The sequence below is a fragment of the Stenotrophomonas sp. As-7 genome, from assembly GCF_030291015.1.
GTDB lineage: Bacteria > Pseudomonadota > Gammaproteobacteria > Xanthomonadales > Xanthomonadaceae > Stenotrophomonas > Stenotrophomonas lactitubi.
On record NZ_CP127405.1, the window covers coordinates 872,385 to 1,098,777 of the forward strand.

The 226,393-nt window shown below is 65.4% G+C and carries 205 protein-coding genes, 18 tRNA genes and 1 other RNA gene (2 of these 224 only partly in view); 153 read left to right on the forward strand and 71 right to left on the reverse strand.

Features of this window, described 5'->3' with window-relative positions; all coding sequences use genetic code 11:
* From sufT to QP457_RS03970, 3 genes are all read left to right on the forward strand, one after another.
* Positions 1–359, forward strand: the 3' portion of a protein-coding gene (gene sufT, locus QP457_RS03960) for a putative Fe-S cluster assembly protein SufT (protein ID WP_025877975.1). It extends 193 nt beyond the left edge of the window; the window shows 359 of its 552 coding nt (coding positions 194–552); its start codon lies off the left edge, out of view; its stop codon occupies positions 357–359.
* A gap of 59 nt (positions 360–418) precedes the next feature.
* Positions 419–1,513: a branched-chain amino acid aminotransferase gene (locus QP457_RS03965; RefSeq protein WP_100463132.1), complete on the forward strand. Its 1,095-nt coding sequence runs from the start codon at positions 419–421 to the stop codon at positions 1,511–1,513.
* Positions 1,514–1,962: 449 nt separating this feature from the next.
* Complete coding sequence (locus QP457_RS03970) at positions 1,963–3,702, forward strand: S8 family peptidase (RefSeq protein ID WP_100551629.1); 1,740 nt, start codon at positions 1,963–1,965, stop codon at positions 3,700–3,702.
* A 297-nt stretch (positions 3,703–3,999) separates the two neighbouring features.
* On the opposite strand, the gene QP457_RS03975 is transcribed toward QP457_RS03970, so the two are convergent.
* The 3 genes from QP457_RS03975 to wrbA all read right to left on the reverse strand — a co-directional run bounded on the left by QP457_RS03975 (position 4,000) and on the right by wrbA (position 5,490).
* Positions 4,000–4,485, reverse strand: a complete 486-nt coding sequence (locus QP457_RS03975; RefSeq protein ID WP_033830416.1) for an asparaginase domain-containing protein — start codon at positions 4,483–4,485, stop codon at positions 4,000–4,002.
* 79 nt (positions 4,486–4,564) lie between these two features.
* Positions 4,565–4,900 carry a DUF2069 domain-containing protein gene (locus QP457_RS03980; protein WP_099820220.1) on the reverse strand — a complete coding sequence of 112 codons (336 nt, stop codon included), beginning with the start codon at positions 4,898–4,900 and terminating at the stop codon, positions 4,565–4,567.
* Positions 4,897–5,490, reverse strand: coding sequence for an NAD(P)H:quinone oxidoreductase (wrbA, locus tag QP457_RS03985; RefSeq protein WP_093818977.1), 594 nt, complete (start codon positions 5,488–5,490; stop codon positions 4,897–4,899). Before wrbA ends, QP457_RS03980 begins: the two co-directional genes overlap by 4 nt.
* 77 nt (positions 5,491–5,567) lie before the next feature.
* Here wrbA and QP457_RS03990 point away from each other — a divergent pair, with 77 nt between their 5' ends.
* A complete protein-coding gene (locus QP457_RS03990) occupies positions 5,568–6,842 on the forward strand; it encodes a YihY family inner membrane protein (RefSeq protein WP_032977469.1) in 1,275 nt (424 codons plus the stop codon).
* Positions 6,839–7,402: a TlpA disulfide reductase family protein gene (locus QP457_RS03995; RefSeq protein WP_205406454.1), complete on the forward strand. Its 564-nt coding sequence runs from the start codon at positions 6,839–6,841 to the stop codon at positions 7,400–7,402. The genes QP457_RS03990 and QP457_RS03995 overlap by 4 nt, the downstream gene beginning before the upstream one ends.
* A gap of 540 nt (positions 7,403–7,942) precedes the next feature.
* Here the strand turns inward: QP457_RS03995 and ppk2 are convergent.
* The 4 genes from ppk2 to hemA are packed head-to-tail and all read right to left on the reverse strand — an operon-like array spanning position 7,943 to position 12,827.
* A complete protein-coding gene (ppk2, locus tag QP457_RS04000; RefSeq protein ID WP_099819381.1) occupies positions 7,943–8,725 on the reverse strand; it encodes a polyphosphate kinase 2 in 783 nt (260 codons plus the stop codon).
* Between the two features lie 46 nt (positions 8,726–8,771).
* Complete coding sequence (locus tag QP457_RS04005; RefSeq protein ID WP_205404579.1) at positions 8,772–10,478, reverse strand: tetratricopeptide repeat protein; 1,707 nt, start codon at positions 10,476–10,478, stop codon at positions 8,772–8,774.
* Between the two features lie 5 nt (positions 10,479–10,483).
* The gene (gene prfA, locus QP457_RS04010; RefSeq protein WP_205404580.1) at positions 10,484–11,566 is read right to left on the reverse strand and encodes a peptide chain release factor 1; all 1,083 of its coding nucleotides are present in this window, start codon (positions 11,564–11,566) and stop codon (positions 10,484–10,486) included.
* Positions 11,544–12,827, reverse strand: a complete 1,284-nt coding sequence (gene hemA / locus QP457_RS04015) for a glutamyl-tRNA reductase (protein WP_100463152.1) — start codon at positions 12,825–12,827, stop codon at positions 11,544–11,546. Before hemA ends, prfA begins: the two co-directional genes overlap by 23 nt.
* A gap of 63 nt (positions 12,828–12,890) precedes the next feature.
* Between hemA and QP457_RS04020 the strand changes: the two genes are divergently transcribed.
* From QP457_RS04020 to QP457_RS04065, 10 genes are all read left to right on the forward strand, one after another.
* Positions 12,891–14,576, forward strand: a complete 1,686-nt coding sequence (locus QP457_RS04020; protein ID WP_205404581.1) for a tetratricopeptide repeat protein — start codon at positions 12,891–12,893, stop codon at positions 14,574–14,576.
* Entirely contained in the window at positions 14,573–15,232 is a 660-nt protein-coding gene (gene lolB, locus QP457_RS04025) for a lipoprotein insertase outer membrane protein LolB (protein ID WP_180166826.1), read from the forward strand. The genes QP457_RS04020 and lolB overlap by 4 nt, the downstream gene beginning before the upstream one ends.
* The gene (gene ispE / locus QP457_RS04030; protein ID WP_205404582.1) at positions 15,229–16,098 is read left to right on the forward strand and encodes a 4-(cytidine 5'-diphospho)-2-C-methyl-D-erythritol kinase; all 870 of its coding nucleotides are present in this window, start codon (positions 15,229–15,231) and stop codon (positions 16,096–16,098) included. The genes lolB and ispE overlap by 4 nt, the downstream gene beginning before the upstream one ends.
* 11 nt (positions 16,099–16,109) lie before the next feature.
* Positions 16,110–16,186: transfer RNA gene (locus QP457_RS04035), tRNA-Gln, on the forward strand.
* Positions 16,187–16,324: 138 nt separating this feature from the next.
* On the forward strand, positions 16,325–17,284 hold the full coding sequence (locus tag QP457_RS04040) for a ribose-phosphate diphosphokinase (RefSeq protein ID WP_025879147.1): 960 nt from the start codon (positions 16,325–16,327) through the stop codon (positions 17,282–17,284).
* 107 nt (positions 17,285–17,391) lie between these two features.
* Entirely contained in the window at positions 17,392–18,009 is a 618-nt protein-coding gene (locus tag QP457_RS04045; RefSeq protein WP_089238965.1) for a 50S ribosomal protein L25/general stress protein Ctc, read from the forward strand.
* 50 nt (positions 18,010–18,059) lie between these two features.
* Positions 18,060–18,638, forward strand: coding sequence for an aminoacyl-tRNA hydrolase (gene pth / locus QP457_RS04050; protein ID WP_176021684.1), 579 nt, complete (start codon positions 18,060–18,062; stop codon positions 18,636–18,638).
* A 41-nt stretch (positions 18,639–18,679) separates the two neighbouring features.
* Positions 18,680–19,261 (forward strand): DUF4375 domain-containing protein, encoded by a 582-nt coding sequence (locus QP457_RS04055; RefSeq protein WP_240196452.1) that lies wholly within the window; start codon positions 18,680–18,682, stop codon positions 19,259–19,261.
* A 98-nt stretch (positions 19,262–19,359) separates the two neighbouring features.
* A complete protein-coding gene (gene ychF / locus QP457_RS04060) occupies positions 19,360–20,451 on the forward strand; it encodes a redox-regulated ATPase YchF (protein ID WP_025879150.1) in 1,092 nt (363 codons plus the stop codon).
* Between the two features lie 110 nt (positions 20,452–20,561).
* On the forward strand, positions 20,562–21,203 hold the full coding sequence (locus QP457_RS04065; protein ID WP_205404583.1) for a hypothetical protein: 642 nt from the start codon (positions 20,562–20,564) through the stop codon (positions 21,201–21,203).
* 397 nt (positions 21,204–21,600) lie between these two features.
* On the opposite strand, the gene QP457_RS04070 is transcribed toward QP457_RS04065, so the two are convergent.
* From QP457_RS04070 to QP457_RS04095, 6 genes are all read right to left on the reverse strand, one after another.
* Positions 21,601–24,942 carry an autotransporter outer membrane beta-barrel domain-containing protein gene (locus QP457_RS04070; RefSeq protein WP_286041194.1) on the reverse strand — a complete coding sequence of 1,114 codons (3,342 nt, stop codon included), beginning with the start codon at positions 24,940–24,942 and terminating at the stop codon, positions 21,601–21,603.
* Positions 24,943–25,114: 172 nt separating this feature from the next.
* A complete protein-coding gene (locus tag QP457_RS04075) occupies positions 25,115–25,756 on the reverse strand; it encodes a response regulator transcription factor (RefSeq protein WP_205404585.1) in 642 nt (213 codons plus the stop codon).
* Positions 25,753–28,953 (reverse strand): hybrid sensor histidine kinase/response regulator, encoded by a 3,201-nt coding sequence (locus QP457_RS04080; RefSeq protein ID WP_205404586.1) that lies wholly within the window; start codon positions 28,951–28,953, stop codon positions 25,753–25,755. Before QP457_RS04080 ends, QP457_RS04075 begins: the two co-directional genes overlap by 4 nt.
* A 126-nt stretch (positions 28,954–29,079) precedes the next feature.
* Entirely contained in the window at positions 29,080–30,297 is a 1,218-nt protein-coding gene (locus QP457_RS04085) for an EAL domain-containing response regulator (protein ID WP_205404587.1), read from the reverse strand.
* On the reverse strand, positions 30,294–33,059 hold the full coding sequence (locus QP457_RS04090) for a response regulator (RefSeq protein WP_205404588.1): 2,766 nt from the start codon (positions 33,057–33,059) through the stop codon (positions 30,294–30,296). Before QP457_RS04090 ends, QP457_RS04085 begins: the two co-directional genes overlap by 4 nt.
* 177 nt (positions 33,060–33,236) lie before the next feature.
* A complete protein-coding gene (locus tag QP457_RS04095; RefSeq protein ID WP_205404589.1) occupies positions 33,237–35,975 on the reverse strand; it encodes a TonB-dependent receptor in 2,739 nt (912 codons plus the stop codon).
* Positions 35,976–36,145: 170 nt separating this feature from the next.
* Here QP457_RS04095 and QP457_RS04100 point away from each other — a divergent pair, with 170 nt between their 5' ends.
* The 47 genes from QP457_RS04100 (at position 36,146) to QP457_RS04330 (ending at position 72,747) form a co-directional block, all read left to right on the forward strand.
* Positions 36,146–37,165, forward strand: coding sequence for a cyanophycinase (locus QP457_RS04100; protein ID WP_205407040.1), 1,020 nt, complete (start codon positions 36,146–36,148; stop codon positions 37,163–37,165).
* A 111-nt stretch (positions 37,166–37,276) separates the two neighbouring features.
* The gene (locus tag QP457_RS04105; protein ID WP_180166831.1) at positions 37,277–38,287 is read left to right on the forward strand and encodes an isoaspartyl peptidase/L-asparaginase; all 1,011 of its coding nucleotides are present in this window, start codon (positions 37,277–37,279) and stop codon (positions 38,285–38,287) included.
* A 144-nt stretch (positions 38,288–38,431) separates the two neighbouring features.
* Positions 38,432–38,517, forward strand: a tRNA-Tyr gene (locus tag QP457_RS04110).
* Between the two features lie 26 nt (positions 38,518–38,543).
* Positions 38,544–38,617: transfer RNA gene (locus tag QP457_RS04115), tRNA-Gly, on the forward strand.
* Positions 38,618–38,665: 48 nt separating this feature from the next.
* Positions 38,666–38,741 (forward strand) — tRNA-Thr (locus QP457_RS04120).
* Between the two features lie 39 nt (positions 38,742–38,780).
* Positions 38,781–39,971 carry an elongation factor Tu gene (tuf, locus tag QP457_RS04125; protein ID WP_089238985.1) on the forward strand — a complete coding sequence of 397 codons (1,191 nt, stop codon included), beginning with the start codon at positions 38,781–38,783 and terminating at the stop codon, positions 39,969–39,971.
* A 101-nt stretch (positions 39,972–40,072) separates the two neighbouring features.
* Positions 40,073–40,148: transfer RNA gene (locus QP457_RS04130), tRNA-Trp, on the forward strand.
* A 48-nt stretch (positions 40,149–40,196) separates the two neighbouring features.
* Positions 40,197–40,610, forward strand: a complete 414-nt coding sequence (gene secE, locus QP457_RS04135; RefSeq protein WP_100463179.1) for a preprotein translocase subunit SecE — start codon at positions 40,197–40,199, stop codon at positions 40,608–40,610.
* 10 nt (positions 40,611–40,620) lie between these two features.
* On the forward strand, positions 40,621–41,181 hold the full coding sequence (gene nusG / locus QP457_RS04140; RefSeq protein WP_025879350.1) for a transcription termination/antitermination protein NusG: 561 nt from the start codon (positions 40,621–40,623) through the stop codon (positions 41,179–41,181).
* A gap of 196 nt (positions 41,182–41,377) precedes the next feature.
* A complete protein-coding gene (gene rplK, locus QP457_RS04145) occupies positions 41,378–41,806 on the forward strand; it encodes a 50S ribosomal protein L11 (RefSeq protein ID WP_004145248.1) in 429 nt (142 codons plus the stop codon).
* A 4-nt stretch (positions 41,807–41,810) separates the two neighbouring features.
* A complete protein-coding gene (rplA, locus tag QP457_RS04150) occupies positions 41,811–42,509 on the forward strand; it encodes a 50S ribosomal protein L1 (protein WP_089238989.1) in 699 nt (232 codons plus the stop codon).
* Positions 42,510–42,897: 388 nt separating this feature from the next.
* Positions 42,898–43,434, forward strand: coding sequence for a 50S ribosomal protein L10 (rplJ, locus tag QP457_RS04155; RefSeq protein WP_025879348.1), 537 nt, complete (start codon positions 42,898–42,900; stop codon positions 43,432–43,434).
* 63 nt (positions 43,435–43,497) lie between these two features.
* The gene (rplL, locus tag QP457_RS04160; protein ID WP_025879347.1) at positions 43,498–43,863 is read left to right on the forward strand and encodes a 50S ribosomal protein L7/L12; all 366 of its coding nucleotides are present in this window, start codon (positions 43,498–43,500) and stop codon (positions 43,861–43,863) included.
* Between the two features lie 326 nt (positions 43,864–44,189).
* Complete coding sequence (rpoB, locus tag QP457_RS04165) at positions 44,190–48,344, forward strand: DNA-directed RNA polymerase subunit beta (RefSeq protein WP_100463185.1); 4,155 nt, start codon at positions 44,190–44,192, stop codon at positions 48,342–48,344.
* An 89-nt stretch (positions 48,345–48,433) separates the two neighbouring features.
* Positions 48,434–52,675 (forward strand): DNA-directed RNA polymerase subunit beta', encoded by a 4,242-nt coding sequence (rpoC, locus tag QP457_RS04170; RefSeq protein ID WP_205406426.1) that lies wholly within the window; start codon positions 48,434–48,436, stop codon positions 52,673–52,675.
* 374 nt (positions 52,676–53,049) lie between these two features.
* Positions 53,050–53,424: a 30S ribosomal protein S12 gene (rpsL, locus tag QP457_RS04175; RefSeq protein ID WP_025879344.1), complete on the forward strand. Its 375-nt coding sequence runs from the start codon at positions 53,050–53,052 to the stop codon at positions 53,422–53,424.
* A gap of 12 nt (positions 53,425–53,436) precedes the next feature.
* Positions 53,437–53,904, forward strand: coding sequence for a 30S ribosomal protein S7 (gene rpsG / locus QP457_RS04180; protein ID WP_089238997.1), 468 nt, complete (start codon positions 53,437–53,439; stop codon positions 53,902–53,904).
* Between the two features lie 138 nt (positions 53,905–54,042).
* Positions 54,043–56,184, forward strand: coding sequence for an elongation factor G (fusA, locus tag QP457_RS04185; protein ID WP_099819137.1), 2,142 nt, complete (start codon positions 54,043–54,045; stop codon positions 56,182–56,184).
* Positions 56,185–56,236: 52 nt separating this feature from the next.
* Positions 56,237–57,427 (forward strand): elongation factor Tu, encoded by a 1,191-nt coding sequence (gene tuf / locus QP457_RS04190; RefSeq protein WP_089238985.1) that lies wholly within the window; start codon positions 56,237–56,239, stop codon positions 57,425–57,427.
* 333 nt (positions 57,428–57,760) lie between these two features.
* Positions 57,761–58,072: a 30S ribosomal protein S10 gene (gene rpsJ, locus QP457_RS04195; protein WP_010341589.1), complete on the forward strand. Its 312-nt coding sequence runs from the start codon at positions 57,761–57,763 to the stop codon at positions 58,070–58,072.
* Positions 58,073–58,083: 11 nt separating this feature from the next.
* Positions 58,084–58,734: a 50S ribosomal protein L3 gene (gene rplC / locus QP457_RS04200; RefSeq protein WP_049470484.1), complete on the forward strand. Its 651-nt coding sequence runs from the start codon at positions 58,084–58,086 to the stop codon at positions 58,732–58,734.
* A 12-nt stretch (positions 58,735–58,746) separates the two neighbouring features.
* Positions 58,747–59,352 carry a 50S ribosomal protein L4 gene (rplD, locus tag QP457_RS04205; protein ID WP_025879302.1) on the forward strand — a complete coding sequence of 202 codons (606 nt, stop codon included), beginning with the start codon at positions 58,747–58,749 and terminating at the stop codon, positions 59,350–59,352.
* Entirely contained in the window at positions 59,349–59,648 is a 300-nt protein-coding gene (rplW, locus tag QP457_RS04210; RefSeq protein WP_025879303.1) for a 50S ribosomal protein L23, read from the forward strand. The genes rplD and rplW overlap by 4 nt, the downstream gene beginning before the upstream one ends.
* A 10-nt stretch (positions 59,649–59,658) precedes the next feature.
* Complete coding sequence (gene rplB / locus QP457_RS04215; RefSeq protein WP_099819139.1) at positions 59,659–60,486, forward strand: 50S ribosomal protein L2; 828 nt, start codon at positions 59,659–59,661, stop codon at positions 60,484–60,486.
* A gap of 6 nt (positions 60,487–60,492) precedes the next feature.
* A complete protein-coding gene (gene rpsS / locus QP457_RS04220; protein ID WP_004145340.1) occupies positions 60,493–60,762 on the forward strand; it encodes a 30S ribosomal protein S19 in 270 nt (89 codons plus the stop codon).
* A 12-nt stretch (positions 60,763–60,774) separates the two neighbouring features.
* Complete coding sequence (gene rplV, locus QP457_RS04225) at positions 60,775–61,110, forward strand: 50S ribosomal protein L22 (RefSeq protein WP_004145348.1); 336 nt, start codon at positions 60,775–60,777, stop codon at positions 61,108–61,110.
* 18 nt (positions 61,111–61,128) lie between these two features.
* Positions 61,129–61,863: a 30S ribosomal protein S3 gene (rpsC, locus tag QP457_RS04230; protein ID WP_005415414.1), complete on the forward strand. Its 735-nt coding sequence runs from the start codon at positions 61,129–61,131 to the stop codon at positions 61,861–61,863.
* Between the two features lie 5 nt (positions 61,864–61,868).
* Positions 61,869–62,282, forward strand: a complete 414-nt coding sequence (gene rplP, locus QP457_RS04235) for a 50S ribosomal protein L16 (protein WP_025879305.1) — start codon at positions 61,869–61,871, stop codon at positions 62,280–62,282.
* A complete protein-coding gene (gene rpmC, locus QP457_RS04240) occupies positions 62,282–62,467 on the forward strand; it encodes a 50S ribosomal protein L29 (RefSeq protein ID WP_025879306.1) in 186 nt (61 codons plus the stop codon). Before rplP ends, rpmC begins: the two co-directional genes overlap by 1 nt.
* 11 nt (positions 62,468–62,478) lie before the next feature.
* A complete protein-coding gene (gene rpsQ, locus QP457_RS04245; protein ID WP_004145355.1) occupies positions 62,479–62,748 on the forward strand; it encodes a 30S ribosomal protein S17 in 270 nt (89 codons plus the stop codon).
* Between the two features lie 12 nt (positions 62,749–62,760).
* The gene (gene rplN, locus QP457_RS04250) at positions 62,761–63,129 is read left to right on the forward strand and encodes a 50S ribosomal protein L14 (protein ID WP_025879307.1); all 369 of its coding nucleotides are present in this window, start codon (positions 62,761–62,763) and stop codon (positions 63,127–63,129) included.
* A gap of 16 nt (positions 63,130–63,145) precedes the next feature.
* Entirely contained in the window at positions 63,146–63,463 is a 318-nt protein-coding gene (gene rplX, locus QP457_RS04255) for a 50S ribosomal protein L24 (RefSeq protein ID WP_025879308.1), read from the forward strand.
* A gap of 11 nt (positions 63,464–63,474) precedes the next feature.
* The gene (rplE, locus tag QP457_RS04260) at positions 63,475–64,017 is read left to right on the forward strand and encodes a 50S ribosomal protein L5 (protein ID WP_025879309.1); all 543 of its coding nucleotides are present in this window, start codon (positions 63,475–63,477) and stop codon (positions 64,015–64,017) included.
* Between the two features lie 18 nt (positions 64,018–64,035).
* A complete protein-coding gene (gene rpsN, locus QP457_RS04265; protein ID WP_032977438.1) occupies positions 64,036–64,341 on the forward strand; it encodes a 30S ribosomal protein S14 in 306 nt (101 codons plus the stop codon).
* Between the two features lie 231 nt (positions 64,342–64,572).
* Positions 64,573–64,971: a 30S ribosomal protein S8 gene (gene rpsH, locus QP457_RS04270; RefSeq protein ID WP_025879311.1), complete on the forward strand. Its 399-nt coding sequence runs from the start codon at positions 64,573–64,575 to the stop codon at positions 64,969–64,971.
* Between the two features lie 17 nt (positions 64,972–64,988).
* Positions 64,989–65,513 (forward strand): 50S ribosomal protein L6, encoded by a 525-nt coding sequence (gene rplF / locus QP457_RS04275; RefSeq protein ID WP_089239003.1) that lies wholly within the window; start codon positions 64,989–64,991, stop codon positions 65,511–65,513.
* 86 nt (positions 65,514–65,599) lie between these two features.
* A complete protein-coding gene (gene rplR / locus QP457_RS04280; RefSeq protein ID WP_025879313.1) occupies positions 65,600–65,953 on the forward strand; it encodes a 50S ribosomal protein L18 in 354 nt (117 codons plus the stop codon).
* Positions 65,954–66,114: 161 nt separating this feature from the next.
* The gene (rpsE, locus tag QP457_RS04285) at positions 66,115–66,657 is read left to right on the forward strand and encodes a 30S ribosomal protein S5 (protein WP_025879314.1); all 543 of its coding nucleotides are present in this window, start codon (positions 66,115–66,117) and stop codon (positions 66,655–66,657) included.
* Complete coding sequence (gene rpmD / locus QP457_RS04290; RefSeq protein ID WP_038690275.1) at positions 66,650–66,841, forward strand: 50S ribosomal protein L30; 192 nt, start codon at positions 66,650–66,652, stop codon at positions 66,839–66,841. The genes rpsE and rpmD overlap by 8 nt, the downstream gene beginning before the upstream one ends.
* A 4-nt stretch (positions 66,842–66,845) precedes the next feature.
* Positions 66,846–67,289, forward strand: coding sequence for a 50S ribosomal protein L15 (gene rplO / locus QP457_RS04295; RefSeq protein ID WP_089239007.1), 444 nt, complete (start codon positions 66,846–66,848; stop codon positions 67,287–67,289).
* A gap of 7 nt (positions 67,290–67,296) precedes the next feature.
* Positions 67,297–68,664 (forward strand): preprotein translocase subunit SecY, encoded by a 1,368-nt coding sequence (secY, locus tag QP457_RS04300; protein ID WP_025879317.1) that lies wholly within the window; start codon positions 67,297–67,299, stop codon positions 68,662–68,664.
* 346 nt (positions 68,665–69,010) lie between these two features.
* A complete protein-coding gene (gene rpsM, locus QP457_RS04305; protein WP_025879318.1) occupies positions 69,011–69,367 on the forward strand; it encodes a 30S ribosomal protein S13 in 357 nt (118 codons plus the stop codon).
* A gap of 11 nt (positions 69,368–69,378) precedes the next feature.
* Positions 69,379–69,768, forward strand: a complete 390-nt coding sequence (rpsK, locus tag QP457_RS04310) for a 30S ribosomal protein S11 (RefSeq protein ID WP_004145443.1) — start codon at positions 69,379–69,381, stop codon at positions 69,766–69,768.
* A 15-nt stretch (positions 69,769–69,783) separates the two neighbouring features.
* Positions 69,784–70,413, forward strand: a complete 630-nt coding sequence (gene rpsD / locus QP457_RS04315) for a 30S ribosomal protein S4 (RefSeq protein WP_025879319.1) — start codon at positions 69,784–69,786, stop codon at positions 70,411–70,413.
* A 55-nt stretch (positions 70,414–70,468) separates the two neighbouring features.
* Positions 70,469–71,467, forward strand: a complete 999-nt coding sequence (gene rpoA, locus QP457_RS04320; RefSeq protein ID WP_025879320.1) for a DNA-directed RNA polymerase subunit alpha — start codon at positions 70,469–70,471, stop codon at positions 71,465–71,467.
* 197 nt (positions 71,468–71,664) lie between these two features.
* The gene (rplQ, locus tag QP457_RS04325) at positions 71,665–72,048 is read left to right on the forward strand and encodes a 50S ribosomal protein L17 (RefSeq protein WP_089239009.1); all 384 of its coding nucleotides are present in this window, start codon (positions 71,665–71,667) and stop codon (positions 72,046–72,048) included.
* A 192-nt stretch (positions 72,049–72,240) separates the two neighbouring features.
* The gene (locus QP457_RS04330) at positions 72,241–72,747 is read left to right on the forward strand and encodes a disulfide bond formation protein B (protein WP_089239011.1); all 507 of its coding nucleotides are present in this window, start codon (positions 72,241–72,243) and stop codon (positions 72,745–72,747) included.
* Between the two features lie 134 nt (positions 72,748–72,881).
* Here QP457_RS04330 and QP457_RS04335 read toward each other — a convergent pair whose 3' ends face one another.
* Positions 72,882–75,008 (reverse strand): TonB-dependent receptor, encoded by a 2,127-nt coding sequence (locus QP457_RS04335; RefSeq protein ID WP_205406422.1) that lies wholly within the window; start codon positions 75,006–75,008, stop codon positions 72,882–72,884.
* A 223-nt stretch (positions 75,009–75,231) separates the two neighbouring features.
* Between QP457_RS04335 and QP457_RS04340 the strand changes: the two genes are divergently transcribed.
* Positions 75,232–76,623, forward strand: a complete 1,392-nt coding sequence (locus QP457_RS04340) for a 3-deoxy-7-phosphoheptulonate synthase class II (protein WP_205406423.1) — start codon at positions 75,232–75,234, stop codon at positions 76,621–76,623.
* Between the two features lie 626 nt (positions 76,624–77,249).
* Positions 77,250–78,392 (forward strand): mechanosensitive ion channel family protein, encoded by a 1,143-nt coding sequence (locus QP457_RS04345; protein WP_205406370.1) that lies wholly within the window; start codon positions 77,250–77,252, stop codon positions 78,390–78,392.
* Between the two features lie 33 nt (positions 78,393–78,425).
* Here QP457_RS04345 and QP457_RS04350 read toward each other — a convergent pair whose 3' ends face one another.
* The 3 genes from QP457_RS04350 to typA are packed head-to-tail and all read right to left on the reverse strand — an operon-like array spanning position 78,426 to position 82,416.
* Positions 78,426–80,048 (reverse strand): amidase, encoded by a 1,623-nt coding sequence (locus QP457_RS04350; RefSeq protein ID WP_205406369.1) that lies wholly within the window; start codon positions 80,046–80,048, stop codon positions 78,426–78,428.
* Between the two features lie 41 nt (positions 80,049–80,089).
* Positions 80,090–80,557, reverse strand: a complete 468-nt coding sequence (locus QP457_RS04355) for a DUF2127 domain-containing protein (RefSeq protein WP_025879438.1) — start codon at positions 80,555–80,557, stop codon at positions 80,090–80,092.
* 11 nt (positions 80,558–80,568) lie between these two features.
* Positions 80,569–82,416 (reverse strand): translational GTPase TypA, encoded by a 1,848-nt coding sequence (typA, locus tag QP457_RS04360; protein ID WP_025879437.1) that lies wholly within the window; start codon positions 82,414–82,416, stop codon positions 80,569–80,571.
* Positions 82,417–82,655: 239 nt separating this feature from the next.
* Between typA and QP457_RS04365 the strand changes: the two genes are divergently transcribed.
* From QP457_RS04365 to QP457_RS04390, 6 genes are all read left to right on the forward strand, one after another.
* Positions 82,656–83,147: a peptidylprolyl isomerase gene (locus QP457_RS04365; RefSeq protein WP_025879436.1), complete on the forward strand. Its 492-nt coding sequence runs from the start codon at positions 82,656–82,658 to the stop codon at positions 83,145–83,147.
* A gap of 124 nt (positions 83,148–83,271) precedes the next feature.
* Positions 83,272–84,258 (forward strand): malate dehydrogenase, encoded by a 987-nt coding sequence (locus tag QP457_RS04370; protein WP_025879435.1) that lies wholly within the window; start codon positions 83,272–83,274, stop codon positions 84,256–84,258.
* A 124-nt stretch (positions 84,259–84,382) separates the two neighbouring features.
* Positions 84,383–84,997 carry an RluA family pseudouridine synthase gene (locus QP457_RS04375; RefSeq protein ID WP_205406368.1) on the forward strand — a complete coding sequence of 205 codons (615 nt, stop codon included), beginning with the start codon at positions 84,383–84,385 and terminating at the stop codon, positions 84,995–84,997.
* 618 nt (positions 84,998–85,615) lie between these two features.
* The gene (gene prpE / locus QP457_RS04380; protein WP_100551649.1) at positions 85,616–87,496 is read left to right on the forward strand and encodes a propionate--CoA ligase; all 1,881 of its coding nucleotides are present in this window, start codon (positions 85,616–85,618) and stop codon (positions 87,494–87,496) included.
* A 193-nt stretch (positions 87,497–87,689) separates the two neighbouring features.
* Entirely contained in the window at positions 87,690–88,193 is a 504-nt protein-coding gene (locus QP457_RS04385) for a hypothetical protein (RefSeq protein WP_180163702.1), read from the forward strand.
* 46 nt (positions 88,194–88,239) lie between these two features.
* The gene (locus QP457_RS04390; protein ID WP_205406367.1) at positions 88,240–89,283 is read left to right on the forward strand and encodes a suppressor of fused domain protein; all 1,044 of its coding nucleotides are present in this window, start codon (positions 88,240–88,242) and stop codon (positions 89,281–89,283) included.
* 65 nt (positions 89,284–89,348) lie between these two features.
* Here the strand turns inward: QP457_RS04390 and QP457_RS04395 are convergent, their stop codons facing one another.
* The 5 genes from QP457_RS04395 to QP457_RS04415 form a co-directional block, all read right to left on the reverse strand.
* Complete coding sequence (locus QP457_RS04395) at positions 89,349–89,960, reverse strand: glutathione S-transferase N-terminal domain-containing protein (RefSeq protein ID WP_100463223.1); 612 nt, start codon at positions 89,958–89,960, stop codon at positions 89,349–89,351.
* Between the two features lie 86 nt (positions 89,961–90,046).
* On the reverse strand, positions 90,047–90,505 hold the full coding sequence (locus tag QP457_RS04400) for a cell wall hydrolase (RefSeq protein ID WP_025878087.1): 459 nt from the start codon (positions 90,503–90,505) through the stop codon (positions 90,047–90,049).
* 299 nt (positions 90,506–90,804) lie between these two features.
* Positions 90,805–92,835, reverse strand: coding sequence for an NADPH-dependent 2,4-dienoyl-CoA reductase (locus tag QP457_RS04405; RefSeq protein ID WP_205406366.1), 2,031 nt, complete (start codon positions 92,833–92,835; stop codon positions 90,805–90,807).
* A gap of 91 nt (positions 92,836–92,926) precedes the next feature.
* Positions 92,927–93,556 (reverse strand): hypothetical protein, encoded by a 630-nt coding sequence (locus QP457_RS04410; protein WP_205406365.1) that lies wholly within the window; start codon positions 93,554–93,556, stop codon positions 92,927–92,929.
* Between the two features lie 137 nt (positions 93,557–93,693).
* Entirely contained in the window at positions 93,694–94,713 is a 1,020-nt protein-coding gene (locus QP457_RS04415) for a zinc-binding alcohol dehydrogenase family protein (protein WP_205406364.1), read from the reverse strand.
* A gap of 359 nt (positions 94,714–95,072) precedes the next feature.
* Between QP457_RS04415 and QP457_RS04420 the strand changes: the two genes are divergently transcribed.
* The 4 genes from QP457_RS04420 to QP457_RS04435 all read left to right on the forward strand — a co-directional run bounded on the left by QP457_RS04420 (position 95,073) and on the right by QP457_RS04435 (position 98,136).
* Positions 95,073–96,161, forward strand: coding sequence for an OmpA family protein (locus QP457_RS04420; RefSeq protein WP_176021648.1), 1,089 nt, complete (start codon positions 95,073–95,075; stop codon positions 96,159–96,161).
* 217 nt (positions 96,162–96,378) lie between these two features.
* The gene (locus QP457_RS04425) at positions 96,379–96,885 is read left to right on the forward strand and encodes a hypothetical protein (protein ID WP_049467667.1); all 507 of its coding nucleotides are present in this window, start codon (positions 96,379–96,381) and stop codon (positions 96,883–96,885) included.
* Between the two features lie 20 nt (positions 96,886–96,905).
* A complete protein-coding gene (locus QP457_RS04430; RefSeq protein WP_205406363.1) occupies positions 96,906–97,715 on the forward strand; it encodes a pseudouridine synthase in 810 nt (269 codons plus the stop codon).
* Positions 97,716–97,800: 85 nt separating this feature from the next.
* Complete coding sequence (locus QP457_RS04435; protein ID WP_132825840.1) at positions 97,801–98,136, forward strand: hypothetical protein; 336 nt, start codon at positions 97,801–97,803, stop codon at positions 98,134–98,136.
* Between the two features lie 119 nt (positions 98,137–98,255).
* Here the strand turns inward: QP457_RS04435 and kbl are convergent, their stop codons facing one another.
* Positions 98,256–99,461: a glycine C-acetyltransferase gene (gene kbl / locus QP457_RS04440; RefSeq protein WP_205406362.1), complete on the reverse strand. Its 1,206-nt coding sequence runs from the start codon at positions 99,459–99,461 to the stop codon at positions 98,256–98,258.
* A gap of 210 nt (positions 99,462–99,671) precedes the next feature.
* Between kbl and QP457_RS04445 the strand changes: the two genes are divergently transcribed.
* Entirely contained in the window at positions 99,672–100,364 is a 693-nt protein-coding gene (locus tag QP457_RS04445) for a TorF family putative porin (protein WP_089239045.1), read from the forward strand.
* Positions 100,365–100,486: 122 nt separating this feature from the next.
* On the opposite strand, the gene tdh is transcribed toward QP457_RS04445, so the two are convergent.
* On the reverse strand, positions 100,487–101,509 hold the full coding sequence (gene tdh, locus QP457_RS04450) for an L-threonine 3-dehydrogenase (RefSeq protein WP_032952044.1): 1,023 nt from the start codon (positions 101,507–101,509) through the stop codon (positions 100,487–100,489).
* 292 nt (positions 101,510–101,801) lie between these two features.
* Here tdh and QP457_RS04455 point away from each other — a divergent pair, with 292 nt between their 5' ends.
* Entirely contained in the window at positions 101,802–103,964 is a 2,163-nt protein-coding gene (locus tag QP457_RS04455) for a S46 family peptidase (RefSeq protein ID WP_205406361.1), read from the forward strand.
* A 126-nt stretch (positions 103,965–104,090) separates the two neighbouring features.
* On the opposite strand, the gene QP457_RS04460 is transcribed toward QP457_RS04455, so the two are convergent.
* Positions 104,091–104,747, reverse strand: coding sequence for a hypothetical protein (locus tag QP457_RS04460; RefSeq protein WP_205406360.1), 657 nt, complete (start codon positions 104,745–104,747; stop codon positions 104,091–104,093).
* Between the two features lie 193 nt (positions 104,748–104,940).
* Between QP457_RS04460 and QP457_RS04465 the strand changes: the two genes are divergently transcribed.
* The 6 genes from QP457_RS04465 (at position 104,941) to QP457_RS04490 (ending at position 111,176) form a co-directional block, all read left to right on the forward strand.
* Entirely contained in the window at positions 104,941–105,585 is a 645-nt protein-coding gene (locus QP457_RS04465; RefSeq protein WP_180163711.1) for a histidine phosphatase family protein, read from the forward strand.
* Between the two features lie 42 nt (positions 105,586–105,627).
* Positions 105,628–106,899 (forward strand): bifunctional tetrahydrofolate synthase/dihydrofolate synthase, encoded by a 1,272-nt coding sequence (gene folC / locus QP457_RS04470; RefSeq protein ID WP_205406359.1) that lies wholly within the window; start codon positions 105,628–105,630, stop codon positions 106,897–106,899.
* An 81-nt stretch (positions 106,900–106,980) separates the two neighbouring features.
* Positions 106,981–108,018, forward strand: a complete 1,038-nt coding sequence (locus QP457_RS04475) for an SPOR domain-containing protein (protein ID WP_205406358.1) — start codon at positions 106,981–106,983, stop codon at positions 108,016–108,018.
* Positions 108,019–108,064: 46 nt separating this feature from the next.
* A complete protein-coding gene (locus QP457_RS04480) occupies positions 108,065–108,844 on the forward strand; it encodes a CvpA family protein (protein ID WP_205406357.1) in 780 nt (259 codons plus the stop codon).
* A 30-nt stretch (positions 108,845–108,874) separates the two neighbouring features.
* Positions 108,875–110,341 carry an amidophosphoribosyltransferase gene (purF, locus tag QP457_RS04485; protein ID WP_025878104.1) on the forward strand — a complete coding sequence of 489 codons (1,467 nt, stop codon included), beginning with the start codon at positions 108,875–108,877 and terminating at the stop codon, positions 110,339–110,341.
* Positions 110,342–110,351: 10 nt separating this feature from the next.
* A complete protein-coding gene (locus tag QP457_RS04490; protein ID WP_205406356.1) occupies positions 110,352–111,176 on the forward strand; it encodes a ferritin-like domain-containing protein in 825 nt (274 codons plus the stop codon).
* Positions 111,177–111,298: 122 nt separating this feature from the next.
* On the opposite strand, the gene QP457_RS04495 is transcribed toward QP457_RS04490, so the two are convergent.
* Entirely contained in the window at positions 111,299–112,771 is a 1,473-nt protein-coding gene (locus QP457_RS04495) for a DUF2235 domain-containing protein (protein WP_205406355.1), read from the reverse strand.
* Between the two features lie 220 nt (positions 112,772–112,991).
* On the opposite strand from QP457_RS04495, the gene QP457_RS04500 reads away from it, so the two are divergent.
* Entirely contained in the window at positions 112,992–114,245 is a 1,254-nt protein-coding gene (locus tag QP457_RS04500; RefSeq protein ID WP_205406354.1) for a zinc-dependent metalloprotease, read from the forward strand.
* An 87-nt stretch (positions 114,246–114,332) separates the two neighbouring features.
* On the opposite strand, the gene lpxH is transcribed toward QP457_RS04500, so the two are convergent.
* The 9 genes from lpxH to QP457_RS21575 all read right to left on the reverse strand — a co-directional run bounded on the left by lpxH (position 114,333) and on the right by QP457_RS21575 (position 128,836).
* The gene (gene lpxH / locus QP457_RS04505; RefSeq protein ID WP_180163718.1) at positions 114,333–115,079 is read right to left on the reverse strand and encodes a UDP-2,3-diacylglucosamine diphosphatase; all 747 of its coding nucleotides are present in this window, start codon (positions 115,077–115,079) and stop codon (positions 114,333–114,335) included.
* A 59-nt stretch (positions 115,080–115,138) separates the two neighbouring features.
* Complete coding sequence (locus QP457_RS04510) at positions 115,139–115,678, reverse strand: phosphatase PAP2 family protein (protein WP_025878111.1); 540 nt, start codon at positions 115,676–115,678, stop codon at positions 115,139–115,141.
* On the reverse strand, positions 115,659–116,804 hold the full coding sequence (locus QP457_RS04515; protein WP_205406353.1) for a glycosyltransferase family 1 protein: 1,146 nt from the start codon (positions 116,802–116,804) through the stop codon (positions 115,659–115,661). The genes QP457_RS04510 and QP457_RS04515 overlap by 20 nt, the downstream gene beginning before the upstream one ends.
* A gap of 166 nt (positions 116,805–116,970) precedes the next feature.
* Positions 116,971–119,907, reverse strand: coding sequence for a TonB-dependent receptor (locus QP457_RS04520; protein WP_205406352.1), 2,937 nt, complete (start codon positions 119,905–119,907; stop codon positions 116,971–116,973).
* A 314-nt stretch (positions 119,908–120,221) separates the two neighbouring features.
* The gene (gene ppx / locus QP457_RS04525) at positions 120,222–121,748 is read right to left on the reverse strand and encodes an exopolyphosphatase (protein ID WP_180163722.1); all 1,527 of its coding nucleotides are present in this window, start codon (positions 121,746–121,748) and stop codon (positions 120,222–120,224) included.
* 1,052 nt (positions 121,749–122,800) lie between these two features.
* Positions 122,801–124,888, reverse strand: a complete 2,088-nt coding sequence (gene ppk1, locus QP457_RS04530; RefSeq protein ID WP_025878118.1) for a polyphosphate kinase 1 — start codon at positions 124,886–124,888, stop codon at positions 122,801–122,803.
* A gap of 4 nt (positions 124,889–124,892) precedes the next feature.
* Positions 124,893–126,224 (reverse strand): phosphate regulon sensor histidine kinase PhoR, encoded by a 1,332-nt coding sequence (phoR, locus tag QP457_RS04535; RefSeq protein ID WP_025878120.1) that lies wholly within the window; start codon positions 126,222–126,224, stop codon positions 124,893–124,895.
* Between the two features lie 105 nt (positions 126,225–126,329).
* Positions 126,330–127,019: a phosphate regulon transcriptional regulator PhoB gene (gene phoB, locus QP457_RS04540; protein ID WP_089239076.1), complete on the reverse strand. Its 690-nt coding sequence runs from the start codon at positions 127,017–127,019 to the stop codon at positions 126,330–126,332.
* 116 nt (positions 127,020–127,135) lie between these two features.
* Positions 127,136–128,836, reverse strand: coding sequence for a M48 family metalloprotease (locus QP457_RS21575; RefSeq protein WP_180163723.1), 1,701 nt, complete (start codon positions 128,834–128,836; stop codon positions 127,136–127,138).
* Positions 128,837–128,928: 92 nt separating this feature from the next.
* Between QP457_RS21575 and grxC the strand changes: the two genes are divergently transcribed.
* The 6 genes from grxC (at position 128,929) to QP457_RS04580 (ending at position 133,603) form a co-directional block, all read left to right on the forward strand.
* Positions 128,929–129,219, forward strand: coding sequence for a glutaredoxin 3 (grxC, locus tag QP457_RS04555; protein ID WP_025878124.1), 291 nt, complete (start codon positions 128,929–128,931; stop codon positions 129,217–129,219).
* Positions 129,216–129,608 (forward strand): carboxymuconolactone decarboxylase family protein, encoded by a 393-nt coding sequence (locus QP457_RS04560; RefSeq protein ID WP_205405112.1) that lies wholly within the window; start codon positions 129,216–129,218, stop codon positions 129,606–129,608. The genes grxC and QP457_RS04560 overlap by 4 nt, the downstream gene beginning before the upstream one ends.
* A gap of 314 nt (positions 129,609–129,922) precedes the next feature.
* Positions 129,923–130,927 (forward strand): isocitrate dehydrogenase, encoded by a 1,005-nt coding sequence (locus QP457_RS04565; RefSeq protein WP_099819170.1) that lies wholly within the window; start codon positions 129,923–129,925, stop codon positions 130,925–130,927.
* Positions 130,928–131,109: 182 nt separating this feature from the next.
* Positions 131,110–131,853 (forward strand): cysteine hydrolase, encoded by a 744-nt coding sequence (locus tag QP457_RS04570; RefSeq protein ID WP_205405111.1) that lies wholly within the window; start codon positions 131,110–131,112, stop codon positions 131,851–131,853.
* A 53-nt stretch (positions 131,854–131,906) separates the two neighbouring features.
* Positions 131,907–132,815, forward strand: coding sequence for a LysR family transcriptional regulator (locus QP457_RS04575; protein WP_205405110.1), 909 nt, complete (start codon positions 131,907–131,909; stop codon positions 132,813–132,815).
* Positions 132,816–132,841: 26 nt separating this feature from the next.
* Positions 132,842–133,603, forward strand: coding sequence for a sulfite exporter TauE/SafE family protein (locus QP457_RS04580; protein WP_180163726.1), 762 nt, complete (start codon positions 132,842–132,844; stop codon positions 133,601–133,603).
* 4 nt (positions 133,604–133,607) lie between these two features.
* Here the strand turns inward: QP457_RS04580 and QP457_RS04585 are convergent, their stop codons facing one another.
* Complete coding sequence (locus QP457_RS04585; protein ID WP_205405109.1) at positions 133,608–134,240, reverse strand: flavin reductase family protein; 633 nt, start codon at positions 134,238–134,240, stop codon at positions 133,608–133,610.
* Positions 134,241–134,335: 95 nt separating this feature from the next.
* Positions 134,336–135,094: a Bax inhibitor-1/YccA family protein gene (locus tag QP457_RS04590; protein WP_099819174.1), complete on the reverse strand. Its 759-nt coding sequence runs from the start codon at positions 135,092–135,094 to the stop codon at positions 134,336–134,338.
* 181 nt (positions 135,095–135,275) lie between these two features.
* Between QP457_RS04590 and QP457_RS04595 the strand changes: the two genes are divergently transcribed.
* The 17 genes from QP457_RS04595 (at position 135,276) to QP457_RS04675 (ending at position 146,483) form a co-directional block, all read left to right on the forward strand.
* A tRNA-Pro gene (locus QP457_RS04595) sits at positions 135,276–135,352 on the forward strand.
* 38 nt (positions 135,353–135,390) lie between these two features.
* Positions 135,391–135,467: transfer RNA gene (locus tag QP457_RS04600), tRNA-Arg, on the forward strand.
* A 177-nt stretch (positions 135,468–135,644) separates the two neighbouring features.
* A tRNA-His gene (locus QP457_RS04605) sits at positions 135,645–135,721 on the forward strand.
* 79 nt (positions 135,722–135,800) lie between these two features.
* Positions 135,801–135,876: transfer RNA gene (locus tag QP457_RS04610), tRNA-Lys, on the forward strand.
* Between the two features lie 150 nt (positions 135,877–136,026).
* Positions 136,027–136,102 (forward strand) — tRNA-Lys (locus QP457_RS04615).
* Between the two features lie 472 nt (positions 136,103–136,574).
* Positions 136,575–136,904 carry a hypothetical protein gene (locus QP457_RS04620; RefSeq protein ID WP_205405108.1) on the forward strand — a complete coding sequence of 110 codons (330 nt, stop codon included), beginning with the start codon at positions 136,575–136,577 and terminating at the stop codon, positions 136,902–136,904.
* Positions 136,905–137,027: 123 nt separating this feature from the next.
* A tRNA-Leu gene (locus tag QP457_RS04625) sits at positions 137,028–137,112 on the forward strand.
* Positions 137,113–137,303: 191 nt separating this feature from the next.
* Entirely contained in the window at positions 137,304–138,599 is a 1,296-nt protein-coding gene (gene tig, locus QP457_RS04630; protein WP_100551677.1) for a trigger factor, read from the forward strand.
* A gap of 76 nt (positions 138,600–138,675) precedes the next feature.
* Positions 138,676–139,302 carry an ATP-dependent Clp endopeptidase proteolytic subunit ClpP gene (gene clpP, locus QP457_RS04635; protein WP_025878142.1) on the forward strand — a complete coding sequence of 209 codons (627 nt, stop codon included), beginning with the start codon at positions 138,676–138,678 and terminating at the stop codon, positions 139,300–139,302.
* Between the two features lie 126 nt (positions 139,303–139,428).
* Complete coding sequence (clpX, locus tag QP457_RS04640) at positions 139,429–140,718, forward strand: ATP-dependent Clp protease ATP-binding subunit ClpX (RefSeq protein ID WP_099819177.1); 1,290 nt, start codon at positions 139,429–139,431, stop codon at positions 140,716–140,718.
* 142 nt (positions 140,719–140,860) lie between these two features.
* On the forward strand, positions 140,861–143,314 hold the full coding sequence (gene lon, locus QP457_RS04645) for an endopeptidase La (protein ID WP_205405107.1): 2,454 nt from the start codon (positions 140,861–140,863) through the stop codon (positions 143,312–143,314).
* A gap of 218 nt (positions 143,315–143,532) precedes the next feature.
* Complete coding sequence (locus tag QP457_RS04650) at positions 143,533–143,805, forward strand: HU family DNA-binding protein (protein WP_004146343.1); 273 nt, start codon at positions 143,533–143,535, stop codon at positions 143,803–143,805.
* A gap of 11 nt (positions 143,806–143,816) precedes the next feature.
* Positions 143,817–143,891 (forward strand) — tRNA-Val (locus tag QP457_RS04655).
* A 25-nt stretch (positions 143,892–143,916) separates the two neighbouring features.
* Positions 143,917–143,993: transfer RNA gene (locus tag QP457_RS04660), tRNA-Asp, on the forward strand.
* Between the two features lie 89 nt (positions 143,994–144,082).
* Positions 144,083–144,159 (forward strand) — tRNA-Asp (locus QP457_RS04665).
* A gap of 107 nt (positions 144,160–144,266) precedes the next feature.
* A tRNA-Asp gene (locus QP457_RS04670) sits at positions 144,267–144,343 on the forward strand.
* Positions 144,344–144,527: 184 nt separating this feature from the next.
* Entirely contained in the window at positions 144,528–146,483 is a 1,956-nt protein-coding gene (locus QP457_RS04675) for a peptidyl-prolyl cis-trans isomerase (protein WP_205405106.1), read from the forward strand.
* Positions 146,484–146,842: 359 nt separating this feature from the next.
* On the opposite strand, the gene QP457_RS04680 is transcribed toward QP457_RS04675, so the two are convergent.
* Positions 146,843–148,045, reverse strand: coding sequence for a lytic transglycosylase domain-containing protein (locus QP457_RS04680; RefSeq protein ID WP_180163730.1), 1,203 nt, complete (start codon positions 148,043–148,045; stop codon positions 146,843–146,845).
* Positions 148,042–148,806 carry a hydroxyacylglutathione hydrolase gene (gene gloB / locus QP457_RS04685; protein WP_205405105.1) on the reverse strand — a complete coding sequence of 255 codons (765 nt, stop codon included), beginning with the start codon at positions 148,804–148,806 and terminating at the stop codon, positions 148,042–148,044. Before gloB ends, QP457_RS04680 begins: the two co-directional genes overlap by 4 nt.
* A gap of 11 nt (positions 148,807–148,817) precedes the next feature.
* Between gloB and QP457_RS04690 the strand changes: the two genes are divergently transcribed.
* From QP457_RS04690 to dnaQ, 3 genes are read left to right on the forward strand one after another with little or no spacing between them, the layout of a single operon-like run.
* A complete protein-coding gene (locus QP457_RS04690; protein ID WP_205405104.1) occupies positions 148,818–149,462 on the forward strand; it encodes a hypothetical protein in 645 nt (214 codons plus the stop codon).
* A gap of 12 nt (positions 149,463–149,474) precedes the next feature.
* Positions 149,475–149,927: a ribonuclease HI gene (gene rnhA, locus QP457_RS04695; RefSeq protein WP_025878155.1), complete on the forward strand. Its 453-nt coding sequence runs from the start codon at positions 149,475–149,477 to the stop codon at positions 149,925–149,927.
* Between the two features lie 4 nt (positions 149,928–149,931).
* Positions 149,932–150,660, forward strand: coding sequence for a DNA polymerase III subunit epsilon (gene dnaQ / locus QP457_RS04700; RefSeq protein WP_180163733.1), 729 nt, complete (start codon positions 149,932–149,934; stop codon positions 150,658–150,660).
* A 270-nt stretch (positions 150,661–150,930) separates the two neighbouring features.
* On the opposite strand, the gene QP457_RS04705 is transcribed toward dnaQ, so the two are convergent.
* Entirely contained in the window at positions 150,931–151,635 is a 705-nt protein-coding gene (locus tag QP457_RS04705; protein WP_099819184.1) for a protein phosphatase 2C domain-containing protein, read from the reverse strand.
* Between the two features lie 168 nt (positions 151,636–151,803).
* Here QP457_RS04705 and QP457_RS04710 point away from each other — a divergent pair.
* Positions 151,804–151,894, forward strand: a tRNA-Ser gene (locus tag QP457_RS04710).
* Positions 151,895–152,164: 270 nt separating this feature from the next.
* On the forward strand, positions 152,165–152,569 hold the full coding sequence (locus QP457_RS04715; RefSeq protein ID WP_032977378.1) for a DUF6165 family protein: 405 nt from the start codon (positions 152,165–152,167) through the stop codon (positions 152,567–152,569).
* Between the two features lie 118 nt (positions 152,570–152,687).
* On the opposite strand, the gene QP457_RS04720 is transcribed toward QP457_RS04715, so the two are convergent.
* Positions 152,688–153,734, reverse strand: coding sequence for a glycosyltransferase family 9 protein (locus tag QP457_RS04720; RefSeq protein ID WP_100551682.1), 1,047 nt, complete (start codon positions 153,732–153,734; stop codon positions 152,688–152,690).
* Between the two features lie 20 nt (positions 153,735–153,754).
* On the opposite strand from QP457_RS04720, the gene QP457_RS04725 reads away from it, so the two are divergent.
* The 3 genes from QP457_RS04725 to QP457_RS04735 are packed head-to-tail and all read left to right on the forward strand — an operon-like array spanning position 153,755 to position 155,657.
* A complete protein-coding gene (locus QP457_RS04725; RefSeq protein ID WP_089239126.1) occupies positions 153,755–154,504 on the forward strand; it encodes a 3-deoxy-D-manno-octulosonic acid kinase in 750 nt (249 codons plus the stop codon).
* Entirely contained in the window at positions 154,504–155,271 is a 768-nt protein-coding gene (locus QP457_RS04730; RefSeq protein WP_205405103.1) for an MBL fold metallo-hydrolase, read from the forward strand. Before QP457_RS04725 ends, QP457_RS04730 begins: the two co-directional genes overlap by 1 nt.
* Positions 155,268–155,657: a nuclear transport factor 2 family protein gene (locus tag QP457_RS04735; protein ID WP_205405102.1), complete on the forward strand. Its 390-nt coding sequence runs from the start codon at positions 155,268–155,270 to the stop codon at positions 155,655–155,657. The genes QP457_RS04730 and QP457_RS04735 overlap by 4 nt, the downstream gene beginning before the upstream one ends.
* A gap of 76 nt (positions 155,658–155,733) precedes the next feature.
* Here QP457_RS04735 and ffs read toward each other — a convergent pair.
* Positions 155,734–155,830: signal recognition particle sRNA small type (ffs, locus tag QP457_RS04740), an RNA gene on the reverse strand.
* Positions 155,831–156,129: 299 nt separating this feature from the next.
* Here ffs and sugE point away from each other — a divergent pair.
* The gene (gene sugE, locus QP457_RS04745) at positions 156,130–156,447 is read left to right on the forward strand and encodes a quaternary ammonium compound efflux SMR transporter SugE (protein ID WP_180163736.1); all 318 of its coding nucleotides are present in this window, start codon (positions 156,130–156,132) and stop codon (positions 156,445–156,447) included.
* A gap of 368 nt (positions 156,448–156,815) precedes the next feature.
* On the forward strand, positions 156,816–166,046 hold the full coding sequence (locus QP457_RS04750) for an autotransporter-associated beta strand repeat-containing protein (RefSeq protein ID WP_205405101.1): 9,231 nt from the start codon (positions 156,816–156,818) through the stop codon (positions 166,044–166,046).
* Between the two features lie 54 nt (positions 166,047–166,100).
* Here the strand turns inward: QP457_RS04750 and QP457_RS04755 are convergent, their stop codons facing one another.
* From QP457_RS04755 to QP457_RS04775, 5 genes are all read right to left on the reverse strand, one after another.
* On the reverse strand, positions 166,101–166,544 hold the full coding sequence (locus tag QP457_RS04755; RefSeq protein WP_205405100.1) for a GNAT family N-acetyltransferase: 444 nt from the start codon (positions 166,542–166,544) through the stop codon (positions 166,101–166,103).
* A gap of 38 nt (positions 166,545–166,582) precedes the next feature.
* Complete coding sequence (locus QP457_RS04760) at positions 166,583–167,035, reverse strand: hypothetical protein (RefSeq protein ID WP_205405099.1); 453 nt, start codon at positions 167,033–167,035, stop codon at positions 166,583–166,585.
* A gap of 68 nt (positions 167,036–167,103) precedes the next feature.
* A complete protein-coding gene (locus tag QP457_RS04765; protein ID WP_205405127.1) occupies positions 167,104–167,259 on the reverse strand; it encodes a hypothetical protein in 156 nt (51 codons plus the stop codon).
* A 156-nt stretch (positions 167,260–167,415) separates the two neighbouring features.
* Positions 167,416–167,652, reverse strand: coding sequence for a hypothetical protein (locus QP457_RS04770; protein ID WP_205405098.1), 237 nt, complete (start codon positions 167,650–167,652; stop codon positions 167,416–167,418).
* Positions 167,653–168,125: 473 nt separating this feature from the next.
* Positions 168,126–168,218 (reverse strand) — tRNA-Ser (locus QP457_RS04775).
* A gap of 140 nt (positions 168,219–168,358) precedes the next feature.
* Between QP457_RS04775 and dnaX the strand changes: the two genes are divergently transcribed.
* The 4 genes from dnaX to QP457_RS04795 all read left to right on the forward strand — a co-directional run bounded on the left by dnaX (position 168,359) and on the right by QP457_RS04795 (position 171,897).
* Positions 168,359–170,434, forward strand: coding sequence for a DNA polymerase III subunit gamma/tau (gene dnaX, locus QP457_RS04780; RefSeq protein WP_205405097.1), 2,076 nt, complete (start codon positions 168,359–168,361; stop codon positions 170,432–170,434).
* Between the two features lie 6 nt (positions 170,435–170,440).
* On the forward strand, positions 170,441–170,761 hold the full coding sequence (locus QP457_RS04785; RefSeq protein ID WP_025879376.1) for a YbaB/EbfC family nucleoid-associated protein: 321 nt from the start codon (positions 170,441–170,443) through the stop codon (positions 170,759–170,761).
* 111 nt (positions 170,762–170,872) lie between these two features.
* Positions 170,873–171,472, forward strand: coding sequence for a recombination mediator RecR (gene recR / locus QP457_RS04790; protein WP_089239142.1), 600 nt, complete (start codon positions 170,873–170,875; stop codon positions 171,470–171,472).
* 65 nt (positions 171,473–171,537) lie between these two features.
* The gene (locus QP457_RS04795) at positions 171,538–171,897 is read left to right on the forward strand and encodes a histidine triad nucleotide-binding protein (protein WP_205405096.1); all 360 of its coding nucleotides are present in this window, start codon (positions 171,538–171,540) and stop codon (positions 171,895–171,897) included.
* Between the two features lie 123 nt (positions 171,898–172,020).
* On the opposite strand, the gene QP457_RS04800 is transcribed toward QP457_RS04795, so the two are convergent.
* From QP457_RS04800 to QP457_RS04815, 4 genes are read right to left on the reverse strand one after another with little or no spacing between them, the layout of a single operon-like run.
* Entirely contained in the window at positions 172,021–172,548 is a 528-nt protein-coding gene (locus tag QP457_RS04800) for a Slp family lipoprotein (RefSeq protein WP_100551691.1), read from the reverse strand.
* A complete protein-coding gene (locus QP457_RS04805) occupies positions 172,545–174,494 on the reverse strand; it encodes a DUF3488 and transglutaminase-like domain-containing protein (protein ID WP_205405095.1) in 1,950 nt (649 codons plus the stop codon). The genes QP457_RS04800 and QP457_RS04805 overlap by 4 nt, the downstream gene beginning before the upstream one ends.
* Positions 174,487–175,431, reverse strand: a complete 945-nt coding sequence (locus QP457_RS04810; protein ID WP_205405094.1) for a DUF58 domain-containing protein — start codon at positions 175,429–175,431, stop codon at positions 174,487–174,489. The genes QP457_RS04805 and QP457_RS04810 overlap by 8 nt, the downstream gene beginning before the upstream one ends.
* A gap of 2 nt (positions 175,432–175,433) precedes the next feature.
* On the reverse strand, positions 175,434–176,387 hold the full coding sequence (locus QP457_RS04815; protein WP_100551694.1) for a MoxR family ATPase: 954 nt from the start codon (positions 176,385–176,387) through the stop codon (positions 175,434–175,436).
* A 44-nt stretch (positions 176,388–176,431) separates the two neighbouring features.
* Here QP457_RS04815 and QP457_RS04820 point away from each other — a divergent pair, with 44 nt between their 5' ends.
* Entirely contained in the window at positions 176,432–178,273 is a 1,842-nt protein-coding gene (locus QP457_RS04820) for a glycosyltransferase family 39 protein (RefSeq protein ID WP_205405093.1), read from the forward strand.
* Positions 178,274–178,301: 28 nt separating this feature from the next.
* Here QP457_RS04820 and QP457_RS04825 read toward each other — a convergent pair whose 3' ends face one another.
* Complete coding sequence (locus tag QP457_RS04825) at positions 178,302–178,874, reverse strand: Maf family nucleotide pyrophosphatase (protein ID WP_180163746.1); 573 nt, start codon at positions 178,872–178,874, stop codon at positions 178,302–178,304.
* A 114-nt stretch (positions 178,875–178,988) separates the two neighbouring features.
* Here QP457_RS04825 and QP457_RS04830 point away from each other — a divergent pair, with 114 nt between their 5' ends.
* The 17 genes from QP457_RS04830 (at position 178,989) to QP457_RS04910 (ending at position 193,058) form a co-directional block, all read left to right on the forward strand.
* Positions 178,989–179,498: a YceD family protein gene (locus QP457_RS04830; RefSeq protein ID WP_088101178.1), complete on the forward strand. Its 510-nt coding sequence runs from the start codon at positions 178,989–178,991 to the stop codon at positions 179,496–179,498.
* A gap of 107 nt (positions 179,499–179,605) precedes the next feature.
* Positions 179,606–179,800 (forward strand): 50S ribosomal protein L32, encoded by a 195-nt coding sequence (gene rpmF / locus QP457_RS04835; protein WP_025879386.1) that lies wholly within the window; start codon positions 179,606–179,608, stop codon positions 179,798–179,800.
* Positions 179,801–179,891: 91 nt separating this feature from the next.
* Positions 179,892–180,869, forward strand: coding sequence for a beta-ketoacyl-ACP synthase III (locus QP457_RS04840; protein WP_100463418.1), 978 nt, complete (start codon positions 179,892–179,894; stop codon positions 180,867–180,869).
* 73 nt (positions 180,870–180,942) lie between these two features.
* Complete coding sequence (locus tag QP457_RS04845; protein WP_180163747.1) at positions 180,943–181,725, forward strand: serine/threonine protein phosphatase; 783 nt, start codon at positions 180,943–180,945, stop codon at positions 181,723–181,725.
* Between the two features lie 166 nt (positions 181,726–181,891).
* Entirely contained in the window at positions 181,892–182,836 is a 945-nt protein-coding gene (gene fabD / locus QP457_RS04850) for an ACP S-malonyltransferase (protein WP_205405092.1), read from the forward strand.
* 82 nt (positions 182,837–182,918) lie between these two features.
* Positions 182,919–183,662 (forward strand): 3-oxoacyl-ACP reductase FabG, encoded by a 744-nt coding sequence (gene fabG, locus QP457_RS04855; protein WP_180163749.1) that lies wholly within the window; start codon positions 182,919–182,921, stop codon positions 183,660–183,662.
* Positions 183,663–183,814: 152 nt separating this feature from the next.
* Complete coding sequence (gene acpP, locus QP457_RS04860; RefSeq protein ID WP_025874077.1) at positions 183,815–184,054, forward strand: acyl carrier protein; 240 nt, start codon at positions 183,815–183,817, stop codon at positions 184,052–184,054.
* 145 nt (positions 184,055–184,199) lie between these two features.
* On the forward strand, positions 184,200–185,462 hold the full coding sequence (gene fabF, locus QP457_RS04865; RefSeq protein WP_205405091.1) for a beta-ketoacyl-ACP synthase II: 1,263 nt from the start codon (positions 184,200–184,202) through the stop codon (positions 185,460–185,462).
* Positions 185,463–185,555: 93 nt separating this feature from the next.
* On the forward strand, positions 185,556–186,920 hold the full coding sequence (locus QP457_RS04870) for an aminodeoxychorismate synthase component I (protein ID WP_205405090.1): 1,365 nt from the start codon (positions 185,556–185,558) through the stop codon (positions 186,918–186,920).
* Between the two features lie 144 nt (positions 186,921–187,064).
* Positions 187,065–188,126 (forward strand): endolytic transglycosylase MltG, encoded by a 1,062-nt coding sequence (gene mltG / locus QP457_RS04875; protein WP_205405089.1) that lies wholly within the window; start codon positions 187,065–187,067, stop codon positions 188,124–188,126.
* Positions 188,123–188,788, forward strand: a complete 666-nt coding sequence (gene tmk / locus QP457_RS04880; protein WP_049467276.1) for a dTMP kinase — start codon at positions 188,123–188,125, stop codon at positions 188,786–188,788. Before mltG ends, tmk begins: the two co-directional genes overlap by 4 nt.
* Positions 188,785–189,741: a DNA polymerase III subunit delta' gene (locus tag QP457_RS04885; RefSeq protein ID WP_099819206.1), complete on the forward strand. Its 957-nt coding sequence runs from the start codon at positions 188,785–188,787 to the stop codon at positions 189,739–189,741. The genes tmk and QP457_RS04885 overlap by 4 nt, the downstream gene beginning before the upstream one ends.
* On the forward strand, positions 189,738–190,091 hold the full coding sequence (locus tag QP457_RS04890) for a PilZ domain-containing protein (RefSeq protein WP_025874071.1): 354 nt from the start codon (positions 189,738–189,740) through the stop codon (positions 190,089–190,091). Before QP457_RS04885 ends, QP457_RS04890 begins: the two co-directional genes overlap by 4 nt.
* 134 nt (positions 190,092–190,225) lie before the next feature.
* Positions 190,226–190,300: transfer RNA gene (locus QP457_RS04895), tRNA-Val, on the forward strand.
* Positions 190,301–190,765: 465 nt separating this feature from the next.
* Complete coding sequence (locus tag QP457_RS04900; RefSeq protein WP_205405088.1) at positions 190,766–191,872, forward strand: DUF262 domain-containing protein; 1,107 nt, start codon at positions 190,766–190,768, stop codon at positions 191,870–191,872.
* A 4-nt stretch (positions 191,873–191,876) separates the two neighbouring features.
* Positions 191,877–192,338 carry a HEPN domain-containing protein gene (locus QP457_RS04905; protein ID WP_205405087.1) on the forward strand — a complete coding sequence of 154 codons (462 nt, stop codon included), beginning with the start codon at positions 191,877–191,879 and terminating at the stop codon, positions 192,336–192,338.
* 108 nt (positions 192,339–192,446) lie between these two features.
* Positions 192,447–193,058 (forward strand): hypothetical protein, encoded by a 612-nt coding sequence (locus QP457_RS04910; protein ID WP_205405086.1) that lies wholly within the window; start codon positions 192,447–192,449, stop codon positions 193,056–193,058.
* Positions 193,059–193,278: 220 nt separating this feature from the next.
* On the opposite strand, the gene QP457_RS04915 is transcribed toward QP457_RS04910, so the two are convergent.
* The 10 genes from QP457_RS04915 to QP457_RS04960 all read right to left on the reverse strand — a co-directional run bounded on the left by QP457_RS04915 (position 193,279) and on the right by QP457_RS04960 (position 197,891).
* Complete coding sequence (locus QP457_RS04915; protein WP_240196494.1) at positions 193,279–193,656, reverse strand: hypothetical protein; 378 nt, start codon at positions 193,654–193,656, stop codon at positions 193,279–193,281.
* A gap of 270 nt (positions 193,657–193,926) precedes the next feature.
* The gene (locus QP457_RS04920) at positions 193,927–195,186 is read right to left on the reverse strand and encodes a phage major capsid protein (protein WP_205405085.1); all 1,260 of its coding nucleotides are present in this window, start codon (positions 195,184–195,186) and stop codon (positions 193,927–193,929) included.
* Between the two features lie 91 nt (positions 195,187–195,277).
* Positions 195,278–195,580 carry a hypothetical protein gene (locus QP457_RS04925; protein ID WP_205405084.1) on the reverse strand — a complete coding sequence of 101 codons (303 nt, stop codon included), beginning with the start codon at positions 195,578–195,580 and terminating at the stop codon, positions 195,278–195,280.
* A 337-nt stretch (positions 195,581–195,917) separates the two neighbouring features.
* Positions 195,918–196,376, reverse strand: a complete 459-nt coding sequence (locus tag QP457_RS04930; protein WP_205405083.1) for a hypothetical protein — start codon at positions 196,374–196,376, stop codon at positions 195,918–195,920.
* On the reverse strand, positions 196,369–196,569 hold the full coding sequence (locus QP457_RS04935; RefSeq protein WP_205405082.1) for a hypothetical protein: 201 nt from the start codon (positions 196,567–196,569) through the stop codon (positions 196,369–196,371). Before QP457_RS04935 ends, QP457_RS04930 begins: the two co-directional genes overlap by 8 nt.
* Position 196,570: 1 nt before the next feature.
* The gene (locus QP457_RS04940) at positions 196,571–196,831 is read right to left on the reverse strand and encodes a hypothetical protein (RefSeq protein WP_205405081.1); all 261 of its coding nucleotides are present in this window, start codon (positions 196,829–196,831) and stop codon (positions 196,571–196,573) included.
* The gene (locus QP457_RS04945; protein ID WP_205405080.1) at positions 196,828–197,043 is read right to left on the reverse strand and encodes a hypothetical protein; all 216 of its coding nucleotides are present in this window, start codon (positions 197,041–197,043) and stop codon (positions 196,828–196,830) included. The genes QP457_RS04940 and QP457_RS04945 overlap by 4 nt, the downstream gene beginning before the upstream one ends.
* Positions 197,040–197,240, reverse strand: a complete 201-nt coding sequence (locus QP457_RS04950; RefSeq protein WP_205405079.1) for a hypothetical protein — start codon at positions 197,238–197,240, stop codon at positions 197,040–197,042. Before QP457_RS04950 ends, QP457_RS04945 begins: the two co-directional genes overlap by 4 nt.
* Entirely contained in the window at positions 197,237–197,596 is a 360-nt protein-coding gene (locus tag QP457_RS04955) for a helix-turn-helix transcriptional regulator (protein WP_205405078.1), read from the reverse strand. The genes QP457_RS04950 and QP457_RS04955 overlap by 4 nt, the downstream gene beginning before the upstream one ends.
* 100 nt (positions 197,597–197,696) lie before the next feature.
* Positions 197,697–197,891 (reverse strand): helix-turn-helix domain-containing protein, encoded by a 195-nt coding sequence (locus QP457_RS04960; RefSeq protein ID WP_205405077.1) that lies wholly within the window; start codon positions 197,889–197,891, stop codon positions 197,697–197,699.
* A gap of 106 nt (positions 197,892–197,997) precedes the next feature.
* Here QP457_RS04960 and QP457_RS04965 point away from each other — a divergent pair, with 106 nt between their 5' ends.
* Positions 197,998–198,531, forward strand: a complete 534-nt coding sequence (locus tag QP457_RS04965; RefSeq protein ID WP_205405076.1) for a hypothetical protein — start codon at positions 197,998–198,000, stop codon at positions 198,529–198,531.
* Between the two features lie 3 nt (positions 198,532–198,534).
* On the opposite strand, the gene QP457_RS04970 is transcribed toward QP457_RS04965, so the two are convergent.
* Together QP457_RS04970 and QP457_RS04975 are read right to left on the reverse strand one after the other, a co-directional pair.
* Entirely contained in the window at positions 198,535–199,707 is a 1,173-nt protein-coding gene (locus QP457_RS04970; protein ID WP_205405075.1) for an integrase family protein, read from the reverse strand.
* Positions 199,708–199,927: 220 nt separating this feature from the next.
* Positions 199,928–200,356 carry a hypothetical protein gene (locus QP457_RS04975; protein WP_205405074.1) on the reverse strand — a complete coding sequence of 143 codons (429 nt, stop codon included), beginning with the start codon at positions 200,354–200,356 and terminating at the stop codon, positions 199,928–199,930.
* Positions 200,357–200,922: 566 nt separating this feature from the next.
* Here QP457_RS04975 and QP457_RS04980 point away from each other — a divergent pair.
* The 5 genes from QP457_RS04980 (at position 200,923) to QP457_RS05000 (ending at position 207,133) form a co-directional block, all read left to right on the forward strand.
* Positions 200,923–201,303 carry a tautomerase family protein gene (locus QP457_RS04980; protein ID WP_205405073.1) on the forward strand — a complete coding sequence of 127 codons (381 nt, stop codon included), beginning with the start codon at positions 200,923–200,925 and terminating at the stop codon, positions 201,301–201,303.
* Between the two features lie 207 nt (positions 201,304–201,510).
* Positions 201,511–201,897: a DUF2946 family protein gene (locus QP457_RS04985; protein WP_205405072.1), complete on the forward strand. Its 387-nt coding sequence runs from the start codon at positions 201,511–201,513 to the stop codon at positions 201,895–201,897.
* A gap of 129 nt (positions 201,898–202,026) precedes the next feature.
* Positions 202,027–204,165: a TonB-dependent receptor gene (locus tag QP457_RS04990; RefSeq protein WP_205405071.1), complete on the forward strand. Its 2,139-nt coding sequence runs from the start codon at positions 202,027–202,029 to the stop codon at positions 204,163–204,165.
* Positions 204,166–204,176: 11 nt separating this feature from the next.
* Positions 204,177–205,682 (forward strand): PepSY domain-containing protein, encoded by a 1,506-nt coding sequence (locus tag QP457_RS04995; RefSeq protein WP_205405070.1) that lies wholly within the window; start codon positions 204,177–204,179, stop codon positions 205,680–205,682.
* A gap of 314 nt (positions 205,683–205,996) precedes the next feature.
* Positions 205,997–207,133 carry a ricin-type beta-trefoil lectin domain protein gene (locus QP457_RS05000; RefSeq protein WP_286041238.1) on the forward strand — a complete coding sequence of 379 codons (1,137 nt, stop codon included), beginning with the start codon at positions 205,997–205,999 and terminating at the stop codon, positions 207,131–207,133.
* An 88-nt stretch (positions 207,134–207,221) separates the two neighbouring features.
* On the opposite strand, the gene QP457_RS05005 is transcribed toward QP457_RS05000, so the two are convergent.
* Together QP457_RS05005 and QP457_RS05010 are read right to left on the reverse strand one after the other, a co-directional pair.
* Positions 207,222–208,355, reverse strand: a complete 1,134-nt coding sequence (locus QP457_RS05005; RefSeq protein WP_205405068.1) for an MFS transporter — start codon at positions 208,353–208,355, stop codon at positions 207,222–207,224.
* 11 nt (positions 208,356–208,366) lie between these two features.
* Positions 208,367–209,140 (reverse strand): DeoR/GlpR family DNA-binding transcription regulator, encoded by a 774-nt coding sequence (locus QP457_RS05010; protein ID WP_205405067.1) that lies wholly within the window; start codon positions 209,138–209,140, stop codon positions 208,367–208,369.
* Between the two features lie 174 nt (positions 209,141–209,314).
* On the opposite strand from QP457_RS05010, the gene smqnr reads away from it, so the two are divergent.
* Entirely contained in the window at positions 209,315–209,962 is a 648-nt protein-coding gene (gene smqnr / locus QP457_RS05015; RefSeq protein WP_205405066.1) for a SmQnr family pentapeptide repeat protein, read from the forward strand.
* Between the two features lie 15 nt (positions 209,963–209,977).
* Here smqnr and QP457_RS05020 read toward each other — a convergent pair whose 3' ends face one another.
* Positions 209,978–210,661, reverse strand: coding sequence for a class I SAM-dependent methyltransferase (locus QP457_RS05020; protein WP_180163760.1), 684 nt, complete (start codon positions 210,659–210,661; stop codon positions 209,978–209,980).
* A 117-nt stretch (positions 210,662–210,778) separates the two neighbouring features.
* Between QP457_RS05020 and QP457_RS05025 the strand changes: the two genes are divergently transcribed.
* Complete coding sequence (locus QP457_RS05025) at positions 210,779–211,261, forward strand: hypothetical protein (RefSeq protein WP_205405064.1); 483 nt, start codon at positions 210,779–210,781, stop codon at positions 211,259–211,261.
* On the opposite strand, the gene QP457_RS05030 is transcribed toward QP457_RS05025, so the two are convergent.
* Entirely contained in the window at positions 211,252–212,655 is a 1,404-nt protein-coding gene (locus tag QP457_RS05030; RefSeq protein ID WP_205405063.1) for a PLP-dependent aminotransferase family protein, read from the reverse strand. The two genes, QP457_RS05025 and QP457_RS05030, sit on opposite strands and share 10 nt — an antisense overlap.
* Before the next feature lie 133 nt (positions 212,656–212,788).
* Between QP457_RS05030 and QP457_RS05035 the strand changes: the two genes are divergently transcribed.
* From QP457_RS05035 to QP457_RS05045, 3 genes are all read left to right on the forward strand, one after another.
* On the forward strand, positions 212,789–213,652 hold the full coding sequence (locus QP457_RS05035; RefSeq protein ID WP_100463463.1) for a DMT family transporter: 864 nt from the start codon (positions 212,789–212,791) through the stop codon (positions 213,650–213,652).
* Positions 213,653–213,748: 96 nt separating this feature from the next.
* The gene (locus QP457_RS05040; protein ID WP_205405062.1) at positions 213,749–214,630 is read left to right on the forward strand and encodes an SDR family oxidoreductase; all 882 of its coding nucleotides are present in this window, start codon (positions 213,749–213,751) and stop codon (positions 214,628–214,630) included.
* A gap of 39 nt (positions 214,631–214,669) precedes the next feature.
* Positions 214,670–215,557 carry a LysR family transcriptional regulator gene (locus QP457_RS05045; RefSeq protein WP_205405061.1) on the forward strand — a complete coding sequence of 296 codons (888 nt, stop codon included), beginning with the start codon at positions 214,670–214,672 and terminating at the stop codon, positions 215,555–215,557.
* Between the two features lie 679 nt (positions 215,558–216,236).
* Here QP457_RS05045 and QP457_RS05050 read toward each other — a convergent pair.
* Positions 216,237–217,622 carry a HAMP domain-containing sensor histidine kinase gene (locus tag QP457_RS05050; RefSeq protein WP_191078645.1) on the reverse strand — a complete coding sequence of 462 codons (1,386 nt, stop codon included), beginning with the start codon at positions 217,620–217,622 and terminating at the stop codon, positions 216,237–216,239.
* Positions 217,600–218,283, reverse strand: a complete 684-nt coding sequence (locus QP457_RS05055; protein ID WP_180163768.1) for a response regulator transcription factor — start codon at positions 218,281–218,283, stop codon at positions 217,600–217,602. Before QP457_RS05055 ends, QP457_RS05050 begins: the two co-directional genes overlap by 23 nt.
* A gap of 153 nt (positions 218,284–218,436) precedes the next feature.
* Between QP457_RS05055 and QP457_RS05060 the strand changes: the two genes are divergently transcribed.
* The gene (locus QP457_RS05060; RefSeq protein WP_205405060.1) at positions 218,437–219,621 is read left to right on the forward strand and encodes an efflux RND transporter periplasmic adaptor subunit; all 1,185 of its coding nucleotides are present in this window, start codon (positions 218,437–218,439) and stop codon (positions 219,619–219,621) included.
* 4 nt (positions 219,622–219,625) lie between these two features.
* Positions 219,626–222,727 carry an efflux RND transporter permease subunit gene (locus QP457_RS05065; RefSeq protein ID WP_205405059.1) on the forward strand — a complete coding sequence of 1,034 codons (3,102 nt, stop codon included), beginning with the start codon at positions 219,626–219,628 and terminating at the stop codon, positions 222,725–222,727.
* Positions 222,728–223,003: 276 nt separating this feature from the next.
* Here QP457_RS05065 and QP457_RS05070 read toward each other — a convergent pair whose 3' ends face one another.
* Positions 223,004–223,408, reverse strand: coding sequence for a GFA family protein (locus QP457_RS05070; RefSeq protein ID WP_089239261.1), 405 nt, complete (start codon positions 223,406–223,408; stop codon positions 223,004–223,006).
* A 165-nt stretch (positions 223,409–223,573) separates the two neighbouring features.
* On the opposite strand from QP457_RS05070, the gene QP457_RS05075 reads away from it, so the two are divergent.
* Together QP457_RS05075 and QP457_RS05080 are read left to right on the forward strand one after the other, a co-directional pair.
* Positions 223,574–224,551 (forward strand): DUF4105 domain-containing protein, encoded by a 978-nt coding sequence (locus QP457_RS05075; RefSeq protein ID WP_180164308.1) that lies wholly within the window; start codon positions 223,574–223,576, stop codon positions 224,549–224,551.
* A protein-coding gene (locus QP457_RS05080; protein ID WP_205405058.1) for an alpha/beta hydrolase crosses the window boundary here: on the forward strand, positions 224,548–226,393 show its 5' portion. The gene runs 197 nt beyond the window's last position; 1,846 of the gene's 2,043 nt are visible here — the first part of the coding sequence; it begins with the start codon at positions 224,548–224,550; the stop codon falls past the right edge of the window. The genes QP457_RS05075 and QP457_RS05080 overlap by 4 nt, the downstream gene beginning before the upstream one ends.

The following is a 226,393-nucleotide window of genomic DNA, read 5'->3' on the forward strand; positions in this document are numbered from 1 at the left end:
AGGAGGCGCCGGCGCCGCTGGAGCTGCCCGACGATGCCAGCGACGAGCAGGTCGAACAACTGGTGTGGCAGCAGCTGCGCACCTGTTTCGACCCGGAAATTCCGGTGAACATCGTCGAACTGGGCCTGGTCTACGAGGTCGAGATCAAGCACCTGGACGAAGGGCAGCGCGAGATCGACGTGAAGATGACCCTGACCGCGCCCGCGTGCGGCATGGGCGACATCCTGGTCGACGACGTGCGCAGCAAGCTTGAAATGATCCCGACGGTGGCCGAGGCCGACGTCGAGCTGGTCTTCGACCCGCCGTGGAACCAGCACATGATGTCCGAGGCCGCCCGGCTCGAAACCGGCATGCTTTGACCCACGGCCCGCAGTGACGCGGGCCCGGCATTACCCGCAACCAGAACAGGAAATCTCCGGTGTCCCAGTCCATTCCCAGCTTCGCCGTCACCCGTTCGGACCACCCGCGCAGCGCTGAAGAGCGCGCCCAGATCCTGGAGAAGCCGGGCTTCGGCCTGCACTTCACCGACCACATGGTGGAAGTGCGCTGGGACAAGGACACCGGCTGGCACAACGCCAACGTGCGCGCCTATGGTCCGCTGCAGCTGGACCCGGCCGCGGCCGTGCTGCACTACGGCCAGGAGATCTTCGAGGGCATCAAGGCCTACCGCCATGCCGATGGTTCGATCTGGACCTTCCGTCCCGATGCCAACGGCCGTCGCCTGCAGCGTTCGGCGCAGCGCCTGGCGCTGCCGGAACTGCCGGTGGAGATTTTCGTCGAATCGCTGAAGCAGATGATCGCCGTCGACAGCGCCTGGGTGCCGTCGGCCGATGAGTCGAGCCTGTACTTCCGTCCGTTCATGATCGGCGATGAAGCCTTCCTCGGCGTGCGCGGCGCACACAAGGCCGGTTACTACGTGATCGCCAGCCCGGCCGGCCCGTACTTCGCCAAGGGCGTCGCCCCGGTGTCGATCTGGCTGTCCACCGAGTACGCGCGTGCGGCCAAGGGCGGCACCGGTGCGGCCAAGTGTGGTGGCAACTACGCCGCGTCGCTGCTGCCGCAGCAGAAGGCGCAGGCACAGGGCTGCTCGCAGGTGCTGTTCCTGGACCCGGTCGAAGGCAAGTACCTGGAAGAACTGGGCGGCATGAACGTGTTCCTGGTCTACAAGGACGGCACCCTGGTCACGCCGGAACTGTCCGGCAGCATCCTCGAGGGCATCACCCGCGAGAGCATCCTGCAGCTGGCCCGCGACCGTGGCATGAAGGTCGAAGAGCGCAAGGTCACCATCGATGAGTGGAAGCAGGGCGTGACCTCCGGCGAGATCGCCGAAGTGTTCGCCTGCGGTACCGCTGCGGTGGTCACCCCGATCGGCCAGCTGAAGGGCGAAGGCTTCTCGGTGGGTGACATCGATGCGCCTGCCGGCGAAGTGACCATGTCGCTGCGCAAGGAACTGACCGACATCCAGTACGGCCGCCTGCCGGACCGCCACGGTTGGCTGGTCAAGCTGGGCTGATCGCCCGCATTGAACTGTAGAGCCGAGCCCACGCTCGGCTGCTCCTCTGGAAAGCCCGTCCTCGCGACGGGCTTTCTGCGTTGTGAGCCTGGGGTCAGATCCCTTTTCCTGCGGAAAAGGGGTCTGACCCCGAATCTCCCGACGCCGATGTCGGCAAAGACATGATGAGACAGGACATTGCGCAGTCAGGTCTGTGCAGGTGACGCGAAAGTTCCTTCACCTTCACAAACCCTCGACCCGGAAAGTCTCAGATCCAACATTTCATCTTGCTGAAAAGACGCTGAAAATCTTGTGGTGTCCGGTTTGAGCCACTAGCGTCATCAACACAGCGGATGGTCAGGGGAATCCGCTGGCTCGCCGGACCCGAACCTCGCCATTGCAAGCCAGCCCACGGTTCAGGCCGGTGCTTCTGCCGATTCCGGCATTCCTACCATTAGAAGGGAAATCCGATGTCCCAGGTAACGCAACCGCGTGTGCGTCGTGTGTGGGTGGTCCTTGGTGCGTCCGTCCTGTCATCGCTGCTGCTGGCCACGCCTGCGCTGGCCGGTGATGTCCAGCTCAGCGGCCTGCAGTCCGCGCCGACCCATCAGCGGTTCATCGTGAAGTACCGCGACGGCAGTGCGCCGGTGGCCAACACCACCGCACTCGCCTCATCGCTGAAGACCGCTGCTGCCGGCATCGCCAGCAGCCAGGGCCGCGCGCTGGGCCTGCAGCAGGTCCGCAAGCTCGCTGTCGGCTCCACCGTGGTCAGGACTGACCGTGCGCTGGACCAGGCCGACGCCGAACTGCTGATGCGCAAGCTCGCCGCCGACCCGAACGTGGAATACGTCGAAGTCGACCAGATCATGCGCCCGACGCTGACCCCGAACGACACCCGCTTCAGCGAGCAGTGGGGCTTCGGTACGTCCAACGCGTCGATCAACGTGCGCCCGGCCTGGGACAAGGCCACCGGCACCGGCGTGGTCGTGGCCGTGATCGATACCGGCATCACCAACCATGCCGACCTCAACGCCAACATCCTGCCCGGCTATGACTTCATCAGCGACGCGGCGATGGCGCGCGATGGTGGTGGCCGTGACAGCAATCCCAACGACGAGGGTGACTGGTACGGCGACAACGAGTGCCAGGCCGGTTACCCGGGCTCGAACTCCAGCTGGCATGGCACCCACGTGGCCGGCACGGTCGCTGCGGTGACCAACAACAGCACCGGCGTGGCCGGTACCGCCTTCAATGCCAAGGTCGTGCCGGTGCGCGTGCTCGGCAAGTGCGGCGGCTATACCTCCGATATCGCCGACGCTATCGTCTGGGCCTCCGGCGGCACGGTCAGCGGTGTGCCGGCCAACGCCAATCCGGCCGAGGTCATCAACCTCTCACTGGGCGGCGGCGGCAGCTGCTCGACCACCTACCAGAACGCCATCAACGGCGCGGTCGGCCGTGGCACCACCGTGGTGGTCGCTGCCGGCAACAGCAATACCAACGTGTCCTCGTCGGTTCCGGCGAACTGCCCGAACGTGATCGCGGTTGCCGCGACCACCTCGGCAGGTGCACGTGCCAGCTTCTCCAACTACGGCACCGGCATCGACATCTCCGCACCGGGCCAGGGCATCCTGTCCACCCTCAACAGCGGCACCACCACCCCGGGCAGCGCCAGCTATGCGTCCTACAACGGCACCTCGATGGCGGCGCCGCACGTGGCCGGCGTCGTTGCGCTGATGCAGTCGGTGGCACCGAGCCCGCTCAGCCCGGCGCAGGTGGAAAGCATCATCAAGAGCACCGCGCGTCCGCTGCCAGGTGCGTGCTCGGGTGGTTGCGGCGCCGGCATCATCGACGCCGATGCCGCAGTGACAGCCGCGATCAACGGCACCACCCCCAACCCGGGCGGCACCGTGCTGCAGAACAACGTGCCGGTCACCGGCCTCGGCGCGGCCAGCGGCGCATCGCTCAGCTACACCGTCAACGTCCCGGCTGGCAGCGCGCAGCTGCGCGTGGCGATCAGCGGCGGCAGCGGTGACGCCGACCTGTACCTGCGCCAGGGCAGTGCCCCGACCGACACCGTCTACACCTGCCGCCCGTACCTGAGCGGCAACAACGAGACCTGCACCGTCAACAGCCCCGCTGCCGGCGTATGGCACGTGCGGGTGAAGGCCTACAGCACCTTCTCGGGCGTGACCCTCAACGCCCAGTACTGAGCCCAAGCCCCTCTCCATGGGCACGCCCCGGCCTCGGCCGGGGTGTTTTTTTTAGGCGGCGAAGCGGAGAAAGCAATGTGCAGCAGTGCATTTGCTCTTGCTCTGCCCTTGACCTTGATGGCCGCGCACCGGCAACTGTCTGGAGAGGCTCAGGCTCCCATCGCAGGACCGTTGGCGCCATGGATGGCGCCATCGAGCCCCCATGGATGGGTTTACGGCGTGTCCTGCGATGGGAGCCTGAGCCTCTCACCACTACAGCAACCGAAACGCCGACGCGCGACAGCGCGCCTCAATCCCTCAAACCGACTCGAACCGGTTCGCCGCCACGTTCTTGCGCACATGCTGCGGATCGAAGATCCGGCCATTCATCGCGATGAACACCCCCGCAGGCAGCGACTGCACCGCACCGATCGCACAGCCGATGTTGAACTCCGCATCCGAACCACGGAAACGCGCCGGGCTCAGCGCACCGGTCATCACGATGGTCTTGTCCGGAATCGTCGCCAGCACCTTGCCGGTCTGCACCATCGAATCGGTGCCATGGGTCACCAGCACGTGGCGGGTGGGCTGCGCAGCGATCGTCGCGCGGATCAGCTCACGATCGTCGTCGTTGATGTGCAGCGAATCCTTGCGCAGGATCGGAATCACGTTGAACCGGAACGTGACCCCCAGTTCGCGCAGGATCATGCCGATCTGCGGGTCGCCGATCTGGTAGTCCGACTTGTCGTCGAAATAGATCTTGTCGATCGTGCCACCGGTGGTGACGACCAGGAGCTCTTCCATCATGTGCATGCGCGAAACCAAGGCAGGTACAGCGGCGCGGGGCCGGGAACACAGATGATACGGCCCACCGGGCGCAGCGTCAGCGCCGCCGCCCGAAACGGGCGCGCAGGCCGGGCAGGCTGGCCGAAAAGATCACCAGCAGCGCCAGCACGATTTCGATCAGCGCCAGCCAGCGGGTCTCGGGATGGCTCCAGGCGCTCATCACGCCGTGGCTGAACCAGCCCAGGGCCAGCACCGCCGCCCAGAACCCGGCCTTGCGCCAGCCCAGCCGCAGGGCGATGGCCAGCGCCAGCGGTGGCGCGGTGAACACCAGCTGGGTGGCCAGCCAGTGCCTGTCGTTGATGAACCAGCCGGCAAACAGCGCCGCCAACCCCATCAAGGCCAGCAGCAGCACGGTGCGCGGCGCGGCGCTCATCGTGCCAGCCGCTGCGCGATGTCGGCCACGCGCCGGCCCAGCGCCCGTGCCAGAACCGCCTCATCGTCGGTCGGTTGCGGGTCGTCGGCGGCACCGGCCACGTGGCTGGCGCCATACGGCGTGCCGCCACTGGTGGTGTGGCTCAGCGCCGGCTCGGTGAACGGAATGCCGACGATCAGGCAGCCGTGGTGCAGCAGCGGCACCTGCATCGACAGCAGGGTCGACTCCTGGCCGCCATGCATCGACGCGGTGGACGTAAACACCCCGGCCGGCTTGCCCGCCAGCGTGCCGTTCACCCATTCGGCGCCGAGCCCATCGAGGAAATGCTTGACCGGCGCGGCCATGTTGCCGAAACGGGTGGGGCTGCCCAGCAGCAGTCCCTGGCACTCCACCAGGTCCTGCACGCTCACATACGGCGCGCCATCGTCCGGCACCGGAGGCTGCGCGGTCTGGGTGACGGCAGCCACCGGCGGCACCGTGCGCAGCCGCGCCGCCATGCCCGGCACCTCGCCGATGCCCCGCGCGATCTGGCGCGCCAGCCGTGCCACCGAACCGCCGCGGCTGTAGTACAGCACCAGGATTTCGCCCATCGCGCCCAGCTCTCCTCATCGTGTGGACGCCAGTATGGCTATCCTGCATCGATTCCGCATCGGGTACCCTTTCGCCGATGGAACCTTTGGATACGCTCAATTTGTGGATGGAGCGCGCGCGGGATCGCGCACGCGCCGCCAGCTTCGGCCGCTTCCTGTGGCGCCGCTTCCTCGACGACCGCCTGTTCCAGGCGGCCGCCGCGCTGGCCTACACCACGGTGTTCGCGCTGGTGCCGTTGGCGATCGTGGTGTTCGGCGTGCTCTCGGCCTTCCCGGTGTTCGACCGCTGGAGCGACCAGCTCAGCGACTACGTCTTCTCCAACTTCGTGCCCAATGCCGCGCGCGCCGCCGAGGGCTACCTGCGGCAGTTCTCGGCCAGCGCGGGCCAGCTCACGGCCGCCGGCTTCATCGCCCTGGTCATCTCGCTGCTGATCACCCTCAACAGTGTTGAAGAGACCTTCAACCAGATCTGGCGCGTCGGCAGCAGCCGGCCACGACTGACCCGCTTCCTGGTCTACTGGACGGTGCTGACCCTCGGCGCGATGCTTGCCGCCGCTTCACTGGCCGTGTCGGCGCGGGTGTTCGCGATGCCGCTGTTCGGCACGCAGGAGGGGCGCTGGCTGGCCGATCTCGCGTTGCGGCTGGCGCCGATCCTGATCGAATTCGTCTGCATCACCCTGATGTTCCGGGTGGTGCCACACCACACGGTGAAGTGGCGCCACGCGGTTCCGGGTGCGATTCTCGCCGCGGTGATCCTGGAGCTGGTGAAGTGGGGCATCGGTGCTTACCTGGGCAGCTTCCAGTCCTACCAGAAGCTGTATGGCACGGTGGCCTTCGTGCCGATCCTGCTGCTGTGGATCTACCTGTGCTGGGTGGCCGTGCTGCTGGGCGCGTCGCTGGCATCGTCGATGGCGGCCTTCCGCTACCAGCCGGTGGAACTTCGCCTGCCGCAGGGCTACGAGTTCTATGGCCTGCTGCGCCTGCTCGGGCGCTTCCAGCACGCACGCGCCAAAGGCAGGGGTCTGGCCGACGACGAGATCCTGCGGCTGGAACCGATGCTGACCGACTCGCTGCTGCAGGACCTGGCCTGCCACCTGGAGGGCATCGGCCTGCTGCGCCGTGATGAGCGCGGGGAATGGCTGCTGGCCCGTGACCTGGACCAGGTCAGCCTGGGCGATCTGTACGAATGCACGCAGCTGCGCATTCCGGTGGCCGAACAACACCTGCCTTACCGCGATGACAGCCTTGGCCGGGCCGCATTGGCCGCGCTGGATGAGTTGCGCCTGCCGCTGCGTGAACGCCTCAAGCGTCGCGTCAGCGACATCTACCCTGATTCTGGAGACGCCCCATGACCTGCAAGACCCCGTTGCTGCTGGCTGCGCTGCTGGCCCTGGCCGCCTGCAAACCCGCGCAGGAGCCGACCCCGGCCAGCAGCCAGCCGCCCGCGCAGGCACCGACCCCGGCCGCGCCGGCGCCGGTGGAGGACACGCCCGCCGAGCGTGTCACTGCCGAGTTCCCGACGCTGAAGATGAAGGCGGTCGATGGCAGCGATTACGACCTGGCCGCACATCGCGGCAAGTGGGTGGTGGTGAACTTCTGGGCGACCTGGTGTGCACCCTGCCGCAAGGAAATGCCCGAGCTGTCGGCATTGCATGCCATGCGCAGCAACATCGAAGTGGTTGGCCTGGCCTACGAGGACATCGAGGCGCCGGAGATGCAGTCGTTCCTGACCAAGCATCCGGTGACCTACCCGATCGTGATCGTCGATCCGTTCGATCCGCCGGCCGACTTCGCCACCCCGCGCGGCCTGCCGCTGACCCACCTGATCGATCCGCAGGGCAAGCTGGCGCACAGCTTCCTGGGCCCGGTCACGGCGGCCGACATCGAAAAGCAGATCGCGGCTGCCAAGTAAGGGGTTGGTCGGCAGGGCTGCGCCCTGCACCCGCAGAGGCCAGAGCAACAGCCGAAGCAACAGCAACAGCCGAAGCAGAAGCGGGTTTCCTGAGGGTAGGCGGGGTGGGTCCGGTTGCGGGGGACGCTGCAAGTACGTCCATGTAAGCTCGGTCGCGCCATCCATGGCGCTCACGCCCCCGCAACCGGACCCACCCCGCCTTCGACAGATTCTCGCGAACTGTCGGAATGGCTCTTGGGGTCAGATCCGTTTTCCGTAGGAAAACGGATCTGACCCCATTCTTTGATATCGATATCTGACAGATGTGTCGACCAAGGTCGACACCCACCAACAGCCGCGGAAATCTGTCAGAGGTGGGGCGGTGTCGGATTGCGGGGTGTCCGCGGCATGGATGCCGCGGCCAAGCCCCCATGGACGGGTTCACGGCGTCCCCGCAATCCGACACCGCCCCGCCATCCCTCGGAATATCCGCTTTTGCTGCTGCTTCGGCAGTTGCCTTTGCCGGTAGCAGGTGCAGGGCGCAGCCCTGCCGAACCTACCTCAGTCCTTGACCGGGAAATCCTCGATCGGCTTCAGTACATCGTAGTGCTCGCGATGCAGCTTGCCCTTCAGCTTCGGCAGCTCCGGCAACGGTGCATCCACCCGCGTGTCCGGCAGCCGGTCCAGCAGGTTGCGGGCAAGGGTCAGGCGACCGAGCCGCTGGTCGTTGAAATCCACCAGCGTCCACGGCGCACCGTCGCGATGGGTCGCGCGCAGCATCGCCTCGCGCGCTTCGGTGTACGCGCTGTACTTGCTGCGTGACTTCAGGTCCACCGGTGACAGCTTCCAGCCCTTCAGCGGATCGACATGGCGTTCGGCAAAGCGCTTTTCCTGCTGCTCCTGGTCCACGCACAACCAGTACTTGAACAGCAGGATGCCGTCATCCACCAGCAGCTGTTCGAACACCGGCGCCTGGCGCAGGAACTGCTGGTATTCGGTCTCGCTGCAGTAGCCCATCACCCGTTCAACGCCGGCGCGGTTGTACCAGCTGCGGTCCATCAGCACGATCTCGCCGGCAGCCGGAAGATGCGAGGCGTAGCGCTGGAAGTACCACTGCGTGGCTTCGCGGTCGGTGGGTTTGGGCAGCGCCACCACCCTGCATTGGCGTGGGTTGAGGTGCTCGCTGATGGTCTGGATCGCGCCACCCTTGCCGGCGGTATCGCGTCCTTCGAACAGCACCAGCAGGCGTTGCCCGCTGTGCTGCACCCAGCGTGCCATCGCCGCCAGTTCCAGCTGCAGCGGCTGCAGCAGTTCGTCGTATTCCTTGCGCTTGAGCTTGGCCATCGTCATACCACGCGGGAAGGAGGCCCGAGCGTAGCGCAGGGCGAGGTCAGGGCGTGTCGAGGCCCTGCCAGCCCTGTTCGCGGGCCAGCTGCTGCAGCAGTGCGGACAGATCACGCGCGAAAGCTGCCATGTCGAACAGGCCGCTGCGCTCGCGTGCCTGCGCCAGTTCGGCGCGCACTGCGGCCAAGGCGACAGGGTCGTTGCCGAGTGCACTGGCGGTGGCGACGAACGCCGCATCGTCGGCGACGTTCATGTGCTCCAGACCCAGCTGATGATTAAGGCTGCCGGCCACGCGCGCGGCGAAGGTGGCGCCGGGGCAGGTCAGTACCGGGCAGCCGGCCCACAGTGCATCCGACGCGGTGGTGTGCGCGTTGTACGGGTTCGTATCCAGGAACAGGTCGGCCAACTGATAGCGGGCCAGATACTGCGGATGCGGCAGCTTGGCCATGAACACCAGACGCGCCGGATCGAGTCCTGCTGCCTGCGCAGCGGCACGCAGCCGCGCATCGGCCTGGCCGGGGCCGGACAACAGCCACAGCACGCTGCCGGGTACGGCCTGCAGCACCGCGAACGCGCGGCCCATGCTGCGCGGGTTGAGCTTGTAACTGTTGTTGAAGCAGCAGAATACCGTGCCCTGCGCAGGCAGTCCGCACGCCGCGCGGTCCGGTGCCGGCTCCAGCACGCGGGTGTTGTCCGACGGCTGGAACGCACGCGGCAGGCGCAGCACACGTTCGCTGTAGTGCGCTTCCAGTGAGGGCGGCAGCGCGAAGCTGTCTCCGATCACTGCCTCCAGCCACGGCGCTCCGGAGGTGCCGGGGTAGGCCAGCCAGTTGAGCTGCAGCGGGGCAGGGCGCATGGCTAGTACTTCCGGTGTGCCGCCGCCGCCCCAGCCGCGCAGGTCGAACAGCAGGTCGATGCCCTGTGCGCGGATGCGCGCGGCGGTATCGGCATGGCGCAATCCCGCCACGTCATGCAGCCGGGTGGCGGTCTGCAGGCGTTGGCGGATGCGGCTGCCATCGTCGGCGTTGAGCGCGAACAGATGCAGCTGCAGGGCCGGGTCCTGGCCCATGTGTTCCAGCAGCGCCACCGTCAGCAATCCGGTGGGATGAGCGCCGAACCCGTTGGACAGGAAGCCCACGCGCAGTGGACCCCGTTCGCGCAGCTTCACCGGCGGCAGTGGCCGCACCGCAGCAGCGACAGCGGCCGCGCGCGCACGCGCACAAGCCAGCTGTTCGGCCGCGCTGGCGTCTTCGCTGAGGAACGCGAAGGGCTCAACCACGCCCTGGCCAGATGCAAGCGCGCCGCGCACCTGGGCGGCCAGCGCATCCACGTCCTGCCAATCGCACAGGCGACGCTGCCAGGCGAGGCGCTGTGCGGCGATATACGGCTCATCGGGCATCAGCGCATGCGCGCGGCGATAGGCTGCCGATGCACCTTCCGCATCGTTGGCATCTTCCAGCGCGTGCCCCAGCCACAACGCGATGCCCGGGTGCTCCGGTGCCAGCGCAGAGGCCTGGCCCAGCAGCGTGGCGGCATCGGCGTGCGCCCCTGCCATCCACGCTACCCGGCCCAGCCGGGCAAGTGCTTCAGGATGATTGGGCCGCAGCTGCAGCGCGCGTCGCGCGGCCTGCTCGCCGGCCGCAATGTCGCCGGCTTCCAGTTCCAGGTCGGCCAGCATCACCCAGGCAACGAAGTCGCCGGGCTGGCGCGCGATCGCCTGCTGCAGTTGCTGCCGCTGCTGCCAGGCCGACATGCGGGTCAGCCGGCCGAAAGCTGGGCCAGGGCATCGACCTGGTGCTCGTGGCTCAGTCGCTGCAGCAGCGGATCCAGGTCGCCGGCCAACACGTTGGGCAGGTCGTACAGGGTCAGCCCTTCCACGCGGTGGTCGGTGATGCGGCCCTGCGGGAAGTTGTAGGTGCGGATGCGCTGGCTGCGGTCGCCGCTGCCGACCTGCAGGCGCCGAGATTCGGCCTGCGCCGCGTCATGGCGCTGGCGCTCGGCATCGAGCAGCTGTGCCTTCAGGCGTTTCATCGCCTTGTCCCGGTTGGCGTGCTGGCTGCGCTCGGTCTGGCATTCCACCACCACGCCACTGGGAACGTGGGTGATGCGGATCGCCGATTCGGTCTTGTTGACGTGCTGGCCGCCGGCGCCGGAAGAACGGTAGGTGTCGACTCTCAGGTCAGCCGGGTTGATGACGATCTCATCGACTTCGTCGGCTTCCGGGATGATCGCCACGGTGGCCGCCGAGGTGTGGATGCGGCCCTGCGATTCGGTGGCCGGCACGCGCTGCACGCGGTGCGTGCCCGATTCGAATTTCAGGCGCGAGAACGCGCCACGGCCGACCACGCGTGCCACCACTTCCTTGTAGCCGCCATGTTCGCCGGGATTGTCCGATTCGATCTCGACCTTCCAGCCCTGTCGCTCGGCGTAGCGGGCGTACATGCGGAACAGGTCGCCAGCGAAGATCGCCGCCTCGTCGCCGCCGGTACCGGCGCGCACTTCCAGGAACAGGTTGCCTTCATCGCGCGGGTCGCGCGGCACCAGCAGCAGCGCCAGTTCCTGCTCCAGTTCCTGCAGGCGGGCCTGTGCGGCGGCGATTTCCTCGTCGGCCAGCTCGCGCAGGTCCGGGTCCGTACGCATGCTTTCGGCCGCAGCCAGGTCGGCCTTGGCGCGTGCTTCATCGGCCAGTGCGGTGGCGATCGGTTCGAGCTGGGAAAATTCGCGCGAAAGATCGCGGAAGCGCGCGTTGTTGGCGACCACCTCCGGTTCGGCGAGCAGACGTTCCAGTTCTTCGCGGCGCTCGGCCAGCGCTTCCAACTTACGGCGCAGGGTCGGCGTCATCGGTTCTCACAGGTGGGTGGCGGTAACCCGGCGTCGCCGGGAACAGGCGCTCGGCGGCGCGGGTCAGGTCGGCATCGCCGCTGAGCGCAGCCGCACGCAGGGCGGCGGTCGGCGGATGCAGCAGGCGGTTGGTCAAGCCGTGGGCAAGCAGTTCCAGCACTTCGTCGGCCGGCTTGCCGTTGGCCAGCTGCTGGCGCGCGCGTTCCAGCAGTTCGGCACGGGTGGCCTCGCCGAAGGCGCGCAGCTGCCGCAGCGGTGCCTGGTGGGCACTGGCCTGCAGCGTTTCCACGAAGCGCGAAACCTGCAGGTCGATGATCGTCTCGGCCTCAGCGGCGGCCTCGCGGCGGCTGCGGCGGTTGTCTTCCACCGCGCGCTCGAGATCGTCCACGGTGTAAAGGAACGCATCCTTGAGCGTGGCAACGTCGGCTTCGATGTCGCGCGGCACGGCCAGGTCGAACAGCAGCATGGGCTTGTGCCGGCGTGCGCGCAGGGCGTTGGCCACCGCGGCACGGTGGATCACCGGTTCGCGGGCGGCGGTGGCCGAGAACACCACGTCGGCCTCGGCCAGGTGGCGTTCCAGTTCGGTGAGCGGCAGCGCCACACCGCCATGGCGGCTGGCCAGTTCCTGCGCATGGGCGAGGGTGCGGTTGGCGATCAGCAGCCGCCGCACCTTGCCTTCGCTGAGGTGGCGCGCGGCCAGTTCGATGGTCTCGCCAGCGCCGACCAGCAGCACGGTGGAATCATCCAGGCGGGCAAATGCGTTCTGTGCCAGGCGTACCGCTGCCGAGGCCACCGATACCGGGTTGGCGCCGACCTGGGTATCGGTACGCGCGCGCTTGGCCACCGAGAACGTCTGCTGGAACAACCGGTCCAGGCGCTGGCCGAGCAGGCCGTGGTCGCGCGCGGTCGACCAGGCATCCTTCACCTGGCCGAGGATCTGCGGCTCGCCCAGCACCATCGAATCCAGTCCCGTCGCCACCCGGAACAGGTGGCGGACGGCATCGGCATCGGCGTGCTGGTACAGGTAGCCCTGCAGGTCGCCGGCCTGGGCGTGCAGCCACTGGTCCAGTGCCTGCGCGGATTCGGCCACGGCATACAGCTCGGTGCGGTTGCAGGTGGACAGCAGTACCGCCTCGGCGATCTGCGGGGTATCGCGCAGCGAACCGAGCGCGCGCGGCAACGCGTCACCGGCGAAGGCTGCGCGTTCGCGCAGTTCCACCGGTGCGGTCTGGTGATTCAGTCCGAGCACCCACAGGGTCATTGTTCAGTTGCTTGCGATAAGCTGCTGGCCATTGGACGACATTTTAAGGCCCCGATGCCGACGATGCCCGCATTGATTCGCATCCCCAGTGTTCTGCTGCTGTCTCTGGCCTGTGCCCAGGCCCTGGCGGCGGTGCCCGCCAAGGCGCCTGCACGGCCCGCGGTGACTGAGGAACTGGCGCTGGAGCCGGTCCTGGCTGGTGAGTTCGCCCTGCAGGCGGGCAAGCTGGCCGAGGCCGCGCGCTGGTACCTGCAGGCCGCCCAGCAGACCGACGGCGACGCCGGCCTGGCCGAGCGGGCGACCCGCATCGCCATGCTGGCCAACGAGGATGATGCTGCGGCCAAGGGCCTGGCCCTGTGGCAGCAGCGTGCGCCGCGCTCATTGGCGATGCGCAGCGCCGCCGGTGCGCTGGCGATGCGCCAGGGCGATGTGAAGGCTGCGCGCAGCGAGCTTCAGGCCTTGTTGCAGGATCCGGGCGACGAGGGCTGGAAGTTTGCCCTGGGTGCCCTGATCGGCGGCGGCCGCGATCCGGCCGTGCCGGCCCAGGTGCTGGGCGAGCTGGTCGATGCCAACGCCATTCCCCAGAAGATCGAGGCCTGGCAGGAGTTTGGACGCTTGGCGTTGCGCATGGAAAAGCCCGAGCTGGCGCGGCGCATGATCGATGAGGTGGTCAAGCGCTTCCCCGAGGAGCCGCGCGTCGCCTTGCTGCGCGCCAGCCAGCTGCAGCAGGCCGGACAGACCGAGCAGGCGCTGTCGCTGCTGCGTGGGGTGGAACCGAAGACCCGTCAGGATCCGGAACTGCGCAATGCGGTGGCCATCGCCTATGACAGCCTCGGCCAGCCGGCAGCGGCCGAGCGCGTGCTGGCGGTCGGTCCGCAGAATGTGCAGACGTGGGGCATGCGCGCTTCGCTGCTGGCCAAGCAGGGCGACAAGGCCGCGCTGTCCAACCTGTACAACGAGCTGTCGCGGCAGGCGGCCAAGCCGGACCCGGCGCAGCGCCTGTTGCTGGGCAAGATCGCCGAGTACCTCAAGCGCTACCCGGAGGCGGTCAACTGGTACCACAGCGTGCCTGGCGGCGATGAACTGAATGAAGCGCGCCTGCGCGCGGCCAATGCACAGGGTCTGGCGGGCCGGCAGTCGCTGGCGCTGGATGAAGTGCATGCGATCCAGTCCGATGCCGGCGTGGATGACGATGTGCGGCGCGATGCGTATCTGCTGGAAGCCGAGCTGCGTCAGCGCGCCGACGACCTTCCCGGCGAGATCGATGCACTGGCCCGTGGCCTGGCTGCGTATCCGGACGAGAACGGCCTGTTGTATGCCCGTGCGCTGGCCTGGGAGCGTCGCGATGACATCGCCCGCGCCGAGGCCGATCTGCGCAAGATCCTGGTGACCGAGCCGGAAAACGTGCCGGCACTGAACGCACTGGGCTACACCCTGGCCGACCGTACCGGCCGCTACCAGGAAGCGCTCGAACTGATCGACCGCGCGCGCGTGGCCGAACCGGACAACGCGGCCATCGTCGACAGCTATGGCTGGGTGCTGTATCGGCTGGGGCGCAACGCCGACGCGCTGGTGCAGCTGCGCCGCGCCTGGACGCTGGCCAAGGACCCGGAAATCGCCGCCCACGTGGGCGAGGTGCTGTGGGTGATGGGCAAGCACGATGAGGCCCGTCACTTCTTCGAGGAAGCGGCCCGGCTCGACCCTGAAAACCGCGCGCTGCTGCGCGCCCGCGAGAAATTCAATCCATGAGTGTTTCCACGATCCGGCCCCTGCTGCTGGTGGCCGTGACCCTGGCCCTGAGTGCCTGTACCACCGTTGGCCGGCAGAAGACGCCGGCACCGGCCGTGGTCACGACCGTTTCCGCCGAAGCGGCCGCGGCCGAGACCGCTCGCGTGGATGCCGTGCGTTCGGCAGCGGACTGGAATTTCCAGGGCCGGGTGGCGGTCAGCAAGGGCAAGGACGGTGGCAGCGGCCGCATCGACTGGAAACAGGAAGGCCAGCGCTATGTCGTCGAATTGAGCGCACCGGTGACCCGCCAGAGCTGGAAGTTGAGCGGTGATACCCACCATGAAGCCGGGCGCCTGGAGGGACTGGCCGGTGGTCCGCGCGAGGGTGAAGACGCGCAGGCGCTGCTGCTGGAGGCGACCGGCTGGGATATTCCGGTCAATCAGCTGCCGGACTGGGTACGCGGCCTGGTTGCCGGCGACAGCGCGGGGCCGGGAAAGATCGATCGTGATGCGGATGGCCGTCCGCGGCGCATGCAGCAGATGGGGTGGGTGATCCAATATCTGGACTGGTACCCGGCCGAAGCCGGGCGTCCGGCCCTGCCGCGCAGGGTCGAAGCGGTCAATGGCGACGCCAAGGTGCGCCTGCTGGTCGACCAATGGGGCCAGGGCGCGCCATGAACGCGCGGGTGGATGACGCGGGCTGGTCCTGGTGGCCGGCCCCGGCCAAGCTGAACCTGTTCCTGCACATTACCGGCCGCCGTGCCGATGGCTACCACGAGCTGCAGACGGTGTTCCGCCTGCTCGACTGGGGCGACCGGATCGGCCTGCGCCTGCGTGAAGACGGCCAGGTGCGACGGCAGGGCGATGGCCTGGCTGGCGTCGCCGAGGCCGATGATCTGGCGGTTCGCGCGGCGCGGATGCTCAAAGAGGCGGCGAATGTCGATCAAGGTGTCGACATCATCGTCGAAAAGCATGTTCCTGCGGGCGGCGGTTTCGGCGGCGGTTCGTCCGACGCGGCCACCGTGCTGGTGGTGTTGAACCGCCTCTGGGGTGCGGGGCTGGACGAAAATGCGCTGGCTGCGCTGGGGTTGCGCCTTGGCGCCGACGTGCCGGTGTTCGTGCGTGGCCACAACGCCTGGGCCGAAGGGGTGGGCGAGCGGCTGCAGCCGATTACCCTGCCGCAGGCCTGGTATGTGGTGGTCGAACCGGGCGTTCATGTGCCGACGCCCCTCCTGTTCGCTGATCCGGATTTGACGCGCGACAGTCCACAGGCGAAAATAGAGGACTTCGCTTCCGGCTCGCTGGTCGGGAACGTGTTCGAACCGGTGCTGCGCCGCCGTGAGCCTGCCGTCGAGGCGGTGCTTGCTGCGTTGAGCGACATTGGCACGGCACGCCTGACCGGTTCGGGAAGTGGTTGTTTCGTCGAGTTCGATTCGCAGGCTGCCGCCGAGCAGGGACGAGCGAAGTTGTCGAAGGAGTTGCGGGCAAGGGTGGCTGCGGGCGTTGCACGTTCGCCACTGCTGGATGCACTCGAGCAACACTGATTCATCAATGCAGGGGCGTCGCCAAGAGGCCCAAGGCACCAGGTTTTGATCCTGGCATTCGGAGGTTCGAATCCTCCCGCCCCTGCCAATGCGGCTGCGTCCGCGCCTTCCAGCGCATCACCTGCGCGGGACGTGGGAACAGCCGCGGTGTTGTCAGCAGCAGGGGCCGCAGTGGTCCTTGCCGCTACCGGATCCCCGCCACTCGTCCCCGCCCGAGACAATCATGATGCAAGAGTCCCCGAACCTGCTGGTCTTTTCCGGCAACGCCAACAAACGTCTGGCGCAGAACATCTGCAAGGAACTGGGAGTGCGCCCGGGCAAGGCGCTGGTCTCGCACTTCTCCGATGGCGAAGTGCAGGTGGAAATCGAAGAGAACGTCCGCAAGCAGGACGTGTTCGTGATCCAGCCGACCTCGGCGCCGAGCGCGGAAAACCTGATGGAACTGCTGGTGCTGATCGACGCGCTCAAGCGCGCATCGGTGGCCAGCGTGACCGCGGTGGTGCCGTACTTCGGGTACTCGCGCCAGGATCGCCGCATGCGTTCCTCGCGCGTGCCGATCACCGCCAAGCTGGCGGCGAAGATGTTCAGCACCGCCGGCGCTGATCGTGTGCTGACCGTCGACCTGCACGCCGACCAGATCCAGGGTTTCTTCGATATTCCGGTCGACAACGTGTATGCCTCTCCGCTGCTGCTGGCCGACATCTGGCGCGCCTACGGCACCGAGAACCTGATCGTGGTGTCGCCGGACGTGGGTGGCGTGGTCCGTGCCCGCGCAGTGGCCAAGCGCCTGGATGACGCCGACCTGGCGATCATCGACAAGCGGCGTCCGCGCGCCAACGTCTCCACCGTGATGAACATCATCGGTGACGTCGAAGGCAAGACCTGCGTGATGGTCGATGACATCGTCGATACCGCCGGCACCCTGTGCGCCGCTGCTGCTGCCCTGAAGGCGCGCGGTGCGCTCAAGGTCGCCGCCTACTGCACCCACGCGGTGCTGTCGGGCCCGGCGGTGGACAACATCACCAATTCCCAGCTCGATGAGCTGGTGGTGACCGACACCATCCCGCTGAAGGACGCCGCGCGGGTGTGCAGCAAGATCCGCCAGCTGAGCGTGGCGGAAATGCTGGCCGAAACGATGCGCCGCATCGCCTTCGGTGAGTCGGTCAGCTCGCTGTACGTCGATTGATTTTTTCGTCCCCGCCGGCAACGGCAGGGACACACTGGGCACTTCTGGTCGCGGAAGTGCCTTCAACCGCCAAGCCGCAAGGCAAGGCAACAACCGAGTAGTCGAAAATGTCGAAGACCCATGAAATCAAGGTCACCAAGCGTGAACTGCAGCGTAAGGGTGCGAGCCGCCGCCTGCGTACCGCTGGTGTGATCCCGGCGATCGTGTACGGCGGCAACGCCGAACCGGTCGCCATCAGCCTGGACCACAACGAAATCTGGCTGGCCCAGCAGAACGAGTGGTTCTATGCCTCGATCCTGGACCTGAACCTGGACGGCCAGGTGCAGAAGGTGCTGCTGCGTGACATGCAGCGCCATCCGTTCAAGCAGCTGATCATGCACCTGGACTTCCTGCGCGTGAACGAGAACGAGAAGCTGACCGCTTCGGTTCCGCTGCACTTCATCAACGAAGACACCTCGCCGGCTGGCAAGGCTGCCGACGTCGTGGTCGCCCACGAACTGAAGGAAGTGGCCATCAGCTGCCTGCCGAAGGACCTGCCGGAGTCGATCGAAGTCGACCTGGGCGAGCTGAAGGCTGGCGACGTTGTGTACCTGTCGGACATCAAGCTGCCGAAGGGCGTGGAAATCCCGGCGCTGGCGCTGGGCAAGGACCACGACGACGCCATCGTCACTGCCAAGCACGGCAAGCAGGACGCTGCCGACGCTGAAGAAGCAGCGGCCGAGTAATACCCCGCGGCGCCTGTCCTTCGGGGCAGGCGCCGTATCTGGATGGAACGATGGCAGGATTGCGACTGATCGTCGGTCTGGGCAACCCCGGATCGGAGCACGCCCGGACCCGGCACAATGCCGGGTTTCATTTCGTTGAGGCCCTGGCCGAAAAAGCCGGTGCACGATGGAACGTGGACAGCAAGTTGTTTGGCGAGACCGCCAAGGTCGACATTGCCGGACAGACGGTGTGGCTGCTCAAGCCCGCCACCTTCATGAACCTCAGCGGCAAGTCGGTCACCGCCGCGCAGCGGTTCTGGAAGATCGAGCCGGAGGAGACCCTGCTGGCCCACGACGAACTGGACCTGGCGCCCGGCGTGGCGCGGCTGAAGTTCGACGGTGGCCACGGTGGACAGAACGGCCTGCGTGACACCATCCGGTTGCTCGGCCACGGCAAGTTCCATCGCCTCCGCGTGGGCATCGGTCATCCCGGCCACAAGGATCGCGTGGTGGGCTGGGTGCTGGGACGCCCCTCCAAGGACGATGAAGTACTGATTTCGCGCGCCATCGACGATGCGATCGACGTGCTGCCGTTGGCGGTGCAGGGCGATTTCAGCGAAGCGATGAAGCGGCTGCACACCCCGCGCTGATCATGACCGACCCGCGTACTCCCTGCACTGCGTGTGGCGCCATGATCCTGCTGGCGACGGCGGCCCGGAACGACGGGCTCTGCATGCCATGCCGGAATGGCACGCGACAAAGCATGGAAATGGCGAAGACGCGAGATCGGGAAATTCGGGAAGAGCGCAAGCGGTTCGAGGAATCTGCAGAGGGGCGGCATTGGCATTGGTTGGTCGAACAGGTCCACGGGAGCGGTTGTGGATTTGCTGGATTGTCAGTGCACGATCAGTGTTTCTTTGCGATCAACGCGCTCATCAATGATGTCTACCGTGGAGGGCTTGATGCCTATTTCCATAATTCTGCTGGCGGCTACATTGCTGAAGCGCTTGCAGGGCTTGAGGAGATACAGCAGCTTGACGTGCGCGACATCGTGCTGGCGGCCCAGCAGCTACTGTTTGGCAATGAGGCCATGGCAGATCATCATGCGCAGAGGCGCCTGCAGATCTATCGTACTGACGGGTATCTCAGCGATGAAGTTGAAACAGCACTTGATGCGCTGGATGGGCGATTCTATGCACTGGTCGATGGCGGCCAGCTTGAAGAACTGCTGAAAGCGTACGCAGAACGTCACAGGTTGTACGCCGCGTTCTAACGCGGGCTACTGGAAGGACGATTGGGGATTGAGGGCATGCCTGCGGGCGAGCCTTGAATCCCGAATCATCCACTTACACTCAAACCCGGATTCAACCCATGGGTATCAAATGCGGCATCGTCGGCCTGCCCAACGTCGGCAAGTCGACCCTGTTCAACGCGCTGACCAAGGCGGGCATCGCCGCGGCGAACTTCCCGTTCTGCACCATCGAACCGAACGTCGGCATCGTGCCGGTGCCGGATCCGCGTCTGAACGAACTGGCAGCGATCATCAACCCGCAGAAGGTCATCCCGACTGCGGTCGAGTTCGTCGACATTGCCGGCCTGGTGGCCGGTGCCGCCAGCGGCGAAGGCCTGGGCAACAAGTTCCTCGCCCACATCCGCGAAGTGGATGCGATCACCCACGTGGTGCGCTGCTTCGAGAACGCTGACGTCATCCACGTCAACAACAAGGTCGACCCGATCTCGGACATCGACACCATCGATACCGAACTGGCCCTGGCCGACCTGGACAGCGTCGAGAAGGCACTGAACCGCGCCGAGCGTGCGGCCAAGGGCGGCGACAAGGACGCAGCGGCACGCAAGCCGGTGCTGGCCAAGCTGCAGGCCGCGCTGGCCGACGGCAAGGCCGGTCGTTCGGCAGGTCTGGACGAGGAAGAGAAGGCGCTGGTGCGCGATCTGTTCCTGCTGACCCTGAAGCCGGTGATGTACATCGCCAACGTGCTGGAAGACGGTTTCGAGAACAATCCGCACCTGGATGCCGTGCGCGCCCGTGCTGCCGAAGAAGGCGCACAGGTGGTGCCGGTGTCGGCAGCGATCGAAGAAGAACTGTCGCAGCTGGACGACGAAGACCGCGATACGTTCCTGGCCGACCTCGGCCTGACCGAGCCGGGCCTGAACCGCGTGATCAACGCGGCGTACAGCCTGCTCGGCCTGCAGACCTACTTCACCGCTGGCGTGAAGGAAGTCCGCGCGTGGACCGTGCGCAAGGGCGCCACCGCGCCGCAGGCTGCCGCAGTCATCCATACCGACTTCGAGAAGGGCTTCATCCGCGCCGAAACCATCGCGTATGACGACTTCATCAAGTACAAGGGTGAAGCTGGCGCCAAGGAAGCCGGTCGCCTGCGCCTGGAAGGCAAGGAGTACCGCGTGCAGGAAGGCGACATCCTGCATTTCCGCTTCAACGTCTGATCGACCGCGCGTCGTGATGTCCAACAAGGCCCCGCAGTGCGGGGCCTTGTTGTTTCCGGGGTTGCGCGGCATCCTGCGCGGCGAATCGAGCGACCAGGGAAGGTTTAGCCATGACGCCCCCACAATCCGACATGCCGCGCCCCGGCGGTGCTGCCCGGCTGCTGCTTGGCCTGCTCCTGCTGCTGGCCGTGGTCGTGTGTGCTGTCATCACGCTGGGCGCGGTGGCTATGGCCTTCTCGCTGCAGGACCGCGAACATGTGCAGGGCGCCGTGCACCTGCTGATGGGCGATGCGCCGTCCTGGCGTGGTGGACTGACCTTCGTCTGGCAGCGACTGACGTCTACGTTGTCGGGGCCGGCCGGCGTGATGCTGATGATCGCCGCAGTGGCAACCTGGGGTGCGACATCGGCCGCCATCGCCTGCGCCCGGCTGGCCAACGCCACGGCGCCCGTCCTGCGCACCGCTGGCAGCCGGCTGCAACGCGTGGGCGTGTGGGTGCTGCGTGCGGCGTTGCTGATCTTCGCCTTGCCGCTGCTCTACAGCGGCCTGCGTTCCGCAGTGGAAGTGCTGCGGGGCTGGAGCCGGATGCGCGCGATGGGCATCGACGGCTCAGCTGTCGCCCGGCACATCGCCAACGGCGGAACGGACTTCCATATCGCGCTCTCCTGCCTGCTTGGTGCTGCGCTGCTGGGGGTGTTGCTGCTGCTGACGCTGCGCTGGCGTGCCCCTGGACAAAAAATCATCATGCATTGAAGCGCTTGCAGTGCGGGGCTCGCAGCCACTTGTCCACACCAAACCCCCATCGCTTTCCACGCGCGGTGTGGAAAACCACGGGTAGCCCGCCTGGTGGGTGCCAACCTTGGTTGGCACAGCACGGCATGGACAAATTTTCACCACACCTTGGAACGCCTGCGCCGCAACGCTCGCACCTACTTGTCCACACCAAGTTCCCATCGCTTTCCACGTGCCGTGTGGAAAACAAACGTCGGCCTGGACAAAAAATCACCACGCCTGCAAACGCTTGTGCGGCAGTGCTCGCGCCCACTTGTCCACATCCAGCCCCCACCGATTTCCACGCGCGGTGTGGAAAACAACGAGGGGTCCGACGATGCATCGTCGGACCCCTCGCTTGGCTCGCCCGTGGCAGGTCTTACCAGCGGTAGGAGACGCCCAGCTGACCGCTGGTATCGCGGAAGCCCATGCCACCGGTCTGCCGGCTGATCTCGCCCCAGCCGCGCCAGCCACCCGACAGATTCACCTGCACGCCAGCCTTGGCTTCGTAGATGTCACGCGGCAACTGCCGGCGCAGGCGTTCGCCGTCCACGGCGATGGCCGCGTCGTTGCCACCGGACCACCAGTTCACCGCGACGAACGGCTGTACCTGCCCCTGGCGCTGCGTCAGCGAACGGGTGTACAGGCGCAGGCCCACACGCGTGGTGGTGCTGTCCTTGTCGTAACCTTCAACCACCGTGCCGTTGGCCTCGACCACGCGGTCGGCGTCGTAGCGGCTGTGGATCACCTGCAGCTGTGGCTCCAGGTAGACACCGCGCTGCGCCGTGCGCTGCACGGGCAGCACATAGCCAGCCTCGGCCGAACCGGTCCAGCTGTGCGAGCGATAGCGCTCCTTCTGCAGCCCTTCGCCCTGCACGCTGTTGCGGAACCGCCCGTATTGCAGCCAACCGTCCACATACGCGCCGTGGTCCATCCGTGCGTCCTGCAGCCAGGTGGCATACAGGCCCAGGCTGGTGCCGTTGACCACACCGCGCGCGGTGTAGCCGGTCACCTGCGATCGACTGTCGTTGCGTGCCCGGCCCTGGCCGGCCATCACACCTGCCTGCAGCTGGCCACCCGCATTGGCTTCGAAGCGACGACCGACACCCAGCAGCACGCTGTTCAGTTCGCTGTCCACATCCACCTGGCGGCCGCGGCTGCCGGGCTGGCTGCTGCGCACCTGTGCCCAGGCAACGGCGTCACTGCCGCCGTCGGCTGTATCGGCAGGATCGCCACTGCGGTCGTACAGGCTGTGCCGGAACATGCCCAGCGCACTGCTCTGGTTGGCCATGTACACCGCTGGCTCCGGGCGCTCCACGCGCGGCGGCGCTGGCGGCAGCGGCGGGTCGACCGGCGGCACCACCGGCGGATCGATCGGCGGAGCAGGGGGATCAATCGGCGGAGTCGGCGGATCAATCGGCGGCTCCGGCGGATCGGGCGGTTCCGGCGGATCGACCGGCGGTACGTATTCCGAGCGCAGGTACCAGTTGCCGTCGTCCGGGGTGGCGACGCCACCCTTGTACAGGAAGTAGTCGTAAGCGCCGGCCACCGCGCGTCCCTGCAGCGAGAACTGCGCATCGGACTGGCCAGCCACGCTGATCAGGCGGATGCCTTCGCTGGTCAGGGCACCGGCGCCCCCCGCGTTGCGCACGCTGACGGAGGCCGTGCCACTGCTGTTGCCCTGGATCACCAGCTGGTCACCCCGCGAAGCATCGTCGCCCAGCGCGCGGTTGAACAGCCAATGGCCACCGTTGCCGACATAGTCGCCGGTGACGGTCAGGGTCTTGAAGTCGTCGGTGGTGGGTGCGACGAAGGCGATGGTGCCGGCATGGTCCAGGGAGCCGACGCTGGAAGTGTCACGTACGTTCCACTGGCTGCTGCCATCCATCGCCAGCTGTGCGACCTGGTAGCCCGAGTCGTTGCGCAGTGCACCGTTGAACACGGTGCCGTTGCGCAGCGTCATCTGCACGTTGGCGGTGGCGCTGTCGACCACGACATCGCCGGTCAGGCGGCTGTTGTCGGCAGTGAAAACAATGTCCGCGGTGGCGACCGAGCTTCCATCGGTGAACACCGTGTCGCTCACCCGTAGCAGGCGGCCACCGTCGAGGCTGTCCTGCTGGCGCGCGACGACATCGGTGTTGTTGAGCGTCAGCTCGTGGTTGCTGCCCTGCAGCCACAGCGCGGGACCGTCCTGGGTCTGCAGGGTGCTGTTGTTGAACACCAGACGGTCCCAGTACGGCCCGAACACCGTGATGTAGGAGCGATAGGCACCCGAGTTCGTCCCTTGTGCATGGATGCTCAGGTTGTCGGCGGTGAGCTTGGCGGTGTTCATCTGCACGATGCCGAACGAGGAGGCACCCCGCGTGGTGATCGAGCCTCCGTCCAGCTGCGCATCGGCCGTGCTGCCACCGAGGAAGACGCCGCCGCCGCCGGTGCCGTAGGTGGTGATGTCCAGATCCTTGGCACGGATGCGCGAATAGGGCGTCGGTGGATTGCTGCCCGAGGCGCGCAGGCCGTAGACCCCGTCGCCGTGGGTGTCGATGCTGCCGCCGGTGATCGTGGCGGTACCGCCCCAGACGTCCACGCCGTGGCCGTAGCCGTTGTCGCCGTAGGTGCTGAGCGTGGTATCGGTGAGGTCGGCCAGCGAGTCCGCGCCGGACAGCCAGATGCCGGAATAACCATCGCGCACGGTGAAGTGGGCGCCGTTGGCGGTCAGCTTCGCCCAGCTGTTGACGTTGACGCCATAGCCGCCGACGGTCTCGAAGCGGCCGCCGGTGATATCGGCGGTGGAGTATACGCGGTTGATTCTGTTGCCGAGCAGGCGGATGCTGCTGCCGCTGCTGCTGGCACTGCCGCCCACGATCTGCAGCGTGCCACCGTTGTCGATATCGAAGTAGCCGTTGACCACGTCCACGTCGCGCAGCGACAGCACGCTGCCGCTGCCATCGGAGGACAATCGGCCGCTGTAGCCGTTGCTGGCGTCGGCGAAGGTCATCTTCAGCGATTCCAGCGACAGCAGCGCGCCACCCTCGGCGTACACCGCGCTGTTGGCACCGCCATTGATCTCCGTACCGGCCACGTGCAGCTCGCTGCCGCGCCCAGTGGAATACAGCGCGTGCCCGCCGCTGCTGATACTGCCACCGTTCAACCACACCTTGCCACCGCCGGTGGCATTGACCGTGCCGTAGCCGGAGCCGTTGCGATAGGCATTGATGACCAGGTTGTTGGCCCGGATCACACTGCCCGCACCGCTGGCGTTCAGCGCATAGCCGACGGTGGTGCTGCCATCGCCGACCTGCAGGATGCCGCCCTCGATCAGGACGCTGCCGCCGGCGCTGGCAAGGATGCCGCTGCCGCCTCCGTTGCTGGAGATCCAGCTGCCATTGACGGTAATGGTGCTGCCGACACCATTGGCCTCTAGGGCGTAGCCACCAGCACTGTGTGACAGGGTGTCGTCGGCGCCCAGCTGCAGGCTGCCGCCATCGGTAACCTTCAACGGCCCCTGCAGTTCGGCCGCGTGCACGGGCAGGGCGGCCCACAGCGCGCTGGCCAGCAGGCTGGGAATCAAGGGGAAGCGCGAAGCGCGCGCGCAGGCGGACGCACGGCGGCGCCGTGGGGGAGAGGCGTTCATGCTGGTGGATTCCTGTGGCAGGGCGCAGCGCGGCTGCGCGATCTGGCGCGGCAGGGCCGCGTCGCTGTGGAAACCGGGTGCGATGGCCACTGCAGGCGCCATCCGGTTTCGCTCCCGCCGGCAACGCGATGACGAGAGGAAATCGTCACCGTGGCGGGATGCATCCAGACTAGAAATCAGCCCTGTCCGATGGAATCAGGCGTTTCCTAAAGCACGTCGTGCCCTGCACAGGGGCGGGGCACGGTTCAGCGATGTGGAGGCCTCAGCCGAACATCGACGACTGCAGGCAGTACTCGATCAGCGCCTGGTCGCTGTCCACGCCCAGCTTGCGCATCGCGTTGATTTTCTGCGTGCTGACCGTCTTCGCACTGCGCTGCAGCTGGCGGGCGATGTCGCCCACGCTCATGCCGCCGGTGAACAGACGGATGACTTCCAGTTCGCGCGGCGAAAGGCGCGCCAGCACCGCCTCGGCATCGGCCGGTTCTGCGGCCGCAACCGGCAGCAGGCCAGGTGGACGGTAGACGCGGTCGGCCAGCACCGTGCGCAGCGCCTGCACCAGGCTGCCCAGGCCGTGGCTCTTGAGCACCACGCCGCTGGCACCGGCTGCGTACATGGCCGCCACCAGTGAGGGATTGGAGACCATCGTCAACACAAGCAGACGCACATCGGGGAAGCTGCGGCGCAGGAACGAGATCAGCTTGATGCCATCGCCGAAGCTGTCACCCCCGGGCATGCTGTAGTCGGTGATCACCGCATGGGGCAGGGTGCTCGTCATCAGCTCGATCAAGGTCGCTGGATCGGCGGCCTCGCCGACCACGTCCAGGTCCAGTTCGCCGGCCAGCACATCGCGGATGCCGGCAAGCACGATCGGGTGGTCGTCAGCGATGAGGATGCGGGTGGTCATGGCGGTGTCGGCTTGCTGGGGGATGAGGGGGCGGCGACGTGCACCAACGGTTGCAGCAGCCGCTGCAGGCGCCGTTGGAAATGGTCGAGCGCCGTAGCGAGGGCAGGCAGCGCGTCGCCGTCGCCGATCTGCTGTTCGATCTGCTGGCCGTATGCCACCAGCGCCGGTGCGCCAACGATCACCAGTGCGCCGCGGATGCGGTGCAGTACCTGTGCCACGCGTTCGGGGGCGCCATCGTCGATCGCCCGCCGCAGGCTGTCCAGGTCGGCCTGCATGGTCTGCACGAACAACGCCTGCATTTTTTCCGGAACCTGCAGGGGAGCATCGGCTCGGTCGTCGATGGGTTCGCTGTGCGGCTGGGCTGCAACCTGGCTCAGCAGCCGCTGCAGTGCTGCCAGGGTGATCGGCTTGACCAGCACGCCCTGCATCCCCGCGTCATGGCAACGCTGCCGCTCCGCCGGGTCGGCGTTGGCGGTTGCGCCATGGATCGGTACGTCAACCCCACGCGCGCGCAGTGCACGGGCCAGACCGTAACCGTCCAGTCCCGGCATGTTGAGGTCGGTCAACACCAGGGCGAAGGGACGCTGTGGCCAATAGTGCAGGGCTTCATTGCCGTCACTGGCGACCACGGCGTGGCAGCCGAGCTGTTCCAGCTGGTCACGCAGGATCGCCTGGTTGATCGGGTTGTCTTCGGCGACAAGGACCTGCAGCCCGAAACTGCGTGGCGCCGGCAGACGTCCGTTGACCTCGGCGGGCAAGGTTCGCCCGCCTGCAGCCGCCAGCGCGAGCACGATCGCATCCAGACGATGCACGCCGACCTGCCAATGCCCCTGCACTCGTTGCGGCTGCATTCCGCCTTCGCGGCAGGCCACCACCTGCGGTCCAGTCCACGTGGGCGTACCCTCGTCCAGCACAAGGTCGAGCATCACCGTGCCGGGATCGACAAGCTCCGGCGCATCATCGCGATGCATGCTGGCCTGTGCGCCGCGCTGCTGCAAGCGCTCGCATATCGATTGTGCGAACTCGCGGACGCTGCCACGAACCTGCACCGGCAATGCTGCCGGCAATCGGGGTGAAGCCGCCTGCAGCGGATCGGGTGTTGCCTCGGGCAGCGGCAGTTCGACCGAGAAACTGCTGCCCAGGCCGCTTTCGCTGACCACCCGCAGGTGGCCTTCCATCATCGTGGTCAGATGCGCACAGATCGCCAGGCCCAATCCGGTGCCGCGCATGGCGTCGGTACCGGGGTTGGCCTGGAAGAAAGGTTCGAACAGATGTGCCTGGTGCTCGCTGGCAATGCCGATCCCGGTATCGGCTACCTGCCAGCGCAGCCAGCAGCGGTCGTCAATGCGCTGCGCACCCAGTCGTACCACGACCCGGCCGCTGTCGGTGAACTTCAGCGCGTTGCTGATCAGGTTGTTGAGGATCTGGCGGATGCGCGCGGCGTCACCGTTGACCGCAGCCGGTACGTCCGGATCGATGCAGGCGTAGAACTGCAGGCCCTTGTGTGCGGCGGCAGCGGCGTAGGAGTCCAGCGCGTCTTCGGTCAACCGCACCGGATCGAACGCGCCGGGTTCCAGGCTCAGCTGGTCGGCCTCGGCCTTGCTGACATCCAGGATGTCGCTGATCAGCTGCATCAACGTCGATGACGAACGCTGGATCGTGTCCAGGTAGTCCTGCTGGCGCGCATCCAGCGGGGTCAGGCCCAGCAGCTCCAGCGTGCCGAGCACGCCGTACAGCGGGGTGCGTATCTCATGGCTCATGGTGGCCAGGAACTGGCTCTTGGCCCGGTTCGCCTGGTCGGCCGCTCGCCGTGCCTGCTGCAGCACCTGCTCGGCCTCGTGCTGGCTGCTGAGGTCGATGAACAGGCACAGCACGGCGGGTTCGCCGCGATAGCGCGCGGGCGTCGCGGTGATCAGCAGATGGCGGTTGTCCGGCGTGGTGTAGGCCAGGCCATCGCCCGCCGTGGTGCCGCCAGCGGCGAGCACGATGCGTCGCCAGGGGCCGTGCCAGCCACCGTCGTCGTGGTCTTCCCCCAGCCACCGACGCGCCAGCGCGTTGTCCAGCAGCACACGGCCATCGGTACGGCGCAGCAGGCACAACCCGATCGGCGCGTTGTCGAGGATGGTGCGGCTGAAGGCCTCGCTTTCCAGCAATCGTGCATGGTTGCGGCGCAGTGGCTCGATCACCGAGCGCCGGTAGGCACGCAGGATCAGCATGCCACCGGTGGCCAGCAGCAGCGCCACCACCATGCTGCCCAGCAGCGGCCCGCGCGGGTGCTGGAACACCTGCTGCCAGCCCACGTGATACACCGCCAGCCAGCCCTGTTCGCTGCGCATGCGGAACAGCAGGCCGTCCAGGCCCGCGCGCCAGGATGTACCGGCGCGGCTGGCATCGCTGGCATCACCGAGCAGCAGGCGGCCGTTGCCATCGAACAGCGACATCCGTTCGAACACCGGCGTACCCATCACCTGGCGGTAGTCATCAACGCGGCCGGGATCCAGCAGGCAGGCCACTGCGGCCAGCGACTCGTCCTCGCTCTCGCCCCACAGGCGGGCATCCTGCGGTGCGTGCGCGATGGCAAGCAGCCGGGTCTGTCCCTCGCGCCAGGCCACCGGCGTCCACACCACGTTGCCGCGGCGCAGCGCCGGCCGTTCGCGCAGAACCTGGTGGATGGCGGTCAGTGCTGGTTGCAGGTGATGCGGGCTGCTCTGACCCGGGTCACCACGCACGGTCTGGATCGGTGCAAGCAGGCCACGGCGGCCCTGGCCATCGACCAGCAGGCACTGCGGCGGTGGAAACCGGGAGGCCGCCCAGAAAGCACCGTAGAAGCGCAGGAAGCGGTCGCCCAGTTCGGCCGTTGCCTGTGTCGGGGCGCCGCCGTCGCCACCGATCCGCGCGAAACTGGCGAACAACGGGCTGGGCTGTGCACTTGAGGCGGCGTCGTCCACGGCCTGCCCGCCATTACCCACGTCATGCAGGCGCCATTGCCGCAGGAAGCGTTCCTGTTCCTGCAGCGTGCCGTCCAGGCGACGGAAGTGATAGCGGATCTTGCTCTGTTCTTCGTTGAACAGCTGGCTGCCGGTGGACAGCAGCAGGCCGGCCTGCAGGGTGGCCAGCACCACCACGCCAATCAACAGCGCATGTACACGCAGGGAGCGGCGGGCGAGTCGGCGTACGGGAGCGGCCTCGGCCGGCATGGACAGGTCTCGGAGCAGTAGGCGGTCGATGGCGGCCCGAAGGGCCCAGGGCACGGCCGGTACCGCCGCGCAGAGAGGATCGTCAAAGACTCTTGATGGGATTGTGAAGCCTTTCCACCGCGCCTGTCAGCGCGAAGCGGCCCGGTTGCTGGCAGTGGCCGCATGGGGAACCTCTTCGTCCAGCAGACGGGTGAAGTCGTCCGAGGGCAGCGCCTGCGAAATCAGGAAACCCTGTACCTGGTTGCAGCCGAGCTGACGCAGCGCGGCCAGATCGGCATCGCTCTCCACGCCTTCGGCAACGATTGTCAGGCCGAGCTGGTTGGCCAGCGCGATCACGGTGGTCAAGGTCAGGTGCAGGGCGGGATCACGCGCGCAACCGCTGACCAGCGCACGATCGATCTTGACCTCGGTGAAGGGTGTGTTGACCAGGTTGTGCACCGAGCTCAGCCCTTGGCCGAAGTCGTCCTGGGCCAGGCCGAACCCCTTCATCCGCAACCGGCACGCGCCTGCATAGAAGTCGCTGACGTGCCGGGTGGTGCTGTTCTCCATCAGTTCGAAGCAAAGATCCGCCGGATTGCCACCCGCGGCCAGGGTCAACGCCAGCAGTTCATCCGGAAGATCGGACTGCTCCAGCAGGTGCGGCGGCAGGTTGATCGATACCGGCACGCGGAATCCCTGCGCGCGCCAGCGCGCCTGCGCTTGGATGCTGGCGGTGAGCATCGCGCGCAGCAGTTCGCCCTCCAGGCCATGGCGGCACAGCGCCGGCAGGAAACTGCCGGGCGCCAGCGTCCCCAGCTGCGGGTGGCGCCAGCGCACCAGTGCCTCGGCGGCAACCACGCGCCCGGACTGCAACGACTTCTTCGGCTGGAACCAGGCGGTCAGGCTGCCGTCGGCCAGCGCCTGCCGCAGCTGCGCCGCGTCCGGCTCGGGCGTCAGCGCCGCAGGGCTGGTCCGCACCGCTGGCCGTGTCTGGGCCAGTGCATCGAGCAGTGCATCGACATCGCTGGCAGCGACCGGCTTGGCCAGCAGGCCGACCACGTCCAAGCCCAGTGATTCGGCCATCAACCGCGCCGAACTCATCATCCTCCGCGAAGCTGCGCTGACCACGGCAAGCCGCGGCGGGCGCGGTTGCGCGGCCAGCGCCTGGATGAACTGGATGCCATCCTGGCCGGGCATCAACAGATCGCTCACCACCAGGTCGTAGGCCTGGCAGGCACAAAGCGCGATCGCCGCGTCCACGTCTTCGCAGGCGTCGACCTGCACGCCGGCGCGCGCGCTGAACAGATTGACGAGGTAACCGCGTTGGAAGGGCTGGTCTTCCAGGATCAGGACACGGCGGGTCATGCGGGATCTCCTTGGCGAACGGCGGAAAGCGCCTGACGCAGGCGTGCGATGTCGATGGGTTTGCTCAGATAGCCCTGCATGCCGCTGGCCAGGCAGCGCTCGCGCTCTTCGGCGGTCGCGTTGGCGGTGGCGCCGATCACCGGCAGCAGGTTGCCCTCTGCCCGCAGCCGGCGCGCCAGGGTATGGCCGTCCATGCGCGGCATGTTGATGTCGGTGACCACCAGGTCGAAATCATGGGTCTGGCACAGCTGCAACGCCTCCACGCCATCCTGCGCAAGCTCCACCTCGCAGCCCAGGGCCTGCAGCTGTTCGGCCAGGATCACCCGGTTGATCGGATTGTCTTCCACGGCCAGCACCCGCAGTCCCAGCGGGCCCGGTTGCACATCGCGCGCTGCGGTCGGCAGCGTTGCGCATTGCCGCTGCTGGCGTGCGACCGCCAGGGCGATCGAGGACATGCCATGCAGGGTGACCAGCAGCGCGCCATCGGCGGTGGGTGCGGGTTGGTCGCCACCATCGATGGAGGCCAGCACTCGCGGGCCCTGCCACGCCAGCGGCTGTTCCGCCTCGCCATCCATCAGGATCGCCCCGGCGTGGTCGAGCAGGGCAGGGTCGCCCTGCAGCGGCTGCGCATTGGCACCCCAACGTCGCAGCCAGCCACAGGCACTGTCGACCAGCTCGCGGTCGCGGCCGCGCACGTAGACCGGCGGTTCGGCCAGCAATGCCGGGCCATCCTCGGTCGCGGCCAGCACCGGCAAGGGCAGGCGCACGGTGAAACTGCTGCCCAGTCCCGGTTCGCTGACCACGCGCAGTTCGCCACTCATCAACCGCACCAGCCGGTCGCTGATCGACAGGCCCAGCCCGGTGCCCTGCGCGCTGGCCGCGCCCCGGACCTGGCGGAAGGGCTCGAACAGTCGTGCCTGTTCCTCGGTCGCGATGCCCACGCCGGTATCGGTGACCTGCCAGGCCAGCACGCTCGACTCGCCTTCGCGCTGCACCAGGCGCGCGCGCAGCACCACCCGGCCATGCTCGGTGAACTTGATGGCGTTGCTGAGCAGGTTGCCCAGCACCTGGCGGATCCGGTCGGCATCGCCAAGCACCCGTGTCGGCAATCGCGGATCGGTGCAGACCAGTACCTGCAGGCCCTTGCGCGTGGCCGCAGCAGCGAAGCTGCGCAGCACGCTCTCGGTCAGCTCGCGCGGCGAGAACGATGCCGGCTCCAGGCTCAGCTGCCCCGACTCGATCTTGGACACATCCAGTACGTCGCTGATCAGCTGCAGCAACACCGACGAGGAACTCTCGATGGTGCGCAGGTACTGCGACTGACGCGAATCCAGCGGCGTGCGGCCGAGCAGCTCCAGCGTGCCAAGCACTCCGTACAGTGGGGTGCGGATTTCATGGCTCATGGTTGCCAGGAACGCGCTCTTGGCCTGGTTGGCGGCGTCGGCCGCCTGCCGCGCCGACGACAGCGCCGCCTGTGCCTGCCGATGGCGTGAGATGTCATGGAACACGCACAGCAGCACGTCGTCATCCTGGTAGCGGCAGGCCGCATGCAGCACCTGCAGCTGGCGACCGTCGCGCGCGGTGAACTCCAGCCCGCGGCCGCGTTCGCCGGCATGCCCGCGCCACGGTGCCTGCCAATCGCTGTCGGTGCCGTCCTCGCCCAGCCAGTCGCGCAGCAGCTGGTTGGACAGCAGCAACTGGCGGTCGCTGCGACGCAGGACGCAGATGCCGACCGGCGCCAGGTCGATCACCGTGGAACTGAAGTCCAGGCTTTCCAGCAAGCGCCGATGCTGCAGCAGGGCTGGCTGGATCAACTGGCGGTCGACGCGGTGCCGCAGCAGGCGCAGGGCAATGCCAGCCAGCAGCAGCAAGGCACTGCCGATCAGCAGCGAAGTCGCCATGTCGCCGAGCAGCAGGCGCGGAGGCAGGTGATAGACCAGCCGCCAGCCGTCATTGCCCACGCCCTTCACCAGGGCCACGCCGCGCGGCAGACCCGTGCTCCAGAGCACGCCGAAACTGTCGTCCTGGCGCTGCTGCAGTGCTTTCCAGCCTGCGCTGTCCAGCCGCGGTGCCAGGCTCGACAGCGCGGGCTGCCCGTCGCGGTCCAGCAGGGCGTAGCCGCCGATGCCCTGGCCATCGATCATGTCCGCGGCGGCCGCACTGTCCAGCAGCAGCATCAGCCACTGGCTCGGCTGCGGTCCGGCCTGCACCGGTTGTGCCAGGGCGACCCCGGCATCGCCCGCGCGCAGCCAGTACACCGGATCGGTACCGGCAAGCGTGCCGCTGCGCTGCCGCAGCACCTGCAACGTGGGCAGGCCGGCGATGTCAACGTCGGCCTGGCCGCCAGCCAGCCAATGCGTTCCCTGCGCATCGACCAGCAGCAGATGGGTCTGCAGGGTCTGCAGCGTGTGCTCCGCGCGCGGCGACAGCAGCAGGCGCTGGCCCGGCTTGCCACCCGGTCCGTCCAATGGCAGCTGGCGTACGCCCTCGCTGGACGGCACCGACGGATCACCCACCACTACCGAATCGCCCAGGTAGCGCAGCAGGGCTTCGCGCTGGTCGAAATAGATCTGCGCCTTGTACGCGGCAGCATTCATGTCGCGGCGGTGGCTGGAGATGTCTTCGGTCAACGCGGTCAGCAGGTAGAAGCCGGTGGCGGCCGCCAGGCACAGGAACACGCACACCGTCAGCCAGCGCAGCAGCACCGAAGCGGTGGTCGGCGGTGCGACCAGGGGCAGGGAAGGGCGAGGGAGTCGGAACATGCACCGATCCTAGGGAGGACGGTCACCCGCCCGGAATCAGCCATGTCCTAAAAAGCGGCCTGTATCCCGTGCAGGAGACCACCGGCGGGGAACCGTTCAGGCTGGCGCTGGGCCGGCGCTCAAAAAAAGACCCCCGCCGAAGCGGGGGTCCGAGGCGTGCAGCCAGCAGGGGCGCCTTTACAGCGCGCTGCCGCCGAACCTGTGCGTGTACTGCAGGTTGATGGTGCGGCCGACGCTGTCGAACCAGGACACGTCGTAGTACGGATACGCCGTATAGGTCTTGTCCTTCGGCGGCATCTTGTTGAACACATTGACCACCGACAGCGACAACCGCGAGTGATCGTCGAAGCGGTACTGCAGCGAGGCGTTGTAGCGGTAGGTTGCCTTGATCCACGGGCTGTCGCCGCTTTCCTCATCGAACACCTGGTCGTAGCTGTCCGAGGTCGGCAGCTTGCCCAGGCGCGAGCCGTACACGGTGGCAGACCAGGCATCCTTCTCCCAGGTCACGCTGACACTGGTCTTGGTGCGGGGAATATCGAAACCGCTGTTGATCGCGAACTGGTCCTGGGTCACATCACCGGCATAACGCTGGAAGTCATGCTTCTTCACCCAGGTGTGGGTGCCATTGAAGATGAAGTCGCCGATGCCGGTCTGCAGGCGGTAACGCAGGCCGACGTCGATGCCGGAGGTGGACTCGCGCGCAACGTTGATCGGGTTCACATGCACGCCGTACAGACGGCCATCGGCAGTGCGGGTGATGCGGGCCAGGGCGTCCACGCAGGTCGGCGAGGCGGGGTCGGCGCTGCCCAGCCGGCAGTTCGCCTCGTTGGCCAGGATCGTGCGTACGTCCATGTCCTGCACCTGGTCGCGCATGTCGATGTTGAACCAGTCGGCCGACAGGTCCAGGCCGATAGCCGGCGACCACACGAAGCCAGCGCTCCAGGAGGTGCTGGTTTCCGGCTCCAGCTCGCGGTTGCCACTGCGGCTGCGGATCACGTTGCGCTCGTAATCAGCGCAGTCATCGGCGGCATCGGCGCGGCAGTTGTACAGATCTTCCGCGCTGGTCTCGTCGTTGCCCGGGCCGGCGAAGACATAATGCAGGTCCGGCGCGCGGAACGCGGTGCCGTACGAACCGCGCACCAGCAGCGTGTCGATCGGACGCCATTCCAGGCCACCGCTCCAGGTGGCCTTGCCGATGGTGTGGCCCGAATAGCGGTACTGGTCGTAACGGCCGGCAACGCTCAGGTTGACCGTTTCATGCAGCGGCATGCGCAGCTCGGCAGCAGTCGCCCAGCGGTTGCGCGAGCCCTTGCCGTCCGAATCCTTCCAGCTGTAGTAGTAATAGCCGGTCGCCAGCGGGTCCGGGTTGAGTGCATAGGCCTGCTGGCCCACCTCCACCGTCGCGGCAAAGCCGGCATCGCCACCGGGCAGGGTGAACAGCGAACCATTGGTCAGCGTCAACGCCGCTGTCTCGGTGCGCGACTTCGGCGTATAGGTGGTGCGTGCGGCGATCGAATCGTACTCGGCACGGGTCAGCGGCCGGTACAGGCGCGACGGATCGGCGTTGTAGATCGGGAAGCCGTCATCGTCCTCGCCCAGCTGCGGGCCCAGGAACAGGTCGTTGGCCTTGGACGCGATGATCTGCGCCCAGCTGATCCGCGACTGGTACTGCGAATGGCTCAGTGACGCTTCGTAGTCCCAGCTGCCGGTCAGGTTGCCCTTGAAGCCGGTGGTCACGCTGAAGGTCTTCTGCGTGCTGCGCACCATTGCATTGTCCAGCCCGCCCATTTCCTCGGGCGAGAACTGGCGCTGCCAGAACTCGATCTCGCCGGTCGCTTCATTGTTGAAGTAACCCGACTCGTCGCCGTCGGCGGCCATGCGGCCCCACTTGGTGACATCGCGCATCAGCGACATCGTGTGGTAGCCCAGCTGCACGTCGGCGAACCACTGCTGGCCGTTGTCGAAGTCGTAGCTGAGCGAGGCATAGCCGTTGGCGCCGCGGCGCTTGCTGAGGATCGTGCCGTAGCCGATCGCGCTGTCGCTGCCACAGTAGTAGCCGTAGCGGGGGCGGAACGCGCGGTAGGTGCTGCCCTGGTTCTGCGCGGACAGTGCATCACAGGTCGCTGCGCCCGGGTCCAGGTAGTCATCGTTGTAATCGGTGCGCAGGTAGGAACGACGGGCGATGCGCGCGCCTTCGGTCGGGCCGTCCTGGGTCGAGTCCTGGATGTCGCGGTCGTAGGCCCACAGCGGCGTCTGCGACTGCAGTTCGACGCTGTACACCGCGTTGAAGTTGCCACTGCTGAAGCCGCTGGCCAGGCTCATGTCGAACGATTCACCACCGCCTTCGGTAGTGGTGCCCATGCGCATGTCGATGGTGGTGCCATCGGCCTTCTTCTTCAGGATGAAATTGACCACGCCTGCGATCGCATCCGAACCGTAGATCGCCGACGCGCTGCCGGTCAGCACTTCAATGCGGTCGATCATGCCCAGCGGGATGTTGGACACATCGGTGAAGTTGCTGCGGCCCTTGAACGGCATCGGGAAGTCGGCGATGCGACGGCCGTTGACCAGCACCAGGGTGTGGTTCGGCCCCAGCCCACGCAGGTCGACCTGCTGCGCACCCGGCGAGAAATCGGCACCGCCGGAGGACTGCTGGCTCTGCGTCTCACCGCCGTTCTGGGTCATCGCGCGCAGCACGTCCGGCACGGTGGTGAAGCCGCTGGAGCGGATCTGCTCTGCGTTGATGACAGTGATCGGCGCCGGCCCCTCCACCTGGGCGCGCGGGATGCGTGAGCCGGTCACCTGCACCGCATCCAGCTGTTGTACCGAAGAGGAAACGGGAGTCTGCGCCGCCGCCGAAGCAGCAACGCCCATCAACGCCAGCTGGATCGACCACGCCATCGCCTGTCTACGCATGAGAAATTCTCGGAAGTAATGCCGGCCCGCAGAGGAGGGGCCCTGTCCCCCATTCACATTTCAGCAATGGGCGCGCGCATTTAACGCCTTTTTCATGTCCTTGACTACTGGGAACATGTCTGGCAAAGAGTGAAAACGGTTGCAGGTCGTCTTTGTTCAGGGAGATCAAGATGCGACGCCTTCGCTACGGGCTGCGTGGCCCGCTCCTCGCCTTGCTGCTGTCGGTGCTCTGCTGGTCCTCGCCAGCAGCTGCACAGGAGCTGATGGAGCCGGGCTTCGCCTACTACGAAGTGGGTGATCTGGATGCGCCGCGGCCCGGTCCGCGCGCCCCCGCGATGATGCTGATGGGCGGCGGCGAATGGGTCCCCGAGGCCTTCCAGTGGTGGCTGCGCCAGGCCGGCAATGGTCGCGTGCTGATCCTGCGCGCCTCCGGCACCGATGAGCTGCAGGACCGCCTGTACCGCGAGATCGGCGGCACCACCGCCGTGCAGACCCTGGTGTTCGACAGCCGCCGCGGCGCCGACGACCCGGCCGTGCTGCGGGTCGTGGCTGCGGCCGATGCGATCTTCATCGCCGGCGGCGATCAGTCCCGCTACATCCGCTTCTGGAAGGGCACCGCGCTTAATCGCGCACTGAATGCCCACGTGCGCGCCGGCAAGCCGATTGCCGGTACCAGCGCCGGCCTGGCCATCCTCGGCGGCTACGCCTATGGCGCGCTGGATGGCGGCAGCATAGATTCGGCCAGCGCCATGGCCGACCCGATGGGCGAGGCCGTGACCCTGGACCGCGGCTTCCTGCAGTTGCCCTACCTGCAGCGGGTGGTCACCGACACCCACTTCGACAAGCGCGACCGTCTCGGCCGCCTGATCGTGTTCGTGGCCCGCGCCGCGCATGACAGTGGTGACCCGGACATGGTCGGCATCGGCGTCGATGAAGACACGGCCCTGTGCGTGGAGCCTGACGGCCAGGCGCAGGTCTACAGCGCCGACGGCGAAGGCAAGGTCTGGGTGGTCAGCCCCGGACGCGATGCCGATCGGCTGGTGGAAGGTGAACCCCTGCGCTTCCACGCGGTGCCGGTCACCGTGGTTGCCAGCGGCAGTCGCATGCGCCTGGACGACCTGCAGGCCGAGGCGGCCTACGAGGCCTTGGCTGACATCAGCGACGGCGAGATTGAAGTCATCCGCCAATGATCCGGTAGCGCCGGGCCATGCCCGGCGGATGCCGCCGCGCTGTGCCTTCCACCGGGCATGGCCCGGCGCTACCGTGCAATCCAATCCCTTTCCTGCTGGAGATCTGCTTCCATGAAACTGCGCCTGGCGCTGTCCGCGCTGTTGTCCCTGCCACTGCTGGCCCAGGCCGCACCCGCCGCATCACCGCTGCTGGTCATCCACGGCGGTGCCGGCGTGGAGCGCAAGGATCTCTCTGCGGCGGAAGAACAGGCCGCGCGCGCTGCGCTGAAGGCGGCATTGCTGAAGGGCCATGCCGAACTTGCAGCCGGGCGTCCGGCATTGGCGGCGGTCACTGCTGCGATCACCGTGCTCGAGGATGATCCGACCTTCAACGCGGGCAAGGGCGCGGTGTTCACCCACGAAGGCCGCAATGAACTGGACGCGGCGGTCATGGATGGCGCCACCCAGGCAGCCGGCGCGGTGGCCGGCGTGCAGCGCGTGCGCAACCCGATCCTCCTCGCGCAGACGGTGATGCAGAAGTCCAGGCACGTGATGATGGTGGGGCAGGGCGCCGAAGCCTTTGCCACCGAACAGGGCGTGACCCTGGTCGACCCCGCCTACTTCCGCACCGACAAGCGATGGCAGCAGCTGCAGCGTGCATTGAAGGAAGAGGCGAGCGGGCAAGCGCATGCCGACCTGGAAACCGCAAAGCACTTCGGCACGGTCGGTGCGGTCGCCCTGGATGCACAGGGGCATCTTGCTGCAGGCACTTCCACCGGCGGCATGACCAACAAGCGCTATGGCCGTGTCGGCGACTCGCCGATCATCGGTGCCGGCACCTGGGCTGATGCGCGCTGTGCGGTATCGGGTACCGGTTGGGGCGAGTACTACATCCGCACCGCCGCCGCCCATGAGATCTGCGCGCGCATGCGTTACCTCGGTCAATCGCCGGAACAGGCGGGCAAGGGCGTGATCAACGACGCGATTCCGCAGATGGGCGGCGACGGCGGGGCGATCGTGCTCTCCGCAGACGGAAAAGCGGCAACGCCGTTCAACACCCAGGGCATGTATCGGGGCTGGATCGGGGCCGATGGCGTTGCCCATGTGGCCATCTTTGCCGACGAGACAATCGCACTGCCCTGAGCAGACCCTTGCGTATCAAGGGGTTTGCGACGCGTGTGAAAAAAAGTGAAAAAAAGCGTTGACAGACCCCCGCTTCATCTCCAGAATTGCGGGCTCACCACCACACACCGCAACGCTTCGGCGGCACGGGACGGGGTGGTAAAAGGAGGGATACCCAAGCGGCCAACGGGGGCAGACTGTAAATCTGCTGGCTTACGCCTTCGGTGGTTCGAATCCACCTCCCTCCACCAGCTTCACGTTGTGGCACATTCCCGGTGCGGGAGTAGTTCAATGGTAGAACCTCAGCCTTCCAAGCTGATGGTGCGGGTTCGATCCCCGTCTCCCGCTCCATTGAGTGAACTTTGAATATTATCGAGTTCATGCCATAATGCAAAACTCGCTCACATAGCTCAGTCGGTAGAGCACTTCCTTGGTAAGGAAGAGGTCGAAGGTTCGATTCCTTTTGTGAGCACCATCTTCAGCACCACACCAGACGAATTCGAGATAAGCAGCCATGGCCAAGGGTAAGTTCGAGCGCACCAAGCCGCACGTCAACGTCGGCACCATCGGTCACGTCGACCACGGCAAGACCACGCTGACCGCCGCACTGACCAAGATCGGTGCAGAGCGCTTTGGTGGCGAGTTCAAGGATTACTCCGCGATCGACGCCGCGCCGGAAGAAAAGGCACGTGGCATCACGATCTCGACCGCGCACGTCGAATACGAATCCACCGTTCGTCACTACGCCCACGTCGATTGCCCGGGCCATGCTGACTACGTCAAGAACATGATCACCGGTGCTGCCCAGATGGACGGCGCGATCCTGGTGTGCTCGGCCGCTGACGGCCCGATGCCGCAGACCCGCGAGCACATCCTGCTGTCGCGTCAGGTCGGCGTGCCGTACATCGTCGTGTTCCTGAACAAGGCCGACATGGTTGACGATGCCGAGCTGCTGGAACTGGTCGAAATGGAAGTCCGCGAGCTGCTGAGCAAGTACGACTTCCCGGGCGACGACACCCCGATCATCTCGGGTTCGGCCCGTCTGGCGCTGGAAGGCGACCAGAGCGACATCGGCGTGCCGGCCGTCATCAAGCTGGTCGAGGCGCTGGACACCTGGATCCCGACCCCGGAGCGTGACGTCGACAAGGCATTCCTGATGCCGGTCGAAGACGTGTTCTCGATCTCGGGCCGCGGCACCGTGGTGACCGGTCGTATCGAGCGCGGCGTGATCAAGGTCGGCGAAGAAATCGAAATCGTCGGCATCCGTCCGGTGCAGAAGACCACCGTGACCGGCGTGGAAATGTTCCGCAAGCTGCTGGACCAGGGTCAGGCAGGTGACAACGCCGGTCTGCTGCTGCGCGGCACCAAGCGTGACGACGTCGAGCGTGGCCAGGTTCTGGCCAAGCCGGGTTCGATCAAGCCGCACACCAAGTTCGACGCCGAAGTCTACGTTCTGTCGAAGGACGAGGGCGGCCGTCACACCCCGTTCTTCAAGGGCTACCGTCCGCAGTTCTACTTCCGTACCACCGACATCACCGGTGCGGTTGAGCTGCCGGAAGGCGTCGAGATGGTGATGCCGGGCGACAACATCAAGATGGTTGTCACCCTGATCAACCCGGTCGCCATGGACGCCGGCCTGCGCTTCGCAATCCGCGAAGGTGGCCGTACCGTCGGTGCTGGCGTGGTTGCCACCATCCTCGAGTAAGCCTGCATGCCGGCGGTCGCATAGCGCTGCCGGTCTGGCGAGTGGCGGGCCGGGAACCTCGGTCCGCCTTCGCCGTCTAAGGGAAGGCAAGTTTTCTACGTACGCCAGTAGCTCAATTGGCAGAGCAGCGGTCTCCAAAACCGCAGGTTGGGGGTTCGAGTCCCTCCTGGCGTGCCATCTGCCCACCTTACCCAGCGGCCCTGCCGCTAAAGCAGACACAGCCTGATGAATAGCAAGATCGAACATTCCAAGGACACCTCCGCGCAAGGCGGGGATATCGTCAAGTACGTCCTCGCATCGTTGCTGGTGCTGGCAGGTCTGTTCGTCTGGTTCTGGTTCTCCGCCGATTCCGGTCGCGCTGCCCAGCTGGGCTCGTGGACGGGTCAGCTGCGTGCGTTGGCGGTCGTGGTCGGCCTGGTTGGCGGTATCGGCGTGTTCATGCTGACCGGCAAGGGGCGCGACACCCGCGAATTCCTCTCCGAGTCGCGCTTCGAACTGCGTAAAGTGGTTTGGCCGACCCGCCAGGAAGCCATTCGCATGACCTGGGTGGTGATTGTCGTCGTCCTGATCCTCAGCCTGCTGCTGGGTGGGTTCGACTTCTTCATCCAGAAACTGACTCAGTGGTTCCTGAGCCGCTAAGGAGAAATGCATGAAGCGTTGGTACGTCGTTCACGCCTATTCGGGCTTCGAGAAGTCGGTGGCGCAGGCTCTGCGCGATCGCATCGTCCGTGACGGCATGGAAGAGCGCTTCGGCGACGTCCTGGTTCCGACCGAGGAAGTGATCGAAATGCGCGCCGGCCAGAAGCGCCGTTCCGAGCGCAAGTTCTTCCCGGGTTACGTGCTGGTCCAGATCGAGACCCACGAAGAGGCGGGTATTCCGCGCATCGACAACGAAAGCTGGCATCTGGTCAAGGAAACTCCGCGCGTCATGGGCTTCATCGGCGGAACCGCTGATCGTCCGCTGCCGATCGCAGATTCCGAGGCCGAGGCGATCCTGAACCGTGTCCAGGAAGGCGTCGAGAAGCCGCGTCCGAAGGTGCTGTTCGAGCCGGGCCAGATGGTCCGCGTCACCGAGGGTCCGTTCAACGACTTCAATGGTGTCGTCGAAGAGGTCAACTACGAGAAGAGCCGTCTGCGCGTCTCGGTGCTGATCTTCGGTCGCGCCACCCCGGTGGAGCTCGAGTTCGGTCAGGTCGAAAAGGCCGTCTGATCTGTATTCATATGCCGCTTCAGGCATGTGAAGAAAAAACCTGATATGCTGCGCGGCTCCCGTTGGGAAGCTTGCGGGACGAGGCCGCCGAAAGGTGGCCTTCGGCATGATTTCAAAACGCGATGCCGGGACGCGTGATTCCCGGTCCGATGGGGAGCCTGTTGTCGCAAGGCGCTAGCACCCGGAGAGTACTCACATGGCAAAGAAAGTTGTCGGTTATATCAAGCTGCAGGTGAAGGCCGGTCAGGCCAACCCCTCGCCGCCGGTCGGTCCTGCGCTGGGTCAGCGCGGCCTGAACATCATGGAATTCTGCAAGGCCTTCAATGCCGCCACGCAGAAGCTCGAGCCGGGTCTGCCGGTTCCGGTGATCATCACGGCCTATTCGGACCGTACGTTCACCTTCATCACCAAGAGCACTCCGGCCACCACCCTGCTGAAGAAGGCCGCTGGCATCTCGTCGGGCTCCAAGCGCCCGAACACCGAGAAGGTCGGCAAGGTCACCCGTAAGCAGCTGGAAGAGATCGCCAAGGCGAAGGAACCGGATCTGACTGCCGCCGACCTGGACGCCGCCGTGCGTACCATCGCTGGCTCTGCCCGTTCCATGGGCCTCGTGGTGGAGGGTTAATCAGATGGCACAGAACAAGCGCGAAAAGGCCATCAAGGCCGCCGTTGTCCCGGGCAAGGCGTATGCCTTCGAGGACGCAATCAACATCCTGAAGACCGCCACCAAGGCCAAGTTCGTCGAGTCGATCGACGTCGCTGTGCGCCTGGGCGTCGACGCGAAGAAGTCCGACCAGCAGGTCCGTGGCTCCACCGTGCTGCCGGCGGGTACCGGCAAGTCGGTCCGCGTCGCTGTCTTCGCTCCGGCCGGTGCCAAGGCTGATGAAGCCCTGGCCGCTGGTGCCGAAGCCGTCGGTATGGACGACCTGGCCGAGAAGATGCAGGCCGGCGATCTGAACTACGACGTCGTGATCGCGACCCCGGACGCAATGCGCGTCGTCGGCAAGCTGGGTACCGTGCTGGGCCCGCGCGGCCTGATGCCGAACCCGAAGGTCGGCACCGTCTCCCCGAACCCGGGTGAGGCTGTGAAGAATGCCAAGTCGGGTCAGGTGCGTTACCGCACCGACAAGGCCGGCATCATCCACTGCACCATCGGCAAGGCCGACTTCGCCGAAGACGCGCTGAAGTCGAACCTGACCGCGCTGCTGCTGGACCTGATCAAGGCCAAGCCGGCCACCTCGAAGGGCCTGTACCTGCAGAAGGTGTCGGTCAGCTCGACGATGGGCCCGGGCGTCACCGTCGACCAGTCGTCGCTGAGCCTGAAGTAATCGTTTCAAGCGGTCGCGGGCCCCTCGGGTCCCGCGACCGTGACATTTGAAGGCATCGCCGGCAACCCATCGCCGGTGGTAGCCGTCAAAGACCGCAGGTGCGGTCGTGGTATGCCGGCGACGGGCACGGAAGCTCGATTTGGCAGGGAGTCGCCGCCGGAGCAGTCACGAACGCTTAATCGATTCCCCGGAATCACCCTGCGTAGATGGTGCCCTTCTGGAGTTTTTCTGGTTCACGCACGTCTGGGGTTACCCAGGTTGGCCCACTCCAGGTCTAGAACGGCCCACCCCCCGGAACATCATTCCGATGTTCCCGGCGTCCAGGACGGATGCCGCACAGGACCGCACACGGCAGGAGCCGTAAGCGGAGTTCAATCGGAGGAGTGCAATGGCTCTCAATCTGTCCCAGAAGCAAGAAGTAGTCGCGGAGCTGGCAGACATCGCCGCCAAGGCCCACTCCTTGATCGCAGCCGAATACGCTGGCACCACGGTCGCCCAGATGACCGCGATGCGCAAGCAGGCTCGTGAAACCGGCGTTTTCTTGAAAGTTGTCAAGAACACCCTGGCTTCGCGTGCTGTTGAAGGCACCGAGTTCGCAGTCGCACAGGACCAGATGGTTGGTCCGCTGCTGTACGCGTTCTCGCTCGAGGAGCCCGGTGCTGCCGGTCGCCTGATCAAGGATGCCGCCAAGGGCAACGACAAGCTTAAGGCCAAGGTCGTCGCAATCGGTGGTGAAGTGTTCCCGGCAAGCCATGTCGACGTGTTGGCCTCGCTGCCGACCCGCGACCAGGCCCTGGCAATGCTGGCACGCGTCCTGACCGAGCCGGTCACGATGTTCGCCCGCGCCATCAAGGCAATCGGCGACAAGCAGAATGGTGGCGACGTCGCCGCCGACGCTGCTGAACCGGCCGCCGAGACCGCCTGAGTTTCGACTAATCGTGGTTCCTGACGGAACCTCAATCCAGAAAAACATCCAAAGGTAATTATCATGTCCCTTACCAACGAACAGATCGTCGACGCCATCGCCGAGAAGTCCCTGATGGAAGTGATGGAGCTGGTCAAGGCCATCGAAGAGAAGTTCGGCGTCTCCGCCGCTGCTCCGGTCGCCGCTGCTGTGGCTGGCCCGGCTGCCGTCGTTGAAGAGCAGACCGAATTCGTCGTCACCCTGAAGACCGCTGGCGACAAGAAGGTCGAAGTCATCAAGGCCGTCCGCGCCATCACCGGCCTGGGCCTGAAGGAAGCGAAGGACCTGGCCGAAGCCGGCGGCGTCCTGAAGGACAACGCTTCGAAGGACGAAGCCGAGAAGATGAAGAAGGACCTGGAAGCTGCTGGCGCGACTGTCGAAGTCAAGTAAGCACTTCCATTGCGTCGCCATCGAAATCCGGCGATGCAGCCAAGGCTGGGGGCGTAAGCCCCCGGCCTTTGGTCGTTGTTGTAGGGCCAGCCAATCGTGGCGCGGTTCTACGGAAGTACGGTGAAAAAGCCCAACACGGGCTGCGGTCAAACCCTGGCCGGCCAGCGCAACGCGCGGCGGCGGGGGAGTGGATGCAGACGAGTTGGCAGTTGGAAGTAGCGGGAGAAGGCGTGCTGGTGCCGGCAATACCAGCGACTTCCAACTGACAATTTCAAGTTCCCTTCGGGTCGTGGGCGCACGACTCGCACAACAAGGTGGAAGACCTCATGACGTCCTATTCGTTCACCGAAAAAAAGCGTATCCGCAAGGATTTCGGCAAGCAGCGTTCGATTCTCGAAGTGCCGTTCCTGCTCGCCATCCAGGTGGATTCCTACCGTGAATTCCTGCAGGAAAACGTCGATCCGGCCAAGCGCACGGACCACGGCCTGCACGCTGCACTGAAGTCGGTCTTCCCGATCGCCAGCTACAGCGGCAATGCTGCCCTGGAGTACGTCGGCTACAAGCTGGGCGATCCGGTCTTCGACGAGCGTGAGTGCCGTCAGCGTGGCATGAGCTACGGTGCGCCGCTGCGCGTGACCGTGCGCCTGGTGATCTACGACCGCGAGTCGTCGACCAAGGCCATCAAGTACGTGAAGGAGCAGGAGGTCTACCTCGGCGAAATCCCGCTGATGACCGACAACGGCACCTTCATCGTCAACGGCACCGAGCGCGTCATCGTCTCGCAGCTGCACCGCTCGCCGGGCGTGTTCTTCGACCACGACCGTGGCAAGACCCACAGCTCGGGCAAGCTGCTGTACAGCGCCCGCATCATTCCTTACCGCGGCTCCTGGCTGGACTTCGAGTTCGACCCGAAGGACGCGCTGTTCACCCGTATCGACCGTCGCCGCAAGCTGCCGGTGTCGATCCTGCTGCGTGCGCTTGGCTACAGCAACGAAGAGATGCTGGCCGAGTTCTTCGAGATCAACACCTTCCACATCAACCCGGATGAAGGCGTCCAGCTGGAGCTGGTGCCGGAGCGCCTGCGCGGCGAAACCCTGGGCTTCGACCTCGCCGACGGCGACAAGGTCATCGTGGAAGCCGGCAAGCGCATCACCGCGCGCCACATCAAGCAGCTGGAAGCCTCGGGCATTGCCGCCCTGGCCGTGCCGGACGACTACATCGTCGGCCGCATCCTGTCGCACGACGTGGTCGATGCCTCGACCGGTGAACTGCTGGCCCAGGCCAACGACGAAATCACCGACGAGCAGCTGCAGAACTTCCGCAAGGCCGGTGTCGATGCAGTGGGCACCCTGTGGGTGAACGACCTGGATCGTGGCCCGTACCTGTCCAACACCCTGCGCATCGATCCGACCAAGACCCAGCTGGAAGCCCTGGTCGAGATCTACCGCATGATGCGTCCGGGCGAGCCGCCGACCAAGGATGCTGCGCAGAACCTGTTCCACAACCTGTTCTTCACCTTCGAGCGCTACGACCTGTCCGCCGTCGGCCGCATGAAGTTCAATCGTCGCGTGGGCCGCAAGGAAACCACCGGCGAAGCCGTGCTGTACGACCGCAAGTACTACGGCGAGCGTAACGACGAAGAGTCCAAGCGCCTGGTTGCCGCCCACGGCGACAGCTCGGACATCCTGGACGTGATCAAGGTCCTGACCGAGATCCGCAACGGCCGTGGCGTGGTCGATGACATCGATCACCTGGGCAACCGTCGCGTGCGTTCGGTCGGCGAAATGGCCGAGAACGTGTTCCGCGTGGGCCTGGTCCGCGTCGAGCGTGCGGTCAAGGAACGCCTGTCGATGGCAGAGTCGGAAGGCCTGACCCCGCAGGAGCTGATCAACGCCAAGCCGGTGGCTGCGGCGATCAAGGAATTCTTCGGCTCCTCGCAGCTGTCGCAGTTCATGGATCAGAACAACCCGCTGTCGGAAGTCACGCACAAGCGTCGCGTCTCGGCCCTGGGCCCGGGCGGCCTGACCCGTGAGCGCGCCGGCTTCGAAGTGCGCGACGTGCACCCGACCCATTACGGCCGCGTCTGCACCATCGAAACCCCGGAAGGCCCGAACATCGGCCTGATCAACTCGCTGGCCGTGTACGCCCGCACCAACCAGTACGGTTTCCTCGAGACCCCGTACCGCAAGGTCGTGGACGGCAAGGTGTTCGACGAAGTCGAGTTCCTGTCGGCCATCGAAGAAAACGAGTACGTCATCGCCCAGGCCAACGCCCTGACCGATGCCAACAGCGTGCTGACCGAGCAGTTCGTTCCCTGCCGTTACCAGGGCGAATCGCTGCTGAAGCCGCCGGCGGAAGTCCACTTCATGGACGTCTCGCCGATGCAGACCGTGTCGATCGCGGCCGCGCTGGTTCCGTTCCTGGAGCACGATGACGCCAACCGCGCACTGATGGGCGCCAACATGCAGCGTCAGGCCGTGCCGACCCTGCGTGCGCAGAAGCCGCTGGTCGGTACCGGCATCGAGCGCGCCGTGGCGCGTGACTCGGGTGTGACCGTGAACGCCCGTCGTGGTGGTGAGATCGTGCAGATCGACGCCGCCCGCATCGTGGTCAAGGTCAACGAAGCCGAGATCACCGATGCGTCCGATGCCGGCGTCGACATCTACAACCTGATCAAGTACACCCGCTCCAACCAGAACACCTGCATCAACCAGCGTCCGCTGGTGGAAGTGGGCAACGTGGTGGCGCGTGGCGACGTGCTGGCCGACGGTCCGTCCACCGACATCGGTGAACTGGCCCTGGGCCAGAACATGCTGATCGCCTTCATGCCTTGGAACGGCTACAACTTCGAAGACTCCATCCTGCTCTCCGAGCGCGTGGTGGAAGAGGATCGCTACACCACGATCCACATCGAAGAGCTGACCTGCGTTGCGCGTGACACCAAGCTGGGGCCGGAGGAAATCTCCGCCGACATCCCGAACGTTTCCGAGCAGGCGCTGAACCGCCTGGACGAGAGCGGCGTGGTGTACATCGGTGCCGAAGTCCGCGCCGGCGACATCATGGTCGGCAAGGTCACCCCGAAGGGCGAAAGCCAGCTGACCCCGGAAGAGAAGCTGCTGCGCGCGATCTTCGGCGAGAAGGCTTCGGACGTGAAGGACAGCTCGCTGCGCGTGCCGCCGGGCATGGACGGCACCGTCATCGACGTGCAGGTCTTCACCCGCGATGGCATCGAGAAGGACAAGCGCGCCCGTCAGATCGAAGAGTCTGAAATCAAGCGCGTCAAGAAGGACTTCGACGACCAGTTCCGCATCCTGGAAGCGGCCATCTACGCCCGTCTGCGTTCGCAGATCGTGGGCAAGGTGGTCAACGGCGGCGCCGGCCTGAAGAAGGGCGACGTCATTTCCGACGCCTACCTGGATGGCCTGAAGAAGGCCGACTGGTTCGTGCTGCGCATGAAGGACGAGGACGCTGCCGAAGCCATCGAACGCGCACAGAAGCAGATCCAGGCGCACGAGAAGGAATTCGAGCGTCGCTTCGCCGACAAGCGCGGCAAGATCACCGCGGGCGACGATCTGGCTCCGGGCGTGCTGAAGATGGTCAAGGTGTTCCTGGCCGTGAAGCGCCGCATCCAGCCGGGCGACAAGATGGCAGGCCGCCACGGCAACAAGGGTGTGGTGTCCAACGTGGTGCCGGTCGAGGACATGCCGTACATGGCCTCGGGCGAAACCGTGGACATCGTGCTGAACCCGCTGGGCGTGCCGTCGCGTATGAACATCGGGCAGATCCTGGAAGTGCACCTGGGCTGGGCTGCCAAGGGTCTGGGTCGCAAGATCCAGGCGATGCTGGAAGCCCAGGCGGCGGTTGCCGACCTGCGCAAGTTCCTGGACGACATCTACAACCACGATGACACCAACGTGGCCAACCGTGTCGACCTGTCGCAGTTCAGCGACGAGGAACTGCTGCGCCTGGCCCGCAACCTGTTCGACGGCGTGCCGATGGCAACGCCGGTGTTCGACGGTGCCACCGAAGCGGAAATCAAGCGCATGCTGGAACTGGCCGACCTGCCGAGCAGTGGCCAGACCCAGCTGTATGACGGCCGCACCGGTGAAGCCTTCGATCGCCACACCACCGTGGGCTACATGCACTACCTGAAGCTGAACCACCTGGTCGACGACAAGATGCACGCCCGTTCGACCGGTCCGTACTCGCTCGTCACCCAGCAGCCGCTGGGCGGCAAGGCGCAGTTCGGCGGCCAGCGCTTCGGTGAAATGGAAGTCTGGGCGCTGGAAGCCTACGGCGCGGCCTACACCCTGCAGGAAATGCTGACGGTGAAGTCCGATGACGTGCAGGGCCGCAACCAGATGTACAAGAACATCGTCGACGGTGAGCACGAGATGGTCGCGGGCATGCCGGAATCCTTCAACGTGCTTGTGAAGGAAATCCGCTCGCTGGCCATCAACATGGAACTGGAAGACAACTGATCCATGCCGGCGCGGCGGTCAATGCCGCCGCGCCGCTGGCAGTCAACTGAAAGCCCATCGACACAGCATTCCTCCTTCTGGAGAACACCATGAAAGACCTGCTCAACCTCTTCAACCAGCAGCGCCAGACGCTGGACTTCGACGCGATCAAGATCGCGCTGGCTTCGCCGGACCTGATCCGTTCGTGGTCCTTCGGCGAAGTGAAGAAGCCGGAAACCATCAACTACCGTACCTTCAAGCCGGAGCGTGACGGCCTGTTCTGCGCCGCCATCTTCGGACCGGTCAAGGACTACGAGTGCCTGTGCGGCAAGTACAAGCGCATGAAGCACCGCGGCGTGGTCTGCGAGAAGTGCGGCACCGAAGTGACCCTGGCCAAGGTGCGTCGTGAGCGCATGGGCCACATCGACCTGGCCTCGCCGGTCGCGCACATCTGGTTCCTGAAGTCGCTGCCGTCGCGCATCGGCCTGATGCTGGACATGACCCTGCGCGATATCGAGCGCGTGCTGTACTTCGAAGCCTACGTGGTGACCGAGCCGGGCCTGACCGCCCTGGAGCGCCGCCAGCTGCTGACCGAAGAACAGTACCTGCAGGCCCGCCAGGAGCACGGTGACGACTTCGACGCCGCCATGGGCGCCGAGGCCGTGTACGAACTGCTGCGCACCATCGACCTGCAGTCGGAAATGACCCGTCTGCGCGAAGAGATCGCCAGCACCGGTTCGGAAACCAAGCTGAAGCGCCTCACCAAGCGCATCAAGCTGATCGAAGCCTTCCTGGAATCGGGCAACCGTCCGGAGTGGATGGTCATGACCGTCCTGCCGGTGCTGCCGCCGGACCTGCGTCCGCTGGTTCCGCTGGATGGTGGCCGCTTCGCGACCTCCGACCTGAACGACCTGTACCGTCGCGTCATCAACCGCAACAACCGCCTGCGCCGCCTGCTCGAGCTGAGCGCGCCGGACATCATCGTGCGCAATGAAAAGCGCATGCTGCAGGAATCGGTCGATGCGCTGCTGGACAACGGCCGTCGCGGCCGTGCCATCACCGGCACCAACAAGCGCCCGCTGAAGTCGCTGGCCGACATGATCAAGGGCAAGCAGGGCCGCTTCCGTCAGAACCTGCTCGGCAAGCGCGTCGACTACTCGGGCCGTTCGGTCATCGTGGTCGGCCCGTACCTGCGCCTGCACCAGTGCGGCCTGCCGAAGAAGATGGCACTCGAACTGTTCAAGCCGTTCGTGTTCGCCAAGCTGCAGCGTCGTGGCCTGGCAACCACCATCAAGGCCGCCAAGAAGCTGGTCGAGCGCGAAGAAGCCGAAGTCTGGGACATCCTGGAAGAGGTCATCCGCGAGCATCCGGTGATGCTGAACCGTGCGCCGACCCTGCACCGTCTGGGCATCCAGGCCTTCGAGCCGGTCCTGATCGAAGGCAAGGCCATCCAGCTGCACCCGCTGGTCTGCACCGCGTTCAACGCCGACTTCGACGGTGACCAGATGGCCGTCCACGTGCCGCTCTCGCTGGAAGCCCAGCTGGAAGCGCGTGCGCTGATGATGTCCACCAACAACATCCTGTCGCCGGCCAACGGCGAGCCGATCATCGTGCCGTCGCAGGACGTCGTGCTGGGTCTGTACTACATGACCCGCTCGCTGGAAAACAAGAAGGGCGAGGGCATGGCCTTCGCCAACATCGCCGAAGTCAAGCGCGCCTACGACAACCGCGTGGTGGAACTGCACGCGCGCGTCAAGGTCCGCATCACCGAGGTGGTGACCGACGAGGAAGGCAACAAGCAGAGCAAGACCTCGATCGTGGATACCACCATCGGTCGCGCCCTGCTGGCTGAAATCCTGCCGGAAGGCCTGCCGTTCGCGCTGGCCAACACCGAGCTGACCAAGAAGAACATCAGCCGCCTGATCAACTCCAGCTACCGCCAGCTGGGCCTGAAGGACACGGTCGTGTTCGCCGACAAGCTGATGTACACCGGCTTCGCCTACGCGACCCGCGCCGGCGTCTCGATCGGCATCGACGACATGCTGATCCCGGACGAGAAGAAGGGCATCCTCACCGAGGCTGAAGCCGAAGTGCTGGAAATCCAGGAGCAGTACCAGTCGGGCCTGGTCACCGCCGGCGAGCGCTACAACAAGGTGGTCGACATCTGGTCGCGCACCAATGAGCGCATCGCCAAGGCGATGATGGACACCATCGGTACCGAGAAGGTCATCAATGCCAAGGGCGAGACCATCGACCAGAAGTCGATGAACTCCCTGTACATCATGGCCGACTCCGGTGCGCGAGGCAGCCAGGCGCAGATCCGTCAGCTGGCCGGCATGCGTGGCCTGATGGCCCGTCCCGATGGCTCGATCATCGAGACGCCCATCAAGGCGAACTTCCGCGAAGGCCTGAACGTGCAGGAGTACTTCAACTCCACCCACGGTGCCCGTAAGGGTCTGGCCGATACCGCGCTGAAGACCGCGAACTCGGGTTACCTGACCCGTCGTCTGGTCGACGTGGCGCAGGACGTGGTGATCACCGAGGTGGATTGCGGTACCACCGAAGGCCTGATCATGACCCCGATCGTGGAAGGCGGCGACGTGGTCGAACCGTTGAAGGATCGCGTGCTGGGTCGCGTGGTTGCCGAGGACGTGTTCCTGCCGGGCAACGACGAAGATCCGATCGTCACCCGCAACACCCTGCTCGACGAAGCCTGGGTCGCCAAGCTTGAAGAGGCCAGCGTGCAGACCATCAAGGTCCGCTCGACGATCTCCTGCGAATCGGCCTTCGGTGTCTGCAGCCGCTGCTACGGCCGCGATCTGGCCCGTGGCCACCTGGTCAACATCGGTGAAGCGGTCGGCGTCATCGCCGCCCAGTCCATCGGTGAGCCGGGTACCCAGCTGACGATGCGTACGTTCCACATCGGTGGTGCGGCATCGCGAGCTGCTGCGGTCGACAACATCACCGTCAAGACCACCGGCTCGGTCAAGTTCAGCAACCTCAAGTCGGTGGCCCATGCCAATGGCTCGCTGGTCGCCGTGTCGCGCTCGGGCGAAATGTCGGTGCTCGATGCGCACGGCCGTGAGCGTGAGCGTTACAAGCTGCCGTACGGCGCAACCATCACCTCCAAGGACGGTGATGCGGTCAAGGCTGGCCAGACCGTGGCCAACTGGGATCCGCATAACCACCCGATCGTTTCGGAAGTGGCTGGTTTCATCCGCTTCATCGACTTCGTCGACGGCATCACCGTCATCGAGAAGACCGATGAGCTGACCGGCCTGGCATCGCGCGAAATCACCGACCCGAAGCGCCGCGGCGCCCAGGCGAAGGATCTGCGCCCGATCGTCCGCATCGTCGATGGCAAGGGCAACGACCTGTCGATTCCGGGCACCGACCTGCCGGCGCAGTACCTGCTGCCGCCGCGCTCGATCGTCAACCTGCAGGACGGCGCTGCCGTCGGCGTGGGTGACGTGGTCGCCAAGATCCCGCAGGAAGCGTCCAAGACCCGCGACATCACCGGTGGTCTGCCGCGCGTGGCCGATCTGTTCGAAGCGCGCAAGCCGAAGGATCCGGCGGTGCTGGCCGAGCGTTCGGGCATCATCAGCTTCGGCAAGGACACCAAGGGCAAGCAGCGCCTGATCATCAAGGACACCGATGGTTCGGAGCACGAAGAGCTGATTCCGAAGTACCGTCAGGTCATCGTGTTCGAAGGTGAGCACGTGACCAAGGGCGAAACCATCGTCGACGGCGAGCCGAGCCCGCAGGACATCCTGCGTCTGCTGGGTGTCGAGCCGCTGGCCGCCTACCTGGTCAAGGAAATCCAGGACGTGTACCGCCTGCAGGGCGTGAAGATCAACGACAAGCACATCGAGGTGATCACCCGCCAGATGCTGCGCAAGGTCGAGATCACCGATCAGGGCAGCAGCAAGTTCCTGAACGGCGAACAGGTCGAGCGCCAGCGCGTCATTGAGGAAAATGCACGCCTGACCACCCGCAACGAGCTGATCGCTCGTTTCGATCCGGTCCTGCTGGGTATCACCAAGGCCTCGCTGGCAACCGAGTCGTTCATCTCGGCCGCTTCCTTCCAGGAAACCACCCGTGTGCTGACCGAGGCTGCCGTCCGCGGCACCAAGGACAACCTGCGCGGCCTGAAGGAAAACGTGATCGTCGGTCGTCTGATCCCGGCCGGTACCGGTCTGTCCTACCACGCCAACCGCCGCCGCAACGCGAGCGGGCTGACCGACTCGGAAATGCAGACCCTCGCCGGTACCCCGGCAGCTGCAGCCCCCGTGGCCGTGGCAGCACCGGAAGTGGTGGTGGAATCGACCGACGCCGAGCAGGCCGAGGATTGATCGGCGGGTCCGGCTCCGGCCGGACCTCGATCGGGCAGGGGACGGCCATCGGCCGGTCCCTGCCGGACAAGCATCACGCAGCACCGGTTCCGGCCGGAACTGCACTCGAGGGCACGGGCCGCTGGTCTGTTCGCCTTCGATGAGGTAGGATGCCGCCCGGCCCAGCGATGGGTCGGACGACAACCTGAACGGGGGGCATGGAGAAGGCTCCCCTGTAACGGCCCAGGATCAGGGCTGGCTTGGCGTGTGCGCATTTGACCGCGTTTTCGCCAGGTTGCTACAATCGTCTGTCTCAGCAGGCCGGTTTTTCGCCTGCTCGCACATATCCGCATTCATGGCCGTTTTTTTTCGGCCTCTCTCAGAAGAACATACTGATGGCGACGATCAATCAGCTTGTCCGCAAGCCGCGGCAGGCAACCACTTATAAGAGCGCCTCGCCGGCTCTCGAAAAGTGCCCCCAGCGCCGTGGCGTCTGCACGCGCGTTTACACCACTACTCCGAAGAAGCCGAACTCGGCGCTTCGCAAGGTTGCCAAGGTTCGCCTGACCAACCAGGAAGAAGTGATTTCCTACATCGGCGGTGAAGGCCACAACCTGCAGGAGCACTCCGTGGTCCTGATCCGTGGCGGTCGCGTCAAGGATCTGCCGGGTGTGCGTTACCACACCGTTCGTGGTTCGCTCGACGCCTCCGGCGTTGCCAAGCGTCGCCAGGGCCGTTCCAAGTACGGCGCCAAGCGTCCGAAGAGCTAAGGGAAAGCACACATGTCTCGTAAAGGTAATACGCCGCAGCGCGCAGTCCTGCCGGATCCGAAGCACGGAAGCGAAACCATCGCCCGTTTCATCAACATGGTGATGCTGAGCGGCAAGAAGTCGGTCGCTGAAAAGATCGTCTATGGCGCCATGGACGTGATCGGTGAGAAGAACCCGAATTCCGTCGAGCTGGTTCAGAAGGCTCTGGAAAACGTGGCTCCGTCGGTCGAAGTCAAGTCCCGCCGTGTCGGTGGTGCCACCTATCAGGTGCCGGTCGAAGTGCGCGCCTCGCGCAAGATGGCCCTGGCCATGCGTTGGCTGATCGACTCCGCGCGTAAGCGTGGTGAGAACACCATGCCGAAGAAGCTGGCCGCTGAACTGATCGACGCTGCGGAAAACCGTGGCGGCGCCATCAAGAAGCGCGAAGAAACCCACCGCATGGCCGAAGCCAACAAGGCATTCGCCCACTACCGCTGGTGAGTTTGACGGCCTTGTAAAACAGGCAGGGCAGCACCATCTCGGTGCTGCCTCGCGGCCTCAGAAGGGCTGCGCCAATCCGAAGGCCGCCGAAAGGCGGCGTTCGGCCATCCGAAATCCAAGAAATCTGAGAGGCTCCCCGTGGCCCGTTCCACTCCCATCGAGCGTTACCGCAATTTCGGCATCATGGCTCACATCGATGCCGGCAAGACCACCACGTCCGAGCGCATCCTGTTCTACACCGGCAAGAGCCACAAGATCGGTGAAGTGCATGACGGCGCCGCCACCATGGACTGGATGGAGCAGGAGCAGGAGCGTGGCATCACGATCCAGTCCGCTGCGACCACCGCGTTCTGGAAGGGCATGGACAAGTCCCTGCCGGAGCACCGCTTCAACATCATCGACACCCCCGGGCACGTCGACTTCACCATCGAAGTGGAGCGCTCGCTGCGCGTGCTCGACGGTGCCGTCTTCGTGCTGTGTGCCGTCGGTGGCGTGCAGCCGCAGTCGGAAACCGTGTGGCGCCAGGCCAACCGTTACAAGGTGCCGCGCATCGCGTTCGTCAACAAGATGGACCGCACCGGCGCCAACTTCAGCAAGGTCGTTGGCCAGCTGAAGGCGAAGCTGGGCGCCAAGGCCGTTCCGATGCAGCTGCCGATCGGCGCTGAGGAAGGCTTCAAGGGCGTCGTCGATCTGCTGAAGATGAAGGCCATCCATTGGGATGAGGCTTCGCAGGGCATGAAGTTCGAGTACAGCGATGTGCCGGCCGAGCTGCTCGCTGAAGCAACCGAAGCCCGTACCTTCATGATCGAAGCGGCTGCCGAAGCCAGCGAAGAGCTGATGGACAAGTACCTGGGCGGCGATGAGCTGACCGAGGCCGAGATCATCGAAGCCCTGCGCGTGCGCACCCTGGCCACCGACATCGTGCCGATGTACTGCGGCTCGGCGTTCAAGAACAAGGGCGTGCAGGCCATGCTGGACGGCGTGATCCAGCTGCTGCCGTCGCCGATCGACGTGCCGGACGTGACCGGTACCGACGTTGACGATGAAACCAAGGAAATGAGCCGCAAGTCTGACGACAAGGCTCCGTTCTCGGCCCTGGCCTTCAAGATCATCACCGATCCGTTCGTCGGCGCGCTGACCTTCTTCCGTGTCTACTCGGGCACGCTGAATGCAGGCGACCAGCTGCTGAACTCGGTGAAGGGCAAGAAGGAGCGCATCGGCCGTATCCTGCAGATGCACTCCAACAACCGCGAAGAAATCAAGGAAGTTCTGGCCGGCGACATCGCCGCCGCCGTGGGCCTGAAGGACACCACCACGGGTGACACCCTGTGCTCCATGGATCAGCCGATCATCCTCGAGCGCATGGTGTTCCCGGAGCCGGTCATCTCGATGGCTGTCGAGCCGAAGACCAAGTCCGACCAGGAAAAGATGGGTCTGGCACTGGGTCGTCTGGCACAGGAAGATCCGTCGTTCCGCGTCAAGACCGACGAAGAATCCGGCCAGACCATCATCTCGGGCATGGGCGAGCTGCACCTGGACATCATCGTTGACCGCATGAAGCGCGAGTTCAACGTTGAAGCCAACGTCGGCAAGCCGCAGGTGGCCTACCGCGAAACGATCACCATGTCGGACGTGAAGTCGGACTACAAGCACGCCAAGCAGTCCGGTGGTAAGGGTCAGTACGGTCACGTCGTGATCGAGCTGTCGCCGATCACCGAGGCCGATCGTGCAGATCCGAAGATCGCTGCTGGCATCAAGGACGACTTCCTGTTCATCAACGACATCACCGGTGGCGTGATTCCGAAGGAATTCATCCCGTCGATCGAAAAGGGCCTGCGCGAAACCATCACCAGCGGTCCGCTGGCTGGCTTCCCGGTCGTGGACGTCAAGGTGAAGCTGGTGTTCGGCTCGTACCACGACGTCGACTCCTCGGAAATGGCGTTCAAGCTCGCTTCCTCGATGGCCTTCAAGGAAGGTTTCCGCAAGGCCAAGCCGGTCCTGCTGGAGCCGATCATGAAGGTCGAGATCGTGACCCCGGAGGATTACCAGGGTGACGTGATGGGCGACGTCAGCCGTCGTCGCGGCGTTCTGCAGGGTTCTGATACCACCGGTGACGGTTCGGCCAGCATCATCAACGCGATGATTCCGCTGGGCGAAATGTTTGGCTACGCGACCTCGCTGCGTTCGCAGACCCAGGGCCGCGCCACCTTCACGATGGAATTTGACCACTACGAGCCGGCGCCGAACAACATCGCCGACGAAGTCATGAAGAAGGCCTGAGCGTAACGCTCAGGTCCTCCAAACCACTTACGAACCAATAAGGTAGAAAGAAATGGCAAAGGGTAAGTTCGAGCGCACCAAGCCGCACGTCAACGTCGGCACCATCGGTCACGTCGATCACGGCAAGACCACGCTGACCGCCGCACTGACCAAGATCGGTGCCGAGCGCTTCGGTGGCGAGTTCAAGGATTACTCCGCGATCGACGCCGCGCCGGAAGAAAAGGCACGTGGCATCACGATCTCGACCGCGCACGTCGAATACGAATCCACCGTTCGTCACTACGCCCACGTCGATTGCCCGGGCCATGCTGACTACGTCAAGAACATGATCACCGGTGCTGCCCAGATGGACGGCGCGATCCTGGTGTGCTCGGCCGCTGACGGCCCGATGCCGCAGACCCGCGAGCACATCCTGCTGTCGCGTCAGGTCGGCGTGCCGTACATCGTCGTGTTCCTGAACAAGGCCGACATGGTTGACGATGCCGAGCTGCTGGAACTGGTCGAAATGGAAGTCCGTGAGCTGCTGAGCAAGTACGACTTCCCGGGCGACGACACTCCGATCATCTCGGGTTCGGCCCGCCTGGCGCTGGAAGGCGACCAGAGCGACATCGGCGTGCCGGCCGTCATCAAGCTGGTCGAGGCGCTGGACACCTGGATCCCGACCCCGGAGCGTGACGTCGACAAGGCATTCCTGATGCCGGTCGAAGACGTGTTCTCGATCTCGGGCCGCGGCACCGTGGTGACCGGTCGTATCGAGCGCGGCGTGATCAAGGTCGGCGAAGAAATCGAAATCGTCGGCATCCGTCCGGTGCAGAAGACCACCGTGACCGGCGTGGAAATGTTCCGCAAGCTGCTGGATCAGGGTCAGGCAGGCGACAACGCCGGTCTGCTGCTGCGCGGCACCAAGCGTGACGACGTCGAGCGTGGCCAGGTTCTGGCCAAGCCGGGTTCGATCAAGCCGCACACCAAGTTCGACGCCGAAGTCTACGTTCTGTCGAAGGACGAGGGCGGCCGTCACACCCCGTTCTTCAAGGGCTACCGTCCGCAGTTCTACTTCCGTACCACCGACATCACCGGTGCGGTCGAGCTGCCGGAAGGCGTCGAGATGGTGATGCCGGGCGACAACATCAAGATGGTTGTCACCCTGATCAACCCGGTCGCCATGGACGCCGGTCTGCGCTTCGCGATCCGCGAAGGTGGCCGTACCGTCGGTGCTGGCGTGGTTGCCACCATCCTCGAGTAATCTGCTAGAATCTGCGCCCCGATGTTGCCTGGGTAGGGCATCGGGGCGTATCAAACGGGAAAGTAGGCACAGGATGTGCCTTGTGTTCCCCGGACCAGGAAGGGTCAATGCCATTCAGGCGGCGTCAACAGGAGACTGTTGACAGCTGCCTTGCGTGCCATTATGCTTCTCCGTCTGGGCAGGCCAGTTTCATGGGTCTGCCTATGCATTTGGGGTCTACGGATTGACCTTGTCGGCCTGCGGGAATGCGGGCCGTCTGTATTCAGGGATTTCATGGGGCAAAGCAACCCAGAGGCTTTGTCTGTCGCTCTTTTATCGAAGGAACCTACCGCCATGGCGGACCAAAAGATCCGGATCCGGCTGAAAGCGTTCGATCATCGTCTGATCGACCGTTCGGCCAGCGAGATCGTTGAGACGGCGAAGCGGACCGGCGCGCAAGTGCGTGGCCCGATCCCGCTGCCGACCAAGATCGAGCGTTACACCATCCTCGTCTCCCCGCACGTCGACAAGGACGCGCGTGACCAGTACGAGACCCGCACGCACAAGCGCGTGCTCGATATCGTTGACCCGAATGACAAGACCGTGGACGCGCTGATGAAGCTCGAACTGGCTGCCGGCGTCGACGTTCAGATCAAGTTGACCTGAGGACTACGACCATGACGAAGAAATATTCGTTGGGCTTCGTGGGCCGCAAGGCTGGCATGAGCCGCGTGTTCACCGAAGATGGCCGTTCCATCCCGGTGACCCTGATCGAAGCAACCCCCAACCGCATCGCGCAGATCAAGACCGTCGAAGCTGACGGCTACAGCGCCGTGCAGGTGACCGTCGGCGCGCGTCGCGCTGCCCTGGTCAACAAGCCGGAAGCCGGCCACTTCGCCAAGGCGAAGGTGGAAGCGGGTCGTGGCCTGTGGGAATTCCGCGTTGAAGACGCCCAGCTCGGCGATTTCGCCGTTGGCGGCGAAGTCAAGGCGGACATCTTTGAAGTCGGCCAGATCGTCGACGTCCAGGGTGTCACCAAGGGTAAGGGCTTCCAGGGCACCATCAAGCGCTACAACTTCCGCATGGGTGACGCTACCCACGGCAACTCGCTGTCGCATCGCGCGCCGGGTTCGCTGGGTCAGCGCCAGACGCCCGGCCGCGTGTTCCCGGGCAAGAAGATGTCCGGTCACATGGGTTCGGTGCAGCAGAGCACCCAGAACCTGGAAGTTGTCAAGGTCGACGTCGAGCGCGGTCTGATCGCAGTTCGCGGCGCCGTTCCGGGCGCGGCGGGTGGCGACGTGATCGTCCGTCCGGCGAGCAAGGCATAAGGAGAGATGACGATGGAACTCGTTATCACGGGTAGCAATAACAAGGTCTCGGTCTCCGACGCCGTGTTCGGTCGCGATTTCAGCGAAGATCTGGTTCACCAGGTCGTCGTTGCTTACCGCAACGCCGGTCGCGCCGGCACCAAGGCGCAGAAGACTCGCTCCGAAGTGGCAGGTACCACCAAGAAGTCGAAGAAGCAGAAGGGCGGCGGCGCGCGTCATGGCGCACTGACGGCTCCGATCTTCGTCGGCGGCGGTGTCACCTTCGCGGCAAAGCCGCGCAGCTTCGAGCAGAAGGTCAATCGTAAGCAGTACCGTGCCGCCATGTGCGCGATCCTGTCCGAGCTGAACCGTCAGGGCCGTCTGACCATCGTGGAGTCCTTCGATGTCGAAGCGACCAACACGAAGGCTCTGATCGCCAAGCTGGCCGGCCTGGAAGTGGGCAAGCGCCCGCTGATCGTCACTGAAGAAGCCTCCGAGCACCTGTACCTGTCGGCGCGCAACATTCCCTACGTGGAAGTGCGTGACGTCCAGGGCCTGGATCCGGTGTCGCTGGTCGGTGCCGACACGGTCGTCATCACCGCTGACGCGGTCAAGAAGGTCGAGGAGTGGCTGGCATGAACAGCAACGAAAAAATCTTCAGCGTGCTGCTCGCCCCGCGTGTCTCCGAAAAGACCGCGCGCCTGCAGGAACTCTCCAATCAGTACGTCTTCGAAATTTCGAACGAAGCCACCAAGGCCGATGTAAAGGCCGCGGTTGAGCAGCTGTTCGACGTCAAGGTCGAAGCAGTCAACGTGGTCAACGTCAAGGGCAAGAACAAGTCCTTCCGTAACCGTGCTGGCCGCCGCGGCGATTGGCGCAAGGCGTACGTTCGCCTGGCCGACGGCCAGTCGATCGATGTAACGGCCAAGGCCTGAGGTACATCCCATGCCATTGATGAAATTCAAGCCCACTTCTCCCGGCCGCCGTTCGGCCGTGCGCGTGGTTACTCCCGACCTGTACAAGGGCGCTCCGCATGCCCCGCTGGTCGAGTCGCAGAGCCGTTCGGGTGGTCGCAACCACCACGGCCGCATCACCGTGCGTCACGTCGGTGGTGGCCACAAGCAGCACTACCGCCTGATTGACTTCAAGCGCAACAAGCTGGGCATCCCGGCGCGCGTGGAACGCATCGAATACGATCCGAACCGCACCGCCCACATCGCCCTGCTGTGCTACGTCGACGGCGAGCGCCGCTACATCATCGCCCCGAAGGGTCTGAAGGCTGGTGATCAGGTGATCGCTGGTTCGGATGCTCCGATCAAGGCGGGCAACACCCTGCCGCTGCGCAACATCCCGGTCGGTACCACCATCCACTGCATCGAGCTGAAGCCGGGCAAGGGCGCTCAGATCGCCCGCGCTGCAGGTGCTGCCGTGCAGCTGGTTGCTCGTGAAGGCATCTACGCCACCCTGCGCCTGCGCTCGGGTGAAATGCGCAAGGTTCCGGTCGAGTGCTGCGCGACCATCGGCGAAGTCGGCAACGACGAGCACAGCTTGGAAAAGCTGGGCAAGGCCGGTGCCAAGCGCTGGCGCGGCGTCCGCCCGACCGTTCGTGGTGCTGCCATGAACCCGGTTGACCACCCGCACGGTGGTGGTGAGGCGAAGGCCGGCCAGGGTAACCCGCATCCGGTCACCCCGTGGGGTGTTCCGACCAAGGGTTACAAGACGCGCCATAACAAGCGCACTCAGCAGTTCATCGTCCGCGATCGTAGGGGCTAATCGACCATGGCACGTTCACTCAAGAAGGGCCCGTTTGTCGATCACCACCTGGTTGCTAAGGTGGCTGCCGCTGCGGGTAGCAAGCGTCCGATCAAGACCTGGTCGCGTCGTTCGATGATCCTGCCTGACATGGTAGGCGTCACCATTGCCGTGCATAACGGCAAGAACCACATCCCGGTTCTCGTCAACGAGAACATGGTCGGCCACAAGCTCGGCGAATTTGCCATCACCCGGACCTTCAAGGGTCACGGTGGTGACAAGAAGTCGGGCAAGTAAGGAGAGATGACAATGGAAGCGAAAGCCATCCTGCGCACCGCGCGCATCTCCCCGCAGAAGGCACGTCTGGTCGCTGACCAGGTGCGCGGTCTGCCGGCCGAGCGTGCCGTCAACCTGCTGAAGTTCTCGGACAAGAAGGCTGCCCACCTGATCAAGAAGGTGGTGGAGTCGGCTATTGCAAATGCCGAGAACAACCAGGGCGCCGACGTCGACGAGCTGAAGGTTCAGACCATCATGGTAGATGAAGGTCCGACCCTGAAGCGTTTCATGGCGCGGGCGAAAGGCCGCGGTACCCGCATCCTCAAGCGCACCAGCCACATCACTGTGGTTGTGGGCGCCGCCAAGTAAGCGGATAAGGAAAAGACCATGGGTCATAAAGTTCATCCGATTGGTATCCGCCTCGGCATTTCCAAGGACTGGAACTCCAAGTGGTACGCCAACAAGGCCGAGTTCGCTGGTTACCTGGCAGCCGACCTGAAAGTGCGCGACATGCTGCGCAAGAAGCTGGCTCAGGCCGGCATCAGCAAGATCCTGATCGAGCGTCCGGCCAAGACCGCTCGCGTGACGATCCACACCGCCCGTCCGGGCGTGGTGATCGGCAAGCGCGGTGAGGACATCGAGAAGCTGCGCAAGGAAGTGAGCGAGATGATGGGCGTCCCGGCGCACATCAACGTCACCGAAGTGCGCAAGCCCGAGCTGGACGCACAGCTGGTTGCCGAATCGATCGCGCAGCAGCTGGAGCGTCGCATCATGTTCCGCCGTGCAATGAAGCGCTCGGTCGGCAACGCGATGCGCCTGGGTGCCCTGGGCATCAAGGTCAACGTCGGTGGCCGCCTCAACGGTGCAGAAATCGCCCGTTCGGAGTGGTACCGCGAAGGCCGCGTGCCGCTGCACACGCTGCGTGCCGACATCGACTATGGCTTCGCTGAAGCCAAGACGACCTACGGCATCATCGGCATCAAGGTCTGGATCTACAAGGGCGAGGTCTTCGATTTCTCCCAGGTTGGCCAGGAAAAGCAGGACGACACCCCGTCGCGCAACGATCGTCATGATCGCGGCGACCGCGGTGACCGTCAGCGCCCGGCTCGTGAAGCGAGGTAACGACAATGTTGCAACCCAAGCGAACCAAGTACCGCAAGGTGCACAAGGGCCGTAACGAAGGCCTCAGCTGGAGCGCAAACGCTGTCAGCTTTGGCGAGTACGGCCTGAAGGCAACCGCCCACGGTCAGCTGACCGCGCGTCAGATCGAAGCGGCTCGCCGTTCGATCAGCCGCTACGTGAAGCGCGGCGGCAAGATGTGGATCCGAGTGTTCCCCGACAAGCCCATCACCAAGAAGCCCATCGAAGTTCGAATGGGTTCGGGTAAGGGCAACGTGGAATACTGGGTGGCCCAGATCCAGCCCGGCCGCATGATCTATGAAATCGAGGGTGTTACCGAGGAAGTGGCACGCGAGGCGTTCCGCCTGGCCGCTGCCAAGCTCTCGGTCACCACCACTTTCGTGACCCGGACGGTGCGCTGATGGATATCAAAACTCTCCGTGAAAAGTCGGCTGACGACCTCAAGGCCCACCTGATCGACCTGCGTAAGGAACAGTTCTCTGTCCGTATGCAGCAGGTCACCGGCCAGCTGCCGAAGACACACGACATCCGCCGGGTGCGTCGCGAAATTGCTCGCGTCAAGACCCTGCTCGGCAGCACGAAGTAAGGATGGCCGCTATGAGCGACAATACTGAAAACAAAGCGCTGCGCACGGTCGAAGGCCGTGTCGTCAGCAACAAGATGGACAAGACGGTTACCGTCCTGGTCGAGCGTCAGGTCAAGCACGCACTGTACGGCAAGTACATCAAGCGCTCGACGAAGCTGCACGCCCACGATGCCGACAACGCCTGCAAGGAAGGCGATGTCGTCCGCGTGACCGAGATTGCTCCGATGTCCAAGACCAAGAACTGGCGCGTGGTGGAAGTCATCACGCGTGCGGCTGAATAAGGAGTCTGAATCATGATCCAGATGCAGAGCTACCTTGACGTCGCCGACAATTCTGGTGCCAAGCGAGTGATGTGCTTCAAGGTGCTGGGTGGTTCCAAGCGCCGTTACGCCGGCATCGGCGACATCATCAAGGTCACCGTGAAGGATGCGATTCCGCGCGGCAAGGTCAAGAAGGGTGAAGTGTATGACGCCGTCGTGGTGCGTACCCGCAAGGGTGTGCGTCGCGCCGACGGCTCGCTGATCCGCTTCGACGGCAACGCTGCCGTTCTGCTTAACAACAAGCAGGAGCCGATCGGGACCCGTATCTTCGGGCCGGTGACTCGTGAACTTCGTTCGGAGAAGTTCATGAAGATCGTCTCGCTCGCTCCCGAAGTGCTGTGAGCGACAGGAGATAATCATGGCTAACCGTATCAAGAAGGGCGACCAGGTTGTCGTCAACGCCGGCAAGGACAAGGGTAAGCAGGGCGAAGTCGTCCGCGTCGATGGCGACCGTCTGGTCGTCGCCAACGTGAACATCGTCAAGCGCCACACCAAGCCGAACCCGCAGGCAGGTGTTGCCGGCGGCGTGGTCGAGCGTGAAGCGTCGATCCATATCTCCAACGTGAATGTGCTGAACCCGGCTTCGGGCAAGGGCGAGCGCGTTGGCTTCAAGGTGCTGGAGGATGGACGCAAACTGCGTGTGTTCCGCTCCAGCGGTGAGGCGCTCGACGCCTGAGGAATGAGAAGATGACTTCCCGTCTCGAAAAGTTTTACAAGGAAGAAGTGGTGCCGGCGCTGATGAAGCAGTTCGGTTACACCAATTCCATGCAGGTGCCGAAGCTGGTCAAAGTCACCCTGAACATGGGTGTCGGCGAAGCGGCCACCAACAAGAAGATCCTGGAAAACGCCGTTGGCGACATGACCAAGATCTCGGGCCAGAAGCCGATCGTCACCAAGTCGCGTATCTCGGTGGCATCGTTCAAGATCCGTGATGGTTGGCCGATCGGCTGCAAGACCACGCTGCGTCGCCACAAGATGTACGAGTTCCTGGACCGCCTGATCAACATCTCGCTGCCGCGCGTGCGCGACTTCCGTGGTGTTTCCGGTCGTTCCTTCGACGGTCGCGGCAACTTCAACATGGGTGTGAAGGAACAGATCATCTTCCCGGAAATCGACTTCGACGCTGTCGACGCGATCCGCGGTATGGATATCGCCATCACCACCACTGCGAAGACCGACGCGGAAGCGAAGGCGCTGCTGGCAGCGTTCAAGTTCCCGTTCCGTAACTGATTCGTCGAGGAAACCGAAATGGCAAAGACCTCCATGGTCAACCGCGACATCAAGCGGAAGAAGCTGGCTGAAAAGTTCGCTGTCAAGCGTGCTGCTCTGAAGAAGATCGTGTCCTCCCCGGACGCGAGCTACGAAGAGAAGATCGAGGCCGCCACCAAGTTGTCGAAGCTGCCGCGCGATTCGTCGCCGAGCCGCCACCGCAACCGTTGCGAACTGTCTGGCCGCCCGCGTGGCGTGTACAGCAAGTTCGGCCTGGGTCGCAACAAGCTGCGTGAAGCCACCATGCGTGGCGACGTTCCGGGCCTGCGCAAGGCCAGCTGGTAATACCAGCCGGTCCTGCCAGCGAGGGCGCCTTCGGGGGGCCTCGCAGCCGGGGAGGGGGAGTGTTCAGCTTTCCCTCTGCAAAAAACCGAAGAGCCCGACGCAAGTCGGGCTCTTTTGGCGTATACTCCCGCGTCTTGCTCTGCGCAACGCGTAGGGGAGGGGGCCTGGCCCGTTTCCAGGAGACAACAGATTTTCGCGAAAGCGGATATCGGTGCACTCAAAGGTACTCATATGAGCATGACTGATCCCATCGCCGACCTGCTGGTCCGCATCAAGAATGCGGCAGCGGTTGGCAAGCAGACGGTGAAAGCCCCGTCGTCCAAGATCAAGGTTGCGATCGCCCAGGTCCTGAAGGACGAGGGTTACATCGCCGACCTGCGCGTGACCGCGCTCGAGAACAACAAGTCCGAGCTGGAAATCGTGCTGAAGTATTTCGAAGGCAAGCCGGTCATCGCGACCCTGAAGCGCTTCTCGCGTTCGGGCCTGCGCCAGTACCGCGGCAAGAGCGAACTGCCGAAGGTCATGAACGGCCTGGGCATTTCCATCATTTCCACTTCCAAGGGCATCATGACTGATGCGCAGGCGCGCCAGTTGGGCGTCGGCGGCGAAGTCCTGTGCTTCGTGGCCTAAGGCGAAAGGAGTAGACCATGTCCCGTGTAGCCAAGAAGCCGATCGACCTGGGTAAGGTTGAACTGAACGTCCAGAACGACAACGTCATCGCCAAGGGCCCGAAGGGCACCCTGTCGCTGGCCAAGCCGGCTGGTATCAACATCAATGTCGAAAACGGCGTTGCCACCCTGAGCACCGACAACGTGGACCTGATCCCGCTGACCGGTACCGTCCGCGCCATCCTGTCCAACATGGTCAAGGGTGTTTCCGAAGGCTTCGAGCGCAAGCTGGAGCTGGTCGGCGTGGGTTACCGTGCTGCGATGCAGGGCAAGGACCTCAGCCTGTCGCTGGGCTACTCGCACCCGATCGTGTTCGTGGCGCCGGAAGGCATCACCATCACCACCCCGACCCAGACCGAAATCCTGGTGCAGGGCGCTGACAAGCAGGCCGTCGGTGAAGCTGCCGCCAAGATCCGTGCGTTCCGCAAGCCGGAGCCGTACAAGGGCAAGGGCGTGAAGTACTCCGACGAAGTCATCATCCGTAAGGAAGCCAAGAAGGCGTAAGCGCGAGTCCCTCGCATGAGCCCGCGCATCCATGTGCGGACTTTCCAGGGAAAAGCCCAACCTTCAGCTTTCAAGGAAAAAACATCATGAACAAGAACATCGCCCGCCTGCGTCGCGCCAAGTCGACCCGTGCCCACATCCGTGTGCTCGGTGTGGCCCGCCTGTCGGTGCTGCGCACCGGCCAGCACCTGTACGCACAGGTCTTCACCGCTGACGGCTCGAAGGTGCTGGCTGCTGCCAACACCACCCAGGCCGACATCAAGGAAGGCCTGAAGAACGGCAAGAACGCCGATGCCGCCGCCAAGGTTGGCCGCATCGTCGCTGAGCGCGCCAAGGCCGCCGGCGTCGAGAAGGTTGCCTTCGATCGTTCGGGTTACCGTTACCACGGCCGCATCAAGGCCCTGGCTGACGCTGCCCGCGAAGCCGGCCTGCAGTTCTAAGGGATCAGGGCGGGGGACTTCGGTCCCCATGCCCGCCTGCTCGCCAGCCTGAGTGAGGCTGGGCGGCGCCGCTCTTCTGCAGCGGCCCACCGTAACAACGCGTCACTCCACAACCATAAGCGGCCTCGAGCCGTACATAACCCAACAACCAAGGAATAAACATGGCAGAAGAACGTCAGCAGCGGGGTCGCGATCGCGACCGTAACCGCGAAGAGAAAGTCGACGACGGCATGATCGAAAAGCTGGTCGCGGTCAACCGCGTCAGCAAGACCGTCAAGGGTGGCCGTCAGTTCACCTTCACCGCCCTGACTGTTGTCGGCGACGGCGAAGGCAAGGTCGGTTTCGGTTATGGCAAGGCACGCGAAGTGCCGGTCGCCATCCAGAAGTCGATGGAGCAGGCTCGCAAGAACCAGGTCACCGTCGATCTGAACAACGGCACCCTGTGGCACACCATCAAGGATGGTCACGGCGCAGCGCGCGTGTTCATGCAGCCGGCTTCCGAAGGTACCGGCGTCATTGCCGGTGGTGCCATGCGCGCCGTCCTGGAAGCAGTGGGCGTGAAGAACGTGCTGGCCAAGGCCACCGGTTCGCGCAACCCGATCAACCTGGTGCGTGCCACCGTGAAGGGCCTGACTGCAGCGCAGTCGCCGGCTCGTATCGCGGCCAAGCGCGGCAAGAAGGTGGAGGATCTCAACCATGGCTAATGACACCACCAAGACCGTCAAGGTCCGTCTGGTTCGCGGCCTGCGTGGTGCCCAGGCGCGTCATCGCCTGTCGGTGCGTGCGCTGGGTCTGGGCAAGCTGAACGATGTGCGTGAACTGAAGGACAGCCCGCAGGTTCGCGGCCTGATCAACAAGGTCCACTACCTCGTCAAGGTTGAGGAATAATCCAATGACCATGCATCTGAATGAATTGAGCCCGGCACCGGGCGCCCGCAAGGAACGTACCCGCGTCGGTCGCGGTATCGGTTCCGGCCTGGGCAAGACCTGCGGCCGCGGCCACAAGGGTTCGTTCGCCCGTAAGGGTGGCGGCAAGATCAAGGCTGGCTTCGAAGGCGGCCAGACCCCCATGCAGCGTCGTCTGCCGAAGATCGGCTTCCGTTCGCCGATCGCCAAGGACACCGCTGAAGTGCTGCTGTACCAGCTGGACAAGCTGCCGGCCGGCGAGATCGACTTCGCTGCCCTGCGTGCTGCCAAGCTGGTTCCGAGCACTGCCAAGAAGGCCAAGGTCGTCGTCAAGGGCGAAGTGACCAAGGCGTTCACCCTGAAGGGTGTTGCTGCCACGGCTGGTGCCAAGGCTGCGATCGAAGCTGCCGGCGGCAGCGTAACGGAGTAAGAGAATCATGGCGCAAGCTGGCATCGGTAACCTCGCGGGCGGAATGGGCAAGTTCACTGAACTTCGCCAACGTTTGCTGTTCGTCGTCGGGGCTTTGATCGTCTATCGCATCGGCTGCTACGTGCCGGTGCCGGGCGTCAATCCCGATGCCATGCTTGCCATGATGCAACAGCAGGGCGGCGGCATCGTGGACATGTTCAACATGTTCTCGGGCGGCGCCCTGCACCGTTTCAGCATTTTCGCGCTGAACGTGATGCCGTACATCTCGGCATCGATCGTGATGCAGCTGGCTGTGCACATCTTCCCCGCCTTGAAGGCGATGCAGAAGGAAGGTGAGTCCGGCCGCCGCAAGATCACCCAGTATTCGCGTATCGGCGCCGTGCTGCTCGCAGTGGTGCAGGGCGGTTCGATCGCGCTGGCGCTGCAGGGCCAGGTGTCGCCGACCGGCGCACCGGTCGTGTACATGCCGGGCATGGGCTTCGTGCTCACTGCCGTGGTCGCACTGACCGCCGGCACCATGTTCCTGATGTGGGTTGGTGAGCAGGTGACCGAGCGCGGCATCGGCAACGGCGTCTCGCTGATCATCTTCGCCGGTATCGTGGCGGGCCTGCCGGGTGCGGTCATCCACACCTTCGACGCCTACCGCGACGGCAACATCCAGTTCATCCAGCTGCTGCTGATCGCCATCGTCGTGCTCGCCTTCACCTTCTTCGTGGTGTTCGTCGAACGCGGCCAGCGCCGGATCACGGTGAACTACGCGCGCCGCCAGGGCGGTCGCAACGCGTACATGAACCAGACCTCGTTCCTGCCGCTGAAGCTGAACATGGCTGGCGTCATCCCGGCGATCTTCGCTTCGAGCCTGCTGGCCTTCCCGGCGACCCTCGCCATGTGGTCCGGCCAGGCTGCCAACCAGAGCACCTTTGGCCAGACCCTGCAGAAGGTCGCCAATGCCCTGGGTCCGGGCGAGCCGCTGCACATGATCGTGTTCGCTGCGCTGATCACCGGTTTCGCGTTCTTCTATACCGCGTTGGTGTTCAACTCGCAGGAAACCGCCGACAACCTGAAGAAGTCGGGCGCGCTGATTCCGGGCATCCGTCCGGGCAAGGCCACCGCCGACTACATCGACGGCGTGCTGACCCGACTGACTGCTGCCGGTTCGGCCTACCTGGTGATCGTCTGCCTGCTGCCGGAACTGATGCGCACGCAGTTGAATGCCTCGTTCTACTTCGGCGGTACTTCGCTGTTGATCGTGGTGGTGGTGGTGATGGACTTCATCGCCCAGGTGCAGGCGCACCTGATGTCCCACCAGTACGAGAGCCTGCTGAAGAAGGCCAACCTGAAGGGCGGCAACCGCGGTGGTTTTGCTCGCGGCTGATTAGCCTGTTATACTTTCGTCTTCCTGACGTGATGGTCCTCCGCTTCGCGGACTCTGGCCACACAAACGAAGGGCGGCCCCCGCAGCGGTTCCGGGTGGGGGTGTGATGAGGTGGTCCCGCGCTGGAGTAGCGCGGGCGGTCCGGGAGGCAACTCCAGGTCCAACCCCATCCGGCGCCGGAGCCTGGGCACACTCCCCGGGCCGGGTTCATGAAACCTCTGGTTTCACGGGCTTCCAAGTAAACCGGAACCTTGTTAGTATCACTGGTTCACTTTTTTGATCCATCCTGCCGGATCGGCGTGCCTTGAGCGCGCTGTCGGCCATCACTCAGCTGGAGAACCGCGTCATGGCGCGTATTGCAGGCGTCAACCTGCCAGCCCAGAAGCATGTCTGGGTCGGGTTGCAAAGCATTTACGGCATCGGCCGTACCCGTTCGAAGAAGGTCTGCGAAGTCGCAGGCGTCACTTCGACCACCAAGATCCGCGATCTGTCGGAGCCGGAAATCGAGCGCCTGCGCGCCGAAGTCGGCAAGTACATCGTGGAAGGCGATCTGCGCCGTGAAATCGGTATCGCGATCAAGCGCCTGATGGACCTGGGCTGCTACCGCGGCCTGCGTCACCGTCGCGGTCTGCCGCTGCGTGGCCAGCGCACCCGTACCAACGCCCGCACCCGCAAGGGCCCGCGCAAGGCGATCAGGAAGTAAGGGACATATAAATGGCTAAGCCTGCTGCTAAGACCAAGAAGAAGATCAAGCGCGTCGTCACCGACGGCGTTGCCCACGTCCACGCTTCGTTCAACAACACCATCGTGACCATCACCGACCGTCAGGGCAACGCTCTGTCGTGGGCGACCTCCGGTGGCGCTGGCTTCCGCGGTTCGCGCAAGTCGACCCCGTTCGCAGCCCAGGTGGCTGCCGAAAAGGCCGGTCGTGCTGCGCTGGACTACGGCGTGAAGTCGCTGGAAGTCCGCATCAAGGGTCCGGGTCCGGGCCGTGAGTCGGCCGTGCGTTCGTTGAACAACGTCGGCTACAAGATCACCAACATCATCGACGTGACGCCTATCCCGCACAACGGGTGCCGTCCGCCGAAGAAGCGTCGCGTCTAAAGGGAGCGATAAGAAATGGCTCGTTATATCGGTCCTACCTGTAAGCTCGCCCGTCGCGAAGGCGCCGACCTGTCCCTGAAGAGCCCGGCGCGTGCGCTGGACTCCAAGTGCAAGTTGGAGCAGAAGCCCGGCCAGCATGGCGCCACTGCCCGTAAGGGCAAGCTGTCCGACTACGCTACCCAGCTGCGTGAAAAGCAGAAGGTCAAGCGTATCTACGGTCTGCTGGAGCGTCAGTTCCGCAACTACTACAAGAAGGCCTCGACCAAGAAGGGCAACACCGGCGAGAACCTCCTGCAGCTGCTGGAAACCCGCCTGGACAACGTTGTCTACCGCATGGGCTTCGCCGTGACCCGTCCGGCTGCCCGTCAGCTGGTGTCGCACCGCGGCGTCACCGTGAATGGCAAGTCGGTCAACCTGGCCTCGTACCAGGTCAAGGCTGGCGACGCCATCGCCCTGTCTGAAAAGGCTGCCAAGCAGCTGCGCGTCCAGGAAGCCCTGACCGTCGCCGCCCAGCATGACCTGAGCCCGTCGTGGGTTGAAGTGGATTCCGGCAAGTTCTCCGGCATCTTCAAGGCTGTTCCGGATCGTTCGGATCTGCCTGCAGACATCAACGAAGCGCTGATCGTCGAGCTGTATTCGAAGTAATTCACATTGGAGAGCCCCCGGCGACGGCCGGGGGTTCACTAGGAGAACCCGCAACATGACGGTTACCGCCAACCAGGTTCTGCGTCCTCGCGGTCCGCAGATCGAACGCATTACCGACACCCGTGCAAAGGTCGTTATCGAACCTTTGGAGCGGGGTTACGGGCATACGCTGGGTAATGCCCTGCGTCGCGTGCTGCTGTCGTCCATCCCGGGCTTCGCCATCACGGAAGTCGAAATCGACGGCGTGTTGCACGAGTACACCACGGTCGAAGGTCTGCAGGAGGACGTGCTGGAAGTCCTGCTGAACCTGAAGGACGTGGCCATCCGTATGCACTCTGGCGACAACGCGACTCTGTCCCTGTCCAAGCAGGGTCCGGGCGTTGTCACCGCTGCCGACATCAAGGTCGACCACAATGTGGAGATCTTGAACGGCGACCACGTGATCTGCCACCTGACCAAGGACACGGCAGTGAACATGCGTCTGAAGATCGAACGTGGTTTCGGCTATCAGCCGGCTGCTGCGCGTCGTCGTCCGGACGAAGAAACCCGTGCCATCGGCCGTCTGGTCCTGGATGCCTCGTTCTCGCCGGTCCGCCGTGTCGCCTATGCCGTGGAAGCGGCTCGTGTCGAACAGCGCACCGATCTGGACAAGCTGGTCATCGATATCGAGACCAACGGCACCATCGACGCCGAAGAAGCAGTGCGTACCGCTGCCGACATCCTCAGCGATCAGCTGTCGGTGTTCGGTGACTTCACCCACCGCGACCGCGGTGCGGCGAAGCCGGCCAACAACGGCGTGGATCCGGTGCTGCTGCGCCCGATCGACGATCTGGAGCTGACCGTGCGTTCGGCCAACTGCCTGAAGGCCGAGAGCATCTACTACATCGGCGATCTGATCCAGAAGACCGAAGTCGAGCTGCTGAAGACCCCGAACCTGGGTAAGAAGTCGCTCACCGAGATCAAGGAAGTGCTGGCCCAGCGTGGCCTGTCGCTCGGCATGAAGCTGGAGAACTGGCCGCCGGCCGGCGTCGCCAGCCACGGCATGCTGGGCTGATACAGCCTTTCTGCAAGACTGCATGGCCCCGTCGGCAACGACGGGGCCATTGCACCAAGGCAATACCGCCACGACGAACGAAGGTTCGCGGGCAGGTCGTCCAGGACGGATGGCCAGGACCAACCGCAGTCCGAGCAGCAGCGCCAGGAAGGCGACAACGATCCGCAAAGCCACATCATTAACCAAGGAATATCACCATGCGTCACCAGAAATCCGGCCGTAAGTTCAGCCGTACCAGCGCCCACCGCGAAGCGATGTTCAAGAACATGGCCGCCTCGCTGTTCAAGCACGAGCTGATCAAGACCACCCTGCCGAAGGCCAAGGAACTGCGCCGCGTCGCCGAGCCGCTGATCACCCTGGCCAAGGTCGACTCCGTCGCCAACCGTCGTCTGGCCTTCGCCCGTCTGCGCGACAACGAAGCCGTCGGCAACCTGTTCACCATCCTGGGCCCGCGCTACGCGACCCGTCCGGGCGGCTACCTGCGCCTGCTGAAGTGCGGCTTCCGCGCCGGCGACAACGCGCCGATGGCCTACGTCGAACTGGTTGACCGTCCGGTCGTGGCTGAAGCCGTCGAAGAATAATCGACGCGCGACACCCGTCATTCGGTGAAGAACCCGGCCTCGTGCCGGGTTTTTCCGTTTCTGGGGGGCAGAGCCCTTTGCATCCGCAAAGGGATCCGACCCCGCACTGTTCCGACGGGCGCGACGTTGTGGCGGTTCGAACGGCGCGCACTCTCGGTTACGCTTGCGGTCCGTACTACACGAGCGTTGCCGATGAATCCTCTGCGCTGGCCTTTCCGCGCCCAGTTCCTGCTGGGCTTCCTGATCTGCGCGGGCCTGCTGGGCTACGCCATCTTCCTGCAGTTGAAGATGGGGCTGGAGCCGTGTCCGCTGTGCATCTTCCAGCGCCTGGCGTTCGTCGCCCTGGGCCTGCTGTTCCTGATCGGTGCGCTGCATGGTCCGTCCAACCGTCCGGGGCGGGCGACCTACGGCATCCTCGCGTTCATCGCTGCTGCCGTGGGCGTGGGCATCGCCGCACGCCACGTCTACGTGCAGATGCTGCCGCCGGAGATGGGTGCAACCTGTGGCCCGCCGCTGGCCTTCCTGCGCGAAACCATGGGGCCGCTGGAAGTATTCCGTACCGTGCTGACCGGCACCGGCAACTGCGGCAACATCGACTGGACCTTCCTCGGCCTGACCATGCCGATGTGGTCGGGCGTGTGGTTCGTGCTGCTGGCGCTGTGGGCGCTGGTTGTGTCGCTGCGCAAGGTCAAGCGCTGATCCAGCCTGGAGCCACGCATGGCGTGGCTCTACTGCATATCGGCAGCCACGCATGGCGTGGCTCTACTGGGTTCCGGTAGCAACCCTGAGGGCGGTGCAGTCCCCTGCAATGCCGGCCAGCGGCCGGCACCACCTTAGAAATCCTGCTGCAGGCTCAGATAGGCGCCGCGACGCGGCCCCCATTGCGGCGCGAACACGCCGATGCCGCCGCCATCGCGCAGCTGGTAGCTGCGGTCCAGCGTGTTGAGCACGGCCAGCTGCACATGCAGCGGATGGCCGCTGTCGGCGTTGAAGTCATGCGCGGCGCTGAGATTGACCTGCAGGTACGACGGCAGCTCGCCGCCATTGGGCACGCCCTCGATGTCCGAACGCAGGCCGCTGCCGTACACGTAGTTCGCGCCCACCCGGTTATGGCCAGCGAACGCGTAGCTGACGCCGCCGGAAGAGGTCAGCTTCTGGTCGTGGTCCAGATGGATCCAGTTCTGCTGCACGTAGGCCAATGCATCCGGATCGAGGTTGTACTGGCTGGTGATGACCTGGGTGCCCATCGCCTTGTTGTAGGCGGCGTTGAAGTACGCACTGATCGGCCCGTTGCTGTAGTCGGCGCTGAACTCCAGGCCGTGGATGTGGCCGCGCCGATAGTTGAAGGTGGAATAGATGTAGGCGGCGCCGAACTGGCCTTCGTCCTGCAGGCGCGAGACGCGGCGGTCGTAGGCATCCAGGCCGAGGGTGAGGTGCTCGCCGACCTGCTGTGACACGCCGATGTCGTAGTAGTCACTGCGCTCGGACAACGGCGTGTTGCTGCCACCGGCGGGTTGCTGGTTGCTGGTGCCCTCGAACAGGGCCAGATCGCTGCCGGCAACCAGTTCGCTGGCGGGCGGGGTGAAGTAGCGCGAGTAGCCGGCATGCACCGTGGTGCTGTCGCTGGCATTCCAGACCACGCCCAGGCGCGGGCTGAGCTGGCCCTCGGTGTGGCCGAACGCCTTGAAGCGGTCGCCGCGCAGGCCGTAGTTGACGGTCCAGTCATCGCCTATCCGCCACTCATCCTGCACGTACAGTGCGGCTGTGCTGGCGTGGAAGGCGTTGCGGTCCGGGATCAGCTGCGGCGTGGTGCTTGTCTGCCGGCCATCGGCATCGACCGGGAAGACCCAGCTGCTGTTGTTGGCCGCGGCGTGTTCGTAGTTGCCATACAGGCCATAGCGCAGGGTGTGGTTGTCGCCCAGCGGTGTGGAGAAATCGGCCTGCAGGGTGTTGGCGCGGTTGCTGCGCTGGACCTGCGAGGCGACGCCACTGAACACCAGGTCGCCGACGATGTCCGGGTTGAAGGCCACGTCGCTGTAGCGCTGGCCGGCCGACAGCTGGTACGCGGTCTGGCCCAGCGTGCCCTGCAGCACCAGCATGCCGAAGCGGGTGGTTTCGCGCTGGGTTTCGTCCAGCTGGCTGGAATCGAAGGTGGTGGTGTCCAGGTAACCGAACTGCGGGGTCTGCCCCGGGTTGACCGGAATCTGGAAGCGGTTGTTGGCGAAGCCGGCGAACACGCTAAGGCGGGTGTTGTCGTTGACCAGATAGGTCAGGTCGGCAAAGGCCTTCCCTTGGTGGGTATCGTCATGCAGCGGCTTGCGTGAGTTGGTGGGGTTCTCCAGCCCGACTTCGTTCTGATCGTAGTTGCCGGTCAGGAACCAGCTCCAGCGGCCCTGGTTGCCCCACCAGGAGGCATTCGGGTTGACCTTGCCGAACGAGCCGGCGGTGATGCCGGCGCTGCCGCCGTTGCCCAGCTCGGCCCCGCTGCGGGTCGTGATATCGACCACCGCGGCGGTGCGTTCACCGAACTGGGCCGGCAGGGCACCATCCATCAGGCGGATGCTCTTGATGGTGCGGGCATCCAGGGTCTGGCCGAAGCCGGAGATCGATTCGGGCAGCAGTACGCCGTTGATGCGGTACTGCAGGTTGGCGTGGTCGCCGCGCACGTGCACGCCGCCGTAGGAGTCCTGGACCACGCCCGGGGCCTGCAGCAGCACCTGGCTGAGCGGGGCGGAGGCGCCCAGAGGCTGCTTCTGGATGTCCTCGGCGGTGATCTGGTACTGGCTGCTGCCGATGTCCGGGGACAGGGCGTTGCGGGCCTGGTCGAGCTGGGCGCTGACGGTGACCACGTCGAGGTTCTTGACCGCAGCCGCGCTGGAATCAGTGTCGGCGGCAAGTACGGGTTGGCTGGCCAGGATCAGGGCGAAGGTGATGGCGGTGGTGAGCAGGGAGGGCTTCATGGGAAATGGGCAGGGAAGAGGGAAGGGGCCGGTCCATGAGGGAGTGTTACTCCGTAACAACTGCGTGCCGATCATGCGCCTGTCCCGCGGCGGCGACCATGCCGTTTCTGGCCGATCACGCGGCCCCTTTGCACGCCGTTCAGGCAGTCGTGGCGGTGCCTGGCCCTTTGCGTCAGCGGCTGGCTCTGCGACCATGACCGCCCCCCACCCCCGGATGTCCGTGATGAGCCTGTCCGCCGTTCCGCCCGCCCACGATCCTGCCGCCATCGCTGCTGGTGCTGCCTGGTCACCGGAGAGCTGGCGGGGCAAGACCGCGCTGCAGATGCCGACCTATCCCGATCCGGTGGCACTGGATGCGGCGCTGCACGAGTTGAAGCGGCTGCCGCCGCTGGTGACCTCGTGGGAGATCCTGGCGCTGAAGCAGCAGCTGGCCGACGCCCAGGAAGGCAAGCGTTTCCTGCTGCAGGGTGGCGACTGCGCGGAGAATTTCAGCGACTGCGAATCGGGCACGATTTCCAACCGGTTGAAGGTGCTGCTGCAGATGAGCCTGGTGCTGGTGCACGGCCTGCGTCAGCCGGTGATCCGCGTCGGCCGTTTTGCCGGGCAGTACGCCAAGCCGCGCTCGGCCGATACCGAAACCCGCGACGGTGTGACCCTGCCCAGCTACCGTGGCGATGTCATCAATGCGCCGGGCTTCACCGAAGCGGCGCGACTGCCCGATCCGAAGCGGATGCTGCAGGCCCACGCGCATTCGGCAATGACGATGAACTTCGTGCGGGCGCTGATCGATGGCGGCTTCGCCGACCTGCACCATCCCGAATACTGGAACCTGGAATGGGTAAGCCATTCGCCGTTGGCCGCCGAGTACCAGAAGATGGTCGCCTCGATTGGCGATGCCGTGCACTTCATGGAGACCCTGGCCGGGGCCCGCGTGCACAACCTCAACCGCATCGATTTCTACACCTCGCATGAAGCGCTGCTGTTGCCCTACGAGCAGGCGCTGACCCGGCAGGTGCCGCGCCAGCAGGGCTGGTTGAACCTGAGCACGCACTATCCGTGGATCGGCATGCGTACTGCCGCACTGGATGGCGCACACGTGGAGTACCTGCGTGGTGTGCGCAATCCGATCGCGATCAAGGTGGGCCCGTCGGTGACGCCGGACCAGTTGCTGCGCCTGATCGATGTGCTCAATCCGGATGACGAGCCGGGCCGCCTGAGCTTCATCCACCGCATGGGTGCGGCGCAGATCGCGCAGAAGCTGCCGCCGCTGCTGGATGCGGTCAAGCGCGATGGTCGTCGCGTGCTGTGGGTGTGCGATGCGATGCACGGCAACACCGAAAGCACCGCCAATGGCTTCAAGACGCGGCGCTTCGACAATGTACGTGGTGAGGTCGAGATGTCGTTCGACCTGCACGCGGCCGCAGGCACCCGCCTGGGGGGCGTGCATCTGGAACTGACCGGTGAGGATGTGACCGAATGCACCGGCGGTGCGCGCGAGTTGACCGAGCGTGACCTGGAACGTGCGTATCGTTCGACTGTCGATCCGCGTCTGAACTACGAACAGTCGCTGGAGATTGCGATGGCGATCGTGCGCAAGCAGGAGCAGGTACGGTAAAAGGTGTTTCGGCAGGGCTGCGCCCTGCACCTGCCGAGGCCACTGCCAGAGCAACGGCAACAGCAAGAGCGCTATCCGTGTGTTGGCGGGGCGGTGTCGGAGTGCGGGGACGCCGCAAGTACGTCCCTGTAGGCTTGGCAGCCGCATCCATGCGGCTGACACCCCGCACTCCGACACCGCCCCACCTCTGACGGATTCCTGCGGCTGTTGGTAGGTGTCGACCTTGGTCGACACAAGTAGATCCACGCCATGCGTGGATGACTCCATCGGAATCGACTATTTCGATATCGGAACGAATTGAGCCGAGCATTGCTCGGCTCCACAGAAATGCCGGCAGATCGCGGAAATCTGTTGAAGGCGGGGTGGGTCCGGTTGCGGGAGTGTCAGCGGCATGGATGCCGCGGCCAAGCCCCCAGGGATGGGTTTACGGCGTCTCCCGCAACCGGACCCACCCCGCCATCCCGCAGGAAATCCGCTTCTGCTTCGGCTGTTGTTGTTGCTCCAGCTTGCAGCAGGTGCAGGGCTGCAAGCCCTGCCGACCAACACCCTCCTTACGAACGACTGACGTGACGCTCATGCGCTATGCGCGAGGCTGTCCGCTTGGTGTTCGAGTGGAGGTGGCAACGGTGCACTGGGAAAGCGCACAGGCCTATGCATGGCCGTTGGGATTGGCAGTGTTGGTGGGTGGCATCGGCGCGTGGTTGATCCTGTGGATCTACCATCGGCTGAAAGGACGTGATCGTCGCCGCGCGCGCATCGGTCGTGTGCTCGGGCTGCCGATGGCCACGGCATGGCCGTTGCTGCTGCTGATTCCCGCGTTGCAATCCACACCGCTGCCGGAACACGCGCTCGATCAGCTGCTGCGCGTGCTGCACATCGCTCTGACTGCCTGCTTCATCTGGCTGCTGGTGCGCGGCGTTGCTGCGGGTGAGCGGGCGATCCTGCGCAGTCATCCGATTGATGTCTCGGACAACCTCGAAGCGCGCCGCATCCAGACCCAGACGCGGGTGCTCAGCCGCGTGCTGATGGGCGGCATCATCGTGCTCGGTGCTTCGCTGGTGCTGTTGACCTTTCCGATGGTGCAGAAGATCGGCACTGCACTGCTGGCGTCGGCCGGCCTGATCGGCCTGGTGGCGGGTATCGCTGCCAAACCGGTGTTCGGCAATCTGATCGCCGGCCTGCAGATCGCGGTGACACAGCCGATCCGGCTCGACGACGTGGTGATCGTCGAAGGCGAATGGGGGCGCGTCGAGGAAATCGGCAGCAGCTATGTGGTGGTGCGCATCTGGGATGAGCGGCGGATGGTGGTGCCGCTGACATGGTTCATCGAGCATCCGTTCCAGAACTGGACGCGACGCAGTGCCGACCTGCTGGGAACGGCTTTCCTGTGGCTGGACTACCGTGCGCCGATCGCGGCGATACGTGCCGAGCTGGAACGCATCTGCCAGGGCCAGCCGCTGTGGGATGGACGGGTGTGCGTGACCCAGGTGACCGAGACCAGCGAGCGCGCGATCCAGGTGCGCCTGCTGGTCAGTGCGCGCAGTTCCGGTGATGCGTTCGACCTGCGCTGCCTGGTGCGCGAGCGCATGCTCGATTTCCTCGCGCGCGAGCATCCGCAATCGCTGCCGCAGGTGCGCGCGCGCCTGCAGCGGGACGATGAGCTGGATATGCCGCGGATGCGGCGTGCAGGCAGCGCCGATGTGCGCTCGCCGGGTGCGGAGGATGGTGAGGCGGCGATCGCGCCGGTGGAGCCGGAACCGCCTCTGTAGAGCCGAGCCCACGCTCGGCTCTACAGAAGCCGGTCAGGGATCGCCGGAGTCGATCAGTGCATCGGTATCGAAGTGCGGCGGACGCCTGGCGCGCGTGCGCTGCTCATACGCGTAGGCCATCTCGATCAGCTTCGGTTCGCTCCACGCCGTGCCCATGAACAGCAGCCCCGCCGGCAGGCCATCGATCTGGCCCATCGGCACGCTCAGGCTGGGGTAGCCCGCGACGGCGGCGACACTGTAGCTCTCGCCGGGGAAGTCATCACCCGTGCTGCGCAGGGGCCAGGCCACGCCGGTCGTCGGTGCGACCAGCGCATCCAGCTTCTGCGATGCCAGCACGGCGTCGATGCCCTCCGGGCCCGCCAGTCGCCGCGCATCGCTGCGCGCGCGGATGTAGACGGGATCGCCCAGGCCAGGGGTTGCCTGGGCCTCCTGCAGCAGCTCCTGGCCGAACAGGCCCAGTTCCTGGCCCTTGTGTGCCTCGTTGAAGGCGATCAGCCCGGCCAGGCTGCGCAGTGGCGCCTGGTAGGTGCTGAGGTAGCGCTCCAGTCCCGCCTTGAATTCATACAGCAGGACGATGCGCTCGGCATCAGCCCAGGCGCCCTGGTTGGGCAGTTCCACCGGCACCACCACGGCGCCGGCGCGGCGCAGCTCGGCGACCGCCTGCTCAACCAGCGGCGGCATCCCGCGATACTTCAGCAGTGGTGTCTGCAGCAGGCCGATGCGCTTGCCGCGCAGGCCCTGCGGATCCAGTCGTGCGGTGTAGTCGTAGACCGCGCGGCCAGGCATGGTCGCGGTGGCGGGATCGGCGTCATCACGGCCGGCGATAGCGGTCAGCACGGCGGCGGCGTCGGCGACGCTGCGGGTCATCGGGCCGGCGGTGTCCTGGCTGAAGGAGATCGGGATGATGCCTTCGCGGCTGACCAGGCCGACGGTCGGCTTCAGACCGACCACGCTGTTGATCGCCGCCGGGCAGACGATGCTGCCATCGGTCTCGGTGCCGATGGCCACGCTGGCCAGGTTGGCGGCCACGGCTACCGCGCTGCCGCTGCTGGAGCCGCAGGGTGAATGACTGAGGCGGTAGGGATTGCGGGTCTGGCCCCCGCGCGCGCTCCAGCCGGAGATGGAGTCGTTGCCACGGAAGTTGGCCCACTCGCTGAGGTTGGTCTTGCCCAGCACCACCGCGCCCGCTTCGCGCAGGCGTCGCACCAGGTAGGCATCGTCGGGGCGGAAGCCCTGCAGGGCGAGGGAGCCGGCACTGGTGGCCATTGGCGCGGCGTTGATGTTGTCCTTCAGCAGGATCGGGATGCCATGCAGCGGTCCGCGCAGGCGGCCGTTACGGCGCTCGCGATCACGCTCGGCGGCTTCCTTCAGGGCATCGGGATTGAGCTCGATCACCGCGCGCAGGCGTGGCCCGGTGCGGTCCAGGGCGGCGATGCGCTTGAGGTAGGCGCCGGTCAGGGTGACGCTGTCGAGCTCACCGGCGACCATCCGCGCCTGCAGGTCGGAGACTTCGGTCTCGGCGTAGGGGAAGGGCATGGTGCTGTTGCCGGGTTCACCGGCATGCGCGGTGGACGCGGCCGGGCTGCAGCCAGCAGCGAGCCCCGCAGGCAACGCGGCGATCAGGAAGGACAGGAGGGGCGGCAAGGACAGGCGCATGGGGCAGCTTCGACGGCTCCGATCCCCAGTGTAGCGACTGCTCAGCGGCGGCGCTTGCGCAGGTCGCGCGCCAGCACGTAGACCACGATCAGGTTGATCGCCAGCACCGTCCACGAGGCCCAGCCGGGATGGCGGACGATCGCGTAGATATCGAAGGGCAGGTAGATGGAGGCGGTCAGGCAGCCCAGCCAGGAGGCCCATGCCTTGGCTTTCCACAGACCCCAGGCTTCGACCAGATGCAGCAGGCCGTAGCCGATCATCGCCGCTGCGGCCAGGTGCACCGCGTCGGGGCTGATTGCATTCAACAGCGAGGGCAGGGTGCCGTGATCCGGGTCCAGGCTGAAACGCCGGATCAGGGCATTGACGCCGTCGCGAAGCGGCTGCGGACCGAGGATTTCCAGTCCGGTAGCCGCCAACAACGCCAGCATCGCCTTGCTCGCTTCGAGCAAGGCGATGACATGGAGGCCCGGATGCCGATGCGGATCCGGGTTGTAGCCGTTCTGGCTCACGGTTCGCTGGATCAGCCGCCGCGCGAGTTCTTCTTGCGGTCGCTTTCGGTCAGGAACTTCTTGCGCAGACGGATCTCCTTCGGGGTGATCTCGACCAGCTCGTCGTCTTCGATGAAGTCCAGGGCCTGTTCCAGCGAGTACTTGATCGCCGGGGTCAGCTGGATCGCATCGTCCTTGCCCGAAGCGCGCATGTTGGTCAGCGGCTTGGTCTTGATCGCGTTGACGGTCAGGTCGTTGTCCTTGGAGTGGATGCCGACCAGCTGACCTTCATACACGTTGTCGCCTTCAGCAGCGAACAGCTTGCCGCGTTCCTGCAGCGGGCCCAGCGAGTAAGCCGGGGTGGTACCCGGGGCATTGGCGATCATCACACCGTTGATGCGCTTGGCGATGGCGCCCTGTTCCTTCGGGCCGTAATGGTCGAACACGTGGAACAGCAGGCCCGAACCCTGGGTGAGGGTCTTGAACTCGTTCTGGAAGCCGATCAGGCCACGGGCCGGGATCTGGTACTCCAGGCGCACACGGCCCTTGCCGTCCGATTCCATGTTCTTCAGCTGGCCCTTGCGGGTGCCCAGCTTTTCCATCACGCCGCCCTGGTGGACTTCTTCGATATCCACCACCAGCTGCTCGATCGGCTCCATGGCCTGGCCGTCGATCTGCTTGATGATCACTTCCGGGCGCGACACGGCCAGCTCGTAGCCTTCGCGACGCATGTTCTCGATCAGCACCGACAGGTGCAGTTCGCCACGGCCGGAGACCAGGAACTTGTCGGCGTCTTCCAGCTGTTCGACCTTCAGGGCCACGTTGTGGACCTGCTCGCGGTCCAGACGGTCCTTGATCTGGCGGCTGGTCAGGAACTTGCCACCGGACAGGTCCTTGTTGCCGGCGAACGGCGAGTTGTTGACCTGGAAGGTCATCGAGATGGTCGGCTCGTCGACGGTCAGTGCCGGCAGCGCTTCCGGGGTTTCCGGGTGGCACAGGGTGTCGGAGATGGTCAGTTCCGGAATACCGGAGATGGCGACGATGTCGCCGGCTTCGGCGGTGTCCTGCTCGATGCGCTCCAGGCCCAGGAAGCCCAGCACCTGCGCGACCTTGCCGTTGCGCTTCTTGCCTTCACGGTCGATCACCGCGACCTGCATGTTCTTCTTCAGGGTGCCGCGCTGGATGCGGCCGATGCCGATCACGCCCACGAAGTTGTTGTAGTCCAGCTGGCTGATGCGCATCTGGAACGGACCTTCCGGGTCCACTTCCGGCTTCGGTGCGTGCTGCATGATCGCTTCATACAGCGGGGTCATGTCGCCGTCGCGCACGGTGTCTTCCAGGCCGGCGTAGCCGTTCAGGGCCGAGGCGTAGACGATCGGGAAGTCGAGCTGCTCATTGGTGGCGCCGAGCTTGTCGAACAGGTCGAAGACCTGGTCGATCACCCACTCCGGACGCGAGCCCGGACGGTCGACCTTGTTGACCACGACGATCGGCTTGAAGCCCATCGCGAAGGCCTTCTGGGTGACGAAGCGGGTCTGCGGCATCGGGCCGTCCATCGCGTCGACCAGGATCAGCACGGTGTCGACCATCGACAGCACGCGCTCGACCTCGCCGCCGAAGTCGGCGTGTCCGGGGGTGTCGACGATGTTGATCCGGTTCTTGATACCGGTCTTCTTGTCTTCCCAGGTGATGGCCGTGTTCTTGGCCAGGATGGTGATGCCGCGTTCCTTTTCCTGGTCGTTGCTGTCCATCACGCGCTCGGCGAGGACGGTACGCTCGGACAGGGTGCCGGACTGCTTCAGCAGCTGGTCGACCAGGGTGGTCTTGCCATGGTCGACGTGGGCGACGATGGCGATGTTGCGAAGATTTTCGATGGACATACGAAAGGGGGCCAGTCGGCGCCGGATTTGGAAAAAGAAGTCCAACATTATACGTCGAACTTGACGATTGGCGAAAACTTGGATTTCAGGACTGCTGAGGTCCCCATTCAGCCTGGCCCCCGGCGCTGTCCAACCGCGGGCTGAAGACCCTGCCTGCGCCGATGGTCGAAGCAGCCCATGTCACGGGGGAGGTGTATCCTTATGGGGCTGATTACACACCCCGCATCCCAAGGATCTGCATGTCCCTCATCGCCACTTTCGACACCACCCAGGGCCCGATCAAGGTCGAGCTGTTCGCCGACAAGGCGCCGCTGACGGTCGCCAACTTCGTGAACCTGGTCAAGCGCGGCTTCTATGATGGCCTGATCTTCCACCGCGTGATCCCCGATTTCATGATCCAGGGCGGTTGCCCGCAGGGTCGTGGCACCGGCGGCCCGGGCTACAAGTTCGAAGACGAGAAGAATGGTGTGAAGCACCAGATCGGCTCGCTGTCGATGGCCAACGCCGGCCCGAACACCAATGGCAGCCAGTTCTTCATCACCCACATCAAGACCGATTGGCTGGACGGCAAGCACACCGTGTTCGGCCAGGTCCTGGAAGGCCAGGCGATCGTTGATTCGGTGAAGCAGGGCGACGTGATCCATTCGATCACCCTGGAAGGCGACACCGACGCCGTGCTCGCCGCCCAGGCTGAGCGCGTGGGTGAGTGGAACAAGATCCTCGCCGCCTGATCCGCCCCCGACGGCCCCCTGCAGAGGGGGCCGTTTCCATGTTGCGGCCGCCCCGCCAGGCCCATCCCCGCCCGCGCGGCCATCTTCTACAACGCTATTTAGCTTCTTAGCAGAGGAAATCCCCATGAAAGCACCTGTTCGTGTTGCCGTGACCGGCGCCGCCGGCCAGATCGGCTACGCCCTGCTGTTCCGTATCGCCTCCGGTGAAATGCTGGGCAAGGACCAGCCGGTCATCCTGCAGCTGCTGGAACTGCCGGTCGACAAGGCCCAGGCCGCCCTGAAGGGCGTGATGATGGAACTGGAAGACTGCGCGTTCCCGCTGCTGGCCGGCATGGTCGGCACCGACGACGCTGAAGTCGCCTTCAAGGACGCCGACATCGCCCTGCTGGTCGGTGCGCGTCCGCGCGGCCCGGGCATGGAGCGCAAGGATCTGCTGCTGGAAAACGCGAAGATCTTCACCGCCCAGGGCGCCGCACTGAACAAGGTCGCCAAGCGTGACGTGAAGGTGCTGGTGGTCGGCAACCCGGCCAACACCAACGCCTACATCGCGATGAAGTCGGCGCCGGACCTGAACCCGCGCAACTTCACCGCCATGCTGCGCCTGGACCACAACCGTGCGCTGAGCCAGCTGTCGACCAAGCTCGGCAAGCCGGTTGCCGGCATGGAGAAGCTGGTGGTGTGGGGCAACCACAGCCCGACCATGTACCCGGACTACCGTTTCGCCACCGCCGATGGTGCGTCGATCGCCGATGCGATCAACGACCAGGAGTGGAACGCCAACACCTTCATCCCGACCGTCGGCAAGCGCGGCGCGGCGATCATCGAAGCCCGTGGCTCATCCTCGGCTGCTTCGGCCGCCAACGCAGCGATCGACCACGTGCGTGACTGGGTGCTGGGCAGCAACGGCAAGTGGGTCACCATGGGCGTGCCGTCCGACGGTTCCTACGGGATTCCGGAAGGCGTGATCTTCGGCTTCGCGGTCACCACCGAGAACGGCGAGTACACCCTGGTCAAGGATCTGCCGGTCGACGACTTCAGCCAGAAGTACATCGACAAGACCCTGGCCGAGCTGGAAGAAGAGCGCGCCGGCGTCGCCCACCTGCTGGGCTGATGCGGTCTGTGCCGGCAGCTTGCCGGCACGTTTTCCATCAGGGTAGGTGCCGGCCGTTGGCCGGTACGCAGGAAACGGGGAGGCTTCGGCTTCCCCGTTTTCGTATGGAGCACCTGGCAACGACATGATCCACCTGCATTACATCGACAACGCGCTGCTGGTGGCCGAGAAGCCTGCCGGCCTGCTGTCCGTGCCCGGCCGCTCCGCGGAGAACCAGGACTGCGTGGTCGCGCGGTTGCAGGCGGTGTATCCCGATGCGCTGACCGTGCATCGCCTGGACCAGGTCACCTCCGGCCTGCTGCTGCACGCGCGCGGCAAGGACATGCAGGTGGCGCTGTCGACGCAGTTCGAGAAGCGCGAGGTGGGCAAGTGCTATGAAGCCATCGTGCAGGGGCTGCTTGAAGGGGAAGCGGGTGAAGTGGATCTGCCGCTGATCGTCGACTGGCCGAACCGGCCGCGGCAGATGGTCGACCACGAACGCGGCAAGCCGGCACTGACCCGGTGGCGCGTGCTGTCGCGTGACGTCGCGGCGCAACGCACGCGCGTTGAACTGGAGCCGGTCACCGGCCGCAGCCACCAGTTGCGCCTGCACATGGCCAGCCTCGGTCATCCCATCGTCGGCGACGTGCTGTACGGCGCCGACGCCGCGCAGCGCGTGCACCTGCATGCGCGGAAGCTGCAGTTCACCCATCCGGTGACGGGCGAGGCGCTCGCGTTGGAGTCTGCGATTCCGTTCTAGGGGGGGCAGGGCTATCGGCAGGGCTGCGCCCTGCACCTGCCGAGGCCGGAGCAACGGCAACGGCAAAAGCGCGCATTCCGTGGTGTGGCGGGGCGGTGTCGGATTGCGGGGACGCCGCAAGTACGTCCCTGTAGGCTTGGCAGCCGCATCCATGCGGCTGACACCCCGCAATCCGACACCGCCCCACCTTCGACAGATTTCCGATGGCCGATGGGCCCACGCTTTGCGTAGATCAAATCCATCGGAATCGAATATTTCGACAATTCATCGAAAAGCATCCACGCATGGCGTGGATCTACGTGTCGACCAAGGTCGACAGCTACCAACAGCAGCCCAACAGCAGCGGGAAATTGTCGGAGGCGGGGTGGGGCAGATGGCGGGGGCGTGAGCGCCATGGATGGCGCGACCGAGCTTACATGGACGTACTTGCAGCGACCCCCGCCATCTGCCCCTCCCCGCCATCCCACGGACTGCACGCTTTTGCCGTTGCCGTTGCTCCGGCCTCGGCGGGTGCAGGGCGCAGCCCTGCCGGCAACACACCCCCTACCAAGGTAGGGCGGCCCGCGCGCCAGCGCCGGACTATGCTCGAACCATGACTTTGTCTGGGAGGGCTGCGTCATGAACTACGAGGAAACCTACCGCCGTTCGATCGACGAGCCGGAGGCATTCTGGGGCGAGGAAGCCAAGCGCATCCATTGGCACAAGCCGCCGCAACAGGTGCTCGACTACAGCAACCCGCCGTTCCGGCGCTGGTTCGTCGGTGGCGAAACCAATCTCTGCTACAACGCCGTCGACCGGCATCTGGCCGACCGCCCGGACCAGCTCGCGCTGGTCGCCATCTCCACCGAAACCAACAGCACCCGCGAAGTCACCTATCGCCAGCTGTATCGCGAAGTGAACGACTTCGCCGCCGTGCTGAAACATCTCGGTGTCGGCCACGGGGATCGCGTGGTGATCTACATGCCGAACATGGCCGAGGCCGTGTTCGCCATGCTTGCCTGTGCACGTATCGGTGCGGTGCACTCGGTGGTGTTCGGTGGTTTCGCCGCACACAACCTCGCGCTGCGCATCGACGATGCCAAGCCGAAGCTGCTGATCGCTGCAGATGCCGGCATGCGTGGCGGCAAGCTCATTCCGTACAAGGCGATGGTCGATGCCGCCTGCGCCGAAGCCAGCAATCCGCCGCCGCACGTGCTGATCGTGTCGCGCGGGCTGGACCCGGCCGAGCCCCGCATCGAAGGGCGTGATGTCGAGTACGCCAGCCTGCGTGCGCAGATCGGGCAGACCGATGTGCCGGTGCAATGGCTGGAATCGAGCGAGCCCAGCTACCTGCTGTATACCTCCGGCACCACCGGCAAGCCGAAGGGCGTGCAGCGCGATGTCGGTGGCTATGCGGTGGCGATGGCGCAGTCGATGCAGACCGTGTTCGACTGCAAGCCGGGGCAGGTGATGTTCTCCACCTCCGACGTCGGTTGGGCCGTGGGCCATTCCTACAACGTGTATGGCCCGCTGATCGGCGGCTGCACCTCGCTGCTGTACGAAGGGCTGCCGACCAACCCCGATCCGGGCATCTGGTGGGCGCTGTGCGAGCAGTACAACGTACGCACGATGTTCTCTTCGCCGACGGCGATCCGCGTGCTGAAGAAGCACGACGCCGATTTCATCCACCGGCACGACCTGGATGCGCTGAAGTATCTGTTCCTGGCCGGCGAGCCGCTGGACGAACCCACCGCACACTGGATCAGCGACGCGCTCGGCAAGCCGATCATCGACAACTACTGGCAGACCGAAACCGGTTGGCCGGCATTGACCCTGCTGCCTGGGCTGGACATGAAACCGGTGCGTTTCGGCTCACCTGGTTTCCCCAATCTCGGCTACCGGATGAAGGTGATCGACGAGAACACCGGTGAAGAAGTGGCTGCCGGGCAGAAGGGCGTGCTGGTGATGACGCCGCCGTTGCCGCCGGGCTGCATGAGCACGGTCTGGAATGACGACAGCCGCTTCCTGCAGAGTTACTTCAGCCACTTCAAGGAACTGCTGTACAGCTCGCTGGACTGGGCCATCCGCGATGACGATGGCTATACCTTCATCCTGGGCCGCACCGACGATGTGATCAACGTGGCCGGCCACCGCCTGGGCACGCGTGAGATCGAAGAGGCGATCTCCAGTCATCCGCGCGTGGCCGAGGCCGCGGTGATCGGGGTGAAGGACGAGTTGAAGGGGCAGGTGCCGCTGGTGTTCGTGACGCTCAAGCAGGGTCTTGATGGCGAAGACCCGGCGGCGGTGGTGGCCGAGATGATGGCCACGGTGACCGCGTCGCTGGGGGCGGTGGCGCGGCCGGCGCATGTGCACGTGGTCAACGCCCTGCCCAAGACCCGTTCGGGCAAGCTGCTGCGGCGTTCGCTGCAGGCATTGGCCGAGCAGCGCGATCCCGGCGATCTGTCGACGCTGGACGACCCGGGTGCGCTGGAAGAGATCCGCCGCGCGCTGGGGCGTTGATCCGGTCCTGTAGAGCCGAGCCCATGCTCGGCTGCCCGGGTCAGGTACACGCAGCCGAGCATGGGCTCGGCTCTACAGAGATCCAGCGGTGCTGCAGCGCAGCTTCCTCGCCGCCACCGGTGCGCTAAGCTCGCCCCCGGGGAGCGTGCCCGCAAGGGCACGCATGCGTATCGCATCGAGGGAGGGGGGAGCTATGGCACTGCTGCATGCCAAGACGGCCGCTGGCCGCCAGGAGATCGAAGACCGCGCCCGGCGCCTGCCGGCGGCGCTGCGTTCGATCCTGTTGATGGTGGACGGTCAGCGCGATGAAAGCGAACTGCGCGGCTTGTTCGAAGGACTGCGCGCACCGCAGGATGCGCTGGAGCAGTTGGCCGCACTCGGCCTGATCGAAGTGGTCGGCGGCAGGGCCGAACCTGCCCCGCAGCGCGGACTCTGCAGCGGCCGCGAGCAGGATCCGGCGCTGTACCAGCAGTTGTACGATGCGATGAGCGATGCCGTGCGCCGCCATCTCGGCCTGAAAGGCTACTTCATGCAGTTGAAGATCGAGCGCTGTACCGACGCGGTCACCCTGGAACGGCTGTGCCCGGAAATGATCACCGCGATCGGCAAGGCGCGCAGCCCGGCGCTGGCCCAGCGCTGGTGGCAGGAGGTCCAGGTGTCGCTGGCACCGGTCACCGCCGAGGTCGTGCCCGGCTGACACGCGGGGTAAAGTGGTCCGCTCTTTTTCCGCCCAGGAGCCCCGCATGCAGGACGACACCGATACACCCGGTTGGGATGCGATCAATGCCGCATTGGCGCCGCTGTACGCCGGCCAGGAGCCGCGTCACTTCGGTACCGCGTTGCCGTACACGCTGGGTGGCCAGGATCCGCTCGACGGCATCAGCGTGTACTGGGTGGAAGCACCGGTTCCGCATTGGCACTACGTCACCTACGGTTTGTCCGAACTGTATGCAAAAGAGAGCAGCGATGCGGCCACCAGTGGCTACGGCTTCGAGCTGACGTTCCGCCTGGCTGCGGACAAGGGCGAGCATGCGGAGAGCACGCCGCCGGCGTGGCCGATGAACCTGCTGCAGAATCTGGCGCGCTATGTGTTCAGCAGCGGCAATGTGTTCGAGGATGGACACCACCTCAACGCCAACGGCCCGATCGCGCTGGAGACCGACACCCGGCTTTGCCATCTGGCGTTCGTCGCTGATCCGCAGTTGCCCGCGCGCGATACCGCCAATGGGCAGCTGCAGTTCCTGCAGGTGGTGGGGCTGACCGACGGGGAAATGGACGCGATCAAGCGCTGGTCCACGCGCGGTGTGCTGCAGGTGCTCGAGCCGGCGATGCCGTTGTGGATCACCGATCTGCATCGCGGCAACCTGCTGGATGATCCGGCGTTGGCCGTGCAGGTGCAGGCCGGCAGCGAGCGTGAGGGGTCCAGTACCGGCATGTTGTTCATCGAGACGCTGGATTGGCGGCAGGCGGCCGGCATCACCACGCTGGTGCTGGGGGCAGGGCAGGTCGGCAGCGTGGGTGAGCTGCTGCCACTGCGCCTGCGCCACGGCAAGGCACTGACGCTGGTCAGCCGCGAACGGCAATGGGAGTTCGTGCCTGCTACCGATGGCGCCACCACGGTCGAGGGCGACAACGTGCGCTGGCTACTGGACGACGCGGCGTTGCAGGCCTGGCATGAAGTGCGGCCGGAACGCGGAACCTACACGGTGTCGAGCACATTGCAGGTTGAAGTGGTGCCGACGTTCCTGCGCGATGCGAAGGGCGAAGTGATCCGCGAAATCGGCTGACAGCGTCGATGGTACCGATGGAGTCGGAGCCGTTCGCGCTGCGAACGGATCCGACCCCGGTTCCATCAGGCCAGGCCTTCGGCCTTCAGCGCCGCCTGCACGCCCGGATCGGCATCCATGCGCGCCTTGTAGGCGGCCAGGTTGTCCAGGCCCGACAGGTCAACCTTGGTGCCGGCGGCCCAGCGCAGGGTGATGTAGAAGTAGGGATCGGCGAAGCTGCGGAAACCGGCCAGCCACGGCTTGTCGGCCAGCTGCTTGTCGGCGGTCTCGAACAGTGCGCGCAGGCGCTTGTGTGCAGCGGCGCGGATCGCGTCGTACTGCCCTTCATCGGCGATGAACTTGCCCGGCGAGAACAGCGGCGAGAACGCCGGGTGCACGTCGGAGTTGACGAAGGCCAGCCAGCGGGTGGCTTCAGCGCGCTGGCGCGGGCTGCCATCGCCGCCGAGACCGGCCTGCGGGTAGGTGTCGGCGATGTAGCCCATGATCGCTGCGTTCTGCAGCAGCACGAAGTCGCCATCGACGACCGCCGGCACGGCGCCGGCCGGATTGATCTTGAGGAATTCCGGACCCTTCAGGGTGTCCTTGTTCAGCAGTTCGACCTCGAACGGCTGGCCGGTCCACTGCAGGGCGATGTGGTCGGCGGTGGAACAGGCACCGGGCTTGCTGTACAGCTTCATGGGAACTCCAGGCGGGGTGTGGCGGGAAACCCCCACTATCCCAGAGCCCACCGGCGCGCAGCAACGCTGCCGCCGGCAACGGATCGTTACGACTGCCGGGGCTTGAGGTTCTGCACTTTGTAGAAGGTGTGATCGCCGATGGTGGCCACCTGGTACGCATTGCGCCAGTTCGGGCTGGCAATCGCCAGCGCAGCGAAGTGGCTGGCGCCGGGTACGATCTCGCGGCGCTCACCGGCCGGCAGCGCCCAGTTGCGCTCGGCGTCGAAGGCCACGTCCATCGCTTCACTCCAGGCCGCATCGTTGCCCAGCTGGGTGCCGGGGGAGACGATGGTTGGGGCGAACTGCTTGCGCGCGGTCACCACCTGGCACATCGAGTCGCCCCAGAGGCCGCTGTCGAGACGACGCAGGGCGACCTCGGCCACGGCCTGCTGGCCGCGCAGGGTCTGGTCGCGGGCTTCCAGGTAGACGGTGGTGCTCAAACACAATGAATCAGCGGCCGGCTGCGGCAACAACTGCGACAGCCAGAGAATCCAGGCCAGTTTCATATAACTCCTTGCTCCGTGTGGGACGCACCTGGCGGTTCCGGCAGCGCAGGCTGCTGGAGGCGGGGTACGACTTGGCGTCATGGGGAGGCGGCCATCGGGGCTGCCCCGTGGGCGGCCCCAAGAACACGATCGTGGATCGATCGGCGGGGTCCGCACCGGCTCACCGGAAACTGGCTGGTGAGCGGAAAGATGGCGCAAGGTAGGGGGGGATTGCCGAACGCATCCTGAATCGTCCGGCTTGACATTCAGCTTTGGGGCCGGTGACGGAAATCACATTCCGGCCCCTATTCAGGTATTGATCAGAGCGCGGCGGCGACCCGGCTGCCCTGATCGATGGCACGTTTTGCATCGAGTTCGGCGGCCACATCGGCACCGCCGATCAGCTGTGCGGCGATGCCGGCTGCCTGCAGTTCGGCCTGCAGCGCGCGCTGCGGTTCCTGACCGGCACAGACCACCACGTGGTCGACCGGCAGCAGCTGTTCGCTGCCATCGACGCGGATGCGCAGGCCCGCATCGTCCACGCCCAGGTACTCGACACCGCCCAGCATGCGCACGCCCTTGGCCTTCAGCGTGGCGCGGTGGATCCAGCCGGTGGTCTTGCCCAGGCGCGCACCGGGCTTGCCGGCGCTGCGCTGCAGCAGCCACAGCCTGCGCGGCGAGGCTTCCACGGCCGGCCGGGCCAGTGCGCCGCGGGCCTCGAAGGTGGCATCCACGCCCCATTCGGCCATCCAGCGCTGCGGGTCCAACGATGGAGAAGGGCCGTCATGGGCAAGGAACTCGCCGACATCGAAGCCGATGCCGCCGGCGCCGATGATGGCGGCGCTGGCACCGACCTCGACCCGGCCCAGCAGCACATCCAGGTAGTTCACCACCTTGGCGTGGTCGGCACCGGGGAAATCGACCTTGCGCGGCACGATGCCGGTGGCCAGCACGACCTCATCAAAACCGGCCAGGCTGGCGGCGTCGGCACGGGTGCCCAGGCGCAGTTGCACGCCGGTCTCGGCCAGTTTGTGGCGGAAGTAGCGCAGGGTCTCGTGGAATTCTTCCTTGCCAGGAATGCGCTTGGCCACGTTGAACTGGCCACCGATCTCCTCGCTGGCATCGAACAGGGTGACCTGGTGGCCGCGTTCGGCAGCGACCGTGGCGCAGGCCAGGCCGGCCGGGCCCGCGCCGACCACGGCCACCCGCTTCGGTGCGGTGGTCGGGGTATAGACCAGTTCGGTCTCGTGGGCAGCGCGCGGGTTGACCAGGCAACTGGCCAGCTTGTTCTCGAACACGTGGTCCAGGCACGCCTGGTTGCAGGCGATGCAGGTGTTGATGGCCTCGGCACGGCCGGCGCGGGCCTTGTTCGGCCATTGCGGATCGGCCAGCAGCGGGCGTGCCAGCGACACCATGTCGGCCCCGCCATCGGCGAGGATGCGCTCGGCCACCTCGGGCATGTTGATGCGGTTGGTCGCCACCAGCGGCAACGTCACGTGCGGCTTGAGCTTGGCGGTGACTGCGGCGAACGCGCCACGCGGTACCGACGTGGCAATGGTCGGAATGCGCGCTTCGTGCCAGCCGATACCTGAGTTGATGATCGTAGCGCCAGCGGCTTCGATGGCCTGGGCTTGCTGCACGATCTCTTCCCAGTTGCTGCCGTCTTCGACCAGGTCGACCAGCGACAGGCGGTAGATGATGATGAAATCCGGACCACAGGCTTCGCGGATGCGCCGCACGATCTCCACCGCGAAGCGCATGCGCTGTGCGGCATCACCACCCCAGCGGTCGTTGCGCTTGTTGGTGCGCGGGGCGATGAACTCGTTGATGAGGTAGCCCTCCGAGCCCATCACTTCCACGCCGTCGTAGCCGGCCTCGCGGGCCAGCTTCGCGCTGCGTGCGTAGTCTGCGATGTGCCGCTCGACGCCGCTGGCCGACAAGGCGCGCGGGGTGAACGGATTGATCGGCGCCTTCAGCTTCGACGGCGCTACCGACAACGGGTGATAGGCATAGCGCCCGGCATGCAGCAGCTGCAGGCAGATCTTCGCGCCGTGCTGGTGCGCGGCGGCGGTCAGCTGCCGATGCGGACGCACTTCCCATGGCCAGGACAGCTTGCCGCCGAACGGCTTGAGCCAGCCCACCACGTTCGGCGCGAAACCGCCGGTGACGATCAGGCCGACGCCGCCTTCGGCGCGCTCTGCGAAATAAGCGGCCAAGCGCGGGAAGTCGCGTGCGCGGTCTTCCAGGCCGGTGTGCATCGAGCCCATCAGCACCCGGTTGCGCAACTGGGTGAAGCCCAGGTCCAGCGGGGCGAACAGGTGGGGGTAGGCGCTTTCGTTGGCTGGCGACATGTCGATACGCTTGCGTACGGAAGCGCGAAGGGTGCCGCGAAACGGCGCCGGGGGCAAGGGCTGGCAGATGGGGAGCGCCGGTCGCTATGGGTCAGGGGGCCTGCGGTTGCCGGCCAGCGGCCGGCACTACCGGTACGCGGCCGATCCCGAACCAGCCGAGGGTGATCCCGCACAGCGGCCCGATCAGCAACGCGAAGGCGAGCGTGCCGACGCCGACGTTGCCGCCCAGCCACCAGCCCAGCAGCAGCACGCTGCCTTCAATCAGGCTCCGCACCTTCCAGATCGGCCAGCCGGTGCGCGCGTGCAACCCGGTCATCAGGCCATCGCGCGGGCCCGGGCCCAGCTTCGCGCCGATGTACAGGCCGGTGGCCAGCGCCACCAGCAGCATGCCGCCGCAGAACATCGCCACCTGCCAGCCCAGGCCGACGGCCGGGGGCAGCAGCCACAGCCCGAACTGGGCCGAGGGGCCGATCAGCATCACGTTGAGCACGGTGCCGACGCCTGGCTTCTGTCGCAGCGGCCACCACAGCAGCAGTACCAGCGCGCCGATGACATTGGTGGCCAGGCCGAACGACAACGGTGTCTGTTCAGCGATGCCCTGCGACAGCACATCCCACGGCGCGACACCGATCGCGGCGCGGATCATCAGCGAGGCGCCGAAGCCATAGAGGAACAGGCCGATGATCAGTTGCAGCAGGCGGAGGGGCAGGGCGGTGGGCATGACGGGCTCGGGGGGGGGGGCTGTTTCCACCCTATCCCCGAAATGGGCCATTCAATAGATACAGATGCCGGCCAATCCACTGCCACAGGTCGCAACCAACGAAACACCGAGCAGCGCCCGGTGCGCGCGGCAGTCAATCAATCGTCCCAGCCGGCCAGCGCCAGCTTGCCGATGGTGCGGCCGCCGGCCAGGCGCTGGTGGGCGGTTTCCAGGTTGGCTGCATTGATCGGCCCCAGCACTTCGCTCAGCGTGCCGCGCAACTGCCCCGCATCGATCATGCTGGCGGCGCGGTTGAGGATGCGGTGCTGCTCGATGCGGTCGGCGGTGGCAAAGCGCGCGCGGGCGAACATGAATTCCCAATGGATGCCGATGCACTTGGCCTTGTAGGGATCGCCGATGCGCAGCGGGCCGCGCGGTTCGACGATCAGGCCGACATGTCCCTGCGGCGCCAGCAGATGGCCCAGTTCGTCCCAGTAGTGGTCGGTATCGGCCAGATTGAGTGCCACCTGCACGTCGTCGATGCCAAGCGCCTGCAGCTGCGGCAGCAGCGGCTGGCGATGATCGATCACATGTTGGGCGCCCATCCGTCGGCACCAGTCGATCGAGGCTTCACGCGAGGCGGTGGCAATGACTTCGAAGCCGGCGTGGTGGGCCAGCTGGATTGCCATCGAGCCGACGCCGCCGGCACCACCGATCACCAGCAGGCGCTGGCCGGCGTGGCGGCGGTCATCAAGCAGCAGGGGCATGCGCTGGAACAGCAGTTCCCACGCGGTCAGGGTGGTCAGCGGCAGCGCGGCCGCTTCGGCGAAGTCGAGGGTAGTCGGTTTGCGCGCCACCAGCCGCTCATCCACCAGCTGATACTGCGCATTGCAGCCAGGGCGGGTGACATCACCGGCGTAGTAGACCTCGTCACCGGAGGCGAACAGGCTGGCCTCCTCGCCCATCGCTTCGACCACGCCTGCCGCGTCCCAGCCGAGAATGCGCGGAGTATCCAGCGATGCGGCCGACGTGCCTGCACGCAGCTTCCCATCCACGGGATTGACGGAAAGTGCTTCGACACGGATCAGCAGGTCACGGCCCCGCGGCGGCTGCGGTGGTGGCAGCACCAGATCGCGCAGGGCAGGGGCGGATTCACGGCACAGGGCGACGGCTTTCATTGCGGCTCCAGCTCGGTTCCTGTCTGCATCATAAGGTTCCTCACCTCGATGGGCGCGCGCTGAACCGCTTTGCGATAAACCAGAGGCAAAACTGTCGCATCTGGCCCTTAAACCCTTCCAAACCCTTGTGGTGTGTGGGTCTTGCGGATTTTCATCATCCTGTATAGGGTTTCAACGTCGGACCGGTGGCCGGTCGTGCGCAGCGCTTCACATGTTACGGGACTGTTAACATGACCTTCACCCGCCTGAGCATAATGTTCGCGGCGGTGGCGTGCTGAATCGGCTGTCTGAACATCGACGCAGTAGTGCTGGCCCATGCCTCTACCGGTTTCATACCCCCGAAATAGGAGCTGTACTCAATGAACAAGAAGATCCTTACTGCCGCGCTGCTGGGCGGTCTGGCTTTCGCCCAGGCTGCGTCGGCGCAGGAGTTCGATGACCGCTGGTACCTGACCGGTTCGGCCGGCTTCAACTTCCAGGATAACGACCGTCTGACCAACGACGCTCCGTTCGTGACCCTGGGTCTGGGCAAGTTCATCAGCCCGAACTGGTCGCTGGATGGTGAGCTGAACTACCAGAACCCGAACTTCGACGCCAACCAGGATCAGAACTGGTCGCAGTACGGCGTGTCGTTCGATCTGCGTCGCCACTTCATCAAGGAAGGCCGCGGCTGGAACCCCTACATCGTGGGCGGCCTGGGCTACCAGAAGTCTGAAGAAGAGTACGCAGCTGGCCCGAACGGCCCGGCCGACCGCAAGGACGGCAACCTGGCTGCCAAGCTCGGCGTCGGCCTGCAGACCACCTTCGACAAGCGCGTTGCTGTCCGCGCCGAAGTGGCCTACCGCGCTGACTTCGACGACCAGAGCATCGCCGCGCGCGACGAAAGCTGGTTCGGCGACGTGCTGGCTTCGGTCGGCGTCGTGATCCCGCTGGGCCCGGCCCCGGTGGCTGCTGCTCCGGCTCCGGCTCCGGTTGCCCCGAGCTGCGCCGACCTGGATGACGACGGTGACGGCGTCAACAACTGCGACGACAAGTGCCCGAACTCGCAGCCGGGTCAGACCATTGGTCCGGACGGTTGCCCGGTGCCGGTCTCGATCGACCTGAAGGGCGTGAACTTCGACTTCGACAAGTCGAACCTGCGTCCGGACGCTGTGGCCATCCTGAGCGAAGCCACCGAGATCCTGAAGCGTTACCCGGATCTGCGCGTTGAAGTCGCCGGTCACACCGACTCGAAGGGTACCGACGCTTACAACCAGAAGCTGTCGGAGCGCCGCGCCACCGCGGTGTACAACTACCTGACCAAGAACGGCGTCGACGCTGGCCGTCTGGCCGGTCCGATCGGCTACGGCGAGAGCCGTCCGATTGCGCCGAACACCAACCCGGATGGTTCGGACAATCCGGAAGGTCGCGCCAAGAACCGTCGTACCGAGCTGAACGTCCAGAACTAAGTTCTGACGCTCTGCCAGTAAGACACAGCAGGACCCGGCTTCGGCCGGGTCTTGTTGTTTGTGCGGCCCGGCATGATGAATCAGCACTTCAGTGGCGACCGTTCGTCGGCGATTTGCCCATGAAACCAATGAGTTGCCGTATTCATTGAAAGTGGCGCTTGAAAGATGACGCGGCATTGCTAAACTCGCCGCGTCACTTCCTTTCGTGGATGCCCTCATGCTGCGCTCTGCATCGGCTGCCGTTCTGGCGCTGGCCCTGGTTCCTGCTGCTCACGCTGCGGTCGATTGCTCGGTCAACACCAGCGCTTCGCCGCTGCCGTTGCCGGCCACGGCCGTCGCCCCGGTGGCCGACGAGCTGTACATCCGCAGCAGCCAGCTGGGCATGGCCAGCGGCGTGCTGGGCAGCAGCTACGATCCGTCCCAGTCGCTGGACCAGGTGCTGCAGCGGTTGCGCATCGATGGCTGCCAGAACATCGCCAAGGCGATTCCGAGTGCGCCGGCGGTGAAGCCGAATGATCCGGCCGCGTACAAGCCGCAGACCGAGTTCGACAACACGCCGTGGCGCTTCGACATGAGCCAGAACGGCAAGCGCATGACCGCCGAAGAGTTCGACGCCTGGATGAAGGCGCGCGGCGTGCGCGTGGTCAAGGCGCGTCCGGTTCCGGCCGCCACCCCGGCCGCAGCCGAAGTACCGGCTGAGACCAAGCCGGTCGACAAGAAGTAAGCGCGGCGGGGAGCAGAGGCTTGCGCACGCGCCGCCCACCTGCTGCCCCCGCTGCCCGCTCCCACGCTGCGCGTGGGCGTGCGAATCCTCCTGCGGTTTCCGCTGGCGTGCGCCATGGCCTGGCGCGCGTGCTGTCCAAGGCCGGCGTGTGCTCGCGCAGCGAAGCCGCGCGCTGGATCGCCGATGGCCGTGTCCGTGTCGCCGGGCGCATCGTCCGTGATCCGGAATTTCCGATTGCCAGCCCGGCGCCGCCGATCGAGGTCGACGGCCAGCCGATGGGCGCACCACAACGCCTGTACCTGATGCTCAACAAGCCGCGCGGGGTGATCACCACCGTGCAGGACGAGCGTGGCCGCGACACGGTGTACCGCTGCTTCGATGGCGCGGGCCTGCCGTGGATCGCGCCGGTCGGTCGCCTGGACAAGGCCAGTGAAGGCCTGTTGCTGTTCAGCAACGATCCGCAGTGGGCTGCACGCCTGACCGATCCGGAGACCGGCCCGCAGAAGACCTACCACGTGCAGGTGGATCGCCTGCCCGATGACGACACCCTGGCGGCGCTGCGCGCCGGTGTCGAAGACGAGGGTGAATTCCTCCTCGCCCTGGCCGTACGCGTGCTGCGCAGCGGCGACAAGACCGCCTGGTTGGAGGTGGTCCTCGACGAGGGCCGCAACCGCCATATCCGTCGCCTGCTGGCGGCCTTCGACCTGCAGGTGCTGCGCCTGGTCCGCGTTGCGATCGGAGAGCTCACGCTCGGCGATCTCGGCAAGGGCCAGTGGCGGGCGCTGGAGGTCAGCGACCAGCAGCGGCTGGGGGCCGCTGCACCGGGCTGAGTGATGCCCACGGCCGGCGGTTGCCGGCCACCGTTCCAGGCGTAGGGGGCGCCTGGTTGTCGAATGTCCAGAACGGAGCCTGCCCATGTATCACCCGACCCTCAAGCAAACCCTGCGCTGCGCCAGCCTGTTGTTGCCGATCGTGCTGTTGACCGCGTGTGGCGGCCACAAGAAAACGGCCAAGGCCGATCGCCCGGCCGAGACCCCGGTGGTTGAAGTGAAGACCCCGGAACTGGATGGCCGCGGCAGCTATCGCTTCATGATGAGCAACGGCGACCAGAAGATGACCGCCGACCAGTTCGATGCCTGGATGAAAGCCAATGGCATCCGCGTTGCCAAGGGCAATGGGCAGGATGCTGCCGCCAAGCCGGTGGTGGTCGCCAGCAAGGACGAGCCCAAGGACAAGAAGAAAAAGAAATGACGCGCGTCGCGCGTCATTTCGGTAGCGCCGGGCCGTGCCCGGCGAGCGCATGGCGCGGCTATCGGGAAACCGCCGGGCATGGCCCGGCGCTACCCGTGGGGATCCGACCCCGGCGCTGATCAGCCCTTGATCACGCCCAGCTCGACGCCGATGCGGGTGAACGCATCAATCGCGCGGTCCAGATGCTCACGGCTGTGCGCGGCGCTGATCTGGGTGCGGATGCGCGCCTGGCCCTTGGGTACCACCGGGAAGAAGAAGCCGATCGCATAGATGCCTTCTTCCAGCAGGCGCTCGGCGAACTTCTGCGCCAGCGGTGCGTCGTACAGCATCACCGGGCTGATCGGGTGCACGCCGGGCTTCACGTCGAAGCCGGCAGCGGTCATCTTCTCGCGGAAGTAGCTGGTGTTTTCGGCCAGGGTGCTGCGCAGGTCATCGGCTGCGGCCAGCATCTCGAACGCCTTGATGCCGGCGGCAACCACGTGCGGCGGCAGCGAGTTGGAGAACAGGTACGGGCGCGAACGCTGGCGCAGCAGCTCGATCACTTCGGCGCTGGCGCAGGTGAAGCCACCCAGTGCGCCGCCCATGGCCTTGCCCAGGGTGCCGGTGATGATGTCGATCTTCTCCAGCACGCCCTTGACCTCGGCCGAGCCGCGGCCCGTCGCGCCGAGGAAGCCGGTGGCATGGCATTCGTCGATGTGCACCAGCGCGTTGTACTTCTTCGCCAGTGCGGTGATTTCGTCCAGCGGCGCGATGAAGCCGTCCATCGAGAACACGCCGTCGGTGGTGATCAGCTTGGTCTTGCAGCCGGCAGCATCGGCGGCCTGCAGCTGCGCCTCCAGGTCGGCCATGTCGCAGTTGGCGTAGCGGAAGCGCTTGGCCTTGCACAGGCGCACACCGTCGATGATCGAAGCATGGTTCAACGCATCGGAGATGATCGCGTCGTTCTCGCCCAGCAGCGGCTCGAACAGGCCGCCGTTGGCGTCGAAGCAGGCCGCGTACAGGATGGTGTCCTGCTTGCCGAAGAAATCGGCGATCTGCTTTTCCAGTTGCTTGTGCAGGTCCTGGGTGCCGCAGATGAAGCGCACCGATGCCATGCCGAAACCATGGCTGTCCAGCGCGTCCTTCGCGGCCTGGATCAGGTCCGGATGGTCGGCCAGGCCAAGGTAGTTGTTGGCGCAGAAATTCAGCACCTTGCGGCCGTCTTCGAGGGTGATCTCGGCGGACTGCGGGCTGGTGATGATCCGCTCGGACTTGAACAGGCCCTGGGCGCGGATGGCGTCCAGTTCCTCAGCATAGTGGCGGGTCAGGGCGGAGGAGTCGGTCATGGCGTGGGCGCGGCTCAGCACGGGAAACCACTGATTCTACCGGGCATCGACGGCTGCGGACCGGGCCGGTCGGGGCACCGCCATGGCCGGCACATGTTGCATCGCAATAGCAAACGGGTTAAAAATTCGTGAACCGGGCCTGTCTGGCTCCGGTCGCTGCGCCCGCTGCAGATCCCGCCTTCCACGCCACCGCCCCCACCGGAGACGCCCATGAAGCACGCCCGTGCCTGCCTCGCCATTGCCGCCGCCCTGACCCTCGCGCCGTTCGCCGCCAGTGCCCAGGACAACGAATCTCCGTACAGCTGGAACGTCACCGCCGTCTCGGACTACCTGTTCCGTGGTGTGTCGCAGACCGATGAGGATCCGACCCTGCAGGCCGGCTTCACCTACACCAGCCCGGTCGGCCTGTATGCCGGCGTCTGGGGCTCGGGCGTCGACTTCGGCGCAGGCGATCCGAAGACCGAGGTCGACTACCTGATCGGCTACGGCGTGGACGTGACCGAGCGCGTCAACTTCGACGTGCTGTTGAACCGTTACACCTACCTGAAGTCCAGCCACCAGAACTACAACGAGCTGATCACCACCACCACGCTGGACGACACCTACAAGCTGACGGTGGCCTACAGCAACGACGTGTGGAACAGCAGCACCGATGGCTGGTACTTCGGCCTGGGTGGCAGCTGGGGCCTGCCGAAGGAGTTCACGCTCAACGCCAACGTCGGCCGCAGCACCTTCGAGGACGGGATCGCCAAGGACTACACCGACTGGAATGTCGGCGTCGCCCGCCAGTTCGGCCTGTTCAACGTCGGCCTGGGCTACTACGGCACCGACGGCAATGGCCGCGACAACTCCGGCAAGCTGGCGCACAGCCGGGTGATGCTGAGCGTGGCGGTCGGAAAGTAACGCCGCAGGCGTTACCGGTAGTGCCGGCCGCTGGCCGGCAACACCAAAGAAAAAGGCGCCCAACGGGCGCCTTTTTCAGTTCCGGCGACGCCGGGCATGGCCCGGCGCCACCGTGGGCCGGATCAATTCCAGCTCAAAACAACCTTGCCTGCCTTGCCTTCTTCCATCAGGTCGAAGCCCTTCTGGAAGTCGTCGATCGGCAGCTGGTGGGTCATCACCTTGCCGAGCGGGAAGCCGGACAGCACCAGCTGGGTCATCTTGTACCAGGTCTCGTACATCTTGCGGCCGTAGATGCCCTGCACGGTCAAGCCCTTGAAGATGATCTTGTCCCAGTCGCAGCCGGCGCCCTTGGGCATGATGCCGAGCATGGCGATCTTGCCGCCGTGGTACATGCAGTCGAGCATGTCGTTGAACGCGCGCGGATTGCCGCTCATTTCCAGGCCCACATCGAAGCCCTCCATGTGCAGTTCCTTCATCACGTCCTTCAGCGACGTGTTGGCAACGTTGACCACTCGCGTGGCGCCCATGTCGGCGGCCAGCTTGAGGCGGAAGTCGTTGACGTCGGTCACCACCACGTTGCGTGCACCGATGTGCTTGCAGATGCCGGCGGCGATGATGCCGATCGGGCCGGCGCCGGTGATCAGCACGTCTTCGCCGATGACGTTGAATTCCAGCGCGCAGTGCGCGGCATTGCCGTACGGGTCGAAGAAGGCGGCCAGCTCGGACGGGATCTGGTCGGGGATCGGCCACAGGTTGCTGGCCGGCATCACCATGTATTCGGCGAACGCGCCGTTGACGTTGACGCCGATGCCGACGGTGTTCGGGCACAGGTGCGGACGACCGCCGCGGCAGTTGCGGCAGTGGCCGCAGACGATGTGGCCTTCGGCCGACACGCGCTGGCCGATCTCGTAGCCGGTCACGCCCGGGCCGATCTCGGCGATGCGGCCGACGAACTCATGGCCGATGGTCAGGCCCGGCTTGATCGTGCGCTGGCTCCATTCGTCCCACAGGTAGATGTGCAGGTCGGTGCCGCAGATCGCGGTCTTTTCCAGCTTGATCAGGACCTGGTTGGGGCCCGGGGTCGGCACCGGAACCTCTTCCATCCAGATGCCCTTGGCCGCTTCGCGCTTGACCAGGGCCTTCATCGTTTGCTGCGCCATCGGGGTGGAACTCATCAGGGGGAAAGCGCGGATTATAGGGCGCCACGCGGATTTCCCATGTTGCGCTGCGGGTGCATTGGTGGAACGAAAGCTGCACGCAGGCGGGCGTTTCGAACGGCGCCGCTGCGCTCGCCGGGCCATGCCCGGCGGATGCGTGGGTGCCAACCAAGGTTGGCTGCTACCGGGGCATCGGGGCGTCCGGCCCATGACTTCCGGGGTTCGGGGCGGGGCAGGGTGGCGGGCTACAATCGAAGGTTCCACTACCAGGGGCCGCTCCATGCGCTCGAACCTGCTTGCATTCTCCGTCGTCGCCAGCCTTGGGCTGGTCCAGGTCGCCCATGCCGCTGAAGGCATGTGGGTGCCGCAGCAGCTGCCGGAAATCGCCGGCCCGCTGCAGAAGGCCGGCCTCAAGCTGTCCCCGGAACAGCTGGCCAACCTGACCGGCGACCCGATGGGCGCCGTGGTCGCGCTGGGCGGCTGCACCGCCAGCTTCGTCTCGCCGCAGGGCCTGGTGGTCACCAACCACCACTGTGCCTACGGTGCGATCCAGCTGAATTCGACCGCGCAGAAGAACCTGATCAAGGATGGCTTCAACGCGCCCAAGCTCAGCGATGAACTGAGTGCCGGCCCGAACGCCCGCGTGTTCGTGCTCGACCAGATCACCGACGTCACCGCCCAGGCCAAGGCCGCCATCGCCGGCGCCGGCAAGGACCCGCTGGCCCGCAGCCGTGCGCTGGATGCCTTCGACAAGGCCCAGGTCGCCGCCTGTGAAGCCGATGCCGGTTTCCGCTGCCGCCTGTACAGCTTCTCCGGCGGCAACACCTACCGCCTGTTCCGCAACCTGGAAATCAAGGACGTGCGCCTGGTCTATGCACCTCCGGGCAGCGTCGGCAAGTTCGGCGGCGACGTCGACAACTGGATGTGGCCGCGCCACACCGGTGATTTCTCGTTCTACCGTGCCTACGTCGGCAAGGACGGCAAGCCGGCGGCGTTCTCGGCCGACAACGTGCCGTACCAGCCCAAGCACTTCCTGAAGTTCGCCGATACGCCGCTGGGTGCCGACGACTTCGTGATGGTGGCCGGCTACCCGGGCCGCACCAACCGTTACGCGCTGGCCGGTGAGTTCAACGAGACCGCCAGCTTCACCTACCCGACCATCGCCCGCCACTACAACGCGGTGCTGAAGATGATCGCCGACGCCGGCAAGGCCGACGCCGACGTCAAGGTGAAGTACGCCGCCACCGCCGCCAGCATGAACAACGTGGCCAAGAACTACCTGGGCCAGCTGGAAGGCTTCAAGCGCATCGACGCCGCTGGCCAGAAGCAGGCCGAAGAAGCCGCCGTGCTGGCCTGGCTGAAGAAGCAGGGCGCTGCCGGCAAGCCGGCGCTGGCCGCACACGCGCAGCTGCTGCAGCACCTGGACACCAGCAAGTCCACGCGCGAGCGCGACCTGTTCGTTGGCCAGTTCAACAACACCTCGGCCGTTGGCGCGGCGATCACCCTGTACCGCCTGTCGATCGAGCGCAGCAAGCCGGATGCCGAGCGCGAAGCGGGTTACCAGGACCGCGACCTGACCACCATCGAGGGCAGCCTGAAGCAGATGGATCGCCGCTACGTGGCGAAGATGGACCAGCAGCTGCAGTCTTACTGGCTGGACCAGTACGTGGCCCTGCCGGCCGCGCAGCGCGACAACGAAGTGTTGAACAAGTGGCTGGCCGGCAGCGATGCCACTGCGGTGAAGTCGCTGGTGACCAAGCTGGGCGGCACCGAGCTGGGCAGCCTGGACAACCGCCTGAAGTGGTTCAAGGCCGACCGCGCTGCGTTTGAAGCCAGCAATGATCCTGCCATCCAGTACGCGGTGGCCGTCATGCCGGCGCTGTTGAAGCAGGAAGAGCAGAAGAAGATCCGCGAAGGCGAATCGCTGACTGCCCGTCCGCTGTACCTGCAGGCCGTGGCCGACTACAAGAAGAGCCAGGGCGAGTTCGTCTACCCGGACGCCAACCTGTCGCTGCGCATCACCTTCGGCAACGTCATGGGCTATGGCAAGGACGGCGTGAAGTACACCCCGTTCACCACCCTGGAAGGTGTGGCGGCGAAGGAAACCGGTGAAGATCCGTTCGACTCGCCGAAGGCACTGCTCGATGCGGTCAAGGCCAAGCGTTACGGCGGCCTGGAAGACAAGCGGATCGGTTCGGTACCGGTGAACTTCCTGTCCAACCTGGACATCACCGGCGGCAACTCCGGTTCGCCGGTGCTCGATGCCAACGGCAAGCTGGTCGGCCTGGCCTTCGACGGCAACTGGGAATCGGTCAGCTCCAACTGGGTGTTCGACCCGGTGATGACCCGCATGATCGCTGTCGACAGCCGCTACATGCAGTGGATCATGCAGGAAGTGGCGCCGGCGCCGCAGCTGCTGAAGGAACTGAACCTGGCGAAATAAGGTAGTGCCGGCCGCTGGCCGGCAACCCCGGCAGCCACTGCCGGGCGGTGCATCCACGCATGGCGTGGATCTACTGCTCTGCTCAAACCCCGCGACGTCTGTCGCGGGGTTTTTTTGTCAGCAGCCCTAAGCGGTTTCCCAGGGAACTGGTCGTCCCATCCCCGACACATCGCTGCCTGCTCCGAGCACTCGACAGTGATTCCAGTAGTCATCTTCCGAGCCTTCGAGGCTGTCGAGATGCAGGCGGACGGATGGGAGAGGCCAGCTGTGCTCCATTGCAGCCAGCGCGATCAGCTGTTCGCATACGTCATCGTCCGGTGCATCCAATCCGGACAACAAGTGCTCGAACGCTTCATAGAACTCTTCCTCGGGATCGTTCAGGGCGGCGATTTCGTCCATTTCAATCGAAATGTACTCATAGGGTGCATCTTCAATCAGCCGCTCAAGCATGCTCACGTAGGGAGCAAGATCACCAATGCCCGCGAATGCCTGGACGATGCCTGCGTGGCGCCGCCGCAAGGTATCGAGCACTTTCTGCTTGGGTGCCGAGGGTGCCCGGCCAATCACAACTTCGCCATCGACTTCGAATTCGGCGCGCTGGAAATCTGCAGGTGTAAAAAGTGCCGGCCACAGTAACGGTATGCAGTAGACATCGTTCGCCAGCGTCTGGACGTCCGAATCGTACTCATCGGCGAAGCTGGGATAGATGCCGGGCAAGGGGCTGGAGCACAGATAGGATCGATTTGACATGGATCGGCCTGCAAAAGCCTCAAGCATGGACATCGGTTGCCGGCGATACCATCAGATTCCTTGCATATTGCGAAGTGTACGCGGCTGTCCGTTTCGAGGTTGTTGGGTGTGCTGTGATCCCGGCCGTCCGGCCCGGTCCGCCGAACAGGTATCATCCCTGTTCCGCGTACTTCACAGGATGTGAACGAAACGCGGAAACCTCCTCCCCCCAGGACCCCTTGTTCGCATGCGCATCCTGCTTGCCCGTCACGGCGAAACGCCGTGGAACGCCGAAGGCCGCTACCAGGGCCAGATCGACATCCCGCTTTCGCCCATCGGTGAAGCCCAGGCGCAGGCGCTTGGCGCCCGCCTGGTTTCGGTGGACATCACCCGTGCGGTGGCCTCGCCGCTGTCGCGCGCCCAGCGCACCGCGCAGCTGGCCCTTGGCGCTGAGCGCGCCGACATGCTGCTGACCGAGCCGGAACTGCAGGAGATCGCCCACGGTGAGTGGGAAGGTCTGCTGGCCAGCGAAATCAACGAAAAAGATCCGTCGCGCCTGCAGGCCTGGCGCAATGAGCCCGACACCGTGCTGATGCCGGGCGGCGAATCGCTGCGCCTGGTGCTGGAGCGCAGCTGGCGCGGCTTGGCCCGTGCCGTTGAAGGCCTTGGCGAACACGACACGCTGCTGGTGGTCGCCCACGACGCGGTCAACCGGGTGATCCTGTGCAAGGTGCTGGGCCTGCCGCTGTCGCGGCTGTGGACCTTCCGCCAGGCACCGACAACCCTCAACCTGCTTGAAGGCCCCGATCTGGACAGCCTGGAAGTGGTGCGCCTGAACGACTGCGCCCACCACACGCCGTTCTTCGGTGAAGCCAAGCACCGCGCACTCTGAATTTCCTGTCCTGAGCCACCTGTACCTGTTGGAAGCCTTGCCGTGAAGAACACCCCGACCACTCTGGCCGATTGGCTGGATTACATTGAACGCCAGCACCCGGCCACCATCGACATGGGACTGGAGCGCGTGCGCACCGTGGCCACCGCGATGGGCCTGGGCACGCCGGCCAGGCACACCATCGTGGTCGGTGGTACCAACGGCAAGGGCTCCACCGTTGCCTTCATCGAAGCCATCGCGCGCGCTGCGGGCTGGAAGGTCGGTGCGTACACCTCACCGCACCTGCTGCGCTACAACGAGCGCGTGCGCATCGATGGCCAGGATGCCGATGACGCTGCACTGGTCGCTGCGTTCAACGTAGTCGAGGCCGCGCGCGGTGATGTGACGCTGACCTATTTCGAATACGGAACGCTGGCCGCGCTGCAGTTGTTCGCCGACGCCGATCTTGATCTGGCCGTGCTGGAAGTTGGCCTTGGCGGCCGCCTGGATGCGGTCAACATCGTCGATGCCGACGTGGCGGTGATCACCACCGTGGACATCGATCACGCCGAATGGCTGGGCGAGGACCGCGAGGCCATCGGTGCCGAGAAGGCCGGCATCATCCGCGGCTGGAAGCCGGTGATCCTGGGCGAGACCGATCCGCCGTCGAGCGTGCTGGCGCGCGCCTACCTGGTGGGTGCCAACGCGATCCGCGGTGGCAGCGACTATTTCTACGAACCGATCGACGCGCAGCGTTGGCGCTGGCGCGATGTCGGCACCCGCCTGGAGCTGCCGACCCCGGCGCTGGCCGGGCCGATCCAGCTGGCCAACGCCGGTGCGGCGATCGCGGCGCTGCGTGCGCTGGACAAGCCGGTGCCGCGCGCCGCATGGGCCGCAGGCGTGGCTGCGGCGCGCATCGCCGGGCGCCTGCAGGCGTTCGAGCGCGATGGCGTGCAGGTCCGCGTCGATGTCGGCCACAACCCGCAGGCGGCCGGCCAGCTGGCGCGCGCGCTGAAGGCCGAGGCGACTCCCGGGCGCACCCTGGCGGTATATGCCGCGCTGCAGGACAAGGACGCCGTGGGCGTGGTGCAGGCCCTGCAGGACGTGGTGAACGACTGGACCCTGGCCGGCCTGGATGGCCCGCGTGGGCAGAGCGCGGCGCAGTTGCAGGCGCGCCTGGCCGATACCACTGCGGCCGCTGCGGCGTTGGCCGACACGGTCGAACAGGCGCTGGCGCAGGTGCTGGCCCGTGCCGAGCGCGGCGACCGGGTATTGGTGTTCGGTTCCTTCCATACCGCCGCCGCTGCGCTGCAATGGCTGCAGGCCCCTGCCTGACCGCCGTTCAGCCATTACCGACGCCGCCCGGTCGCGCACCCGTATAATCGACCGCAACGTCCAGCCTGCCGCCTGCCCTACGTGGATACGCCCCTGAAACAGCGTCTGATTGGTGCCATCGTCCTGGTGGCCTTGGCCGTCATCTTCCTGCCGATGCTCGTCAAGGGCCCGGCCCCGGACAGCGGTGTGGCCAATGTGCCGATCGCCGCGCCCGATGCGCCGGCCGATGGCCAGTTCGAAACCCGCGAACTGCCGCTGGTCGCGCCTGCCGGTGGCGCCACCGGATTGCAGAGCGGCCAGGCCCGTCCCGTCGAGGAGTTCGCTGCACCGGCTGCGCCGCCGACTGTGGACACCTCGCCAGCAGTCGCCGCCGGCAACTACGCGGTGACCTTCGGCGCCTACGGCAGCCAGGCCGATGCCGATGCGGTGGTCGCCTACCTGAAGCGCTCGCAGCTTCCGGGCTTCATCGAGACCGCATCGATCAACGGTCGCCCAGCCTGGCGCGTGCGCGTTGGACCGTATGCCGACCGTGCGCAGGCCGAAGCGGGCCGGCTGCAGGCGGTGAAGGTCCGTGCCGACGTGAAGGCAGAAGTCATCACCCTCGATGCCAAGCCCTCGACCAGCGCACCGGTGGCCAGCACGCCGGCGCCCGCGCCGAGCGCCAGCACCCCCGTCGCGGCGACTGCGCCGTCGGCGACCGGCAATCCGGTGCGCAGTGAAAGCCTGCCGCCGAGCACGCCGACCGCAGCAACAGCGCCGGCCACCAAGCCGGAACCGGCCAAGCCCGTGGCAAAGCCGGAACCAAAGCCCGAACCCAAGCCCGAAGCGACTGCCAGCAAGCCGGCCACCCCGCCGACTACGCCGGCCGCACCGGCTGCGAGCGGCGTGGGGTTTGCCGTGCAGCTCGGTGCATTCGGCCAGGCCAACGATGCCAACGCCCTGCGCGACAAGGTCCGCGCGGCAGGCTTCAGCGCCTTCGTCGAGCAGGTGCGCACCGAAAAGGGCAGCCTGCACCGGGTCCGGGTCGGGCCGGTCGCCAACCGCGCCGATGCCGAACAATTGAAGGCGCAGGTCGCCGCCAAGGTCGGCGTGGCCGGCATGGTGCGACCGCACCCATGACCTGTACGCAGCCCCGTTGCCAGCGCCGCCGAAGGAGCGGGGCGCCATGATCGACGTGGTGCTGCTGATCGTGATCGCCGCCTCCACCCTGCTCGGGTTGCTGCGCGGCTTCGTCGGCATCGTCATCGGCACCGTATCGTGGCTGGTGGCCGCCTGGGCGGCCTTCGCCTTCGGCAACGACGCCGCACGCTGGTGGGCGGCACCGGCCGCGCCCGGCGGCGAGCATTTCATCGGCGGCTACCTCAGCGTCGGCATCGGCGTGATGATCGTCGTCGCGGTGATCGGCATGGTCATCAAGGCCATCGTCCACCGCAACATGCTGGGCAGCCTGGACCGCCTGCTGGGCGGCGTCCTCGGCGCTGTTCGTGGGGGCCTCATCGCGGCCGTGTTGCTGCTGCTGGCCGGCTTCACCCCGCTCACTGCCGAACCCTCCTGGCGCGGCTCGGCGCTGCGGCCGGTGTTGAACCCGGCCGTGGCCTGGATGAACAGCAAGCTGCCGCACTGGCAGGTGCCGGGGGCCGACCTGCTGCCCAAGGCCTTGCCGATGGACGCACTGTCCCCATCTGCGTTGATGGAGCTGGGCAAGAGTGCCGGCGCCGGAGTGGGCAAGCCGGGGGCGACAGGCGATAATGGCGTACTCGGTCAGATAGTGGCGGGCAGCGGATGGCTGCGGCCTGCGAAGGCGGAACAGGGCGAGGCATACGATCCGGCCGAAGTGCGCCCGGACGCCCCAGCACTACCGGGCAGCATCGAGCCGGACGACCCGGCCAATGTCGACCGCAGACGCGGCGACAACTCTGGCCAGGTACGGCCACCTTCCTTGTAACTGGGCACAGCCCAGCGGAGACCTCGCATCATGTGTGGCATCGTCGGAATCGTCGGCAACCAGAACGTCGCCGGGCAGTTGTATGACGGCTTGACCGTCCTCCAGCATCGCGGCCAGGACGCGGCGGGCATCGCCACCGTCAACGGCAGCCGCCTGCGGGTGCAGAAGGCCACCGGCCTGGTCCGCGATGTCTTCGATGCACGCACCATGTCCACCCTGGAAGGCAGTGTCGGTATCGCCCATGTGCGCTACCCGACCGCCGGTTCGGAAGGCATGGACGAGGCGCAGCCGTTCTACGTCAATTCGCCGTACGGCATCGCGCTGGCCCACAACGGCAATCTGATCAACACCGAGGACCTGCGCCAGCAGGTGTTCGAGCAGGACCGCCGCAACGTCAATACCGATTCGGACAGCGAAGTGCTGTTGAACGTGTTCGCCTACGAACTGGAGCAGCAGCGCCAGCTCAGCCCGGAAGCGGCCATCCGCGCGGTGGCCGGCGTGCACCGTCGCTGCAAGGGCGGCTATGCGGTGGTCAGCGTGGTGCTGGGCCTGGGCCTGGTCGCTTTCCGCGATCCGCATGGCATCCGCCCGCTGGTGCTGGGCAAGCGCAGCCACGCCGAGGGTGACGAGTACATCGTGGCCTCCGAGTCGGCCGCGCTGGACGTGCTGGGCTTCCAGCGCGTGCGTGACGTGCAGCCGGGCGAAGCACTGGTGATCACCGCGCGTGGCGAACTGTTCTCGGAAATCTGCGCCGAGCCGGCCGAGCACACCCCGTGCATCTTCGAGTACGTGTATTTCGCACGCCCGGATTCGATGATCGACAACGTGTCGGTGCACAAGGCGCGCATGCGCATGGGCATCAAGCTGGGCGAGAAGATCCTGCGCCTGCGCCCGGACCACGACATCGACACCATCATCCCGATCCCGGACACCTCGCGCGATGCCGCGCTGGAGATCTCCAACGTGCTCGGGGTGAAGTACCGCGAAGGCTTCATCAAGAACCGTTACATCGGCCGCACGTTCATCATGCCGGGCCAGGGCGAGCGGGTGAAGTCGGTGCGCCGCAAGCTCAACCCGATCCACCTGGAATTCCGCAACCGCGTGGTGCTGCTGGTGGACGACTCGATCGTGCGCGGCACCACTAGCCAGCAGATCGTGCAGATGGCGCGTGACGCCGGCGCACGCAAGGTCTACCTGGCCAGCGCCGCGCCGCCGGTGCGTTACCCGAACATCTACGGCATCGACATGCCGGCCGCTGAAGAACTGGTCGCGCACAACCGCAGCATCGAGGAAATCGAAGCCCACCTGGGCTGCGACTGGCTGATCTACCAGGACATCGAAGACATGGAAGCGGCGGTGAGTGAAGGCAATCCGGCGCTGCGCAACTTCGATTCGTCGTGCTTCAACGGGCATTACCCGACGGGCATCGAGCCGGGTTACTTCGAGCGCATCCAGCAGCTGCGTTCGGACGACGCCAAGCACAAGCGCCGCGCCTGAGGTCCAGGCGGTGATCGACGTGCCTGACGTCGGTGGCAATCTGCTGCGCGCCGCGCAGCAGTGCCTGGCCGAAGCCGATCCCCTGCGCAAGGTTGCACTGACCCAGGCCTACGCCGCTGGGTTCCGCGCCGGCCGGTTGAACGTACCGGCCGATGCGCCGCCAGCCGAACCGATCCGCATGCCGGGCCGACCGCCGCAGCTGCTGATGGTGCATCCGCGTGAAGTGCCCCGGCGCGGCCTGGGCGGGGTGGAGGGGCGCGCGGCGTTCATCCATGCCATCGCCCATATCGAGCTCAATGCGATCGACCTGGCCTGGGACGCGGTATACCGCTTCCGCGGTCTGCCGGCAGCGTTCCATGCCGACTGGGTGAGCTGCGCCGACGACGAATCGCGCCACTTCATGCTGCTGCGCGAGCGCCTGCTGGCACATGGCCATGAGTACGCCGATTTCCCTGCGCACAACGGCCTGTGGGAAATGTGCGAGAAGACCGCGCACGACGGCCTCGCGCGCATGGCGCTGGTGCCGCGCGTGCTGGAAGCGCGTGGGCTGGACGTGACCCCGGGCATGATCGACAAGCTGCGCAATGTCGGCGACGGTGAAACCGCTGACGTGCTGGAAGTGATCCTGCGCGAGGAGGTTGCACACGTTGCCGCTGGGTCGCGCTGGTTCCGCTGGTACTGCGAGCGCGCCGGCGTCGAACCGCGTGCACGTTTCAAGGAACTGCTGGTCGAGTATGCCGGTGGCTACCTGCACGGGCCGTTCAACATGGAAGCGCGCCTGCTGGCGGGGTTCGATGCGGATGAGCTCGCCAATCTGATCGAACAGGCGGGTTGACCGGCGTCGGCCGATCCACATCCACGCATGGCGTGGATCTACTGCAAGGCCGGTACCCCGGTGGATGAGGTCCACCCGCCACCCCAGGAGATCCACGCCATGCGTGGATGCCGTTCGCTCGTTCACCCGTTCGGCAACACCACGCGCCTGCCATCCACCGTCGGCCGGTTGATGTAGAACAACCCCGGCCCAGGCCGATACGGCAGCTCGCTGACACCAGCATCGGCGGTGTAGGTCAGGGCGGTATCGCCCAGCGCATCGAAATTCCAGTGTGCGGACTGCATCAGGTAACGGCGGCGCAGCAGCGCTTCCTGCGTCGGGGTCAGCGACTGGCCGGAGATCAGGCGGCGCGCGATCGGCTGCAGTGCACCAGGCAGCTCCCAACCCGCCACCTCGGCGGCGTCGGCGGTCCAGGTCACGCCGGCATCGATGGCGTGCTTCTGCATCACCTGCAGCGCAACCAGCTGATAGCGCCAATCGATGCGCCGGTGCAGCACCACCGCAGCGGTGACGTACAGCACCGGCGACATCAGCACGCTGCGGCTGCCCGCGCGTCGTTGCTGCTGCCACTGGTGCCAGACATCGACCCACACTTCCTTCGAGCTCAGCCCCAGCTGCTGCCGCCAGCGTTCGGCGTCAGCCTGTGCCTCAGCGTAGGCGGTCGTCGCCTGCAGCAGGGCCAGTGGCGGCGTCTGGTAGTCCTCCACGCTGGGCTGGCGCAGCTGCTGCCGTCTGGGCCGGCTGAGCAGCTTGGGCCCTTCCTCCACCTGGTCGTAGCCTCCACCGATGTTGGCGTGCACACCGGGCAGTGCGATTTCGGGATGGGTCGGTGCCACCGTGGTCAACGCATAGTGCTGGCGATGCTCATCGCGCGCGCTGAGCTGCAACACAGCCTCGGCGATGCCCGCGGGCAGGGCGATGCGGGGATGCTCGTCGGCGCGGCCACCGTTGACGGCGACCACCGTGTCGAACAGACCGATGAAGCGCAGTGCCGGCCGCGGCAGGGCGAAATCGGCGCTGCACGAAAGCCCCGCGTGCAGCAGAAGCTGCTGCCAGCGCGCGGCATCCCACCCGCGCAGGTGGTTGGCCACATCGCGCGCGGAGGCCGCGCCGCGTGAGTAGCCGAACAGATCAAGCTGCACGCTGTGCAGCGGCGCGCGCCACTGCCCGGCAAGTGACGACAGTGCGGCCGGCAGCAACACCCGCAATGCACGCTGCACCTTCGCCTGCACGCCACTGGCGCCAATCCCGAAGGCCAGGCCGATCAGGTCGTCCTCGGCATCGTCGCGGGTGCCGACACCTTCAACATAGATCGCCAGCGAAGGTGCGCTGCCCGGTGTGCGTCGGCTGTCCGGATACAACTGGTGCAGGCGCGCGATGTTGGTGGCGCCGTTGTCGTAGCTGCTGGTCAGCCGGCTCTGGTAGGTCGAATCGTCATCGGCGCGGAGCAGGGCAGGGCGTGGTCGCGGCACCTGCCGGTGACCCTGCGCCAGGTTGTGCGCGTTGTTGCGGGTGCCGTCGAAGAACAGGCCGATCCGCAGCAGGCCCGGATCAGCCGTCATGTCACTGCTGTGCTGTCCTGGTGCCATGTGCATTTCCCGTCGTGGCCACGTCACGGTAGCGCGAAAGCTTTGTGTTGGCGAAGTGTACTGACGCTTTTGACCTCACTGAACGCAGATGCGGTCGATCACAGATCGCGATTTCCATTCCCCTCATCTATTGAATTCACGCGCCCTGCGCAGGCCTGATGGCCGAACCCGGCTCCCCGGGTCGTGCTGCATCAACGCTGTCTACTTCACTCCAAGGAGCGACAAGATGATGTCCAGATCGATAGGTAAAGCGACAGGTGGTCTGTTGTTGGGATTGTCGGTAACGGCCGCCGCGAGTGCGGCGCCGTTGTTCGAGCCGGTCACCGTGCTCAGCCGTGCATCGGCCAGCAGTGAGCCGGCACTGGGGCGATTGCTGGCCACCCCGTCCACCGCCGCCGTACAGGAAGTGCGAGTCGATGCCGCCGCCACCGCGCAGTCGCAGCTGGAATTCGAGCTGCTCGGGCAGAAGGTGCAGGCCGTTCGCAGCAAGGTCGAGGCGCTGCCGGATGGCGGCAGCGTCTGGTATGGCCAGTTGCGCGCGCCGTCCGATCGCCTGCAGGCGGCCACGTCAAATGGCCAGGACGATCCGGGCAACTCGCTGATCCTGGTGCGCTCGGGCAACACTCTCACCGGCTCGATCCGCAAGGACGGCAAGCTGTATCGCCTGCGTCCGCTGGGCAATCGCCACGTGCTGGTCGAGGTGGATGAGTCGCGGATGCCGGCAGACCATCCGGCCGACTACAACCAGTTGCCGAAGATCGCCATGCCGGCCAATGATCGCCTTGGCACCGCGCAGGCCTCGTCGGGAAGCCCGGCGACCATCCGCGTGCTGGTGGTGGCGACCAACGCTGCAGTGAGCGCCTACGGTGGCAACATGCAGTCGCTGGTGCAGCTGGCCGTTGCCGAATCCAACCAGGGGTATACCAACAGCAACGTGGGCCTGACCCTGCAGCTGGCCGGTTATGAAACCACCAGCTACACCGAGTCCGGCAATTTCACCACCGACCTGTCGCGCTTCCGTGGCACCAGCGACGGCTACATGGACAGCATCCACACCAGCCGCAACAACACGGCCGCCGACGTCGGCGTACTGCTGATCAACAACACCAGTTACTGCGGGCTGGCCTCGGGCATCGGCTCCACGGCGTCGACGGCGTTTGCCGCGGTGTACTGGGATTGCGCCACCGGCTACTACTCGTTCGCCCATGAAATCGGCCATCTGCAGAGCGCACGGCACGATATCGCCAGTGATCCGAGCACGTCACCGTATGCCTATGGCCATGGCTATCGTTATGAGCCGGCCAGCGGATCGCGCTGGCGCACGATCATGGCCTACGACTGCTCGGCCGGCTGTCCGCGGCTGAACTACTGGTCCAATCCGAACATCAGCTACAACGGCGTGCCGATGGGCATCGCCAGCAGTGCCGACAACCAGCGCGTGCTGGTCAATACCAAGGCCACCATCGCGGCCTTCCGCTGAGGCCAGGCGCCGACCAGGGTCGGCGTCTGGCAGAGCGCGTACACCTGCTCTGCTGGATGCCAACCTTGGTTGGCACCCTGCGATCCATCATTCGCGGCTGAGCGTATCCAGCGTCCAGCCGTTGGCATCCACGCGCAGCACCGAGCCCTGTTCGTACCAGTCGCCCAGCACGATGCGGGTGCAGCTGCGTCCGCCGGCCTGCAGGGTGTGGATCGCCGGGCGATGGGTATGGCCATGGATCATCGTGTCCACGCCGTGGCGCACGTAAGTGGCTTCCACTTCGGCCGGGGCCACGTCGGTGACCGTTTCGAACTGCGCACGATCGCCCTGTTTCATTTCCGACTGGCGCGCCTGGCTCGCATCGCGCGCTTTCTGCGCGAAGGCGATGCGCGCTTCCAGCGGCTGCGACAGGAACTGCGCCTGGAAGACAGGATCGCGGGTCTGGGCGCGGAACTGCTGGTAGGGAATGTCATCGGTGCACAGCAGGTCGCCGTGCTGCAGCAGCACCGGGCGGCCGTACAGCTCGATCATGCACGGGTCCGGCAGGATGCGAAGGCCGGCGCGGCGGGCATAGTCTTCGCCGAGCAGGAAATCACGGTTGCCGCGGATGAAGAACACCGGCACGCCGCTGTCGGACAGTACCTTCAGCGCATCGGCCACCGCATCGGCTGCGGCCGAGGGGGTGTCATCGCCGATCCAGGCTTCGAACAGATCGCCGAGGATGTACAGCGCGTCGGCGCCGGGCGCCTCCTCGCGCAGGAAGCGCAGGAACAGGTCGGTGATGGCCGGACGGCTGGGGTCCAGATGCAGATCGGAGATGAACAGCGTGGTCATGCGGATATTCTAGGGCATCGCTTCGCCGGTAGCGCAGGGCCCTGCGCAGTCGCCGGGCATCACACCGGCAACGGCAGCCAGGCCAGGCTGGCCGAGGCCAGCAGTGCAGCGATGCCGGTGGCCGCCAGAACGTCGCTCGGGTAGTGCAGGCCCAGTACTACGCGCGACAGGCCCACGCCGAAGGTGAACGGCACCAGCAGCGGTGCCAGCCAGGGGTAGTAGGCCAGCGCGACGATGGTGAACGACACCGCGTGCAGGGTATGCCCGGACGGGAAGCTGAACTCATCCAGCGGCGCCACCCAGGCACGGATACGCAGGTCGGCCGCGTACGGTCGTGGTCGCCGGGTCCAACGTTTCAGCCCCTTGTACAGCAGCAGTGCGGCCAGGCCGGTGGCGGCCATGTGCACCGATGCACGCAGGCCATCGAAGCCATCAATGAGCACCAGCGCGCCCATCAATACGTACCAGAACACGCCATCGCCGAGCCGGCTGATGATCGAGAAGACGCGGCGCACGCGGCGACGTCGGCAGTAGTGGTTGGCGCGGCGACACAAGCGCGCTTCGCGGCCGGCCAGCAGCTCAAGCGGCGTGGTGCGCATGTCCGCTCCTCCGCGCATTGGCCAGTTCCGCCAGCAGGTTTTCGAACTCCGCCACTACCTGCTGTGGGTGCAGCCGCTTCATCGCCCGTGCCGCGTTGCCGCCCAACTCGCGGCGCAGGGCGTCATCGGCAGCCAGTTGAACTGCCGCCTGCACGAACTGCTCGTCGTCATCCACTGCCGCACCATTCTCGCCGTTGCGCAGGTACTCGCGGGCCGCGCCGTAGTCGAAAGCGACAGTAGCCAGGCCGCTTGCCATGCTTTCCAGGGTCACGTTGCCGAATGTCTCGCTGCGGCTGGGGAACAGGAACAGGTCGCCACTGGCGAAATGGCGGGCGAGGGCATCGCCACGCTGGATGCCGCAGAAGATGAAATCGGGATTCTCATGGGCCAGTTTTTCGCGCGCCGGGCCATCGCCGACCCAGATGAAGCGTGCTTTCGGACGCACCTGCTGCAGCTTGCGGAAGGCTTTCACCGCCAGGCCGAGATTCTTTTCGGCGGCGATGCGGCCGACGTAGATCGCTGCCAGCCCCGTACCATCGATGCCCCATTCTTCGCGCAGCGCCGGGTCGCGGCGTGCGGGGTCGAACTGCTGGTTGTCGACCGCGCGCGCGAGCAGGCGCACACGCTCGAAACCCTGTTCGGTGAGAAATTCCTGCAGTTCACGGGTGGGCACCAGGGTCGCGTCGGCCTGGTTGTGGAAGCGGCGCATCCAGCGCATTGCCGCCGATTGCAGCCACGCCACTCCATAGTCAGGCAGGTATTCGTCGAAGCGGGTGTGGAATCCGGTAGCCACCGGAATGCCGAGGCGGCGCGCGGTGCGCAGCGCCGACCAGCCCAGCGGGCCTTCGGTAGCCACGTAGATCGCGTCCGGGCGCTGTTGCCGCCAGTGCCGGCCCAGCCGGATCGGTGCGGGCAGGCCGAAGCGCAGGCCGGGATAGCGCGGCAAGGCCGCACCCGGAACCAGCAGGGTGCCCGGTGCCGCCTCCAGCGCTTCACTGGCCTGTCGCGGGCGGATCAGGTCGACCTCGTGGCCGGCGGCGCGCAATCCCTGCTCCAGGCCCTGCACGGTCAGTGCGACGCCATTGATCTCCGGCGGGTAGGTTTCGGTGACGATGGCATAGCGCATGGCGGGCCTCCGGTTTTACGCATGCTCGGGCCTGGCGATGTAGCCGACATGACCGCTTTGCGACAGCGCGATGACGGCCAGGCAAGGCGAGGCCTGCGTAGTTCCGGGGCACAAAAAAACCACGGCCCCGCAGGGCCGTGGTCGTGGTGTTGCGTCAGCGTATGGATCAGAAGCTCTGCTTGTACTGCATGTACACGAAACGGCCGATGTCGAAGCTGCCCGAGTACGAGTACACCGAATTCGGCTTGGTGTACATCACTGGTCCGAGGCGGTTGAACACGTTGTTGGCACCAACCGACACGGTGGCGTTCCACGGCAGCTTGTAACGCACCTGCACGTCGTTGAAGGTCACCGAACCGCGCTCGTTGTAGTTGCGCGCGCCCTTGTACCACGGTGCGTACACGCCCGGATCGGAGCACTCGTCGGGGTGGTTCGGCAGGCTCAGGCACTGCTCCTTGACACCGGAGTAGTAACGCGCCGTCCAGCTGACGCCGAAGTTCTCGTAGTCCCAGCCGATGGTGGCATTGGAGCGCACGCGGAAGCCGATGCCGGTGTTGGTGGCGATACCGTTGGTGGTGGTCGGCACGGTGGCCACGTCATTGGACGAACGGTTGATGTTCGAACTGACGTAGGTGGTCGACCACGAGGTGCTCAGCTTGCCGTAGTCGGTATCCAGACGGTAGCTGACGTCCATGTCGTAGCCTTCGGTCTCGGCGAAGCCCGCGTTGCGGTTGCCGAACTTCAGGCCGGTGACGATGCCGGTGACCGGATCACGCGAGAAGCGCGCGCAACGCGACTCGATGTTCTGCTCGTAGCAGTCGATCAGGATCTGGTTCGAGCTGTCGGACACGATGGTGTTGTCGATGCGGATCTTCCACCAGTCCAGCGACACATTGAAGTTGCTGATGAAAGTGGGGCTCCACACCACGCCCAGCGTGCGGCTGGTCGAGGTTTCCGGCAGCAGGTCCGGGTTGGAGCCAGAGGTGAACGCGACCGGGCTGGCCGCGCTCGAACCGCTGGTCGGCCTGTTGGTGCTGTCCAGCTGGCGGTACGTATCGATGTTGGCAATGTCCTGGGCGCAACGTGCACGCACGGCGCTGTTGGAACGGGCCGAGCCGTACACGCTGTCGCAGGGATCGCTGAAGGTCGGGAAGGTCTGCGAGCCGCCGCCGTACAGATCGTTGATGGTCGGCGAGCGGAAGCCCTCGGCCCAGGTGCCACGCACCAGCAGCTGGTCGATCGGCTTCCACTTGAAGCCGAACTTGCTGTTGAGGGTGTCGCCGAAGGTGTTGTAGTCGGAGTAGCGGGTAGCTGCGTTGAAGCTCAGTTCACGCGCGCCGGGCAGGTCGGCCAGCACCGGCACGTTCAACTCCAGGTAGGCTTCCTTCACCTTGTACGAGCCGCCGGTCGGGCCAGCGGCCAGGTTGGTGGTCGCGCCGGTCTGGGCCAGGGCATCGGGAATGAACTTGCCGTTCTCTTCGCGGTTTTCCAGGCCGAATGCGAAGCCCAGGTCGCCTGCCGGCAGGGTGAGCAAGCTGCCACTCAGGTTGGCGAACCAGTTCTTGGTCGTGGTTTCACCCGTGGCGTTCTCGGCGGGGAACAGCCAGTCCTGCAGCGCCTGGTTGCCGTCCAGGCCATACGGGTTCTGCACGCCGTAGGGAACCAGCGGGTTCCACACCATGCAGTTGGCCTTCGGAGCCGCAGCGCTGCCGCACTCGACCTTGCCGGTGGCGTTGTTGAAGTAGGACGGGCCCACTGCATCGATGACACGCTGCTTGTGCAGGTTGCCAGTGGTGTGCTGGGTCAGCTCGTTCTTGCTGTACTGGTAGCCCACTTCCCAGTCGAAGTAGCGCTCGCCCAGGTCGAAGGTGCCTTCGAAAGCGGCGACGGCGCGGTAGGTCTTCAGCTCGCTGGTGCTTTCGCGCGGCATTTCCCAGGTACGGCGGTTCCACGCCACCGACGTCGGCGTCGCATAGCCGTTCTTGTTGCCGAACGGGTTGAAGTAGCTGTCGATGGACATGTTGCCCGCAGCACCCGTCGCGCCCAGCGTGTTGGAAGCCAGCGGATAGCCAGCGGTGACGCGGGTCGAGGAGCGCTTGTTGTAGCCCAGTTCGGTCTTGAAGCGGACGTTGTCGGTGATGTTGGCCTGGCCGGAGAAGAACACCGAATCGCGCTTGATCGGATAGCTCAGGTGCATCTGATCGTTGGTGTTGCTGGTGTCGCCGGTGAATGCGGCCGGATCGGTCAGGTGGTAGTTGCCCGGCTTGGTCGGGTCGGCGCCACGGTTGAGCGAGTAGCCGCAACCGGCTGCGACCGTACAACCGGGACCACGCAGGCCGGTGAACTGGCCCCACTGGCTGGTCGTGGTCCAACCTTCGGTCGGGTGACGATCGGTGTTGCTGTAACGGCTGAAGCCGCGGTCACGTGCCCAGACGGCCTTTTCCTCGGAGTGCTCCAGTGCAAGGGTGGCCGAGAAGCGGTCATTGGACCAGCCGGCAACCACGTCGACACGGTCGCGGGCACCGTCACCCTCGCTGAACTGGCCGTGGTAGACATTGGCGGTCACGCCGCTGACATTGCTGCGGGTGATGATGTTGACCACGCCGGCCATGGCGTCGGAACCATAGATGGCCGAGGCGCCATCCTTCAGGATCTCCACGCGCTCGATCGCCGACACCGGCAGGACCGACAGGTCCTGGTAGCCGGAGGTGCTGATGCCCAGGCGCTTGCCGTTGATCAGTACCAGCGTGCGCTGGGTACCCAGGCCGCGCATGTCCACGTAGGTGCCACCGGCATTCTCACCGGCGGTCAGCACGTTGGCGCGGCTGATGGTCGGGGTGCCCATCGCGGTGACGTTCTGCAGGATGTCCGAGACCGAGCTGAAGCCTTGGCGCTCGATGTCCATCCGGCTCAGCGCCAGCACCGGCTGGGCGGTTTCAACGTCGACCTGGCGGATACGCGAACCGGTGATCTCGATGCGGTCCAGGTTGGTCGGCGAGGCAGTGCTGCCGCTCTGTGCGAACGCCGGCAGGGCGGCCAGGGTGGCAGTGGTTGCCAGGGCGTAGCGGATGGCCTGCCCCAGTGCGGTGGTGCGTGAAGTCATGACGAGCTCTCTCTCTCGGGTCGTGCAAAGGACGCCAAAACGGGCGTCGAAGGAATCGGCGGGTCCAAGACCGAGCCGATGACCCGATAGTAGTCTCGTTGGTTAATGCTCTGTAAAGAGCGCATGTCGGTTTGTGTCGTTACGCATCACCTGTTTTCACCAAACGTGAACAAAAGCAGGGGTTTACGTGAAGACGCGGCACGCGCAAGCGCCGCCAGCTGCTGCGTTGCAGCAGGAATCGGCGGTCGATTGCGCGAACTGTAACGAAATGTAATCGGGCGCCGACGGCGATGCGTGGGCGCCCGGCGCCCTGCTCAGACCACGAACGGACGGAACTGGATGCCCAGTCCGGCGATGCCTTCGGTCTCGCCGATCAGGTCGGCGCGCAGCAGCGGCCGCGCATCGATGAAGGCCTGCGGCACGATCAGCGACAGGCGGCTGTCGTCAGCGGTCAGCTCCAGCACCGGCAGCGGTGCATCTTCATGCGCGCGGTTGAGCAGTACCGCCAGGCGCAGCAGGGCAGCCAGGCGCCGTGCCGTCAGCAGCAGGCGTTCGGGGATGGCATCGAAGGCGGTCTTGCTGATGCCGCGGCGGTGATTGCGCACCAGCGTCGCCAGCATCTGCTGCTCCTGCCGCGAGAAACCGGCGATGTCAGAGTTCTCCAGCACGTAGCTGCCATGCACGTGGTAACCGCTGTGGGCGATCATCAACCCCAGCTCATGCAGGCGTGCGGCCCAGCCGAGCATGCGTGCATCATCGGCATCCAGCTTCCAGCGTTCCTGCACCTGCTCCAGCAACGACAGTGCGGTGTCCTGCACGCGACCAGCCTGCACCGTATCGATGCCGTAGCGATGGGTGAGGGCAGCCACCGATTCATCGCGCGGGTCGTTGTCGCCGGCACGGCCGAGGATGTCATAGAGGATGCCCTCGCGCATCGCGGCCTTGCTGACCAGCAGTTTCTGCAGGCCCAGCGCCTGGAACGCTGCCTCCAGCACCAGGATGCCGCCGGCGATGATCGGGCGGCGATCGCTGGACAGGCCGGGCAGCACGATGTCGTCGATCTTCTTGGCCTTCAGCAGCTCATCGCGGAGCTGCGGCAGGGCCTCGGCGGTGATCGCGCCCTTGCTCAGCTTCATCGTCGCGCAGATCTCGCTGATGGCCTTGTGGGTGCCGGACGACCCCAGTGCCTCCTGCCAGCCCAGCGCGCGGTACTTGCTGGCGAACGGCTGGAACTCGCGGCCGATTTCGGCCAGTGCATCCTTCCAGCGCTTCTTGCTGAGTTTGCCGCCCGGGAAGAAGCGGCGGGTGCTGGCGATGCAGCCGGCCTGCAGGCTCTCGCGCTCCAGGGTCTGCATGCCCTTGCCGATGATGAATTCGGTCGAGCCGCCGCCGATATCGATGACCAGGCGGTGCTGATCGGGCTTGGGCGGTTGTGCATGGGCCACGCCCAGGTAGATCAGGCGCGCCTCTTCGCGGCCACTGACCACTTCGATGGCATGCCCGAGTGCGGTTTCGGCCGGCATCAGGAAGGCCTGCGGCGAACGCAGCTGGCGCACCGTGTTGGTGGCCAGTGCACGTACGCGATGTGGCGGGACGTTGCGGATGCGCTGGCCGAACCGGGCCAGGCACTCCAGCGCGCGCTGCCGCGCTGCTGCGGAGAGTCCGCCCTTGCCGTCCAGGCCGTCGGCCATGCGCACGGTCTCGCGCAGGCGGTCGATCACCCGCAGCTGGCCAAGCGTGTAACGCGCGATGACCATGTGGAAACTATTGGAGCCAAGGTCGATGGCGGCCAGCAGGTCGCCATCCTGCAATGCGGGCGGAGTCGTGGTGGTATGCGGCATGGGCGAATGTTAGCCGAAGGGGCGGTGAACTCGTCACCGCGCGGCCTTCACATTTTGTGGTGGGGGGGCGGCGGCAGGGCTGCGCCCTGCACCCGCAGAGTCAACGTCAACATCAACGTCAACGTCAAAAGCGGGGTATCCGTGGGATGGCGGGGTGGGTCCGGTTGCGGGGGACGCCGTGAACCCATCCTTGGGGGCTTGGCCGCGGCATCCATGCCGCGGACACCCCCGCAACCGGACCCACCCCGCTTTCGACAGATCTCCGCGATCGGTCGGAATGGCATGGCCTGCTCTTGGTAGGTGTCGACCTTGGTCGACACGGTAGATCCATGCCATGCGTGGATGAATCCAAACGTGCCGACCAAGGTTGGCACCTACCGGATCAAAGACCCTGCATCTGTCGACCTTCGACAGGTCGCCGCGGCTGTTGGTAGGTGTCGACCTTGGTCGACACGGTAGATCCACGCCATGCGTGGATGAATCCAAACGTGCCGACCAAGGTCGGCATCTAACGGATCAAAGACCTTGCATCTGTCGACCTTCGACAGGTCACCGCGGCTGTTGGTAGGTGTCGACCTTGGTCGACACGGTAGATCCACGCCATGCGTGGATGAATCCAAACTCGCCGACCAAGGTCGGCATCTACCGGATCAAAGACCCTGCATCTGTCGACCTTCGACAGGTCGCCGCGGCTGTTGGTAGGTGTCGACCTTGGTCGACACGGTAGATCCACGCCATGCGTGGATGAATCCAAACTCGCCGACCAAGGTCGGCATCTACCGGATCAAAGACCCTGCATCTGTCGACCTTCGACAGGTCGCTGCGGCTGTTGGTAGGTGTCGACCTTGGTCGACACGGTAGATCCACGCCATGCGTGGATGAATCCAAACGTGCCGACCAAGGTCGGCACCTACCGGATCAAAGACCCTGCATCTGTCGACCTTCGACAGGTCGCTGCGGCTGTTGGTAGGTGTCGACCTTGGTCGACACGGTAGATCCATGCCATGCGTGGATGCATCCAAACGTGCCGACCAAGGTCGGCACCTACCAGGTCAGAGTCCCTGCATCAACGCCATCTGTGCCGAATGCGGGGCTTCGTCGTGGGCCGGGGCGCGCTTGTGGTAGATGCCCTCGGCATCCAGTTCCCAGGCGTTGAGATTGTCGTCCAGGTAGTTCTGCAGCACTTCGCGATAGACCCGCTTGGCCAGTGCCGGGTCGAGGATCGGGAAGCAGGTTTCCACCCGGCGCAGCAGGTTGCGTTCCAGCCAGTCGGCGCTGGCGCAGTACAACTCCGGTGCGCCGTCGTTGCCGAACCAGTAGACCCGGCTGTGTTCCAGGAAACGGCCGACGATCGAGCGCACGCGGATGTTGTCCGACACGCCCGGTACGCCCGGGCGCAGGGTGCAGGCACCGCGGATGATCAGGTCGATCTGCACGCCCGCCTGCGAGGCGGCGTACAGCGCACGGATCACCTGCGCTTCGTTGAGGGCGTTCATCTTGGCGATGATCCGCGCCGGTCGCCCGGCGGCGGCGATGCGCGTCTCGCGCTCGATCCTCGCCAGGATCCCGGTATGCAGGGTGAAGGGCGACTGCAACAGGCGCTTGAGCTTCATCTTCGAGGCCAGCCCGGACAACTGCTGGAACAGCAGGTGCACGTCGTTGCCGATGTCGGCATCGGCGGTGATCAGGCTCAGGTCGGTGTACGCGCGGGCGGTGCCACTGTGGTAATTGCCCGTGCCCAGGTGCACGTAGCGGCGCAGCTTGCGGCCTTCGCGGCGCACGATCAGCAGCATCTTGGCATGGGTCTTGTAGCCGACCACGCCGTACACCACCTGCACGCCGGCCTCCTGCAGCCGATCGGCCAGGCCCAGGTTGGCTTCTTCATCGAACCGCGCGCGCAGCTCGACCACCACGGTCACGTCCTTGCCGGCACGTGCCGCCTGGATCAGTGCATCGACGATCAAGGAGTCCTTGCCGGTGCGGTACAGGGTCTGCTTGATCGCCAGCACGTTCGGATCGAGCGCGGCCTGGCGGATCAGGTCGAGCACCGCTGCGAACGCGTCAAAGGGGTGGTGCAGCAGCAGATCCTGGCGGGCCACGGTCTCGAAGATGCCGTCGCTGTCGCGCAGGGTGCGCGGGGTCATCGGCGGATACTTCAGGTCCGGCTGCGCGATCAGGTCGTACAGCTGGATGATGCGGTTGAGGTTGACCGGTCCATCGATGCGGTACACCGCGTTCTCGGTCAGGCCGAAGTTCTGCAGCAGGGTGCGGACGATGTCGCGCGGCATGTCGTGGGCGATTTCCAGGCGCACCGCAGGACGATAACCACGGTCCACCAGCTCGTCGCGCAGGGCCAGCGCCAGGTTTTCCACTTCCTCCTCGTCCACCACCAGCTCGGAGTTGCGGGTGACACGGAACTGATAGGCGCCCAGCACTTCAAGGCCCGGGAACAACTCGTCCACGAAGGTGGACAGCACCGAGGACAGGAACACGAAGTTCTGCGGCCCGCCGAGTTTTTCCGGCAGCTGGATGATCCGCGGCAGCGAACGCGGTGCGCGCACGATGGCCAGGTGGCCGCTGCGGCCGAACGCGTCGGTGCCCTTCAGCACCACCACGATGTTCAGCGACTTGTTGAGGATCTTCGGGAACGGATGCACCGGATCCAGGCCCAGCGGCGACAGCACCGGCATGATCTCGTTGCGGAAGTAGGCACGCAGCCAGCGCTTCTGGCGATGGGTCCAGGAATTGCGGCCGAGCACACCGATGCCGGCCTCCATCAGCGCCGGACGCAGCGTCTGGTTCCAGCAGCGGTACTGCTGGTCCACCAGCTCGGCGGCGCGCTCGTGGATGGCATTGAGGATGGCCTGCGGGCTCATGCCGTCCGGGGCCGGCGGCAGGCCGAACTCCTGCGCATGACGGACCGCAGCGGCACGGATCTCGAAGAATTCATCCAGGTTGGTGCAGGAGATGCACATGAAGCGCAGGCGCTCCAGCAGCGGCACCTGCGGGTCCATCGCCTGTGCCAGCACGCGGAAGTTGAAATCCAGCTGCGACAGTTCGCGGTTGATGTACAGCGCCGGGTCGCGCAACGGATCGCTGTCCGTGCTCACGGGGAGGGGGAGGGATCCGAGGCTGCTCATGGCGTCATTCTTCGAAGGAGGTCAGGGGGGCGGACTCACGCGGTCGCACGTGGTCGGCATCGAAATGGCAGGCGAACACCGAGCCCTTGCCGACCTCGCTGTCGATTTCCAGGCGTGCGTGGTGCAGACCGAGGATGTGCTTGACGATCGACAGGCCCAGGCCGGTGCCGCCGCTTTCGCGCGAGCGGCTGCTGGAGACACGGTAGAACCGTTCGGTCAGGCGCGGCAGGTGCGTGGCGGGAATACCGTAGCCGGTGTCACGCACCGCCAGCACCACACCATCGCCCTCGCGGCGGAACTCCACCGCGATGCGGCCACCGGCCGGGGTGTAGCGCACCGCGTTGGTGACCAGGTTGGAGAAGGCGCTGTGCAGTTCCTTGGTCGAGCCCTGCAGGTCCACGCCGGCCAGGTCGTCGATGCTGATCTGGTGGCGGCCCTGGCTGTGCGCCTCGGCTTCGCGGCGCAGCGTGGCCAGCATGGGCTGCATGGCCACCGTCTCTGCTTCGCTGTGTTCCTGCGATTCCAGCCGCGACAGGGTCAACAGGTCTTCCACCAGCTGGGCCATGCGCTGGCTCTGCTTGCGCATCTCTTCCAGCATCGGTCCGGTTCCCGGGAAATCCTCCGGGTCCATCATGTCCAGGTAGCCGTGGACCACGGTGAGCGGGGTGCGCAGTTCGTGTGAAACGTTGGCCACGAAATCGCGGCGCACCTGTTCCAGGCGCAGCAGCTTGCTGACGTCGCGGGCGATCAGCAGCCAGTAGTCGGACGAATAGGGAATCAGGCGCAGGTTCAGGCGGATCGCAGGATCGACCGGCGAGGGCACGTCCAGGATCGGTTCGGCATTGCGGCCACCGGCCAGCCAGTGGGCCAGCGGCATCGGCTGCAGGCGTTCGACCAGGGCTTCACCCAGATCGCCAGGATGGTGCAGGCCGAGCAGCGCCGTGGCCGCTTCGTTGAACCACTGCACGCGCTGGCTGTTGCGGTCCAGCACCACCACGGCGTCGGGCAGCGCGGCCGCTGCAGCGCGATAGCTGCGCAGCATGTCCAACAGGCGTCGCTTGCGCACGCGCATCTCGACCTGGTTGCGGTACAGCAGGCGGTCCAGCTCGTTCCAGACGCCGGTGCCTTCGGCGGCGGTATCCCAGCGCTGGCGCGCGGTCAGCCGACGCAGCACGCGGCGCAGCCGCCAGTAATGCCAGACCAGCGTGGCCAGTGCTGCCAGCGCGATGCACAGCCACAGGTGGCCAGTGAACCATCCGACCAGACCGGCCAACAGCAACACGGTGGCCACGGTGGCCAGTGTCTTCAACCAGGCAGAGCGGATGTGGCGGGGCATTGCGGTCTCGTCGTGGGTTGCGGCGGTTCACGCAGGTGAACCGAGGGTTATAGCAGAGTTGCCGACGCCGGCACCGTGGGGTGCACGGCGCCGGCACGACGAGGCTCAGGTTGCGGTGGAGAAGCGGTAACCGGCGCCGCGCACGGTCTGCACCATGTTCTCGGCGTTGAACGGTTCCAGCGTCTTGCGCAGGCGACGGATATGCACGTCGATGGTGCGTTCTTCCACATACACGCTGCCGCCCCACACATGGTCCAGCAGCTGCGCACGGGTATACACGCGCTCGGGGTGGGTCATGAAGAAGTGCAGCAGGCGGTATTCGGTCGGGCCGATCGGCACCGGCTGGTCGTTGGCGAACACGCGATGGGCGGCGCCATCGATGCGGATCGAGCCCACCGCCACGCTGCCGTCCTCGTCATCGTCGCGGGCGCGGCGCATGACCGCGCGGATACGGGCCAGCAGTTCGCGCGCCGAGAACGGCTTGACCACGTAGTCGTCCACACCGGCTTCGAGGCCGCCGACGCGGTCGTTCTCTTCGCCGCGTGCGGTCAGCATGATGATCGGCACTTCGCGGGTCAGGGTTTCCTTGCGCCAGCGCCGGGCCAGGTCCAGGCCGCTGGTGCCGGGCAGCATCCAGTCCAGCAGGATCAGGTCGGGGACGCGGTCGGCGATGGCGGTCTGGGCCTCGCGGGCGTCACCGGCGTGGACAGGTTCGTAATCGCCCTTGCGAAGGGCGAAGGCGACCATTTCGCGGATCGCGGGCTCGTCATCGACGATCAGGATGCGTTTCTGCACGAGGGCACCGTAGGGCTCAGTTACTGGAGTGGTGCCAGTAGACTACGGTTTGATGACATGTTTGTGACTGCCTGGCCGGCATCTGGCATTGCTGCCATCTGCCGGTCATGCCGTGCTCAGCGGCGGTCCAGGTCCGGGTCCTGTACACCCTGCCGGCGCAGCTCGAGTACGGTGGGCGTGATCGACTCGATCCGCGCATCCACCCGGGCCCGGCCGACGTAGTCCAGGGCGGGGTTGCGCTTGAGTGCCTGCAGCTGCATCAGGGCCTGTTCGGGGCGCCCGCCCAGGAACGCTGCCTCGGCATAGGCCTCGCTGGCGCGGACACTGTCACCGGCCAGTTCACTGGCGCGGGCGTAGCGCTGCTGGAAGACCGGATCGTTACCGCTTTGCGACAGCAGCGGACGCAGCATCGCCTGCGCGCGCTGACCCGCAGCCTGGCCGCCCTGCTCGTTCAGGATCTCGGCATAGGTCAGGGCCACCGGCCGGCTGTTGGGGTGCTCATGCAGCAGCTGCTCGAAGCGCGCATTGGCCTGGGTGGACTGGCCGGTGCGCGATTCTGCCTCGGCCAGGGCCAGGGCGACCCAGAGGCTGTCCGGGTGGGTCTTCAGCAGGTCGGTCAACGTCTGCCGGGCCTCGCTGGCGCCGCTGCGGCCGCCGCGCATGCTGGCCAGTGCCTGGCCGTAACGCTGGGCGTCGTCCAGGCCGTCCTTCTGCCGCCGCGCAAGATCGGCGTACTCGCGTTGCAGTTCGGCCGGGCTGTCGGCGCTGAGTACGCGCAGGCGCTCGCGGGCCCAGTTGAAATCACCACTGGCGCCGCGGCTGAGCTGGCCGATCGGCACCCGCAGCACGCTGCCGGGCAACAGCGGGTTGATGCCGCGCAGCAGCGGATCGCCCAGGGTCGGGTCGGCCGGATCCACCCGTTCCCTGCGCTCGCCGCTGGGCGTGCGCGTGGTCAGCAGCACCGTGTCCTTCTTCATCTGTTCGGCGCGGGCCTTGGCCTCGCTGATGCGGGTGGTGTTGACCGGATGGGTGCGCAGGAAGTCCGGAACGCTGTAACCGCCATCATTGCCGCGCATCGCCGAGGACATGCGCTCGAAGAAGCCGGCCATCGCATCCACGTCGTAGCCGCTGCGCGACAGCGTGCGGATGCCCAGCCGGTCGGCCTCGGATTCATTGGAGCGGGTGTAGTCGATCTGCCGTTGCTGCATCAGGCCCATGCCCGAGCTGATCGCCGCCATGGTGGCGTTGCCCGAGGAGGAGCTGTTGCTGGCCTGGGCGGCAACCACCGCCGCCAGCATGCCCAGCAGGATCGGAATCTGGTCGCGCTGGGCGCGCTCCACCCCGCGCAGCACATGCTGCTGGGTGACGTGGGCGATTTCGTGCGACAGCACCGCCGCCACCTCGTCCTCGCGCTCGGCCGTCAGCACCAGGCCGGCATTGACGCCGATGTAGCCGCCGAGGGTGGCGAAGGCATTGATCTGGCGGTCCTTCATCACGAAGAACGTGTAGGGCTGGCGTGGCTGGTCGCTGTTGGAGCCGAGGCGGGTGCCCATGGTCTGCAGCCAGTCGTTGACCAGCGGATCGTCCAGCAGGTAGCCGTAGTTGCGCAGCTCGCGCAGCATCATCGCGCCGTACTCGGCCTGGCGGGCCGGGGTCAGCAGTTCGCCCGCCGAGGAACCAATGTCCGGCAGCTTCTCCTGGGCCTGCGCCAGCGGGGCGGCCAGGGCCAGGGTCAGGGCAGCGGTGAGCAGCAGGGGTCGCAAGCGGTCGGTCCTCGGGCAGAGTCTGCCCAGCGTGGCAGGGCAGGGGGCAACCATTCGTTAATCAATCCACAGTGTTGCGGGCGTGGCGTGGAAATTCCAGCGCACCGGTACCATATATGGACCGTCGATCCATCGTGGAGTTTCCCGTGACAGCCCAGTCCGCCGGCGCTACCCCCGCCATCACCATCTATTCCACCGCCGTCTGCCCGTACTGCGTGGCCGCCAAGAACTTCCTCAAGAGCAAGGGCCAGCAATGGACCGAGGTCCGCATCGACCTGGACCCGGTCGAGCGCGAGAAGATGATGGCCAAGACCCGCCGTACCAGCGTGCCGCAGATCTTCGTGGGCGACGTCCACGTGGGCGGCTACGACGACATGATGGCCCTGCATCGTGAAGGCAAGCTCGAGCCGCTGCTGGCCGGGCAGGGCCAGGCATGAGCGCGGCCGACGACGGCAGCAAGGACCGGATCGCCGAGTTCACCGATTTCCGCAAGCGCATGAATGAACGCATCCTGGGTGAGCCGAACCAGGTGGTGCGCCGCTTCTTCGCGCTGGACACGCAGACCTACCAGGCCGGCGCGCTGGACGTGAGAACCAAGGAGCTGCTGGGCCTGGTGGCCTCGATGGTGCTGCGCTGCGACGACTGCATCAGCTACCACGTGGCCCAGTGCAAGGACGCTGGCGTCACCCGTGAAGAGTTCTTCGAGACCTTCTCGGTCGGCCTGGTGGTCGGCGGCTCGATCGTGATCCCGCACCTGCGCCGCGCCGTGGACTTCCTCGACCAGCTGGAAGGTGGCGCCGCCGCCCCCGAAGCGCACGAGCATTGAGGTAGCGCCGGGCCATGCCCGGCGGGCACCTGAACGAAAGGCCGCCGGGCATGGCCCGGCGCTACCGATGACGTTCATCGGGGCCTTCTCCGTGATCTTCCAGCCCAGGAGCCCCCTTGTTGTTCAAGGGGGCGCGCCGAAGGCGTGGGGATAAGGTGGGATGCGCGGGCAATTCTGCCTTACCCGGCTCGGACTAATTGCCTATTTGGGGTCTCCGAGCCGGGTAAGGCATAATTGCGGGTGAAACTTCCTTTGCGCCGGCGTTTCCGGGCACGTCCGGACGGCGTTTTTCCCCCTGTTCGGAACATCGATCAATGACGCAGAAAATTACGGTCATCCGCGGCGACGGCATTGGCCCGGAAATCATGGACGCCACCCTGTTCGTGCTCGACCAGCTCAAGACTGGCCTGGAGTACGAAGACGCCGACGCCGGCCTGGTCGCGCTGGAGAAGCACGGCGATCTGATGCCGGCGGTGACCCTGGAATCGATCGCGCGCAACAAGGTCGCGCTGAAGAGCCCGCTGACCACGCCGGTCGGTGGCGGCTTCACCTCGATCAACGTCAGCCTGCGCCGCCACTTCGACCTGTACGCCAACGTGCGTCCGGCGCACACCTTCCCGAACACCAAGTCGCGTTTCGAGAACGTCGACCTGATCACCGTTCGTGAGAACACCGAAGGTGCGTACCTGGCCGAAGGCCAGGAAGTGTCGGCCGACGGCGAGACCGCCTTCTCCGGCACCCGCATCACCCGCAAGGGCTCCGAGCGCATCGTGCGTTACGCCTTCGAGCTGGCCAAGAGCACCGGCCGCAAGAAGGTCACCGCCGTGCACAAGGCCAACATCATCAAGTCGACCTCGGGCCTGTTCCTGGCCGTGGCCCGTGAAGTCGCCGCGCAGTACCCGGACATCGAGTTCCAGGAAATGATCGTCGACAACGCCTGCATGCAGCTGGTGATGCGTCCGGAACAGTTCGACATCATCGTCACCACCAACCTGTTCGGCGACATCATTTCCGACCTGTGCGCGGGTCTGGTCGGTGGCCTGGGCCTGGCTCCGGGCGCCAACATCGGCAAGGACGCGGCGATCTTCGAAGCCGTGCACGGCACCGCACCGGACATCGCCGGCCAGGGCAAGGCCAATCCGTGCGCACTGCTGCTGGCAGCGGCACAGATGCTTGACCATGTCGGTCAGCCGGAAAACGCCGAGCGCCTGCGCAAGGCCATCGTGGCCACGCTGGAAGCCAAGGATTCGCTGACCGGCGACCTCGGCGGCACCGGCAACACGATGGGCTTCGCCAAGGCGATCGCCAGCCGCCTGTAAGCCACGGCTCGACTCCGGTCGGATCCACAGCGGGGCGCCTTCGGGCGCCCCGCTGCGTTTCACCACCTCCGCAAGAATGGATCTGTGCATGTTCCGCACAGATCGTGTGCTCGAAGGTGGCTGGTTCGTGCATTCAATGCTCCTCATCCTGTGCCGACTTTCCCTCGTACAGGAGCTTGACCATGAACCTCACTGCTTTCGGCCTGGCCGGCCTGATCGGCATGGCGGCCACCACCCAGGCGGCCGCCGCCGAGTCGTCCCATCCCACCATCCGCCATATGGCCGGCGCCCCGGCTGCCACCTCGCTCGACGCAGCGAAGACGGCCGTGCTGGTGATCGATTTCCAGAACGAGTATTTCGATGCCAGCGCCGCCGTTGGTTTCGCCGGTGGTCGCATGGTCATTCCCGATGGCGTGGCGGCCCTGCGGCAGACCCGTCGCGTGGTCGACTTCGCTGATGCCAATGGCATCCGCGTGATCCATGTGCAGCACGTGCTGCCGGCCGGCGCGCCGCTGTTCGCAGAGGGCAGCGTCAACGCCGCCTTCCACCGTGACATGCAGCCGCGCAAGGGCGAGACCGTGGTGCAGAAGGACAACGTCAGCGTGTTCGCCGGTGCCTCGGCAGCGGTATTGGACAAGGCGCTGAAGGATGCCGGTATCGACACCCTGATCGTCACCGGCCTGCAGACCCATGCCTGCGTTGCCGGTGCTGCACGTGATGCCGCTGCGGCGCCGCGCGGCTATCGGGTGATCGTGGCCTCCGATGCCTCTGCCAGCCGTGATCTGGATCTGGTCAATGGCGGGAGCATCGGCCATCGCGCATTGCATGAAGCGTCGCTGGCGCAGATCGAGGATGCCTTTGGCGATGTCATGACCACCTCGGCGATTCTGGCCCTGCCGGTGCGCAAGGCCGGCGGCGACGCTTGATAAGCTGGCGGGGTCCGCAGCCAGCGGGCCCCGCCGACCGGAGTTACCTCCTGATGGACCATTTCGCCGCCCTGCGAGCTTTGCGCGCGATCGTCGATGCAGGCAGTTTCACTGCCGCCGCCGAGCGGCTGGATACTACCCATTCGGCGATGTCGCGGCAGTTGCGTCAACTTGAAGAGCACCTGCAGGTGCGGCTGCTGGATCGCAACAGCCGGCGGTTGTCGTTGACCGAGGCCGGGCGCGACTACTATCGCGAGGCAGTGGCGCTGCTTGAACGGCTGGAGGCCGCCGATGATCGTGCGCGGGCCGGCCAGGCCCAGCCCAGCGGGCGCGTGCGGGTCAACGTGCCGCAGGTGGTCGCCAGCCAGGAGTTGCCGCATTGGCTGCCTGTCTTCCTGGCGCGCTATCCGCAGGTGGCGCTGGAACTGTCGGCCGACGATCAGCTGGTCGATGTGGTCGGCGGTGGCTTCGATCTGGCCCTGCGCATCGCACCGTCCTTGCCAGACAGCCAACTGGTCGCCCGTGAACTGGCGCGATGCCCGCGCATCCTGGTTGCGGCACCGGCCTACCTCGCCCGGCACGGACTGCCTCGACAGGTGGCCGATCTGCACAGCCACACGCTGTTGGCATTCAACCCGGTTGCGGCGATGACGCCGTGGCAGCTGCACGGGCCGCGTGGTGCCATCGTCAGCATGGAAGCAGGCCAACGACTGCGCGTGGACGCTACGCCGGCACTATATGCGGCCGTGCTGGCCGGCATGGGCATCAGTCTGTTCACCGCGCTCACGGTGCAGGAAGACCTGCGCGCCGGCCGGTTGATCCGCGTGCTGCCCAGCTGGCACGGTGGCACGCGCTGCTATTTCGCGCTGTATCCGCATGCGCGTGCGCTGGCGCCGAAGGTGCGCGCGCTGGTCGATCATCTGGCCGCGCATTACGCTGCAGCGTCGGGTGCGGCAGGGTAGTTGCACGGCAGCGGTGAGGAGTGGGGATGGAGTCGGTGTATCTGCTGGTCGCGCTGGGCGCGATCGTCGCGGGGTTCGTGCAGGGCCTGTCGGGTTTCGCGTTTGGCATGGTCGCGATGTCGTTCTGGGCGTGGGGGCTGGATCCCCGGCTTGCGGCGACGCTGTCGGTGTTCGGCGCGCTGGTCGGCCAGTTGCTGGCGGTGTTCACCGTGCGCCGTGGCTTCAACCTGCGCCTGCTGCTGCCGTTCGTGCTCGGCGGGTTGGCGGGCATTCCGCTGGGCGTGCTGGTGCTGCCACAGCTGGACATGGTCTGGTTCAAGGCGCTGCTGGGAGGATTCCTGGCGCTGTGGTGCCCGGTGATGCTGATGGCGCGCTCGTTGCCACCGGTCACCGTTGGCGGCAGGTTTGGCGACGCGCTGGCCGGCATGGCTGGCGGTGTGCTCAGCGGCATCGGCGGCTTCGCCGGACCGGTGCCGACGCTGTGGAGCACGCTGCGTGGCTTCGGCAAGGACGAGCAGCGCGCGGTCATCCAGAACTTCAACCTGGCGATGCTGGCGGTGACCATGGCCACCTATGTCGGTACCGGCATGGTGACCCGGCAGATGCTGCCGTACTTCGCCATTGTCGCGCCGGCAATGCTGGTGCCAACGCTGCTGGGGGCGAAGCTGTATGTCGGTATCAGTGAAGCGCGTTTCCGGCAGATCGTGCTGGGGCTGTTGACGGCCTCCGGCGTTGCCATGCTGGCCTCGTCGTTGCCGCTGCTGCTGTCCCGTGGGGCGGCGGGATGAGGGCTCAGGCGGGCCGCAGCATGCGGAAGCGTTGCTCGGCGGTGATCCGGAAATAGTCGGCCGGTCCGCCGCCACGCAGGATGGTGTCGCTCGCTGCGGTGTCGTAGATGCCGTCGACGAGCAGCCGCGTATCGATATGCACGGCGACCACTTCTCCCAGTACCAGCCAGCCATTGGTGTCGTTACCGGCCGCATCACGCAGACGCACGATCTGCGTGCAGCGGCACTCCATGCTTACCGGGCTCTGCGCCACGCGCGGCGGTGCAACCTGCTCCGATGGCAGTGGTGCCAGCCCCGCCAATGCGAACTCGTCCACTTCGGGCGCGACGGCGCGGCAGCTTTCGTTCATTGCCTGGGCCAGATCGAATGTGGCGAGGTTCCAGACAAACTCGCCGGTGGCTTCGATGTTGCGCAGCGAATCCTTGCGCCCCTGGCTGCTGAAACCAATGATCGGCGGCGTGTAGTTGAAGGCGTTGAAGAAGCTGTAGGGCGCCAGGTTCACATTGCTGTCGGCGTCACGACTGGAGATCCAGCCGATGGGGCGCGGGCCGATGATGGCGTTGAACGGATCATGTGGCAGGCGATGGCCATCGGCCGGGCGATAGCTGTGGAAGCGGGGAGGGAGGGTGTCTGCCATGGGTGTGTTTCCGGGGGAGTCGAGCGTGCTCGACGCTACAGAAAAGGCCGCGATCCCGACGGACCGCGGCCTTGTCGTTTACGGCATGGATTGGATCAGCGCTGCTGGATCTTCGACAGCAGGCGCAGGAACTCCACATACAACCAGACCAGGGTCACCATCAGGCCGAATGCGCCATACCATTCCATGTACTTCGGCGCGCGCTGGGCCACGCCGGTTTCGATGAAGTCGAAATCCAGCACCAGGTTCAGCGCGGCCACGACCACCACGAACAGGCTGAAGGCGATGCCCAGCCAGCTGGCGTCATGGATCACCGGTACGTTGATGTTGAAGAAGCCCAGCACGAACGAGGCCAGGTACAGCAGGGCGATGCCGCCGGTGGCGGCGACCACGCCGAGCTTGAAGTTCTCGGTGGCCTTGATCAGGCCGCTGCGGTAAGCGAACAGCAGCGCGAACAAGGTGCCGAAGGTCAGCAGCACCGCCTGGAACACGATGCCGGGGAACTTCATGTTGAACACGGCCGAGATGGCGCCCAGGAACAGGCCCTCCACCAGCGCATACATCGGCGCGGTGACCGGCGACCACTCCTTCTTGAAGACGGTGATCAGGGCCAGCACCAGGCCGCCGATCGCACCGCCCATCGCGTACAGCTTGGCGCCGGCCATCACCTGGCCGTAGTCATCCACGGTCTGGTTCCAGGCGAACGCTGCAGTCAGCACGGTCAGCAGCAGCAGGAAGCCGGTCTTGTTGACGGTGCCATTGAGGGTCATTACCTGGCCGGGGCTGGTCACCACCGAGCCACTGGCCAGATCGAGGAAGGTCGACTCGGAAAGAGCCGGGTTGCCGCTGCGCATGCGAGGTCTCCGTGCGAAAAGGGGGCGATTCGGCCATCCGGCCGATGGCTGCGAGCATAGCCGATGGCTGCGCAAGCTGTGGTCATGGCCGGGCAGGGCGGGGATTGCGCGTTGACAGTTCGCACGACGCTTGGCCACAATGGTCAGCTCCCCGGGTCCACGCCCGAGGGGATTGCAACACCGGGGTATAGCGCAGTCTGGTAGCGCGCCTGCTTTGGGAGCAGGATGTCGGGGGTTCGAATCCCTCTACCCCGACCAATCCACATCACGTCGGATTGGACGCCGTTCCGGTTCGGGCGCCCGTAGCTCAACTGGATAGAGCACCGGCCTTCTAAGCCGGCGGTTACAGGTTCGATTCCTGTCGGGCGCGCCATTGGTTGGTGCGACACCGGAACGTAGCTGGCGGATGTGAAGAAGTGCTTGCAAAAGCCTGTCGACTCCACCAGAATGTCGGACTCGCTTCGGCGGACCTGAACTTCGGTGACAGTCCTCGGGCAACGTATCAAGCGTCAACGTCGGCAGCATCGACGGTGAAGCGAAAGTTTCAGTGGTGGCTGTAGCTCAGTTGGTTAGAGTACCGGATTGTGATTCCGGTGGTCGGGGGTTCGAATCCCCTCAGCCACCCCACTGATTCAACCGCATCGGCAACGCCGAAACGGTATTGCAATAAACAGAGTGCACGCTACAATATGCGTCTGAGTTTCAAGGGCTGTTAGCTCAGTTGGTAGAGCAGTTGACTCTTAATCAATAGGTCCAAGGTTCGAATCCTTGACAGCCCACCAAGACAGAAGCCATCGGGTCCACCCGGTGGCTTTTTTCTTCAGATGTAACCCTTCGCGATGGATCGCCGGTTGCAGTGCTTGTTTCAACGACGTTGAAGAAAGTACTTGCAATGCCCTCGCGGATCGGGTCATAATTCGCCCCCCGATTTCGGGCTGTTAGCTCAGTTGGTAGAGCAGTTGACTCTTAATCAATAGGTCCAAGGTTCGAATCCTTGACAGCCCACCAGACGAAAGCCACTTGGTCCGCCAAGTGGCTTTTTTCTTTCTGTCTCCGCTGGCGTGGAGCCGGCTGGAGGATAGCCCCCTTGAGTCAAGGGGGCGCGGCGAAGCCGGGGGGATGTGGGTGTGGGTGAGAGGGGCCCGCGCGGTGCGCAGCAGCGCGTGGGGCGGCAGCGCGAATGCGCAGCCGCGTCCCCAAGGTTCGAATCCTTGACAGCCCACCAGACGAAAGCCACTTGGTTCGCCAAGTGGCTTTTTTCTTGCCTTCGACAGCACTGGTAGGTCCGCGCCCTGCGTGGATGAAGGCTGTACGAAACGCGCAATCCACGCATGGCGTGGATCTACTGAAGCACGGCTGAAATCAGCGTCAAATGCGTCATCGGCATGTTCAATGCTGTGAGCTGCTTCTCACCGGTTGCCATCGGCATCGCTCCCAATGGGTGTTCCGCGCCGAAGGCGCATGCATGAGGAGTGCTTTGATGGCCATTAACAGAGCTGTGGGTCTGATGCTGTCCAGCGTGGCGGTGATCGCCCTGTCGGGCTGCAGGGCGGACGACGCCGCCACTGCCGGGGCCGCACCGGATCACGCGCAGACGGTGGAGCGCGCTGCGGATGTCGAGCATGTTCCCGCGCAACCGGTCGACGCCGCGATGGCGATGCGTCCGGCCCAGGCGACGGAGGAGGGGGTGTCTGCGGATGCGGCTGAAATGAAGCGCTCTGAAGACGGCGCGACGCCCGAGGCCCGCAAGCGCAATGCGGCGATGGGCAGCGATGGTGCGGCATCGGGGCAGGTGCAGCCCGCGCATTGATCCGGTGGCCCGGGCCTGCACCCGCCGCCCGGGCCGCTTTCTCCATCAAATGGCGTATTCAGTTTTGTGGAAGCCTTCCGCTTTCCGCCCCCGCCTGCAACAATGAACGCCTGAGCCGGCCACGCGAAAGTGGCGGAATTGGTAGACGCCCTGGATTTAGGTTCCAGTGCCGCAAGGCGTGGGGGTTCGAGTCCCCCCTTTCGCACCAGGCCGGCCCGTCCCCCGCCCAGTCGGGCATTCCGCGTCAACCCCTGCGCCCCGCCATGCTGGCGGCGCCGCCCGAATTGGGCGAAACTAAAGGGCTGCGGCAAGCAGGCGCGTCATCGACGTCGTGTCCTTACAACCGTTTCATCCATCATCGAGCCGGGGGCCAGGGCGCCACCGGTGGCAGGAGTCAACATGCAAGCTTCGATCGAAACCATCGGCAACCTGGAACGCCGCCTGAGCTTCTCGCTGCCGGAAGACCGTCTGCAGAGCCACATCAACGGCCGCCTGGGCGAAATCGCCCGCACCACCCGCATCAAGGGTTTCCGTCCGGGCAAAGTGCCTGCCAAGGTGATCGAGCAGCGCTTCGGTGCGCAGGTCCGTGGCGAGGCGCTGGACGGCCTGCTGCGCGAAACCTTCGACGCCGCCGTGCGCGAGCACGACCTGCGCATCGTCGGCAGCCCGCGCATCGACAAGGGTGACGAGGGCGAGTTCTCCTTCGTGGCCACCGTCGAAGTGGTGCCGGACTTCGGTGACATCGACGTCAGCAAGCTGACCGTCGTGCGCCACACCGCCGAGATCACCGATGCCGACATCGACCAGATGATCGAGAACCTGCAGACCCAGCGTCGCAGCTGGTCGCCGGTCACCCGTGCCGCGCAGGACGGCGACCTGGTCGCACTGGAAACCTGGTCGCAGGCCGGTGACGAGCGCCTGCCGGCGGAAGGCACCGAGAAGGGCAGCATCGTGCTCGGTCAGGGCATGATGTTCGAGACCATCGAGCAGGGCCTGGTCGGCATGACCAAGGACGAAGAGAAGACCCTGGACGTCGAGTTCCCGGCTGACTGGCGCGTGCCGGCGCTGGCGGGCAAGACCGTGCAGGTCACCGTCAAGGTCACCGACATCTCCGAGCCGGTCGTGCCGGCGGTCGATGAAGCCTTCATCAAGAGCTTCGGCGTGAAGGGCGGCGACGTCGAGCAGTTCCGCAGCGACATCCGTGCCAACCTCGAGCGCGAGCTCAAGGGCGCGCTGATGAACCGCCTGCGTCGTGAAGTCGGCGAGCAGCTGATCGCGGCCTACGCTTCGGTGGAAATGCCGCCGCGCCTGGTCGAGAACGAAGCCCGCGCCATGCTGGCCCAGCAGGTCGAGCAGATCCGCCGCAGCGGCCGCAACCCGGGCGAGATCCCGGCCGACGCCCACGAAGGCTTCAAGGACGCTGCTGCCAAGCGCGTGCTGGTCGGCCTGGTGGTCGGCGAAGTGGCCCGCAGCAACGACCTGCGCCTGGAGCCGAAGCGTCTGAATGAAACGATGCGTCTGATCGCTTCGACCTACGAAGAGCCGGAGCAGGTCATTGAGATGTACCGCAACGACCCCCAGCTGATGTCTGGCCTGCAGAACCGCGTGATGGAAGAGCAGGTGATCGACTGGATCGCCGAGCGCGCCCAGCACACTGAAGAAAAGCTGTCGTTCCAGGACGCGATCCGCCAGTAATCCCTGGCCGATTGCCGGATACCCCGCGCCAGCCCTGGCGCGGGGGTGTTTCCCCCCAAGATAGGTACCTCACGAAATGGACAACCGAACCAAAGCCCTGAACATGGTTCCCATGGTGGTCGAGCAGACCAGCCGCGGCGAGCGTGCCTACGACATCTATTCGCGCCTGTTGAAGGAGCGCCTGATCTTCCTGGTTGGCCCGATCGACGATCACATGGCCAACGTGGTGGTGGCGCAGCTGCTGTTCCTGGAAGCGGAAAACCCGGAAAAGGACATCAGCATCTACATCAACTCGCCGGGTGGCGTGGTCACCGCCGGCATGGCGATCTACGACACCATGCAGTACATCAAGCCGGACGTGAGCACCATCTGCGTCGGCCAGGCCGCCTCGATGGGCGCGCTGCTGCTGGCTTCCGGTGCAGCCGGCAAGCGCTATGCGCTGCCGAACTCGCGGGTGATGATCCACCAGCCGCTGGGCGGCTTCCAGGGCCAGGCCACCGACATCGACATCCACGCACGCGAGATCCTGACCCTGCGCGCGCGCCTGAACGAAGTGCTGGCCAAGCACACCGGCCAGTCGCTGGAGACCATCGCGCGCGATACCGAGCGCGACAACTTCAAGAGCGCGGTCGATGCGGTCGCCTACGGCCTGGTCGACCAGGTCCTGGAGCGTCGTCCGGAAGAGTCGATCCAGGCCGGCTGACCGGCACTCACGGGGCCATGGCAGGCCCCGTTCCTGCAGGGTCGGGTGGACTGATGTCCCTCCGGCCCTGTGTTATTCTCGAATCGAACCCCCGTTCAGCGGGTGGCGTAACTGGGTAAGCGAAGCATGAGCGAAGACCGCCAAGGTCGTTCCACGGACACCGGCAAGATCCTCTACTGCTCTTTCTGCGGCAAGAGCCAGCATGAAGTGCGCAAGCTGATTGCCGGTCCGAGCGTGTTCATCTGCGATGAGTGCGTGGAGCTGTGCAACGACATCATCCGTGAGGAGCTTGAGGAAAAGGCGCAGTCGGCACGCAGTTCGTTGCCCAAGCCGCGCGAGATCCTCGAGGTGCTCGACCAGTACGTGATCGGCCAGAACCGCGCGAAGCGGACGTTGGCCGTGGCCGTGTACAACCACTACAAGCGCATCGAGAGCCGCCAGAAGAACGACGAAGTCGAGCTGGCGAAGTCGAACATCCTGCTGGTCGGTCCGACCGGTTCGGGCAAGACCCTGCTGGCCGAGACCCTGGCCCGCCTGCTCAACGTGCCGTTCACCATGGCCGACGCCACCACGCTGACCGAAGCCGGTTACGTGGGCGAGGACGTGGAGAACATCATCCAGAAGCTGCTGCAGAAGTGCGACTACGACGTCGAGAAGGCACAGCAGGGCATCGTCTACATCGATGAAATCGACAAGATCTCGCGCAAGAGTGAGAACCCGTCGATCACCCGCGATGTGTCCGGCGAAGGCGTGCAGCAGGCCCTGTTGAAGCTGATCGAAGGCACCGTGGCCAGCGTTCCGCCGCAGGGTGGACGCAAGCATCCGCAGCAGGAATTCCTGCAGGTGGACACCAAGAACATCCTGTTCATCTGTGGCGGCGCGTTCGCTGGCCTGGACAAGGTGATCCAGCAGCGTTCCAACGACGCCGGCGGCATCGGTTTCGGCGCCAAGGTGAAGAGCAGCGAGCGCAAGCAGGAAGTGGGCAAGGTGCTGGCCGAAGTCGAGCCGGAAGACCTGATCAAGTTCGGCCTGATTCCCGAGTTCGTGGGCCGCCTGCCGGTGGTCGCGACCCTGGAGGAGCTGGACGAGCCGGCCCTGATCCGCATCCTGACCGAGCCGAAAAACGCCATCACCAAGCAGTTCAAGAAGCTGTTCGAGATGGAAAACGTGGAACTGGAGTTCCGTCCGGACGCGTTGTCGGCCATCGCCAAGAAGGCGCTCAAGCGCAAGACCGGCGCCCGTGGCCTGCGTACCATCGTCGAATCGGTCCTGCTGGACACCATGTACGACCTGCCGTCGCAGGAAAACGTCAGCAAGGTTGTCGTGGATGAATCGGTGATTGAGCACAAGTCCGAGCCGTACCTGATCTACCAGACCCCGCCGGCCCCTGAACAGAAGGCCGCTGGCGCCGAATGATTCTTTCAACTTGTTGAATAGAAAGAATTTTCTCGGAACGTCTTGCATCTGAAAGCCGATGGCCCCATAACGGGGCCATCGGCTTTTTTTGTCTCCGGAAGATGCCCTCCCGGAGACGGTTTTCCCCTTCCCTGGAGCCCCCATGGCCCGTTCCCCAAGTGAGACCCTCGACCTGCCGGTCCTGCCGCTGCGCGACGTAGTGGTATTCCCGCACATGGTCATCCCGCTGTTCGTCGGCCGCGACAAGTCCATGCATGCGCTGGAACAGGCAATGGAAGCGGACAAGCGCATCCTGCTGCTGGCGCAGAAGTCGGCCGAAACCGATGACCCGCAGGCCGCTGACCTCTACCAGGTCGGCACCCTGGCGCAGGTGCTGCAGCTGCTGAAGCTGCCTGACGGCACCATCAAGGTGCTGGTCGAAGGCCTGTCGCGCGTGCAGGTGACCAGCGTCAGCGAACGTGATGGCTCGCTGCACGGCCAGGCCGTCGAAATCGAGGCCACCGACGCACGCGAGCCGCGCGAGATCGAGGCCATCGCCCGCTCGCTGATGTCGCTGTTCGAGCAGTACGTCAAGACCAATCGCAAGCTGCCGCCGGAGCTGCTGCAGACCCTGGCCGGCATCGATGAGCCGACGCGCCTGGCCGACACCATCGCCGCGCATATCAGCGTGCGGTTGTCGGACAAGCAGCGCCTGCTGGAAACACTGGCCGTGGGCGAACGCCTGGAGATGCTGGTCGGTCTGGTCGATGGCGAGATCGACGTGCAGCAGATGGAAAAGCGCATCCGCGGCCGCGTGAAGTCGCAGATGGAAAAGAGCCAGCGCGAGTACTACCTCAACGAACAGATGAAGGCCATCCAGAAGGAACTGGGTGACCTCGACGACGCGCCGGGCGAACTGGAAGAGCTGGCGCGCAAGATTGCCGAGGCGGGCATGCCCAAGCCGGTGGAAACCAAGGCGCGCAACGAGCTCAACAAGCTCAAGCAGATGTCGCCGATGTCCGCCGAAGCGGCGGTCGTGCGCAATTACCTGGAGTGGCTGCTGGGCGTGCCGTGGAAGAAGCGCAGCAAGGTGCGCAAGGACCTGAAGGCCGCGCAGGACACCCTCGATGCCGATCACTACGGCCTGGAGAAGGTCAAGGAGCGCATCCTTGAATACCTGGCGGTGCAGTCGCGGGTGAAGCAGATGAAGGGCCCGATCCTGTGCCTGGTCGGACCGCCGGGCGTGGGCAAGACCTCGCTGGGCCAGTCCATCGCCAAGGCCACCAACCGCAAGTTCGTGCGCATGTCGCTGGGCGGCGTGCGCGACGAAGCCGAGATCCGTGGCCACCGTCGTACCTATGTCGGTTCGATGCCGGGCCGCATCGTGCAGAACCTCAACAAGGTCGGCAGCAAGAACCCGCTGTTCGTGCTGGACGAGATCGACAAGATGTCGATGGACTTCCGCGGAGATCCGTCTTCGGCGCTGCTGGAAGTGCTCGACCCCGAGCAGAACAACGCATTCAACGACCACTACCTGGAAGTGGACCTGGACCTGTCCGAAGTGATGTTCGTGGCCACCTCGAACTCGCTCAACATTCCGGGGCCGCTGCTGGACCGCATGGAAGTGATCCGCATCCCCGGTTACACCGAGGATGAGAAGCTCAACATCGCCACCCGTTACCTGGCTCCCAAGCAGATCAAGGCCAACGGCCTGAAGCCGGAAGAGCTGGAGATCGGCAGCGATGCGATCCAGGACATCGTGCGCTACTACACGCGCGAATCCGGCGTGCGCAACCTGGAGCGCGAGATCGCCAAGATCTGCCGCAAGGTGGTGAAGGAGATCGCGCTGGGTGGGCCGCAGCCGGTGGCGAAGGTGAAGAAGGGCGCGCGCAAGTCCAAGGCGCTGGTGAGCGTGTCGAGCAAGAACCTGGACAAGTACCTGGGCGTGCGTCGCTTCGACTTCGGCCGTGCCGAAGAAGAGAACGAGATCGGCCTGGTCACCGGCCTGGCCTGGACCGAAGTTGGTGGCGATCTGCTGCAGATCGAATCGACGCTGGTGCCGGGCAAGGGCCAGCTGATCCTGACCGGCCAGCTCGGCAACGTGATGAAGGAATCGGCGTCGGCGGCCTTGTCGGTGGTGCGTTCGCGTGCGGTCGGCTTCGGTATCGATCCGGAGTTCCTGCAGAAGCACGACGTGCATCTGCACGTACCCGATGGTGCGACGCCGAAGGATGGCCCCAGTGCCGGTGCGGCGATGGTGACCTCGCTGGTGTCGATGCTGACCAAGGTGGCCGTGCGCGCCGATGTGGCGATGACCGGCGAAATCACCCTGCGTGGTCGCGTCACCGCGATCGGCGGCCTGAAGGAGAAGTTGCTGGCGGCACTGCGCGGCGGAATCCGCACGGTGATCATCCCCGATGAGAACCGCAAGGATCTTGCCGACATTCCCGCCAACGTCACCCGCGATCTGGAGATCGTGCCGGTGAAGTACATCGAGGAAGTGCTTGATCTGGCGCTGGAACGTCCGCTGGCGCCGAAGAAGACGCGCAAGAGTGCGCAACGCGTCACGGTGCGCAGCAAGGCCAAACCGAGTGGAAACGCCCGCGTCAAGCATTGATGCGTCCTGTCGAAATGCTTGAAACCCGCGTCGTTGCTGGCTTTCCAGCTTGCGTGGGGGTAGGGCCGCTGGTATAAAAGCAGCACTCGCGAATGAGTGATCGCAGTCAGCGCTCACTGAATTCGGCGAACCGTTTCCACATGGCAACCGCATGCAGACGTCGTGCGGTTGCTTCCCTGTCGAATACGCGGAACCCACCGCCAAAGGAGTTGTAAAGAATGAACAAGACCGAATTGATCGATGCCGTTGCTGAAGCTGCCGACCTGACCAAGGCCGAGTCCAGCCGCGCTGTCGATGCCGTCGTTGCTGCCGTCACCAAGGCGCTGAAGGACGGCGATGCGGTCACCCTGGTTGGCTTCGGTACCTTCCAGGTCCGCGACCGTGCTGCCCGCACCGGCCGCAACCCGAAGACCGGCGACACCATCAAGATCGCTGCTTCGAAGAATCCGTCGTTCAAGGCTGGTAAGGCCCTGAAGGATGCTGTAAACTAAGCGGCTCGCTGGGGTGCTTAGCTCAGCGGTAGAGCGTCTCCTTTACACGGAGAGGGTCGGGGGTTCGAAACCCTCAGCACCCACCACAGCACCGCGGTAAGTTTGAAATGTGGAGCGGTAGTTCAGCTGGTTAGAATGCTGGCCTGTCACGCCGGAGGTCGCGGGTTCGAGTCCCGTCCGCTCCGCCATTTTCAACGAGGCCCCCGGCCGAAAAGCTGGGGGCCTTGTTTTCTCTCCAACCTCCCGGTTGCAGAGAAAACAAAGAGGTCTGCAATACGGAGCGGTAGTTCAGCTGGTTAGAATGCTGGCCTGTCACGCCGGAGGTCGCGGGTTCGAGTCCCGTCCGCTCCGCCATTGCAAAACTCTTAAATCCTCGTGAAAAAACTTTGAAAAAAGTGTTCAGCGGGGTAGGTTTTCAGGAAGTCTTCGGATATACTGAGCGCCTGCAAAGTTTCAAGCGCGGAGCGGTAGTTCAGCTGGTTAGAATGCTGGCCTGTCACGCCGGAGGTCGCGGGTTCGAGTCCCGTCCGCTCCGCCAACTCTAAGAGCCCTCGACGCAAGTCGGGGGCTTTTTCTTTGCGTCGTTTTCATCGTTTGATGCGCGCGATAGTGTCGATCGCCTGGCCAGGGTGGCGCCAGACCCCGCCGGCCCTGCTTTTGGTCCACGCCGCGAAGCGGGTTACACTGCCGGGCTCGCCAATCAAGCCTTGTGATTCCTCACCATGCTGCAGAAACTCCGCGACAAGACCTCAGGCTGGATCGTTACCGTGATCCTGGGGCTGCTGATGATTCCGTTCCTGTTCGTCATCGACAACAGCTACCTCGGTGGCGTCGGCGCACAGAACGTCGCCAAGGTTTCGGCACCGCCGACCTGGTGGCGCTCGGCACCGTCCTGGTGGCCGGTGCGCATGATGTGGCAGCACCATGAGATCAGCGCACAGGATTTCCGCACCCGTTTCGAGCAGGAACGCATGCGCGAACGCCAGCAGCAGGGCGAGAACTTCGACCCGCGCGCGTTCGAAAGCACCGAGAACAAGCTGGCCGTGCTCGACCAGTTGATCGACGAGCAGGTCGTGCGCCTGGTCGGTGAGCAGGCCGGTGTCGTGATTGGCGACGGCGCTGTGCGCGAATACATCACCACCATTCCGGGCTTCCTGGGCGCCGATGGCAAGTTCAGCGAGAGCAATTACCGTCTGGCCCTGGCCGGTGGCAATCCGCCGCGCACGCCGACCCAGTTCCAGGAACTGGTACGTGAGAGCCTGCAGCAGTCGGTGATCCCGTCGGGCCTGCAGAACTCCGGCTTTGTCACCCAGGCCGAGACCGAGCGTCTGTTGAAGCTGCTGGGCGAAACCCGCGATGTGGAACTGGCCGCGCTGCCGGAACTTCCGGTTGATACCGCGCCGGTGACCGACGCGCAGATCAAGCAGTGGTACGACAGCCATGGCAAGGATTTCCGCCAGGCCGAATCGGTGTCGCTGGAATATGTCGAGCTCAATGGTGCGAACCTGCCGGCGCCGACCGCGGCCGACGAGGCAACCCTGCGCAAGCGCTATGAAGACGAGAAGGCCAAGTTCACCACGCCGGAACAGCGCCAGGCGGCGCATATCCTGATCACCGGCGACGGTGCTGAAGCCAAGGCCGCCAAGTTGGCTGTCGAAGCAAAGGCGGCAGGTGCCGACTTTGCCGCGCTGGCCAAGGCGAACTCGGAAGATCCCGGTTCCAAGGCGCAGGGCGGTGACCTGGGTTGGGTGGAACGCGGCGCGATGGTCAAGCCGTTTGAAGACGCACTGTTTGCCGCCAAGGCCGGTGAAGTGATCGGCCCGGTCAAGACCGACTTCGGCTTCCACATCATCAAGGTCGCTGCGGTTCGTGGTGGCCAGGGCAAGTCGTTTGAAGAAGTGCGTGACACCCTGGCAGCCGAGCAGCTGAAGGCAGACGGTGAGCGTGGCTTCAACGATCTGGCAGGCCGCCTGGTCGATGCCATCAACAAGAGCCCGAGCGACCTGGCCGCAGCCGCCAAGGACGTCGGCCTGCCAATGCAGACGCTGGGCCCGATCACGCGCACCACCGCCACCGGCATTGCCGCTGATCCGGCCGTGCTGCGTGCTGCCTTCTCCGACGTCCTGGTGCAGGACGGTACCGCCAGCGATCCGATCGCCCTGGGTGGCAGCAGCAACCACAGCGTGGTGATCCGTGTTGCCGCGCATACCCCGGAGCAGGCGCTGCCGCTGGACAAGGCGCGTGAGCAGGTGATCGCCGCGATCCGTGCCGACCGTCAGCGCCAGGCCGGTGACAAGGCCGCCGATGCCCTGCTGGCCAAGCTGAAGGCGGGCGCGACCCTGCAGTCGCTGGCCGCCAGCGAGAAGCTGCAGCTGAGCCCGATGCCGGGCCTGCCGCGCAGCCAGCCGGTGCCGACCCCGGAGATCAACCGCGCGATCTTCAGCGCGCCGGTGCCGGCCGAAGGCAAGCCGAGCTACGGCAAGGTCGACGTCAACGGTCATGCACTGGTCTTCGCAGTGAACAAGGTCAACCCGGGTGACATCAAGGAAGTGACCGCCGAGCAGCAGAAGCAGTTGAAGGACCAGCTGAGCCAGATCGACGGCATGGCTGCTGCCAAGGCGTACATCGACGCGATGCGCAAGCGCTTCCTGGTGCAGACCACCGAAGCGAACCTGTAAGCCTCTGGCGAGCAGGAACGAAAAGGCCCGGCATTGCCGGGCCTTTTTTGTTGTTGCAACCTCGATCAAACCGTGACCCGAGCAATGAGTGCCGACCAAGGTCGGCCGCTACCAGAAGCGACACGCGTCTGCTCCTGCTCTTCATCTTCTGATCCGTGGGTGCCGCCGGAAACTGTCCGCGGCCGGGCAGGTGGGCTGCGCAGGGGCGTGAGCCGCATGGATGCGGCGACCGAGCTTACAGGGATGTACTTGCAGCGGCCCCTGCGCAGCTCACCTGCCCGACCGCATACGAGCGATCCGGGCCACCCGCGAGGGGCTCCGCCGTTGGCCGGAAACCGCGCGGCAGCGCCGCGCCGACCTCAGTCTTCGACGCGCAGTACCGCGCCTGGCTTCAGCACGCTGCTGCCGCTCAAGCCGTTCAGCGACAACAGTGCCTTGACCGGCATGCCGTAGCGGCGGGCGATGGTCCATGCCGATTCGCCGTTGCGCACGGTGTGGCGGCGGTTGCGCGGACGATCAGCAGCCGACGCGACCACCTTTGCCACCTGCGGGCTCGGCGCCGCGCTGGCGGTGCTGGCCAGTGCGGTGGCAACGGTCGTGCTGGCGATGTCGGCTACGTTCGCGCTGGACGCCGAAACCGGGGCCAGTACGCGGGCCGTGCCCGACGGGCGGTTGCCGGCGGCCAGTGCCGGATTCAAGCGGGCGATCTTCGCCGGGTCCAGGGCGCGCTGGGCGGCCCACTGCTGGACGCTGGTGCCTGCCGGCAGGGTGTGATCCTTCAGCACCGGTACGGTGCGGTCCAGCGAGGCCATCACGCCCGGCTGGTCTTCCACGTCTTCCAGCACGCAGGCCAGGGCATGCAGCTTCTCGACGTAGGCGTGGGTGACCGGCGACAGCCCGGGCAGGCCGGCCGGCTTGGCGTTCTGCGCGTTCATGCCGGCCTTGCGCATGGACTGCAGCACGCGGTACTCGCCAGCGTTGTAGGCCATGGTGGCCAGGCGCCAGTCGCCACCGAACATGCCATGCAGGGTCTTCAGGTAGCGCACGGCGGCCTGGGTGGACTCCACTGCAGACAGCCGGCCGTCGTAGTTGTTGCTCATCGGCACGCGATGGTTGCGTGCGGTGGTAGCGATGAACTGCCACAGGCCGGTCGGGCCGCTGCCGTTGCGGGCATTGGGCCGGTAGCCGCTTTCGACGAAGGGAATCAGGGCGAATTCGGTCGGCAGGTTGGCCTTGCGCAGCTCTTCGACCACATAGCCGAACAGCACCAGCGCGTCATCATCCTGGTTGGCCAGCCGCGAAGGGGCGTGGGCGAACTGCTTCTGCCAGCGCGGGCTGGTCGCCTCGGCGTCACAGGTGGGTTCAGCCAGGCCGTCGCGGAAGCTGGAGAAGATCTCCTGGCCGTTGCGTACCGATGCAGCCGGCAGCGTCGACGGATCCAACGGCAGGGCCGAGGCGGCGGTCAGGTTCTGGCTGATGCCGGCGCCCAGCGATTGTGCGCCGGCAGTTCCGGCCAACCCCAGGACGAGACCCAGGGCCAGCGGCAGACTTCGGCGACTCATGCGCGGAAGCCGTCTTTCCAGTGCCGGAGACCGGCCATGACGTCGACGTCATCCACGACCTCGCGCCCCAGGTGCGCCGACACGGCCGCGCGGATGGGCGCAGTGTGGGTACGCAGGAACGGATTACAGGCAATTTCATCGGCCAGGGATACTGGCAGGGTGGAACGGTCATCGCGGCGCATGGCCAAAGCCTCCTCTTGGCGCTGCAACAAGGCAGCGTTGGCGGGGTCGACATGCCGCGCGAAGACGGCATTTGACACGGTGTACTCGTGAGCGCAACACAGCAGCAGTTGCGCGGGCAGGGCACCCAGCTTGCGCATCGATGCCAGCAGCTGGGACGGCGTACCTTCGAACAGGCGTCCACAGCCCAGGCTGAACAACGAATCTCCGCTGAAAAGCTGTTCAGCGGTGTGAAACGCGATGTGGCTGCGGGTGTGCCCGGGGACGGATAGTACGTGGAACATCTGGCCCAGTGCCTGAACACGTTCACCTTCGCCGACCCGCTCGGTGGCCATCGGGATGCGCTCTTCGACCGGTGCGACCACGCGCACGCCAGGGAAACGCGCCTGCAGCGCCGCTACCCCGCCGATGTGATCGTCGTGGTGATGGGTGAGCAGGATGGTGTCCACGCGCACGCCTTGGGCAGCCAGCGCCAGTACCGGCGCAGCATCGCCGGGATCGACGACCACGGCAGCACCGTCGTCGGCGATCAGCATCCAGATGTAATTGTCCGCAAATGCGGGCAGGGCAGTCAGTCGCATAGAATTGGACCATGCCCGCGCTGCAGAGCACCCGTCAAGCGAGCCAGGCCCCGTGGTTCGACAGCGAACCGGCGGAGGCCTTGCGCGTGCTTGAACGGCAACTGCTGCTGCCGCAGCTGTCGCTGCTGCCGGCCCGGCCCTGGTTGTGGATCGCCCCCAGCGCCGCCTGGCTGGCCGATGCGCAGCTGGGCGGGCGTGGCCTGCGCCTGCACCGCGAGGGCAGTGGTTACGCCGGCGATACCCGCTGCGCACTGCCGTTGCCGCTGCCCAATGAGAGCGTCAACGCCATCGTGCTGCAGCATGTGACCGTCGGTGATGCCGACCATCTGCTGGACGAATGCGAACGCGTGTTGATGCCCGGCGGCCATCTGTGGCTGACCAGCCTCAATCCGTTCAGCCCGTTCCGCACCCGATGGCGCCAGCACGGGCTGGCGGTGCGCACGCCGCAGCGGATCCGCCAGCTGCTTGAGCGCCATGGGCTGGAATGCGAGGACACGCGCTACCTGGGGCCGATGTGGCAGGGGGCCGGCAGCCGCCGTCGCGGCGGCTGGGCCCCCCTGCGCGCGGCCTGCCTGTTCCACGCTGAAAAACGCACGCTGGCCCTGCCCGGGCCGACCCCGTTGCCCGTGCGCTGGCACGGCACCGTTGCTACCTGATCTGGAGTTGTATTGAAAACCATCGAAATCCACACCGACGGTTCCTGCCTCGGCAATCCCGGCCCCGGCGGCTGGGCGGCGCTGCTGCGCTACAAGGGGCACGAGCGCGAACTGAGCGGTGGTGAAGCGCATACCACCAACAATCGGATGGAGCTGATGGCGGCCATTTCCGGCCTGGAGTCGCTGACCGAGCCCTGCGAGATCGTCCTCTACACCGATTCGCAGTACGTACGGCAGGGCCTGACCCAGTGGCTGCCGGGCTGGATCCGCAAGAACTGGAAGACCGCCGGCGGTGATCCGGTGAAGAACCGTGAACTGTGGGAGCGGCTGCAGGCCGCCACGCTGCGGCACCAGATCGATTGGCGCTGGGTGAAAGGACACTCCGGCGACCCGGACAATGAACGCGTGGATACCCTGGCCCGCAACGCCGCGATCCAGATCCGCGACGGCAGCCCGGTAAACTGAGCGCATGCGTCAGATCATCCTTGATACCGAAACCACCGGCCTCGAGTGGAAGAAGGGCAACCGCGTCGTCGAAATCGGCTGCGTCGAGTTGTTCAAGCGCCGCCCGACCGGCAACACCTATCACCAGTACCTGAAGCCCGACTGCGAATTCGAACAGGGCGCGCAGGAAGTCACCGGCCTGACCCTGGAATTCCTGGCAGACAAGCCGGAGTTTGCGCAGGTCGTGGAGGAGTTCCTGGCCTTCATCGATGGCGCCGAGCTGATCATCCACAACGCCGCGTTCGATCTGGGCTTCCTCGACAACGAGCTGTCCCTGCTCGGCGAGCAGTACGGAAAGATCACCGATCGCTGCACGGTGATCGATACCCTGGCGCTGGCGCGCGAGCGTTTCCCGGGTCAACGCAACTCGCTCGATGCGCTGTGCAAGCGGCTGGGCGTGGACAACTCGCACCGCGCCCTGCATGGCGGTCTGCTGGATGCGCAGATCCTGGGCGATGTGTACATCGCACTGACCTCGGGCCAGGAGGAGATCGGCTTCGGGCTGGGCGATGATGATGCCGGTGGCGCTGCGGTGTTGCAGGCGTTCGATGCGTCCAAGCTGCTGCCGCGCCCGCGCGTGGTGGCCACGCCGTCGGAACAGGAAGCACATGCGGCGCGCCTGGAGCGGCTGCGCAAGAAAGCTGGCCACGCGTTGTGGGATGGCCCGAAGGTGGAAGAGGCTGCGAGCGCGTAGGCGACCGCGGCAGCCACGCATGGCGGGATGACAGGTGCGAAACGCAGCCACGCATGGCGTGGCTCTACTGTAGATTCACGCCATGCGTGGATGCCGTTGCTCAGTGGCAGCGCACCAGGATCACGGTGATGTTGTCCGATGACGCGCCAGCGCAATCGCGCTGCGGCCCCACAATTTGCGTTGCAAATCGTGGGCCCCGTCTCACCAGCATCCATACCCCCGCCGCTTCGCGGCCGCCCCCTGACTCAGGGGGCTTCCCTCCAGCCGGCTTCAGTGGCAGCGCACCAGGATCACGGTGATGTTGTCCGAACCGCCGCCGTCGAGGGCGGTGGCGACCAGGCTGTCCACGCATTCCTGCGCGCTGGCATCGTCGAAGGCGAGGGTGCGGGCGATGCCGCGGTCATCCACTTCCTCGGTCAGGCCATCACTGCACAGCAGCAACTGCATGCCCGGGCGCAGCTCGCCGCTGGTGGTTGCCACATTCAGGTGTGCCGGGTCGGTGACGCCCAGTGCCTGGGTGACCACGTTGCGGTGGGGATGGGCGCGCGCCTGCTCGGCGGTCAGGTTGCCCTGCGCGACCAGTTCCTGCACCACGCTGTGGTCCTGGCTGAGCTGGGCAAGCTGGCCATCGCGCCACAGATAGGCGCGGCTGTCGCCGACCCAGGCCACTTCGTAGCGGTTGCCCTGCACCCGTGCAGCGACCACGGTGGTGCCCATCGGCAGGCTGTCGTTGCGCCGGCGCGAGGCGCGGATGATCTCTTCGTCGGCCGTGCGGATCGCCTGCGCCAACGGCGCGCCACGACGGATCTCGCGGACGATGGTCTCGCGCGCCAGTGCGCTGGCCACCTCGCCGCAGGCGTGCCCGCCCATGCCGTCGGCCACCAGCCACAGGGCCAGCTCGCCGTCACCGTAATAGGTGTCCTCGTTGAGCTCGCGGCGCAGGCCGGGGTGGGTGAGATGTCCGAATTCGATCATGGTGGCTGCTGGGGACGGGGTAATGCCGGGGAGAACGGCATCATCACGGCCAAGCGGACATCCGGCAAGCCATGCAGTCAGGAAAATTTCACTTCATCGGGCGTAATGACTTGTCGTCAGCCGCGCTTCCTCGTATGATGCGCGTCCCCGGTTCGCCGGGGAACATCTGGAGAGGTGGCAGAGCGGTTGAATGTACCTGACTCGAAATCAGGCAGGCGTTTATAGCGCCTCGGGGGTTCGAATCCCCCCCTCTCCGCCAGATAAAAAGAAAAGGGCTGCCGAAAGGCAGCCCTTTTCTTTTTATCTGGCGCGGGGATGCGAAGTGCGCTTTGCGCGCTTCGCCCCATGCGTTGCTGCGCAACGAATGGGCCCCTCCCTTTGCCGGCCTCTCCCCGCCCCTGTCGGGGCAGCCCCTCAACAGAGGGGCTTGTTCCTCCAGACAGATCAGTAGATCCACGCCATGCGTGGATGCCTCTGCCCGCCGTGCGCTGCGGGTTACCATGTGCGCATCATTTGCTGGAGCGCCTCCATGACCGCTGAAATCCTCGTCCCCGTTTCATTCGGCGAGCTGCTGGACAAGATCTCGATCCTGCAGATCAAGTCCGAGCGCATCAGTGACGAAGGCAAGCTGGCCAACGTACGCAAGGAACTGTCCGCGCTGGAAACCACCTGGATGGCGCACCCGGCGGCAGTGAAGGACATTGCCAAGCTGCGTGCCGAGCTGAAGGCGGTCAACGAGCAGCTGTGGGAGATCGAGGACGACATCCGCCTGAAGGACAAGGCGCAGGCCTTCGATCAGGGGTTCATCGACCTGGCGCGCAGCGTGTACCTGCGCAACGACGAACGCGCGCGGATCAAGAAGGCGATCAACCTGGCGCTGGGCTCGGCCTATGTGGAAGAGAAGTCCTACCAGGACTACACGCAGCGCGCGTAATCCCAGGCAGCCCGATGCAATGGATCCACGCCATGCGTGGATGGAGCCACCGGGCTGCGGGACGGTGCGGACCAGGGCCCGCACCCACCAGACCCCGCTCAGCCGTTCGGTCCGCCACTCAGCCCAGGTGGTCAGCCACGTAGCGCTCGAACGCAGCAATGCCGTCCTCGACGGTGATCAATTCCATCACGTCGTCGAATTCGATCTTGGTACCCCACTTGAGGTCGGCGGCCTGCTTGCCCAGGTACTTGCGCGCCGCGTCGTCGTAGCGGTCCGCGCAGTAGCGGCGGTCCGAGTACGGGCCGCTGCGGTTCGGGTTGCTGGCCGCGTGCAGGCCCAGCACCTTGGCGCCCATGGCATTGGCGATGTGCATCGGACCGGAGTCCGGCGTCATCACCAGGTTGGCGCGGGCCAGCAATGCCGGCAACTGCTTCAGCGTGTCCTTGCCGACCAGATCCAGCGCCGGAACATCCAGCTGGGCCAGGATGGCGTCGGCCATGCTGCGCTCCAGTTCGCTGCGACCACCGCACAGCACGATCCGCCAACCACGCGTGACGGCATGGTTGGCGACCTCGGCATAGCGGTCGGCGTACCAGTTGCGGCGCACGTGGCTGGAGCAGGGCGAGATCATCAGCACCGGCCTGCCATCGTCCTGCCATTGCGCAGCGGCCCAGTCATAGGCGGCCTGCGGTACGGCCAGGTCCCAGCTGACGTCGGTCTGGCGCAGGCCCAGCGGCTCGCAGAAGCTGCCGATGGCATCGAGCACATGGATGCCCGGGCGATCAGCGATGCGTTCGTTGATGAAGAGGCCGTGCAGGTCCTTGGAGCGGCTGCGGTCGTAGCCGATGCGGCGCTCGGCGGGAATGAAGGCCGACAGCACGTTCGCGCGGAACGCCACCTGCATCTGCAGCAGCGCCTCGAAACGCCCGGGCGGCAGCTGCTTGCGCAGTTCCTTCACCCCGGCCATGCCGGTCTTCTTGTCGTAGGCATGGAAGGTGACGCCCGGCAGGCCATCAAGCAGCTTCTGCCCGACCTTGTCGATGATCCAGTGGATCGGCGTGTCCGGACGCGCGGCCTGCAGGGTGCGCACCAGCGGCACTACGTGGGTCACATCGCCAAGAGCGGACAGGCGCAGAAGACACAAGGAGGAGGACGCTGATGCCATGTGTTGTTAGACTCAAAGGAATGGTCGCATTCGACGCCAATGAAGCGCTGACGCCATGCCGCGAGGGTCGCGGCATCGGGGCCATTCTGTTCGACCGCGAGCGGCTGCGGCAAGCCGACATCGGTCTGTTCTCGCCACAGCACTGGGCCGGCAAGGCCCGGCCGGTGGGTGAGGGCGGCCGCGGCAGTGCCTGGTTCGTGGATGCGCCGTTCGGTCCCAGCGTGCTGCGGCACTACCTGCGCGGGGGGCTGGCGGCCCGGATCAGCCACGACCAGTACATCTGGCGGGGCGCGGACCGGACCCGCAGTTTTGCCGAATTCCGGCTGATGCGCGCGCTGCGCGAGAAGAAGCTGCCGGTGCCCAGGCCGATTGCCGCCTTCTACATGCGTGAAGGCCTGCGCTACCGCGCCGCGATCCTGATGGAACGGATCGAAGGGGTGCGCTCGCTGGCCGATCGCGCGCTGGTGGCCGGGCGCGGTGCGCCGTGGGAGGAAACCGGGCGGATGATCGCGCGCTTTCACCGTGCCGGCCTGGACCATGCCGATCTCAATGCGCACAACATCCTGTTCGACGGCAACGGCCATGGCTGGCTGATCGACTTCGATCGCGGGGTGATCCGCATCCCGGCCACCGCCTGGCGCGAGCGCAATCTCAAGCGCCTGCTGCGCTCGCTGATCAAGCTGCGCGGCGAGCGCAGCGTGGAAGACGTGGAAAAAGACTACGCGCGTCTGCGTCGCGCCTATGACATGGCCTGGAACCGGGGCACCTGATGGACTGGTCGTTGCGTTTCCTCGGCGTCGGCAATGCGTCGGCGGTCGAGCTGGGTTCGCCGATGTCGGTGATCGAGCGCGATGGCCGGCCGTGGCTGGCCATCGACTGCGGCGGCGAAGGCCTGACCGCGTTCAAGGCGCACTACGGGCATATGCCGCAGGCGCTGTTCGTCACCCATGTACACCTGGACCATGTGGCGGGTTTCGAGCGGCTGTTCGTGGACACCTTCTTCAGCGCGCAGCGGCGCGGCAAGGTGCGCCTGTACGTGCCGGCCACGGTGGTGCCGCTGCTGCACAAGCGCATCGGCGATTACCCGAACGTGCTGGCCGAGGGCGGCGCCAACTTCTGGGATGCCTTCCAGCTGATCGTGGTGGGCGATGCGTTCTGGCACGAGGGTGTGCGCCTGGAAGTGTTCCCGGTGCGCCACCACTGGCCGGAGACGGCCTATGGCCTGCGCCTGCAGGGCGCGCTGACCTGGAGCGGCGATACCCGGCCGATTCCGGAAATGCTGGCGCGCTTTGCCAATGACAATGAGCTGATCGCCCACGATTGCGGGTTGCATGGCAATCCTTCGCACACCGGCGTGGATGACCTGGAGCGCGAGTACAGCACCGAGCTGCAGGCACGGATGATGCTGTACCACTACGCCAGCGTGGCCGATGGCCAGGCCCTGGCCGCGCGCGGGCACCGGGTGGCACAGCCGGGGCAGTGCGTTGTGCTGGCCACGCCGACTGCTCCGCACGTACTGGCGCAGGATCCGCCGTGAGCAGCGCTGGCCACGCCGCAACGCCGGCGTTGGCTGCCGAGCTGGAGCGACTGGAACGTGCACTGCATTGCCCGCAGGTGCGCGCAGATCATCAGCGTCTGGCGGCATTGCTGGATGAGGATTTCAGCGAGATCGGCAGCTCCGGCCAGTGCTACGGCCGTGAGACCGCGCTGGAAGAGATCCCGCTGGAGCGTGCGCAGGTGGTGATCGAGTCGGGCCAGTACGCCGTGTGGATGCTGGCAGAGGGGCTGGCCCAGGTGCGTTACCGTAGTCGCTATCACGTCGATGGCCAACCGCAGCGCTGGGTGCTGCGCAGCTCGCTGTGGCGTCTGCATCCAACGGGCTGGCGGGTGGCGTTCCATCAGGGGACGCCGGAGGCGCGGTAGCGCCGGGCCATGCCGCGAAGGGCGGCAACCAGGGTTGGCATCCATCAGGGGCGGGGTATCGCCTGAAAAGGCGGTGGCCCCGCCGGCTGACCTCGGCGCCCGCGTCGATCGATACCGTTGCTGCCTTCCGGCCCTGGCGGAGTTTTCGACCTAGCGTCGCGAGGGGCCGACGGGGCCACCATAGAGACGTTGGCCGCCCGGAGGCGGCCGATTCACGGATCAGGGGAAGCAGCGCGTCGTGCGCCGGAGACCACAGCCGGACTGCGCATCAGTTGACCGATGGCAGACGCGCATTCTAGCGCAGGCATGGGTGCTGATGCCAGCTTCACGCGCTGAATCCGATGTAACCCGTTGCCTGCGGCATCGGCCCGGGGCTGCTGCCGTTGCTAGAATCCGGCCGCAGGAGGAACGACCTCCCCCACATCGGGATTCAATGACCAGGACGGCCTGGCCCTACCAAAGGAGGGCTGTCATGGCCTGGATCTATCTGTTGTTTGCCGGCTTGCTGGAAATCGTCTGGGCCGTGTCGATGAAGCAGTCTGAAGGCTTCACCAAACTCACCCCCACCGTCATCACCATCGTCGGCATGATCGCCAGCTTCTGGCTGCTGGCCATCGCCATGCGCAGCCTGCCGCTGGGCACCGCTTATACGATCTGGACCGGCATCGGCGCGGTCGGCGCCTTCGTGGTCGGCATCGTGTTCCTGGGCGAGCAGGTCAGCCCGATGCGGATTGGCGCAGCGGTGCTTATCGTCGCTGGCCTGGTGCTGATGAAACTCTCCAGCAGCTGAGGCTGGTAACTGGTGTGACGGGGATAAGGATATTCCCGTTTAGCCGGAACAAGAGAATATGCATATTCGGCAAAGTCGTGACGACTGCCGTGATTATTTGACGGCCATCATGAAAATAACGTGCCGGATTCACGTGGTGCTGGCGGTGGCGGTCGCACAGTGCGCCCATTCGTCAGGCGAAACCGGGGAGTTTTCGCGATGACGGACGTGCAGGGGCACGCAGCTCCTGCAGTGCTTGGACGTGAAAGTGTGAGTGTTTTCCAGGGTTGATACCGCAGGTCTTGCTCCCAAGGTGGGGCAGGGCGGGACGACATCACCTCAAAAAAACCTGCCTGCTGTGCCACCGGTCATTTCATGGAGATTTACCGATGAACCGCATTTACCGTCTGGTTTTCAATCGTGCCCTCGGCGTAATGCAGGTTGCTTCGGAGGTCGCCCAGAATCCCGGCGGAAGTGCCGCCACCTCGGCAAGGTTGCCGCGATTGCGGACGCACCAGTTGGCGGTTGCCTTAGCCGCCACGCTGGCCAGTGGTTCGGCGTTCGCGGCGTGCAACACGGTGGGCGCAGTCGTTACCTGCGACCCTGGCACTACGGTCAACAACTACACCAACGCTACCTCCGGCATCACGCTGAACGTACTGGCGGGGGCCACGCTGCGCACGCCCCCGGTTATCGGTGGTGGCAACGCGGCGACGTTGAGCGGCGACAACGTGACGGTCAACAACAGTGGCACGATCGATCCGAGCTCGATCATCCTCGCCTCGCCCGGCCTGGTCGTCGGCAATGGTTCGGCCAACAACAGCGCGATCGTCGTCAACAACAATGCAGGCGGCCAGATCAAGGGGGTCGTCAACATCGCAACGCTGCTGGGTTTCGGTGGACAGGCGCTGGTGGCACAGAATGTCAACGGTACCACCACCGTCAATAACACCGGCCTGATCAGCACGTCGTTGATCGGCGTTGGCAGTGTGTCCGACGCGACCACGGTGGTGACCTATGGCGGCGCGGCAGCCAATGTGACCAACAGCGGCACCATCGACGGACGCGTCGGCCTGGGAGCCTCTGGCGGCAATACATTCCTCAATGCGGGCACTGTCAACGGCAGCGTGCACCTGGGTGACTCGACCGGCGGCAATACCTTCACGGCCGTTGCCGGTTCCAGCGTCTCCGCGAGTGGCGGCGTTGCAGGCGCGGGTACGCTGACCGGCATTGCCGGCGTAAAGGTTGCGGCTGCAGGCACGGTCAACGCAGGTGCCGGTACCGGTGCGGCCAACAACACGCTGGTACTGCAGGACAACGCCGGCAACAACGGTCCGGTATCCAGCATCGGCTGGAGCAACTATCTGGGCTTCCAGAAGCTGACCGTCAACAGCGGCACCTGGAATCTGCAGGGACCGTGGTCTGGAACAGGGGCGATCACCCTCGGCGGTGGCCAGGTGAACTTCGACAGCAACACGTCGTTCGGTTCCGGGCTGTTCACCGTCAACGGCGGCGCGATCGCTGCAGGTGGTACAGGCCTGTCCCTGGGCAACAACTTCGCCCTCAATGCCGGGCTGACCCTGGGCGGCACCAACGCCTTTGGTTTGAGTGGCGTGCTTTCGGGGGCGGGCGGCCTGACCGTCAACAACACCGGCGTGGTCACGCTGGGCGGCGCCAATCTGTTCTCCGGTGGCGTCAACCTCAACGCCGGTGGCTTGCTGCTTGGCAATGCCGGTGCACTTGGCGGCGGCAGCCTGACGGTAGGCGGCAGCGCATCGCTGGATACCAGCGGGGCCTTCAACCTCGCCAACAACATCGTCGTCAACAGCGGTGGCAACCTCAATCTGCTCGGCAGCAATGCGGTCACCCTCAATGGTTCACTGTCGGGTGCGGGCAACCTGATCAAGAGCGGTGCGGGCACGCTGACCCTGGGCGGCGCGAATTTGCTGACCGGCGGTTTCTCGATCACCGGGGGGGCGCTGGCGCTCGGTGCGGGTGGCAGTCTGTCGCCCACCGGTGCGTTGACGCTGGCCACCGGCACGACGCTGGACCTCACCGTTGCAGCCAACCAGACCGTGGGTTCGCTGGCAGGGCTCGGCGGCACCGTGAACCTGGGCACCCGCACATTGACCCTCGGCGGGCTCGGCAACACCTCCTTCGCTGGCAACTTCACCGGCACCACGGGCGGCTTGATCAAGGTGGGTACCGGCATACAGACCCTGTTGGGCAGCAACGCGCTTACCGGCGGCGTGGCCCTCAACGGCGGCGGGCTGCTGCTGGGCAACAGCAACGCGTTGGGCACAGGTACGTTGAGCGTCGGTGCTGAAGTCACTCTGGATGGCACAACCGCGCTTTCGTTGGGCAACGACGTCTCGCTTGGCACCGGAGGTTCGCTGGCGCTGCAGGGCGGGCAGCCGTTGGTATTCAACGGTGTGATTTCCGGCGACGGCAGCCTGGTCAAGAACGGCGCCGCACTGCTCACGTTGAATGGCGCCAACACATTCGGCGGCGGTGTGGTCGTCAATGGCGGCAACCTGCTGCTGGGCAGCAACACGGCACTGGGTACCGGCCTGCTGGACATCAACAATGCCGCCACGCTGGATGCAAGCGCGGCGTTGAACCTGACCAACAACATCAACCTTGCCGCAGGTGGTTCGCTGAACGTGCTGGGCGGCCAGCCGCTGACGCTGGGCGGCGTCCTGGGTGGCAATGGCGGCCTGATAAAGAGCGGCGCTTCGACCCTGACGCTGACCGGCGCCAATACCTTCACCGGCGGTTTGAACGTTGCTGCCGGCACGGTGGCGTTAGGCAGTGGCGGCAGCCTGGCCGCGACCGGCGCGGTCAGCCTGTCGGGGGCCGGGGCGGCGCTGGATCTTTCCCTGGGGGGCAATCAGACCATCGGTGCGCTGTCCGGCGTGGCCGGTAGCAGCGTAGCCTTGGGCGCCAACATGCTCAGCTTTGGTAGTGCGACCGACCAGACGTTCGCCGGTGTGATCAGTGGCGTCGGCGGAGGCCTGGTAAAGACCGGCAGCGGCGTACAGACATTGTCCGGTGCAAACACCTTTACCGGCGGCGTCGCGCTCAATGCCGGCGGTCTGCTGCTGGGCAACAGCGGTGCGCTGGGAACCGGTGCGCTGAGCATCACCGGTGCTGCGACGCTGGACGGCACTACCGCGCTCAACCTGGGCAACCTCGTCAACCTTGGCGCGGAGCTGACGTTGGGGGGCAGCAACAACATCACCTTGGCCGGCGACATCTCCGGCGTCGGCAGCCTGACCAAGAACGGCGCCTCGCTGCTGACCTTGAACGGCGCCAATGGCTTCAGCGGAGGTCTGAACCTCAATGCCGGCAGCGTGGTGCTGGGCAGCAGCGCAGCGGCAGGGACCGGCGCGCTGAACATCGGTGGCAACGTGTCGCTGGACGGATCGACCGCACTGAACCTGATCAACAACGTTGCATTGGCTACCGGTGCGATCCTTACGCTCCCCGGCAGCCAGAACGTCACCCTGGGCGGCGTGGTGTCCGGCGACGGTGGCCTGGTGAAGAACGGCGCCACGGTGTTGACGCTCAATGGTGCCAATACCTTCGGTGGCGGCCTGAGCCTGGCCGGCGGCGGCCTGCTGCTGGGCAACAGTGGAGCGCTGGGAACCGGCGCACTGAACGTTGCTGCGAACGCCAGCCTGGATGGCATCGTTGCGCTTGATCTGACCAATGCGGTCAACCTTGGCGCAGGCTCGGCACTGACGCTGATCGGCAGCAACGCACTGACGCTCGGTGGTGTAGTGTCCGGTACCGGCGGTCTGGTCAAGAACGGCGCCGGTACACTGACTCTCGGTAACGCCAACGGCTTCAGTGGTGGCCTGGCGTTGAACGGTGGCAACCTGCAGCTGGGCAATGCCGACGCTCTGGGAACGGGCGCGCTCAACGTCGGCGGCAATGCAACGCTGGATACTGCAGCAGCCTACACCGTAGGCAACGCGATCAACCTGGCTTCGGGTACCACGCTTGCCCTGCAGGGCAGCAATGCGCTGACGCTCGGCGGTGTGGTGGCCGGCAATGGTGCATTGGTCAAGAACGGTGCGGCCTCGTTGACCCTGACCAATGCGAACACCTACGTCGGCGGCACCACGATCAACGCTGGAACCCTGGCACTTGGCGCGGGCGGCAGCCTGGCTCTCGGTGGTGACGTCACCCTCGGCGGTGCTGGCGCGGGCTTTGACATATCGGCGGCAACCGGCAGCCAGACCATTGGTGCGCTGAATGGCGTGCTCGATTCGACGGTTGCGCTGGGCGGAAATTCACTGACCTTCGGCACCGCCACCAATGCGGTGTTCGGCGGCGTGATCAGCGGAGGCGGTAGTCTGGTCAAGGTGGGCGCAGGGGTGCAGACCCTGTCCGGCGTCAACACCTTCGGCGGCGGCGTCAGCCTCAATGCCGGTGGCCTGGTGCTCGGCAATGACGCGGCGCTGGGCAGCGGTGCGCTGACCGTGGGCGGTGCGGCGACGCTCGATACCAGCCTGGCAGCGACGCTGGTCAACAACATCGCACTCAACGCCGGCTTGACCGTGCTGGGCAGCAATGCGCTGACGCTCAACGGGGTGATCTCCGGCACCGGCGGCCTGACCAAGAACGGCGCTGCCACGCTCACCTTGAACGGTGTGAACACCTATACCGGCGGCACCAATGTCAATGCCGGCACGTTGGCACTGGGGGCAGGTGCAAGCCTGGCCGCCAGCGGCATCGTCAACCTGGCCACCGGCGCCATCCTGGATCTCTCTGCGGGCAGTGGTACCCAGACCTTCGGCACGCTGACCGGCAATGGCACGGTCAACCTGGGGGCGAACTCGATCACTGTCGGCGGACCGACCAACGGTGTCTTCAGCGGCTCCATCGCCGGCACAGGTGGCCTGATCAAGGAGGGGACCGGCACTGAAACGCTGACCGGTACCAACACCTTCACCGGTGGCACGCTGATCAATGCGGGCACGCTGGCGATCGGTGCCGGCGGCAGCCTGGCGGCAACAGGCGCGGTTACGCTGTCCGCGCCGGGCACCGGCTTCGATATCTCGGCCGCGGGTAACCAGGCGATCGGCGCGCTCAACGGCGTCGCCGGCAGCGCCGTGGCGCTGGGTGGCAACACGCTGACCTTTGGCGGCACCGACAACGGCACCTTCGATGGCGTGATCGGTGGTACCGGCGGGCTGGTCAAGAACGGCGCGGGCATCCAGACGCTGGGCGCTGCCAACCTCTTCAGTGGTGGGGTGGCACTCAACGGTGGCGGCCTGGTGGTCGGCAACAATGCCGCGCTGGGTACCGGCGCGCTGACCGTGGGCGCCAACGCGTCGCTGGACAGCAGCATTGCCGCGACTCTCGGCAACGACATCGGCCTGCTGGCCGGCGCGACGCTCAATCTGCTCGGCAGCAATGCATTGACGTTGGGCGGGGCAGTCACTGGCGACGGTGGCCTGATCAAGAACGGCGCGGCAACGGTGACCCTGACCGGCAGCAATACCTTCACCGGCGGTACGGTCATCAACAGCGGCACGCTGGCGATCGGCGCGGGCGGAAGCCTGTCGCCGACCGGTGCGGTGAACCTGGCCGGTACCGGCACGTTCGACATCTCCGCCGGTGGCAATCAGGGCATCGGTTCGCTGGCGGGCGTTGCCGGCAGCACGGTGTCGCTGGGCGGCAACAACCTGACTCTGGGAGGCACCACCGACGCGACCTTCAACGGCGCCCTGACCGGCAGCGGTGGACTGGTCAAGAATGGCAGTGGCGTGCAGACGCTCAACGGTGCCAGCACCTTCGGTGGCGGCGTCACCCTCAATGCCGGCGGCCTGGTGGTGGGCAACAACACGGCGCTGGGTACGGGCACGCTGACGGTCGGCGGCGCTTCCACGCTTGATTCCAGCAGCGCGGTGACCTTGGCCAACAACCTGGTGCTCAACGCCGGCCTGACCGTACTTGGCAGCAACGATCTCACGCTCAATGGCGATCTGTCGGGTACCGGCAGCCTGACCAAGGACGGCGTTGCTACTCTCACGTTGAACGGCACCAACACCTATACCGGCGGGACCAACATCAACGCGGGTACGCTCGCCCTCGGTGCCGGTGCCAGCCTCAGCGCAAGCGGCATCGTCAATCTCGCCACGGGTGCCACCTTCGATCTTTCAGCGGGCAGTGGCACGCAGGTGTTCGGCACGCTGATCGGCAATGGTACGGTCAACCTTGGTGCGAACACGTTGACCATCGGTGATTCCACCAACGGCGTGTTCAGTGGTTCGATCGGCGGCACCGGTGGCCTGATCAAGGCAGGCACGGGTACCGAGACATTGACCGGCACCAACACCTTCACTGGCGGCACCACCGTCAACGCCGGCACGCTGGCGATCGGTGCCGGTGGCAGCCTGGCCGCAACCGGCGTGGTGAACCTGGCCAACGCCGGTACCGGTTTTGACATCTCCAGCGGTGGCAACCAGGCCATCGGTACGCTGTCCGGTGTTGCCGGCAGCACGATCAGCCTTGGCGGCAACACGCTGACCACCAACGCAGCGGGCAACAGCACGTTTGCCGGCGACATCAGCGGCAGCGGTGGACTGGTCAAGAACGGTGCGGGCGTGCTCGGCCTGACCGGCAGCAACACCTTCGGTGGCGGAGTGGCGCTCAATGCCGGTGGTCTGTCGCTGGGCAGCAATGGTGCCCTGGGTACCGGCGCGCTGACCGTCGGCGGCGATGCCACGCTGGATGGCAGTGTGCCGCTGACCCTGGGCAACAACGTGCAGCTGGCAAGCGGCACGCTGACCCTGCTGGGCGGCACGCCGCTGACGCTGGACGGCGACATCGCCGGCGCCGGCAACCTGCTGAAGGATGGCGCAGCGACGGTGACCCTGGGCGGTGCCAGCAGCTACACCGGTACCACGACGATCAACAGCGGCACCCTGGCAGTCGCCGCCGGTGGCAGCCTGTCCTCGGCCAGCACGGTGAATCTGGCCGGCGCCGGAACGCTGGATATCAGTGCGGCCGGCAACCAGAGCATCGGTGGCCTTGCCGGTGTTGCCAGCGGCAACGTGGTGCTGGGCGGTTCCACGCTGACCACCGGCGGCAGCAATGCCAGCACCACCTTCGGCGGCACCATCGGTGGAAGCGGTGGGCTGGTGCAGACTGGCACCGGCACGTTGACCCTGACCGGCAACAACACCTACACCGGTGGCACCACCATCAACGGGGGCAGCACGTTGCAGATCGGCAATGGCGGCGCGACCGGTGCGATTGTTGGCGACGTGACCAACAACGGCGCGCTGGTAGTCAACCTGTCGGGCAACACGACACTCGGTGGGACTCTCAGCGGCAGCGGTGGCCTGACCCAGGCGGGCAGCGGCACGCTGACCCTGACCGGCAACAACACCTATACCGGCGGCACCACCATCAACAGCGGTGGCACCCTGCAGGTGGGCAACGGTGGTGCCACGGGGGCGATCATCGGCGACGTCGGCAACAACGGCAGCCTGGTGTTCAACGTCGGTGGCAACACCACGCTCGGTGGCGTGGTCAGTGGCAGCGGCGGGCTGACCCAGGCCGGAGCCGGCACGCTGACCTTGACCGGCAACAACACCTACACCGGCGGTACCACCATCAACACCGGCGCTACGCTGCAGGTCGGCAATGGCGGTGCCAGCGGTGCGATCGCCGGCAACGTCAACAACAACGGCAGCCTGGTGTTCAATGTCGGCGGCAACACCACGCTTGGCGGCGTGGTCAGTGGCAGCGGCGGGTTGACCCAGGCGGGCAGCGGCACACTGACCCTGACCGGCAACAACACCTATACCGGTGGCACCACGATCAACGCTGGTGGCACCGTGCAGATCGGCAACGGCGGCGCCAGCGGCGCGATCACCGGCAACATCACCAACAACGGTGGCCTGGTGGTCAACACCGGCGGCACCACGACACTGGGTGGCAGCATCAGTGGTACGGGCAGCATCGTGCAGGCCGGCCCGGGCCCGCTCAACCTGGGCGGCAACAGTGGCGGATTCACCGGTACCGGCCAGGTCACCGGCGGTGGCCTGAATGTCACCGGCACCATCGGTGGCCAATGGACCATCGGCAGCGGCACCACGTTGTCGGGTACCGGCACCATCGGTGGCAGCGCTGGCGGCGTCACCGTGAGCAATGGCGGCGTGCTGTCGCCGGGCAACGGCCCAGGCAATGGCAGCAGTGGCGGCAACGGTGCGGGCACGATCACCGTGGGTGGCAACCTGACTCTGGCACCGGGCAGCACGTTGTCGGTCGACCTGGGCGCTACCGGCAGTGACGTGGTGCAGGTGGGCGGCAGCGCGAACATCGGCGGTGCATCGGTGGTGGTCAATGCCATCGACCCGAACACCAGCTACCAGCAGGGCCAGCAGTACACGATCATCAACGCAGGCGGCGGCGTCAGCGGGCAGTTCGTGCCGCCAACCACCACCTCGGCGTTCCTCTCACTGAGCCCGGTCTATACACCGAATGCCGCGCAGCTGAAGATCGATGTGAAGCAGACAGCGGCCTTCGTCACTGCTGCGCAGACCCGCAACCAGCTGGGCGTGGCATCGGCGCTGGACAGCCTGCCGCAGACCGGCGCGGCGCTGGGCCTGTACAACACGCTGCTGGCCTACGACACCGCCACCGCGCGCAACGCCTTCAACCAGCTCTCCGGTGAAGTGCATGCGGCCAGCCGTGCAGTGCTGCTGTACGACAACTACCTGGAAGAGGGCATCCGCCAGCGTCTGGGCAGCGAGCTGCCGACGGTGCGTGGCGAGCGCGCTTCGGCATGGCTGGCCGGTAGCGGCAAGGTGTTCAAGCAGGACGGTGATGGCAACGGTGACGAGATCCGTGCCAACCGCAATGCACTGATGGCCGGTGTCGACTGGAGGCTCGGCGAGCATGTAGTGCTGGGTGCGGCGGCGGGCAGCGAGCGGCTGGACACGCGGCTGTACGATCGCCAGTCGCGTGCACGCCTGCGTGGCAATACCTATGGGCTGTATGCGCAGGGCGAGTGGAACAACGGGTTTGCGGTCGGTGGCAGCGTGTCGCGCGGTGATTACCGCACGCGCACCACGCGTGAAGTGCCGCTGCTGGCACAGACGCTGCACAGCCGCCAGGATTCGGATGTCACCATCGCCCAGATCGAAGGCAGCTGGACCTGGACCCATGGCAGGACGCAGCTGCAGCCGTACGTGCAGTTCACCAAGCACTGGGTGGACAGCGATCGCGCGGTGGAGCAGGGCGGCAGCGCAGCGCTGGTGCTGGAGGGCGGCAAGGACACGCTCAATGTCAGCACCGTCGGCGTACGCGGCCGCTGGGATGTGGGCAGCGGCGAGCGCTATCCGGCACAGTTGACGGTCGGGCTGGGCTGGCAGCACGCGTCCGGTGACACCGACGTAGCCAGCCGGCAGAGTTTCGCCGTCGGTGGCAATGCGTTCGATGCCTACAGTGCCGTGATGGCGCGCAATGCGCTGGTCAGCCAGGTCGGCGTAGCGGTTGGCCTGGGACGCAGCAGCCAGCTGTCGCTGTTCGTGCAGGGCCAGCATGGTGACGGTCGCAACGATATCGGTGGCCAGTTGAACCTGCGCGTCGGGTTCTGAGCTGGTTTGCCAACGATAGATCCACGGCATGCGTGGATCCGTCGGGAGCGGGGGCTACAGCACCCGCTCCATTTCCACGGCGTCGATCCCGGCGCCGTGGCCGTCGGCCACTACGCGTACCACCTGGAAGCCGAGGCCGGCATAGAAGCCCTGCGTGTGCTGGCTGGTGCTGAGCGTGATGCGCTGGATCGACCGGTCTGCTTCAGCCTGGTGCAGGCGGGCCACTGCCAGCGCGCGTCCCAGCCCCTGTCTGTGGCGACCTCGTTCAACCATGCCCCAGCAGAAGCTGGCGCTGCCTTCGCCACAGTTCCAGAGGCCGCCACAGGCCACCACCTGGCCCTCGACTTCGATCACCTGGAATACGCACTGCGCGGCGTGTTCATGCAGGAAGCGTTCGAAGTCTCCTCGCTCCTGGGGGGCGAAATAGGTGGGCACGTTGCTGTCGAAGATCGACAGGCAGGCGGTGATGTCTGTGGGGCGGTAGAGGCGGAAGTTCACGAGGCCTCGATTCTCAAGATCAGGGTCATGCGCGGAAATCAGGTGTCATAGATCCCGCTATCCCAAGGCTCGAAGAACGCCATGTAATTGCCCGGTTGCATCTCCACTGCCCAAACATCTTCATCGTCATAAGGCGGGCGCACCACGAGTCCAAAGGTAGTGCCGAAGCGCTCCAGAGCGAATGGTGCGACATTGATTCTCTGATAGGTGACTTCGCCCAGTTCATTAAGGTGTGCCTCGTAGAGACGCCTGCGCTCTGCCCGGTCCAAGGTTGCACGCTGGCCAAGCTCGTCGATGCGGGCCTCAAGCAGATTGCCAGCCGTATCGAAAAGATAGAGAGCAATGTACTCGCCTCCGCCTCCGCCTCCGCCTCCGGTGGAGCTGGGGACGAAGGGCGTCGTCAGGAAGAACTGCTTCCCGTCAGCGGTTTGTCCGACATGTTCCGCATGATAGTCGTCGTGCTCGATTGCGATCAGGTCCGGGCGGCTCATGGCGGTTTCCTTCAGGGGAGCGCAATTGAATACCGGTCACTGATGCCCTTCAAGGCTATTAGCGACATTCAGGCTGAAATTCCCGCCAGCACGGCGTACATCAGCTCGAAGCTCACCAGGAACAGGTAGACACCGCCGTTGGCGAAAGAGCGCTGCTGCCTCCACAGCAGATAGATCGGGACCGCCAGCCACAGCGTACAGCGGTGGGAAGCCGCTGCGAGCATCCACGCATGGCGTTGAGCAAATTGACGTATCCGGAGTAACAAGCCCCTATGTTGTGGGTCTGCGCCGATAGGGAGCGGTGAGAAGGAGAGGCTGTTGAGTCGAGCCTGACCCCTTGAACCGCGTGGCATTCGGATCACGATTTGAGATTGCAGTGCTTACATTGGCGAGAGGGCTAGGGAGGCGAGATGATCATTTTCAGGACGAGTGAAGACACCATCCTTCAAGTTGTGAAGCACCAGAAATATGCGCTTGCGGGCACGCCAGCCAAGCTCTCCCCCGGTGATTGCATTCTGCTTTCGCTTGTTGGGAGCCGCGAGGTTGCTTTCAGGATGGAACTGATCCGCGTTCGGTTGGACAGAAACAACGAGACGGACAAAATCTTTGGAAGGCATTGGCCCGTGATTCTCGACTGTAGGGGCTGTTTGCCGCTGACGACGCCTTTCGTGATGAGTGACCATGCGGTATCGGGGCACAACTATGGGCCCGGAGGGACGAGCGTCTACGTTCAGCGTCAAGACCAAGAGGTCATCCGCGCAAAGGGCCTTCTCGAAACAAGGCCGTGGGCGGAATACCTGGGGGCGTAGCCCCCCATCACCGGGGAATTGTCGGGTGAATCCATGCGCCCGATCCCGGTGCGGGTTGCGCCCCGGTACCCGCCTTCGGCCGCCGTTCGTGCATGTCCGCGCATCTGGAGGAACAAGCCCCTCTGTTGAGGGGCTGCCCCGACAGGGCGGGGAGAGGCAGGCAAAGGGAGGGGCCCGGACGTTGCGCAGCAACGTCTGGGGCGAAGCGCGCGCAGCGCACTTCGCGTCCCCAGCCAGATAAATAAAAAAGGCCACCCGAAGGGCAGCCTTTTTTATTTATCTGGCGGAGAGAGGGGGATTCGAACCCCCGAAGCGCGGTTTAGACGCTTACACACTTTCCAGGCGTGCTCCTTCAACCACTCGGACACCTCTCCGGATCCCTGCCATCGGCAAACGCCTCAGCAGGGGCGCAGATTCTAGCGGGCGCAGCGGCAGGACACAAGCACTGGTTTGCAGGGCGAGAGGGCTGGACAGGCGTGGCACAATGGAACATCCGATGGAAGACGGTGGCCTGATGTCCTATCTCGTCCTTGCCCGCAAGTGGCGTCCGAAGCGTTTTGCCGAGCTGGTGGGCCAGGAACACGTGGTCCGTGCGCTCAGCAATGCGCTGGACAGCGGCCGGGTCCACCATGCGTTCCTGTTTACCGGTACCCGCGGCGTGGGCAAGACCACGATCGCGCGCATCTTCGCCAAGTCGCTGAACTGCGAGCAGGGCACCAGTGCCGATCCCTGCGGCCAGTGTGCGGCCTGCCTGGACATCGACGCCGGTCGTTACATCGACCTGCTGGAAATCGATGCCGCGTCCAATACAGGCGTGGACGATGTGCGCGAGGTGATCGAGAACGCGCAGTACATGCCCTCGCGTGGCAAGTACAAGGTGTACCTGATCGACGAAGTGCACATGCTGTCCAAAGCCGCGTTCAATGCGCTGCTGAAGACGCTGGAAGAGCCGCCGGAACATGTGAAGTTCCTGCTGGCCACCACCGACCCGCAGAAGCTGCCGGTCACCGTGCTCAGCCGCTGCCTGCAGTTCAACCTCAAGCGCCTGGACGAAGATCAGATCCAGGGGCAGATGACCCGCATCCTCGCCGCCGAGGAGATCGAGTCGGACCCGACCGCCATCGTGCAGCTGGCCAAGGCCGCCGACGGCAGCCTGCGTGATGGCCTGTCGCTGCTCGACCAGGCCATTGCCTACGCCGGCGGTGCGCTGCGCGAGGACGTGGTGCGCACCATGCTGGGCACGGTCGACCGTACCCAGGTGGCGGCCATGCTCGATGCCCTGGCCGAGGGCGATGGCCCGCGCCTGCTGCAGGTGGTAGCGGCGCTGGCCGAGTTCTCGCCGGACTGGAGCGGCGTGCTTGATGCGCTGGCCGAGGGCCTGCACCGCATCCAGGTGCAGCAACTGGTGCCGGGCGCGTCCGCCGCTGCCGAAGGACTGGATGCCAGCGTGTTCGCCGAGCGCCTGCGCCCGGAAGTGGTCCAGCTCTGGTATCAGATGGCCTTGAACGGTCGTCGTGATCTGCCATTGGCGCCCAGCCCGCGTGCCGGCTTTGAAATGGCCGTGCTGCGCATGCTGGCGTTCCGCCCTGCGGCTGCGGTGCCGTCGGTACCGCGCACTCCGGAATCCTCCGGTGGCGGCGCACCGACCGGCACGGGCCAGACCGGGGGCGGTGTTGCTGGCAGCCACGAAGGCGCTGCCCCAGCGGCTGCTGCGGCGCCTGAAGCCGCAGCCGTCACCCAGGCCCCGGCACCGGTGCTGGCAGAGGCCATCGCGCAGGCGCCGACCCCGGCACCACAGCGCGAACCCGAGCCGGAACCCAAGCCGACCCCGGAACCGGATCCGACGCCTGAACCTGAACCGGTTCCGGTCGAGGAACCCGGGTCGCCGCCGCCGATGAAGACGCAGTTGGCTCCCGAGGCAGCCATGCCCAATGCACCCGCCGAGGCAGACGACCTGCCGCCGTGGGCGACCGACGAGGACACCGCCCGCGATGAGGCGCTGGCCGCTGAAATGGCGACGCCCGACGCGGCCATGGTCGCCCCGTGGCACGAGCCGCCAGCGCCGGCGCCGCAGCCGGTTGCAGAGGCTGTCGCGGTGCCGGAGCGCCCGTTCCGTGCGGAGGGCATCGCGATCGCCCCGGCCGTCGCGGCTGTCGCTTCCGACCGCGCTGCGGCGGGCAGCGTCAGCGAACTGGCCTGCGCCGAGGACTGGCTCGACCTGGTTGCCAACAGCGGCCTGAGCGGTCCATCGCGACAGCTTGCAGCCAATGCGGCCTTCATCAGTTGCCAGCAGGGGGTCTTGAAACTGGGCCTTTCGCCCGGATTTGAATATCTGCGCTCCGAGCGCGCGCTGGCAGCGCTGGGCGAGGTGCTGGAAAAGTCCCTTGGCCACGCGCTGAAGATCGTGGTCGAAACCGTGGAAACCGAGCAGGTCCCGGCCGAGACCCTGCACCAGCGCGCCGACCGCCAGCGTGGCGAGCGGCAGCAGGCTGCCGAGGCCATTTTCATGGACGATCCGGAAGTCCAGCTGCTGATCCAGCAGCACGGCGCCCGGGTTGTTTCCGATTCCATCCGTTCTTTTGACGAGTAAGACGACATGCGCGGCAATATCGCCCAACTGATGCAGCAGGCCCAGAAGATGCAGGAAAACCTGCAGAAGGCCCAGGAAGAAATCGCCAAGATCGAAGTGACCGGGAGCGCCGGTGGCGGCATGGTCAGCGTCACCCTGACCGGTGCCAAGGAGTGCCGCAAGGTGCGCATCGATCCGTCGCTGGCCAGCGATCCGGAAATGCTGGAAGACCTGATCGCCGCCGCCTTCAACGATGCGTCCAACAAGATCGACGCCGAGTCGAAGTCGAAGATGGGTTCGGCCACCGCCGGCATGCAGCTGCCGCCGGGCATGAAGATGCCGTTCTGATGTGCCGCGTGGCATCCGCACTGCCGGGTGCCACGCACTGTGTAGCGTCGAGCGTGCTCGACTGCCCGCAATTTCCAGTCGAGCACGCTCGGCTCTACAGAACACACCGCCGTGTCCGCACCGCTGCTTGAACAACTGATCGATGCACTGCGGGTGTTGCCTGGCGTAGGCCAGAAGACGGCCCAGCGCATGGCCTACCACCTGCTCGAGCGCGAGCGCGAAGGTGGCAAACGCCTTGCCGGGACACTGGCAGAGGCGGTCGAACGCATCGGTCATTGTGCGCAGTGCCGCGACTTCAGTGAAACCGAGCTGTGCCCGACCTGCGCCAATGGCAGCCGCGAGCGCAGCCAGTTGTGCGTGGTGGAATCACCGGCTGACCGCTTGGCGATCGAGAACGCCACCGGCTATCGCGGCGTCTACTTCGTGCTGCAAGGGCGCCTGTCGCCGCTGGATGGCATCGGTCCGCGCGAGCTGGGTCTGGAGCAGCTGGAACAGCGTCTGGCCGAAGCGGAAGTGCAGGAACTGATCATTGCCACCAGCGCCACCGTCGAAGGCGAAGCCACCGCGCACTACCTCGCTCAGCTGGCGCGCGCCCGCCAGGTGCGGCCGAGTCGACTGGCCCAGGGCTTGCCTCTCGGCGGTGAGCTGGAGTACGTCGATCGTGGCACGCTGTCGCACGCGTTCGGTACCCGCAGCGAAGTGCGCGATTGAGTCGATGCCGGGCATGCCCCGGCGTTACCGGCCTACAATGCGGTGACACCCCGCCGAGGCCGACCATGAGCAGCGAAACCCTCTTCAGCAAGATCATCCGTCGCGAGATCCCGGCCACCATCGTCTATGAAGACGAGGACGTGCTGGCCTTCAAGGACATCGCACCACAGGCGCCGGTGCACGTGCTGTTCATTCCGAAGAACGAGATCATTCCGACCCTGGATGACCTGCAGCCATCGCAGGCGCACCTGATCGGCAAGCTGGCCCTGGCCGCCGCCGAGTACGCGCGGCAGGAAGGCTTCGCGCAGGACGGCTACCGCATCGTGATGAACTGCCGCGAAGATGCCGGGCAGACCGTGTTCCATATCCACATGCATCTGCTGGCTGGCGCAGCGCTGGGTCATTTCGGCACGCCGGGGCACTGACGCGGTCATCCACGCATGGCGTGGATCTACAGCGCGCACCAACAGCAGTAGATCCACGCCATGCGTGGATGAAAAAAGGCCGCCCCATGGGCGGCCTTCTGCTTCATGCGTACCGGGCCTGGACTACCACCAGCCCCAGCCGCGGTAACCGCCCCAGTACGGGCCGTATGGGCCCGGGCCCCACGGTCCGTAGGGGTAGGGCACCACATCGACCTGGCGCTGCTCCGGCCACAGGTAGATCACGTCGGCCGCCAGCTTCGGCAGTCGGTAGTCGTAATCACCGATACGGGTGTTGGCGTAGCCATCGATCTTGCCGATGAAGGTCACGTCGCGGCCGGCTTCGAACACGGCCGGATCGTAGAAGCCGGCACGGCAGGCAATGAAGCGGCCGTCACTGGCATCGGAGGAGGTCGTGTTCGGGCGGCCGCTACCGTTGAGCGGGCGCGAGATGATCTGGAAACAGGTCTCGCCCTGAGCGGGCTTGGTTTCGATGATCCGGCCACCCCAGCGCACCGGCGTGCCGACCTGCTGGGTGGCAACCGAGTCGCGCGGGGAAACCAGGCTGAATTGTCCCTGCAGCGGCTTGGGGGCCGTGGCGCAGGCCGACAGGGCCAGGGCGGCCACGGCGGTGAGGAGGAACTTGGTATTCATGGGGAGGCTCCGGAAGTCGGGCGATGCCTGCGCAGGTCCCGCAATAATGGGGCGAGCTCGGTACAAGTGCCAGCGTAGCGTGCATCAGCGAAACGCTGGCTGAGTGTGATGAGGCCCGGGTCGGGTCGTTGCGCGTTGACCCGTCGCGCCCAGTGCAGGGCGGGTTCGTGCGGTTCGCGGCCCAGCCCAAGCCGCGCATAGCGCTGCCCCAGCCGGTGCCAGGCGCGTAGCAGCGGGTCGCGCTCGCGTTCGCCACGGGCCAGCAGCCACGCCATCCACGCCAGCGCCAGCAACGCGGCCATCACGAAGCCGGCCAGCAGCTGTCCCGGCTGCAGATCGTCCAGCCCGAACGGTTGCAGCAGTTGCTGCTGGCGGCGCGCGTCGAAGGACAGGACCAGTTCGTTCCAGCCTCTGCGCATCCAGTCGCGGACCTGGCCCAACTGCAGCCAGCGCTGCTGCAGGCCGGTATCGGCCCCGGCCTGCAGACGGTCGTCGAGCGTGTCCAGGATGCGCTCGGGTGCTACTGCCGCTGTCGGGTCGATGCGCACCCAGCCGCGTTGCGGCAGCCACACCTCGGCCCAGGCGTGGGCGTCCATCCGCCGCAGTACCCAGTAGTCGCCGATCCGGTTGCGCGTGCCGCCAGCGAACCCGGTGACCACCCGCGCCGGAATGCCTGCATTGCGCATCAGCACCACGAAGGCAGAGCTGAAATGCTGGCAGTAGCCCGCCTTGTAGTCGAACAGGAATGCATCGACGGGATCGCGGCCGGCGGCGGGTGTCTCCAGCGTGTACGAGAAGTCCTCGGTTATCCACGCGAGGGCACGACGGACCACGGCGGCGTCATCGTTTCCTGCGTCCTGCCGCCACTGTCGGGCCAGGGTTGCCGTGCGGGGGTTGAAGCCTTCCGGCAACTGCAGCGCAGCGCGGCGCTGATACGACGACAAGTTGGCATCAAAACGCAGCGGCGGGGCCGAGTGCAGGCGCCACCGGCTCAACGCGGACAAGGTGCGGTCGCTGCTCAGGCTCAGGGCTGCATCAAGCCGGCTGCCTTCCGGTGCGGCGGTCGGGAGATCCAGGGCGACCAGCTGGCGACGGTCGGTGGGCTCGTAGTCGATCTGGTAATCCCAGCCGTCCGTGCCGTGCTCGACCACTGCAGGGAGCAAACGCTCGGTACGGCGGTCGCGTTTCCAGACATGCCCATCGAACTGCGTCAGTACCGGCCCGCGCCAGTAGCGCTGTGCCGGTTCCGGAACCGCGCCGAAGAACTGCGCCCGCAGGGCCGGGGTGTCATCGGCCATCAGATCCAGCCACTTGTCCGGCTCCATCGTGTCCGACAGGCCGGGTGTGCCGACGGCGCGATCGGGAATGCCCCACAGCGGCGTGGCCAATCGTGGGAACAGCCAGAAGCAGGCCAGCGCCAGCGGCAGGCCGATCAGCAGCAGCCGACCGACGCCGCGAAGCTGCGCGGACAGCGGGGGTGGCGTACTGCGGCCTTCACCCTGTACCAGTCGCTGCAGCGCAATCAGGGTGCTGATGCCGGCCAGCACGGCGAGCACGGTGGTCAGCGGCCCCTGGTCGAGCAGGAAGGCAGCGAACGGTGAAAACAGGGCAAAGCCGAGCAGGCTGCGTGCATCGCGCAGGGTGCGCAGCTCGCTGGACTTGATCGCCAGCATCGCCGCCAGCAGTGCACAACCGGTATCCCGGCCGGGGCGCACCGCCCCCATCTGCCAGACGATGGCGGCCAGCATGCCCAGCACCAGCAGTACGCGCACCGGCATCGGCAGCATGCCGCGCTGCGACAGTGCTGCAGTGACCAGTGCTGCCACGGCGATCAACGCGGCCAGCGTGGTGGGCAGCTGCAGCAGCAGCGGCAACAGGGCCAGTGCGGCGCTGGCCAGCGTCCACGTGCGGGAGTTGCGGTCCAGCAGCAGGGCAGGCTCAGTCATGGGGAAGCAACGCCAGCGCGCGCAGGCACAGATGGTGGTGGCTGGCTCCCTGGCCGGGGCCGATCGGTGGGTGCATCGGCAGCAGCAGCGTGTAGCGGCGGCCTTCGCGCTCGGCGCTGTCCACCCAGCGTGCCAGCCGCGCGATGCGGGCCTCCTGGCCCAACGGTGCCAGCGCGCGCCAGTCCAGCACCACTTCGATGCCTATCGGCTTCTCGTGTTCGCGTACCAGCAGCGTGTCGCGGCGCGCGGAGTGTTTCCAGGCAATGCTGCGCGGTGGATCTCCAGCGCGATACGGGCGCAGCTGATGCAGTTCCTCGCCGTTGGCGTGGGCGCGGGTGTGCAGTGGATCGCTGCCCTGCTGTGGCAACGGCGGCGCCTTCGCTTCGGCCAGCGGGTAGACCAGCAGGGGTTCTTCCGGCCACACCCATGACCACGCCCTGACCAGGCCAAGCGGTTGTGTGGTGGACAGGCGGATACGCGGCAGTTCCAGCCAACCACGGCGTTCGCTGGGCACTTCCAGCTCGGCTTCACCGCGGCCGTGTGCGGGCAGGTCGAGCCACGCCTCGCTGTCGCCCAGCTGCAGGTGCAGGCCATGGCGCGCTCGCGGGTCGCGCAGCGACAGGTCCACGCGCATGCGCAATGGTTGCCCGGCTGGCAGCGGTTCGGCGGAGATCGCGTCGATCTGCACACCGGACAACTGCAGGTGCGCGGCGATGGCGCTGGCGATCGCTGCCGCGGCCAGCAGCAGCGCCAGTAACAGCGCAGGGTTGTTGTTGTAGTTCAGCGCGCCCAGCAGCATCGCGACCAGCAGGCAGGCCACAAACAGGCCGAAGCGGGTCGGCAGCACGTAGATGCGCCGTCGGTCCAGCCGTTGCGGCAACGACTCCGGCGTGCGTGGGCGTGCCAGCTGCAACAGTCGCCGGGCATGCGATGCCATCTTCAATCGACCGCGACGGTCTGCAGGATCGCGCGAGCCAGCGCCGGCCCCGAGCTCGACTCGGCTTCACCCACCAGGCGATGGCCAGCCACCGCTACGAACAGCGTCTGCACGTCTTCGGGTACCACGTGGCCACGGCCGAGCAGCAGCGCATGTGCCTTGGCCGCGCGCAGCAGAGCCAGGCCGGCGCGCGGCGACAATCCCACGCGTACGCCGGCATGCTGGCGGCTGCGGGTCAGCAGGGCCTGCACGTAGTCCACCAGCGCGTCGCTGACATGCACCTGGCCGACGGCTTCGCGCAGTGCACGTACCTGGGTGTCGTCCAGCTGGGGCAGCGCGCGGGCGATCAGGTCGCGACGATCGCTGCCACGCAGCAGCTCACGTTCCGCCTGCGCGCTGGGGTAGCCCATCGCCAGCCGCAGCAGGAAACGGTCCAGTTGCGAATCGGGCAGCGGGAACGTGCCTGACAGATCCACCGGGTTCTGCGTGGCGATCACGAAGAATGGATCGGGCAGGGCATGGGTTTGGCCGTCGAGGGTGACCTGCTGCTCGGCCATCGCTTCCAGCAGTGCGCTCTGCGTGCGCGGCGGCGCCCGGTTGATTTCGTCGGCCAGCAGCACGTGGGTGAAGACCGGCCCGGGATGGAACTGGAACTGGCGGCTGCCGGCGTCGTAGACCGATACGCCGAGTACGTCGGCCGGCAGCAGGTCGGAGGTGAACTGTACGCGCTGGAAGCTCAGCCCCAGGCTGCTGGCCAGGGCATGGGCCAATGTGGTCTTGCCGAGACCGGGCAGGTCTTCGATCAGCAGATGGCCGCCAGAGAGCAGGGCCACAAAGGCCAGTCGAACCTCCTGCACCTTGCCCAGCACCAGTGCATTGACCTGGTCCTGCGCGTTGCGCAGGGACTGACGCAGTTGATCGGTTAGCATGCTGGGCATGGGGGACGAAGCTGTCATGGTCGTCTCAAGTTCGGTAACCGGTCGATTCTATCCATAGAGCAATGCAGGGCGAACAACGCGCACGTACGATTTTTCTCTGGTTATGGACGCTCGTCACAGCGGCCAAGCTGGTCGTGGCCGCACGCCTGCCGTTGTTCGTCGATGAGGCGTTCTACTGGCAGGAAGGCCAGCATCTGGCTGCGGCCTATTCGGATCTGCCGGGGCTGACGGCCTGGTTGACCCGGTTGGGTGTGGAGCTTGGCGGCCAGCACGTGCTTGCGCTGCGCCTGCCGTTCCTGGCCATCGGTGCACTGCTGCCGCTGCTGGTATCGCGCATTGCGGCGCGCTGGTTCGGCAACGTTGCGGGTTGGCAGGCCGGCAGCTTGACGCTGCTGATGCCGTTGTCGGCCACGCTGGGTCTGCTGGCTGTACCCGATGTGCCGATGGCACTGGCGGCAGTGCTTTGCCTGGATGCCGGCGCACGCCTGCTGCGCAACGTAGACGCGTCCTCGGCAGTGAAACTGGCGCTGGGCCTGCTGATCGGCGCGCTCAGCCACTATCGCTTCATCGGTGTGATCGGCGTCGGCTTCGTTGCCCTGCTGGCGCTGCCGCAGGGCCGGCGCATGCTGGCCGATCCGCGCGTCTGGGTGGCCCTGGCCGTTGGCGTACTGGCATGGCTGCCACTGCTGGCCTGGAATGCCGACAATCACGATGCCGGCCTGAAGTTCCAGGTGGTCGAGCGTCATCCGTGGGCGTTCGAGTGGCGCGGACTGTGGTTCCTGGTGATCCAGCCGATGCTGGTCACGCCCATCCTGTGCATCGCGATGTGGAAGGTGGCGCTGGCCGGTACCCGCAGTGGCGGCGGTGCGCGCGTGCAGTGGCGTTATTTCGGTCTGGTCGGCGGTGTGTCGACATTGGGCATCTTCGCACTGGGCTTCTTCACCGACGTCGAGCGCATCAGCTTCCATTGGCCGTTGCCGGGCTACCTGGCCCTGCTGGTGGCGGTGCCGGTGATCCTCAACGGCTGGCCGCGCTGGTTGCGGCGTACCGGCTGGTGGCTGGCCGGGCTGGGCATGGTACTGGCCTTCGGCTATTACCTGATGGCGTCCTCGTCATCGCTGCGCGAGCAGTTGGCCGGCGACAAGTACTACCCGCGCAACTTCGCCGGCTGGCAGCCGCTGGCTGCTGCGGTCCGCGAAGAACTGCAGCAGATGCCTGAAGGCAGCCGCGTACTGGCCGGCAACTTCAAGGTGGGCGCCGAACTGGGCTTCCAGCTGGGCCGCGGTGACATCGAAGTGCTGCCGCATCCGCTCAACGACAAGCACGGCCGTACCGCGCAGCTGGCGCAATGGAACCAGGTGCATGAGGGCGAGCGCGACGTGCCGATGCTGCTGGTGCTGTCGCCCAGCGATCAGCGTTTCCGCGATCTGCTCACCCGCTATCACGCCCTCTGCGAACAGGTCGGGCCGCTGCCGCCGCCGCGCGTGGTCAGCAACGATCATGGATTCCAGCGCTTCCTGCTGTTCCGCCTGCCGGTGCAGCGCGCGCAGGGCCCATGTGTAGCCCCCGCACTGGCCTGGCTGGACACCCCTTCCAACGGCGACGTGGTGAGCGGCACGCTGGCGATCAAGGGCTGGGCGTTCAAGGAAGGTGTCGGCCTGTCGCGGGTTGAAGTGCTGGTGGATGGTCGTTCGATCGGCGACGCCAGCTATGGGCGGGTGTTCGATATCCGACATGCCTGGCCAGACAGCACCGACCCGCAGCATCCGGCTGTCGGTTTCGATGCAACGCTCGATACGGGTACGTTGTCACCGGGAAAACACTGGCTGGGCCTGCGCCTGCATGGTCGCGATGGCAGCGTGGAGCCGTGGCAGGAACAGCCGTTCGTCGTGGAAAAGCGCTGAGGCATCGTGCCTCGTGTAGCGGGCCGGGTTACGGCACCGAGAATCCGGCCCTGCGCAGCAATCCGCACAGTGCGATCAGCGGCAGCCCGATCAGCGCCGTAGGGTCGCGATTGTCGATGGCGTCGAACAGGCTGATGCCCAGGCCTTCGCACTTGAAGCTGCCGGCGCAGTCCAGCGGTTGTTCGATGGCCACGTAGCGGGCGATCTCCGGCGCCTGCAGCGTGCGGAAGCGCACCTGGGTCAGATCCATTGCCGTGAAGGATTCTCCGTCACGGGTGAGACTGATCGCAGTGTGGAAGCGCACCGTCTGCCCGGACATTGCCGCCAGCTGTGCGCAGGCCGCCTCGACCGTACCCGGCTTGCCCAGCGGCTGACCGTTCAGGTCCGCCACCTGGTCCGAGCCGATCACCCAGCTGCCGGGATGGCGGGCGGCCACGTCGGCCGCCTTGGCGCTGGCCAGGCGTGCCGCCAGCGCCAGCGGGGCCTCGTTGGCGTGCGGGGTCTCATCCACCTGCGGGCGTGCGCAGTCGAAGGGCAACCCCAGCCGTTCCAGCAGGTCGCGGCGATAGCGGGAGGTGGAGGCCAGGACCAGGGCAGGCATGCGGGAATTCCGGGGGCGGGGCGCGGCAGTCTGGCCCGGCACAGCCAGCCACAGCAAGCCTTTCATGGCAGTCATTTGACACGGGACCTGCCGATCCTTAATATTCGGCGGCTTATGTCCGCGAACGTACCCGAAACGCTGGATGCCTGGCGGATGGTCGTAGCGCGAAGGCGCTTCGACGGTCAGGTCTCCCTGGCTGAATTGACTCGCCTGCAGGGGCTTGTCGCAGATACCGAAGGCGAGTGTAATTACTCGCTCGAATTCGGTCGCGACGAGATCTTGCGGGTATCCTATGTGGAACTCAGCATCGATACCGCGTTGCCGCTGACCTGTCAGCGCAGCATGCAGCGTTTCCTGCTGCCGGTGAAGATGACCCAGAGGCTTGGCCTGATCCGCGACGAAGACGAGGAATCGTCCTTGCCGGAGGAATACGAGCCGTTGCTGGTGCCGGAAGATGGCCAGCTGCGCCCGTTGGACCTGGTCGAGGACGAGCTGGTGCTGGCGGTGCCGGTGGTACCCCTGTCGCCGTACGGTGAGGCAGTCGACAAGGACTGGGCACCGACCGAAGAAGAAATTGAAAAGGCCAACCCGTTTGCGGCGTTGGCGGCATTGAAGAAACAATAGCAGCCGGTTGTCGTCGGCGGCTGCGGCGAAAGCGAAAAGTGTGCTGGACGCTGGCGTCCTGTGCGACGAAACGACGAAGCAAAACGAACCGAGTTTGGAGCAATCCCATGGCTGTCCAGAAATCCCGTGTTACCCCGTCCCGTCGTGGCCAGCGTCGTTCGCATGACGCCCTGAGCGCCAAGCAGCTGTCGACCGACCCGACCACCGGCGAAGTGCATCTGCGTCACCACATCACTGCTGACGGTTTCTACCGCGGCAAGAAGGTCATCCAGACCAAGTCTTCGGCTGTCCAGGAAGACTGATGTGCCGGAAGGTCGCTGCCCTATGGGCAGCGGCCTTCGCCTTCTTTCCCGGGCACGCCGGTGAACGGCGGCTCGTGCAACAGGAAACATGATGAGCAAGCGGATCTACTCGAGGATCGCGGGCACCGGTAGCTATTTGCCGGAAAAAGTCCTGACCAACGCCGACCTGGAAAAAATGGTCGAGACCTCGGACGAGTGGATCCAGACGCGCACCGGTATCCGTGAACGGCACATCGCTGCCGAAGGCGAAACCACCAGCGATCTCGGCTACCAGGCCGCGCTGCGTGCGATCGAAGCGGCCGGTATCGACGCCTCGCAGCTCGACATGATCGTGGTCGGCACGACCACTCCTGATCTGATCTTCCCCTCCACCGCGTGCCTGATCCAGGCCAAGCTCGGTGTGAGCGGCTGCCCCGCTTTCGACGTCAACGCGGCCTGTTCGGGCTTCGTGTTCGCGCTCAGCGTGGCTGACAAATTCATCCGTTCCGGTGATGCCCGCCATGTGCTGGTGATCGGCGCGGAAACCCTGACCCGCATCGTCGACTGGGAAGACCGCACCACCTGCGTGCTGTTCGGTGATGGCGCGGGCGCCGTCGTGCTCAAGGCCGACGAAGAAACCGGCATCCTCAGCACCCACCTGCATTCGGATGGCAGCAAGAAAGAGCTGCTGTGGAACCCGGTCGGCGTCTCGGTCGGTTTCGGTGAAGGCAACAACGGTGGCGGCACCATCAACATGAAGGGCAACGACGTGTTCAAGTACGCCGTCAAGGCGCTGGACTCGGTCGTGGACGAAACCCTGGATGCCAACGGTCTGACCAAGTCCGACCTGGACTGGCTGATCCCGCACCAGGCCAACCTGCGCATCATCGAGGCCACCGCCAAGCGGCTGGACATGTCGATGGACCAGGTCGTGGTCACTGTCGACAAGCACGGCAATACCTCGTCCGCCTCGGTGCCGCTGGCGCTGGATGCGGCTGTGCGTTCCGGCAGGGTCGAGCGCGGCCAGCTGCTGCTGCTGGAAGCATTCGGTGGTGGCTTCACGTGGGGTTCGGCACTGCTGCGCTATTGATAGTGCCAGTTACGACAACGTGAAACCGTCGTTACGGCCCCTCTGGGGCCGTAATGCGTTAAAGGAGACTGTCATGGTTGAGCCCATCGTCATCGAAGGGCAACGCGCCTGGCTGAAGCAGTACGGCGAAGGAAGCCGAGCAGTGGCCCTGGGCCTGCTCAATTTTATTGCCCGCCGGTTCCATCTCGATGCCCTGCGCCCGCCGCCGCACCGCGGTGGCGACGCCGCGCGCGAAACCGAGGCCCGCCGGCTGGCCGAACTGCAGGCGCAGGGGGTGAATGTTCCCGCGGTGATCGGCAGCGGCCATGCCGCGCTGGTGATCGGCGACAACGGCAGCTCGTTCAATACCTGCCTGCGCGAGGCCGACGATGCCGGCCGCGATCGCCTCGTGGCTGCAGCGATGCAGGCCATTGCCGAAGCGCACGCGCGTGGCGCCTATTTTGGCCAGCCGCTGCCGCGCAACCTCACCTGGGATGGCCAGAACGTCGGTTTCATCGACTTCGAAGAAGATCCGCTGGAAGTCATGGACCTGGCCGAGGCACAGGCGCGTGACTGGCTGATGTTCGGCTACGGCGTTGCCAAGTACTACGCCGACCGCCCCGAATGCCTGCAGGCGATGATGGCCGAGGCGATGAACGGGGTGCAGGCACCGGTGCGTGCGCACGTACACGCCGTCAGTGGCCGCCTGCAGCGCCTGGCACGGGTGTGCATGAAGCTGGGGCGCTCGGCGCGCGCGCTGGCCCACTCCATTTTCATCACCCACGGCGCCACCACGCTGGGCCTGCTGATGGTGGTCGGCCTGTGCATGGACTGGTTTGCCGACGGCGAGCTGGACATCCTGCAGCTGCTCTGCTGACAGCGGGGCAGCCCGCAGCATCGGGTAGTGCCGGTCGCTGGCCGGCATCACCCGCTGCCCGATCCGGCAGGCCGCCTCCATACGCCGTGCATACGCGCACGTACAGACGACACGGCATGTTCCCCCTTATCATGGCCCGCTTCGATTGCAACAAGCGGATGACCGCGTGACCCTATCCACCCTCGCTTTTGTCTTCCCCGGTCAGGGCTCGCAGTCTGTGGGCATGCTGGCCGAGCTGGCCGAACTGCACCCGCAGGTGCGTGAGGCCTTCACCGAGGCATCCGATGGTGCCGGCGTCGACCTATGGGCGTTGTCCCAGGGTGGCCCGGAGGAAATGCTCAACCGTACCGAATACACCCAGCCGGCCCTGCTGGCCGCCAGCATCGGCGTGTGGCGCGCCTGGAACGCCGTGGGTGGTCCGCGTCCGTCGGTTCTGGCTGGCCACAGCCTGGGCGAGTACACCGCCCTGGTCGCCGCTGGCGCCCTCAGCCTGCACGACGGTGCGCACCTGGTGCGCCTGCGCGGCCAGCTGATGCAGGACGCCGCGCCGGCCGGTGTTGGCGCGATGGCCGCCGTGCTCGGCGCCGAAGACCAGCTGGTGCTGGACGTCTGCGCGGAAGCCGCCGGCAGCCAGGTGGTCGTTCCGGCCAACTTCAACTCGCCGGGCCAGATCGTGATCGGCGGCGACGCTGCCGCGGTCGACCGTGCGCTGGCGCTGCTGGCCGAGAAGGGCGTGCGCAAGGCGGTCAAGCTGGCCGTCAGCGTGCCCTCGCACACCCCGCTGATGCGCGAAGCCGCCAACCGTCTGGCCGAAGTGATGGCCGGCCTGTCCTGGCAGCTGCCGCAGCTGCCGGTGGTGCAGAACGTCGACGCCAAGGTGCACGACGGCTTGGGCGCGATCCGCACCGCGCTGGTGCAGCAGCTGTACCAGCCCGTGCAGTGGACCGGCTGCGTGCAGGCCCTGGCCGCGCGTGGCGTCACCCAGATCGCCGAGTGCGGCCCTGGCAAGGTGCTGACCGGCCTGGTCAAGCGCATCGACAAGGCCATCGACGGCCGTTCCCTGGCCACCCCGGGCGACTTCGAAACCGCCCGCGAGACGTGGTCGGCCTGATTGCCCCTGTTCCTGCCGACCGTGCCGGTGGCCGCTGCAAGCGGCACGGGTGCGGCGGCCGCCCCAGCCTGAGGAAAACATCATGAGCAAGCCCCTGCAGGGTGAAATCGCACTGGTCACCGGTGCCAGCCGTGGCATTGGTGCCGCCATCGCCGATCTGCTGGCCGCCCAGGGCGCCACCGTCATCGGTACCGCCACCACCGATTCCGGCGCCGCCGCGATCGGCGAGCGCCTGGCCGCCCACGGCGGTCACGGCCGTGCGCTGAATGTCACCGACGCTGCCGCGCTCGACGCCGTGCTTGACGGTATCGCCAAGGAATTCGGCCCGATCTCGATCCTGGTCAACAACGCCGGCATCACCCGTGACAACCTGCTGATGCGCATGAAGGAAGACGATTGGGCGTCGATCATCGACACCAACCTGACCAGCGTGTTCCGCACCAGCAAGGCCGTCATGCGCGGCATGATGAAGGCGCGCAAGGGCCGCATCATCAACATCGCCTCGGTGGTGGGCGTGACCGGCAACGCCGGCCAGGCCAACTATGCCGCCGCCAAGGCCGGCATCATTGGTTTCTCCAAGTCGCTGGCCAAGGAAATCGGCTCGCGCGGCGTCACCGTCAACGTGGTCGCGCCGGGCTTCATCGACACCGACATGACCAAGGCGCTGCCGGAAGAAGCGCGTGCCGCGCTGATCGGCGACATCGCCCTCGAACGCCTGGGTTCGCCGGAGGACATCGCCCATGCGGTGGCCTTCCTGGCCAGCCCGGCTGCCGGCTACATCACCGGCGAAACTCTCCATGTGAACGGCGGCATGTACATGCCGTAAGCAAGGGGCGCAGGGATCGCGCCGCAAGTGGTTGATCTGCGAGGATTTTTGCTGCAATGCAAGGTCACGCCGGTTTCCACTACACTATCCCACGGCCATCGCCTTTGATGGCGACCACTTTTGAACCACTACTCCATCTGGAGCGATATCCCATGAGCACCATCGAAGAACGCGTCAAGAAAATCGTCATCGAACAGCTTGGCGTCAAGGAAGAAGAAGTCACCAACAGCGCATCGTTCGTCGATGACCTGGGCGCTGACTCGCTGGACACCGTCGAGCTGGTGATGGCGCTGGAAGAAGAATTCGAGTGCGAGATCCCGGACGAAGAAGCCGAGAAGATCAGCACCGTGCAGGCTGCGATCACCTACATCACGGCCCACGTCAAGGCCTGATGCAGGACGTCAGTGCGCGCGCGGGCGTTGAGCTCGCCGCGCACGACACCCCATGGGGCCGCTGTTTGCGGCCCCGTGTGTTTGCGTACCACACCGAAGTAAACCGCGTTACCCGCAAAGAACGTTCGGGTCAGGAGAATCAGCAATGAAGCGTCGCGTCGTCGTAACCGGCCTGGGTATGGTCTCGCCGTTGGGCAATGATCTGGCCAGCAGCTGGGAAGGCATCACCCACGGTCGTTCGGGCATCGGTCCGCTGACCAACGTTTCTGATGCCTACCTGGAACGGTTCACCACCAAGATCGCAGGTGAGGTCAAAGGCTTTGACATCACCGCCGACAACGAACTGTTCGGCAAGTACCGGGTCAGCGGCAAGGATGCCAAGAAGATGGACCCGTTCATCCATTACGGCCTCGGTGCCGCCTTCATGGCCCTGCATGATTCGGGCCTGGAGATCACCGATGCCAACGCCGACCGCATTGGCGCCATCGTTGGCGCCGGCATCGGCGGCCTGCTCGGTATCGAAGAGCAGACCATCGAGTTCCACGAAGGGAAGAAGATCTCTCCCTTCTACGTGCCCAAGACCATCATCAACATGCTGCCGGGCCAGCTGAGCATCATCAGCGGCCTGAAGGGCCCGTCGTTCTCGGCGGTCTCGGCGTGCGCCACCTCCAACCATTCCATCGGCACCGCCATGCGCATGATCCAGTACGGCGATGCGGACGTGATGGTGGCCGGCGGTGCCGAACGCGGTTCCTCGCCGACGGCGCTGGGCGGCTTCTGCGCGATGAAGGCGATGAGCACCCGCAACGACGCCCCGGAACAGGCCTCGCGCCCGTGGGACAAGGACCGTGACGGCTTCGTGCTGGGCGACGGCGCCGGCATCCTGATCCTGGAAGAGTACGAGCACGCCAAGGCACGTGGCGCGAAGATCTACTGCGAGCTGGCCGGTTTCGGCGCCAGCTCCGACGCGTACCACATGACCGCGCCGAGCGAGAACGGCGAGGGCGCTGCGCGCTGCATGACCATGGCCCTGAAGGACGCGGGTGTCACCCCGGAACAGGTCGGCTACCTCAACGCACATGGCACCTCGACCCCGCTGGGCGACCTCGGTGAGACCATGGCGATGAAGACCGCCTTCGGCGACCACGCCTACAAGATGATGGTCAGCTCCACCAAGTCGATGACCGGCCACCTGCTCGGCGCTGCCGGCGGCGTGGAAGCGATCTTCTCGGTGCTGGCAATGCGCGACAACCTGATTCCGCCGACCATCAACCTGCAGCAGCCGGGCGAAGGCTGCGACCTGGACTACGTGCCCAACGAAGCACGCCAGGCCAAGGTCGACGTGGTGATGTCCAATGGCTTCGGCTTCGGCGGCACCAACGGCACGCTGATCTTCAAGCGCGTCTGATCGCACCGGCAGCGTCGAGCCAGGCTCGACTCCGCCAACCACGAGGCCGCCGCAAGGCGGCTTCCGTGTATCCGTCTCCCAGAACTGGCCGCCATGACCCACGCCCCGCTGATCCACCCGCTGCCGCACCCGATCGACCTGCTGGCCCTGCAGCAGCGCGACCCGGCGCGTTTCCCGCTGCTGATGGAGTCCACCGCCTCGGGTACCGCGCAGGGCCGCTGGAGCCTGCTGCTGGCCGCGCAGGGCGACACCCTGCAGCTGGACGCCGATGGCCAGGTGCGCGACCAGCACGGTGCGCTGCAGCCCGGCAGTTTCCTGCAGGCGCTGGACCGCGCATGGCACGCGCAGCGGCTGCCGTACGACGGCGGCCACGCGCTGCCGTTCCGTGGTGGCTGGGCGCTGATGCTGGATTACGAAGTGGCCAGCCAGGTTGAGCCGGTGCTGCCGGCGCGCGCGCGCGATGACGGTCACCCGACCGCACTGGCCCTGCGTTGCCCGGCCGCCGTGCTGCATGATCACCAGGCCGACACCAGCTTCCTTATTGCCGAGGCGGGCGAGCAGGCGCTGCTGGACACGCTGGTCGCCTTGCTGGCCGGCGAACTGCCGCAGGCCGGGCAGGGCTGGCAGCCGCCGCAGTCGGTCAGCGAAGACGAGCCGCAGCGCTTCACCGATGGCGTGCGCCGGGTGATCGAGTACCTGCGTGCCGGCGATGTGTTCCAGGTGAACCTGTCGCGGCGCTGGAGCGCGCATTTCGCAGCACCGGTCAGTCCGCAGGCGCTGTACGCGCAGCTGCGGCGCGCCAATCCGGCGCCGTTTGCCGGCCTGTTCAGTGCGCACGGCCGGCATGTGGTCAGTTCGTCGCCGGAGCGGCTGGTATCGGTGCATGGCGGCCACGCGCAGACCCGCCCGATCGCCGGTACCCGCCCGCGCTTCGAGGGCGACGACGATGCCGCGCGCATCCAGGAGCTGGTCGGCCATCCCAAGGAGCGCGCCGAGCACGTGATGCTGATCGACCTGGAGCGCAACGACCTGGGCCGCATCTGCCTGCCTGGCACGGTCGTTGTGGACGAGCTGATGACCGTGGAAAGCTACGCCCACGTGCACCACATCGTCAGCAACGTCAGCGGCCACCTGCGCGCGGACGTGACCCCGGGCGAAGTGATCGCCGCCACCTTCCCCGGCGGCACCATCACCGGCTGCCCGAAGGTGCGCTGCATGCAGATCATCAGCGAGCTGGAGCAGGTGCCGCGTGGCGCGTACACCGGTGCGTTCGGCTGGCTGAACCGCGATGGCGACCTGGACCTGAACATCCTGATCCGTACCGCCGAAGTGGATGGCAACGAGGTCAGCTTCCGTACCGGTGCCGGCATCGTGGTCGACTCGGACCCGGACAAGGAACTGGACGAAACCCGGGCCAAGGCGCGCGGGCTGCTGCGGGCGCTGGGGCAGCAGGGGTGATCGATTGCCGCCGCCGGGCATGGCCCGGCGCTACCGGTCCTGGTGGGTGCCGACCGTTGGTCGGCACGGACGCGTGGCTCCGGTCATGACCCCACACCAGCGGCACGGTATCCTGCACGACGGAATCGAGTTCAGAGGTAGTCCATGGCGGGAGCCAAGCGCGGGTGTCTGTGGGTGGTAACGCTGCTGCTGGTGCTGGCCGCCATCGTGGCCGGCGCGGGCGCGTGGTTCTTCTACAAGCAGAGCCAGTTTGCCGACGTACCGTTGACCCCCAGTGCGGACAGCGTGGTCATCGCCAGCGGCGACGGCATGAACAGCGTGCTGCGCAAGCTGCGCGAGGCCGGCGTGGACGAGGGCCAGGACACCCAGTGGCAGCTGCTGGCGCGCCAGCTGGACGCCGCCGGCAAGCTGAAGGTAGGCGAGTACGCGCTGAGCACGGACCTGACCCCGCGCGAACTGTTGCTGCGCATGCGCGCCGGCAAGGTGCTGCAGCACCGCGTCACCATCATCGAAGGCTGGAACATCCGCCAGCTGCGCGCCGCGCTCAAGCGTGCCGATCCGCTGCTGCACACCACCGACGCCCTCGATGACGCAGCGTTGATGGACCGCCTCGGTTTCGCCGGCCAGCACCCGGAAGGCCGCTTCCTGCCGGAGACCTACGTCTACCAGCGCGGCGACAGCGACCTGGACGTGCTCAAGCGTGCCCACGGCGCGATGGAGAAGGCGCTGGACGAAGCCTGGGAAAGCCGCGCGCCGGATCTGCCGATCAATACGCCCTACGAGCTGCTGACGATGGCGTCGATCATCGAAAAGGAAACCGCGCTGGCCAGCGAGCGACCGCAGATTGCCGGCGTGTTCATGCGCCGCCTGAAGATCGGCATGCGCCTGCAGACCGACCCGACCGTGATCTACGGCATCGGCGCGGCGTACGACGGCAACATCCGCCGCCGTGACCTGACCACCGATACGCCCTACAACACCTACACCCGGTCTGGCCTGACGCCGACCCCGATCGCCATGCCCAGCCGCGACGCGCTGATGGCTGCTGCGCAACCGGCACCGGGCGATGCGCTGTACTTCGTCGCCGTGGGCGATGGCAGCGGCGCACACGTGTTCTCGCCCAGCTTGGACAAACACAACGCCGCCGTGGCCCGCTACCTGCAGCAGCTGCGCCAGCAACGCACCCAGGAGACCCCGGCGCAATGAGTTCCGCGCTGCTTCGCCATCCCCGTTTCGTCAGCCTGGAAGGCGGCGAGGGCGCGGGCAAGACCACGGCCATCAACGCCATCCGCGAGTGCCTGCGCCGCCACGGCCATGAGGTCGTGCTGACCCGCGAACCCGGTGGCACGCCGCTGGCCGAGCGCATCCGCGGGCTGGTGCTGAAGCCCGATGCCGAGATCGCTGCTGAGCCGCTCAGTGCCGAGGCCGAACTGCTGCTGGTGTTCGCCGCACGTGCGCAGCATGTGCGCCAGGTGATCCAGCCGGCGCTGCAGCGCGGCGCCTACGTGCTCAGCGATCGCTTCACCGATTCCAGCTACGCCTACCAGGGCGGTGGCCGCGGCCTGGACCCGCAGTGGATTGCCGACCTGGAGCGCCGCGCCGTTGGCCTGCTGCCCGGTTTGACCCTGCTGCTGGACGTGGACGTGGCCGTTGGCCGCGCGCGTGCCAATGGCCGCGATCTGTGGCCGGACCGCATCGAAAGCGAGCAGGACGATTTCTTCCAGCGCGTGCGCGAGGTGTTCCGCAGCCGCGCACAGCAGGACCCCCAGCGCTTCGCGCTGGTCGATGCCGGCCAGGTGCAGGAACGCGTGGCTGCTGATGTGGTTGCGCGTGTCGAGCGCTGGCTGCAGCAAGGGGAGGGTGCATGAGTACGTTCTCGCCCTGGCAGCAGCGCGCGTTCGACCAGACCGTGGCCGCGTTGGATGCGGATCGGCTGGGCCACGGCCTGCTGATCTGCGGCCCGGCCGGGCTGGGCAAGCGTGAGGTGGCGCTTGCGCTGGCCGACCACGTGCTGGCACGCGGCGATGCCGCGCACGCCACCCGCACCCGGCAGCTGATTGCCGCCGGCACGCATCCCGACCTGCAGCTGATCAGCTTCATTCCGAACAAGAGCGGCGACAAGCTGCGCACCGAGATCGTGATCGAGCAGGTGCGCGAGATCACCAACAAGCTGGCGCTGACCCCGCAGTACGGCGTGGCGCAGGTGGTGATCGTCGACCCGGCCGATGCCATCAACCGTTCGGCGGCCAATGCGCTGCTGAAGACTCTGGAAGAACCGCAGCCCGGACGCTACCTGTGGTTGATCAGCAGTGACCCGGCGCGCCTGCCGCAGACCGTGCGCAGCCGCTGCCAGCGCCTGGAGTTCAAGCTGCCGCCGCGCGAGGAAGCGCTGGCCTGGCTGCAGCAGCAGGGCCACAGCGAGGCGGCCGCGCGCGAGGCACTGGATGCAGCACGCGGCCATCCCGGGCAGGCCGACAACTGGCTGCGCGAAGATGGCCTGAGCCTGCGTCGCGACGTCGGCCGCGAGCTGGAACAGTTGGCTGCTGGCAAGACCGGTGCGGTGGAACTGGCACAGAAGTGGTGCGCCGATGACAACGCGGCGCTGCGCCTGCGCTTCGCTGCCGACCTGGCGCTGGCCCAGGCCAGCACCGATGCCTTGACCACGCCGGAGCGATTGCACAAGCTTGCAGCCTGGTTCGATGCGGCCAACCGCACCCGCGATCTGCTGCGCACCACCGTGCGTGCAGACCTTGCGGTGGTCGAGTTGCTGCTGGCCTGGAACAAGGTGAACGAGCGGCCTGCCGCAAGGGGAAATCGATGAGTGCCAGCAACGCCCGCCAGGGCATCCTGTCCCTGGCCGTGAAGGACAAAGCCGCGCTGTACAGCGCGTACATGCCGTTCGTGAAGAATGGCGGCATCTTCGTGCCCACGCCCAAGCGTTACTTCCTGGGCGATGAGGTGTTCCTGCTGCTGACCCTGCCTGATTCCAGCGAGCGCCTGCCGGTGGCCGGCAAGGTGATCTGGGTGACCCCGGCCGGCGCGCAGGGCAACCGCACGGCCGGCATCGGCGTGCAGCTGGCGGACGGCCAGGAAGGCGAGACGGTGCGGCACAAGATCGAGACGATCCTGGCCGGCCTGACCGGTTCGGACAAGCCGACGCATACGATGTGATGTGGGCGGATTGCCCTCCCCAGTAGAGCCAGGCCATGCCTGGCTGATTCGGGGAAATGGGCTGGGAAACACGATGTGAAAAGGTGTTGACGCCCTGAAAAACCGCCCTATAATGAGCGGCTCAGCAACACACCGGGCGGTTAGCTCAGCGGTAGAGCATTGCCTTCACACGGCAAGGGTCACAGGTTCGATCCCTGTACCGCCCACCAAAAATACCTTTGAGAAATCAAAGAGTTGGAAGAAGAAAAAAGCCGGCGCTTCAGCTGGCTTTTTTTGCTTAAGTGCAGCGTAAGTGCGAATTCCCATCATGGATCGGGGGAGGGGCATGATAGACAATCGCTCAGGTCGACGCCGAATGGCTGTCTGCGTAGTCACCTGCTCAAGCCTTGGGTTGAACAAGCGCCCATCATCGTCCTTGCGCCTGCCGCTCAGCCCCTCAGGGGCTCACAGCGTCCGTGTCCAGATCTCCGAATGCTGCGTTCAACTACGCGGTGGACGCTGCAATGCAGAGCTCGCTAAGTCTCCCTTAGGGCCACTTACGGCCCTGAATCGTATCCCTACTGGCCCATTCGGAGCCGGTCATTTCCTGCCCGAAGCCCCCGTTAAGTCAGCGCCAGGGCGCCCTTCACTTTCCCAAATGCACCAGAGCTGCCTCGCGCGATGGAGGAAATCCTGTGAATGAACATACTGTGGTCAGCGATGAAATCGACGATAGCGTTGAGCTGACGGACGAAGAAAGTCAGTACAAATTTGACCTTACATTCTATGGCGCTGACTATCCGGTCGACGGCCTTGTGAAGCGCCTGAAGCGAGGCGATATCGTCGTGCCATCGTTCGATCCAGTCAACGAAGGAGCCTTTGATGTTGAGGCGTTCCAACGCAAATTCGTTTGGTCTAAGTTGCAATGCGATCGCTTTATAGAATCGTTGCTCTTAGGGCTCCCGGTGCCAGGGATTTTCCTTGTTCAACAGTCGAATAAGACGCTTCTTGTTCTGGACGGACAGCAACGTCTACTGACTCTCGTGGCGTTCTATTCTGGAATTTTGAACAAAAAAGAATTCGTGCTGGAGCACGTGCAGGATCAATTCAAGGGGCATAAGTACGACGGCCTTAAGGATGATGAAAGGCGCATCATAGATGACTCCCTTATCCATGCGACTGTAATCAAAAAAACGAGCGAAGAACAGGACCTTTCAAGCATTTACAGCTTGTTTGAACGGCTGAACTCCGGCGGGACGCAGCTTTCTCCTCACGAGATCCGAGTGGCGCTTGCGCCCGGGCAATTGATGAACCTGGTTCGCGATCTCAACGCGGATTTGAGGTGGAGGGAGATATTTGGGCCAGTGTCTAAGAAGCTTAAGGATCACGAGCTTATTCTGCGTTTTCTTGCACTTCGGTATGAGGCTGGAGGCTACAAAAGTCCAATGAAGGACTTTTTGACAAGCTTTGCGCAGAAGTACTCAGCGCTTGATCAGAAAACTGGGGAAGATTTCACGAAGTCGTTTGTAGGCGCAATTGGCCTCGCCCACGAAATTGCTGGCAAAAAGGCATTCAAGTTGACGAACGCGCTGAATGCGGCGGTGTTCGACTCCGTCATGGTTGGCCTGGCGAGCCGGTTGGACAAAGGCGATCCTCTTCCTGATGTTGAGGCATTGAAGGGGGCGTATGAGACCCTGCTTCAGGATGCCAAGTACATCGCTTCTGTGAGCAAAGCTACAGCGCGAGAAGATCAGGTAGCGGAAAGGATTGGTCTGGCTGTAGCAGCCTTCGACGGGGTATAGAGACATGCGTCGAGCTTCTAGGAAAGATGTGCTTGATGCGGTGTTCGATCGGGCTAAGAATATTGATCTAGGGGACTCGGAACTGCGCGCAGACATGGCAAGGCACCTTTGCATTCTTGTCTCCGGCTACATTGATCAGTCGATAAAGGCGTTCACGAAGGAATATGTAGAGAGGCGATCCGGGCCCACCGTGGTGCGCTATGTCGAAGCTTCAAGCAAAAATCTGACCAATTTGAAGGCGGAAAAGCTCACAAATCATCTCCTCTCGTTCGACAGCGATTGGCGTAGTCCCTTGGCTGTTCTTATAGCTGACGAGCGTAAGTCGGCACTTGATAGCCTCATTGATGTTCGCCACAAGATCGCTCACGGTAGTCCCAGCGACGTAACAATCGCTCGGGTTCAGGGTTATTACAATGAGATTCAAAAGCTGCTGGACGGCGTCCGCGTTTTGATGGGCCTGCCGTGAAGTGGCTAATGATGCGAGTGGGCCGAATACGGTCTAACGTGGGTGTGCCAAAATTGAGGGCGCGTGGAGTATCGTGCCAATTGTTCAATTACGAGGCGGGGAAAGAGAATGAACGCGCGAACAGATGTCGAATCTCAGTTGGAAGATGTTGAAGGTAAGCTTGCTTCGGCGTCTTCGAGGCTTGATCAACTGGTTCTGGATTTTGCGCTGTCCATTGCGCCGGACGTTAGCTCTTGGATAGAGCAGGCGGCTGTCCGTAAGCTTGAAGAAAATCACGAAAAAGTGAACGCAGGCGGGTTGGAATTTGTACGGATGTTCAAGGCCGATGTGACTGAATTGAGGGCAAGAGCGACAGCCATTTGTGAGGAGGCCATTGGCAAGCAAGATCAATGGCCTCACCACAGGGACTTAGTAGAGTCCGATTTGTACTCCAATAGAACAGACTTCTTCGGCGCGATCTACAAGCGTGCTGTGTCTTCGCTGGGAGACGTGTTGAATAAGCATGGGCTGATCGGCGCGCGAGATGGGAGCTGGCAGCGCGTCAGAGGGTCGCACTACGAGTACGCATATCACACTGGCTTCGACGCGAGGAAATACGAAGAAGTTGAGGCCTATCGCTTGCTCTTGAGGGAACATTTCGCACTAAAGAGCGAAGTCGCGAGACTCGTCGCAGAAATCCAGAAGGCCAAAGCCAGGGCTTTGTGGGACGAAGCACCATGAGCGTTACTCGGGCTGCTCAGGACACGTGCCCAATATTTGAGCAGCATGGAATCGCTGTCCCAGTCGCCCCCTTGTCTCGCAGGTCGACCCTTGCGCCGTTGAGAACCGATTTGGAGATCGGTTTTTTTAACTGACGGCGCAAGTTGAAGACGGGGCGCGTGTCTCGAGGCCGTGACACTCTCAACTTTCGACAGGCCCCTCCCGAAGCAGCCTGAGCGGGTTAGTGGAAGAAGCGTTCATCGGCGTCTTGCTCATCCTGCGAATGACTGACCTTCGACTCGTCGGTCGGCGTCGCACCGAGCTTGGATAGCATCGCGCTGAGCGCGTGCGTGGATGACACGCTGAGGGGTTCCCCGGTTTCCATGCGAGCGGCCAATATGCACACCTGGCGCAGTAACAGGCGGTGAGCGGCATTGAGCCAAGGCATGTTGGTGGCGCACTCCTTCCAGACCCGTGCCTGTGCGGCGGTCATGCCCTTGTAGGGGGTGCCGATGGGGTCGGGATTGGCTGGCTCCGAGCGGTTCTTGTACCGGCCTGGGTCCTTGATGGTGGCGCCCGATACGCGGGCCTTCTTGGTAGGGGTTCGTGGCTTTGCCATAGGGTCTCCTTCGCCCGTGAGGGTCGTATTTCCAATTGCGGATGCGCGAAGAAAGGGGGGCGCACGTATCGCCAGCGGATCGACCAAAACTTTTCGCCTCCCCATACGGTCCATGCATTCATCCGTATGGTTGCGTCCGAAGAACGAGAAAGGCCCGTTGCCGGGCCTGCTCGGGACGCTCAGTGGCCTAAGAGTGCACCGCGTCCTGCCGGTGTTGTTGCGGACACCGCCGGCTGGTCCTGGCCTGTGAACCTGCAGGCCGACCCTTACTCATTCCGCAGCGGGCCGCACGCCAGTGATGACGGTGAACTGCTGCGGGTAGTTGATGACCACATCCGCGCGCATGTGGCACAGGAAGCCAATCTCGCCGGTCTTGGCGTACGCCTCGCGCAGCAGCTGGACGGACAGCGCTTCGCGCATCAGGAAGTACAGGCCGTTGAAGTTGCCAACGAAGATCTCGCTGGCGTCATCGGACGTGCCAGCGTCCACATCGGTTGGCAGCTGGCTGGTCGGGACGAACGACATGTCATCGATCAGGCGCGGGCGTTGGAGCGGCTGGCCGGTGGTGTCGGTCAGGCCTTCAAAGTCCATCAGCGTGCGGGTGGCCATGATTGCGGCAGTCGGAGCCGGGGCGTTCACGTCGATGATCGAACCGTAGGCATTGAGCAGCGGGCGGAAGCTGGCCAGCGCAGCGCCATTGGCGCCCATCGATACAGTGTTGATGCCGGGCGTGTTGCGCAGTCCGCGCGGCTCAGGGGCAGTGCCCAGGAGGCCCACACGATCCAGCTCCTTGGCGAACGCCTGTGCGATCACCTGGCGCAGCGCGCGGTCCACGTCCGAGCCATCGGCCAGCAGCTCACGCGACACGCGCACGATGCACGCCAGGCTGCGCGGGGTGGACTGCACCGAGCGAAGGGTGGGCTCGCTTTCGCTGATGTTGCCCAGCTCATTGCGCCAGGTGGCGGTGGGCAGGGTGTCGATGGCAGCGGTGGATACCGACTTGGCGCCGTAGCCCATCGGAACGATGCCCGCACCCGCCTGCAGCAGCGAGGACGCCGGGACCAGCGCGGACAGGATGCCCGGCATCACCACGTCCGGCACTGCGTAGCCGCCTGCACTGTCAGTGCCGACGGCAAGCGAAGCCATCACGGCCTCGGTGCTGCTCATACCGGCTACGCCACGCATGAAGTCGGTCAGCGTGGTGTCGCCAGCGCGCGGCTTGTCGTCGGCGTCGCGGCGGCTGGCGTAGTGCGCACGGAAATCGGCCGGAGTGCGCAGAACCTTGATGCCACCGCCGTCCAGGTCCGCAGCGGGCGCATCGGTCGAGCCGCCGCCGTTCATCTGCCACGCGGCCAGTGCGGTGCTGTTCTCGTCCACCTGCTGACGCACGGCGTCCACGTCTGCGGTGTGCTTGGCCTTGAACTGGTCAAAGGCCTCGTTGAGCTTGGCGACGATTCCGGCCACGTCGGTCGGCTCGCCCTCTGCGCGTACGGCCTGGATGCCGCGTGCGATCTTGGTTGGCTTGGTCATGCTGGGCTCCTGTGTAGGAGTCCAGTGTCTGTTTCAGGCGCAGCCCCAACCATCAGTTATCGTGGGGTTGCGTGGAGTTGCGTTGCCCGATTTACTTCCTGTACGCCTCAAGCCAGCGCGCGGCCTCGACTAGGCGATAGGTAATCCTGTGTCCGCCGCCGCCGATTGCGTACCACGGTGGCGAAGTGCCCTCCCTGCGCTTGTTCGCCAGTGTGCCAGGTGCGATGCCGATCAGCTTGGCCAGGTCTGCCTCGCCAATGCGCCCATCTGCACTGAGCCACAATCCGTGATGCTCTGCCTGCTGGCGTAGCAGTGCAGCGGTTGCGTCAGCGCGGCCGTCCATTGTTGCGCGCAATGCGTCCAGGCTGTGCGCGAGCGTGCTACTCGGTTTCAAGGTTCCTCCTGGTGGTGAACGTGGTGCACTGGTGAACGTGGTGCATCGGGTGCGCCCGGTGCAGCCCTGCGCCCCGTGCCTCAGTTGTCACCCGTGACGTGGTGTCACCCGTGACATTGCGGGTCATGCGGAGCGGTGCCGGTGATGCACACAGCAGGGGCGGGGTGTGCGCTAAACAACACACCCCCTGGTAGTAGTTATCTGTGTAGCGTCTGGCGCTACGGTTTTTGACCATAAATCGCTCCATCCGTAGCGCCTAGCGCTACGCTTTCGTTAGTTGGTCGTTACGCGGCCTTGTTGCCGTAGTGCTGAGCGCTACGGTTTGTAGCGTCTGGCGCTACCGTGTTTTTTGGCATTCGCTGGCGTACGGCTTCCAGTGCATGTACGTCCGCTTTGCATCAACGTCATCGCCGGCAGGGCCAATGTTCGTCAGGAGGAATGAGCGAGCGCGTCCCGTACCTGTCTTCTGATCGAAGCTGCCGGCCTTGGCCTCCTCGATCCACCCTCGCTCCAGCAGCGACTTAAATGCGTTCTGCACGGGCCTTTGCGTGACGCCTACGCGTTGCATGGCCTCCCGAACGCTGAGAAACACCTCAGCGCCGGTAGATGGCCGGTACAGCGCGCGTAGCTCTACCAGCAGCGCGCGCGCGACGGGATCGAGGGTGCGATACGCCTGGCACTCCAGCTCCCAGGCGTACAGGCGGACGTGTGGCGAGATTGGCACGTAGACGTTACTGCTGCGCCCCGTCGCCCGTGCCCGCCGCTTGGCCTGCTTACGGGCTTCTCGCTCACTCATCAGCCTCCCCTACGATCACGATTGCCACCTTCTTCCCGATGTAGTGCTTGGGGAGGACGGTGAAGGGGAGGCAGGCGCCAACCTGGGAGCGGTAGATCACCGCTGCGGTGACCGCAGAGTCCAGGTCCTGCAGCGCGCGCCTAGCGGCGGCTGAGTTGCCCTTCTCCAGAGCATCGAACAGATCCCGATTCATATCAGGCCTCCAGCGTGGCGTTCAGCGCGGTGGAGAACATGGTTTCGGCATCCCTAGCTTGCTGAAGGTATCCCTCAAACTCCTCCACGCGTGCCGCTGCGATCCGCTGCAGGCGGTACAGCTCCGCCCGCCCGCGAGGATCTGCGGCCATGGCCCGAAGCTTGGCGGTGTCGCAGGTGGCCAGCATCGTGCGCATGAGCGTCTCTGCATTCGGGCTGACGCGCAGCCGCGGTGCTGTGGTCTTTCGCTTCTGTCGGCTCATGGCTGCGCCCTCTGCTGGCGGACTTGCCGGTGAAGCTCGTAGGCGCCCAAAGCCGCAGCGCGCGCCTTGTCGAGCGACACGCAGTGGCCGGGTTGCCGGTTGGCGCGTTCCTGGAGCAACAGAGCCAGCTTTTCCAGCTCAGTGCCGAGGTCACCATCCGGCCAGGCCGGCGCGCGGCTGCTGGTGGGGAAGGGGATGATGTTGGAGCTCATCGTGCAGCCTCCCCGAAAGCGTCTTGATACTTCCGCAGGTAGCGATATGCGGTTGCGCGGCACATCCCGTAGCGGTCGAGCAGGTCACTGGGTGTGGCTGGCGTGCGCCGCGACTGCATCCATGCAACAAACTGGAAGGCGAACTCGGTTGGGCTGGCAGCGCCTGCCTGACGCTCGTAGAAGGCGCGGCGCTTCATCCGACCCTCCGCGTGGTGGTGGCGTACATCACTTCGCCAAGGACGGTCAGCAGCTCGCGGGCGATGGGGTACGCGGTGCCCGGGTGGCCCACGGGGTAGATCCACAGCCCGCCAGGGCGGGCCTGCACGATACGAACCATCTGCTGTCCGCCGATCTCGACCACGTAGTGGCTGTCGCCCATGAATCGGTTCCTGCCCAGGTCGACGTGCAGCACGTCGCCTTGCTGGAAGCGCGGGGCGTTGAGGTTGTCCTGCACCAGCACCTGGGCCCAGCGCGCGGTGTCAGAGAAATCCGGCAGAGCAGCGGGGAAATGCCCGATTGCGGCCGGCAGGGGTTGGTGTACGATGGGCGTCATGGTCTCGTTCCTTGCAAGGGTTCGATGGCTTTTACGGCTCACTCCGGCTGCAACCGGGTGGGCCGTTTCTATTTCTGGGCACTTGGTCATGGCTTGCCCCTTAGGCGGCGGCTTCTTTCTCGCGGTCTTCGATGTACTCGCGCAACGCGCGGGCCGACACCATGCGGCGCTTACCGACTTTGAAGGTGCTGAGCTGGCCTGCGGCCATTGCTCGATAGAGGGCATTGCGGTTGAGGCCGGTTACGGCGCATGCCTCTTCGGTGGTGTAGCTGAGGCGTTCGGTCTGAGGCTTCATTTCATCTCCAGTTTGAACAGGTTTCGCACACTGCGAAACCTGTGGAGACGCTATCACGCGCAATTGGCCGTTGCAACAGGTTTTTCAACCTGCGAAACTCGGCGCCATGGCAGACAAGAATGCAACCGCGAAGAAGAAGCCGGGCCGCCCTCGCAAGGCACCCGAGGAGAAGCTGGAGCAATTCAGTATCCGGCTCCCGCCCAAATTGAAGTTGGGTCTCGAGTTGCTCGCCCGAGCTCAGCACCGTTCGCTAAGCCAGGCGGTCGAGTGGGCTCTAAATGCAGGGTTGAGCAAGTTCGAGTTGGCAAGCGATGGCTACTATTCGTCGCTTGCCGCTCTATTGGATGACTTGTGGGATTTCACTCCACCGCAGCGCGCCGTCACCTTGCTGCTGCACGCACCGGAGCTGCTCACCTATGAGGACCGGATTGCAGCGGAATTGATCAAATACAGCGTCGAAGGGCAAGCCATAGAGCACGGCAAACCTGGCGGGATTGAGGCCGCTGAATTTGACCAGTTGGTCGAGCAGAACTGGGATTCCATCCTGGCTGTCGCATCGAGCATCATCAGTGCCGGCGAATCGCCGCGCGGCCATTCTCTTGTTGGCCTTCAGAGCTATGGCTGGCCGCAACGCTCGTAACGCTCAGAGGAACTGCACCTGCGCCAGTTTCTCGCGCGCTGCGCCCTGCACCAGGTGGCCATAGTGCTTTTCGATCATCGCCAGTGACGTGCCGGCGAGCTTGGCCACCGTCAGCAGGTCCATGCTGCCTACGATGGCGTCGGTGATCCAGCAGTGGCGCAGCGTGTAGAGCGTCACGCCGGCAGGTAGTCCAGCGCGCGCTGCGGCATCCCGAACAAGCTCGCTCCAGTCGGTGGGCGTCCACACCTTCTTCCCGTCCTGGGTGAACAGATGTGCCTTGGGCAGCTTCCCCTTGGCCAGGCGGTCGAACAGCGAAGTGGCGGCTGGGGAGAGCGGTATCTTGCGGTCGTGGTCCTTGCTGCGGAACCTGACGCTGGCAGTGCGGCCGTCATAGTCCGAGCGCAGGCACAGCGACGGATCGCCAGGCCTGCAGCCCGTCAGCGCCACACACTCAATCAAGTCGCGCACGGGGCCCTCAGCGGCCTCTAGCAGCGCGCGGCGCTGCTCGCGCTCCAGGTACAGGCCCCGCCGCTGGCCGGCGTCCTTGAGCGGCTTCACGGCGTTCCATTCGAATGCGAGGTCAGGGGAGACCTTGCGGCGGGCCACAGCGTGGTTCAGCGCGGCTACCAGCGTCGTGCGAATGCGGTTGATGCTGGACCGCGCCAAGGGCTTCGGCACCGGTGGACGGCCGCGCTTCACCGGCAGCGGCGGGAGGTCGCCTTTCTCCACGCGGTCGCGCCATGCCTCAATGTGATCCTGGTGGAGATCCTTGAGGCGCACCTTGCCCAGCTTGTCGCCGTAGACGCAGCGCTCAAACCGGCGCTTGGCATCATCCGACGCAGTTTTGCGTCCGTCCTTCTCCAGAGCGGTCACGTAGTCGCGGCAGGCGTCGGACACCGTGATATCCGCCTTGGGCTTGCTCACAGCCACTGGGGCGCCGTGCTGGGATGCTTCCGATAGAGCGGCCAGTGCCGCAGCTCGCGCGCCGGCCAGCGTCATCACCGGGTGCTTGCCGAGCGTTCGCCGCTTCCCTCGGCCCCACGTCACTATGTAGGACTTCACGCCCGAGGGCTGCACGCGCAGCAGCAGGCCCTTCATGTCGCTGTCGCTGATCTCGTAGGGCTTCTCGCTGGGCTTGGCCAGCTCCACGGCGCGGATCGTCAGCTTGGTTCCCATGTCCCGTAAGTGCGTCGTAAGTGCAAATTGCAGTGTGCGGCCAAATTCAGTGGGACGCAACGACACAGAGAATCAAGGGGTTTCAGGCGTATTCCTTGCGCGCCAAGGGCCTATTTCGTCCTTCACACGGCAAGGGTCACAGGTTCGATCCCTGTACCGCCCACCATGTTGCAGAACGAAAAAAGCCTCCAGCAATGGGGGCTTTTTTGTTGCCCGTGATTCAACCGGGCTCCTTTCCCACGGCTGTGATTGCATCGCCAAGGCCGGTCTGCGCGGCATGCGCGATCTGGCGTGCAGCCAGCAGCAGACCGTTTCGATGAAAGTCGCCAATCTGCTCGTCGGCACCTCCGTCCATGCGCGTGTGCTCTGCCGCGTGCAGAAGGTCCAGCACGACGTTCAGTGCGGACAGTGAACGGCCGAGGGCGGCGAGGGTGTGCGCGTTGAGGGTCTGCGTGGTGCAGGGCTGGCCGTCTTCGCCATCTCCCCTGCGTATCGCATCAAGGAGAGTGAAGAACATCGGCTTTGATGGTGGGATCTGCTGTTCCTTGAGTGCGCACTCGATCTCGCGTGCGAGGTCTTCGGGAACGTCGGTAGCGATGTCGCCGATCAGGGCGTGCAGGTGGGGATGGATGGCGGTGCGGTTGGTCATGGCGGAACCCTCACTGGCATAGGGCCACCCTCCAAAGAGAGGGTGGCGGACGGTGCGGGTTGGCGTGCCGGGGCAAACACAACGGAGTGAGAAATCACCCGGCGGATCGAGTGATCCCCACGCACCGCCCGCCATTGAGGGCCGTCGGTGCATTCTTGCGGCTGCGCACTGCTGCGCAACCAATCCGTCAGGTTTGCTTTTTCGAGACGCCAATCCCGGCCAAGGCAACTTGCCTCGGCCCGGCGATCATCAAGTCGAACAATCACGTCGGTCTGTAAGGAAAGTTCTCAACTGCCCCTAAGCAGTCCAAGCGTGTTCTGTTCTGTGCCGTCGAGCACCAGCCCGCTGGGCAGCCCATCACCGATGGTGTAAATCGCCGCCCCTGCCAGGCGTGCACATGACGACTCCGCAGGAACGCCACCACGGCAATCGCGTCACCTCGCGCAGTTCTGGCGGGAACATGTCACGGATGGAGGCAGAGGGTTCCATCCATGCGCTGTTCCGGCGCCCTTGGCGGGCGTAATCTCGGGCCATTGTTGTGCCCCTCCCATCCTTGGAATGCCACCATGCCGCTCGCCCGCATCGATCTTCGCAAAGGTAAATCCGTCGAGTACCGCCAGCGTGTCGGCGAAGCCATCTACCAGGCCATGCGCGCGGTCGGCGTGCCGGAAGATGATCGCTTCCAGATCTTCCACGAGCACGACGACGACACGCTCGTGTTCGACCCGGGTTACCTGGGCATCGCCCGCACCGATGACTTCATCTGCATCCAGATCACCTGGAACGAAGGGCGCACGTTGGAGCAGAAGAAGGCGCTGTATGCCGGTATTGCCGATGGCCTGCACGCGGCGGTGGGGATCCGCCGCGAGGATGTGTTCATCAATCTGGTGGAAGTGAAGAAGGAGAACTGGTCGTTCGGTAATGGCCAGGCGCAGTACGTGAGTTGATGCGCGAAGCGCATCCACGCATGGCGTGGATCTACTGGATCCGTCGCGAAGACGTGTTCATCAATGTTGTCGGTGCCAGAGCCCTGCGTCACAGTGTCGCAGCAGGTAAACCCTGAACGCGGTCCAGGGTTGGTCCTGGCCCCGTAGAATGGCTGCGTGCGCCGCTCTGCTCTCCACCGCCGGTTCCAGGCCCTGGCATGGCTTGCCATGCTGCTGGTCCTGCTTGCCCCGCTGGTGAGCCGCTGGCTGGCGCATGCGCACGTTGCTGTTGCTGCACCGGTGGCGGTCATGGACCACGCCGTGCACGCGCAGCACGCGATGGAAGGGCACCACGACCACCACGCGATGGCAATGCAGCATGGCGAAGCAGCACCGAAGCCGCCGGCCGATCCACACGCCGACCACGAGATGGGCGTGGACTGCGACTACTGCCTGATTGCCGCACGACTGATCACCCTGCTGGTGGCGGCGCTGCTGTTGATGATGCCGCTGGCACCGGTGTGCCGCGCGCTGCGCGGTGCAGTGCAGACGTTGCCGCAGCGGATCTGCGGCACGTTGGGAGCGCGTGGGCCACCGGTACTGCTGGCTGCTTGAGCCCTGCGCGTGCGCCCTTGGATTGATTCTCCCGAGCTGCCAGGCATGGCCTGGCACTACTGCGTGCGCGTTTCCCGAACTCCTTGAGCTTCCCTGCTACTGCGGGGTGGCCTTGCATGCCGTGAAACAATGAAAACAAACCCAAACTCCGCGCGCCTGCGCCGGGCGGCGCTGTCTGCCGCTTGTGCGCTGCTGCTGCACTCCGCTTCTGCCCTTGCTTCCGACGCGGCACCACCGACCACGCTGGATACCGTCCGCGTGGTGGATACCCGCAGCGGTGCGCTGTCCTCCACCGCCAGCACCGGCTCGGCCCTCGGCCTGAGCGTGCTGCAGACCCCGGCCAGCCTGACCGTGATTTCGCGCGAGCAGTTGGAGCAGCGCGGTGATTCCAATCTCAACGACGCGATCACCCGCGCCGGCGCGATCAGCGCACTTCCCCATCCGGGCAACGGCCTGAGTGCGCTGTCCAGCCGTGGCTTTACCGATGGCGCCTCGGTGATGCGCCTGTACGACGGCCTGCGCCAGTACGGCGGCGTGGGCATCACCTTTCCGTTCGATACCTGGTCGATTGAGCGCATCGAGGTGCTGCGTGGGCCGGCCTCGGTCATCCATGGTGATGGCGCCATCGGCGGCGTGGTCAACATCGTGCCGAAGAAGCCTTCGCGCGGTGCCATCGAGAACCAGGTCAGCGTGACCCTGGGCAGCGAAGACACCGCGCGACTCGGATTCGGCAGTGGCGGTGCGCTCACGCCGGCGCTGGCCTACCGCGTGGACGTCAGCGGCAACTACAGCAGCGGGTGGGTCGACCGCGGCCACAACGGCGATGCCACGTTTTCCGGTGCGTTGCTGTGGCAGCCACGGGCGGATCTGCAGTTCACGCTGACCCATGCGCAGGGCTACCAGAAGCCGATGCGCTACTTCGGTACGCCGCTGATCGATGGGCGGCAGCTGGATGCACTGCGCCACGAGAACTACAACGTGGCCGACAGCGTGATCCGCTTCCGCGACCGCTGGACCCAGCTCGATGCGCTGTGGACGCCGAACGAGAGCGTGGAGTGGCGTACGCGCGTCTACCAGATCGACAGCCAGCGCGACTGGCGCAACGCCGAGGCCTATGTCTACAACGAGCGCACCGGCCTGATCGACCGCTCCGGCAACACCCAGATCACCCACAACCAGGACCAGACCGGCCTGACTTCCACGCTGCGCCTGCTGGGAAATGCGGGTGGTCTGCCCAACAGTTTCGCCGTTGGCTTCGATGCCAACCGTGCGCATTTCAAGCACACCAACAACACCTATGCGGGCAGCTCGGGACCGGTGGATCCCTTCAACCCGGTGCCCGGCGGGTTCGTCAGCGATGCACCCAACCTGCCGCGCTACCGCAACAGCGCCGAGCAGGTCGCGCTGTTCGTGGAAGACCGGCTGGAACTGAGCGAGCGTTGGTCGGTGCTTGCTGGCGTGCGTCACGATCGCGCCACGATCGATCGCAACGACCTGGTCAGCGGCCAGCGGGCGTTCTCGAAGACCTACAGCAGCACCGGCTGGCGAGCGGGCACGGTGTTCGCAATACAGCCGTCGATGACCCTCTATGCGCAGTATTCGCAGGCGGCAGACCCGGTCAGCGGGCTGTTGATGATCAGCCCGGCCAACGGCGTGTTCGATCTGGCCAAGGGCAAGCAGATCGAGATCGGCATGAAGCAGGCCTTCGATGGGGGCGAATGGACGCTGGCGGCCTATCGCATCCGCAAGACCGGATTGCTCAGCCGTGACCCGTTGCAACCGGACCGTCGCGTGCAGGTGGGTGCACAGGCCTCAAAGGGAATCGAAGCCTCGTTGAACTGGGCCTTCGCGCCGCAGTGGTCGCTGGATGCCAACGCGACCGTGCTCAAGGCCGAGTTCGAGGACTTCCTGGAAGCCACCGGCACGCCGGCGGTGATTGTCTCGCGTGATGGCAACGTGCCGCCAAACGTGGCCGAACGCCTAGCCAACGTCTGGTTGAGCTGGCAGTTCCTGCCCGACTGGAGCGTGGCCAGTGGCGTGCGCTACGTGGGCAAGCGCTATGCCGACAACGCCAATACGCTGCAGCTGCCGGGCTATACCACCACCGATCTGGCCCTGACCTGGCAGGCAGCGCCACGTACACGGGTGACCGCGCGCATGTTCAACGTGTTCGACAAGGCGTACTACGCCACGGCCTACTACACCAGTACGCAGTGGCTGCTGGGCGCGGACCGGCGCGTCGAATTCACCTTCGACCATCGCTTCTGAGGATGGCCGCCATGTCGCTGCGATCCACTGCCAAGCGCTGGACCTACCTGGTGCACCGTTGGCTGGGCATTGGTGGGTGCCTGCTGATGTTGCTGTGGTTTGCCAGCGGCATGGTGATGCTGTTCATCGGTTACCCGAAGCTGACGCCGGGAGAACGCTTGGCCGCACTGCCCGCTTTGGCCGATACGCGCGGCTGGCAGGCACTTTCCGTGCTGCCGGACGCCGTGCGACAGGAGCCTGAGCGGGTTGTGTTGACGACGCTGCGTGGCGAGCCCGCCTACGTGGTGCGCTCTGGGACGCACATGGGCGCGTGGTCGGCGCTTACCGGGCAGGCATTGCCGCCGGTATCGGCGCAGCTGGCCGAAGTCTCCGCCGCGCAGTTCGCCGGTGGGCCGGCTTTCGTTGGTGCCATGCCGCTGGACGAGGATCGCTGGACGCATTCGCGCGGCCTTGATCCGCATCGGCCGCTGTACCGCGTCGGCGTGGGTGGCGCACAGCCTGGTGATGTCTACGTGTCCTCGCGTACCGGCGAAGTGGTGCTGGATGCACCGCGCCTGCAGCAGCGGTGGAACTATGTGGGCGCGTGGCTGCACTGGCTGTACTTCCTGCGCATGCAGTCGGTGGACCCGGTGTGGACCTGGACGGTGATCGTGCTGTCGGCGCTGTGCACGGTGGCCGCGGTCAGCGGGGTCGTGGTCGGCATCTGGCGCTGGCGGTTTCGCGGGCACTACCGGTCGGGGTCGAAGACGCCGTATCAGGAACCGTGGATGCGCTGGCATCATCTGATCGGATTGATGGCGAGCGCGTTCGTTTTCACCTGGATCTTCAGTGGCCTGATGTCGATGAATCCGCTGGGAGTGTTCAGCAGCTCACGCGCCTCGCTCGACGTTGCGCGCTATCAGGGTGAGGTTCCGGCGGATGCAGGCGTCATCGCACAGCCGGCTGCTGTACTGGCTGCAGTGCACACGCCGCAGTTCGTGCCGGTCGAGATCCAGTGGCGACGGGTCGGCGGTGACCTGTTCGCGGTGGTGCTGGATGGCAATGCCGATTCGCGCGTGCTCACGGAGCGCGGCGGCACGCTGCAGGTGTCCACTGCATTCGGTGCAGACTGGCTGCGGGGCAGGGTAGAGGCGATGTCCGACGCGCGCCTGCGTGGGTTCACCATTCTGCAGGCGCCCGATGCCTACTTCTATCCGCGCGCTGCGGAGGCGATGAACGGCGCCGCGGTACGTCGCTTTCCGGTGGCGATGGCTGACTTCGATGATGCTGAGGCAACCCGCGTCTATGTCGACCTGGCTACCGGCGATCCGCTGTTGACGATGGGCAGGCGCGAGCGGGTTGGGCGCTGGCTGTTTTCCTTCCTGCACAGCTGGGATCTCCCCGCGCTGCTGCGACAGCACAACGGCCGCCTGATCATGCTGCTGTTGCTCAGTCTGGCAGGCACCGCGCTGTGCGCGACGGCCACAGTGATCGGCTACCGGCGCCTGCGGATGAAATTCTCGCGGCGGCAACGGTAACGCCAATACCTCTGCGTGGAAGGCTGTGAGACTATCCGGAGTTCCTGGGCAACGAGGGGCTGCGGTCCGTAGCCGACGTCTGCGGCCAGGAAAGTGCAGGGGCTCAATGCTTGCAGTGCTTCGATGGTAGTCCCTGGATAGGATTTCCACACAACGTAGATGGAGCAAGGATGAATTACGTTTCGATGGGTGTTCTCGCAATTGGAATTGCAGCTGCGTCTTCAGGCGCACAGGCCAAATCGTTGCCGCGTCTATACAACTTCCCGACCACCACAACGGCCTCTGTTTCCAACGCACTTCCGGCGCCGGGGCAGGTGATCCAGCTTTCCGCGCAGGTCGATGGCCAGGCGCTGGGGCTGTATCACATTCCGGGCAACGATCAGATCGGTGGGACGGTCGAGTTCAAGGTCAATGGCCAGGCGGTGGGCAAGGTGCAGGTCAGTACGGCCAACACGCCGTTCCTGGGCACGGTTTCTGACCTGGACAAGGGGTGCTGGGCTGCCATCCGTGACGTCCAGGCCTGTACGCACAAGTACGCCTACGGCCGTCCGGCCAAGGTCGCGATCAACTATACAGTTCCGGCAGGTTTCACTACCGCGTCGATCACCGCGACGTTCAGTGGCGATGGTCAGTTCTCGCAAGGGTCTGTGTCGGCGCCGGTCAACCTGCGCAACATTCCCACCTTTGGTGAGATCCGCGGCATGGGCAACAAGTGCCTGGATGCCGAGGGCGCCAACACCGCGCCGGGCACCGCCATCCAGGTGTGGGATTGCACGCCGGGCACCGCACAGCAACTTTGGACGGTGAAGCCCAATACCTCGACCATCACGGGCGTGCCCAGCAATCGCGTGCTCGATATCGTGGGCTATGGCACCAGCAACGGAAGCCGGATCCAGCTGTACGACGCGCATGGTGACTGGAACCAGTCGTGGAAGTTCACCAACACGTCCATCGTCGGTGTGGCCGACAAGGTGCTGGATGCCACCGGTGCATCAAGCGCCAACGGCACCAAGATCCAGCTGTACAGCAATGCGCTGACCAGCAACCAGAAGTGGGAGTTCAATCCCGCCAACGGCTCGATTGTCGGTGTCGGTGGCAAGTGCCTGGATGTTGAGGGTGCGAATTCTGCGGATGGCACCCGCGTGCAGTTGTGGGATTGCACGGGCGTGCCGCAGCAGCGCTTCGAGCTGGGCGCGGACGGGTCTATCCGTGGGCTGGGCGGCAAGTGCCTGGAAGCGGCTGACGGTGCGAGCCATGATGGGAATCCGATCCGCATGTGGTCCTGCAACGGTGGCGCGCACCAGTCCTGGCGGCTGGTAGGCGAGATCCGCAACCCGCAGACCAACATGTGCCTGGATGACCCGGGCATGGGTAATACCAATGGCTCGAAGGTGCACATGTGGATGTGCCAGGGCACAGAGAACCAGCGCTGGGAGTTTTCTTCCTACTGAGTTCTCGGCCCGATGCAGTGGTGTGGAACCGTGCGCCTTAGCGCGCACGGTTCTTTGCAGGGACAGGTCAACCGCCTGCCATGCGGGTTTACATCCGCAGCCAGCGCGTCGACACCGCCACCAGCAGCAGCGCCATCGCCACGCCGACGAAGGCGGCGATGAGGCCGAAATGATTGGCGGCGAAACCGATCAGCGCTGGGCCGGCAAGAATGCCGGCAAATCCAAGCGTGGAGACCGCGGTGATGGCGATCGCCTGCGGCATCCGGTTCTGGCTGCCAGCCAGCGAGAACAGCGCCGGGGCGATGTTGGCGCAGCCCAGGCCGACCAGCACGTAGCCGCCCAGTGACGCCTGCCACGGCGTGACCAGGGTGAGCACCAGCACGCCGGCGCAGGCCAGCAGCGCACCGGCCACGATGGCCTTCTGCCGGCCGATGCGCTCCACCAGGCGGTCGCCGAGCAGGCGCGCCACGGTCATGGTCAGAGTGAAGGTGACGTAGCCGATGCCGGCATGGCTGGCATCGACCTTGCGGATGTCGGTGAGGAACACCGCACTCCAGTCCAGCATCGCGCCTTCCGCCAGGAACGCGATGAAGGCAAGCACGCCGATGAACATGACGATGCCGCGCGGCCAGGCCAGCAGCGGTGCATCGTGTGCGACGCGCTCGCCACGCCAGTAGCGCGCCGACAGCAGTGCGACCACACCCATCATCAATACGCCGAGCAGCACCGCCGAGATCGGCGCCATGCGCGCGCTCAGCAACAGGGTCATCGTCGCCGCGCCGAGGAATCCACCGATGCTGAAGAACGCGTGGAAGCCGGACATCATCACCCGCTGTGCTTCGCGTTCCACCACCACGGCCTGTACGTTCATCGTGCAATCCATCGCGCCCACGCCGGCACCGAAGACGAACAGCACCAGGCCCAGCATCCACGCCGACTCAGCCAACGCCAGGCCGGGTACCGTTGCGCAGATGATCAGCGTGGTGGCGACCATCACCCGGCGGCAACCCAGCCGTGCGGCGAACAGGCCCGACAGCGGCATGGCCAGCAGCGAGCCGGCGCCCAGGCAGAGCAGCACCAGACCCAGCGTGGCGTCGTTGATGTCGGTGCGCGCCTTGGCGAAGGGCACCAGCGTGGCCCACAGCGCAGTAGCGAAGCCGGGAATGAAGAATGCAGCGCGGGTCGCGTGCTGTTCGGCACGCGGTCGGTTGGCGAGGGACATGGGCGGTACGGTCAGGGAGGTGTCGGATGTACGGCGATGCCGGCGGCACGGAAACGGGCGGCCAGCGCAGGTGGTGCCGAGGTGGTCAGTACCAGATCGTCGATGTCGTCCAGGCCGGCGATCTGCCAGTTGCCGCGTGCGCCCAGTTTTTCGGTGGTGGCGGCGACGATGATGCGGCTGCTGCAGGCGACCATCGCGCGCTTGAGCGTGGCTTCCTCGGCGTCCATCGCCCACACGCCGGTATCGACGTCGACGGCGCAGGGGCCGGGCAGAAAGACATCCGCCCGCAGGTGCTGCACCTGGGCCAGCGCCTCGGCACCGACCGCGCCGCCGCCTGCGGCCAGACGCCCACCGATCAGCTGCACGGTGGTGCCGTCCTGCCATGCCGCAGCGGTGGCGATCTGCGGTGCGTTGGTGATCACCGTCAGCCCCAGCGCGCCCGGCAATTGCTGGGCAATGGCCAGATTGGTGGAGCCAGCGTCAATCAGCAGGACTTGGCCGGGCTGCAGCAGCGTGCAGACGCGGGCGGTCAGTTCATCCTTGCCGGTGCGGTCCTGGGTCATCCGTTCGCGCAGCGGTGCCGCCTTCGGAGCCGGCAGCACCGCACCCCCATAGACGCGCTGGCACAGGCCCTGGGCGGCCAGTTCACGCAGATCGCGGCGGATCGAATCTTCGGATATGCCATAGCGGCGGGCCAGTTCGGCGGCCACTACGCGCCCCTGCTGGCGCAGCTCCTGCAGGATCAGCTGGGTACGTTCGGCGGGGAGGGTGGGGTCGGAGTTCATGCTTCAATTGTGCATAAACGTGCATAAACGTGCAACATCGAGTGCCCAGCCAGAAGTTGGCGAGACGGGCTGTACACACTCCAACTGCAGCGATGGTGAATCGCGCGGGCGCTGGCGCTGCCCATCCCCTTTCCCGCGCGGCATCATGGCGAGGCACCCGGCACGGAACCCTGCATGTCCTCCACCGTTCATCACAAGCTGCGCATCGGCATCGATCAGTTCACCGGCCAGAAGGTGGTCGACCAGCAGTTCCATGAGTGCGATTTCTCCGGCGCGGACCTCACCGCCACCGAGTTCGTGAACTGCGGCTTCTACGACGCCGAAACGCGCACCGGGTGCCGTTTCAGTGGTGCCACGTTGAAGGAAGCCAGCTTCCGCCAGTGCGACATCAGCATGTGCAACTTCAACTTCATCAAGGCGCTGGGGCTGGAAATCAGCGAGTGCCGCGCGCAGGGCGCCGATTTCAGCAACGCCAGTTTCATGAACCAGATCACCACGCGCAGCTGGTTCTGCAGCGCCTTCATCAAGAAGACCAACCTGCGCTATGCCAACTTCTCGCGGGTGACGCTGGAGAAGTGCGAGCTGTGGGAAAACCGCTGGGAAGGGGCCAACGTCAGCGGCGCCAGTTTTGCTGGGTCGGACCTGTCCGGTGGCCAGTTCGATGGCATCGACTGGAACACGGCCAACTTCACCGATTGCGACCTGACCAACTCCGAACTGGGTGAGCTGGACGTGCGCAGCACCAACCTGCGTGGCGCCACGCTGGATGTGCAGCAGGTGGCGCTGCTGATGCAGCGGATCGGCATCACAGTAGTTCCTTGAGCATGCGTCGCAGCGCTATGCCGCTGCGGTCGGCGCATGGGCCACCCATCCCTTGAAGCTGAAGCCGGCATAGAACAGTTCCACCTTGTCGAAGCCAGCCTCCTGCAGCAACGCCACTTCCTGCTCGGGCGACAACAGCGGTAGACGCTCGGCGATCGTGGCCGCTGCGCGCTGCGCGTCGGCACGTGGAATGCCGGAGGCCTCCCCGAATGCGGCGTAGCGTTGCAGCCAGCGATGCTTGCCGGCCGCGTCCTGCGGCACGCTGTGGTGGGCTACCACCAGCGGCGCACCCGGCCGCAGCCGTTGCCGCAGTTCGTGCAGGGTGTGCAGGCGCTGTTCAACGGTGAGGAAATGCAGGGTCAGCAGGCAGGTGGCGCCGTCGAAGACGGTGTGCGGGGCATCGTCGATGTAGCCTTCCAGCAGCGTGACCTGCGCCATCAATGGCCCCAGGGTCTGTTCGGCCAGCGCGAGCATGGGCGCGGCCGGATCGATACCGAGCATCTGCCACTGCGGATGCGCTTCGGCGAAGGCCTTGAGCTCCAGGCCGCCACCTGCGCCGAGCACCAGCACCTGGCCATCGTCGGGCACATGTTCGGCCAGCAGCAGGTGGGTCATCTGCTGCAGTCCGAGGAAACCCGGCACCTGCCGCAGCGGACCGTCGGCATAGCGTGCGACGGCGTGAGGATCGGAGAAGGACATCGGAAGCATTCCTGCAGCAATGGCGAGCATCCACTTTACCGCGCTCCGCAAGTGTCGATTGCAGGGATGCCCGCCTTTGATTAAGGTCTGCGCCCGTCTGTATTCCAGAGATCGCGAATGGACCCTCGCACAGCCCCGATGCCATCGGCGGAAGCCTTCGAACTGGCGCTGACATTGCTCGGACGCGAGGACGTGGATGAGGAGCAGGCCGAACAGGCACTGCTCGCGCTCGGCAGCGAACACGGGCCGATGCGCCGCCTGCTGGTGTGGTTGCCTGAAGCATTCGCCATGGCCTTGATCGGGCACATGGAACTGGGCATGCTGCTGCCGCGGACATTCACCGCTTCTGACGCGCAGGGTGAGCTGCATGAACTGCCGCTTGACCGCGAGCCGGTATTCGTCGATGGCCTGCAGCGCGCCCTGGCCATGTACCACGAAGGCCCGCGCGCTGCGTTCAAGGCGATCTGCCAGCGGAGTTCGCTGCTCAATGCGATCGACAATGCCTTGAACACCGGCGCCGATCTGCAGGGCGCGACGCTTTCAGGTCCAGAGCTGCTGGACATTCCCGCAGAGACCTATATGGGAGCGCATCATGCGTGACTACGGGGCGCATTGGTGGCCAGCGCCTTCCCCAGTACCTGCCAGATCTTCGGGTCCTGGCACTGCGACACATTGAATCGCACGTAATCAGCGGCTTTCTGCGACTGGCTGAAGGCATTGCCGGGCGCCACCACCACGCCTTCGCGCAGGCACAGCCGTGCTACCGCTGATGCATCGCGCCCATCGGGCAGCTGGCACCACAGGAACAGCCCTGCTTCCGGTTGCAGCCATGGCGTGATGCCCAGCTTCTGCACCTGCCGCAGGGTGTGCTTGCGCGCATCGGCCAGGCGCGTGCGCACCGCCTGCATGTGCCGTCGGTAGCCGCTGTCGGTCAGTGCGATCTGCATGAGGTGCGCGGCCAGGTGCCCACCGCCGAAGCTGGTGGCCAGCTTCAGATCGGTCAGTGCCTCGATCCAGTCAGGGCGTGCGGCGATGTAGCCGCAGCGCGATGCCGCTGAGATGGCTTTGGAGAAGCTGCCGACATGGATCACCCGCGACAATCCATCCAGCGCCGCCAGCCGCGGCGCGGGGCGCAGCTCGAAGTCGGCGAAGATGTCATCCTCGATGATGATCAGTTCGCTGCGTTCGGCCAGGCCAAGCAGGCGATGTGCCGTGGTCGCCGACAGCACCGCGCCCGTCGGGTTGTGCAGACCGGCGTTGGTGATGTACAGGCGCGGCGCGTGTTCCTGCAATGCGCTGGCGAACACCTCCAGATCCGGCCCGGTGTGCGTGTAGGGCACGCCGATGGCCTGGACCTGATGCGCCTTCAACATCGCGTGGTAATTGAAATAGCTCGGGTCGTCGACCAGCACGCAGTCGCCGGGCTTCAGCAGGAAGCGGCAGATGAGGTCGACCGCATGCGTCCCCGATTCGGCCAGCAGCAGCTGCTCCATCGACGCTTCGATGCCCAGCGTGGCCGCGCGTCGCTGCAGCGTCTGCCGCAGTGCCGGCAGGCCGAGCGGCCCCGCGTAGTCGACCAGGTGTGCGGCGTCGGCGCGGGCCATGCGGCGCAGGCCGCGGCGCAGGCCATCGTGGTACAGCCAGTCGCTGGGCATCCAGCCGCAGCCGGGCTTGAGGTGGCCGGGCGGGGTTTCCAGTGATTGCCGCGATACCCACAACGGGTCCACCGCGCGATCAAGGCGCGGTTCCATCTCGGCCAGCGCCAGCGGTGCTGCCGGGCCAGTCACGTAGAAGCCGGAGCCGGCGCGCGCAGCGATCACGCCCTCGGCCGCCAATCGTTCGTAGGCCTCGACCACGGTGGACACGGAAACGCCCATCGTCGTCGCCTGCGTGCGCACCGAGGGCAGGCGGCTGCCCGGGCCATCCAGGCGCGAGCTGATGCGTGAGCGGACGGCGTGGATGACGCTGTCGATGCGGCTGGACGGTCGGGACATGGGCGTGACTGTAAGGGGATTGTTAGCAGTACAGTTACTTGTGACTGTACTGGATTGTAGCTGTGTATCGCCGGCACCCGGTGGCTCAATGACGGGCACAGCCGGCTATTGCCCGGTACTTCTGGAGCAGGGTGTGGAACGGTCGGCAAGCGGGTGGATCAATGGCTTCATCGGTGTGGTGATCTTCGCCGGCTCTTTGCCGGCCACTCGCATGGCGGTGATGGAACTGGACGCCAGCTTCGTTACTGCCGCACGCGCCAGCATCGCCGCGTTGCTGGGGCTGGTGCTGCTGCTGGCATTGCGGCAGCCGCGGCCGGTCAGAAGCGATCTGCCTGGCCTGGCGCTGGTCAGCCTGGGCGTGGTGGTGGGCTTTCCGTTGCTGACCGCGCTCGCCCTGCGCCACGCCTCATCGGCGCACACCATCGTGTTCCTCGGACTGCTGCCGCTGAGCACGGCGGTATTCGGCGTCCTGCGCGGCGGCGACCGGCCACGCCCGGCGTTCTGGGTGTTCTCGCTGCTGGGCAGCGCCTGTGTCGTCGGCTATGCCGCACGCAACGGCATCGAGGCTTCCCTGCAGGCCGACCTGCTGATGCTGGCGGCGATCGTGGTGTGCGGGCTCGGCTATGCAGAGGGCGGCCGCCTTGCCCGGCATCTTGGCGGTTGGCAGGTGATCAGCTGGGCACTGCTGCTGGCATTGCCGGTCATGCTGCCGCTGATGGTGGCGATGCGCCCGGTCTCGTTCACGGCGGTCGCTGCTTCCGCATGGTGGGCGCTGGGATATGTAGCGGTGTTCAGCATGCTGATCGGGTTCCTGTTCTGGTATCGCGGTCTGGCCCAGGGTGGCATCGCCGCGGTTGGCCAACTGCAGCTGCTGCAGCCGTTCTTCGGCCTGGCGCTGGCGGCAATGTTGTTGCACGAGACCGTCAGTGCCGGCATGTTGCTGGTGACCGTGGCGGCGGTGATCTGCGTGGCCGGTGCCCGTCGCTTCAGCCGCTGAGAGCTCAGCGCCATCGCCGCGCGATACCGTTGGCGTATCGCGAGGACGTGCAAACAGTATTGGCCGAGGAGGATGGCGCTCGCCGATGCTGGCCGGATGAAACCCAATTCCAGTATCTCGTTCGAAGGCCAGGTGGGCCTGGTGACCGGTGCCGCCGGTGGCCTGGGCATGGCCTACAGCCGCCTGCTGGCGCAACGTGGCGCGCATGTGGTGATGCATGACGTGGGCGCTGCAACGGACGGCACGGGCGCCGATCCGCAGCGCATCGCCACGGCGGTGGCGACACTGCACAGCCAGGGCCTGCCGGTCGAGGCCGCCAGCGGCCCCATCAACGAGCGCAGTGGTTGCCATGCGCTGGTGCAGGACATCCTGCAACGCCACGGTCGCCTGGACTTCATCATCCACAACGCCGGCTGGGTGGCCTATGCCGGTATCGAAGCGGTGGAGGACGATGCGCTGGAGGAGATGTTGTGCCTGGCCGCAAAGACACCGCTGTGGCTGGCGCAGGCGGCATGGCCCGCGATGCGTGCTGCCGGCGGCGGCCGCATCGTGCTGACCACCTCCGATCGCGCGCTGTACCCGCAGTATGCGCAGCGCGGCCTGTGCGGCTACGCGATGGCCAAGCTGGCTGCGCAGGGGCTGGTCAATGTGCTGGCCCTGGAAGGCGCCGAGCATGGCATCGTGGTCAACGCGGTTTCGCCGGTGGCCAAGACCCGCATGTGGGGCATCGACGGAGAGCCGGATGAACTGCATCCCGATGCCGTGGCCACCGGGGTGGCCTTCCTGGTTTCGGCGCGCTGCCGGCAGGGTGGCTGGATTCTGCGTGCCAGCAACGGCCAGTTCCATGCACTGCGGCTGCAGGAAGCAGAGCACGTGGACTATCCACGCGACCTGCGCGCCGTGGCCGCCGACAGCATCGAATCGGTGGCGCTGCAGTGGCCGGTCATTGCACGGCCGAGTGTCGACGCGCGCGGCTGAGCGCGTACCCTAGGCGGGTCTCCACCTGCCTGCGATGAAATGATCGATCTGCGCCTGCTCCGCCAGTTCGTGGCGGTGGCCGAAGAACTGCACTTCCATCGCGCCGCTGCACGCCTGCACATGTCGCAGCCGCCGTTGACGGCGGCGATGCGGCGCCTGGAAGACGAAGTGGGCACGGGATTGATCGTGCGCGGCAACCGTACGCTGGGCTTGACCGCAGCGGGGCAGACGCTGCTGGTGGAAGCGCGCGCGACGCTGCAACAGGCCGAACAGGCGTTGCAGCGCACGCGCGAATCGGCGGCAGGGCAGACCGGCAGCCTGCGCGTAGGCTACGTCGGCAGCGCACTCTATGGGCGCCTGCCGGCGCTGATCCGCCAGTTCCGCCACGCGTTTGCGCAGGTGCAGCTGCATCTGCACGAAGCCACCTCGCGGCAGCAGCAACAGTGGCTGCGCGAAGGGCGCATCGACCTGGGCATCCTGATTCCACCGATCATTTCCGCAGAACTGCATCTGCAGGCGTTCGACCATGATCGACTGGCCATTGCCCTGCCGCGCGCGCATCGGCTGGTCGCACGGCAACGGCTGGACGTCGCAGACCTGGTGGACGAGCCCTTCGTGTCATGGCCCTCTGCTGAAGGTGTCGGCTTCCATGCACAGGTACTGGGCCTGTGTACCGCTGCCGGCTTCACGCCACGGGTCGTGCAGGAAGCGCAGGGCATGCATGCGGTGCTGTCGCTGGTGGCTGTGGAAGCGGGCGTGGCAATCGTGCCGGCAAGCATGAGCGGGTTCCGTCCCGAAGAAATCGTCTACCGGCCACTGGGCGGTGGCAATGCTGCGTTCGAACTGCAGTTCTGCATGCGCCCGGAATCGCCGACGCCGGTGCTGCAGAATTTCCTGGCGATGGCAGCGCAACCGGTAGTGTCGTGATTGCCGGTTGAGCTTCCGTGCTGCATGCACGGGTAGAGCAGTTGTCTGCGTCGTGCATGCCTCTGGAATGTGATCCGGCCTGCAGTTCTGACCCTGGGAATCGCGCCTGCCGCAAGCCTGATGCACAGGCGCGGGCAACCCCTACATACCGCCTCGGCGACAACGACCAGCATATCGCCGTCGGCCATCATCGGCCGGCTGGGATTGGCGTCCCACAATCAACTCTGGCACGTGATCGGCAGGCGCACGGATGGCGCCTTCCGGTCACGTGACCCGCTGTCCGTGGTGGGCGATGTGTGGGGATCACCATGATCCGCCGGTCAGTCCCAGAGTTGTCCGGTACGCCAACCCGCATCGCCCGCCGCCTGTTCGTGGTCAGCCACGAATGCGTTGATCGCGCTTGCCTCGGGGGTGGCAATGCGCGTCGTGCATGGGGAGCGGCGGCGGGCGGTGCATCTGTCTGGCGGTAACCAGGGCACCGTGTGCTTTGGGGCGGGGCATCGGTAGTTGCAGGGATCAGAACCGATCGCTGACGGTGCCGGTGACTACGCGTGGGTAGCCAGCGAAACAATCGCCGCAGGCGCGGCATGGCGCGTAGTAATGCCTGCGGTGAGGTTGGTGATGTTCAAAGCCCAGGTCCAGTTGGTCACCTGCACACTTGCGGGTGGTGGGCCGGGCCTCAGGGAAGCCCGTCTGCAGCGCCGCGGATGCTCATCCAGGCGCCGCCGTCGGGCGCGCTGCCGGCGCGGACGCGGAAGCCGTGCAGTCCGGCAATGGCAGCCACGATCGACAGCCCCAGGCCAAATCCTGGAGCTTGCCCGGCACTGCTGCTGCCGCGGAAGAAGCGCTGGTAGATCAAGGTGCGGTCCTGCGGCGGGATGCCCGGCCCGTTGTCGATCACATCGATGCGGGGCGCGCCGTGGTCGTCCACCGCGCGCAGCAGGATGCGCCCGTGCGCGGGCGTGAACTGCAGGGCGTTGGACAGCAGGTTGGCCACCGCTTCGAACAGCAGCTCGCGATCGCCGCGCAGCACGCCGATCTGCGGCGCGACCTGCAGCTGCAGCTCCTGTTGTTTCTCTTCGGCCAACGGCAGGTAGAACTGGTGCAGCTCCTGCAGCAGGTCGGCGATGTCGACCTCGTCGAAGGCTGAGCGGCGCTGGTGGCTTTCCAGCTCGGACACGCGCAGCAGCGCAGCGAAGCGCGCCATCAGCATGTCAGTCTCCGCCAGCGCCTTGTCCAACGGGTCCGCATGCGGGTCGTGCTCGTCCAGGCCCACGCGCATGCGGTAGAGGTGCGCACGCAGCCGGGTAAGTGGCGTGCGCAGATCATGCGCGATGCTGTCGCACACGCCTTTGACCTCGGTCATCAGCTGTTCGATGCGTTCCAGCATGGCGTTGACGATGCTCGACAGCCGATCGATTTCATCGCGCCGGTTGGATACCGGCAGGCGTTGCCCGAGGTCGCCGGCGATGATCCGGTTGGTGGCCGCTTCGATCTGCTGGATCCGCTTCAACGGGCGCCGGCGCAGCAGATGCCAGCCCACCAGCCCGGGAATGACGGTCAGTGACACGCCCCACAGCAGCGCATCGAGGATGATGCTGTTGACCGCCATCAGCTTGCCGTTCTGGCGCACGAACACCAGTGTGCGGCCATCGCGGGTGACCACGCCGAGTGCGCTGCCACCGCTCTCATGCGGGCCATCGACCAGTGTCCAACCCGCCACAGGATGCGAGTTGCCATCCAACGGCAGTCCCTCGGGAATGGCCGTCAGCGGCCCCGCCATCGGCATGCCGGCGTTGTCGAACAGCCCGTACGTATACACCTGGTGCAGGTCGAAGCGCTGGCTGTCGCGCAGCGCGTCATCCAGGGCAGGGCCGTCGAAGCTCATGAACAGATGGGCGCGCTGTTGCAGACCCGATTCGGTCAGGTCGTTCAGGTAGTCCGAGATGCGCCAGTACATCACCCCCAGCAGCATGCTCGACCAGGCCACGAACAGGATGCAGTACAGGCCAAGAAGGCGGCTGCTGGACGAGCGCCACTGATCAGGGTTGCGCGTCGAAGACATAGCCGGTTCCCCTTACGGTCTTGATCGGCTGCGTACGGCCGGGCTGCTCGATGCGTTTGCGCACACGGCCGATATGCACGTCGATCAGGTTTGTGCCTGGGTCGAAGTGGTAGCCCCAGACTTCCTGGAACAACATGGTGCGGGTGACCACCTGGCCGGCGTTGCGGACCAGGAATTCGAGCAGCTTGAACTCGGTCGGCAGCAGGCTGATCTCCTGGCCGCCACGGCGCACCGAGCGGCTCATCAGGTCCAGTTCGAGGTCGCCGGCGCGCAGCATGCTGTCGACGGTGCCCAGCTGTCCGTGGCGGCGGATCAGCACCTCCACCCGCGCTGCCATTTCATCCGAAGCGAACGGCTTGGTCAGGTAGTCGTCGCCACCGGCGCGCAGCCCGCGCACGCGCTCGTCCACGTCCGACAATGCGCTGATCATCAGTACTGGCGTGGTCACGCCTTCGCGGCGCAGCGTGGTGACCAGGGTCAGCCCGTCCACGCCCGGCAGCATGCGATCCAGGGTGATCACGGCGTAGTCGCCGGCGCGTGCCAGCGCCAGGCCATTGCTGCCATCGGCCGCCAGGTCGACCTCGAAGCCGTGGCTGCGCAGCTCGGTGGCGATTTCCTCCGCGGTGACAAGGTCGTCCTCGATGGTGAGTACGCGCGGCATGGGCCACTTTGCAGATTGGGACCAGCGCATCCTCGCAACCACGGGCGTGCACTGCAAATGAAAAATGTTTCATGCGTTTTTCGCTGGATCGCAGCGTGGGGTCTTCTATATTCGGCGCCGAGCGCTCCCCCCGGCGCGTGGAACCTGCTGCCGATGACCCTTCCGTATTCCTTCCCGCCGGCTGCGGCCTGGCGCCTGCCCCGAACCTGGCGCCTGCCGCTGCTGTTGATAGCCCTGGCGACCCTGCTGGCCGGTTGCGGCAAGGACGCGCCCAAACCAGGCACAGCGACGCCGGAAGTGACCGTGCTGACGCTGCAGAACCAGTCGCTGGCGCTGGAGCAGGAGCTGCCGGGACGCACCATCGCCTCGCAGGAATCGGATGTACGCCCGCAGGTGGATGGGGTGCTGGTGAAGCGGCTGTTCGAGCAGGGGCAGCTGGTGAAGGCCGGGCAGCCCCTGTTCCAGATCGAGCCAGCGCTGTACCAGGCCGCCCTGAACGAGGCGCAGGCCAACCTGAAGACCGCCGAAGCGGCGGCCGTGACCGCGCGTCTGCGGGCGCAGCGGATGCAGGCGCTGGGCAAGGACCAGCTGGCCGCGCGCCAGGACGTGGACGACGCCATCGCCAGTGCCCAGCAGGCAGCTGCGGCAGTGCAGGCGGCGCAGGCGGCGCGCGATACCGCCAGCACGCGGCTGGGTTTTGCCACCGTCACCGCACCGATCGCCGGCCGCATCGGGCGCGCGCTGTTCACCCCCGGTGCGCTGGTGACGTCCGCCCAGGCCGACCCGCTGGCGCGCATCCAGCAGGTGGATCCCATGAACGTGGATATCACCCAGTCCAGCAACGAGTACCTGGCGTTGCGTCGTGCCATTGCCGAGGGTGGGGTGCAGGCCAACAGCGCGCCGGTGCGGCTGCGCTTGTCCGATGGCACCGACTATCCGCTGCCGGGCACGCTGGAGTTCGCCGACATCGATGTGCAGCAGGACACCGGCAGCATCACCCTGCGGGCGCAGTTCCCCAATCCCGAAGGACAACTGCTGCCGGGCATGTATGTGCGCGCGCAGGTGGGCCAGGGCACGCAGCAGCAGGCGCTGCTGGTGCCGCAGTCGGCGGTGGACCGCAGTGCCAAGGGCGAGGCGCAGGCGTGGCTGGTCGACAAGGAGGGCAAGGCGCGGCTGCGCACGTTCCGCACCGCACGCGCGGTCGGCAACCAGTGGCTGGTGCTTGACGGCATCAGCGCTGGCGAGCAGGTGGTGGTGGCGGGGGCGCAGGGCCTTGCCGACGGCATGCCGGTGCGGGTGAAGCCCGCGCCCGTGGCCGCGCCGGCCGGAAAGGACTGAGCGCATGCTGCCGCGCTTCTTCATCCACCGCCCCGTATTCGCCTGGGTACTGGCGATCTGCATCATGGCGTTCGGCACGATTGCGGTGACCCAGCTGCCGGTCGAACAGTATCCGGACATCGCACCGCCGCAGGTCAATATCACCGCCAACTACACCGGCGCGTCTGCGCAGACGGTGGAAGACAGCGTCACCCAGGTGATCGAACAGCAGATCAAGGGCATCGACCACCTGCTGTATTTCTCTTCCACCAGCTCGTCTTCGGGGCAGGCGCGGATCACGGTCACCTTCGACCAGAGCGCCAACCCCGACATCGCCCAGGTGCAGGTGCAGAACAGCGTCAACCAGGCCATCAACCGCCTGCCGCAGGAAGTGCAGCAGCAGGGCGTGACCGTGGCCAAGTCGCAGGGCGACTCGTTGATGGTGGTTTCGCTGTACGACACCAGCCGGCGCATGGAGCGGGTGGACGTTTCCGACTTCCTGGTCAGCAACGTGCAGGATCCGATCAGCCGCATTGCCGGCGTCGGCGAGATCAATGTGTTCGGTTCGGCCTATGCGATGCGGGTGTGGCTGGATCCGCACAAGCTGCGTGCATACGACCTGATGCCGTCTGATGTGCGCAGTGCGATCCAGGCGCAGAACACCCAGGTCACGGCCGGTGAACTGGGGGCGCTGCCGTCCAGTGCGACGCAGAGCCTCAATGCCACCGTCACCGCGCAGTCGCGCCTGCAGACACCGGAACAGTTCCGCGCGATCATCCTGCGCACGCTGCCCAGTGGCGCGGCAGTGCACCTGGGCGATGTGGCGCGGGTCGAGATCGGCGCGGAGAATTACCAGACCAGCAGCTACCTCAACGGCTATCCGGCCGCAGGTTTCTCGGTGACCCTGGCCTCCGGCGCCAACGCGCTGGCCACCGCCGATGCAGTGCGCGCGGAGCTTGAGCGGTTGCGGCCTACGTTCCCGCCCGGGCTGCAGGTCGCCTATCCACGCGACAGCACGCCGTTCGTACGGGTCTCCATCGAAGGGGTCATCCACACCCTGATCGAGGCGATCGTACTGGTCGTGGTGGTGATGTTCCTGTTCCTGCAGAACGTGCGCGCCACCCTGATTCCTGCGATCACGGTGCCGGTGGTGCTGCTGGGTACCTTCGGCGTCCTCGCGGTGGCCGGTTTCACCATCAACACCCTGACGCTGTTTGCGATGGTGCTGGCCATCGGCCTGCTGGTCGATGACGCGATCGTGGTGGTGGAGAACGTGGAACGCATCATCCACGAAGAGCATCTGCCGCCACGCGAGGCAACCGAGAAGTCGATGAGCGAGATCACCGGTGCGCTTATCGGCATCACCGTGGTGCTCGGTGCGGTATTCCTGCCGATGGCGCTGTTCGGTGGTTCCACCGGCATCATCTACCGGCAGTTCTCGATCACGATTGCATCGGCCATGGCGTTGTCGGCGCTGGTCGCGCTGACTTTGACACCGGCGCTGTGCGCGACCCTGCTCAAGCCCTCGTCGGCACAGAAACCAGCGGGACGCTTCTTTGCTGCGTTCAATCGCGGCGTCGAACGCAGCCAGTCGGCCTACCAGGGCAGGCTGGGCGGCGTGGTTGCCCGTCCACGCCGCTGGATGGCGTTCTACCTGCTGCTGGTGATCGCCATGATTGCCCTGTATGCGCGCATGCCGACCGGCTTCCTTCCGGTGGAGGACCAGGGCCAGGTGACTTTCCAGTTCTCCACGCCGGAAGGCACGCCGATGGCGCGCACCGAGGCGCTGGGCGAGCAGATCAGCCGCTACTTCATGGAGCACGAGAAGCAGAATCTGGACGTGGTGTTCGTGGTGGTTGGTCGCAACAATGCGGGTACCGGCCAGAATGCCGGCCAGGGCTTCCTGGCGCTCAAACCGTGGGGCGAGCGCAACGGCGACAACACGGCGGCGGCGATCATCGCGCGCGCCAATGCCTATTTCCGCAAGCTGCCCGACGCCAAGGTGAATGTACTGGCGCCGCCAGCCGTGCGCGGTCTGGGCCAGTCCAGCGGTTTTGAACTGTGGCTGCAGGACACCAGCGCGGCAGGTCGCGTGGCCTTGCAGGCGGCGCAGGAACAGGTGGTGCGCGCAGCCGGCGAGGATGACGGGCTGACCTCGGTGCGCTTGAACGGGCTGGGTGACAAGGCCGAGCTGCGGCTGGACATCGACCATGCGCAGGCCAGTGCCCTGGGTCTGGCCCAGGCCGACATCAATTCCACGCTGTCCGCTGCTTGGGGCGGCAGCTACATCAACGATTTCCTGGACCGTGGCCGGGTCAAGCGCGTCTACATGCAGGGCGACCAGCCTTACCGCAGCGTGCCCGACGACATCGGCCAGTGGTATGTGCGCGGCGGCAACGGTCAGATGGCATCGTTCGCCAGCTTCGCCAGCAGTCACTGGGCGCGTGGGCCGCAGCTGCAGCAGCGCTTCAACGGCCTGCCTGCGATGCAGATCCAGGGCAGTGCGGCCGAAGGGCGCAGCTCGGGCGAAGCGATGCAGCGCATGCAGGCGCTGGTGGCCGGACAACCCGGGTTCGATCTGCAATGGAGCGGGCTGTCCTACCAGGAACAGCTGGCCAGCAACCAGACCCTGTACCTGTACGCCGCGTCGATCGCCTTCATCTTCCTGTGCCTGGCCGCGCTCTACGAGAGCTGGACGGTGCCGGTGGCGGTGGTGCTGGTGATCCCGCTGGGCGTGATCGGTACGGTGCTGGCGACCACGGCGGCGGGCTTCGTCAATGACATCTACTTCCAGGTGGGGTTGCTGACCACGATTGGACTATCGGCAAAGAACGCGATCCTGATCGTGGAGTTCGCCGAAGCGCGCTACCGCGCAGGTAGTTCGGCGGTGGAGGCGGCACTGCAGGGCGCGCGCCTGCGCCTGCGGCCGATCGTGATGACTTCGCTGGCCTTTGTGGCAGGCGTCATCCCGCTGGCGTTGGCCACCGGCGCCGGCGCGGTCAGCCGCCGTGAAATCGGCATGAGCGTGATCGGCGGCATGCTCTCGGGAACGGTGCTGGCGGTGGTGCTGGTGCCGCTGTTCTTCGTGCTGGTACGGCGGCTGGGCAGGGCGCGGCCGGTGCACTGAGGGCAGGGCCGCCAGCTGTCATCGGTATGCCGCAGCGCCATCACCCGGTCTTGGCCTGGGCATCGGTACGGTAGATCGTCCCCGCCCCCAATGGAGACCTGCCATGTGGTTGCTCGACCGACTCTGGCCCCCGCGCCCTGTGCTGCCCGCCGAGACGCTGCCGCCTGCAGCGGACACGCCCTCGCGTCGAGCGCCGTTGAAGCGCCCGTTGCGCGTCGGCCGGGCCAGCATGGCGCCGTGGCAGAAGATCGCGCCGCCGCTGCGGCGCAGCCGGCACTAACCGGTACGGTCGGCGGGGTGGTTCACCCCGTCATTGACCGGAATCGTTCCCAGCGCGAACGGATCGATGCCTTCCAGGCAGGCCACGTTGTAGCCGTACTGGTCCGGGTTGGAGCGGCGGCGGTGGTGCGTGTAGATGCCACAGACGCCGCAGAAATAGTGCTCGGCCACGTGGGTGTTGAACTGGTACAGGCGCAGATGAGCCTGGCCGCGCACGATCTGCAGCCCGTCCCGTGCCACGCTGGCGGCGATGGCGCCGCGGCGCCGGCACATCGAACAATCGCAGCGGCGCGGGTCGACGATGCCCTCGGGCAGGTCCAGCAGCAGCTCGACCGTGCCGCAATGACAACTGGCCCGGTGCTGCGCCTGCACGGCTACGCCGGCCACGGTGGTGATGCCCATCTCTGCTCCCTGCGCGCCCTTGGTGGGTGCCAGTATGCCCCCGGCCACGCCAGCCTGAACCGGTTGTAGATGTCGCCGTGAGGCGGCTTGTGGCTAACTATGCCGCCCCGGGACCTCGACAGGACGCCAGTGAAAGCCGCAGGACGATGGATGACAGGATGTGTGATGGTGCTGCTGGCGCTGTGGGTGGCCGGTCTGTTGACCTACCAGATGCCCGGGCCGGGCTGGCTGGGCGGCGCTGTGGCGTTGCTGTGGTTGCTGGCCGCCGTCTGGGCGGCCTGGCAGGTGGCGCGCGGCCGTGGCACGCGCAGGCTGTGGGCGGCCTTTGCCGGCGCTCTGGCGCTTGCGGGGCTGTGGTGGCTGCTGCTGACCCCGCGCCAGGACCGCGACTGGGCCGATGACGTGGCGCAGCGCCTGCACGTGGAATCCTTCGATGGCCGCCACGTGGTGCTGGACAATGTGCGCGATTTCACCTGGCGTACCGAGACCGACTACGACGCGCGCTGGGTGCGCCGCAGCTACGACCTCGACCAGCTGCGTTCGGCCGATCTGGTGCTGTCGTACTGGATGGGCCCGGCAATCGCCCACACCCTGGTCTCGTTCGGATTCGAGGACGGGCGCCACCTGGTGTTCTCACTGGAAATCCGCAAGGAGCGCGGTGAATCGTTCTCGGCGCTGGGCGGCTTCTTCCGCAAGTTCGAGATGACCCTGGTCGCCTCCGAAGAAACCGACATCATCCGCACCCGCACCAACGCGCGCGGCGAGGATGTCTACCTGTACCGCCTGCACGGCATGGACCGCAACCAGCTCAAGACCCTGTTCGCTGCCTACATCGACCAGGCACGCCAGCTTGATGCTGCGCCCGGCTTCTACAACACCCTGACCAGCAACTGCACTACGATCGTCTTCGATCTGGCGCGGCATATCGCCCCGCGCCTGCCGCTGGACTACCGGCTGCTGGCCTCGGGCTACCTGGCCGAGTACGCGCAGGAGGTGGGCGCGCTCACGCCTGGCGTGCCGTACGCCGAACTGCATGCCAAGGGCCGCATCACCGAGCGCGCGCTGAAGATGGCCCCCGACGATGATTTCTCCACCGTGATCCGCCAGGGCATCCCCGGCACCGAGCAGGACCCGCAGCAATGACCCCGATGATCCTGTTCCGCTGGCAGCGCGTGCTGCCGGCGCTGTTGGCTGCCTTCCTGCTGCTGGGTGGCAGCGGCTGCGCGATGGTCACCGTCAAGCAGGTGGCGTCCAGCGATTACCTGGTCAACAAGCGTGCCGACGTGCTCAACACCGGCAAGCTCAGCCCCGCCTCGCGCGAGACGCTGAGTGCGGCCGGGCTGGACGAATCGCAGTGCGAGAAGGACTTCCTGGTCTGCCGCAGCACGCTGTTGATGACCGATGATCTCAACGTCGAGCAGCGCTTGTCGACGCTGTCCGAGCTGTGGGTGAAGGCCGCTCTGGCACTGACGCCGAAGAAGCAGGCGGCCAACGAGCCGCCGATGAGCGATGCAGCGCTGGATGCGTGGCTGGAGGCGGCGCGCTATGGCTACGCCTATCTGTTCTACAGCGGACGCTCGCCCTCCGATCGTGCGTTCGAGGACCGGCAGACGCAGGTGCGCGATTACTACAACTACGCTGCCGAGAAGGCCGCCGTGGTGTTGTTCGCGCGCGCCCGCGCCGCCGCATTGGCCGGCGAGGACTACACCAAGCCGGTGTCGGCGGGCAGCTGGACGCTGGCGTCCGATTTCCAGCGGCTGTCGCTGAAGAGCATTCCCAAGCAGCTGGTGCCGGCAGGCACCGTCAGCTTCGTCGGCATGCGCAGCACCTATCGCCGCGATGGTTTCGGCGCCGAACTGGTGATGGTGATGGACCCGCCGAAGCTGGTGGTGCCGGTGGTCGCCGCGGAAGGGCCGAAGGCCGAAACGGCACAGGCGCAGGCCACCAAGGACGAGCAGGAGGAGGGCGTACGTCGCGGACGCCGCCACCAGCACGACGATTCGGTGCCCGAGTACAGCGAGATGTCCTCGATCAATGTCACGGCGTTGCTGCGTTTTGAAGGCAACACGCTGGAGGACGTGATGCGTACCCGCCAGGTGCTGCTGGATGGCTATTCGCCGGAGGCGACCGAGCGCATCACCCTGCATGGCGAAGAGGTACCCTTGGCTGGCAACTTCACTGCTGCCTACGGCCTGTGGCTGGCGCAGAGCGGGTTCGCCACGCAGTCGCTGCGTACCCTGTTCGGCATGAGCGAGGGCATCGGCGAGCCGCACATTTACCTGATGCAGCCGTGGGATCCGAACCGCCGCATCATCTTCATGCTGCATGGCCTGGGCAGCAGCCCGGAAGCGTGGGTGAACCTGGCCAACGAGATCATGGGTGACCCCGAACTGCGCCAGCAGTTCCAGGTGTGGCAGGTGTACTACCCGACCAATGCGCCGATCGCGCTGAACCGCTATGAGATCGCCAACGCATTCAACGACACGTTGAAGCACTTCGACCCGAACGGCAGCACGCGTGCCTCCAAGGACATGGTCTACATCGGCCACAGCATGGGCGGCGTGCTGGCGCGGCTGCTGGTCAGCGACTCGGGCGACGTGCTGTGGAACGATCTGCTGGCCAACTATGACCTGAAGGGCGAACGCCTGAAGCGGGTGCAGTCCAAGCTCGGTCCGCTGCTGCACTTCAAGGCCGAACCGAACGTGGAGCGTGCGATCTTCATCGCGGCCCCGCACCAGGGCACGGACATCGCCGGCAACAAGGTCGGCCGCCTGATCGGCCGCCTTGTTCGCCTGCCGTTGACCATCCTCGGCAAGTTCGAGGATGTGTTTTTGGCCCTGGCGCAGGCCGAGCAGCAGGTGGATGGCACGGCCAAGCCGAAGATTCCCAACAGCATCGACAACCTCAAGGCCAGCGACCCGTTCGTGAAAGCCGCTGCACAGCTGCCGATCACGCCGGGCCTGAAGTACCACTCGATCATCGCCC

What these genes read in the sequence shown, in the direction of transcription:
- prpE (WP_100551649.1), top strand. Translation starts at nt 85,616, where the DNA reads ATGAACTACGAGGAAACCTACCGCCGTTCGATCGACGAGCCGGAGGCA.
- QP457_RS04960 (WP_205405077.1), bottom strand. Translation starts at nt 197,891, where the DNA reads ATGAAGCCTCAGACCGAACGCCTCAGCTACACCACCGAAGAGGCATGC.
- QP457_RS04585 (WP_205405109.1), bottom strand. Translation starts at nt 134,240, where the DNA reads ATGGCAGACACCCTCCCTCCCCGCTTCCACAGCTATCGCCCGGCCGAT.
- tuf (WP_089238985.1), top strand. Translation starts at nt 38,781, where the DNA reads ATGGCCAAGGGTAAGTTCGAGCGCACCAAGCCGCACGTCAACGTCGGC.
- QP457_RS04395 (WP_100463223.1), bottom strand. Translation starts at nt 89,960, where the DNA reads ATGAAGCTGTACAGCAAGCCCGGTGCCTGTTCCACCGCCGACCACATC.
- QP457_RS03975 (WP_033830416.1), bottom strand. Translation starts at nt 4,485, where the DNA reads ATGGAAGAGCTCCTGGTCGTCACCACCGGTGGCACGATCGACAAGATC.
- QP457_RS04995 (WP_205405070.1), top strand. Translation starts at nt 204,177, where the DNA reads ATGTCGCTGCGATCCACTGCCAAGCGCTGGACCTACCTGGTGCACCGT.
- rplP (WP_025879305.1), top strand. Translation starts at nt 61,869, where the DNA reads ATGTTGCAACCCAAGCGAACCAAGTACCGCAAGGTGCACAAGGGCCGT.
- QP457_RS04565 (WP_099819170.1), top strand. Translation starts at nt 129,923, where the DNA reads ATGACGCAGAAAATTACGGTCATCCGCGGCGACGGCATTGGCCCGGAA.
- QP457_RS04045 (WP_089238965.1), top strand. Translation starts at nt 17,392, where the DNA reads ATGTCGAAGACCCATGAAATCAAGGTCACCAAGCGTGAACTGCAGCGT.
- QP457_RS04495 (WP_205406355.1), bottom strand. Translation starts at nt 112,771, where the DNA reads ATGCACATGGCACCAGGACAGCACAGCAGTGACATGACGGCTGATCCG.
- purF (WP_025878104.1), top strand. Translation starts at nt 108,875, where the DNA reads ATGTGTGGCATCGTCGGAATCGTCGGCAACCAGAACGTCGCCGGGCAG.
- smqnr (WP_205405066.1), top strand. Translation starts at nt 209,315, where the DNA reads ATGTCCTCCACCGTTCATCACAAGCTGCGCATCGGCATCGATCAGTTC.
- QP457_RS05050 (WP_191078645.1), bottom strand. Translation starts at nt 217,622, where the DNA reads ATGTCTTCGACGCGCAACCCTGATCAGTGGCGCTCGTCCAGCAGCCGC.
- QP457_RS04005 (WP_205404579.1), bottom strand. Translation starts at nt 10,478, where the DNA reads ATGTCGGCCTGGCAGCAGCGGCAGCAACTGCAGCAGGCGATCGCGCGC.
- QP457_RS05005 (WP_205405068.1), bottom strand. Translation starts at nt 208,355, where the DNA reads ATGTCCCTCGCCAACCGACCGCGTGCCGAACAGCACGCGACCCGCGCT.
- dnaQ (WP_180163733.1), top strand. Translation starts at nt 149,932, where the DNA reads ATGCGTCAGATCATCCTTGATACCGAAACCACCGGCCTCGAGTGGAAG.
- QP457_RS04940 (WP_205405081.1), bottom strand. Translation starts at nt 196,831, where the DNA reads ATGAGCCGACAGAAGCGAAAGACCACAGCACCGCGGCTGCGCGTCAGC.
- QP457_RS04570 (WP_205405111.1), top strand. Translation starts at nt 131,110, where the DNA reads ATGAACCTCACTGCTTTCGGCCTGGCCGGCCTGATCGGCATGGCGGCC.
- QP457_RS05010 (WP_205405067.1), bottom strand. Translation starts at nt 209,140, where the DNA reads ATGAACTCCGACCCCACCCTCCCCGCCGAACGTACCCAGCTGATCCTG.
- QP457_RS05070 (WP_089239261.1), bottom strand. Translation starts at nt 223,408, where the DNA reads ATGGGCATCACCACCGTGGCCGGCGTAGCCGTGCAGGCGCAGCACCGG.
- QP457_RS04815 (WP_100551694.1), bottom strand. Translation starts at nt 176,387, where the DNA reads ATGACAGCTTCGTCCCCCATGCCCAGCATGCTAACCGATCAACTGCGT.
- wrbA (WP_093818977.1), bottom strand. Translation starts at nt 5,490, where the DNA reads ATGGGCGAAATCCTGGTGCTGTACTACAGCCGCGGCGGTTCGGTGGCA.
- QP457_RS04405 (WP_205406366.1), bottom strand. Translation starts at nt 92,835, where the DNA reads ATGTCGCCAGCCAACGAAAGCGCCTACCCCCACCTGTTCGCCCCGCTG.
- clpX (WP_099819177.1), top strand. Translation starts at nt 139,429, where the DNA reads ATGAGCGAAGACCGCCAAGGTCGTTCCACGGACACCGGCAAGATCCTC.
- QP457_RS04650 (WP_004146343.1), top strand. Translation starts at nt 143,533, where the DNA reads ATGAACAAGACCGAATTGATCGATGCCGTTGCTGAAGCTGCCGACCTG.
- hemA (WP_100463152.1), bottom strand. Translation starts at nt 12,827, where the DNA reads ATGACCCTGTGGGTGCTCGGACTGAATCACCAGACCGCACCGGTGGAA.
- rplJ (WP_025879348.1), top strand. Translation starts at nt 42,898, where the DNA reads ATGGCTCTCAATCTGTCCCAGAAGCAAGAAGTAGTCGCGGAGCTGGCA.
- QP457_RS04965 (WP_205405076.1), top strand. Translation starts at nt 197,998, where the DNA reads ATGGCAGACAAGAATGCAACCGCGAAGAAGAAGCCGGGCCGCCCTCGC.
- QP457_RS04915 (WP_240196494.1), bottom strand. Translation starts at nt 193,656, where the DNA reads ATGGCAAAGCCACGAACCCCTACCAAGAAGGCCCGCGTATCGGGCGCC.
- rpsH (WP_025879311.1), top strand. Translation starts at nt 64,573, where the DNA reads ATGAGCATGACTGATCCCATCGCCGACCTGCTGGTCCGCATCAAGAAT.
- rpmC (WP_025879306.1), top strand. Translation starts at nt 62,282, where the DNA reads ATGGATATCAAAACTCTCCGTGAAAAGTCGGCTGACGACCTCAAGGCC.
- tig (WP_100551677.1), top strand. Translation starts at nt 137,304, where the DNA reads ATGCAAGCTTCGATCGAAACCATCGGCAACCTGGAACGCCGCCTGAGC.
- clpP (WP_025878142.1), top strand. Translation starts at nt 138,676, where the DNA reads ATGGACAACCGAACCAAAGCCCTGAACATGGTTCCCATGGTGGTCGAG.
- QP457_RS04945 (WP_205405080.1), bottom strand. Translation starts at nt 197,043, where the DNA reads ATGAGCTCCAACATCATCCCCTTCCCCACCAGCAGCCGCGCGCCGGCC.
- rplO (WP_089239007.1), top strand. Translation starts at nt 66,846, where the DNA reads ATGACCATGCATCTGAATGAATTGAGCCCGGCACCGGGCGCCCGCAAG.
- rpoC (WP_205406426.1), top strand. Translation starts at nt 48,434, where the DNA reads ATGAAAGACCTGCTCAACCTCTTCAACCAGCAGCGCCAGACGCTGGAC.
- rpsS (WP_004145340.1), top strand. Translation starts at nt 60,493, where the DNA reads ATGGCACGTTCACTCAAGAAGGGCCCGTTTGTCGATCACCACCTGGTT.
- fabG (WP_180163749.1), top strand. Translation starts at nt 182,919, where the DNA reads ATGAGCAAGCCCCTGCAGGGTGAAATCGCACTGGTCACCGGTGCCAGC.
- QP457_RS04990 (WP_205405071.1), top strand. Translation starts at nt 202,027, where the DNA reads ATGAAAACAAACCCAAACTCCGCGCGCCTGCGCCGGGCGGCGCTGTCT.
- QP457_RS04515 (WP_205406353.1), bottom strand. Translation starts at nt 116,804, where the DNA reads ATGCGCTATGCCATCGTCACCGAAACCTACCCGCCGGAGATCAATGGC.
- QP457_RS04785 (WP_025879376.1), top strand. Translation starts at nt 170,441, where the DNA reads ATGCGCGGCAATATCGCCCAACTGATGCAGCAGGCCCAGAAGATGCAG.
- QP457_RS03990 (WP_032977469.1), top strand. Translation starts at nt 5,568, where the DNA reads ATGGAACCTTTGGATACGCTCAATTTGTGGATGGAGCGCGCGCGGGAT.
- QP457_RS04715 (WP_032977378.1), top strand. Translation starts at nt 152,165, where the DNA reads ATGACCGCTGAAATCCTCGTCCCCGTTTCATTCGGCGAGCTGCTGGAC.
- rplK (WP_004145248.1), top strand. Translation starts at nt 41,378, where the DNA reads ATGGCAAAGAAAGTTGTCGGTTATATCAAGCTGCAGGTGAAGGCCGGT.
- rplF (WP_089239003.1), top strand. Translation starts at nt 64,989, where the DNA reads ATGTCCCGTGTAGCCAAGAAGCCGATCGACCTGGGTAAGGTTGAACTG.
- tuf (WP_089238985.1), top strand. Translation starts at nt 56,237, where the DNA reads ATGGCAAAGGGTAAGTTCGAGCGCACCAAGCCGCACGTCAACGTCGGC.
- phoR (WP_025878120.1), bottom strand. Translation starts at nt 126,224, where the DNA reads ATGCCCCGCCACATCCGCTCTGCCTGGTTGAAGACACTGGCCACCGTG.
- rpsE (WP_025879314.1), top strand. Translation starts at nt 66,115, where the DNA reads ATGGCAGAAGAACGTCAGCAGCGGGGTCGCGATCGCGACCGTAACCGC.
- QP457_RS04425 (WP_049467667.1), top strand. Translation starts at nt 96,379, where the DNA reads ATGCTGCGCTCTGCATCGGCTGCCGTTCTGGCGCTGGCCCTGGTTCCT.
- acpP (WP_025874077.1), top strand. Translation starts at nt 183,815, where the DNA reads ATGAGCACCATCGAAGAACGCGTCAAGAAAATCGTCATCGAACAGCTT.
- QP457_RS04420 (WP_176021648.1), top strand. Translation starts at nt 95,073, where the DNA reads ATGAACAAGAAGATCCTTACTGCCGCGCTGCTGGGCGGTCTGGCTTTC.
- QP457_RS04690 (WP_205405104.1), top strand. Translation starts at nt 148,818, where the DNA reads ATGCCCGCGCTGCAGAGCACCCGTCAAGCGAGCCAGGCCCCGTGGTTC.
- QP457_RS04415 (WP_205406364.1), bottom strand. Translation starts at nt 94,713, where the DNA reads ATGAAAGCCGTCGCCCTGTGCCGTGAATCCGCCCCTGCCCTGCGCGAT.
- nusG (WP_025879350.1), top strand. Translation starts at nt 40,621, where the DNA reads ATGAAGCGTTGGTACGTCGTTCACGCCTATTCGGGCTTCGAGAAGTCG.
- QP457_RS04765 (WP_205405127.1), bottom strand. Translation starts at nt 167,259, where the DNA reads ATGCTCGCAGCGGCTTCCCACCGCTGTACGCTGTGGCTGGCGGTCCCG.
- rpsG (WP_089238997.1), top strand. Translation starts at nt 53,437, where the DNA reads ATGTCTCGTAAAGGTAATACGCCGCAGCGCGCAGTCCTGCCGGATCCG.
- QP457_RS04400 (WP_025878087.1), bottom strand. Translation starts at nt 90,505, where the DNA reads ATGAAACTGGCCTGGATTCTCTGGCTGTCGCAGTTGTTGCCGCAGCCG.
- rpsJ (WP_010341589.1), top strand. Translation starts at nt 57,761, where the DNA reads ATGGCGGACCAAAAGATCCGGATCCGGCTGAAAGCGTTCGATCATCGT.
- QP457_RS04820 (WP_205405093.1), top strand. Translation starts at nt 176,432, where the DNA reads ATGCAGGGCGAACAACGCGCACGTACGATTTTTCTCTGGTTATGGACG.
- QP457_RS05040 (WP_205405062.1), top strand. Translation starts at nt 213,749, where the DNA reads ATGAAACCCAATTCCAGTATCTCGTTCGAAGGCCAGGTGGGCCTGGTG.
- ppk1 (WP_025878118.1), bottom strand. Translation starts at nt 124,888, where the DNA reads ATGAGCAGCCTCGGATCCCTCCCCCTCCCCGTGAGCACGGACAGCGAT.
- rplQ (WP_089239009.1), top strand. Translation starts at nt 71,665, where the DNA reads ATGCGTCACCAGAAATCCGGCCGTAAGTTCAGCCGTACCAGCGCCCAC.
- QP457_RS04340 (WP_205406423.1), top strand. Translation starts at nt 75,232, where the DNA reads ATGAGCCTGTCCGCCGTTCCGCCCGCCCACGATCCTGCCGCCATCGCT.
- QP457_RS05025 (WP_205405064.1), top strand. Translation starts at nt 210,779, where the DNA reads ATGGACCCTCGCACAGCCCCGATGCCATCGGCGGAAGCCTTCGAACTG.
- QP457_RS04800 (WP_100551691.1), bottom strand. Translation starts at nt 172,548, where the DNA reads ATGAATACCAAGTTCCTCCTCACCGCCGTGGCCGCCCTGGCCCTGTCG.
- QP457_RS04920 (WP_205405085.1), bottom strand. Translation starts at nt 195,186, where the DNA reads ATGACCAAGCCAACCAAGATCGCACGCGGCATCCAGGCCGTACGCGCA.
- QP457_RS04720 (WP_100551682.1), bottom strand. Translation starts at nt 153,734, where the DNA reads ATGGCATCAGCGTCCTCCTCCTTGTGTCTTCTGCGCCTGTCCGCTCTT.
- QP457_RS04040 (WP_025879147.1), top strand. Translation starts at nt 16,325, where the DNA reads ATGCAAGAGTCCCCGAACCTGCTGGTCTTTTCCGGCAACGCCAACAAA.
- QP457_RS04840 (WP_100463418.1), top strand. Translation starts at nt 179,892, where the DNA reads ATGAGCAAGCGGATCTACTCGAGGATCGCGGGCACCGGTAGCTATTTG.
- QP457_RS04705 (WP_099819184.1), bottom strand. Translation starts at nt 151,635, where the DNA reads ATGATCGAATTCGGACATCTCACCCACCCCGGCCTGCGCCGCGAGCTC.
- QP457_RS04510 (WP_025878111.1), bottom strand. Translation starts at nt 115,678, where the DNA reads ATGCGCACCACGCCGCTTGAGCTGCTGGCCGGCCGCGAAGCGCGCTTG.
- rplE (WP_025879309.1), top strand. Translation starts at nt 63,475, where the DNA reads ATGACTTCCCGTCTCGAAAAGTTTTACAAGGAAGAAGTGGTGCCGGCG.
- rpmF (WP_025879386.1), top strand. Translation starts at nt 179,606, where the DNA reads ATGGCTGTCCAGAAATCCCGTGTTACCCCGTCCCGTCGTGGCCAGCGT.
- rpsL (WP_025879344.1), top strand. Translation starts at nt 53,050, where the DNA reads ATGGCGACGATCAATCAGCTTGTCCGCAAGCCGCGGCAGGCAACCACT.
- QP457_RS04975 (WP_205405074.1), bottom strand. Translation starts at nt 200,356, where the DNA reads ATGACCAACCGCACCGCCATCCATCCCCACCTGCACGCCCTGATCGGC.
- QP457_RS04520 (WP_205406352.1), bottom strand. Translation starts at nt 119,907, where the DNA reads ATGACTTCACGCACCACCGCACTGGGGCAGGCCATCCGCTACGCCCTG.
- rplW (WP_025879303.1), top strand. Translation starts at nt 59,349, where the DNA reads ATGAACAGCAACGAAAAAATCTTCAGCGTGCTGCTCGCCCCGCGTGTC.
- QP457_RS04335 (WP_205406422.1), bottom strand. Translation starts at nt 75,008, where the DNA reads ATGAAGCCCTCCCTGCTCACCACCGCCATCACCTTCGCCCTGATCCTG.
- QP457_RS04930 (WP_205405083.1), bottom strand. Translation starts at nt 196,376, where the DNA reads ATGAGTGAGCGAGAAGCCCGTAAGCAGGCCAAGCGGCGGGCACGGGCG.
- QP457_RS04330 (WP_089239011.1), top strand. Translation starts at nt 72,241, where the DNA reads ATGAATCCTCTGCGCTGGCCTTTCCGCGCCCAGTTCCTGCTGGGCTTC.
- QP457_RS04575 (WP_205405110.1), top strand. Translation starts at nt 131,907, where the DNA reads ATGGACCATTTCGCCGCCCTGCGAGCTTTGCGCGCGATCGTCGATGCA.
- QP457_RS04410 (WP_205406365.1), bottom strand. Translation starts at nt 93,556, where the DNA reads ATGCCCACCGCCCTGCCCCTCCGCCTGCTGCAACTGATCATCGGCCTG.
- QP457_RS04810 (WP_205405094.1), bottom strand. Translation starts at nt 175,431, where the DNA reads ATGGCATCGCATGCCCGGCGACTGTTGCAGCTGGCACGCCCACGCACG.
- QP457_RS04870 (WP_205405090.1), top strand. Translation starts at nt 185,556, where the DNA reads ATGACCCACGCCCCGCTGATCCACCCGCTGCCGCACCCGATCGACCTG.
- QP457_RS04760 (WP_205405099.1), bottom strand. Translation starts at nt 167,035, where the DNA reads ATGAGCCGCCCGGACCTGATCGCAATCGAGCACGACGACTATCATGCG.
- QP457_RS05045 (WP_205405061.1), top strand. Translation starts at nt 214,670, where the DNA reads ATGATCGATCTGCGCCTGCTCCGCCAGTTCGTGGCGGTGGCCGAAGAA.
- QP457_RS04075 (WP_205404585.1), bottom strand. Translation starts at nt 25,756, where the DNA reads ATGACCACCCGCATCCTCATCGCTGACGACCACCCGATCGTGCTTGCC.
- QP457_RS04500 (WP_205406354.1), top strand. Translation starts at nt 112,992, where the DNA reads ATGATGTCCAGATCGATAGGTAAAGCGACAGGTGGTCTGTTGTTGGGA.
- QP457_RS04825 (WP_180163746.1), bottom strand. Translation starts at nt 178,874, where the DNA reads ATGCCTGCCCTGGTCCTGGCCTCCACCTCCCGCTATCGCCGCGACCTG.
- QP457_RS04950 (WP_205405079.1), bottom strand. Translation starts at nt 197,240, where the DNA reads ATGAAGCGCCGCGCCTTCTACGAGCGTCAGGCAGGCGCTGCCAGCCCA.
- dnaX (WP_205405097.1), top strand. Translation starts at nt 168,359, where the DNA reads ATGTCCTATCTCGTCCTTGCCCGCAAGTGGCGTCCGAAGCGTTTTGCC.
- QP457_RS04980 (WP_205405073.1), top strand. Translation starts at nt 200,923, where the DNA reads ATGCCGCTCGCCCGCATCGATCTTCGCAAAGGTAAATCCGTCGAGTAC.
- lpxH (WP_180163718.1), bottom strand. Translation starts at nt 115,079, where the DNA reads ATGACCACGCTGTTCATCTCCGATCTGCATCTGGACCCCAGCCGTCCG.
- QP457_RS04845 (WP_180163747.1), top strand. Translation starts at nt 180,943, where the DNA reads ATGGTTGAGCCCATCGTCATCGAAGGGCAACGCGCCTGGCTGAAGCAG.
- QP457_RS03980 (WP_099820220.1), bottom strand. Translation starts at nt 4,900, where the DNA reads ATGAGCGCCGCGCCGCGCACCGTGCTGCTGCTGGCCTTGATGGGGTTG.
- QP457_RS04580 (WP_180163726.1), top strand. Translation starts at nt 132,842, where the DNA reads ATGGAGTCGGTGTATCTGCTGGTCGCGCTGGGCGCGATCGTCGCGGGG.
- QP457_RS04065 (WP_205404583.1), top strand. Translation starts at nt 20,562, where the DNA reads ATGACGCCCCCACAATCCGACATGCCGCGCCCCGGCGGTGCTGCCCGG.
- ychF (WP_025879150.1), top strand. Translation starts at nt 19,360, where the DNA reads ATGGGTATCAAATGCGGCATCGTCGGCCTGCCCAACGTCGGCAAGTCG.
- QP457_RS04350 (WP_205406369.1), bottom strand. Translation starts at nt 80,048, where the DNA reads ATGCGCCTGTCCTTGCCGCCCCTCCTGTCCTTCCTGATCGCCGCGTTG.
- QP457_RS03995 (WP_205406454.1), top strand. Translation starts at nt 6,839, where the DNA reads ATGACCTGCAAGACCCCGTTGCTGCTGGCTGCGCTGCTGGCCCTGGCC.
- QP457_RS05065 (WP_205405059.1), top strand. Translation starts at nt 219,626, where the DNA reads ATGCTGCCGCGCTTCTTCATCCACCGCCCCGTATTCGCCTGGGTACTG.
- QP457_RS04805 (WP_205405095.1), bottom strand. Translation starts at nt 174,494, where the DNA reads ATGACTGAGCCTGCCCTGCTGCTGGACCGCAACTCCCGCACGTGGACG.
- QP457_RS04365 (WP_025879436.1), top strand. Translation starts at nt 82,656, where the DNA reads ATGTCCCTCATCGCCACTTTCGACACCACCCAGGGCCCGATCAAGGTC.
- rpsC (WP_005415414.1), top strand. Translation starts at nt 61,129, where the DNA reads ATGGGTCATAAAGTTCATCCGATTGGTATCCGCCTCGGCATTTCCAAG.
- QP457_RS04080 (WP_205404586.1), bottom strand. Translation starts at nt 28,953, where the DNA reads ATGCCGGCCGAGGCCGCTCCCGTACGCCGACTCGCCCGCCGCTCCCTG.
- rplC (WP_049470484.1), top strand. Translation starts at nt 58,084, where the DNA reads ATGACGAAGAAATATTCGTTGGGCTTCGTGGGCCGCAAGGCTGGCATG.
- QP457_RS04020 (WP_205404581.1), top strand. Translation starts at nt 12,891, where the DNA reads ATGCCCGCATTGATTCGCATCCCCAGTGTTCTGCTGCTGTCTCTGGCC.
- gloB (WP_205405105.1), bottom strand. Translation starts at nt 148,806, where the DNA reads ATGCGACTGACTGCCCTGCCCGCATTTGCGGACAATTACATCTGGATG.
- sugE (WP_180163736.1), top strand. Translation starts at nt 156,130, where the DNA reads ATGGCCTGGATCTATCTGTTGTTTGCCGGCTTGCTGGAAATCGTCTGG.
- rpmD (WP_038690275.1), top strand. Translation starts at nt 66,650, where the DNA reads ATGGCTAATGACACCACCAAGACCGTCAAGGTCCGTCTGGTTCGCGGC.
- rpoB (WP_100463185.1), top strand. Translation starts at nt 44,190, where the DNA reads ATGACGTCCTATTCGTTCACCGAAAAAAAGCGTATCCGCAAGGATTTC.
- QP457_RS04590 (WP_099819174.1), bottom strand. Translation starts at nt 135,094, where the DNA reads ATGCGCAGCGGCAACCCGGCTCTTTCCGAGTCGACCTTCCTCGATCTG.
- QP457_RS04455 (WP_205406361.1), top strand. Translation starts at nt 101,802, where the DNA reads ATGCGCTCGAACCTGCTTGCATTCTCCGTCGTCGCCAGCCTTGGGCTG.
- ppk2 (WP_099819381.1), bottom strand. Translation starts at nt 8,725, where the DNA reads ATGGCCAAGCTCAAGCGCAAGGAATACGACGAACTGCTGCAGCCGCTG.
- QP457_RS04385 (WP_180163702.1), top strand. Translation starts at nt 87,690, where the DNA reads ATGGCACTGCTGCATGCCAAGACGGCCGCTGGCCGCCAGGAGATCGAA.
- rplD (WP_025879302.1), top strand. Translation starts at nt 58,747, where the DNA reads ATGGAACTCGTTATCACGGGTAGCAATAACAAGGTCTCGGTCTCCGAC.
- kbl (WP_205406362.1), bottom strand. Translation starts at nt 99,461, where the DNA reads ATGACCGACTCCTCCGCCCTGACCCGCCACTATGCTGAGGAACTGGAC.
- secE (WP_100463179.1), top strand. Translation starts at nt 40,197, where the DNA reads ATGAATAGCAAGATCGAACATTCCAAGGACACCTCCGCGCAAGGCGGG.
- QP457_RS05030 (WP_205405063.1), bottom strand. Translation starts at nt 212,655, where the DNA reads ATGTCCCGACCGTCCAGCCGCATCGACAGCGTCATCCACGCCGTCCGC.
- QP457_RS04370 (WP_025879435.1), top strand. Translation starts at nt 83,272, where the DNA reads ATGAAAGCACCTGTTCGTGTTGCCGTGACCGGCGCCGCCGGCCAGATC.
- tmk (WP_049467276.1), top strand. Translation starts at nt 188,123, where the DNA reads ATGAGTTCCGCGCTGCTTCGCCATCCCCGTTTCGTCAGCCTGGAAGGC.
- rpsK (WP_004145443.1), top strand. Translation starts at nt 69,379, where the DNA reads ATGGCTAAGCCTGCTGCTAAGACCAAGAAGAAGATCAAGCGCGTCGTC.
- rplA (WP_089238989.1), top strand. Translation starts at nt 41,811, where the DNA reads ATGGCACAGAACAAGCGCGAAAAGGCCATCAAGGCCGCCGTTGTCCCG.
- QP457_RS04795 (WP_205405096.1), top strand. Translation starts at nt 171,538, where the DNA reads ATGAGCAGCGAAACCCTCTTCAGCAAGATCATCCGTCGCGAGATCCCG.
- QP457_RS04480 (WP_205406357.1), top strand. Translation starts at nt 108,065, where the DNA reads ATGATCGACGTGGTGCTGCTGATCGTGATCGCCGCCTCCACCCTGCTC.
- prfA (WP_205404580.1), bottom strand. Translation starts at nt 11,566, where the DNA reads ATGACGCCGACCCTGCGCCGTAAGTTGGAAGCGCTGGCCGAGCGCCGC.
- QP457_RS04970 (WP_205405075.1), bottom strand. Translation starts at nt 199,707, where the DNA reads ATGGGAACCAAGCTGACGATCCGCGCCGTGGAGCTGGCCAAGCCCAGC.
- QP457_RS04560 (WP_205405112.1), top strand. Translation starts at nt 129,216, where the DNA reads ATGAGCGCGGCCGACGACGGCAGCAAGGACCGGATCGCCGAGTTCACC.
- ispE (WP_205404582.1), top strand. Translation starts at nt 15,229, where the DNA reads ATGAACGCGCGGGTGGATGACGCGGGCTGGTCCTGGTGGCCGGCCCCG.
- rpsM (WP_025879318.1), top strand. Translation starts at nt 69,011, where the DNA reads ATGGCGCGTATTGCAGGCGTCAACCTGCCAGCCCAGAAGCATGTCTGG.
- QP457_RS04830 (WP_088101178.1), top strand. Translation starts at nt 178,989, where the DNA reads ATGTCCGCGAACGTACCCGAAACGCTGGATGCCTGGCGGATGGTCGTA.
- secY (WP_025879317.1), top strand. Translation starts at nt 67,297, where the DNA reads ATGGCGCAAGCTGGCATCGGTAACCTCGCGGGCGGAATGGGCAAGTTC.
- QP457_RS05055 (WP_180163768.1), bottom strand. Translation starts at nt 218,283, where the DNA reads ATGCCGCGCGTACTCACCATCGAGGACGACCTTGTCACCGCGGAGGAA.
- rplR (WP_025879313.1), top strand. Translation starts at nt 65,600, where the DNA reads ATGAACAAGAACATCGCCCGCCTGCGTCGCGCCAAGTCGACCCGTGCC.
- rplV (WP_004145348.1), top strand. Translation starts at nt 60,775, where the DNA reads ATGGAAGCGAAAGCCATCCTGCGCACCGCGCGCATCTCCCCGCAGAAG.
- rplN (WP_025879307.1), top strand. Translation starts at nt 62,761, where the DNA reads ATGATCCAGATGCAGAGCTACCTTGACGTCGCCGACAATTCTGGTGCC.
- QP457_RS04105 (WP_180166831.1), top strand. Translation starts at nt 37,277, where the DNA reads ATGAAACTGCGCCTGGCGCTGTCCGCGCTGTTGTCCCTGCCACTGCTG.
- tdh (WP_032952044.1), bottom strand. Translation starts at nt 101,509, where the DNA reads ATGAAGGCCCTGGTCAAGCGCGAAGCGGCCAAGGGCATCTGGATGGAA.
- QP457_RS05075 (WP_180164308.1), top strand. Translation starts at nt 223,574, where the DNA reads ATGGTGCTGCTGGCGCTGTGGGTGGCCGGTCTGTTGACCTACCAGATG.
- QP457_RS04375 (WP_205406368.1), top strand. Translation starts at nt 84,383, where the DNA reads ATGATCCACCTGCATTACATCGACAACGCGCTGCTGGTGGCCGAGAAG.
- rplL (WP_025879347.1), top strand. Translation starts at nt 43,498, where the DNA reads ATGTCCCTTACCAACGAACAGATCGTCGACGCCATCGCCGAGAAGTCC.
- QP457_RS04910 (WP_205405086.1), top strand. Translation starts at nt 192,447, where the DNA reads ATGAACGCGCGAACAGATGTCGAATCTCAGTTGGAAGATGTTGAAGGT.
- QP457_RS04905 (WP_205405087.1), top strand. Translation starts at nt 191,877, where the DNA reads ATGCGTCGAGCTTCTAGGAAAGATGTGCTTGATGCGGTGTTCGATCGG.
- pth (WP_176021684.1), top strand. Translation starts at nt 18,060, where the DNA reads ATGGCAGGATTGCGACTGATCGTCGGTCTGGGCAACCCCGGATCGGAG.
- QP457_RS04055 (WP_240196452.1), top strand. Translation starts at nt 18,680, where the DNA reads ATGATCCTGCTGGCGACGGCGGCCCGGAACGACGGGCTCTGCATGCCA.
- QP457_RS04095 (WP_205404589.1), bottom strand. Translation starts at nt 35,975, where the DNA reads ATGCGTAGACAGGCGATGGCGTGGTCGATCCAGCTGGCGTTGATGGGC.
- QP457_RS04730 (WP_205405103.1), top strand. Translation starts at nt 154,504, where the DNA reads ATGGACTGGTCGTTGCGTTTCCTCGGCGTCGGCAATGCGTCGGCGGTC.
- ppx (WP_180163722.1), bottom strand. Translation starts at nt 121,748, where the DNA reads ATGCCGCATACCACCACGACTCCGCCCGCATTGCAGGATGGCGACCTG.
- QP457_RS04985 (WP_205405072.1), top strand. Translation starts at nt 201,511, where the DNA reads ATGCTGCTGGTCCTGCTTGCCCCGCTGGTGAGCCGCTGGCTGGCGCAT.
- QP457_RS04750 (WP_205405101.1), top strand. Translation starts at nt 156,816, where the DNA reads ATGAACCGCATTTACCGTCTGGTTTTCAATCGTGCCCTCGGCGTAATG.
- QP457_RS04435 (WP_132825840.1), top strand. Translation starts at nt 97,801, where the DNA reads ATGTATCACCCGACCCTCAAGCAAACCCTGCGCTGCGCCAGCCTGTTG.
- QP457_RS04465 (WP_180163711.1), top strand. Translation starts at nt 104,941, where the DNA reads ATGCGCATCCTGCTTGCCCGTCACGGCGAAACGCCGTGGAACGCCGAA.
- rplB (WP_099819139.1), top strand. Translation starts at nt 59,659, where the DNA reads ATGCCATTGATGAAATTCAAGCCCACTTCTCCCGGCCGCCGTTCGGCC.
- rplX (WP_025879308.1), top strand. Translation starts at nt 63,146, where the DNA reads ATGGCTAACCGTATCAAGAAGGGCGACCAGGTTGTCGTCAACGCCGGC.
- fabF (WP_205405091.1), top strand. Translation starts at nt 184,200, where the DNA reads ATGAAGCGTCGCGTCGTCGTAACCGGCCTGGGTATGGTCTCGCCGTTG.
- QP457_RS04885 (WP_099819206.1), top strand. Translation starts at nt 188,785, where the DNA reads ATGAGTACGTTCTCGCCCTGGCAGCAGCGCGCGTTCGACCAGACCGTG.
- rpoA (WP_025879320.1), top strand. Translation starts at nt 70,469, where the DNA reads ATGACGGTTACCGCCAACCAGGTTCTGCGTCCTCGCGGTCCGCAGATC.
- mltG (WP_205405089.1), top strand. Translation starts at nt 187,065, where the DNA reads ATGGCGGGAGCCAAGCGCGGGTGTCTGTGGGTGGTAACGCTGCTGCTG.
- QP457_RS21575 (WP_180163723.1), bottom strand. Translation starts at nt 128,836, where the DNA reads ATGGTTGCCCCCTGCCCTGCCACGCTGGGCAGACTCTGCCCGAGGACC.
- QP457_RS03970 (WP_100551629.1), top strand. Translation starts at nt 1,963, where the DNA reads ATGTCCCAGGTAACGCAACCGCGTGTGCGTCGTGTGTGGGTGGTCCTT.
- lolB (WP_180166826.1), top strand. Translation starts at nt 14,573, where the DNA reads ATGAGTGTTTCCACGATCCGGCCCCTGCTGCTGGTGGCCGTGACCCTG.
- QP457_RS04460 (WP_205406360.1), bottom strand. Translation starts at nt 104,747, where the DNA reads ATGTCCATGCTTGAGGCTTTTGCAGGCCGATCCATGTCAAATCGATCC.
- QP457_RS04100 (WP_205407040.1), top strand. Translation starts at nt 36,146, where the DNA reads ATGCGACGCCTTCGCTACGGGCTGCGTGGCCCGCTCCTCGCCTTGCTG.
- QP457_RS04620 (WP_205405108.1), top strand. Translation starts at nt 136,575, where the DNA reads ATGGCCATTAACAGAGCTGTGGGTCTGATGCTGTCCAGCGTGGCGGTG.
- QP457_RS04085 (WP_205404587.1), bottom strand. Translation starts at nt 30,297, where the DNA reads ATGACCCGCCGTGTCCTGATCCTGGAAGACCAGCCCTTCCAACGCGGT.
- typA (WP_025879437.1), bottom strand. Translation starts at nt 82,416, where the DNA reads ATGTCCATCGAAAATCTTCGCAACATCGCCATCGTCGCCCACGTCGAC.
- QP457_RS04770 (WP_205405098.1), bottom strand. Translation starts at nt 167,652, where the DNA reads ATGCCTTCCAAAGATTTTGTCCGTCTCGTTGTTTCTGTCCAACCGAAC.
- rpsD (WP_025879319.1), top strand. Translation starts at nt 69,784, where the DNA reads ATGGCTCGTTATATCGGTCCTACCTGTAAGCTCGCCCGTCGCGAAGGC.
- QP457_RS04675 (WP_205405106.1), top strand. Translation starts at nt 144,528, where the DNA reads ATGCTGCAGAAACTCCGCGACAAGACCTCAGGCTGGATCGTTACCGTG.
- rpsN (WP_032977438.1), top strand. Translation starts at nt 64,036, where the DNA reads ATGGCAAAGACCTCCATGGTCAACCGCGACATCAAGCGGAAGAAGCTG.
- rpsQ (WP_004145355.1), top strand. Translation starts at nt 62,479, where the DNA reads ATGAGCGACAATACTGAAAACAAAGCGCTGCGCACGGTCGAAGGCCGT.
- QP457_RS05020 (WP_180163760.1), bottom strand. Translation starts at nt 210,661, where the DNA reads ATGTCCTTCTCCGATCCTCACGCCGTCGCACGCTATGCCGACGGTCCG.
- lon (WP_205405107.1), top strand. Translation starts at nt 140,861, where the DNA reads ATGGCCCGTTCCCCAAGTGAGACCCTCGACCTGCCGGTCCTGCCGCTG.
- QP457_RS04090 (WP_205404588.1), bottom strand. Translation starts at nt 33,059, where the DNA reads ATGTTCCGACTCCCTCGCCCTTCCCTGCCCCTGGTCGCACCGCCGACC.
- QP457_RS04390 (WP_205406367.1), top strand. Translation starts at nt 88,240, where the DNA reads ATGCAGGACGACACCGATACACCCGGTTGGGATGCGATCAATGCCGCA.
- QP457_RS05060 (WP_205405060.1), top strand. Translation starts at nt 218,437, where the DNA reads ATGACCCTTCCGTATTCCTTCCCGCCGGCTGCGGCCTGGCGCCTGCCC.
- QP457_RS04935 (WP_205405082.1), bottom strand. Translation starts at nt 196,569, where the DNA reads ATGAATCGGGATCTGTTCGATGCTCTGGAGAAGGGCAACTCAGCCGCC.
- QP457_RS04890 (WP_025874071.1), top strand. Translation starts at nt 189,738, where the DNA reads ATGAGTGCCAGCAACGCCCGCCAGGGCATCCTGTCCCTGGCCGTGAAG.
- QP457_RS04955 (WP_205405078.1), bottom strand. Translation starts at nt 197,596, where the DNA reads ATGACGCCCATCGTACACCAACCCCTGCCGGCCGCAATCGGGCATTTC.
- QP457_RS04725 (WP_089239126.1), top strand. Translation starts at nt 153,755, where the DNA reads ATGGTCGCATTCGACGCCAATGAAGCGCTGACGCCATGCCGCGAGGGT.
- QP457_RS04445 (WP_089239045.1), top strand. Translation starts at nt 99,672, where the DNA reads ATGAAGCACGCCCGTGCCTGCCTCGCCATTGCCGCCGCCCTGACCCTC.
- QP457_RS04680 (WP_180163730.1), bottom strand. Translation starts at nt 148,045, where the DNA reads ATGAGTCGCCGAAGTCTGCCGCTGGCCCTGGGTCTCGTCCTGGGGTTG.